Below are 227,128 nucleotides of genomic sequence, written 5' to 3'. Positions count from 1 at the left end.
GCTCGAACACCACTTCTTCCGGCATGCCATCCAGAGACAGGTAGAAGTGGCGCTTGCCGTCGGTTTTCACGCCCACGCCGGTGATGTCGACGCGGTAGGTTTCGCCGTGCACGTCGATGATGAACTCGGTCGGTACGCCTTCGCCCGGCACCGGGCACAGGCCGCCGAATTCCGGAGTCGGCAGCAGCACTTCCGGAGTCAGAGTGCCGGCGGCGCGTTCTTCGAGGAACTTGCGCCCGATATCGGGGAACATCGCGTAGGTCAGCACGTCTTCTTCGGACTTGGCCAGCAGGCTGATTTCTTCACGCAGCTTGGCCATTTCCGGCTTGATCAGGTCGGCCGGGCGCACGTCGATCACGTCTTCGTTGCCGATCGCCTGCTTGCGCAGTTGCTCGTTGATCTTGCCCGCCGCGCGGCCGTAGCGACCTTGCAGATAGAGCTTCACTTCGTTGGTGATGGTCTTGTAGCGCTCGCCGGCGAGGACGTTGAACACGGCCTGGCTGCCGACGATTTGCGAAGTCGGCGTCACCAACGGCGGGAAGCCCAGGTCTTCACGCACCCGTGGGATCTCGGCGAATACTTCGTTGATGCGGTGCAGGGCACCTTGCTCTTTGAGCTGGTTGGCCAGGTTGGACATCATGCCGCCCGGCACCTGGTTGACCTGCACGCGGGTGTCCACGGCGGTGAACTCGCTTTCAAACTGGTGGTACTTCTTGCGCACGGCATAGAAGTACAAGCCGATTTCCTGCAGCAGTTCCAGGTTCAGGCCGGTGTCGTATTCGCTGCCACGCAGGGCGGCAACCATCGACTCGGTGCCGGCGTGGCTGGTGCCCCAGGCGAAGCTGGAGATGGCGGTGTCGATATGGGTCGCGCCGTTCTCGATCGCCTTCATCTGGCACATCGAGGCCAGGCCTGCGGTGTCGTGGCTGTGGATAAAGATCGGCAGGCCCTGCTCGGCCTTCAGCGCCTTGACCAGCTCGCCGGTGGCGTACGGAGTCAGCAGGCCGGCCATGTCCTTGATCGCCACCGAGTCGCAACCCATGGCTTCCATCTGTTTGGCCTGGTCAACGAAGGCTTGGACCGTGTGCACCGGGCTGGTGGTGTAGCACAGGGTGCCCTGGGCATGTTTGCCGGCGGCTTTCACGGCTTCGATGGACACACGCAGGTTACGCACGTCGTTCATCGCGTCGAAGATGCGGAACACGTCGATGCCATTCACGGCGGCCTTGGCCACGAAGGCGCGCACCACATCATCGCTGTAATGGCGATAGCCGAGCAGGTTCTGGCCGCGCAGGAGCATCTGCAGACGGGTATTGGGCAGCGCCGCCTTGAGCAGGCGCAGGCGCTCCCACGGGTCTTCCTTGAGGAAGCGCACGCAGGCGTCGAAGGTCGCGCCGCCCCAGACTTCCAGCGACCAGTAGCCAACCTGATCGAGCTTGGGGCAGATCGGCAGCATGTCTTCGGTGCGCATGCGGGTGGCGATCAGCGACTGGTGGGCGTCACGCAGGATGGTGTCGGTGACAAAAATCTTCTTGCTCATGTCTGGGTTCCCCTTACAGGCCGGCGTGGGCGGCGATAGCCGTGGCAATCGCCAGGGCCAGGTGCGATGGGTTTTGCTTGATCGAGTACTCGGTCAGCTCCGGGTGGGCCTCAACAAAACTGGTGTTGAACTGGCCGCTGCGGAACTCCGGATTGCGCAGGATTTCCTGGTAGTAGGCGGCAGTGGTCTTCACCCCTTGCACGCGCATGTCATCCAGGGCGCGCAGACCGCGGTCCAGCGCCTCTTCCCAGGTCAGCGCCCAGACGATCAGCTTCAGGCACATCGAGTCGTAGTACGGCGGAATGGTGTAGCCGGTGTAGATCGCCGTGTCGGTGCGCACGCCAGGGCCGCCGGGTGCGTAGTAACGGGTGATCTTGCCGAAGGAAGGCAGGAAGTTGTTCTTCGGGTCTTCGGCGTTGATGCGGAACTGCAGGGCGAAACCGCGGTACTGGATGTCTTCCTGCTTGACCGACAGCTCCAGCCCGGAAGCGATGCGGATCTGCTCGCGGACGATGTCGATGCCGGTGATTTCCTCGCTGATGGTGTGCTCCACCTGCACCCGCGTGTTCATCTCCATGAAGTACAGCTCGCCGTCTTCGGCCAGCAGGAACTCCACGGTGCCGGCGTTCTCGTAGCCCACAGCCTTGGCCGCGCGCACGGCCAGGTCGCCAATATAGGCGCGCTGTTCCGGGGTCAGCTGCGGGCTGGGGGCGATCTCGATCAGCTTCTGGTTGCGCCGCTGGATCGAGCAGTCGCGCTCGTACAGGTGCACGGTGTTGCCGAAGCTGTCGGCGAGAATCTGCGCCTCGATGTGCTTGGGATTGACGATGCACTTTTCCAGGAACACTTCGGCGCGGCCAAAGGCCTTGGTCGCCTCGGAGATCACCCGCGGGTAGGCCTGCTCCAGCTCATCGCGGCTGTTGCAGCGGCGGATACCACGACCGCCACCACCGTTGGTGGCCTTGAGCATCACCGGATAGCCGATGCGATCACCCTCGCGCAGGGCTTCGGCCATGTCCGCGACGTTGCCCTCGGTGCCGGGGGTGCAGGGCACGCCAGCGGCGATCATGCTGCGGCGGGCTTCGGTCTTGTCACCCATGCGACGGATCACTTCCGCCGACGGGCCGATAAATTTGATTCCGCGCTCGGCGCAGATGTCCGCCAGCTCGGCGTTTTCGGAGAGGAAGCCATAGCCCGGATGCAACGCATCACAGCCGGTTTCCACCGCCAGATTGACCAGCTTGCGCGGGTTCAGGTAGCCCGCCAGCGGCTCTTCGCCGATGCAGTGGGCCTCGTCGGCCCGCTTCACATGCAAGGCATGGCGGTCGGCTTCGGCATACACCGCCACCGAACGAACGCCCATCTCGGCGCACGCGCGCACGATACGGACAGCAATCTCGCCACGGTTGGCGATGAGAATCTTCTTGATCACGAGTCTGTTCCTCGGCCAATAAACGGGCGGACCGGCGCAGCGGTCAGCACCTGACCGGACCTGTTGGTCCAGTCGCCCATTTACCCTAGCCGCGTAGAGAGATAAACCCAAATCAATAATTATTGGGTTAGTCATCAGAAAAAACTTATAGTCGCCGAATCGACAGGCCTCCAGCGCCTTTTCAACCGCAGCAAAGCGAGAGCCAAAGCATGCGTAAATCCTTGATGCGCCTGACCTTGCGGCAGATTCAGGTGTTCCGCGCAGTGTGCGACAACCGCTCCTACAGCCGCGCCGCCGAGGACATGGCCCTCACGCAACCGGCAGTCAGCCTGCAAATTCGCCAGCTGGAAGAGTTGGTCGGCCAGCCACTGTTCGAATACGTCGGCAAGAAGCTCTACCTGACCGACGCCGCCGAAGCGCTCAAGCGCGCCAGCACGGATATTTTCCAGCGCCTGGAAAGCCTCGACATGCAGCTCACCGACTTGCAAGGCTCGCTGCAGGGCCAGCTGACCCTGGCAGTGGAATCCAGCGCCAAGTACTTCGTGCCGCACCTGTTTGCCGCCTTCAAGCAGCAGCAACCGGACATCAACCTGCACCTGACCGTGGTCAACCGCGCCCAGGTGATCAAGCGCCTGGCCGACAACCGCGACGACCTGGTGATCATGTCCCTGGTGCCACCGGACATGGCCCTGGAGTTCCTGCCCTTCCTCAACTATCCGATTGTTGCCGTGGCCCCGCCGGGGCATCCGTTGGGCAAGGCCACCACGCTGAATCTGAGAGACCTCGAACCCTACCCGCTGCTGGTCCGCGAGGCCGGCTCGGGCACGCGCAAGGCCTGCGAGGAATACTTTCAACAGAAGCGTGTGCACTTCCCGCAGAAATACGAGATTTCGTCCCTCGAGGCGGTGCGTGAAGGCGTGGTGGCCGGCCTCGGCTTGGCCCTGCTGCCACGCCATAGCGTGACTCAGGAACTGGCCAACGGCCGTTTGTTGGAACTGCCGGTCGAGGAATTGCCGCTGTACCGCAGCTGGTGCGTGGTGCACGCCCGCGGCAAACGCCTGTCACCGGTGGCTCAGGCGTTTCTCGACTACATCCGCAGCGAGCGCACCCAAATCAGTGCCCTGGGCCAGACGTTTAGCGGTTATTGCCCAACGGCCCACTGAACAGGCCGTTGAAAAACCACTGATTAGCCGCGTCGATGCAGGGCAGAGACCAACAGGTAGTTGGCGGCGATCAGGTCGGGATAATCGAGGATTTCCAGCTGCAAGCGCCGGCGTTCGGAAAACTCTTCAATGGCCCGGCGGTACTGCATGCGCTTACGATCTTCCTGATCGCGACGCTTGCGGGCGGGGCTGACTGACACGACTTCTTCGGCAATCCGGGACATTTCATCTCTCCCAAGGCTGATGCGGGGAGCCCCAGCATCGGCGGGAGAGATGACGATTTAGCGGCAGCGCGGTGAAGATGCAGTGACGAGCACAGGCAGCCGCAGCAGACTCAGTCGTCCAGCGCCTTCACCGACTTGGGCGACAGGCGCAGGCTGCGCAAGCTGCGTTTGACGCTTTTCAGGTGATTGACCAGGTCCGGACCGCGGGCCATGGCCACGCCCATGGCCAGCACGTCGATCACCACTAGGTGGGCAATGCGCGAAGTCAGCGGGGTGTAGATGTCGGTGTCTTCCTGCACGTCGATGGCCAGGTTGACGCTGGCCAGCTCGGCGAGCGGCGTCTGGCTCGGACACAGGGTGATCAGGGTGGCGCCGCTTTCACGCACCAGATTGGCGGTGATCAGCAGGTCCTTGGAGCGCCCGGACTGGGAGATGCAAATCGCCACGTCGGTGGGCCTGAGGGTCACCGCCGACATCGCCTGCATGTGCGGGTCGGAGTACGCCGCCGCCGTCAGCAGCAGGCGGAAGAACTTGTGCTGGGCATCCGCCGCCACCGCCCCGGAGGCGCCAAAACCGTAGAACTCCACGCGCTGGGCGTGAGCCATGGCGTTGATGGCGGCCTGCAGGGCGACGGGATCGAGGCGCTCGCGCACCTCCATCAGGGTGTGCAGGGTGGTGTCGAAAATCTTCAGGCTGAAGTCGGCCACCGAATCGGTCTCGGTGATCGAGAACTGGCCAAAGCTGGCACCGGCGGCCAAGCTCTGCGCCAGGCGCAATTTCAAGTCCTGAAAGCCGGTGCAGCCAATGGCGCGGCAGAAGCGCACGATGGTCGGCTCACTGATGCCGACATCATGGGCGAGGTCCGCCATGGAGCTGTGCATCACCGCGGCCGGGTCGAGCAGCACGTGATCGGCCACCTTGAGTTCCGACTTACGCAACAGGTGACGGGATTGGGCAATGTGCTGCAAAAGGTTCACAGGGCTGGACTCGGTTATGATCGGCAAATACTGGGCTGTAGTGTTCTTGTAGTTATACTACATGCCCCTGTTTTCCGCACAGGCAAAGCACGCCGGAGACCTAGGGTCTGTTACCGTTTCATCGCGAGCCGCGTTGCCGCGAGAAATGCTCCCCGATTAGGCGCAGGACGCCGGTAATGGTCATTCCCTTGCCAAGTCCTGCAACAACAGCGGGGAGCATTTCTCGCACAACCCGAAGGGCCGGGCCGGTTTTTGTGCGAGCCGGCGTTACTCGTCACTTATTTGGAACAACCAAATTGCGCTCCTCGTGCCTTGTCTCGCGCAAAAACCGGCTCCGGCGCGGCCACGAATGAAACGGGAACAGACCCTACGATGAACATCCCCTGCGACATGCTGGTTTTTGGTGGTACTGGCGATCTGGCCCTGCACAAGCTGCTGCCTGCGCTCTACCACCTGCACCGCGACGGTCGCCTGCCGGCCGACATGCGCATCCTCGCGCTGGCGCGCAACAACCTCAATCGCGGTAGCTACTGCGCGATGGCGGAAAAACACTGCCGCGTGCAAGTCGCCCGCGCCGACTTCGACCTGACGACCTGGCAGAGCTTTGCCGAACGCCTCGACTACTTCGCCATGGACCTGTCGCAGAGCGCCGAATTCGGCCGCCTGAACAAGAAGCTCGGCGACGCCTGTCAGCGAGGACGCATCTACTACATGGCCACCGCCCCGGATTTGTTTGCCGGTATCAGTGCCAACCTGGCCATTGCCGGGCTGACCGACAGCAATACGCGGATCGTGGTGGAGAAACCCATTGGCCACTCGCTGGAGTCAGCCAAAGAGATCAACGCCGCAATCGGCAGCGTGTTCAGCGAACCGCAGGTGTTTCGCATCGATCACTACCTGGGCAAAGAGACGGTGCAGAACCTCATGGCCCTGCGCTTTGCCAACGCCCTGTTCGAGCCGGTGTGGCGTGCCGGGCACATCGACCATGTACAGATCACCGTGAGCGAAACCCTCGGCGTGGAAAACCGCGGCGCCTACTACGACCACTCCGGCGCCATGCGCGACATGCTGCAAAACCACTTGCTGCAGTTGCTCTGTTTGGTGGCGATGGAAGCGCCGGTGCGCTTCGACGCCGAAGCGGTGCGCAACGAGAAGGTGAAGATTCTTGAGGCGCTGAAACCGATCAGCGGCCTCGACGTGCAAGACAAGACCGTGCGCGGCCAATACGCCGCCGGCAAAATCGGCGGTCAGGAAGTGCCGGCCTATTACTTCGAGAAAAATGTCGATAACGACAGCGACACCGAAACCTTCGTCGCCGTGCAGGCCGAGATCGACAACTGGCGCTGGGCTGGCGTGCCCTTCTACCTGCGCACCGGCAAACGCATGGCAAAGAAGTGCTCGGAGATCGTCATTCAGTTCAAGCCGGTGCCGCATCGCCTGTTCGAAGGCAGCCAGGCCAACCGCCTGCTGATCCGCCTGCAACCGGAAGAGCGCATCAGCCTGCAACTGATGGGCAAGAGCCCAGGCAAGGGCATGCGCCTGACGCCGATCGAACTGGACCTCAACCTGGCCCAGGTGTTCCCGCAGAACCGCCGCTGGGATGCCTATGAGCGCCTGCTGCTGGACGTCATCGAAGGCGACTCGACGCTGTTTATGCGCCGCGACGAAGTGGAAGCCGCCTGGAGCTGGATCGACCCAATCATCAAAGGCTGGCACGAGTCCTACCAGACCCCACGCCCCTACCCGGCCGGCAGCAACGGCCCGGAACAGGCGCAGAGCCTGCTGGAGTTGGCCGGACGCGAATGGCATGACTGATCGCCGCGCGCGAGCTCGCCAATGAGCCCTGGCCTGCCGCTCAGGCACCTGCTGCTGGCCCTGGCCGTAGTGGCCGTGTGGGGCACCAACTTTGTGGTGATCAAACTGGCCCTCGGCCACCTGCCGCCGCTGCTGTTCGCCGCCTTGCGCTTCACCCTGGCCGCCCTGCCGGCGGTGTTCCTGCTGCCACGCCCGGCAGTGGGCTGGGGCAATCTGGCGGCCTACGGGCTACTGATCGGCGTCGGTCAGTTCGGCGTGATGTTTGTCGCCATGAACGGCCATATCTCACCCGGCCTGGCCTCGCTGGTGGTGCAGTTGCAAGTGTTTTTCACCATCGGCCTGGCCATGTATTTTTCTGGCGAGCGCCTGCAACGCACCCAGTGGCTGGCCCTGCTACTGGCCAGCGGCGGTATTGCCATCATCGTTCTGCACACCGATGGCACCACCACCCTGCTGGGCCTGGCCCTGATGCTGCTGGCCGCGCTGAGCTGGGCCGGCGGCAATCTAGTGGCGCGCCAGGCCGGGCGGGTCAATATGGTCGCCTACGTGGTCTGGTCCAGCCTGTTCGCCGCACCGCCACTGTTTGCACTGTCACTGTTGACGGAGGGTTGGCCGGCAATCCGCAGCGGTCTGTTGCTGGCCGATACCTATACCTGGCTGGCAGTGGCCTGGCAGGCGGCGGGCAACTCGCTGTTCGGCTATGCCGCCTGGGCCTGGCTACTCGCCCGTCACCCGGCGGCCACCGTCACGCCCATGGCCCTGCTGGTGCCACTGTTTGGCATGGGTGGCGCCGCGCTGTGGCTGAACGAAGGCCTGCCGGCCTGGAAGCTCAGTGCCGCCGCCCTGGTGATCAGCGGCCTGGCCCTGAACCTGCTGTGGCCGCAACTGCGCAATCGCTTTCGCTCCCGCTCGTAGGCTGGATTGAGCGCAGCAATACCCATCCCCGACCATCACGCCCATTGCCCCGGTGGGTTACGCCACCGCCCGGCAAATCACGCCGACAAGGTGCAATTAAGCATCCGCCACTTTGTTCCGATAACGGTGAAGGGCTAACAACTTCATTACTGATAGTGGGAAAGGTACGAAATGGAAATTTCTACGCGCTTGATTCAGGCATTTCAGCAGACGAGTACTTTTTTAGCGCGCGAAGATAACAGCACCGATGGCTCAACAAAGGCGCAGGCATCGCAAGAAGAGCAGGCCGATAGCACGGCTGACAGTGTCCGTATTTCAGCAAGCGCTTTAGCCAAACAGAATGCTGAAGTTAACGCCTCAAGCGAACAAAGCAGCAGTACGGATGTCATCGAAAAACTTAAAGTGATGATTGAAGAAATCCAAAAGCAGTTGGCGGCCCTAGAAGGGAACGACAGCCCACAGGCTGAAGAAGAGCGCAAAGCCCTTTTGCAGCAGCTTGTTTCGCTCAACGGCGCCCTGCTGAATGCCATTACTGCGAAGGATAGAGCCGAGCGCATGATCGCGAACCAGGGTTAACGGCGGCCACAGGTGCAGCCGCCCAAGATCACACGACTTACTTCAAGGTAGCCAGGAAGCTGATCAGGTAATCCTGCTCAGCCGGGTCGGTGATGCTCACGTGACGCATGCGCGTACCCGGCACCAGGCCTTCGTTGTTGCTGATCCACTTGCGCAGATTGTCTGCCGTCCAGGTCAGGCCAGACGCTTCCATCGCCTTGGAATAGGCAAAGCGTGGCACCGAACCGGCTGGCCGGCCCATCACCCCGATCAGGCTCGGACCGAAGGCGTTTTTGCTGGAGTCCAGCGAATGGCACGCCGTGCAGTGGTGCAGGAACAGCTGACGCCCGGCCGCCTCCTGCATGCCCTGGTCCTGGGCGTACACCAACGGGGCGGCAAGCAAGGCAACAGACAGTGTTAAGGATGCGGACAGGAGCTTTTTCATCGAGTTATTCCCTCACTAGATCTCGGCAATAACATTGTATTTTGTAAGCGTTTTGCCCCGCCCTTGTACAAAAGCCGCGATTGCATGGCACCAAAGTACTTTTTTAGTCGCTGGATTCGGCGCGCCTGCTGAATGGCTTACGCCTTGAGCGCCAGCGCCACTTCATCGGCCCAGGCCAGCCAGGCTTGCTCGCCCAAAATGCCGCGCCGCAGGGTCAGGTAGGGCAGGCGCCAGCCCTGGCGCTGGGCGGCGGGCAAGCCCAGGTAATCGCGCTCGATGGCCTGCAGGCTATCAAGGGTCTGGCGGTGCACGGCCACATGACGGCTCATCTCGGCGCGCAGGTTGTCTTCGCTGGTCAGCTCACCGCCGAATAGCTTCACCAGCAGCGCATCGTTGATCTTGTTCGGTTGCACCGGCTCGCTCAGCCAGCGCAGCAGTTCGGTGTGGCCGGCAGGCGTGAGGCGATAGACCTTCTTGTCTGGCCGGGTCTCCTGGGTCTCTTCGGCAAACGCCAGCCAACCTGCCTCGCTGAGTTTTTTCAGCTCCTGATAGACCTGCTGGTGCTTGGCATTCCAGAAATAGCCGAGCCCGGCCTTGAAGCGCTTGACCAGGTCATAGCCGCTGCCAGGCTCGGTTTCCAAGAGGATAAGAATGGCGTGTTTAAGGGACATGGCGGGCAATTCGGCATAAGGCGGTAAGTGCCCGGCAGTATACGGACTATGCAAGGAGTTGCATAAAGGCAAATCTTCGCTCTAGTATGCAAAACATTGCATAACAACAATAACCGGAGATCCTCGATGAAACGCACCGGCACCCGCTTCCGCCCCCGCCTGGCCCAAGACCATTACGACGCCATCGTCATCGGCTCCGGCATCGGCGGCCTGACCACCGCCGCGCTGTTGGCCAAACTGGGGAAACGCGTCTGCGTGCTGGAGCAGCACTACACCGCCGGCGGCTACACCCACAGCTACGAGCGCGAGGGGTACGAGTGGGATGTGGGCGTGCACTACATCGGCGAGGTGCACAAACCCTGGTCAATGATCCGTCGGGTGTTCGATGTGATCAGCGACGGCAACCTCGACTGGGCGCCGATGGATGCTCATTACGACCGCATCATCCTCGGCGACAAAACCTACGATTACGTCGCCGGCCGCGAAGCGTTCAAGGCCGAGATCAAGCGCCACTTCCCTGCGGAGGCGGCGGCCATCGATCGTTATGTCGACTTGCTCAGCGAAGTCAGCGCCAAGGTGCCGCGCTTCTTCGCCGGCCAAGCGCTGCCGCGCAGTTTGGGCGTGCTCTACAGCAAGTTGCGCCGTTACTGGCTGCCGGATTACTTCTTCAAGCCGACCCTGGAAGTGCTCGAAGGCCTGACCGACAACCGCGAACTGATCGGCCTGCTCACCGCCCAATGGGGCGATTACGGCCTGCCACCGGCGCAAGCGGCTTTCGTCATGCACGCGATGGTCGCCAAGCACTACATTACCGGCGGCAACTACCCAGTAGGCGGTGCAATACGTATCGCTGAGACCATCATCCCGGTGATCGAAGCAGCCGGCGGCCAGGTATTTACCTATGCCGGAGTGGACAAAATCATCGTCGAGAACGGCCGCGCTGTTGGTGTGCGCTTGCAGAAAGACGGCGTCGAGCTACGGGCGCCACAGATCGTCAGCTGCGCCGGCTTAATCCCCACCTACACCCGCTTGATCCCGACCGACGTGGCGACACAGCACAACCTGCTGGCCCCCCTGCAACAGGTCGAACCCTCCGCCGCGACCCTGTGCTTGTATGCCGGCTTCAAGGGCAGCGCCGCCGAGCTGGGCCTGCCGAAGACCAACTATTGGGTCTACCCGAGCTTTGATCACGACGCCAATATCAGCGCCTTCAAGAACAGCGCCGATGCGCCGATGCCACTTATCTACATGTCCTTCCCATCGGCCAAGGACCCGTCCTGGGATGCCCGCTACCCCAACAAGGCCACGGTGGAAATCGTCGCCGCCACCCTGCCCGCGCGCTTCGCCCAGTGGCAGGGCAGCACCTGGGGCAAACGCGGCGCCGACTACGAAGCGCTGAAGGCGGAACTGACCGAGCACCTGCTGGAAACCCTCTACCAGCACCAGCCGCAACTGCGCGGCCAACTGGATTTCTGCGAGCTGGCCACACCACTGTCGACCGAATGGTTCCAGTGGAACGTGCAGGGCGAAATCTACGGTATCGATCACACGGTCAAGCGCTTCGACCAGCACTGGATTCACAGCCAGACGCCGATCAAGGGCCTCTACCTGACCGGCGCCGACACCGTCACTGCAGGGGTCGGCGGCGCCCTGATGGCCGGCGTGCTGACCGCCAGCCGGATGCTTGGCTGGCGCGGTTATCGGGTCGGTCGGTTGCTGAAAAACTGGTCGGCACCCAGCACCCAGAACGCGCCCGGCACCCTCACCAGCGACTGACACCCAGCAACCCCCCGCCACAACGCGGCGGGGCTTACCAATAACCGCCGGCAATCGGCTAAATAGCGCGGTTATTGCACTTAACCAACAGCCTGCCGGGCACATCTATCTATAGTTGATGGGTTAGCGCGCTCAACTAAAGGAGTAGACCCGTGCCGTCACGTCGCATCCCCTTCGCCGTGCATATTTCCTACCTGTTTATCGGTTTGCTGGTGGGCTTTGCGGTCATCACCAACAGCTTTCATTTCAGCGAAACCCGCCGGTTGATTACCGAGGAAGTGGCCGCGCGTTTTGCCCTGATTGGCCAGAGCACCATCCAGAGCATCGAAAACACCGTACGCGGCGCAACCGCCGCCAGTGCACTGCTGGCCAAGCAACACCTGATGCGTGCCAGCAACCTCGAGCAGCGCCTGGACAGCCTGGCCTGGATGGCCACCGCCCTACAGGCGCAACCCAATGCCAATGCCCTGTACATGGGCTACGAGAGCGGCGATTTCTTTATGCTGCGGCGCTGGCGCGATGATCCAACGCTGCAGGCCCGGTTTAACGCGCCCGCCAGGACGGCCTGGATGGTGCAAAGCATCCAGGTGCAGGACGGCAAAGCCAGCGGCGACTACCTGTTCTTCGATGCCAACCTGGCGCTGCTCGAACGGCGCGCCCAGGCAGACAGTCCGTACGACCCGCGCACCCGCGAGTGGTACCAGCAGGCCCGCCTGAGCGACGGGCTGTATGTGCAGTCGCCCTATGTTTTCGCCAGCACCGGCGAGGTCGGTTCCACCTTTGCGGTGCAAACCGACAATGGCCTGGGCGTGGCGGCCATCGACATTACCCTGCGCTCGGTCAACCAGATCCTGGCCAACAGCAAGGTCACCCCGGATACCCGGGTGGCCCTGATCAATGGCCGCGGCGAGGTGCTCAGCTCGCACCTGGGTGCGGCGGCACTGATTCCGGCCGCCGATGGCAAGGGCCGTATGCCGACCATCGATGACCTCGAACTGCCGATGCTGAAAAAACTCATGGCCGAATCGGTCGGGGTGCAATCCGGCACCCGCTCATTTACCGATGACCAGGGCAACACCTGGGAAGGTGGCGTATTCCGCTTCAGCATGGCCAACGGCGAGCTGGCCGTGTGGATCGCCGCACCGCATCAGGAGCTGTTGGCCAGCGCCTACGCCAGCCTGCGCCGCAGCCTGTACATCGTCATCGCCCTACTGCTGGTGGGCATTCTGGCGGCCTACGCGCTCTCGCGCCTGGCCTCCAAGCCCCTGCATGAACTGACCCGTGAAGCGATCAAGATCGAGCGTTTCAACTTCGAAGAACCGCTGCATGTCGAATCGCAGATTAGCGAGGTGGTCGACCTCGCCCATGCCATGGGCAATATGAAGGACACCATCAAACGCTTCCTGCAGCTGTCCACCGCCCTGGCCAGCGAAACCAACTTCAACCGCCTGCTGGCCCGCCTGCTGAGCGAGATGCAAGCGGTGACCGGGGCCACTGTCGGCATGATCTACCTGGCCGATGCCAGCGCTAGCCAGCTGCATCTGGCGCGGGTGCGCCAAGGCAGCGACCTGCTGGACGAACAGACCAGCCAGCACTTGAGCATCGCCACCGACCTCAACCATCCGCTAATCCTCGCGCTGGACGAGCAGGCGCCACCCCGCGAGCTGTCGAGCGAAGAGTTGCAGGCGGCCTTCCAGACCCTCGGCCCGCAGACCCAGAGCCTGACCTTGTGGGTGCTGCCACTGCGCAACCGCAACGGCGAGCTGCTCGGCGCCCAGGCCCTGCTGATCGATCAACGCCAGCACAAACTGAGCAAGGAGCTGATGGCCTTCGTCAAGGCACTGTCCACCACAGCGGCCGTGGCCCTCAACACCCAGCGCCTGATCGAGGAGCAGAAGATTCTGCTGGAGTCGTTTATCCAGCTGATCGCCGGCGCCATCGACGCCAAGAGCCCTTACACCGGCGGCCACTGCCAGCGCGTGCCGGAACTGACCAAGATGCTCGCACGCGCCGCCTGCGCCGAACAAAGCGGCCCCTTCAGTGCTTTCACCCTCAACGACGAGCAATGGGAAGAGCTGCATATCGCCGCCTGGCTGCACGACTGCGGTAAGGTCACCACCCCGGAATACGTGGTCGACAAAGCCACCAAGCTGGAAACCCTGTACGACCGCATCCACGAAGTACGCATGCGCTTCGAGGTACTCAAACGCGATGCCGAGCTTGAGTACTGGCAAGCCATCGCCGCCGGCGGCAGCGCCGAGGCATTGCACGGGCAACTGACGCAGCAACTGCAGCAGCTGGATGCGGACTTTGCCTTCGTCGCCCAGTGCAACGAAGGCGGCGAGTTCATGGCCCCGGAGCACATCGCCCGGATCCAGGCACTGGCCCAGCGCACTTGGCGGCGCACCCTCTCCGACCGCATCGGCATTTCCCACGAAGAGCAACAACGCAAGCAAGCGATGGCCGAAGTCGAGCTGCCCACCCAGGAGCCCCTGCTGGCCGACCGCGCGGATCACCTGTTCCCCCGTGGCCCGCGCGATACCCTCAAGGCCGACAATGCCTGGGGCTTCAAGGTCAACGTGCCGGAGCACCTGTACAACCGCGGCGAGCTCTACAACCTGAGCATCGGCCGCGGCACCCTCGCCGAGGAAGAGCGCTACAAGATCAACGAACACATCATCCAGACCATCATCATGCTGGAGAAACTGCCCTTCCCGCGGCACCTGCAAAAAGTCCCGGAAATCGCCGGCGGCCACCATGAAAAAATGGACGGCAGCGGCTATCCGAAGCGCCTGACCGGCACGCAAATGAGCGTACCGGCACGGATGATGGCCATCGCCGACATATTCGAAGCCCTGACCGCCGTCGACCGCCCGTACAAGAAGGGCAAGACCCTGTCGGAAGCGATCAAGATCATGGGCTTTATGCAGAAAGACCGGCATATCGACGCGGAACTCTTCGCCCTGTTCCTGCGCTCCGGCGTCTACCGCGAGTATGCCGAGCGCTACATGCCCAAAGAGCTGGTCGACGAGGTGGATATCCAGGCGTATCTGGGCTCTGTACCCGGCTCAGCGCCAGCCGCGCCGTCGAGCAGCTGAGCAAAAAACCACCAACTCGCTACAGCCCTTAGCCGCCGGCGCCTGGCGGCAGGGCCACACAGCTTATCCACAGGAGACTGCACAGCGACTGTGTTTAACTTTTTCGCTAACTGATTGAAACTTAATGAAATTTGATCGATTGGCGGCAAGCCCCAGAGCACAAGGCGCGCAGCGGAACACCGACAGCTTATCCACAGCCCTATCCACCCGCAGCGGGGATAAGCCGCGGGTTTATGCACAGGCCGATGTGTAGGATGGGTTGAGCGCAGCGATACCCATCAAGGGTTTGCTCACTACCGGTTATTCACTGCCGGTTGCCGGGCGAAGTAATAGCCGACCACCGCCAGCGCCAGCAGACCCAGGACCCCGGCGGTAAGAAACAGCGCCTGATAACCCAGCACTTTGGCCAACACGCCACTCAGGGCGCCCACCACACCGGCCAGCAGCAGTTGCACACAGGCCTGCAGGGTGAAGTCGGCGCCTTCGTGCTCGGCGCGGCACTGGCGCATCATCACGGCAAACAGCGCCACCGTGGACATGCCATCGGCGCATTGCTCGAACAGCGCCACGGCATACACCAGCAACGCCGGCGCGCCCTGGCTGACCAATACGGCCATGGCGGCAATACCGACAGCTTGCAAAGCACCGAACAGCAACAGTGAATGCAAAGCCCCCAGGCGCGCATACAACACGCCACCGAGCAGCGCGCCGCCGATGCCGGCCAGACTGCTGATCAGGGTCAGTTGTCCGAGCTCGGCATTGCTCCAGCCCTGGTCCACCAGCATCGGTTTGATCATCGGCGAACCCAACGCATCACCCAGCTTGAAGCTGAGCAGCACCGCCAGCCACAGGAGCATCCCCGGCTGCGCCAGCAGGCCTTGGTAATGCCGCCACAACAGGCGCGGGCCGGCCGGTTCGCTCAGATTCGGACAATGGGGCAACTGCTGATTTTCGCGAAACAGGGCCACCGGAACGGTCATCAACAGCAGCAAGCCGGCGATCAGACCGAGGCTCAGGTTCCAGCCCAGCCAGTCCATGGCCAGCAACAGGCCGCTGCCGCTGACCAGCATGCCGATCTTGTAGCCACCCACCTGCAAGCTATTACCCAGGCCGCGCCAGCGCTCTGGCAGCAGGCGCACGGTGAGACCGTCGGTGGCCACGTCCTGGGTCGCGGCCGCCAGGTTGACCAGCAGCAACAGGCTCAGCAGCAACCACAACGCCGGGCCGAAAAGCCGCTCCGGCGCCATCAGGGCCAGGCTGGCCAGCACGCCGATGGCCAGCAACTGCAGGGGCAGAATCCAGCCGCGATGATGGCCCAGGCGCCGTGATGCGAGGCGGTCGACCCAGGGCGCCCACAGCACTTTGAGCAACCAGGGCAAGGCCAGCAGCTTGAGCAGGCCGATCCAGGCCAGGTCGACGCCGTGCTGACGCAGCAGCACCGGCAGCGAATGGGCCAGCAGCCCGGAAGGCAACCCTTGGGCGCAATACAGCGAGGCCAACAGAATCAACGTGGCGTTGGCGGGGCGTGGGGCGTGGGCGGTCATGGCGGGCTCGTCCGTGGCGATGGCGCGACAGTAGCCGCCGCCATCGTCATGGGCAATACCGCGACGGCTCAGGGTTGCAACGGCGGCAGGGGAATTTGGGCGAAGGGCACCGGCAGCTTAAATTCGCCATCGGCCGGCAGATTGGCGCGGGTGGCCGCGACCATCCCGCGAATATCCTGCAGGCGCAGGCCCTGGGGTTGGCGCGGGTCGTTGCCGAAGAAGTCTTCCCAGTGGCCGAGGATCGCCAGGCGCGGTTGGAGGCGCTTGAGCAACACCTGCGGATAGGCCGGCACTTGCTGCCAGGAACCGACGCAGAGCACCGCCACATCGACCCGCTTGCCGTCATTGAGCACCGGCGGCAAGCCTTGTGGCGGGGTGCTCGCCGAGTCCTGATAGTGAATGCGATACACCGGTCGGCCCTGCTCATCCAGCAGGTCCACCAGCCAGGCTAGGGTCTGGCCCTCCTTCCAGCCGAAGGTGCTGCGCGGTAGCTCCGTCAGGTCCTGGTCATAGCTGCCGGTAAGGAACTTGATGCCGAAAATATGCGGCGCGTGCTCGCTCTTGATCGCCATGGCGCGCAACTGACGCTTGGGTGAATAGAACCACTGCCCAGGCGTAGCGCCGTCGGCCATGACTTTCTCCGCATCAACGATGCGTTCGCGAGGCAGTGCGGCGGCGAGGATATGACCCATGGTCTGCGAGCCATAGACCTTAGCGTTGGGCGTATGCACCTGCATAACCCGCGGTACGTCGAGCAAATGATCGTAGTGGGCATGGCCGACCAGCAGCATGCTCACGTCGCTGGCCGGCGGCATCAGTTCGTCGATCTTCGCCGCATCCGCCTGCACACCCATGGGCGGCTGGCCGAGGGTCGCCGGATTGCTAAACGAGGGCGCAAACAGCAGCGCCTCGCCCTGCCAGCGCAGCAGGTAACCGGCCACGCCGAGGTATTGCAGGCTCGGCGGCGCCACTTCTTTGGTCTGCCAGAGCGGCAAACCGGCAGGGTTTTGCGCGCAACCGGCGAGCAGCACCAGGGACAACAAGGCAATACGACGCAGCATGGGCGGTTCTCCATCAATCAGCCGTGCAGGTTAGGGTCTGTTCCCGCTTCATCGCGAGCCGCGTTGCCGCGAATGAAACGGGAACAGACCCTAGGACGCTATCACCCGCCCGTCGCCGAACCTATGGCCGGCTGACAGCAATCAATACCCGCCAAGGCCGAGTTTCCGTAAAATCCCCCACCTTTCGTGCGCCATCCCGAGTTTATTGCCATGTCTGCCCCGTTCAAACCCGAGTTGCTCTCGCCTGCCGGCACCCTGAAGAACATGCGTTACGCCTTCGCCTATGGCGCCGACGCGGTGTACGCCGGGCAGCCGCGCTACAGCCTGCGGGTGCGCAACAACGAGTTCGACCACGCCAACCTGGTACTCGGCATCAATGAAGCGCATGCCCAAGGCAAGCAGTTCTACGTGGTGGTCAACATCGCCCCGCACAACGCCAAGCTGAAGACCTTTATCAAGGACCTGGCGCCGGTGGTGGCGATGGGCCCGGACGCGCTGATCATGTCCGACCCCGGCCTGATCATGCTGGTGCGCGAGCACTTCCCGCATATGCACATCCACCTGTCGGTGCAGGCCAACGCAGTGAACTGGGCCAGCGTCGAGTTCTGGCACCGCCAAGGCCTGACCCGCGCCATCCTGTCACGCGAGCTATCGCTGGAAGAGATCGGCGAGATCCGCAAAAAAGTGCCGGGCATGGAGCTGGAAGTGTTCGTCCACGGCGCGCTGTGCATGGCCTATTCCGGTCGCTGCCTGCTGTCGGGCTATATCAATAAGCGCGACCCCAACCAGGGCACGTGCACCAACGCCTGCCGCTGGGAATACAAGACTCACGAGGCGAAGGAAAACGAAGTCGGCGACATCGTCCATCAGTACGAGCCGATCGCCGTGCAACAGGTCGAACCGACCCTCGGCGTCGGCGCACCGACCAACGAAGTGTTCCTGCTCGAAGACAGCAGCCGCCCAGGCGAATACATGTCCGCCTACGAGGACGAGCACGGCACCTACATCATGAACTCCAAGGACCTGCGCGCCGTGCAGCATGTCGAGCGCCTGGTGCAGATGGGTGTGCACTCGCTGAAGATCGAGGGCCGCACCAAGTCCCACTATTACTGCGCGCGCACCGCCCAGGTGTATCGCAAGGCCATCGACGACGCGGTAGCTGGCAAGCCGTTCGACATGCGCCTGATGGACACCCTGGAGTCGCTGGCCCACCGCGGCTACACCGAAGGCTTCCTGCGCCGCCATGTGCATGACGAATATCAGAACTACGAGCAGGGCTTCTCGGTGTCCGAGCGCCAGCAGTTCGTCGGCGAGCTGAGCGGCGAGCGGGTCAACGGCCTGGCCGAGGTCAAGGTGAAAAACCGCTTTGCCGTGGGTGATCGCCTGGAACTGATGACCCCGCAAGGCAACCTGAACTTCCGCCTCGACGGCCTGGAGAAGCGCAACGGCGACAAGGTCGAGGTGGCCCCCGGTGACGGCCACACCCTGTACCTGCCGGTGCCGGAAGACATCGACCTCAACTACGCTCTGCTGATGCGCCATCTGGATGGCGCCACCACCCGCGCCGGCAAAGCCTGATGGCGCCAGGAGCCTGTATGTCGCACCTCGCCAATTTCACCCTCGCCAGCACACTGCTGGCCCTGCTTGGCTGCGCCGGCAGCCCGCCACCGCCCCTCAGCCCGCCGCTGCAAAGTGGCGCCATTGAGCGCTGTAAAGTCAGCAGCGAAAGCGAAATTGCCGCCCTGTTCGAGCGCTGGAACCGCGCCCTGAAAACGGGTGAACCGGCCAAGGTGCTGGCCAACTACGCGCCCAATTCGGTCTTGCTGCCGACCCTGTCGAAGCTGCCGCGCCTGACCCCAGAGGCCAAGGTCGATTACTTCGAACACTTCCTGCATGACCGGCCGAGCGGCAAGATCGATTCACGCACGATCCAGCTCGGCTGCAACATGGCAGTGGATATCGGCCTGTACACCTTCACCTTCGCCAAGACCGGTGCGGTGGCACATGCGCGCTTTACTTACACCTACGTGTGGGATGGCCAGCAGTGGCTGATCAGCAGCCACCACTCCTCGCTGCTGCCGGACAAGTAAGCTCGGCGGCGGGCCAACAGCCCGTCAGGCGGTCGCTTTCTGCTCGCGCAGCAACTGGCTAAAGGCCGCGGCCGGCACCGGCTCGCTGATCAGGTAACCCTGCAGCTCGTCGCAGTGCTGGGCCTTGAGGAAGTCCATCTGCGCCTGGGTTTCCACACCCTCTGCCACCACTTTCAGCTCCAGGCCGTGGGCCATGGCGATGATCGCCCGGGTGATGGCGGCGTCTTCACTGTTGGTGGAGATGTCGCGGATAAAGGTCTGGTCGATCTTCACGTAGTGCACCGGGAAGCGCTTGAGGTAACTGAGCGATGAGTAGCCGGTGCCAAAGTCATCAATCGCCAACAGGATGCCCAGGCTGCGCAGTTGCTGGAAGGTGCTGATCACGCTTTCGACATTCTCCAGCAACAGGCTTTCGGTCAGCTCCAGCTCCAGCAGGCGCGCCGGCAGGCCGGTTTCGTCCAGCACCTGGCGCACCAGGCTGACCAGGCAACCCTGACGCAGCTGCTGGGCAGAAATATTCACCGATACGCGCACCTCCGCCAGGCCTTCCAGTTGCCAGCTGCGTGCCTGCTTGCAAGCCTGGCGTAGGACAAATTCGCCCAGCGGGTTAATCAGCCCGGTCTCTTCGGCCAGGCCGATAAAGTCGCCGGGCGGCACCAGGCCCATCTCCGGATGACGCCACCGCACCAGGGCCTCGGCGGCATGCAGGCTGTCGTCGGCCAGGCACAGCTTGGGCTGGTAGAACACCTCCAACTGGCCCTCTTCGATGCCCTTGCGCAGCTGGTTTTCCAGTTGCAGGCGCTCCAGGGTGCAGGCCTGTAGGTTGTCGGTGTAGAACTGGAACGTGTTGCCGCCCAGGTGCTTGGCGTGTTGCACGGCCATGTTGGCCTGACTCAGCAGGGTGGAAATCTCCCGCGAGTTGTCCGGCAACAGGCTGATGCCGATAGAGGCACTGACCACCAGCTCTTGATCGCCAACCATGATCGGCAGGCGCAGCTTGCTCAGCACCCGGCTGGCCAGTCGGGCCAGGCTCGACAGGCTGCCGTAGGAGTCCAGCAACACGGCAAACTCATCACCGGACAGCCGCGCCAGGGTCTCGGCCTCGGGAATGGTTTGCGCCAGGCGCCGGCTCATCTGCCGCAGCAATTGGTCCGCCAGTTCGTGGCCAATGCTGTCGTTGAGAATCTTGAAGCGATCCAGGTCGATATGCAGCAGCGCCAGACTGTGACCGCTCTGCCGCGCACGCTGACCCGCTTCATGCAACCGCTCCTTGAACAGGGTGCGGTTGGCCAGGCCCGTCAGGTCGTCGTAATTGGACAGGTAACGCAGGCGCTCTTCGGCCTCGCGGCGGGCGGTGAGGTCGACGAAGAAACCCACGATATGGCTGACCCGACCCTGGGCGTCGCGAATCATGCTCAGTTGCAGCCATTGCGGGTACAGCTCGCCGTTCTTGCGCGTCTCCATCAACTCGCCTTCCCAACTGCCGCTGCGCTCCAACTCCAGGCTGATCAGGCGATACTGGCGGCGCGCATCGCTGCCGTGGATAAAGCTACCGACACCCTGGCCCAGCAACTCCTCACGGCCATAACCGGTAACCGTGGTGAAGGCGCGGTTGACCGCCAGAATGCGGCTGTCCGGATCGAGGATAACAATCCCCTCGCTGGCGGCCTCAAACACGGTGGCGGCCAGGCGCTGTTCTTCTTCGCGGGTCTTGCGCGCGGTGATGTCGCGACGGGTGCCGAGCATACGCAGCACGCGGCCCTGGGCATCGCGCTCCACGGCTCGGCCGCGGTCTTCGACCCAGATCCAGTGGCCGGCGGCGTGGCGCATGCGGTATTCCACGGCATAGCCATCGGTATGGCCCTTGAGGTGCTCGACCAGCACCGCGTGCAGCACTGACACGTCATCCGGGTGCAGGCGCGGCTTGAGGTCGGTGAGCATGGCGTTGACCATTTCCGGCTGTAGACCGAGCAGTTCCTGCAACTGCGAGTGGTGCACGGCGTCGGTAGCCAGGTTCCAGTCCCACAGCCCCAGCTCGCTGGCTTCCAGGGCCAGGGCCAGGCGCGCCTCGCTCTTGCTCAGGGCGTGGGTGGTGTCGTCCAACTCCAGGGTGCGCTGCAGCACGTGCATTTCCAGCTCGTCGTGGGCACCGCGCAATTCACGCTCGGCGCGCCGGCGCTGCTCCACTTCCCGTGCCAGCTCCTGATTGAGGCCTTCCGCCTGCTGCTTGGCGTACTCCAGATTGGCGATCAGTGCCTGATTGTGAAAGCGCTGCTGCAGGTTGCGGGTGACCAGTCGGTTGACCTGCCAGGTCACCAGCAACAAGGTTCCAGAGAGAATCAGGCCGAGTACGCCCCAGCTTTCCTGGCGCGGGTCGTTGCTCAGCAGCAACACCCCCAACGGCGGCAATACGCAGGGCAAGGTAAACGTCAGGAAGGCCGACAGGCTGACGGCATAGGCGACGCTGGCCGAGAGAATCGCGGCGGCAATCAGGCCGTAGACCAGAGCCTGCTGCAAAAAGGCGTCCGGCGGCACCAGGGCGATCTCGGCGAAAGCCAGGGTCAGGCCAGACAGCCCGGCGCCCAACAGAAACATCCGCCGCCACTGCGGCTCGGCCTGGCGCGACGGTAAAGCGGCGTTGAACGCGGTGACCTGAATCAGGCGCATCACCGCCAGCAGCACCAGCCACACCAGCCAGCCAGCGAGGCGCGCAGAGTTGCTCGGGTTCCACAGCAGGTAGGCGCACGCCACACCGCTGAGCAGCATCAGCAGGGTCGGAACTTGCGAGCCTTGATACAGCAGACGTGTGCGCTCGACGGCCAGATCGGCCATAAAAGCCTGCCGGGTATCCGTCAACGCGACGGACCCGGAAGCCATAGAAGGGGGTTTTTCAACAGCGTGCATAGGCTCTTTTCTTATTAGTGGTTGGCCTAGATTTGCCCGAAGCATACCCCGTGCTAGACGCTTCGCTGAAATATTTCTGCGGGCTGAGCAGCAATAAGCGGCCTAACTTTCGATTGGCCCTAGCGCGGGCCAAGCAACACCTGACTGACCGTCAAATCAGCTTTCCCGGCACGGCCACGCTCGACCCAACCGTCGCCCATACGCACCGCGCAGGGCGGGCGGCTCGCAATGCAGGGGCAACCGCGCCTAAAATGCGCCATGCATGATGACCTCTCCCCCCTGTTGAATTCCCTCAACGACGCCCAACGCCAGGCTGTAGCAGCCCCGCTGGGTCGTCAGTTGGTGCTCGCCGGCGCTGGCTCCGGCAAAACCCGCGTACTGGTGCACCGCATCGCCTGGCTGGTGGCGGTGGAACACGCCTCGCTGCATTCGGTGCTGTCGGTGACCTTTACCAACAAAGCCGCCGCCGAGATGCGTCACCGCATCGAGCAGCTGATGGGCGTCAGCCCCCAGGGCATGTGGGTCGGCACCTTTCACGGCCTGGCCCATCGCCTGCTGCGCGCGCACTGGCAGGAAGCCAAGCTGGCGGAAAACTTCCAGATCCTCGACAGCGACGACCAGCAGCGCCTGGTTAAGCGGGTAATCCGCGAGCTGGGCCTGGACGAAACCAAGTGGCCGGCCAAACAGTCGCAGTGGTTTATCAACGGGCAGAAGGACGAAGGCCTGCGCCCGCAGCATATCCAGCCGGCCGGCGACCTGTTCCTCGCCACCCAGTTGAGCATCTACCAGGCCTATGAGGCCGCCTGCGCCCGCGCCGGACTGATCGACTTCTCCGAACTGCTGCTGCGCGCCCTCGATTTGTGGCGCGACAACCCCGGCCTGCTGGAGCACTACCAGCGGCGCTTCCGCCATATCCTGGTGGACGAGTTCCAGGACACCAACGCCGTGCAATATGCCTGGCTGCGTTTCCTCGCCAAGGGCGGTGCCAGCCTGATGGTGGTGGGCGACGACGACCAGTCGATCTACGGCTGGCGCGGGGCGAAAATCGAGAACATCCACCAGTACAGCCGCGACTTCCCGGACGCCGAAACCATCCGCCTGGAGCAGAACTACCGCTCCACCGCCGGCATCCTCAAGGCCGCCAACGCGCTAATCGCCAACAACCAGGGACGCCTCGGCAAAGAGCTGTGGACCGACGGCGGCGATGGCGAGCCGATCAGCCTGTACGCCGCCTTCAACGAATACGACGAAGCACGCTATGTGGTCGAGTCGATCATGGACGCCCTGCGCAAGGACGGCTTGAAGCGCAGCGACATCGCCATCCTTTACCGCTCCAACGCCCAGTCGCGGACCCTCGAAGAAGCCCTACTGCGGGAGAAGATCCCCTACCGCATCTATGGCGGCCAGCGCTTCTTCGAGCGCGCCGAAATCAAGAACGCCATGGCCTACTTGCGCCTGCTCTCGCAGCCCGGCAACGACGCCGCGCTAGAGCGGGTGATCAACGTACCGGCGCGCGGCATCGGCGAGAAAACCGTCGAGACCATCCGTGAACAAGCACGCGCCGCCGACCTGTCGATGCACGCCGCGATCAGCCTGATCATCGCCAACAAAGGTTTGCCGGCGCGGGCCTGCAGCGCCCTGGCCGGCTTCCTGGAAACCCTCGACAACCTCGCCGCCAAAGTGCTGGAAATGCCCCTGGGGCTGATGACCCAGACGGTGATCGAACAGTCCGGCCTGCTCGCCTACCACAAGGAAGAGAAAGGCGAGAAAGCCCAGGCCCGGGTAGAAAACCTTGAGGAACTGGTCAGCGCCGCCCGCGCCTTCGAAACCATGGAGTTGGAGGAAGACACCACCCTCCTGGCCGCCTTCCTCGACCACGCCTCCCTGGAGGCCGGCGACACCCAGGCCAGCGAGCACGAAGACAGCGTGCAGCTGATGACCCTGCACAGCGCCAAGGGCCTGGAGTTCCCACGGGTGTTCCTGGTCGGCATGGAAGAAGGCCTGTTCCCGCACAAGATGAGCCTGGAAGAGCCCGGCCGTCTGGAGGAAGAGCGGCGCCTGGCCTACGTTGGCATCACCCGCGCCATGCAATGGCTGGTGATCAGCTACGCGGAAACCCGCCGCCTGTATGGCAACGAGACCTACAACAAGGTGTCGCGCTTCGTCCGCGAGATTCCCGATGGCCTGATCCAGGAAGTGCGCCTGAGCAACAGCGTCAGCCGTCCCTTCGCCGGCACCCGCAACCAGAGCATGAGCAACAGCAACCTGTTCGCTGGCGCCGAAGTGCCGGAAACCGGCTTCAGTCTCGGCCAGAGCGTACGCCACAGCCTGTTCGGTGAGGGCGTGATCCTCAACTTCGAAGGCGCCGGCGCCCAGGCGCGGGTGCAGGTCAAGTTCATCAACGAAGGCACCAAATGGCTGATGCTCGGCTACGCCAAGCTGGAAGCGATGTAATGCTCAAGCGCTCAGCCGGTCGTCGCGGCCATTAGCGCCGGCTACGGCCGAGCGCCAACCTGCTGCAATCCTGAACGGTTCAGGCTGCGCGCCGGTCGAGCAAGTTGATGATTTTCTCCGGTCCGAGGCGGAACGGCTGATAGCCCTGCGGATAACTGGCGAAATGCACCGCCAGGCGACTCTCATGGAATGAACGCCGCTCCCAGGGATTGAAACGTCGCAACCACAGCGCCCGCGCCCGCAACACCAGCGTCACCAGCGCGGCAAGCGGTCGGGAAGGCCGACCCAGGCCCAGCGCCGCCAGCAACGCGGGATCATGCAGCAGCACCTTGACCAATGCGCGCGTCAGTGGCCGCAAAGGCCACGGCAGCATCTGGCCCAGACCGCGGATGGCGCCTTCGGCGACCTGCTGGTTGCTCGGCGCAAAGCCTTCCATGCGGGCGCGATAGGCCTCGCGCCACTGCTCGAAAGCATCGATATCGGCGGGAATATCCTGCAGGTGCATGGCCTCGCCGAGGGCCCGAAAGGCCGCGAACAAGCCCTGTTCTTCGGCAACCGTCAACCGCCGCCAGCCATAACGCCGCAGCCAGTGAATCGGCTCATAGATGAACAACGACAAGGTGTAGAGGTAGTCCTCGTTGGCAATCGCGTAGTGACCATGGATATGGTTGAGGTGCTCGACCATCTGCGACCCATGGGGGCCGTCGACGCCGTCATTGAGAATCTCACTGAGAATCGCGCGGGTATCATCCAGGCGCTTAACACTGTGCTGTTCGTACTGTCCGGTGCGGTGCAACAGCGCCGACATCCGCGGGATGGCAAAGGTCTTCAGTTGCGCCAGCTCGCCGGCCACCAGCATATCCAGCGGAAATTCGTGACGGGCCAGCTCGCGCAGGATGTCTGCGTAATCCTCCCGAGGGTTGAGGGCGGCCAATCGTTGGGTGTGGCGAAAGCGACGCAGCGGCATGGCAGAGTCCTTGGACGATAATAGACAGCTGTCTATTTAGCGTCACAAACCCCTGCTGCCCAGGCGACAGGCTCGGCCCAGTGTCCACTAACAGACAGATCCGCCCCTATGTCCAGCAACCCGCTCGATCGCCGCAGCCTGCGCTCACGCAGCGCGATTCTCGGCGCCATGCTTGCCTTGCTTGGCGAACAGCCGTTCGCGCGGCTGACCGTAGCGCAAATCTGCCTGCGCGCCGACGTCGCACGACCGACCTTCTACCTGCACTTTTCCGGCAAGGAAGAAGCCCTGCTGAGCTTCATGGACGAAGTCTTCGAGCAGTTCTTTGCCGAGATTGAGCCGCAGTTGCCCCAGGCCGAGTTGAATACGACAGCGATCTGCCTGCAGCTATTCGAACAATGGCATCGGCATCGGCAACTGTTACGTGCACTGCTTGATGCGGGGCTGGAGAGCACCATGCAACAGCGCTTTCGCCACTACGGCGCCCGGTTGGTCGGTCGTTACCTGAGTCAACGCCAGCTGAGGGTGCAAGAGCCCGCCCTGATGCCGTACCTGATCGACAGCATCGCCGCCACCGCCCTGGCATTCCTGATGCGCTGGCTGCGTGAAGACCTGACCCAGTCGGTGGTTGAGTTGGCGGCCTGCTATGAAAGCATCTGCCGCCACGGCATGCTGGCCATGCTCGACCCAAACAACCCAGGCTGAGCCCTGCGGGAAGATGTAACACCGCCAAAAAATCCCGAAACACTCTAACGCTGGCCTCCCTCCCCACAGCTGGGCAAGATGCGCGCGTGCAATCCATTTGAGAGATCACTCAATGCAACGTTTTATGACTGTGTTTCTGGCCCTGTGCCTGGGCCTGACCTTGAGCATGGAAGCCAGTGCCAAGCGGATGGGCAGTGGCAAATCCTTTGGCTCCGCGCCTAGCCATCAAGCTTCCCAGACCCGTCAGGCCGCGCCAGCTGCCACTGCCGCCGCACCGATGGCTGGCAAAGCGGCTGCCGCCAGCGGCGCCTCGCGCTGGCTTGGCCCGTTGGCTGGCCTGGCGGCTGGCGGCCTGCTGGCCTCGATGTTCATGGGTGACGGCTTCGAAGGCATGCAGATCATGGACATGCTAATCATCGCCCTGATCGCCTTCCTGGCCTTCCGCTTTATCGCCTCGCGCCGCAAGCAGCAGGCCCATGCCCAGCCCGCAATGGCCGGTGGCGTGCCCTATCAGCGCGAAATGCCGCAAAGCGCCCCTGCCTCGATTTTTGGTGGCAGCAGCGCTGCCAGCGTCAAGGCACCGATCAAAGCGCCGGCCTGGTTCAACGAAACCAGCTTCGTGAATGCCGGTCGTGAGCACTTCCTCAATTTGCAACAGCACTGGGATGCCAACGAGATGGACAAGATTGCCGAGTTCACCACGCCGCAGTTGCAGGCCTTCCTGCAGAAAGAGCGTGCCGATCTGGGCGATGCCTTCCAGTCGACCTACATCGACAACCTAGAAGTACAACTGGACGGTCTCGACGACCAGGCCGACAAGACCATCGCCACCCTGACCTTCAGCGGTATCGAGAAGACCTCGCGCTTTGACCAGGGCGAACCGTTCAGCGAGAGCTGGCGTATGGAGCGTGCCCAGGGCGACAACCAGCCATGGCTGATCGCCGGCATGCGCCAGAACTAAGTTGCGCTGAGTAACTGACAAACCCGGGTTCGCCCGGGTTTGTTGTATCCAGGCTCTGCTAAAGTCAGACGACCTTGCACCACCCACACCCAAGAGGATTGCAACATGATCGGATACGCAATGGTTGGCACCAATGACCTGGCCAAGGCCAAGTCTTTTTACGATGCCTTGCTCGGCGAGATGGGCGCCAAGGTGCTGATGGATGTCGGCCGCGCAGCGTTCTACGGCACCACCATGGGCCAACCGATGTTCGGTATTTGCGTGCCTTACAACCAGGAAGCCGCCAGCCCTGGCAATGGCAACATGATCTCCCTACCGGGCGGCTCCCGCGCTGGCGTGGACGCGCTGTATGCCAAGGCCATCAGCCTTGGCGCGACCGACGAAGGTGCTCCGGGCGAACGCATGCCTGGCTTCTACGCTGGATACTTCCGTGACCTGGACGGCAACAAGCTGGCCTTCTTCCACATGGGCTAATACCCGCCTTGCGACAACCGAGCCCTGCGTGGCGCGCCTTGATGGTGCCGCTGCTCAGGGCTTTTTACTGATCCAAGCCCAGAGCATTTCGCAGGCAATCGGCTGCTGGCCGCTGTCATCGGTGACAGTCACAGCCACCAGCACCTCCCCCCTATCCTGCTGCGCCATCGCCGCAATCTGCTCGGCAGTCAGGCTGGCCACTGCAGTCAGCCCACCGACCACGCGCTTGAGGTAATCCACCTTAAGGCTCTTGATCAGCAGCAACTTGTTGTCCGGCATATTCATACCGACCAGAAAGCCTGTGGCCGACTCGGCCAGCAAGGCCATGGCGGCGGCATGTACACCTTTGATGTGATTCTGCACCGGCCGACGGTTGGCGATGCTCAAGGTCGCCTGACGGCGGGTCATTTCATGCACACGTACACGGGCGGTGCCCGCCAGTTTGACCTGGGAGCCGAACAAACGGCTAAGCAGCGGGGTACGCCACGCGGTGGGTAATCTGTAGATCAGCGCGACAACGCGATTGAGGCGATTGGCAACGGCCATGGGCGACTCCAGACAGGGCAACGAAGCGGCCAGTCTGGCAGAGCGCAAACAGGCCGATCAGGGCCGCCAAGGCAAGCACGCCTGGCAGATCAGCCAATCGGTACAGCCTTCTTAAGGCTTTTTGAATACCGGCGCGATCACGGCCGGCGCCTCACCCTTGGCCCATTGCTGCAGCTCCAACGTGCGGGCCTTGCTGGTCGCCAACGACTTGTTGAGGGTCTCGGTGTAGTACTCCAGCCAGGTACGCGAACCCGGCAGCATATAAGCCAGATCACGCATGCCCACCTGCAGAGTCAGGATCACCTGCTGAAAATCGTTCTCCTGGCCTTGCAGGGTTTTCGCCAGTTGGCTCACCGTACCGGGGTCCTCGGTCGGCTTGAGAATGCCGGCGAGATTTCCCGTCTGCTGCAGCGCCAGTTGCGCCTCCTGCTTTAACACTTGCCCCTGCAACTCGCTAATGTCGCCCTTGAGGCCCTTCACCTGCTTCTCCAGCTGGCTGATCTGCTCCGCCGCCGCTTTGCTCGGGTCTTCCGCGAACAGGCCGGCCACTTTCACGGCCAGCAGGCCCACCAGTATCAGCACGACCACGCCTGCCACACCGTAGAGCAGCAAGCGATTCAACTTGGCAGACTTTTCCAGCACCTGCAGACGCTCGGCATCGCTGAGCGGTTCTTCTGCGCCGGCTTCGGCTTCTTTACTCATGGTCATTCACCTTGCGGCCATTTGGCCTTGCTCTTGCCTTTGTCTATCGACAATAGCAGCTAAAGCCTGAGGCCAAGGTGACTCGTCGACACCGGCACACAGACCGGCGGGCTGGTAGACTCGCCCGCATGTCGGCGCAGCCTGTCGCGCCCACCCTGCAACTGGAGATCCAGACCGTGGAAGAAGTCATCGAACAACTGCGCGAACTCAACGAACCGGTACCCGTGCCGCTGGAGTTGCCCGACGAAGAAACCCTGGTGGAAATCCAGGAACAGATCCTTATCCACCTGCCGTTCGAGCTGCGCGAGTTTCTCCTCAAGGTCAGCGACGTGGTCTACGGCCGCCTGGAGCCGGTGACCGCCAGCGACCCGCAATCGCACACTTATCTGCCGGAAGTCACCGCCACCGCCTGGGACCTGGGCGTACCCCGCGACCTGGTGCCGCTGTGCCAGGACGGTCGCGACTATTACGTGGTCGATGTCGAAGGTGAAGTCACCCTGTGGTCCGGCGCCGAAGGCGAACTGACCGACGAAACCTGGGACTCGGTGTGGCACTGGGCCCGCGATGTGTGGCTGGAAAGCTGAAAACCGAGTGATGGATCTCTCAGAACCGGTTTACGATCTTTTGAGCTAGAGCCAGGCAAGGCGCAACGACCAACGGGAGTAACAGCCGCAGGCTGGCCCGAAGGGTAAGCGCCAGTGAATCAATTGGGCGAGGGCGCGGAGTTTACAAGCCGTAAATGAGCAGCCCGAGCCCAATTGATCAGCCGGAGGCTGTTACTGCGTTGCAACGCAGCATGGCCGACGATCAAGAGATCGTAGACAGGTTCTCAGGGCAGATAGATACGAAACTCGCCGCCGCCCAGCGGCCCGCCGTTGCTGATCTCGATATGCCCATGCACACCATGGCGCTCATGCAGTGCGGCGATGCGCCCGGCGAAGTAAAGGCCCAGGCCGGTGCTGCCAGTGCTGTGGTTGATGCCCAGGGCATAGTCGGACTGTTTGGCGAGCATCTCCTCAGGGTAACCGGCACCGTCGTCACAGATCGACAACACCAACACCCCCGCCTCCTCCCAGGCGCGCACCAGCAGGTGCTGCTGCGCATAACGGATCGAGTTGGTGATGATATTGGCCACCACCGAACCGATCAGGTCCTGGTCGAAGAAGCCCAAAAGGCCGAACTCCTCCACCTCACAACGGGCCTCGATATGGCGGCTCTGCAGCACCTCGTGGTGGCGCGCCAGTTGCGCCTCGATAAAGTCCTCCAGCTCGTGGTGCGCCGGGCGCAACGGCAACTGGTTGACCCCCAGTTTGTAAAGCCCCAGTAGCTGCACCAGCATGCCGTTCAGACGGGCGAACTCATACTCGATGATGCCGTGCTCGCGGTTGTGCAGCAGCTCTTCGGGCAACTGGGTGAGCCACTGGCTGTGGGTCTGGGTCAACAGGGCCAGGGAGTTCTTCATGTCATGCACGGTGGAGGCAATCACCGTGGAGAAATCCAGCCCCTCGGGTGTCGTGCTCATGCGCCAAACGCCTTGTGGTGCAGTTGCTGATAGCGCGCGTAGCGCGCGTCACTGGCCGGCAGCAAACGCACCGCCTGCAGGCACAGACGGCACTCTTCCAGCAGCGCGACGTCCGGTTTATCACCTCCCAGCCGCAGCAACGACTGTGCGGTATTGAGGGCGATACTGATGTTCTTCGGCTGCCGCTGCAGGGCCTGGCGAAACAACTCCAGGGCATCGGCATAACGGCCCATCTGGTAACTGCGCACGCCCTGGCGGTTGAAGTCGATGGCCTCGGTGGCGAGGCCGAGGATGTCGGGATCATCGGTCTGCTTGGCAATCCCCTGCATCACCGCCGGATCATCACCGTAGACCTCGACGCAGTTTTTCAGCAGCGCATCGCTGGCATCCGCCTGGCCCAGTTCACGCAACTGGCTGGCCACCTGCAGGCTAACGGCAGCGGAGAAGAGTTGATCCAGCTCGCCAAGCTGGGCCAGGGCCTCATCGGTGAGTTTCTTGGCCAACGCCGGATCACCGGATTTGATCAGGCTCTGGGCGTGAGTCAGGCGCGCACGCACCTGCACCACCGAGTCGTCGCTGTAGCTTTTCTGCAGTTCGCCGAGGGTCTGGTTGATATCGGCCTGCACGCGCTTGTCGAGACTCCCGTCACCGGCCTGGGCGGTGAGCGCCTGAGCCAGGCCGAGGTAGTTGTCCGGACTCTTGAACATCGAGGTGCGGCCCTGCTCCATGGCATGCCGATAGGCCCGTGTAGCGGTCCCGAAGTCCTGGTTATCGAGCGCCAGCTTGCCCAGCTCCATCTGCCGGCGAATCGCCAAGGGCGACAGCTTTATCGCGTCTTCGAGCACCTGCTGGGCGCGCGAACTTTCGCCCAGGGCCAGCAGCACGGCGGCCAGGCCATCGTACAGACCGGGCATCATCGGAAAACTCTGCAGGCCCTGTTCGTACACCTCGCGGGCGCGCGGCAACTGATCGCGGGCGTGCAGCAGACTGCCCAAGGCCATGCATGCCCAAGGCATAGCGCGGTCAGCAAGGATGCCGGTCAGCAGCGTTTCCAGCTCGTCCTGGCGGCCCAGGTCACGCAGGGCACCGGCGCGATAGCGCTGGCACAACGGTGCGTAGCGTTTGTCCTGCTGGCTGAGTGTGGCGCTGGCGGCCAGCACCGCCGCCGGATCGTGTTTATCCAAGGCCTGCAAAATCGGCTTGAGGGCGTCCTTGCGCTCCACCAGTTTGTCCAGGCGCTGGATCAGGCTGGCGCGGTTGAACGGCTTGGTCAGGTAGGCATCGGGTTCGTGCTCCAGAGCACTGAGCACCATGGCCTGGCTGCTCTCGGCCGTGACCATGATAAAGATGCATTGATGGCTGATCAGCTTGCCGATCAGCAGCTCTTCCAGCACCTGCTGGCCATTCTTGCCGGCCCCCAGGTTGTAGTCATGCAGGATGATGTCGTAGCGCTTGTGCCGACACATGGCCAACACATCTTCACCGCGGTCGGCGGTGTCGACGTCCTTGGCGCCGATATCGCGCAACATGCTTTTCATTGAGGTGCGGAAATCGGAAAAGTCGTCGACCACCAGAAAGCGTTTATTGCTGTAATCCTGCATCAAACGAACCCTTGTGCGACACGCTGAGAAGGCCCTGAGTGTAGTTGCCCAGGGCAGGCCTGTCCGCTGCTCAGTGCTTGCTGCGCTTAGCTGGCGTCAGGCTGAGCAGATTGAGCAGGAAGTTGCCGAAGTACTGCAGGTCCTGCTCGATGGCCGCCCGCGCCGCTAGGCCATCCCCTGCCTGCAAGGCCTTGAGACAATCCGCATGAAAATCATTGAGACGCAGGGACAGGTCAGCCTCGGTGAACAGCCGATTGAAAAACGGCCCCACCTGCAGCCATAAGGACTCAATCAAGCGCAGCAACACCGGATTGGCGCAGGCCTGGTAAAGGACCAAGTGAAACTGGCTGTTGTCGGCCAGGTAGGCCTGCACATTGCGCTCACGCAAGGCCACTTCCATGCGCTCGATGCAACCCTGCAAGGTCGTCAGCTCGGCCGGGGTGATCCGCACGGCGGCCAGCTCCACGGCCAAGCCTTCGAGATTGATGCGCACCGGCAGCAACTGCTCGAAGCGCTCGCGGGTCATCGCCGGTACACGCAGGGAACGCTGCGCCTCGCCCTCCAGCGCGCCCTCCGCCACCAGACGCTGCAACGCCGCGCGCACCGGCATCGGGCTGGTGCCCCACTCCGCGGCCAGGTCACGAATCTTCAGCCGCTCGCCGGGCTGAAAGCGCCCGCTGAGCAAACCGCTGCGGATGTTTTGATAGAGCTGTTCCTGCAGGTTATCGGCCATCGTCAATCACCGTTTAAACGCTGGCGGAGCCGGCAGTTGCGCGAGGGTCAGGGAGCAGTTGTGCATGGGGTTCTCCAAAATAGGTACGAATTGCTGAGCGAGTCGTAGGACCGTAGGTTGGGTTAGGCGCATACCCGCAAGGCGTAACACCTCAGTTTTCGATGCGCCGTAACCCAACGGCTTGGCGGCGGCCAAACCTCTTAAGGCGCCTTATTCTCAATAAGGCAATTGCCGCCATCGACGACTAAAACTTCGCCGGTGATGTAGCTGGCTTCCGGCGAGGCGAGAAACGCCACCGCCGCCGCCACTTCTTCGGGGCGACCGGCACGTCCTACCGGGGTATAGGTGGCGGCGTGGCGCTCTTCTTCGGTCGAGGAACCCGTGGCAATCCAGCCCGGCGCCACGCTGTTGACGGTGATGCCCTGCTTGCCGACCTCCAGGGCCAGGCTCATGTTCATCCCCAGCATCGCCGCCTTGGCCGCGCTATAGGCCGACTCGCCGGGGTTGCTGCCGCGGGTGCCGGTGGTCGAACTTATGTGCACGATGCGCCCGTAGCCACGGGCCTTCATCCCCGGCAACACGCTGCGGGTCAGCAGAAAGGCGCTGGTCAGGTTGCGCGCCAGCGACAGGTTCCAGGTCGCCAGCTCCATGTCCGCCACCTCGGCGAACGGCTCCGGGCTGCCGACCATGGCCATGCCGGCGTTGTTGACCAGAATATCGATATGACCAAACTGACCATGGGCCCACTCGGCCAGCGCCTTGACCTGCGCTTCGTCGGTGAGGTCGGCGGCCATGGCGCGAGCGTCTATACCTTCAGCCTGCAGCTCGGCGGCACGTTGCAAGATGCGCGCACTGCTGGCGGTGATCAGCACTCGCACGCCGACGCGGCCCAAGCGCCGGGCAATGGCCAGGCCGATGCCACTGTCGCTGCCGACACCACTGATCAATGCCACCTGATCCTGCCAGACTGATTCGCTCATTTTCACCCATCCTGTGATCACAAATTATGGCAATATTACCTAAATAGCCGATCAAATCCAGTTATTGACTTATCTGTGATCACAAACAAGAATGTGCAGAAATTCGAACGAGGTGTTCAAGCATGACTGCCAGTGGTATCAGCCCATCCGCCGTAGAAACCTTCACCGCCCGTGAACGAGCGCGCTTTATCGAGCGCAATCCCAAATCCGTGGCCCTGGCCGAACGGGCGCGCAACTCGCTGTTCGGCGGCGTGCCGATGCACTGGATGGCCGACTGGTCGACCCCGAATCCGCTGTTCGTCAGCCGGGCCAAGGGCGCGCGCTTCTATGACGTCGACGGCCACGAATACATCGACTTCTGCCTGGGCGACACCGGCACCATGTTCGGCCACTCGCCAGACCCAATTGCCAAGGCCATCGCCGAACAGGGCAACAACGGCCTGACCACCATGCTCCCCGGCGAAGATGCCGTGGTGGCCGGCGAACTGCTGGCCGCGCGCTTCGGTTTGCCGTTCTGGCAAGTCACCGCCACCGCCACGGATTCGAACCGCTATGTGCTGCGCTGGGCACGGGCGATCACCGAGCGCAAAGTGTTGCTGGTGTTCGATGGCTGCTACCACGGCACCGTGGATGACGTGATGGTGCGTTGCCACGACGGCGAAACCCAGCCGCGCTCCGGCCTGATCGGCCAGGCCTATGACCTGACCCAGTACAGCCGCTCGATCCCGTTCAACGATGCCGAGGCCTTGGAAGCTGCATTGGCCAAAGGCGACGTCGCCGCACTGATGTGCGAACCAGCGATGACCAACATCGGCATGGTCCTGCCCGAGCCGGGCTTTATGCAGAAGTGCCGCGAGCTGACCAAGAAGTACGGTTCGCTGCTGATCATCGATGAGACCCACACCATCTCCACCGGCATGGGTGGCTGCACCCAACTGTGGAACCTGGAGCCGGACTTCTTCGTGGTCGGCAAACCGATCGCTGGCGGCGTACCGTGCGGCATCTTCGGTTGCAGCGCGGCGATGGCCGATGCCATGCAGGCCGCGCGCAAACGCGCCAGTGCCGGCAACCACGGCCACGGTCACAGCGGCATGGGCACCACCCTGTCGGCCAACGCCCTGGCGATGCACTGCATGCGCGCCAACCTGGAACAGGTGATGACTCAGGCGGCCTACGATCACATGCTGCCGCTGGCCAAGCGCCTCGCCGATGGCTTCCGCAGCCTGATCGGCAAATACGACCTCCAGTGGTCGGTAACCGAACTGGGCGCACGCAGTGAATTCCAGTTCTGCCCGCAATCGCCGAAGACCGGCGCCCAGGCCGAGGCCGCGTTCCACGACGAACTGCAAATGGCCCTGCACCTGTACCTGATCAACCGCGGCATCCTGATCACGCCGTTCCACAACATGACCCTGTGCTGCCCGGCCACCTCGGCCGCCGACGTGGACCAACTGATCGCCACCCTCGACGAGGCCCTGGCTGAGCTGCTGGCCATCCCCGGCGCCCGCGAATAAGCCGTAGCCCGGATGCACTCCGGGATCAATCGAACATGCCCCGGATTGCACCCGGGCTACCCAAGCAGGCACCCGCGCAAGGGGCCATGAGGTTCAGATGAAATTTGCCGACATCCAGGAAGCCCACGACTTCCTCGCCCAGCACCCCGACGTGCGCCTGATTGAACTGATCCTGATCGACGCCAACGGCATCCCACGCGGCAAGCTGCTGCACCGCGACGAGCTGCTGGCCATCTACGAAAACGGCCGACCACTGCCCAGCTCGATCCTGGCCCTGACCATTCAGGGTGAAGACGTGGAAGAAAGCGGCCTGGTCTGGGAAGTGGCCGACGCCGACTGCTGGACCTACCCGCTGGCCGGCAGCCTGACCCTGCAACCCTGGCGCAGCAAACCCACCGGCCAGCTGCAGGTGAGCATGCACCCAACCCAGGGTCTGCCCGCCACTCCGGCCGACCCGCGGCATGTGCTGATCCGCGCCATCGACCGCCTCAAGGCCGACGGTTACCACCCGGTGATGGCCGTCGAGCTGGAGTTCTACCTGCTGGATAAACAGCGCGACGCCAACGGCCGCCCGCAACCGGCACTGCAAATGAACGGCGTACGCCCGCAGGCACCGCAGGTGTACGGCGTGGCCGAGCTGGAGCAGTTGCAGCCGTTCCTAGACGACCTCTACGACGCCTGCGACGTGCAGGGCCTGCCGGTGCGCACAGCGATTTCCGAGTACGCGCCAGGCCAGGTCGAGCTGACCCTGGAGCACCGCTTCGACGCGCTGCAGGCCATCGACGAAGGCCTGCGCTACAAGCGCCTAGTCAAGGGCGTGGCCAACAAACACGGTTTTATTGCCTGCTTTATGGCCAAGCCGTTCGGCGACCTGGCCGGTAGCGGCCTGCACATGCACATCAGCCTGGCCGATGCCGAAGGCAACAACCTGATGGCCTCGGAAGACCCCCACGGCACCCCGCTGCTCAAGCACGCCATCGGCGGCATGATGGCCACGCTAAATGATGCGCTGGCGATCTTCTGCCCCAACGCCAACTCGTTCCGCCGCTTCCAGGCCAACAGCTACGCGCCACTGGCCAAGAGCTGGGGGGTGAACAACCGCACTGTATCGTTCCGCGTGCCGGGTGGCCCGGCCAAAAGCCGCCACGTCGAGCACCGCATCTGCGGCGCCGATGCCAACCCCTACTTGGCCGCTGCGGCGATTCTCTCCGGCATCCATCACGGGATCAAAAATCAGATCGACCCCGGCGAGGAGATCATCGGCAACGGCTACGAGCAGGCCCGCGAAACCCTGCCGACCGACTGGCTGACCGCCCTGCGCGCCCTGGAAAACTCGGCGTGGGCCAAGGAGGCTCTGGGCGAGGAATTCCTCAAGGTGTTCCTGGCGATCAAGTGGAACGAGTTCCGCCAGTTTATGGGCGAAGTCGGCGAGCAGGACTGGCGCTGGTACCTGACCCACGCCTGAGAGGCTACTGCGCTCGTTATGCCTCTCGAATACTCATGAACCGTAGGATGGGTTGAGCGAAGCGATACCCATCATCACCGATGGGTATCAGCGCTACCTGCCTCAACCCATCCTACGCCTCAGCGCAAAATGACTCGGAGTCCGTCATGCCCCAACCCGTAGTCCTGATTACCGGCGCCGCTGGCGGCCTCGGCAGCGCCGTGGCGGCACGCTTTGCCGCCGGCAACTGGCGTGTCGCCGCCACCGACGTAAATGCCGACGGCTTGCACCAGTTGGGCAACAGCCTGCCCCTGGCCGCCAGCGTGGCCCTGGACCTGCGCAGCGCGGCCAACTGCCGCGAGCTGCTCAGCCAGGTGCTGGCGCGCACCGGGCGCATTGATGCGCTGGTAAATACCGCCGGCGTATGGCGCGAAGGGCCGGTGGAGTCGTTCAGCGAGGAGGACTTCGACCTGCTCATGGACGTCAACGTCAAAGCCGCGTTCTTTGCCTGCGCTGCCGCCATCCCCCACCTGCGCGACAGCCGTGGCACGATCATCAATATCGCCAGCGATGCAGGCCACCAGGGCAACCGCAACGCTGCAGCCTACTGCGCCAGCAAGGCCGCCCTGACCTTGCTGAGCAAGACCCTGGCGCTGGACCTGGCGCCGGACGGCATTCGCGTCAACGCCGTGTCGCCGGGCGATATCGCCACGCCGATGCTGGATTTCCAGGCCGAGCGCTATGGCGAGGGCGACCCCCAGGGCTACAAACGCGACCTGCTCAAGCTCTACCCGCAGGGCGCCGGCGCACGCTTTATCCGCCCCGAGGAAATCGCCGAACTGGTGTGGTTCCTCTGCCAGCCGTACGCCGAAGCCATCACCGGCGCCAACCTGGCCATGGATTTCGGCCTCTCGGCCGGCAAGTAACCCACGCCACCCAGCCGCAGGGCAGCGGCTGGGTGCAGGCAGCAGGGCAACGCACCAGAACACCGCACTCCAGCCAATCCGCCACGTGCCGAACCGGGCCGAGGCGCGTCATCATTCCCCGCCACTGCCGCCGCCCACCGCGCAAACCGGGGGTTTAGCGGATTTCTACAGGCACGCCGGGCGTCCTGGCGTTATCCTTGCAGCCCGCCGACCCCGCACCCCGCGTCACGCGCCCTTCTGCACCTTTAAAGAGCTTGTTATGGAAACCGTAAACACCCAGCTGTCGATGACCGTGTTGATGACCCCGGACATGGCCAATTTCTCCGGCAATGTGCACGGTGGCAACCTGCTCAAGTACCTCGACCAGGTCGCCTACGCCTGCGCCAGCCGCTATGCCGGCTGCTACGTGGTGACCCTGTCGGTTGACCAGGTCAACTTTCGCCAGCCCATCCATGTCGGCGAACTGGTGACCTTCCTCGCCTCGGTCAACTACGCCGGGCGCAGCTCGATGGAAATCGGCATCAAGGTGATCACTGAAGACATCCGCGAAAAATCCGTGCGTCACACCAACAGCTGCTTCTTCACCATGGTGGCCGTGGACGACCAGGGCAAACCCACCGCCGTGCCGCAGCTGCCCCTGGGCAGCGCCGACGAGAAACGCCGCTTCCTCCAGGCCCAGCAACGCCGGCAGATCCGCCAGGAACTCGAACAGCGCTACCAAGCCCTGCAACTCGAACCTTGAACCCGGCTGATCATTTACCCGCCTGTTAAGCTCTGCGCACTTGTCGAGGAGTTGCCATGCTGACCCTGGCCGATCTGTTTATTGTTTTACTGTTCGCCAGCGCGGGCGCCTGGTTGTGGCGCGGCCACGGCATTCGCGAGCGCGCCCTGGCCCTGGTGCGCCGTCATTGCGAGAAAATGGATGTGCTGCTGCTCGACGACAATGTCGCCCTGCGCCGCCTCAGCCTACTGCGCGATGCCCATGGCCGGCGGCGCCTGGCGCGGGTGTACGGCTTCGAGTTCACGGTCACCGGCGAGCAGCGTCACGTCGGCAGCATTAGCATGTTTGGCCAACACCTCGGGCAGATCGAACTGGACGCCCATCCCTTCAGCGCCAACGCCGAAGACGCCCCAGCGCCGGCTAACGTGGTGCACCTCAACGACTGGCGTCAGCGCCCCCCACCGCCCTACTGAAGTCAGCAGACGGGCAAAGGCTCAACGCAGTAAAAACGCGCTTATCCGGCGAGCGGACGTCTCGGCATCTTCCTGCATAAAGCAGTGGCCTCCGGCCAGGGTGTGGCTGCTGACATGGGGGTTGAGCGCCATCCAGCGCGCCACAGCACCGGCGATAAAGGGATACGTGCTTTGCCCGTAAAGTACCTCGGTCGGCGTTTGCACCTTGGCCAGGGACGACCACAAGCGCTTGGGAAAGGAGCCGAAAATATCCGCCTCACGACTGGGCCGGCATTTCAGCTCAACACCACCCTCGACCTCTTTCAAGGCGTGTTCAACGTAGGCCTGCAGCGCCTCGTCGCACCAGCCCTTGAACATCCCGCGACCGTGCAAACCGGCGAACGCGGCCGGGCGATCCGGCCATTGCCGGCGCCGCGAACGGGCCTTGCTGGCCATGCTGTTACGCCGGTACAAGCCCACCACGTCGGACAGCGCCATCACGCCGATCATCGCCGGGGTGAACAGCACCGGATCAAGCAGCACCGCCCGCTGAAACAACTGCGGCTGCTGGGCCAGCATCAGGCTGGTGAGCACCCCGCCAAAGCTGTGGCCGAGCGCAAAACAAGGCACCGCGCCGAACGCAGCGCGCCCGGCCGAAAAAGCCTCCACGGCCAGCTCGGCACTGCGGTTCCAGCCATGAAAACGACCGCCGTGATCGCTGTCGCCATGGCCCTGAACGTCGCATAGCCAGAGGTCAAAATCCGCCGCCAGCAGCCGCAGCAACGGCTCATAGGTGCGCCCGCAAAAACCATTGCCATGCAGAAAGTGCAGCAGCGGTTTGCCCGACGGCGGCGTATGCCAGCCGCGCAGGGTGAAACCTGCGGAACAGGAATGGGACCAGGGTTGCAGCAACATAACGGCTCTCATTAGACGCAATGGCTGCAGTCTAACAGGCTGTTAAGCAGCCGACCGGCACAAGGAAAATCCCGTAACTGCTGCTAGGATGGCCGCCTTTGAGCCTTCGACGTGACGCACCACATGGATTTTTCTGCCCTGCTCGACCTGTTTCTGCACCTGGACAGCCACCTGGAGACGCTGATCACCCAATACGGGGTATGGATCTACGCCATCCTGTTTCTGGTGATCTTCTGCGAAACCGGGCTGGTGGTGATGCCCTTCCTGCCAGGCGACTCACTGCTGTTTATCGCCGGTGCGGCCGCCGTGCACAGCGGCCTCGACCCCTGGATTCTAGGCGTCAGCCTGTTCTTTGCCGCCACCCTGGGCGACAGCTGCAACTATTGGGTGGGTCGGCGCTACGGGATTCGCCTGTTCGAGCGCGGCAACTCGAAGATCTTCCGCCGCGACTACCTGCTGCGCACCGAGATTTTCTATGCCGACCACGGCGCCAAGACCGTCACCCTGGCCCGCTTCCTGCCCATCCTGCGCACCTTTGCGCCCTTCGTCGCTGGCCTTGGGCGCATGCCCTACGGCCAGTTCCTCAGCTACAGCGTGCTCGGCAGCCTGCTGTGGATCGGCGGCCTGATCACCCTCGGCTACCAGTTCGGCAACGTGCCCTTTATCAAGCAGAACCTAACGCTGCTGATCCTGTTCATCATCGGTCTGTCGCTGGTGCCGATGCTGCTCGGTTGGTGGCATCAGCGCCGGCAAAGCAAGGCCTAGCTCGCCAGTAAGCAGGCGACCAGCCCCTGGTTAAGCGCCTGCTGATCCTGCGCCGCACTGAAGATCAGCTCCAGCCGCGAGTCCTTGCGCCATTCACTTGCGCGCCAGTGCGGCACTTCTTGATCCAGCGCATTGGCCGACAGCCAACCGGCATTGGTTTGCAGCACCAGCTTGGCGCGGCGCCAGGGCAACGTCGCCAACCACTGCTGCACCCGCAATAGTTCGAACTGCTGACTGGGGTGCCAACGCCAGCCAATGCTCCAACCTTCGGCTTGCTCCTGCACCTGACAAATCGGCTCACGCGGATCGCGCCACAGCGCCGGCAACGCCCCGTTGCCTTCAGGCAGTGACAACGCGGCGCCCGCGGCTTGGGCACGCGCGTCGATGCCCGGCACAGCGCTCAAGGGCAGCTGGCCCTGAGTCGTCCAATACAGCGGCCGCGCCGGCAATGTCGCCTGCAGCCGCGCTCGACTGGCGTCATCAAGGCCCTCGGCCTTGTTCAGCAGCAACAGCCCAGCCAGATCGAGGGCCGCCTGCTGACTGGCCGGCAGCGGCTGACCCGCCGCCAGCGCCGCCGCATCCAGCACCAACACCAGCGGCTGCAGGGCCAGCACGCCGGTCCACGGCGGCTCTGCCAGTTGCCCCAACAGCTCAGCCGGATGGCCCAGGCCGGAAGGTTCGATCAGCAGGCGATCCGGCCGCGCCTGACGCAGCAGGCGCGCCAGGCCAACCTGAAAGGGTGCGCCGTTGACGCAACACAGACAGCCTCCGGGTACTTCCGCGAGGCTGATGCCGTCCGCGCCGGTGGTCAGCAGGGCCTGGTCCAAGCCGATCTGGCCGAACTCGTTGATCAGCACCGCCCAGCGTTCATCCGCCGGTTTGTGCGCCAAGAGGTGGCGAATCAGGCTGGTCTTGCCGGCACCCAGGGGGCCGGCGATCAGGTGGGTGGGGATCTGGCTGAGCATGAGCACTCTCGATAGGCAGGCAGTCGCCATGCTGCCGCCTTTGTCGGCGCCAGGAAAGGCGCGTGGTAAAGTCCCGCGCAATTAATCGAGGAGCGCTTTCCATGCATCGCGGGTTTGTTCTGTTGTTGTCCGCCCTGCCCCTGCTGGCCCAGGCCGAAGCCTGCATCGTGCACAGCAAGGGCGCGCAGGTGGAAGTCAAAGTCTGCCAGCAGAACCGCAGCATTCCGGCCGGTCTGTTCCACAACGGCTTTTGCCAGCCACAATTGGCCGGGCAAAAGGTTGAGGTCACCTACACCGAACAGTGCCCAATCGGCGCTTTCGGCAGCTGCCGCAATGCCAAAGTGGCCGGCACGCCCTATCAGCAGGACATCCACTACTACGGCGTGGCCAGCGATGCGCGCCTGCTCAAGCCGGCCTGCGAACAACAATCCAAGGGCGTGTGGGTGGCGTTTTAAAGACTGTGTCCACGCTATGCGTTGAGGGTGCGATTGAGCTTCTGTAGGAGCGGATTTATCCGCGATGCCGTTTGCCTTGAAAGCATCGCGGCCGAAGCCGCTCCTACGACGCGACGCTAGCGCTGCAACCGGGTAGATAGCCTTTTTAAGCGGCGGTCAGGCCAACCAATCCAGGGTCAACAATAACCGCCGCTCACCGGCCGGCGGTTGCGGCGAGCGATGGATCAAGCCACAGCCTTCATTGCCAATCCATTTCTCGCCCTTGGCCAGCAACACATGCCCAGCCGAAGCGCGTTCGACCTGCCGCGCATCGCTGGGATCGGCGGCCGCATCACCCAGGCGGCGGCGCGCCATCACGCCTTCGCTGAGCCATTCAGTGCCGACACCGACATAGCTGGTGATCAAGCGCACCGGCACATGGTCGACGTGAAAGCGCGGACACATGGGCTTGTCGAGTATGCGCAGCCGCAACCCAATGCGCCGGGCGTCGAACAGGTAGGCAAAGGCGCTGACCAACCCACTCACGTCATCCAGAAAGGCCGCCTGGCCGGGCAGGTGGCTGTAGTCATCAACCAAGCCTCGGATATTTGGCGCACTTTCCGGACTGGCCAACTCTAGGGTGATCGACTGCGCCAGCGGCTCTCCCTGAGCCACCAACTGCGCCGCAAATGCACTGACCGACGCCGCTAACTGGCGCTGCCAGACCGCCAGATTGACCTCGTCGCGCAGCACCTCGCCGAACACCTCGATCTGCTCGCTGCTGACCTGCCGCAACGGTTGGCGCAATACCGGCGCGAGCATCAGGCCGCCTCCTCATGCCAGGGTCCGAAGGGGTCCGGCAGGGTGCGCCAGGCCTCGATGCCCAGGGCGATTTCCGCGTCGTCCAGCAGACAGGCATCGAGCTCGGCGGTGAGCTGGGCGAAGTCGATGTTCTGGCCGATAAACACCAACTCCTGGCGGCAATCGCCGACCTCCGCCAACCAGTTGCGCATGATCGCCTGCACGCTCTCGTCATCCTCGGGCCACTGGTCTTTGGGCACAAAGCGCCACCAGCGCCCGGCAAAACCGTGACGCATCAGGCCACCGGCCTGGGACCAGCTGCCGGCCTCCTGATACTTACTGGCCAACCAGAAAAAGCCCTTGGAGCGCAGCAGACGGCCATTGCTCCATTCGCGATTGATGAAGTTGAAGAAGCGCTCGGGGTGCAAAGGCCGACGCGCGCGCCAGGCAGTGGAAGCGATGCCGTATTCCTCGGTCTCGGGAATATGTTCGCCGCGCAACTCCTTGAGCCAGCCCGGCGCCTGGGCGGCCCGCTCGAAGTCGAAGCGGCCGGTATTGAGAATCCGCTCCAGCGGCACCTGGCCCATGCTCATCGGCACAATCTCGGCGTGGCTGTTGAGCCGACGCAGGATGGCCAGCAGCTCTTCACGCTCAGCGCTGGCGATCAGGTCGATCTTGCTGAGCAAAATCACATCGGCGAACTCAACCTGCTCGATAAGCAAATCGGTGATCGAGCGCTCGTCCTCTTCACCGAGGGTTTCACCACGGCTGGCCAGGCTTTCGGCGGCATGGAAGTCCTGCAGGAAGTTCACCCCGTCGACCACCGTGACCATGGTGTCGAGGCGCGCGATGTCGGCCAGGCTCTGGCCGTCTTCACCACGGAAGGTGAAGGTTTCCGCCACCGGCAGTGGCTCGGAAATACCCGTCGACTCGATCAGCAGGTAATCGAAACGCCCGTCACGGGCCAGACGCCCGACCTCCTCCAGCAGATCCTCACGCAGGGTGCAGCAGATGCAGCCGTTGCTCATTTCCACCAGCTTTTCTTCGCTGCGGTTGAGGCTGACATCGCGCTGCACTTCGCTGCCATCAATGTTGATTTCACTCATGTCATTGACGATCACCGCGACCTTGAGGCCTTCGCGGTTACGCAGAATGTAATTGAGCAGGGTGCTTTTACCGGCACCGAGAAAGCCGGAGAGCACGGTGACGGGAAGACGAGCAGACATAGGCCGTTTCTCATTCAGTTGACGGGACAGTGAATATTTTTGTTATAACATAACACTAATTATTCAAAACAGCCGATCCCGCCACAATGAACAACCTCGCCCTGCCAGACATGGCCGCACAAACGCTCGACCAACAGCAACCTCTAGACTGGGTTGGTATGCACGGTATTGCCCTGCCCTTGCGCCTGCATGGGCAGTTGATTGCCGGCCGTGCGGCGGCGGGTGTCAGCCTTGATGATGGCGCGGCGCGCGGGATTCATATGTCGCGCCTGTACTTGGCGCTGGAGCACCTGCACGAGGCCGAGCTGAGTCCGACCTTGCTGCGCCAGGTACTTGAACAGTTCCTTGCCAGTCATGCCGGCTTGTCGGGCTGCGCCTACTTGGATCTAGACGGCCAAAGCCTGTATCAGCGCCCAGCCTTGGTCAGCCCACTGGCAGGCTGGAAGGCTTATCCCTTCAGCCTGCGCAGCCGCCTGGATGAACAGGGGTTCCACGTGGAACTGCAGGTGGAAATCGGCTACTCCTCGACCTGCCCGTGTTCGGCGGCCCTTGCCAGACAATTGATACAGGCGCAATTTAGAGCCGATTTTGCAGCTAAAATCATCGATTATGCTGCTATCGAGCAATGGCTTGGCAGCACCCATGGAATTCTAGCCACCCCCCACAGCCAACGCAGCACGGCAACCCTGCAGGTGCGCCTGAACCCCGACTGCACCGACCTGCCCCTGCTCGCCTTGATTGATGCCAGCGAACAGGTGCTCGGCACCGCCCTGCAAACGGCGGTCAAACGCGCCGATGAGCAGGCCTTTGCCCTGGCCAACGGGCAGAACCTGATGTTCTGCGAAGATGCCGCCCGCCGCCTGCATCGCATGCTGCGTGAACAATCCCTGGTGGCGGGCTTCCAGCTGCGCGTGGTGCATGCGGAAAGCCTGCACGCCCATGACGCGGTCGCCCACAGCAGCTGGCAATGGAGTCGGGCATGATCCACTGCCGCGGCCTGCAATGGGGCGCCGTTGGCCAGCCGCTGACCCCGCCGCTCGACCTTGACCTGCCCGCCGGCAGCCTGACCGCCATCATTGGCCACAATGGCTGCGGCAAAAGCAGCCTGCTGAAAGTCATCGCCGGCCTGCAAAAGCCCCTTGCCGGGCGCCTGCAGGTCAACGCCCAGGGCTTGGGCAGCGTGGCGTATCTGCAGCAACAACAGAGCATTGATCGCCAGTTCCCCCTGCGTGTGCAGCAACTGGTCAGCGCCGGTCTGTGGCGCAGCACCCTGCCCCACCGCGAGCAGCAGCGGCGCCTAAAGCAGGCGCTGGCCGACTGGCATCTGACAGCGCTGGCCGAACGGCCGTTGCACGCCCTCTCCGGTGGCGAACTGCAACGCGCTTTGCTAGCCCGCCTGAACCTGACCGACGCGACGCTGTTGCTGCTGGATGAACCCGAAGCGGCGCTGGATGAGCAGAGCCAGCAGCTGTTCTGGCAGCACGTCGAACGCTGGCAAGCCGCAGGGCGCACCTTGCTGCTGGTCAGCCATAACCTCAACCGCCTTAGCCAGCGCCTGGACAATGCCCTACTGATTTCACGCAGCGGCTGCATCTACGCCCCGCTGCGCCAGCTACTCGGTCAAGGTGCCGAACTGGAGCAGGTCGCCTGATGCTGGATGCGTTGTATCAGCCGTTTGTCGAGTTCGCCTTTATGCGCCGCGCACTGATCGGTGGCGTAGCCCTGGCCCTGAGTGCCGGGCCGCTGGGGGTGTTTCTGATTCTGCGGCGCATGAGCCTGATCGGCGACGCCATCGCCCACGGCATTTTGCCCGGCGCTGCCCTCAGTTTCTGGCTGTTCGGTCTGAGCCTCCCGGCGCTGACCCTCGGCGGCCTGAGTGCGGGGCTGGCGATGGCCGGCCTGGCAGCCTGGGTCACCCGGCGTACAGGGTTGCGTGAAGACGCCAGCCTGGCCGCGCTGTATCCAATCTCACTGGCCAGCGGTGTGCTCTTACTAGGCCTGGGCGGGCGCAAATTAGACCTGGTCCATCTGCTGTTTGGCTCGGCCCTGGCGGTGGATGGTGCGACCCTCAATGGCATGCTGTTGGTGGCCAGTGGCAGCCTGCTCGGCCTGGCGCTGATTTATCGCGCCCTGGCGCTGGACAGCTTCGACCCGCTGTTTCTCCGCAGCGTCAGCCGCTTCGGACCGCTGGCCTATGGGCTGTTTCTAACCCTGGTGGTGCTGAATCTGGTTATCGGCTTTCAGGCCATCGGCGCCCTGATGGTGGTCGGGCTGATGATGCTGCCAGCGGCGGCCGCGCGTTTCTGGAGTCGCCAACTGCCGGTGCTATTGCTCATCGCCGCGCTGCTTGGCGCCGTCTGCGTGTGGCTCGGTTTGCTGCTCTCCTACTACGCCAACCTGCCCAGCGGCCCCTGCATCATTTTGCTGGCCGGCGGCGCTTATGTGTTCTCGGTGATCGCCGGCCCGGTGCACGGCCTGCTGCGCACTCCCCCTCTTCCCTCCGCCCTCTAAGGATTGCACCCATGCGCCCCCTGCTTGCCGCACTCGCCCTACTCCTGCCGCTAAGCCTGCACGCCGCCGACAAACCCCAGGTGGTCACCAGCTTCAGCATCCTCGCCGACCTGACCCAAGCGATCGGCGGCACACATATCGAGCTGGTGAACCTGGTTGGTGCCGACGAGGATGCGCACGTCTTCGAGCCCAGCCCGGAGCATGCCAAAGCGCTACTCAAGGCCGACTTGATCATCGCCAATGGCCTCGGTTTTGAGCCTTGGCTGGAGCGCCTGCTGGACAGCAGCGAAGCACGCGGCACGCGCATCGATGCCAGCGCCGGAGTACTGCCATTGCAGCTCATCGAGCACGGCCACAGCGTCCCCGACCCACACGCCTGGCAAAGCCTGAGCAATGCTGAAATCTATGTGCGCAATATCGCCAAGGCCTTGAGCCAACTCGACCCCAGCCACAGCGCCGATTACGCCGCACGCCGCGATGCCTACCTGGTGCGCCTGCAAGTGCTGCGCGAACAGGCCAACCGCCAGCTCAACAGCCTGCCGGCCAGCCAGCGCAAAGTAGTCACCAGCCATGACGCCTTCGGCTATTTCGGCCAGGCCTGGCAGCTGCAGTTCATCGCCCCACAAGGACTGTCAACCAGCGACGAACCCTCCGCAGCAGAAGTCGCCCGGCTGATCCGTCAATTGCGCAGCGAAGGCGTCCGCGCCGTGTTTGTAGAAAACATCCGCGACCCACGCCTGATCAAGCAGATCGCCGACGAGGCCGGCGCGACTGTTGGCGGCACCCTGTACTCCGACGCCCTGGCGGCCAGCGGCCCGGCCAGTACTTACCTGGGCATGTTCCAGCACAACCTCGAAACCCTGATGGCCGCGCTCCAACCATGAGCCTGTGGCGTGATCGACAACAGGCAAGGCCGCTGCGCAGACTCTGACGCGGTACGCGGGCTCAGCAGGCATGGCGCCGCCGTCAGGCTTGGCGCAAAATCGCCACGCCCGCGCCCAACCCTGGATGAGAGACGCCGATGTTTCCTGAAAGCAGCATTCCCGAACTGGCCCACGTGATTCAGCTGGCCGTCGCCCCGGTGTTTTTGCTCACTGCACTGAGCACCATGCTGTCGGTGCTGATCAATCGCCTGTCGCGCGTGGTCGACCGTACCCGCAAGCTCGAAGCCTTTATCCTCGATAACCCAGCGCGCTCGTCGCAGCCGCGCACTGAGCTGTTCACCCTGTTCCGCCGCACCGTGCTGTGCAACCGTGCGATCAACCTGTGCACCCTCACCGCGCTGCTGATTTGCGCGGTGATCGCCCTGCTGTTTATCAGCGAGCTGATGGGCTTCAACGCTACCTACGCGGTGGCGGCGTTGTTCGTGGTCAGCATGGGCACCTTTATCGTGGCCCTGCTGAGTTTCCTGCAGGAGATCCGCGTGGCCTCAAGCGCCCTGGAAAGCTCTGCCAAGCAGATTCTCGACCTGACCAATACCATTCAGAAACCCTGAAGCCAGCGTCAGCATGACGCTCGAAAGGACCTCGATGCGCAACCTCCTGCGAAACACCTATTACCTGCGCATGAGCGCCGAGCAATTCAGTTTTTTGCATGTCGAGTCTGGTCGTCTGGTCAGCCAGCCGCCGCTACTGGCCTGGCGCAGCGTGGGGCACAAGCGTCAGCCACTGGCCGCCGGCGACGCGGCGCTGGCCATGGCCGGGCAAGACGGCGTTAGCCTGGGCAATGGCTTCCAACACCCACGCACCCTGTTGGCAGATTTCAGCATCGCTGAAACCACCCTCAAACTGCTCTTGCAACAGCTAGCCCCGCGGCGCTGGATGCAACTGCCGCCGGTGCTGATCCTGCATCCACAAACACATCTGGAGGGCGGCCTGACCCAAATCGAAATCCGCGCCCTGGCCGAACTGGCTATGAGCGCCGGAGCCAAGCGGGTGTATGTGTGGGTGGGTGCCGCCTTGTCGCCCAGCAGCCTGGCGCGCCTGGAGTTCCCGCAGAATGACGGCCAACTGCTCTATCCGGAAGTCAGCCCATGATCCTCTTCGGCATCTGGCTAAGCACAGCGCTGCAATAAGCCGTCACTGAGCCACTGCTTGAGCCAGCCGGCCGCCAGCAGCGGCGCCTGCTCACCTTGCCCGGCCAACTGTTCGCACAACTCGGCAAAACTCCAGCCGACATCGCACATGCCCTGCAAGGCGCTAGCTTCGTCACTACCCAGGCTGCGGTAGTGGCAGACCTGTTGCTGGCGCCAAACCAGACACAAGCTTGGCTGAGCTAAACGCTCGCTGAGGGGAAACTCGGCTTCGCTTTTAGCGGCCTGCCAGAGCGCCACGCTGTTGTAGTACAGCGGCAACGGCTGCACGCAAGGCAGCCATTGCACCCGTAAAGCGGGCCACTCGGTTGGCGCCAACTCGGCCATTTGCGCCAGGCTCAAGGGCTCGCCAGCCGGCGCATCGAAGGCCAGGGTGAAGGCCCACTCCAGGTTGGCCAGCTCGACCAACGGCGCCGCAGCCTCGGCCGCATAGTGCTGGGCGATAAACCCGGCAAAGCGCTCGCCCAACCAACGCAGGCTGAAGTGCTGCGACGGGTTGGCTGCTAAATACGCCAGCACCAAGGTCGCAAAGTCTTCATCACCCAACCAGTAGCGCACGGCCGGGAAATCTTCGCGCATAACGCCGAGCAACCGTGCACGGTAGGCATGGTGATAAATCGCCAAGCCCTGGGTTACCGAGAGGCTCGGACTGCCGATCAGGCTGGCCTGCAACGCAGCAGTCGGCGCGGCATCAGCACCGAGCAAGTAGGCCTCAATGGCCTGTTGCCAATCGCTCAGGCGCATGGAGTACGCCCCTGTAGCGCCGCCTCGCCAAGCGTCCGGGCCTTGTGCAGTTCGGCCAGTAGCTCGCTAAAGGGCGGGTAATGGTCATCGCGTTCGATCATCGTGGCCACCGGCCCCAGGTGTGCCAGGGTGCGCTGATACAGTTGCCAGACCGGGTCGCAAACTGGCTGGTCATGGGTATCGACCACATAGTCGCCGTAGTCGCTGTGCCCGGCCAGATGGATTTGCCGAATCCGTTGCGCCGGCAGCGCGCGGATAAAATCCCACGCATCAAAGCCATGATTGCGCGCGCTGACGTAGACGTTATTAACATCCAGCAGCAGTTCACAACCGCTCAGCTCGCTGAGGGCGGCGATAAACTCCCACTCGCTGAATTGATCGTTGGCGGTGCGTAGGTAGCTGGAGACGTTTTCCAGCACCAGTGGCCGCTCCAGCACGTCCTGCACCTGGCGCACCCGCGCAGCCACATGCTGCAGGCTTTCTTCGCTGTACGGCAGCGGCAGCAGGTCGTGCAACTGGTGGGCGTTGCCGCGGCTCCAGCACAGGTGGTCGGAGATCCATTGCGGCTGAACGCGGGCCGCCAATTGCTTGAGGCGCTGCAAGTAGTCCAGGTCGAGGGCGTGCGGGCCACCGATCGACAACGACACACCGTGCATGACCAACGGGTAGTGCTCGCCGATCGCGTCGAGGTAGTACAACGCCTTGCCACCCTCGACCAGATAATTCTCGGAGAGCACCTCGAACCAATCGACCGGCGGCCGGTGTTCGAGAATCTCCTGATAGTACTCACTGCGTAAACCCAGGCCATAGCCGAGGCAGGTTGTCGCTGGCTGCATGCTCAACTCCACATCGATCAATGGCTGCGGTGGCCTGCACCAGGCCACCGCCCACCGACTTACTCGCCGACTTTACCGCCGGCAGCATTGCACTCGGCCAGGGTGGTGGCCTTGAAGCCATGGCCCTTGCAGACAGCCTGACCTTTGCAGGCGTTTTCTGCGGTCTTGCAATCGTTCTGGCCCTTGCAGCCGTTGATGCCGTAGCAATGCACCTTGGCTTCTTCGGCCACCACCTGGGTCGACAAGCTGGCGAACAAGCCGGCGGCGGCCAGGGCCAATGCTGCGCCAGTCATGCTTACGGTGTTTTTAGCGTTCATGGGTAAATCCTCGACTCTGTGGGGTGGGGTAGTCGGCGGGCCTGAATCGTTCAGTGCCGACACCTCACTAGAGCCAATGGCGCGTCTGGCGTTACACGCTGGAGAAAACTATTTTCCACGCTCTGCACGACCACGCGACGCGGCCAGTGCCGCTCAATCGGGGTATTCTGTGCGCCCTGATCCAGCCGTCCACCGCCTATGTTGCTGCTCTCCAATAACGTGCACCTGCCCGACAGCGAGATCGAACTGAGCGCCATTCGCGCCCAGGGTGCCGGCGGGCAAAACGTCAACAAGGTGTCCAGCGCCGTGCACCTGCGCTTTGATATCCAGGCCTCGTCCTTGCCGCCGTTCTACAAGGAGCGCCTGCTGGCCCTGCGCGACCAGCGCATCACCAGCGATGGCGTGATCATCATCAAGGCCCAGCAATACCGCACCCAGGAGCAGAATCGCGGCGACGCCCTGGAGCGGTTGAAAGAGCTGATTCTGGCGGCGATCAAAGTAGAAAAAGCGCGGCGGCCCACCAAGCCGACCCTCGGCTCGAAGAAGCGCCGCCTGGAAGGCAAAAGCCAGCGCGGCAGCATCAAAGCCGGACGCGGCAAGGTCGACTATTGAACAACGCCCCTCGCTAAATAGTTCGCGCGGCCAGCAGGCCAATTCGACCGCGCAGGGCGTTGATTAACAGCAGGCTTAATGCCCAGAATCAAAGCCTCTGGTGGGGTCGCCAAGGGCTGTTTTCGGGGGTTCGATTGGCCCCGTGCACAGGGCAATAATGGCAAGCCGACAAAGGGTAAAAAAATACTCGCCGGGCATCTTTCCGCGGGGGGCCAGTGCGTGAATAATGCGCGGCCAAGGTGTTCAGTAAAACAAGACGACGCATTAAATATATCAAACGCCTTTTGACTCTTAAGTGAGGTGTCACCCCCTATGCCACAGCGCATTTGCATCCTGGAAACCGATAACATTCGCCCGGAACTGGTCGACCAGTACAAAGGCTACGGCCACATGTTCCAGCAACTCTTTGCCACCCAACCGATTGCGGCAGAGTTTGAGGTTTATAACGTGGTCCAGGGCGAATACCCGCCCGAGGACAAACGTTACGATGCATACCTGATCACCGGCAGCAAAGCCGACTCGTTCGGCAGCGACCCGTGGATCGAGACCCTGCGTGGCTATGTGCTCAAGCTCTACCAGCGTGGCGACAAGCTGCTCGGTGTGTGCTTTGGCCACCAGTTGCTGGCCCTGCTGCTGGGCGGCAAGACCGAGCGCGCCAGCCAGGGTTGGGGCATGGGCATTCACCGCTACCAAGTAACGCAAAAGCCCAGTTGGATGAATCCGCAAACCGACACCCTGGACATGATGATCTGGCACCAGGACCAAGTGACCCAGCTACCGCAGGGCGCCACCCTGCTGGCCTCCAGCGAGTTCTGCCCGAACGCCGCCTACGCGATTGGTGATCAGGTGCTGTGCTTCCAGGGCCACCCGGAGTTCTTCCACGACTACTCCCGCGACCTGCTGGTATTGCGCCGCCACGCCTACGAGCCCAGCCTCTACCAGAGCGCCATCGACAGCCTCGACCAAGCCCACCAGGGCAGCGCCGTGGCCGAATGGATGATGCGTTTCATCAGCCAGAACCAGACTGCCTGAACGAGGTCTATCCCGGTGCTTGCAGGCCACGCGCTTGGCAGCACTGGCAGGCTGGCTTATAACGGCGGTTACTCCACCCAGGATGACCGCCATGCTCGAACTGCGCCCTAGCTGTGAACACTGCAACCAGGCCTTGCCACCGGCGGCTGAGGACGCACGCATCTGCAGTTTCGAATGCACCTTCTGCGCCGCCTGCGTGGCCCTGCTGGAGAACGTCTGCCCGAACTGCGGCGGCGGTTTCAGCCCGCGACCGATTCGCCCGGCTCTCAACCACAAGGGCGATAATTGCACCGCCCACTACCCACCAAGCAGCACGGTCAAACACCGACCGGTGGACCTGGCCGCTCACGCCGAGTTCGCGGCGCGCCTGCGGCAGGTCGATCCTGCCGCACGCTAAAATCTCACCCACTCAGCCCCAATCCTGTTCGAATATCGGCAGAGCGCCGCAGGCTTAACCGGCGGCGGACGTCGCTGCGACCAGATCGCGCTCAATCAACCACAAGCGGTCCTGACCCCACTGTATTGGCTGCCCATCGACGCGAAACGACGGTACGCCCCACAACCCCAAAGCAAACATTTCGCTGCGGTTGGCTTCGGCCTCGACGCGCCAGCCATCATCGGCCAAGGCCGCTTGCACCAAGGCCTGGTCCAGCCCCGCGCGCTGGGCCAACCGCAACAAACCCGACTCACTGCCAGCATCAATGCCCTCAGCAAACACGCCACGCATAAATGATTCGAGGAACTCGCTGGCATCCCGGTGTTGCTCCATGACCTTGAACAACACGGCCAGGCCTCGCTCGGTGGGGGCGCCCAAGGGGTCGGCAATACGCCCAAAGGGCAGCCCCAGGCGATCGGCCTCACGTTTGCAATCGCGGACGATATACAGGCGTTTGGCCAAAGGTACCGGCAACCCGCGCATGGCCATCGGCAACACCGGCCGCAGGCACAGGTCGGCGCCATAATGCTCGGCTAACTGACGCATACGTGGCACGGCCAAATAGGTGTAAGGGCTGCGCAAGGAACAATAAAAGTGCAGCTGCGGCCGCACGCCATTGCGTGGTTTTACCCGACACCGCACCTCGCGCTGGGGCAGCACGGGAGGTGCGTTGGCGACCAGGCCGAAACCGAGCTCGACCAGACGCCGCTGCAGATGCGGCAGGCGATCAACGCCCCAGAACCACTCGCCGTCAAACCACAGCATGGCTCCCAGATAATGGCCCCCGCGGGCACGCCGATGACTGCCTGCGGCGAGCTGGGCCGCCGGTGCAGCAGGATCGGACGCCGTAGCCAATGCCTGCAGCGCCGTCTCGTCACGGCTCCACAACGCGCCACCGATGGCGCAGACGCGGGTAAGCACATCGGCGTCATCAAGGGCCGCCGCCAACGCCCGCTCCGCCAGTGCCAGCAAACCGGGCGTGGGCTGCTCGCCACGATCGACAAAGGTCAAGCCGAGATGGCTCGCCAACTGCGCCACATCGCGCCGGGACCAGGCCTGCAGACGCTCGCGCTCAGGGGCTGCCGCAGCGTCCGGTGGCGGCACCAGGTGCACCTGCAGCGCGACGCGGTAATTGGCCAACACGGCGGGCAAGACCTGAACCAGCAGATGGCTATAAGGGTCATCGGCCTGATGGAAGTAGTGCACCGTGGCTTTACCACCACGCCAACGCCGCGCTAGCGCCGCCAACAGGCGGCGACTGTCACGCAAGCCGTGACTGGTGAGTAAGCGGGTAATGGCGACACCAAGGGCGACTTTCATGCACAGCTCCGCAGCAGAAAACCAATCGGCAGGTTATGTGAATCCCCTACCGAAACTTATGCGCTAACCGGCGCCTCGGTGGTCGCCACAAGCCGCGAGTCGGCCAGTGCCGCGGTGCGGTGATGAACAATCGCGCGGTAGGCCGGCGACTGAATCATCTGCAGAAACGCCTCCTTGTGCGGGTACTTCACCAGCAGCACTTCATCCCAATCTTCGCCTGCAGGCGCGATCACGGCACAGTGCGCCTTGCCCAGCCAAAAGGGCTGACCACCAACAGCGTGCAACAGGGGTAACACCTGCCGGGAGTACTCGGCGTAGGCCTCACGTCCGCTGCAGGGAGCCGCTGAATCTGCGGCGTCGTCATAACCGGCCTGCTCGCGAAAACGCAGCAGGTTAAGCATCAGCACGGGCTGTCCTGAAGGTACCTCAGCCACAAAACGGCTCAGGCTTTCGCGGGTTGGATCGATGGCAGCAACAAGAGTGGACATGGCAAAAACCTCAGTTGGACCAATAAATAAAGGCGTCATCGGCGGACTGTGGCCGATTCATCGGTTTGTCGATCAGAATCGGCGCTTCCAGTACAGCCGGCCACAACGGTGCCTGCTGGGCCTGGTTAAACGTCGCCAGACGATTTTTCAGGGCCTGTACCTGCTCCGGTCGAGCGCTAGCCAGGTTGTGCTGCTCCGTCGGGTCGTCCTTGATGTTGTACAGCCAGTCGAGTTGCTGAGTGGCGTTGACCTGCAATTTCCAGTCACCCGCCTGCACGGCCTGGTATGCCCCTGAGCGCCAGAATAGCTGCTCATGGGGAGCACCCTGACGCGTGCCCTGAACGAAGGGCATCAAGTCCACGCCATCAATAACCCGGTCACTGGGTAACGCAGCCTTGGCCGCCGCGGCGGCTGTGGCAAAAATATCAAAGTGACTAACAGCCTCATCGAAGTGACTACCAGCAGCAATCTTGCCGGGCCACTGCATAAACAGCGGTACCCGCACTCCGCCCTCGAAGAACGTCGCCTTCCAGCCACGGTAAGGATGGTTCAGCCCGTCGAGGCCAATGTAGTTGGCACCGCCGTTATCGCTGGTGAAAATCACCAGGGTGTTGTCATCCAGGCCTTGCTGTTTGAGCTCGGCCAACACCCGACCAATGTTGCGATCCAGGGAGCGGATCATGCCGCCATACACGCGGCGGGTATGGTCCTTAATTTGCGGCAGGGCGTCGTAATCGGCCTTGGTCGCTTGCAATGGCGTGTGTGGCGCGTTGTAGGCCAGGTAGAGAAAGAACGGCTGCTCACGGTTGGCTTTGATCGCCTTCAGCGCCTCATCCGTCAGGTAATCGGTCATGTAGCCGTTGGGCTTGAAGGGTTCACTGTCATTGAAGCGCACCCCAAACGGCGCTACCGCCCAGAGAAACTTATCGATAGGGTCGAACTCTTGTTGGGCATTGACCACCTGCGGATCGTCCTCAGGCAGAAACATCGAGCCGCCGGCCAGAAACCCTAGGCTCTGGTCAAAACCATGGGCATTGGGTCGAAACTGCTGGTTCTCGCCCAGGTGCCACTTACCCAAATGCAACGTGCGATACCCCGATTGTTTGAGCAACCGGGCAATGCTGATTTCACTGGTCGGCACCCCTTGCGCCTCATAGGCGGGCATCGCCGGCTCACGTTCCGCGTGATAAATCGCGGGGTGTATGCCGGCACTTTTACTGTTGGCGATAACACGCGAGAAGGTCAGCGGCACCGAGGTGAATTCAAAGCCAAAACGCGTCGGATAGCGGCCCGTCAGCAACGCCGCGCGTGACGGCGAACAGGTGGCATTGCCGGCATAACTGCGATTGAAGTTGATGCCGTTGGCGGCAATGGAATTGATGTTGGGTGTCGGTACCGCATCACCCGCCACCCCTCCGCCATTAATGCTGAGGTCGTTATAGCCAAGGTCATCGGCAACAATCAGAACGATATTCGGCGGCCGTGGCCCATCAGTCGCTCCGGGGCCAGCGCTGGCTGTTGGCCAGTGCACCGCCTGGTTCGGCGCGGCGTCCGTATGCAGGCCATATTTAGCAAATAGCAGCAGAGCGCCCATACGCCCACCCACCGCCATAAAGGCCACCCCCAGCAAGACCACGACGAGGGTTAACCCCCAGGCAAAACGCTTCATCTCATAGGCTCCTTGAAGTCATGTCAGGCCGACTCACACCGACCAGGGTCACAAGAGGTTGCTCTGCTGAATGGCCTTGGAGGCCGTCGGCAAACTGATGAAGTCACCATCGATGCCAACCCGCACGCCGCCGGCATAAATCGTCTCAGCCTGACCAAGAAACGCCTGCTGCAAACCCGGAATCGGCAGCGGCGGTGCAATGTGGTTGAGCAGCAGATAACCGACACCCGCATCCCGAGCGATCTCGGCAGCCTGCTCAGACGTGGTGTGATAGTCGGGAATGTCGGCGAAGATTTTCACCAGATTATTGCGCCCGGCCGCAGCCGCGGCACGCCCAAGCAACGCGGTCAGCTCGGGGGATAAGGCCTCGTGCAACAACAGGTCCACGCCTGCCGCTTCGCGCTGCACGGCGGCTGACTTGCGGGTATCGCCACTGATCACCAGGCTGCGATCCTTGTAACGAATGCGGTAGCCAACCGCCGGCTCAACCGGCGAGTGTTCGACGCTGAACGCCACCACCTGCAGGTCGGGCTCATCAATCAGCACCACCCGGCGCTCAGGGCCCACGGCGGCAAAGGTTCTGGCCTGAGCACCGAAACCGCTGGGCGGCATCACCTGCGGGCCGTGGTGAGCGATGCGGTAAAGATGGTCCTGCCGATAGGCCTGCATAAAGCCATCAACCACCGACTTCACACCTATCGGGCCGTATACCGGCAGCGGCTCGGTATGACTGCCTGTCCCCCAGCGCTGCAACATGACCTCACCAAGCCCACCGATATGGTCGGAATGAAAGTGGGTCAGAAACAGCGCCTCGATCTGACCAGGATCAAAGCCCATGCGACTGATGGTCGGTGCCGCCGTAATGCCCGCATCGAACACCAGCAGCCGCGTGCCGGCGATCACCAAGGTGCAGGGGGCGCTGCGCTGCGGATCGGGAAATGGCGAGCCGGCACCACACAAACCCACGTGCAAACCATCTGCCAGTGCCTGCAGCGGTTGCGCTGCGAAACGCTCCTGAGCAAAACGCGGCACCAACAACACGCTGAGCGGAGCACGCCAGTGATAGAGCCCAGCTGCCGCCAATGTGACAACCACGAGCGCCAGCGACAACAGACGACGATTCATTTTTCACCCTCGGCATAATCAAGCTCAAATTGGCATTTAAGGTGCCACTATATTTATAGCCCAGTGTCCGGCCCATGGTCGATTCGGAACAGCACCATACACGGCAATGTTGTGACACTATAAGTGTCACTATATAGACGAAATCGCCGCACAATGACAGCATGCACTTAAACCCATCGGCGCAATTCGCGACCTTGGCCATACTCAATACGCGTCGTCCATATCTCCATAATCGGGCACTTTGCCCCCTCAGAACGAGGTCACCATGAACCGCTTTCTCAAAGCCAACTGCCTTGCCCTGTACCTGCTGGCCTTGCTCGCACTGGTGGTGGAACTGCCCTTTGGTGCCGGGCCGATCCTGCAAAAAATCGCCGTGATCATGCTGGTGGTACATGCCATTGAGGTGCCCATCGCCTTTGCCAAGATCAAGCAGTACCAAGGGCCACTGGCGGCCAGCATTGGCCTGACGCTGCTGTTCGGTTTTCTCCACTGGCGGCCGCTGGGGACGACTGGGAGCCCGGCATGAAAAGCCGCGCGCGCTGGCGTCTCGGCTGCCTGGCCATGGCCACGCTGGCGCTTGTGGGCAACCTGGCCCAGGCGGCGGAGAAACGTCCCAATATTGTCTTGCTGCTGGCAGACGACTGGGGCTTCAGCGATGTGGGTGCCTTCGGTGGTGAAATCGCCACGCCCAACCTGGATGCCCTCGCTGCTCAGGGTACACGCTTTGCCAACTTCCACGTGGCTGCCTCATGTGCGCCAACCCGCTCGATGCTGATGACCGGCGTGGACAATCACCGCAACGGCGTAGGCAACATGCCGGAAACCATCCCCTTGTCCCATGAGGGGCAACCTGGTTATGAGGGCGTACTCAACGACCGCGTAGTAACAGTCGCCAGCCTGTTGCGCGACAGTGGCTACCACACCTATGTCTCGGGCAAATGGCACCTGGGCCACGAGCCGCGCAACCTGCCCCCCGCCCGCGGTTTTGAACGCTCGCTGATCCAGGCCGACAGCGGTTCGGATAACTGGGAAATGCGCCCCTATCTGATGCTCAAACCCCAGGTAGCCTGGTACGAGGAAGGTAAGACCCTGACCTCGCTGCCGGCCGACTATTACTCCTCGACCTTTTTCATCAACAAGGCCATTGAGCACATAGAATCCAACCGTGGCTCACAACAGCCGTTTTTTTCCTATATCGCCTTCCAGGCCAACCACATTCCGCTGCAGGCGCCACGCGCCTTTATCGACAAGTACCGCGGTCAATATGACGCCGGCTGGCATGTGTTGCGCCAACAGCGCCGCCAGCGTGCAATTGATCTGGGGCTGATCGGCAAAGAAGCCGCCATGGTCGAAATGGCCAGCACCACCGATTGGGATGCCCTTAGCGAAAGCGAGCAAGCCTATGAGGCCCGACGCATGGAGGTCTATGCCGGCATGGCCGACGCCATGGACCATGAGGTTGGCCGGTTGGTCGACTATCTGCGCAAGAGTGGCCAGTACGACAATACGGTGTTTTTGTTCCTCTCCGACAATGGCGCCGAGGCCTCCGATCCCTATGCCGTGCGCTCCGGCCAACTCTGGCTGGACTGGCAATACGACCGCAGCCTCGAACGACTGGGCAGCAAGGGCGCCTACGCGATCATTGGCCCAAGCTGGGCCAGTGCGGCAGCGTCGCCGTTAAGTACTTACAAGTTTTATGCGGGCGAAGGCGGGTTGCGAGTACCGCTGATCATCGCTGGCGTAGCGGGCGCCGCGACCAATCAGATCCAGCACAGCTTTGCCCATGTCACCGATCTGGCCCCCACCCTGCTGGCCCTGGCCGGCCTGCAACCACCGGCTGGCCAGTACCAGGGCCGCCAGGTTGAGCCGATGATCGGCCGCAGCCTGCTGGGTGTGCTCCAGGGCCAGACACCCAGCGCACACCCACCGGAGCAGCCGATCGGTTACGAACTCTCCGGCAATGCCGTCATTTTCAAGGGCGACTACAAACTGGTGAAGAACATTCCGCCGGTCGGGGATGACCGTTGGCACCTGTACGACATTCGTCAGGACCCCGGCGAAGTTCACGACCTGCAACAACAGATGCCTGAACGCTTTCTCGCCATGCAGGCCGATTATGCCGCCTATGCCAATGCCAACGGCGTGCTGCCGATGCCGGCCGGCTATGACCCGATCAGCCAAGTGCAGATCAACGCCCTAGTCAACGTCTTCCTGCCACTGCTGCTCAAACCCGCACTGCTACTCGCCGCCCTGATAGCAGGCGGGGTGTGGTATCGCCGTCGGCGGCGGCGCCAGTCATGAGTGGCAACGGCTACTTTGCCAGCCCCTGGCCCGGCGAGGATGGCGGCCCCGAACGCCTGCAAGCCCCCCATGGCACAGCTGGCTTGCAGCTGCGCGAGGGTGAACAGCTGCAGTGCGTGACGCGCAATACCCTACTGTCGACCATGACCGTGCTGGGGGCTCCGGGCGAGGTGTACTTGCTGACTCACTCCGCCCTGCGTGCCCACATCGGCCTGCCCACCAGCGCCTGCGTCGAGCGGATTGACCCGCTCAGCCTGCAAACACTGCAGCGCTCACCACGCCTGGCCGGCGGGCCGATGTGGCCGGGCGGCATGGCCATTCATCGCAACGGCGACCTCTATGTGGTGTATGGCCGCTACCTGCACCGCCTCAACCGCCACTGCCAGTTACTCGGCTCGCTGCGCTTACCACTCAATCAGCCCTACAACTCCTTTGTCATCCTCGACAATGGCTTGTTGGTCTGCAAAAACCTGTCAGACAGCCACCCCGCCGGCCTCTGCGTGATCAATCCGCAGACGCTGCAATTGGTTGGCGCACCCATCGACTGCCCGGAGCCGTCGATTGCCCGCCTGAGTGCCAGCGGCAATACCCTGTATGTGGTGGGTGTGCGCTCGATCATGCGCTACCACTGGGACGAACAGCACCAACGCTTGCAGCGCGACCCCGACTGGCAGTTCGACTACATCGGTGCCAGCCAGCAAAGCTATGGCTGGGATGTGGTCATCGATGGCTGTAACGCCTGGTTTATGGACAACGGCAAGCACCGCTACCGCTACCGCATGATCGGTGCGGGCGTCAGCCCCACGGCCAATCGGCTGATCCGCGTCTCCCTGAGCGACAGCCGTGACCAGCAGTGCCTGCCGATCAGTGGCTTGCCCGGTGGCAGCATCACCAACCCGCCCCTGTTCGACCCCACGCGGCAGATCGTGCTGGGCTACGACTCGGCCAATCGTCACCTGCAAGCGTGGCGCTTCAACACCGCCAACAACACGCTGACCGCGTTGTGGCACAAATCGGCGTTCGGTTGTGCCAGCCATATGCTGCTGTACCCCGACAGTGGCGAGGTGGTTTGCAATGACTACCGCCGACACGCGGAAGAAGTGGTGGTGCTGGATATCGAAAACGGCCGCGAACGTGGCCGTGTGCGCAGCGGTGGTCTGACCCAAGGCGTGGTGTTTCCCAGCAGTGGCTGGGGCCGCGATCTTTATTGGTCGTCCATGGGACGTTTAGCGCGAATCTACGTGCGCTGAGCGCCCTCCCGACCACCCGAACAAAGCGCCAACCGGCCCAGGGCAACCCGCGTGAACCGCTACACCGAGCACTTATCAACGTCATCCACAGCAGCAACCACCTACAGGAACCGCAATGAACCGCACCGTAGTCATCACTGGCGCTTCATCCGGCATCGGCCGCGCACTCGCTGTCGAGTTTGCCCGCCGCGGCTATCACTTAGGCCTGACCGCACGACGCCTGAGGGCCCTCGAAGAACTGCGCGAAGAGCTGCAGCCGCTCGGCGACGGCACTCGCAAGATCGCCATTGCCGCCCTCGACGTCGATATGACTGCCAGCGTCGGCCCAACCTTGCACAGTCTGTTCGCTGAGCTGGGCCAGGTTGATACCGTGGTGGTGAATGCCGGCGTCAACGCCTTCACAGCCATCGGCAAAGGCAGCCTGCTGCAGGAACAACAAGTGCTGCAGACCAACCTGCTGGGCGCCATTGCCACCGTCAATGCGGCGGCCGAGCATTTCATCGCTGCAGGCGCTGGCCGGATTGTCGGAATTTCCTCTCTGGCAGCGCTGCAGGCCATGCCCAAGCAAGCCGCCTACTGCGCAAGCAAAGCCGGCTTCTCGATGTACCTGGATGCCGCACGCGTCGAACTAAAGCGCCACAACATTGGTATCACCAAGATCCTGCCGGGCTTCGTGATCACCGAGATCATGCCAAAGATCGACAAGTACCCGTTCGCTGTCACCGCCGAGCAGGCCGCCCGGGAAATGGTCGACGTGATTGAAAAAGGCAAGGCCCTCGGTGTGGTGCCTGCATTCCCCTGGAAGTGGCTACGCCCGCTCTTTGGGCACATGCCGGATGCGCTGTGGAAAAAACTGGTTTAAGCCGGCGCACCCAACTCCTTCCCACCCTCATCGCCCTGGTTGGCAAAGGCCTGCACATGACTAACGCCTTCACCCTGTACGGCTGGCACCTGTCTTATTTCACCGGCAAGGTGCGCTGCTATCTGAATTACAAACGCATCCCCTATGTCGATCAGCAGGTCGACCTGTTCACCCTGATGCGCACCATCAAACGGCACACTGGTGTGGTGGTGATGCCGGTGCTGTGCACCCCGGACGCCGAATGGCTGCAGGACTCCAGCGTAATCATTGACCATCTGGAGGCGCTCTATCCTGCCTCGCCAGTGGTGCCAACAACGCCCATTCAACGTTTTACCGCCTACCTGTTGGAGGCCTGGGGTGATGAGTGGTGGATTCCCGTGGCCATGCACACGCGCTGGAGCCATGCAGAGAACTATGCACTGTGGGAACACGACGCCGGCCCCAACCTGCTTCCGCACTTTCCTGGGTTTATCCAACGCCTAGCCGCTGCCTACCCCGCCAAAGCCATGCGCGGCAAACTGCACAGCGCCGGTGTGCGGCCTGAGCAATTTGCCGTGCTGGATGCCTGGACCGAGAACATGCTCGACTTGCTGGAGCGCCATTTCGCGGCACAGGATTATCTGCTCGGAGGCCACCCGACCCTGGCTGACTATGGCCTGGTCGGGACTATGTACGGCCACCTCGGCCGCGACCCCTGGCCCGCCCGCGAGTTGGTAGCACCGCGCCCCCACCTGCGCGCCTGGATCGAGCGCATGGCTAATCCGCCAATAAACGTGCAGGCCCAACCCTTGCTGGCCAACGACGCCATCGCAGCCACGCTAGAACCGATTTTGCGGGTGGTGTTTGCCGAGTTTGTGCCCATGCTGGCCAGCATTCAGCAACGGGTCAGTGAGCTGCTCCCACACTACCCGGCGGGTAAACCCTTGCCCCGCGGCCTGGATGACATTGATATCTACACACCGCAGGGCACCCTGCGCCGGGCGGCGCTGCCCTATACCCTATGGATGGCACAGCGAGCCCTGGACAGCTATCAGGCGATGTCCGCCACTGATCAGCTAGCACTGAGCAACTGGTTGAAACCCCTGGGCGGCCTGGAGTTACTCAGCCTCAACCTGCCACGCCTGCGCCGCAGCGGCCTGCGCGTAGCGGTGGAGTAGCACCAAAGGTTACTGAGGCTGTTGGGCGAGCAGCCCATGGACAAGCAGGGTCATGGTCCGTCGGGCGGTGACCTTGTCCAGCTTCTGCTCAACACGCAGTTGTTGCCAGGTACCGGCACCCAGCACCAAGTTGAGCGCAGCAAACAACACCGGATCCTGTTGCAAGGCCTCGGGCAAAACCCGGCGCAGCAGAGTGTCTTGCAACTGCACCAGCAGCGCCTGGTTCTGCTGCAAGGTTGGCGACGTGTGGCGCAGGGCTTCGGTGGCGATACGAAACGGCAGAATGGCCTCGAACATTTTACTGCGCCGCTCAATCACTTCATCTAGGCGCCCGCGCCAATCCTCAGCCTTGAAGGGTTTGTTCATTTGCGGCGTGATCAGCTGCATCACTTCCGTGGAGATCTCGCGGTACAGACTCTCCATATCATCAAAATGGCGAAACACCGTGCGCAAGCCAACCTCTGCGCGGGTCGCCACTTGCTCGGCCGTCGGCGCGACCTTGCCTTCCTTGACCAAGGCAATCATCGCCGCCACCAACTTGCGCCGGCTGGCCTGACCACGCGCTTTACGGCCATCGGTTGGGGCTTCAGCGCTGGGGCTTGGGCTCATCTATTTATCCTTAATTTCACTCGAGGGGTGGAAGCCATGATTCGCCCTGCCATGCTGAACACAACGTGCTCGCACCGAGGAATTTTATGCGCTCGGCATTTTGCCATTTTCACCCCATGGCTGTCGGCATAGTGGCGTTTATAGTGTCATAACACCCATGTAGATATTGGTGTATTGGCACTCTTTGTGTCATAAGATTACCTTGATAGCGAAGCTTAAGTCGCGCCCAGATGCACCCTCGCGGGCGGGAACACAACAAGAAGGTACGCATCATGACCTGCAAGCACATGCCTCCGTCGCTGCTAACGATTGCTGTTGTCGCTGCCATGAGCAGCGCACAGACCCAGGCCTACACCTTCGATGCGTTCGAAGGCGAGCTGACTGGCAAGCTGGACACCACCCTCAGTGCCGGCGCGAGCATCAGCGCCCAGGCTCCGGATCACAGCCTCTATACCCATGCCGACGGCCTCCTCAGTGGCCAGGCCAACGGTCGGGGAATTTCACCCAACGCCGACAATGGCCGGCTGAACTTCGACAAGGGTGATGTGATCTCCAACCCCTACAAAGGCCTCAGTGAACTGGAGCTGGAATACGGCCAAGTCGGCGTGCGTGTGTCGGCCAAGTACTGGTACGACCAGCAACTGGCAGCCCATAACGGACGCTTCAGTGACTTTGATGACAGCGGCTTTCCTGAACAAGCGCGCTTCAAAGGTTTCAGCTGGCTGGACAGCTACGTATTTGGCAGTACCGAGGTGGCCGGCCATGCACTGGACATGCGCTTCGGACGCCAAGTCCTGAGCTGGGGCGAAAGCACCTTTATTCTCGGCGGCATCAACAGCATCAGCCCTCTCGACCAAAGTGCGTTCAACCGCCCTGGCGTCGAAATCAAGGAAGGGCTGCTGCCGGTGGAAATGCTTCAGGCCAATTTTGATCTGGGCCAGGGCCTGAGCATCGAAGGCTTTTATCAGCTCAACTGGCGTCCCACCGTGATCGACGGCTGCGGCACCTTTTTCTCCATTACCGATGCCGTACAGCCTGGCTGCGGACCCATAGTGACGTCGCCCGTGATTGGCGAAAACGAGCAACTGAATGGGACTGGCAATCCGGTGCCGGTGGGCGCAAATATGGCCATCCAGCGCACGGCCGATGACCTGCCGAGTGATGATGGCCAGTTCGGCCTGGCCCTGCGCTATTACGCCGACTGGTTGAACGACACCGAGTTCGGCCTCTATGCCATGAACTATCACAGCCGCCTGGTGTACGTCAGCGGTACCTCGGCCGACTACAGCCGACTGGCCCTGGGTACCCCCACGGCCGAGGCCAACTTCTTTCCCGGCCGTTATGTTGCCGGCCTGCCGGTATTCATCCACGGCGCCAGCTACAACGCGGTCTACCCCGAAGACATTCGCCTGTATGGAGTGAGCTTCAACACCAGCCTGGAGAACGGTCTGGCGCTGTCCGGGGAGGTGAGCTACCGGCCCAATCTGCCGGTACAAATCAACGTCAACGACCTCTTGCCCGCCGCATTGCTGCAAGCCAGCAGCCCGGCCACTGAGCTGTTGCTGCCGGGCGGCTCAGGCAACAGCGCCAACTTCAACCAAAGCCTGCAGGGCTATACGCGTCTGCCCGTGACCCAGGCCCAAGTAACCCTGACGCGGTTCTTCAGCCAGGTGCTTGGCGCCGATCAACTGAAGTTGGTGGGTGAGTTTGGCTATGTGCATGTCGCCAACCTCGACGCCCTGCGCTATGGCCGCTCCTCGGCGCTGGGGCCAGGTACTCCGGTTGGAGGCGGGGCCTGCAACAGCAGCCCGTTGGTGACCAATCAATACTGCAGTAATGACGGCTTTGTCACTGCCGACTCCTGGGGCTACCGCCTGGTCGGTCAGCTGGACTACAGCAATCTGTTGCCGGCAGTGGTTATCAGCCCGAGCCTGGCGTTTCGCCACGACGTGGACGGCTACTCCTACCAACCTGCCGGTCCCTTCGAGGAAGGCCAAATGGCGACCACCCTCGGCCTGCAAGCGGTGTATCTGGATCGCTACAAAGCCAATGCCAGCTGGACCAGCTTTTTTGGCAGTAACGACTACAGCACCGTCGATGACCGCGACTACCTGGCGTTCAGCGTCAGCATGAGTTTCTGAGGAGTTTGCACATGTTTAGACATTCTCTGATCGCCCTGGCGCTCTGCGCCACCCCGGCCTTCGCCGTCGTCAGCCCAGACCAAGCTGCACGACTGAATAGTGACCTCACCCCGATCGGTGCCGAGCGCGGCGCTAACGCCGACGGCAGTATCCCGGCATGGCAAGGCGGGTTGCCGGCTACCCCATCTGCCCAACTCGCAGACGGCAGCCTGAAAGATCCGTATGCAGCAGACCAACCCGTATTCAGCGTCACCGCTGCCAACATGGCGCAGTACGAGGCCCTGCTCACTCCGGGCCTGCAGGCCATGCTTAAACAGCATCCGCAAAGCCTGCGTCTGCCGGTTTACCCAACCCGTCGTAGCGCCTCTTACCCAGCGGCGGTGTACAACGCAACGGCCGAGAATGCTGTTAAAACCGAGCTGGCCAACGGCGGCAACGGCGTCTTGCACTTCCAGCAGGGCGTACCCTTTCCCCTGCCAACCAGCGGTGTTGAGGTGGTGTGGAACCACATCACCCGCTACCGCGGCGGTAGCATCCGCGCCATCAGTAATCAGGCTGTAGTGGAGCGCGACGGCAACTTTGGCCTGTACCGCACAGAAAGCCAGTTGAACTTCGGCCCGACCATTACCGACCTGGAGCCGGGGGCCAACCTGCTGTTCTTTTACAAGTCTAAAACCCTGGCCCCTGCCCTGACCGCCGGCACCGTGAACCTGGTGCATGAGACCCTGGACCAAGTCAGCGAACCGCGCCGGGCCTGGATCTACAATGCCGGCCAGCGCCGTGTGCGTCGCGCCCCAACCCTCGCCTACGACAGCCCCGGCAGTAACAGCCAAGGCCTGAAAACCACCGACAACCTCGACATGTACAACGGCGCCCCGGATCGCTATGACTGGAAACTGCTGGGTAAACGCGAACTGCTGATCCCCTACAACAGCTACCGTCTGTTTGATCGCCAGCAACCCTACGAGAACATTCTTAAAGGGGGTCACCTCAACCCCGATCTGACACGTTTCGAGAAACACCGGGTGTGGGTCGTGGAAGGTACGCTCAAGCCAGGCCAACGCCACGTGTACGCCAAACGCACCTTCTACATCGACGAAGACAGCTGGCAAATTGCCCTCGCCGACCACTACGACAATCGCGGCCACCTGTGGCGGGTTTCGCTGGGTTACGCGATGAACTTCTACAGCCGGCAAATTCCCTGGGGCGCTATGGAAACCATCCATGACCTGCAGAATGGCCGCTACCTGAGCAGCCTGATGACCAATGGTGAACGCGGCGCCATCGTCTTTGGTGAGACAGCCAGCAGCATGGATTTCACCCCTGATGCCCTGCGCCGCTGGGGACATTAATGACCGTTCGCCCATCCCGTGGCCGGCGCGCCAAGCAGCTTGCGGCGGCGTTGGCCCTGCTGGCCGCCGTGGTACTGGCCGTACTGTTCAGCCAGTGCGGGCTGATTCGCCTCGCTGCACAAGGCTATGTGTTCGGTTACCCGCTGGTCATGATGGACCTCACCCGGGCCAGCTTTATCGACAACATGGCACCGGCCAATCAACTGGTGCAGATCTCGCGCTTTCCCGACGCAAGCTTCCGCGATGTTGTGCGCCCCAATGTCGACACCTTGTACACCCTGGCCTGGCTGGACCTGGCAGAGGAACCCTTGGTGCTCGACGTACCCGCCACCCAGCGTTACTACGTGTTGCAACTGCTGGATGGCTGGACCAACGTGTTTGCCAGCCTAGGCCCCCGCACCAGCGGCAGCCATGCCGGGCATTTTTTACTGGCCAGCCCGACCTGGCGGGGCACGCCGCCCGCTGATGTGACCCTGCTGCGCGCACCGACGACCATGGCCTGGCTACTGGGTCGGGTGCAAACCAATGGCGAAGCCGACTACGCCAACGTGCACCTAATTCAACAACAGATGCACCTGACCCCACTGAGCCAGTGGCAGGCTGGCAAGCAAGCCCGCGCCAGCAATGCCAAGATCCCCGCACAGAGTTCACTACCGCCGCTGTTCCAGATGCGGACATTGGACGCCACGGCGTTCTTCACTCGCCTGCAGCAGTTGCTGCAAAGCAATCCAGCCCAACCTCAGGACACCCAGGCTCTTGCCGCTCTGGCGCAGCTCGGCCTGCAACCCGGCCAGCCCATGCCGGCCTGGAGCACCTGGCGGACAGAGATGATCGAGCTCGGCATGTGGCTCGCTGAGTACAAACTGCAACAGGCCCTGGACGATCCGCACGGGCTACGCGAAGGCTGGCGTCAACCGCCGATGAACATCGGTCACTATGCCCAGGATTATGGCTTCCGCGCGGTGGTGGCAATGATCGGTCTGGGCGCCAACCTGGCCGATGACGCGGTTTATCCCAATGCTCGCCAGGACAAAAATGGCCAGCCTCTGCAAGGCGGTCAGCGTTACCGGCTGCATTTTGCTGCCGGGCAGTTGCCTCCCGTCCAGGCTTTCTGGTCCTTGACGGCCTATGACCAGGATGGCTTTTTTATTGCCAACCCAGTTAACCGCTACGCCATTGGTGACCGTGATCCGCTGCACTTCAATGCGGATGGTTCCTTGGACATTCTTTTACAAAACGAAGCCCCGGGAAGCACTTCAGACAACTGGCTGCCGATTCCAGCCAGCGGCGCCTTCAGCATCACCGGGCGCCTCTATTGGCCCAAAGCAGAGGTGCTCAACGGCACCTGGCGGATGCCGGGCATTCAACCCGTGGAGCCTTAGCACCAGCAAGGCCGACACCCCAGGCGCCGGCCTCCGCTCTGAGATTGATCGCTGAGCGGCGCTAAACCGGGTGGACTTACTCCACGGTCACCGACTTGGCCAGGTTGCGCGGCTGGTCGACGTCGGTGCCTTTGAGCACGGCGACGTAGTAAGACAGCAGTTGCAACGGCAGGGTGTAAAGGATTGGCGCTAGCACGTCGTGGATATGCGGCATGTTGACCACGTGGATGCCTTCGCCATTGCTCATGCCGGCTTGCTCATCGGCGAACACGATCAGCTCGCCACCGCGGGCGCGGACTTCCTGCAGGTTGGACTTGAGCTTCTCCAACAGCTCGTTGTTCGGCGCCACGGTAACCACCGGCATATCGCTGTCGACCAGGGCCAACGGGCCGTGCTTGAGCTCCCCGGCAGGGTAGGCTTCAGCGTGAATGTAGGAGATTTCCTTGAGTTTGAGCGCGCCTTCCATCGCCACCGGGTATTGCGCGCCGCGGCCGAGGAACAGGGTGTGGTGCTTCTCGGCGAACAGCTCGGCGATTTTCTCTACGGTTTTGTCCATCGCCAGGGCTTCGCCAAGACGCGTTGGCAGGCGGCGCAGTTCGTCCACCAGCTCGGCTTCGTTGGCTTTGCTAAGGGTGCCACGTACCTGACCGAGGGATAGGGTCAGCAGCAGCAAGGCGACCAGCTGAGTGGTGAAGGCTTTGGTCGAGGCCACGCCAATTTCCGGGCCGGCTTGAGTCAGCAGAGTCAGTGCCGACTCACGCACCAAGGAGCTGGTGCCGACGTTACAGATCGCCAGACTGCTGAGGAAACCCAGCTCCTTGGCATTGCGCAGGGCCGCCAGGGTGTCGGCGGTTTCGCCAGACTGGGAGATGCTGACAAACAGGCTGTCCGGCTGAACCACCACCTTGCGGTAGCGGAACTCGCTGGCCACTTCGATTTGACAAGGGATACCGGCCAGCTCTTCGAGCCAGTAGCGGGCAACCATACCAGCGTGATAACTGGTGCCGCAGGCAACGATCTGTACGTTCTTGACCTGGGCAAACAGCTCCGCGGCGTGCGGGCCGAAAGCTTGCACCAGGACGTGATCGGAACCCAAGCGACCTTCTAGCGTGCGCTGCACAACCTTGGGCTGCTCGTGGATTTCCTTGAGCATGAAGTGGCGATAGGCGCCCTTGTCGGCCGCCTCGGCGCCTTCGTGATATTGCACCTGTTCGCGCTGTACCGACTGGCCGTGCTGATCCCAGATCTGCACGCTGTCGCGGCGGATTTCAGCGATATCGCCTTCTTCCAGGTACATAAAGCGGTCGGTAACCTGGCGCAGGGCCAACTGATCAGAGGCGAGGAAGTTCTCGCCCATGCCCAGACCGATCACCAGCGGGCTACCGCTACGGGCGGCGAGCAGACGATCCGGCTGCTGCGCACTGATCACTGCCAAGCCATAGGCACCGTGCAGTTCAGGGATTGCCGCCTTCAGTGCGTCAGCCAGGTCGGCGTGCTCTTTCAGCTTGTGGTGCAGCAGGTGGACGATGGTTTCAGTGTCGGTATCGGAGCTGAACACATAGCCGAGCGCTTGCAGGCGCTGACGCAGGGCTTCGTGGTTTTCAATGATGCCGTTGTGCACCACGGCCAGATCTTCACCGGAAAAATGCGGGTGAGCATTGCGCTCACACGGTGCGCCATGAGTGGCCCAGCGGGTATGGGCAATGCCCAAGCGGCCGAGCAAGGGCTGACCGGCCAGGGCCTGGTCCAGCTCACTGACCTTGCCGGTACGGCGGCAGCGCTGCAGCTGACCGTCAGTGCTGAAAATCGCCACACCGGCGCTGTCATAACCACGGTACTCCAGGCGTTTAAGACCTTCGACCAGGATGGCTGAGATATTCCGTTCGGCGATGGCGCCCACAATGCCACACATAGATTTGCTCCTTACTTGGCTTGAGTCGCGGCGCAGATCAGGTTGACCCCGCGCGCGGCAATCTGTTCACGGGCCTCAGCAGGGAGGCGCTCGTCGGTTATCAGGGTATGGATGCTGCTCCAGGGCAGCTCCAGATTGGGAATCTTGCGGCCAATCTTGTCGGCCTCGACCATGACGATGACTTCCCGCGCCACCTCGGCCATGACCCGGCTAAGACCGAGCAGCTCGTTGAAGGTGGTGGTGCCACGGGCCAGATCGATGCCATCGGCACCGATAAACAGCTGGTCGAAATCGTAGGAACGCAGCACTTGCTCCGCCACCTGGCCCTGGAAGGACTCCGAATGTGGGTCCCAGGTGCCACCGGTCATCAGCAACACCGGTTCGTGCTCCAGTTCACTCAGCGCACGGGCCACGTTCAGCGAATTAGTCATCACCACCAAGCCGGGCTTGGGGCCTAGTTGCGGGATCATCGCCGCAGTGGTGGTGCCGCTGTCGATGATGATCCGCGCATGCTCGCGAATGCAGCCCACTGCCGCGCGGGCAATCGCCTGCTTATAGGCCGAGACAGGCTGACTGGGTTCACTGATCAGTTCCTGCGGCATCGGTACCGCACCACCGTAACGGCGCAGCAGTAGACCGTTTTTTTCCAGGGCAGCGAGGTCCTTGCGGATGGTCACTTCCGAGGTTTCGAACTGCCGGGCCAACTGATCGACACTCACCTCGCCTTGCTCGCTGAGCAGGGCAAGAATGGTATGTCGTCGTTGCGGGGTGTTGCGCTTGGACATGCGAAAGTTTCGATTCGAAAGTTATTAAAGCGAATCAAAACCTAATGAAGCTTTTGCGTCAAGCTGGAACACGACCAAAGGCCGTAGGATGGGTTAGCCTCAGGCGTAACCCGTCAATTGCGCGGCATGGGTATCGCTACGCTCAACCCGTCCTACCTTTCACTATTTCGTCAGCTTAACCGGACGCTTCCAGCCATCGATGTTGCGCTGCTTGGCGCGGCCCACTGCCAGGGTGTTGGCCGGCACATCAGCGGTGACGGTAGAACCGGCTCCGGTGGTGGCGCCGTCGCCCAGGTTCACGGGGGCTACCAGGGAGCTGTTGGAGCCGATAAACACGTCCTCACCCAGCACGGTTTTGAACTTGTTGGCGCCGTCATAGTTGCAGGTGATGGTGCCCGCACCGATGTTGGTACGCGCGCCGATCTCGGCATCACCCAGATAGCTGAGGTGCCCGGCTTTAGCGCCCGCGCCCAACTTGGCATTTTTCAGCTCAACGAAGTTGCCGACGTGAGCCTTGGCACCCAGCACACTGCCCGGTCGCAGGCGGGCAAACGGACCGCAGTCGGCACCCTCACCCACGTCGGCGCCGTCCAAATGGCTGTTGGCTTTAACGATGGCGCCCTGGCGCAGGACGCTGTCTTTGATCACGCAGTTGGGGCCGATGTGCACGCCATCTTCGATCACCACCTGGCCTTCGAGGATCACGTTGATGTCGATCAGCACGTCGCGACCCACAGTAACTTCGCCACGCAAATCGAAGCGCGCGGGATCGATCAGGGTCACACCCTGAGCCATCAGGCAGCGGCCAGCGCGGTATTGATAATGGCGCTCGAGCTGAGACAGCTGAATGCGGTCGTTGGCACCCAGCACTTCCATTTCATCGCTGGCCTGCTCGGTGGCCACCACCAAGCCGTCGGCTACGGCCATGGCGATCACGTCGGTCAGGTAATACTCACCCTGGGCATTGCTGTTGGACAGACGCCCCAGCCAGTCCGCCAGACGTTTGCCCGGCACGGCGAGAATGCCGGTATTACCTTCGCTGATGGCGCGTTGCGCGGCATTGGCATCCTTGTGCTCGACGATGGCTTCGACTTGCCCGTCGGCACCGCGAACAATTCGACCATAGCCCGTTGGGTCCGCCAACTGCACGGTGAGCAGGCCCAGCTGTTGATCGCTGACCAACGCCAGCAAACGCTGCAGGGTTTCGGCTGCGATCAGCGGCACATCGCCATACAGAATCAGTACGCGTTCGGCACTCAAGGCCGGCAGGGCCTGTGCCACAGCATGCCCAGTCCCCAGCTGTTCGGCCTGTAAGACGAAATTCAGGTCAGACGCCGCCAAACGCTCACGCACCGCCTCGGCACCATGACCAATCACCACTTGGATGCTGTGCGGCTGCAACTGACGGGCAGTGTCGATTACATGCCCAAGCATGGACTTGCCAGCCACTGGGTGCAGTACTTTAGGCAGCGCCGAACGCATGCGAGTGCCCTGTCCGGCGGCAAGAATGACGATATCGAGAGACATGCTGAGCTTCCTGAATTCCTTGGAACGGGTAAATGACAGACAAGAAAAAGGGTAGCCAAGGCTACCCTTTTACTCGCTTGCGCTGAAGCCTGACGGGATTAGCCGCCGAACTTCTTGCGTACCTGCTGGAGTGTCCGCAGCTGAGCTGCAGCCTCTGCCAGGCGGGCCGAAGCGGCGGAGTAATCAAAGTCCGCGCCTCGTTCGTGCAACGCTTTCTCAGCAGCTTTCAACGCCGTCTGAGCAGCCACCTCATCCAGATCGGCAGCACGCAGCACGGTATCGGCCAAGACCTTAACCATGTTCGGCTGCACTTCCAGGAAGCCACCAGAGATGTAGAACACCTCGGATTCGCCGCCCTGCTTGATCACCCGGATTGGGCCCGGCTTCAAATCAGTGATCAATGGCGCGTGGCCCAAGGCAATACCCAGGTCACCCAGGCTGCCGTGTGCTACGACCATCTCAACCAGACCGGAAAAAATCTCCGCTTCCGCACTGACGATATCGCAATGGACTGTTATGGCCATATGCTTGCCTCACGTGAGCGCCCGTTGCCGGGCGCACGGATTACAGTTTCTTGGCTTTCTCGACGGCTTCTTCGATACCACCAACCATGTAGAACGCTTGTTCTGGCAGATGGTCGTAGTCACCGTTGAGGATGCCTTTGAAGCCTGCGATGGTGTCTTTCAGGGAAACGTATTTACCCGAGGCACCGGTGAAGACTTCAGCCACGAAGAACGGCTGCGACAGGAAGCGTTGGATCTTACGCGCACGGGATACCAACTGCTTGTCGGCTTCCGACAGCTCGTCCATACCCAGGATCGCGATGATGTCCTTCAGTTCCTTGTAACGCTGCAGAACGTACTGCACGCCACGAGCTGTCTCGTAGTGCTCAACGCCGATAACCAGCGGATCCAGCTGACGCGAAGTCGAGTCGAGTGGATCTACTGCCGGGTAGATACCCAGCGAGGCGATGTCACGGGACAGAACGACGGTGGCGTCCAAGTGGGCGAAGGTGGTCGCCGGGGACGGGTCAGTCAAGTCATCCGCAGGTACGTAAACGGCCTGGATCGAGGTGATCGAACCGTTTTTGGTCGAAGTGATACGCTCTTGCAAGGTACCCATTTCTTCGGCCAGAGTCGGCTGATAACCCACGGCAGACGGCATACGGCCGAGCAGTGCAGATACTTCAGTACCGGCGAGGGTGTAACGGTAGATGTTGTCAACGAACAACAGTACATCGTTACCTTCGTCACGGAACTTCTCAGCCATGGTCAGGCCGGTCAGTGCTACGCGCAGACGGTTGCCTGGTGGCTCGTTCATCTGACCGTAGACCAAGGCTACTTTGTCGAGAACGTTGGAATCCTTCATCTCGTGGTAGAAGTCGTTACCCTCACGAGTACGCTCACCCACACCGGCGAACACGGAATAACCGCTGTGCTCGATGGCGATGTTACGGATCAGTTCCATCATGTTTACGGTTTTGCCTACACCGGCACCACCGAACAGACCGACTTTACCGCCTTTGGCGAACGGGCAGATCAGGTCGATAACCTTGATGCCGGTTTCCAGCAGGTCGTTGCCGCCTGCTTGCTCTGCGAACGAAGGTGCAGCGCGGTGGATACCCCAACGCTCTTCTTCGCCGATCGGGCCAGCTTCGTCAATCGGGTTGCCCAGTACGTCCATGATCCGGCCCAGGGTCGCTTTACCGACCGGTACGGAGATGGCTGCGCCAGTGTCGATAACGTCCAGACCGCGCTTCAAGCCTTCGGTCGAACCCATCGCGATGGTACGAACTACGCCGTCGCCCAGCTGCTGCTGAACTTCCAGAGTAGTTTCCGCGCCTTGTACTTTCAGCGCGTTGTAGATGCTCGGTACGTTTTCGCGTGGGAATTCCACGTCAATAACGGCGCCGATGATTTGAACGATACGTCCGCTACTCATAGCTGGCTCCTGTAAATTAGACCGCGGCAGCGCCGCCGACGATTTCCGAGATCTCTTGAGTGATCGCTGCCTGACGCGCCTTGTTGTAGATCAGCTGCAAATTGCTGATCAGATCACCGGCGTTGTCAGTAGCGTTCTTCATCGCAATCATCCGGGCTGCCTGCTCACAGGCACTGTTTTCCACCACGGATTGATAAACCTGGGATTCCACGTAGCGCACCATCAAGCCGTCCAGCAGCTCTTTGGCATCGGGTTCGTAGAGGTAGTCCCAGTGATGCTTCAGTTCTTGATCCGGATCAGCCACCAGCGGAATCAATTGCTCCACCGTCGGCTTCTGCGTCATGGTATTGACGAACTTGTTGGAGACCACGGCCAGACGGTCGATACGACCTTCTAGGTAGGAATCCAGCATGACCTTGACGCTGCCAATCAGATCATTGATCGACGGCTCTTCACCGAGTTGGCTGATGGCTGCAACCACGTTGCCGCCAAAGGTGCGGAAAAACGACGCGCCCTTGCTGCCGACAACACAGAAATCAACCTCGACGCCGCTTTCGCGGAAACCAGCCATGTCCTTGACCAGAGTCTTGAACAGGTTGGTGTTCAAGCCACCGCACAGACCACGGTCACTGCTGACCACAACATAACCAACACGCTTAACTTCGCGCTCGATCATGAAGGGATGGCGATATTCCGGGTTGGCGTTGGCAAGATGACCAATCACCTGACGGATGCGCTCAGCATAGGGACGGCCAGCAGTCATGCGCATTTGTGCCTTGCGCATCTTGCTAACAGCCACTTTTTCCATGGCGTTGGTGATCTTTTGCGTGCTTTTGATGCTCGCAATCTTACTGCGAATCTCTTTTGCGCCTGCCATGTAACACCTATCGGGTTAGCAGGCGGGGGCCTTTCGACCCCCGCTGCGGCTTACCAGGTTTGGGTGGCCTTGAACTTCTCGATACCGGCTTTGATGCCAGCGTCGATTTCGTCGTTGAAGTCACCCTTCACGTTGATCTTCGCCATCAGCTCGGCGTGATCACGGTTGAAATAGCCAATCAGGGCTTGCTCGAAGCTACCCACTTTGGCGATTTCGATGTCCTGGAGGAAGCCACGTTCGGCAGCGTACAGAGACAGCGACATATCGGCGATGGACATCGGCGCGTACTGCTTCTGCTTCATCAGCTCGGTAACGCGCTCACCATGCTCAAGTTGCTTACGGGTTGCTTCGTCCAGGTCCGAGGCGAACTGGGCAAATGCTGCCAGTTCACGGTACTGGGCGAGTGCGGTACGAATACCACCCGACAGTTTCTTGATGATCTTGGTCTGCGCTGCACCACCTACGCGGGATACGGACACACCAGCGTTCACTGCCGGACGGATGCCGGAGTTGAACATGGCCGATTCCAGGAAGATCTGACCGTCGGTGATGGAAATCACGTTGGTCGGAACGAACGCGGAAACGTCGCCAGCCTGGGTTTCGATGATTGGCAGAGCGGTCAAAGAACCGGTCTTGCCAGTCACGGCGCCGTTGGTGAACTTCTCAACGTACTCTTCAGAAACGCGGGATGCGCGCTCCAGCAGACGGCTGTGGAGATAGAACACGTCGCCTGGGTAGGCTTCACGGCCTGGTGGACGGCGCAGCAGCAGGGAAATCTGGCGATACGCCACTGCTTGCTTGGACAGATCGTCATAAACGATCAGCGCGTCTTCACCGCGGTCGCGGAAATATTCGCCCATGGTGCAACCGGAGTACGGTGCCAGGTATTGCAGAGCAGCGGATTCGGAGGCGCTGGCAGCAACGATGATGGTGTTAGCCAGTGCACCGTTTTCTTCCAGCTTGCGCACCACGTTAGCGATGGTCGATTGCTTCTGACCGATAGCTACGTAGACGCACTTAATGCCGCTGTCTTTCTGGTTGATGATGGCGTCGATGGCCAGAGCGGTTTTACCGATCTGACGGTCACCAATGATCAGCTCGCGCTGGCCACGGCCAACCGGGATCATGGCGTCAACCGACTTGTAGCCAGTCTGTACCGGCTGATCAACCGACTTACGCCAGATCACGCCCGGTGCAACCTTCTCAACAGCGTCGGTGAGGACGTTGTTCAGCGGGCCTTTGCCGTCAACTGGGTTACCCAGGGCATCGACTACGCGACCCAGCAGCTCCGGACCAACCGGAACCTCGAGTACGCGACCAGTGCACTTGGCGCTCATGCCTTCGGCCAGAGTCTGGTAGCTGCCCAATACCACGGCGCCTACAGAGTCTTGCTCCAGGTTCAGCGCCATACCGTAGACACCACCGGGGAACTCGATCATTTCGCCGTACATAACGTCAGCGAGACCGAAGATCCGCACGATACCGTCAGATACGCTGACGACTGTGCCTTCGTTACGGGCTTGAGAGGCTACATCGAGTTTCTCGATGCGGCCCTTGATGATTTCACTTATTTCGGAAGGATTGAGTTGCTGCATTGCTCTGCTGCCCCTTCAAACTCAAGATTTCAATGCTTCGGCTAGTTTCGCGAGTTTGCCGCGAACTGAGCCATCGATAACCAGGTCGCCGGCGCGGATTACGACGCCACCAATCAGGCTGGCATCCTCCGCGGCGTGCAGACGCACTTCTCGGCCGAGCCGTGCACTGAGAACCTTGGCGAGTTTGTCTTGCTGTTCATCGTTCAACGCGAACGCACTGGTAACATCCACATCCACCGATTTTTCCTGTTCGGCTTTGTACAGCTCGAACATATCGGCGATTTCCGGCAACAACTCCATACGGTTGTTTTCCGAAACGATGCTAAGGAAGTTACGCGCCTGGGCGTCGAACTTGTCACCACACACCTCAACAAAGGTGGTGGCCTTTTCTGTACTCGTCAGACGCGGCGCTTTGAGCACGCGCTGCATGGTGTCGTCTTGCGACACCGCAGCAGCAAGGCCCAGCATTGCCGACCAGTTGGCCAGCTGCTGATGGGCTTGGGCGTACTCGAAAGCAGCTTTAGCGTAAGGTCGGGCCAACGTGGTCAGTTCTGCCATGATCGCCCTCGCTTAGATTTCGGCTGCCAGTTTGGAAACCAGCTCCGCATGCGCGTTTTGGTCGATAGTAGCGCCCAGAATCTTCTCAGCACCGCTGACAGCCAAGCCACCCAATTGGGCGCGCAAGGCATCTTTGATACCGTTCAGTTCCTGTTCGATCTCGGCCTGAGCCTGAGCCTTCACACGTTCAGCTTCGACGCGAGCCTGATCTCGGGCTTCGTCAACAATCTGAGTACCGCGTTTCTTGGCCTGCTCAATGATTTCAGCTGCCTGAGTTTTAGCTTCGCGCAGTTGCTGGGCCACTTTATCGTGGGCCAACTCCAGATCACGAGCTGCTCGGCTGGCAGCGTCAAGACCATCAGCGATCTTCTTTTGACGTTCACGCATGGCAGTGATGACCGGAGGCCACACATACTTCATGCAGAACATGACAAAGATGAAGAACGCAACGGACTGACCAATCAGGGTTGCATTAATGTTCACGCCAACACCTCGCTCGTTCGTTGTCAGTCATTCTCGAAAGCGAGAATTACTGGGCTACTTGTGCCAGGAACGGGTTAGCGAAGGTGAAGAACAGAGCAATACCCACACCGATCATGGTTACGGCGTCGAGCAGACCGGCAACGATGAACATTTTAACTTGCAGCATTGGGACCATTTCCGGCTGACGCGCTGCGCCTTCCAGGAACTTGCCACCCAGCAAACCAAAGCCAATGGCGGTACCCAGGGCACCCAGGCCAATCAGCAGTGCAACGGCGATCGCGGTTAGACCAACTACAGTTTCCATCTTTCCTCCCGACTTTTTACGTCGTATTGGTTAAGGTTTTAGTAAAGCGGTAAAGCAAAAGGGGTTTCGCCCTTTCGGGCACCTCTCCCAAGGAGAGGTCATTAACAGTGCAAGGCGCTGTTAATGGTTATCTTCATGCGCCATGGCCAGATATACGATGGTCAGCATCATGAAGATGAACGCTTGCAGGGTGATGATCAGGATGTGGAATACCGCCCACGCCCATTGCAACGCTACACCCAGGCCGCTCAGCAGCAGCAAGCCGCTACCGAACATTACGGCGATCAGGATAAACACCAGCTCGCCTGCATACATGTTGCCGAACAGTCGCAGAGCCAGAGAAATCGGCTTTGCCACCAGGGTCACGAACTCAAGCAGGAAGTTCACCGGGATCAGAATGATCTGCACAACCATGTTCTTGCTGCTGAACGGGTGCAGGGTCAATTCGCCGATGAAACCACCGATGCCTTTAACCTTGATGCTGTAGAAAATGATCAGTGCAAAGACCGACAGGGCCATGCCCAGAGTCGCGTTTGGATCAGTGGTCGGTACGGCACGGAAGAAGATGTGCTCATTACCAGTGACCATCACAGCCAGCATAGGAATCCAATCCACTGGCACCAAGTCGACGGCGTTCATCAGGAAGATCCAGACGAAAATCGTTAGGGCCAACGGCGCGATCAGTGGGTTGCGTGCATGGAAGGTGTCCTTGACGCTGCCGTCAACGAAATCGACCATCACTTCAACGAAGTTTTGCAGGGCACCTGGCTGACCGGAAGTCGCCTTGCGGGCGGCCATGCGGAAAATCAGGATAAAAATCAGACCCAGTGCGACAGACCAGCCGAGGGTATCGACGTGGAAAGCCCAAAAGCCCATTTCTTTTGCCTGTTCGGCGGTGTGGGCGAAGCCCCAGTCGCCAGATGACAGACGACCGAAGGTCAGGTTCTGCAAGTGGTGCTGGATATAGCCCGAAGCGGTTTCTGCTGCCATGGTTGCCTCAAACGCTCTAAGGTCTCGAAAGTCGTCGTCTCATCAGCACGGGTGCAAACCAGCTGACCGCTTGGGTCAGGATGAACACGCCAAATACCGCCAGCGGATCCAATGGTTTTACCCCTGCAAACGTCAGTGCGAAGAGCACTGCCGTTAGAATCAGTTTGCCCGCCTCGCCGGCATAAAAAGACCGCACGATGGCTTGAGCTGCCCGCGCACCGCTAAAGCGGAACGCCTTGTGGGCGAAATACAGATTGGGCAGCCAAACAATCAAACCGCCGCACAATCCCGAGTAACTCGCTACTGGGCCACGCCAGCCATACAGCACGGCAGCAGCTAACAGTAGTACAACCAGCTGGGCCAGCAATACCGGGAACACCGGTAGTCGATGGAAGGCTGGACGATTCGACCTACGCACATCCATCTCACTCACCTCTGGTGTCGGCCGCTCTGCTCACAATCTGGCATAGTTTGTGCCGACAAAATGCGCGCAGAGTATAGGGGCGCTTCCCCCCTCATTCAACCGCCAGATGGCGATTAACCGCCAATTACGCAGGCTCGGGATGTTTCAGCGTATGTGCGCCAAGACCCCCTGCAGTTCATCCAGCGAACTGTACTTGATCACCAGTTGCCCACGGCCCTTCTGACCATGCTTGATTTGCACTGAAGCCCCCAGCCGCTCGGCCAGGCGCTGCTCCAGACGGCTGATGTCCGGATCGGCTTTTACCACCTCGGCCGGCTGCTCTTTGCTGTTCAACCACTGGCGTACCAGTGCTTCGGTTTGGCGCACCGTGAAGCCGCGTGCGACAACATGTCGCGCACCTTCAATCTGCCGCTCTGCCGGTAAACCGAGCAGCGCGCGGGCGTGGCCCATTTCCAGATCACCGTGGGAAAGCAGAATCTTGATCTCTTCCGGCAAGGCGATCAGACGCAACAAGTTGGTGATGGTGACCCGCGACTTACCCACCGCTTCAGCCACTTGCTGCTGGGTGAGCTGGAATTCCTGCTGCAGTCGCTGCAAGGCGACGGCTTCTTCGATCGGGTTGAGGTCTTCGCGCTGGATGTTCTCGATCAAGGCCATGGCAATGGCGGCCTCGTCGGGTACTTCGCGCACCATCGCTGGCAGCTTATCCAGACCGGCCAACTGGCTGGCACGCCAGCGGCGCTCACCGGCAATGATCTCAAAACGACCGCCGTCAATTGGCCGCACCACGATGGGCTGCATCACGCCTTGGGCCTTGATCGATTGCGCCAACTCTTCCAGCGCCGAGGGGTCCATGTCGCGGCGCGGCTGATACTTGCCGCGCTGGATCAGGTCCAGGGGCAGGTACTGCAACTCGCTCTTGTCGGCCTGCAGTGCCTGTTCTTCCAAGGTATTGACGTTGGTGCCCCCCAGCAGGGCATCCAAGCCGCGTCCCAGACCTCGTTTTTTGACGGCCATGCAAATTCCTTAAGCGGTTGCGGGTTTGGCGCTGACCCGCTGGCGACGAACCAGTTCGCCAGCCAGGGCCAGGTAGGCGATAGCGCCTCGGGATTGCTTGTCGTAGACCAATGCCGGCATGCCGAAACTCGGTGCCTCGGCCAGACGCACGTTACGCGGAATCACCACGTCGTAAAGTTTGTCGCTGAAATGCTGTTTGAGCTGTGCGGAAACATCGTTGGTCAGGCTGATGCGCGGGTCATACATGGTGCGCAGCAGCCCCTCGATTTTCAGGCTCGGATTGAACAACTGGCTGATGCGCTGGATGCTGTTGACCAGATCACTCAAGCCTTCCAGCGCGTAGTACTCGCACTGCATGGGGATAATCACCCCGTCGGCCGCGACGAGCGCGTTGACCGTCAACATGCTCAGTGCGGGAGGGCAGTCGATCAGGATGTAGTCGTAATTCTCGCGGATCGGCGCCAGTGCATTACGCAGGCGGCTTTCCTTCATGTTCATTTCCAGCAGCGCAACTTCAGCCGCAGTCAGATCGCGGTTGGCCGGCAGCAGCTGATAACCGCCATGCTCGGAGAACTGCATGGCTTCGCCGACCGTGCTCTCGCCAATCAGCACATCATAAATCGAGTGCTCGAGGGCGTGCTTGTCGATGCCACTGCCCATGGTGGCGTTGCCCTGTGGATCGAGGTCGATCAACAGCACACGGCGCTTGGTGGCAACCAGTGACGCCGCCAAGTTGATGCAGGTGGTGGTCTTGCCCACGCCGCCTTTCTGGTTGGCGATTGCGAATACTTTAGCCATGCTGCCGTTCCCCCTAGACCAAGCGACGCAGTATCAGCAGATGGCGCTGACCTTGGCAACCGGGAACCTTCAACACGTGGGTGGCGCTCAGCTGGAAGTCCTCCGGCAGAGCCTGTAACTCGTCATCAGGATGAATCCCCTTCATCGCCAGCCACTGTGTCTGCCCGTCACCAAGATGGCGGGTCCAGTTGGCAAAGTCTTCCAAGGCACTGAAGGCCCTTGAGCAAATGCCACTGAACGGCTGCTCAGGGGTAAAGCCTTCCACCCGGCTGTGGATAACTTCAAGATTAGCCAGCTTCAGCTCATGCTTGACCTGGGTCAGAAAGCGGGTCTTTTTGCCATTGGAGTCCAGCAGGGTGAACTGCCGCTCAGGGAACATGATCGCCAAGGGTATCCCCGGCATGCCGCCGCCGCTGCCGACATCCAGCCAGTTATCGCCAGCAGCGGCCACGTGGGGCAAGACGCTGAGGCTGTCGAGCAGATGGCGCGAGACCATCTCGTCTGGATTGCGCACGGCCGTCAGATTGAAGGCCTTGTTCCACTTGATCAGCAGAGCCAGATAGGCCAGAAGCTGTGCGTGCTGAGTCTCGCTCAGGCTCACGCCCAACTGCTCGGCCCCCTGGGATAACTCTGCTGCGTGTTGTGCGGTAACCGAGGACATCAGGCGCTTTGCTCCAGCTGCCGGCCAGCGCCGCGCTTTTTCAAATGGATCAGCAACAGAGAAATCGCCGCTGGGGTCACCCCAGGAATACGCGAAGCCTGACCCAAGGTCTGCGGCCGCGACTGGCCAAGCTTGTGCTGGATCTCCTTGGACAGACCGGAAATAGTGGCGTAATCGATATCGGCCGGCAGCTGAGTATTTTCACTGGCACGCAGGCGGGCAATTTCATCCTGCTGGCGGTCGATGTAGCCAGCGTACTTGGCCTTGATTTCGACTTGCTCAGCCACCTGAGCATCCACTTCCGGGCTGCCTGTGACTTCACGCAAGCCGGCGTAATCAATTTCCGGACGGGTCAGCAGGTTGAGCAAGTTGTACTCGTGCGTCAGCGGCGTACCAAAGCGGCTGGCGATAGCTTCGCCTTCAGCAGTACCAGGGCGTACCCAGGTGCTTTTCAAGCGCTGTTCTTCCAGTGCGATGGCTTCACGCTTGGCACCAAAAGCCGCCCAGCGGGCGTCATCAACCAGACCCAGTTCGCGGCCTTTTTCCGTCAGGCGCAGGTCTGCGTTGTCTTCGCGCAAAATCAGTCGGTATTCGGCCCGCGAGGTAAACATGCGGTACGGTTCCTGGGTGCCCAGGGTAATCAGATCATCCACCAGCACGCCGATATAGGCCTCGTCGCGACGTGGGCACCAGCTGTCTTTGCCTTGTGCGCGCAAGGCAGCGTTGGCACCGGCGAGCAAACCTTGGGCGCCGGCTTCTTCGTAACCGGTTGTGCCGTTGATCTGCCCAGCGAAGAACAGACCACCAATCACCTTGGTTTCCAGGCTGTATTTCAGGTCGCGTGGGTCGAAGTAGTCGTACTCGATGGCATAGCCAGGGCGAACGATGTGGGCGTTTTCCATGCCGCGGATACTGCGCACAATCTGCAATTGCACGTCGAATGGCAGCGAGGTGGAAATGCCGTTCGGATACAGCTCATGGGTGGTCAAGCCTTCCGGCTCAATGAACACCTGATGGCTGTCCTTGTCGGCAAAACGATGAATCTTGTCTTCGATCGACGGGCAGTAACGCGGGCCGACACCTTCGATCACGCCCGAATACATCGGCGAACGATCCAGGTTGGCGGCAATGATTTCGTGCGTACGGGCGTTGGTGTGGGTAATCCAGCAACTGACCTGACGCGGATGCTGCTCTTGGCGACCGAGGAACGACATCAGCGGGATCGGCGTATCGCCCGGCTGTTCGGTCATCAACGAGAAATCCACCGAACGCCCATCAATGCGCGGCGGAGTGCCGGTTTTCAGCCGTCCAACCCGCAGAGGCAATTCGCGTAGACGCTGAGCGAGGGCAATCGAAGGCGGATCGCCCGCGCGGCCGCCAGAATAGTTCTGCAGACCGATGTGGATAAGTCCACCGAGGAAAGTGCCGGTGGTCAACACCACTGACTCTGCATGAAAACGCAGCCCCATCTGGGTGACGACGCCTTTGACCTGGTCATTCTCGACAATCAGGTCATCGCAGGCTTGCTGAAATATCCACAGATTGGCCTGGTTTTCCAGAATCTCGCGTACGGCGGCTTTGTACAGCACGCGATCGGCCTGGGCCCGAGTGGCACGCACCGCTGGACCTTTACGGCTATTGAGCACACGGAACTGGATGCCGCCGAGGTCGGTTGCAGTCGCCATGGCACCGCCAAGGGCGTCGATTTCCTTGACCAGATGGCTTTTGCCGATCCCGCCGATGGCTGGGTTGCAGCTCATTTGCCCAAGTGTTTCGACGTTGTGCGTCAGCAACAGGGTTTTTACCCCCATGCGGGCAGCAGCAAGTGCTGCTTCGGTACCGGCATGGCCGCCGCCGATCACGATCACATCAAAACGGGAAGGGAAATCCACCACGCACCTCGTGCCTGTTGAGAAATGGAGAGGTCTTCAATCTGGGTACTGCGAAGAGCCGGCAAGTATAGGGTCTTCGCCGGTCTGAAAGAAGCCTTCTGCACAAAAAATAGCCAGCCTGAAAAACTTGGCACGAGTATCGGCTTATAAAGAATAAAAAGAATGAATTTATATAAAGCTTTATTTTTATGTTTATTTCTATACAGCCTGTTTTCTGTGGATAGATCTCTGTAGCCCTTTATTCATAAGGCTTTCAGCTTGGCAAAAGGCTGTGGTTATACGGCTCTGGGGGCCTTGGATAACTGGCTTAAGCCTGTGGATGAAACAGCCACTTATCAACAGGCGGGTTTTCCAACAGGTTTCAGGCCTACTTATGGACTGGGCTTAGGGGCAGTTTTCCACAGGGCTTATTCTTGCCATCCCGTGCTTATTGGCTGAAAAACAGGCAGCCAAAAGCCGCCCTTTGGCATGGGCAAGTTGAGCAGTAAGAAGAACGAAGTGCGGGTTGAGGCGAAAGGTTCGTCAATCCAACCCGCGTGCAGGCTTATTTGCCGATGCAGAAGCTGGAGAAGATGCGGCCGAGCAGGTCATCGGAGCTGAAAGCTCCAGTGATTTCCCCCAGCACTTGCTGGGCTTGGCGCAAGTCTTCGGCCAGCAGCTCACCAGCTCCGGCCAGGGTTAGCTGGCTACGCCCGTGTTCCAAGGCCGTGCTGGCCTGGCGCAGGGCTTCCAGGTGGCGACGACGGGCACTGAAACTGCTTTCAGCCGTCTGCTCGTAGCCCATGCAGGCTTTCAGGTGATCGCGCAGCAGCTCAAGGCCATCGGCGGATTTGGCCGACAGGCTGATGGTCACATGGCCGTCGTTGCAGACTTCCAGGCCAACGTTCTCTTGGCTGAGGTCGGCCTTGTTACGAATCAAGGTGACCTTGCTGGCGTCTGGGCGTTGCTCCAGAAACTCCGGCCACAAGGCAAAAGGATCGGCCGCTTCAGGGGCGGTGGCATCCACCACCAGCAATACCCGGTCAGCTTCACTGATGGCCTGCAGGGCACGGGCGACGCCGATTTTTTCCACTTGATCATCAGTGGCCCGCAAGCCCGCCGTGTCCACCACGTGCAAAGGCATGCCATCGATAAGAATGTGTTCGCGCAACACATCGCGGGTGGTGCCGGCGATGTCGGTGACAATCGCCGCTTCACGTCCGGCCAAGGCATTTAGCAGGCTGGATTTACCGGCATTGGGTCGACCGGCTATCACTACGGTCATGCCATCACGCAGCAGTGAACCTTGGCCTGCTTCACGCAGTACCACTGCGAGGTCGCTGCGCACGGCATCCAGTAGGCCGAGTACATGGCCATCGGCGAGAAAGTCGATTTCCTCTTCGGGAAAGTCGATGGCGGCTTCGACGTAGATGCGCAATCCAATTAACTGTTCAGTTAGCGCATGCACGCGCCGAGAAAATTCGCCCTGCAGCGAACGCAAGGCGTTGCGTGCGGCCTGTTCGGAACTCGCTTCAATCAGATCGGCTATGGCTTCGGCCTGGGCCAGATCAAGCTTGTCATTGAGGAAGGCGCGCTCGCTGAATTCTCCAGGCCGCGCCAAACGGGCGCCCAGCTGGACGCAACGACGTAGGAGCAAATCCAGCACTACAGGTCCGCCGTGGCCCTGCAGTTCCAGTACGTCTTCGCCAGTAAAAGAATGCGGGCCGGGGAAATACAGCGCCAAGCCCTGGTCCAGCACATCACCTTCAGCACCCTGAAACGGTCCGTAGTGGGCATAGCGTGGCTGCAATTGGCGACCGCTGATGGCCAACGCGATGTGCTGCGCTAGCGGCCCGGAGACCCGCACGATACCCACCCCGCCACGACCCTGAGCGGTGGCAACGGCAGCAATGGTGTCTGGGTTTACGAGCATGGCGGTTGTTCCTGAATAAAGGGCAGACAGCAAGACGCCCCACGAGGGGGCGTCTTGTTTACCTTAGCTGAGCGAAAGCGTTAAGCCTTGTGCGCTGCTGCGGCTTCGATCTTGCGAGTGATGTACCACTGCTGAGCAATCGACAGTACGTTGTTGACCACCCAGTACAGCACCAGACCAGCAGGGAACCAGAGGAAGAAGAAGGTGAAGATGATTGGCATCAACTTCATCACCTTGGCTTGCATCGGATCCGGCGGCGTTGGGTTCAACTGCATTTGGATAAACATGGTGGCGCCCATGATGATCGGCAGCAGGAAGAACGGGTCTTTGATCGACAGGTCAGTGATCCAGAACATCCACGGCGCTTGGCGCATCTCGACGCTTTCCAGCAACACCCAGTAGAGCGCGAGGAATACAGGCATCTGCACCAGAATCGGCAGGCAGCCGCCGAGCGGGTTGATCTTCTCTTTCTTGTACAGCTCCATCATGGCCTGAGACATTTTCTGCCGGTCATCGCCGAATTGCTCTTTCAGCGCAGCCAGTTTCGGCGCTACAGCACGCATACGCGCCATCGACTTGTAGCTGGCTGCCGACAAGGGGAAGAACGCCAGCTTGATCACGATGGTCAGGCAGATGATCGACCAACCCCAGTTGCCCAGCAGGTTGTGGATATGTTCCAGCAACCAGAAAATCGGCTGGGCGATAAACCACAGCATGCCGTAGTCGATGGTTAGGTCCAGACCAGGTGACAGAGCCAACAGGTTTTTCTGGGTTTTTGGACCGGCATACAAGGTGGCGCTGGTTTCAGCACTGGCACCGGCAGGCACATTCAGGGCCGGGCCAGTGAAACCAATGATGTAGTTACCCTGGCTGTCTTTACGGGTTTGTACGGTGTTGGTGGTGTCTTTCGCCGGAATCCAGGCGGTCACGAAGTAGTGTTGCAACCAGGCTACCCAACCGCCTTGGACGTTTTCCTTCAGCGGGCCGCTGTCCATGTCGGACATGGAAACCTTGGTGTAAGGCTTTTCCGCAGTCCACAAGGCTGCACCCAGGTAGGTGGCGGAACCGGTGGCGGTGCTCGACGACGGGTCGGCACTGGCATCACGCTTCAGCTGGGCAAACAGGTTACCGCTCCAGGGCTGGCTGCTCTGGTTATCAATGCGATAGCTCACCGCCAGATCGTAGATGCCACGCTTGAAGCTGAAGCGCTTGACGTAATTAACCCCGGCTTCACTGAACGTCAGCTCAACCACCAGTTCGTCCTGACCATCTGCCAGCTTGTAGCTGCTCTGGCTGGCGCTATACAGCGGCCGGCCATTGGCACGCGCATCCGGACCGTTGCTGCCGGTCAGGCCACTCTGAGCCAGGTACAACTGGTTGGCGTCGTTGTTGAACAACTGGAAAGGCACATCAGGACGATCCTGCCGACGCGGAAACAACGGCAGCTTGAGCTGCACGATATCGCCGCCTAGCGGATCAATCGCCAGATCAAACACATCGGTCTGCACCCGAATCAGCTTGTCGCTGACTGCAGCAACGGTGTTGCTGACTGCATCGCCAGTGGTGCTGGCTGCGGTTGGCACGTCATCGCTGACCGCTGCAGGCGTCGACGTTTCGGGCAGGTCTGAAGTAGCAGTGATCGTGGCAACCGGCGCTGGCAGTTCAGCCTGGCCGTAGTCCTCGTTCCACTGAAGAACCATCAGGTAGGACACGATTGCCAGGGCGACGATCGGGATCGAGCGATGAATTTTCATGATTACTCGGCCAACGAAGAGGGACGGGGATGTTCAGCAAGCGGAACCGGATCATAACCACCGGGGTTCCACGGGTGACAGCGACCTAGCCGGCGTGCCGCCAGCCAGCTGCCGTGCATGAAACCATGTTGTTCAATGGCTTCATACGCGTAGCAAGAACAACTGGGGTAGAAGCGACAGTGGCTGGCCATCAATGGACTGATGGCGTAGCGGTAAAACCGGATCGAGGCGAGGGCCAGTTTACGCATGGGGACTGTCGACTACCCCAGTTTCGGCATTGTTCTCAGAACGAGACTTGCTGCGCGCCAGGCGTTTCCAGAGTTTGCCGAATTGCTGAGCAAGCTCGGGGTTATCCAGATCACCTAGGCCTTTGCGCGCCACAATCACAATATCCCAGCCGTTCAGAACCTCTTGGTTCAATCGGTAAGATTCACGAATCTGGCGTTTTAGGCGATTGCGTTCAACGGAGAGCTTGACGCTCTTCTTGCCAATCACCAGACCCAGACGGGGGTGATCAAGGCCGTTGTCACGTGCGAGAAGCAGAACGTTTTTACCTGGAACTTTGCCGGAGGGGGAGTCAAAGACTGCCTTGAAGTGTCGGGGAGTCAGCAGACGCTTTTCCCGACAGAAGTCTCGACTCACCACCCGTTCCGGGCTTATCAGACTGCCAGACGCTTACGGCCTTTGGCACGGCGACGGGACAGAACAGCACGGCCGTTCTTGGTGGCCATACGGGCACGGAAACCGTGGGTGCGAGCGCGCTTGATAGTGCTTGGTTGGAAAGTGCGTTTCATGGTGCGTTACCTGGTGGTCGACTACGGGCCGGAATGGCCCCCGTTTAAAGAGACCGGCAATTCTAGAGAAGCTGAGGCCTCAGGTCAATTTCCAACCAGAGGTTTCTGTCTAGTAAGAATATAAAAAGGAAAGATATTTAAAGCTTTTAGTGATATTTATTACTCTTACACAGCGTGTTTTCTGTGGATAACCGCCTACAGCCCATACCCTGCAAGGTCTACAGCGATACTGAAGGTTGTCAGCAAACCGTGCTCTACCTGTGGTTTAGCCGCGCACAAGCTGGGGATAGAATCGCTACTTGTCCACAGGCGGGTTATCCCATGGCTTATCCCAAGCCTTTGAGTGGGGGTTTAGGCACGGTTATCCACAGACCTCCTGTCGGTTATTTGTTAACCCGCGGGTTTCCTAAGGCTTTGTTTTTACTTGCTCACTAACGCCGCTTCTTGTGGATAACCTTGCGGTCGATCGGTACAATTGCAGCTGTTTTTTGCTCTGTCGTCCGGCGACTTTAGGGGATCTTCGTGTCCATGGAACTCTGGCAGCAGTGCGTGGATCTTCTACGCGATGAACTGCCTGCCCAACAATTCAATACCTGGATCCGTCCACTCCAGATCGAAGCTGAAGGCGATGAGCTGCGTGTGTATGCCCCCAATCGATTTGTCCTCGACTGGGTGAATGAAAAGTACCTGAGCCGCCTGCTTGAGTTGCTCGGCGAGCGCAGCAGCGGCATGCCGCCAGCGCTGTCCTTATTAATAGGCAGCAAGCGCAGTGCTGCAGCACGGGCCGCAACACCAGTCGCGCCTGTCAACTCTGTAGCGCCTGCAAACGTCGCGCCTACGTCGAGCAATGCGGCCCCTGCCCCGGTGGTCAGCAATGAGCCTTCGCGCGTCAGCTTTGACCCCATGATTGGCGCCAATGCACCGGTCCAGGCCCCTCGTACCGAGCGTTCGGTGCAGGTCGAAGGCGGGCTGAAACACACCAGTTATCTGAACCGCACCTTTACCTTCGAGAATTTTGTCGAAGGTAAATCCAACCAGTTGGCCCGTGCGGCAGCCTGGCAGGTGGCCGATAACCCCAAGCATGGGTACAACCCGTTGTTTCTGTACGGCGGCGTCGGTCTGGGTAAAACCCACTTGATGCATGCGGTGGGTAATCATCTGCTGAAGAAAAACCCGAATGCCAAGGTGGTTTACCTGCATTCCGAGCGTTTTGTGGCGGACATGGTCAAGGCCCTGCAGCTGAATGCCATCAACGAGTTCAAGCGTTTTTACCGTTCGGTGGATGCGCTGCTGATCGATGACATTCAGTTCTTCGCCAAGAAAGAGCGCTCCCAGGAAGAGTTCTTCCATACCTTCAACGCCTTGCTAGAAGGTGGTCAGCAGGTGATTCTCACCAGCGACCGCTACCCCAAGGAAATTGAAGGCCTGGAAGAACGTCTCAAGTCCCGCTTCGGCTGGGGCCTGACGGTCGCTGTTGAGCCGCCTGAGTTGGAAACACGGGTGGCGATTTTGATGAAGAAGGCCGATCAGGCCAAAGTCGATCTGCCCCATGACGCTGCCTTCTTTATTGCCCAACGTATTCGTTCCAACGTGCGCGAATTGGAAGGTGCGCTTAAGCGAGTGATTGCCCATTCGCACTTTATGGGCCGCGACATCACCATCGAGTTGATTCGTGAGTCGCTGAAAGACCTGCTGGCACTGCAGGACAAGCTGGTCAGCATCGACAACATCCAGCGCACCACGGCCGAATACTACAAAATCAAAATTTCCGACCTGCTCTCCAAGCGCCGGTCGCGTTCTGTGGCGCGGCCACGGCAGGTGGCTATGGCGCTGTCGAAAGAGCTGACTAATCACAGCTTGCCGGAAATTGGCGATGCCTTTGGTGGCAGAGACCACACCACCGTGTTGCACGCCTGTCGTAAGATTGCTGAACTGCGCGAGTCCGATGCGGACATCCGTGAAGACTATAAGAACCTGCTGCGTACGCTGACTACCTGATATCCACTTGCAGCCCCACGAGGGAAGGGACTAGACCATGCATTTCACTATTCAACGCGAAGCTCTGTTGAAACCGCTGCAACTGGTTGCTGGCGTGGTCGAGCGTCGGCAAACCCTGCCGGTGCTCTCCAATGTGTTGCTGGTGGTAGAAGGCCAGCAGTTGTCCCTTACCGGCACCGACCTTGAGGTCGAGCTGGTTGGTCGCGTGACCCTGGAAGATGCAGCCGAGCCAGGCGAGATCACTGTGCCGGCGCGCAAGCTAATGGACATCTGTAAGAGCCTGCCGAACGACGCGCTGATCGACATTCGCGTCGATGAGCAAAAGCTGATCGTCAAGGCCGGCCGCAGCCGTTTTACTCTGTCGACTCTGCCGGCCAACGATTTCCCATCGGTGGAAGATGGCCAGGGCTCGCTGACGTTTACTCTGGTTCAGAGCAAGCTGCGTCGTTTGATCGAGCGCACCAGCTTCGCTATGGCTCAGCAGGACGTGCGGTATTACCTCAACGGCATGCTTCTTGAGGTTAGCGCCAATGTCCTGCGCGCCGTCGCCACCGATGGTCACCGCTTGGCCATGTGCTCCATGGAAGCCGGCATCGAGCAGGCCGACAAGCATCAGGTCATTGTGCCGCGCAAAGGCATTCTTGAATTGGCACGCTTGCTCACCGAGCAGGATGGCACCGTCAGCATCGTCCTTGGCCAGCATCACATTCGCGCTACCACGGGCGAGTTCACCTTCACTTCGAAGTTGGTCGACGGCAAGTTCCCTGACTACGAGCGTGTGTTACCACGTGGCGGCGACAAGCTGGTGTTGGCGGATCGTCAGGGTTTGCGTGAAGCCTTCAGCCGTACTGCGATTCTCTCCAACGAGAAGTACCGTGGTATTCGCCTGCAACTGGCCTCGGGCCTGTTGAAGATTCAGGCCAATAACCCTGAGCAGGAAGAGGCAGAAGAAGAAGTGGCTGTCGACTACAACGGCGGCAGCCTGGAGATCGGCTTCAACGTCAGCTATCTGCTGGATGTGCTGGGTGTGATGACCACTGAGCAGGTGCGTCTGATTCTCTCCGACTCCAACAGTAGCGCCCTGGTACAAGAAGCTGGCAACGACGACTCCGCTTACGTTGTCATGCCGATGCGTCTGTAACCCTTCAATGGCATTGACCCGCTTTACCGTCGCCGCGGTGCGTAACCTGCATCCGGCGACGCTCTCCCCCTCCCCTCGCATCAACATCCTCTCCGGCGACAATGGCAGCGGCAAAACCAGTTTGCTGGAAGCCATTCACTTGCTCGGCCTGGCTCGCTCGTTTCGCAGTTCCCGCTTGCTTCCGGTTATCCAGCACGAAGTTGATGAGTGCACGGTATTCGGTCAGGTCGCTTTGGCTCAGGGCGGACTCAGCAGCCTTGGCATTTCCCGCAATCGCCTGGGCGAGCTGCACATACGCATTGATGGCGAGAATGTGCGCAGCGCTGCACAGCTGGCAGAAACCTTGCCACTGCAACTGATCAACCCTGACAGCTTTCGCCTTCTTGAAGGTGTACCGAAGATTCGCCGGCAGTTTCTTGATTGGGGTGTGTTCCACGTGGAACCACGCTTTCTGCCGGCCTGGCAGCGCCTGCAGAAGGCCTTGCGTCAGCGGAACTCATGGCTGCGCCGTGGTACACTGGACGGCGCTGCGCAAGCAGCCTGGGACCGTGAGCTGTGTCTGGCCAGCGACGAAATCGATGGCTACCGACGCAGTTATATCCAGGCCCTCAAGCCTGAGTTTGAGCAGACCTTGAGTGAGCTGTTGGACCTTCCTGATCTGACCTTGAGCTATTACCGAGGTTGGGACAAGGAGCGTGATTTGAGTGAAGTACTCAGTGCTTCACTGATCCGTGACCAGCAGTTAGGCCATACCCAGGCTGGCCCGCAGCGGGCAGATTTACGTTTACGCATGGGCGCTTACAACGCGGTGGATATGCTCTCCCGCGGCCAGCAGAAGCTGGTGGTATGCGCTCTTAAAATTGCCCAGGGGCATTTGGTCAATCAGACCAAACGCGGACAATGTTTGTATCTGGTGGATGACCTACCGTCAGAACTGGATGAGCAGCATCGTCAGGCCCTGTGCCGTTTGCTGGAAGACTTACACTGCCAGGTATTCATTACCTGTGTAGACCACGAATTGTTGAGGCAAGGCTGGCGCACGGATACGCCAGTTGCCATGTTCCACGTGGAACATGGCCAGATCACCCAGACCCAAGACCACCGGGAGTAAGGCATGAGCGAAAACCAGACGTACGACTCCAACAGTATCAAGGTGCTGAAAGGCCTGGATGCCGTACGCAAGCGTCCCGGTATGTACATCGGCGACACCGACGATGGCAGTGGTCTGCACCACATGGTGTTCGAGGTGGTCGACAACTCGATCGACGAAGCGCTGGCCGGTCATTGCAACGACATCAGCATCACCATCCACCCGGATGAGTCGATCACCGTGCGTGACAACGGTCGCGGTATTCCTGTGGATGTGCACAAGGAAGAAGGCGTTTCGGCTGCCGAAGTGATCATGACGGTGTTGCACGCCGGCGGTAAGTTCGACGACAACTCCTACAAAGTATCCGGTGGTCTGCACGGTGTAGGTGTTTCCGTGGTGAACGCCCTCTCCGAGTTGCTGTTGCTGACTGTGCGTCGCAGCGGCCACATCTGGGAACAGACCTACATTCATGGCGTACCGCAGGAGCCGATGCGTATCGTCGGCGACAGCGATGCCACCGGCACGCAGATTCACTTCAAGCCTTCGAGCGAGACGTTCAAGAACATTCATTTCAGCTGGGACATCCTCGCTAAGCGTTTGCGCGAACTGTCGTTCCTCAACTCCGGTGTCGGCATCGTCCTCAAGGACGAGCGCAGCGGTAAGGAAGAACTGTTCAAGTACGAGGGTGGTTTGCGTGCCTTCGTTGAATATCTAAACACCAACAAGACACCGGTTAACCAGGTGTTCCACTTCAACGTCCAGCGTGAAGATGGCGTGGGTGTAGAAGTGGCGTTGCAGTGGAACGACAGCTTCAACGAGAACCTGTTGTGCTTCACCAACAACATTCCCCAGCGCGATGGCGGTACGCACTTGGCGGGCTTCCGCTCGGCCCTGACGCGTAACCTGAACAACTACATCGAGCAGGAAGGTCTGGCCAAGAAGCACAAGGTCGCCACTACAGGTGATGATGCCCGTGAAGGTTTGACTGCGATCATTTCGGTGAAAGTTCCGGACCCGAAATTCAGTTCGCAGACCAAAGACAAGCTGGTTTCCTCCGAGGTGAAAACTGCGGTGGAACAGGAGATGGGCAAGCACTTCGCCGACTTCCTGCTGGAAAACCCCAACGAAGCCAAGGCCGTAGTCGGCAAGATGATCGACGCCGCCCGTGCCCGTGAAGCTGCCCGTAAAGCGCGGGAAATGACCCGTCGCAAAGGCGCTCTGGATATTGCCGGGTTGCCAGGCAAGCTGGCCGACTGCCAGGAAAAAGATCCGGCCTTGTCCGAACTTTACCTAGTGGAAGGGGACTCCGCGGGCGGCTCTGCCAAGCAGGGGCGTAACCGCAAGACCCAGGCCATCCTGCCGCTCAAGGGCAAGATCCTCAACGTTGAACGTGCGCGTTTTGACCGCATGATTTCCTCCCAGGAGGTCGGCACCTTGATCACCGCCCTGGGCTGTGGCATCGGTCGCGACGAGTACAACATCGACAAGCTGCGCTACCACAACATCATCATCATGACCGACGCCGACGTCGACGGTTCGCACATCCGCACCCTGCTGCTGACCTTCTTCTTCCGTCAGTTGCCGGAGCTGATTGAGCGTGGCTACATCTACATCGCTCAACCACCGCTGTACAAGGTCAAGAAGGGCAAGCAGGAGCAGTACATCAAGGACGACGAGGCCATGGAGGAATACATGACCCAGTCGGCCCTCGAAGATGCCAGCTTGCACGTCAACGACAGCGCTCCAGGGATTGCCGGCGAAGCCCTGCAGTCGCTGGTTAACGACTTCCGCATGGTGATGAAGACCCTCAAGCGCCTGTCGCGTCTGTACCCGCAGGAGCTGACTGAACACTTCATCTACCTGCCAGCCGTCAGCCTGACAGACCTGGCCGATCAAGCGGTCATGCAAGGTTGGTTGGAGCAGTTCAACGAGCGTCTGCGTGGTGTGGAGAAGTCCGGTCTGGTGTACAAAACCAGCCTGCATGAAGATGCCGAGCGCCACCTGTGGCTGCCAAAGGTCGAGCTGATTTCCCACGGCGTGTCGAACTACATCATGTTCAACCGCGACTTCTTCGCCAGTAACGATTACAAAACGGTCACCAGCCTCGGGCAGAAACTCAACAGCCTGTTGGAAGAGACCGCCTTCGTTAAGCGTGGCGAGCGCAAGAAGCCTGTCACCAGCTTCAAGGAAGGCCTGGCTTGGTTGATGACCGAAAGCACTAAACGCCACAGCATTCAGCGCTATAAAGGTCTGGGCGAAATGAACCCGGATCAGTTGTGGGAAACCACCATGGACCCGGATGCTCGACGCATGCTCAAGGTCACCATTGAAGATGCCATCAGCGCTGACCAGATCTTCAACTGCCTGATGGGCGATGAAGTTGAGCCGCGCCGTGAGTTCATCGAAAGCAATGCCCTGGCAGTGTCCAACCTGGACTTCTGATCCGATCAAGGAGGGCTCTGCTCTCCGTTGATGGCACCCAAAACCCCTCGGCAGAGTCTATCTGCCGAGGGGTTTTGCATTTGGCTGAGGAGCCGTACTGGCTGCAACGATCGCTATGAATTGCCGCCCGCAGGCACCACGCGTAGGTTGAACAGCGAGTGGCCTTAGCCCGTTGTGACGCAAGCCAGTGGGGCAGCTATTAGGCTGCAGTGGATCACATTGTCACTGAGTGACCGCGAGATTTTGTTTCTTTCATGCTAAAACCAAGGCTTAGCAGAATACTTTGTGGCCATCTGCCACCCTGAATATCTAAGCCGCCGGACTGTCGCCAATGAAAACAAAAAAAGACGCCACCCCCACCCCTGCGCTTGAAGCCACCCTGGCTGCACTCGCCGATAACCTGCTCGCTCCTGCTGATATCGATGTGCTGCCAGCACTGATGCCGCCGGTTATTGAGCGCAACGGCGAGAAGTACATGTACTTCACCGAGAGCGATATCGACCGCATCCTTGACAACCTCGACGGCTTGCGCAGCCTGGTATTTCCGCCGGCCAATCACGATGACGACGGCGAACGTCGGGTGCAGCACTTCCCTTCTGTGTGCTTGATTGGTTTGGGCCGTTGCGGCTCGAATATCGCCTTGGATGTGGCTTCGTTGGTGTACAACGCCCGGCAGTTTTACCTGAGTGAATTCAAGAGCGAAGAAAAGGCCACCACCGAGCAGGACTTCCGCCCTACCCGCTGGATTCGCAGCAATCTGTTGCGCGCGCCAAGCAAGGACAGCAAACCGGTGTTCCTGATCGAGCCGTTGGTGATGCTGGGTGACCTGGACAAGGACATCGAAGGCCGCATCCGCTTCTCACGCAAAGGGGAAACCAGCGGCTTCCTCAGTGACTACAGCAAGATGAAGATCATGGACCTCTCTGAGGTGCATGCGGGCGGCGCTGGTAACGCGCCGATCCTCGGTCAGTACTTGGCCAAGATCATTCTCAACAAAGATACCCAGCGCTTCAGCAATGCCGACTGGAAGTTTATCCACAGTTACCTGATCGACTCCTGCGGTATTAAAGCCAACCAGTCGCGCCTGTATTTCTACATCTTCAGCGCCGGCGGTGGCACTGGTTCGGGCATGGCCTCGGAGTTTGGTCTGGCCCAGCAGTTTGCCTACATGAGCAAAACCTTCGACACCAAGAAGGCCGAAGACAATGTGGAGAATCGCGACCACTCCTTCGTCTTTGAACCGATCTTCACCAGCGGTATTTGTATCCTGCCAAACATCTCCGATCAGCGCAGCGAGATGTCCGAAGCACTGCACATCAACGCCGGTCGCTTGCTGTGCAAGTACCTCGCCGAGGAGTGGGACTTCTCCTACAACTTCGACAATGAAGAGAACAGCGAAGAAAGCGTGATGCGCCGCATCCGCCCGTGGAACGCCATGATGCTGATCTCCAACGACATCATGCGTTACGCCGAAGAGAGCGACGACGGCAATATCCAGAACATCGACGTCAACGCCATGGAGCGTCACGCCAACCAGTACATCTCCCAGCAGATCTTCAACATCCTCACCGCCCAGGCAGTGACGACGGATTACGACCAGAACTACTTCCGCCGTGCGGGTATCGATATCGGTGAAACCATCCGCCTGGATGCCAACGACCTGTTTATGAGCCTGGCAGGCCCTGTGGCAGTCGCTTATGCCGAGTCGGTGGTGCCGGAGCAGAGTGCTGCGGCGCCGCTGGACAAGTTCCGGGTGATGGACAAAGAGCCGGCGCGGTTGAATATCGACGATCTGTTCTTCCGCTCCATCGACCTGCCGCACTTCAACAAGGTGACCCAGGCCATCGAGGGCATCAGCCTGCTGCCGATCGAGTCCAAGCGTTACCGCGAAGCGCTGGAGCAGTATAAAAAGTCCGAGTACAACGCCGCTGAGCTAAGCGACCTGCACTTCTTCAAGAACTGCTCGTCGGTGGTGTCCATCGTCTCGTTGCCCAAGGACTACAAGCTGTCCTACATGGACCTTAACCGCCTTAAGACCCACCTCAATAACCTGTTCCCCAACACCACCCTGAAGCGCTATGCACTGGTGATTGGCGCGTCGGCCAACCTGTCGCTGACCACCCTGATCGTCAAGAGCCCGTGCCTGTCGGACGACTTCCTGACCCTGATCGTGGCCTTTATCAAACGCTGCTTCGCCCGTGAACCGCACCGTTTCGATGAGAGCCTGGACAACGCCATTCTTGAGCTGATCGTCGCTGAGGAGTTCGATGAGGCACGCATCGACGCCATGCTCAACGAGTACGAAAATCCGGCCAAGATCCTCGATACCAACTGGTATGCGATCAAGCCGATGTACGAGAAGAAGTACCGCGAGTTGATCAACGATCAGAGCAAGTTCGTCTCGATCAATGACATTCGCCTGTCCCGTGAAAGCGTGAAGAAGTCGATCAAGTACCTGCGCGAGATCTACCGTCACCGGATCGGCAAAACACGGGTCATCTCGCTCAACCAGTTTGAGCAGAAGCACAGCTGAGCTTTGCTGTGCTGAGTCAGGGCGTCACCCCACTGGGGTCGGCGCCTTTTGGCTTTTAGGGGCTGGTGAAGGGCGTGAAAACGGCGTTGTGGCCGTAGTTCCAGTCATGCCCTAGTTCAGGCTGCTCTGATCGTTTAGCGGGCGGCTAGACGGGCCAGGGGGCTGGCAAAACGGCAGCATGGGAATAACTTATGCACTTTTACCGTTTTGCCTGGCATAGAGATAAACATCTAGCAAAACAGAGCGTTAGCGTGACTGATGGCGAACTGCCGGTATTTAGCCCACAGCTTATCCACAAACGCTCAGGCGTCGGCAGCCGTGCTGACAGGCTGAGCATCAGGCCCGAGGGCGCCGATATCGATCTGGGTCTGCCGCACCCAGGCAAAGGCACGGTCGTTGAGCTCGGCAATTGCTCGTGGCCCAGTGCCCTCGGCGTACATCGGCGCACCAATCACCACTTTGATGGTGCCCGCGCGTTTTGCCCAGCCCTGTTTGGGCCAGTAGGCACCGGCGTCGTGGGCGATTGGCAGGACTGGCAGGTTAGCGTTGACGGCCAGTGAGGCGCCACCGCGGGTGAACTTGCCGATCTGTCCGACCGGCATGCGTGTGCCTTCCGGGAAAATCAGCACCCAGGTGCCCTGCTCCAGGCATTCGTTGCCCTGCTTGGCTAATTGTTTGAGTGCGGCCTTGGGGTTGCTGCGGTCAATGGCGATGGGCTTGAGCATAGCCATGGCCCAGCCGAAGAACGGGATATACAGCAGCTCGCGCTTGAGCACCTGGCTCAGGGGCTGGAAGTAGCAGGACAGGAAGAAGGTTTCCCAGGTGCTCTGGTGGTTGGCCAGGATCACGCAGGGCTGGCTGGGCACATGCTCGGCGCCGATCACTTCATAACGGATGCCGAGCATGGCGCTGGTCAGCCAGACGGCGAAGCGGCACCAGTAGACATTGATAAAGCGGTAGCGCAGGCGAAACGGCAGGAAGAGCGCGACAAACATGCTCAGGGTGCACCAGAACAAGGCGCTGAGTGACAGCAGCAGGTAAAAGACAAAGGTTCTGATGGCCTGCACTGTCGACATGTGAGCTTTGACCCTAGTGAAGGAGCTGCGCGGCCACGGCCGCCAGGTCCTCGAAAATTAAAGTGCCCGCTGGCAATGCGTTGCTCAGCGTGCGTTCGCCCTTGCCGGTTTTTACCAAAACGGGCTGACAATCGACGGCCAAAGCGGCGTCGAGGTCACCACGGCTGTCACCCACAAACCACAAACCTGCAAGGCTCACGCCGTAATGGGCCGCAATCTGCTGGAGCATACCGGGTTTCGGTTTGCGGCAAGCGCAGCCGTCATCCGGGCCGTGGGGGCAGTGCACGATCAGGCCGACGTCGCCGCCCTGCTCTGCCACCAGTTGGCGCAGGCGTTGGTGCATGGCGTCGAGGGTGGCTGGCGTGTAATAGCCACGGGCCAGGCCAGATTGATTGGTGGCTACGGCCACGGTCCAGCCGGCCTTGCTCAGGTCTGCGATGGCCGTGATGGCGCCGGGCAGCGGAATCCACTCATCGACCGATTTGATGTAGTCGTCGGAGTCGTAATTAATCACGCCGTCACGGTCGAGGATTAACAGTTTCATAGCGAATCCATAAGATGGGTTAGCCGCAGCGCGACGTAACCCATCGATAGAGAAGCGAGCCCATGCTCGGCGGCATGGGTATCGCTGCGCTCAACCCATCCTACCCCGCGCAATCAACCCAGCAGCGAGATATCGGCCACGCCGAGGAACAGGCCGCGCAGTTGTGCCAGCAGCGCATAGCGGTTGGCGCGGACTTCGGCGTCGTCGGCATTCACCAGCACCGCCTCGAAGAAGGCGTCCACCGGCTCGCGCAGGCTGGCCAGTTGCTCCAGGGTCTCGCGGTACTGGCGTGCGGCGGCCAGTGGCGCGACGGCCTGGGCCGCGACAAACACCGCCTGCGCCAAGGCTTGTTCAGCCGGCTCCAGCAGCAGGGCGTTGGCCACTACCTCTGGAACTTCACCGTCGAACTTGCCCAGCAGGTTGGACACGCGCTTGTTGGCAGCAGCCAGGGCGGCGGCTTCGCTGCGCGCGCGGAAAGCCTGTACGGCTTGCACGCGCTGATCGAAGTCCAGCGGTGCGGTTGGCGACAGGGCGCGCACGGCTTGATACACGGCCACGTCCACGCCTTCGTCTTCATAACGGGCGCGTAGGCGGTCGAAGATAAAGTCGTGCACCTGCAGGCCCAGGCCTTCGGCTTTAACCTTGTCGGCGAACTGCTCGATGGCAAACTCAATGGCTTCGGCCAGATCCAGGTCCAGCTGCTTCTCGATCAGGATCCGCAGCACGCCCAGGGCCGCTCGGCGCAGGGCGTAAGGGTCTTTGGAGCCGGTCGGCAGCATGCCGATGCCAAATATGCCCACCAAGGTATCGAGCTTGTCGGCCACCGCTACGGCGGCGCCGGTCAGGGTGCTCGGCAACTCGGCGCCGGCACCGCGTGGCATATATTGCTCGTTCAGGGCCAGGGCCACGTCGTCGGCTTCGCCGTCGTGCTTGGCGTAGTAGTAACCGGCCACGCCCTGCATTTCCGGGAACTCGCCGACCATTTCACTGGCCAGGTCGCATTTGCTCAGCAAGCCGGCGCGGGCTGCGCGGGTGGCGTCGCCGCCGATGCGCGTGGCAATAAAGCCGGCCAGAGCCGAGACGCGCTGCGCCTTGTCGAACACCGAGCCCAGTTGCGCCTGGAACACCACATTGGCCAGGCGCTGGTTGAGGCTTTCCAGGCTGTGCTTCTTGTCTTGTTTGAAGAAGAACTCGGCGTCGGTCAGGCGTGGACGCACGACTTTTTCGTTGCCGGAAATGATCTGCGCCGGGTCTTTGCTCTCGACGTTAGCCACAGTGATAAAGCGCGGCAGCAACTTGCCATGGGCATCCAGCAGACAGAAGTACTTCTGGTTGTCCTGCATGGTGGTGATCAGGGCTTCTTGCGGCACGTCGAGGAAGCGTTCCTCGAACGAACACACCAGCGGCACCGGCCATTCCACCAACGAGCTGACTTCATCCAGCAGATCAGCCGGCACGATGGCGGTGCCCTGCTGCTCGGCGGCCAGTTCGGCAACGCGGGCGCTGATCAGCGCGCGGCGTTCGTTCAAGTCGGCCAGCACATAGGCGCTGCGCAGGTCTTCCAAGTAGGTCGACGGCTTGGAAATGCGCACCTGATCCGGGTGATGGAAGCGATGGCCACGGGACAGGCGCCCGGACTTCTGGGCGAGGATTTCGCAGTCGATCACCTCGTCACCAAACAGCATCACCAGCCACTGGGTTGGGCGGACGAATTCGGTCTTGCGTGCGCCCCAGCGCATGCGCTTGGCAATCGGCAGCTCGTTCAGCGACGTCTCGACGATGCCTGGCAGCAGGCTGGCGGCGGGTTGGCCGGCTATGTTCTGGCTGAATTTCAGCTTCGGGCCGCTGGCGTCAATCTGCGCCAGGTCGACGCCGCACTTCTTGGCGAAACCGAGGGCGGCCTGGGTCGGCTGGCCTTCGGCATTGAAGGCGGCCTGCACGGGCGGGCCGTCGAGGTTGACGCTGCGATCCGGCTGCTGGCTGGCCAGCTGCTCAACCAGCACGGCCAGGCGCCGCGGTGCGGCATAGATGCGTGCGCTGCTGTAGCTCAGGCCAGCGGCTTTCAAGCCCTTCTCGACGCCGCTGAGGAAGGCTTGGCCGAGGTTTTTCAGGGTTTTCGGTGGCAGCTCTTCGGTGCCCAACTCAACCAGGAAATCGTGCGCACTCATTCTGCTGCCTCCAGTTTTGCCAACACTTCATCGCGTAGATCAGCCGCTGCCATCGGGAAGCCAAGCTTGGCGCGGGCTTGCAAGTAGCTCTGCGCCACGGCGCGGGCCAGGGCGCGCACGCGCAGGATGTACTGCTGACGTGCGGTCACCGAGATCGCCCGGCGCGCATCCAGCAGGTTGAAGGTGTGTGAGGCCTTGAGGACCATTTCGTAGGTCGGCAGCGGCAGTTGCAGCTCAATCAGGCGGTTGGCTTCGGACTCGTAGAAATCGAACAGCTCGAACAGCTTGTCGACGTTGGCGTGTTCGAAGTTGTAAGTGGATTGCTCCACTTCGTTCTGGTGGAACACGTCGCCGTAGGTGACCTTGCCGAACGGGCCGTCAGTCCAGATCAGGTCGTAGACCGAATCCACGCCCTGCAGGTACATGGCCAGACGCTCCAGGCCGTAGGTGATCTCGCCGGTCACCGGGTAGCACTCGATGCCGCCGACTTGCTGGAAGTAGGTGAACTGGGTGACTTCCATGCCGTTCAGCCAGATTTCCCAGCCCAGACCCCAGGCGCCGAGGGTCGGCGATTCCCAGTTGTCTTCAACGAAGCGAATGTCGTGCACCAGCGGGTCGAGGCCGATGGCCTTCAATGAGCCGAGGTACAGCTCCTGGAAGTTTTCCGGGTTCGGCTTCAACACCACCTGGAACTGGTAGTAGTGCTGCAGACGATTGGGGTTCTCGCCATAGCGGCCGTCAGCGGGACGGCGGCTTGGTTGCACGTAGGCGGCGTTCCAGGTTTCCGGGCCGATGGCGCGCAGAAACGTAGCGGTATGGAAGGTACCGGCACCGACTTCCATATCGTAGGGCTGCAGCACCACACAGCCTTGCTCAGCCCAGTATTGCTGGAGGGCGAGGATCAAATCTTGGAAGGTGCGCACGGCAGGCGTAGGCTGGGTCACTAAATTCACCTGTTCTTAGGCTGCGACGGAAAGCCCGGGAGTATACCCGATTCCTCCCCGCCGCCACCCCTTGGAGCCTTATGCCGCGCTGCTTCTGGTGTAACGATGATCCCCTCTACATCGCCTATCACGATGACGAATGGGGCGTACCGCTGCGCGACCCGCAACGGCTGTTCGAGCTGTTGCTGCTGGAAGGTTTTCAGGCCGGCCTGTCGTGGATCACGGTGCTGAAAAAACGTGAGCGCTATCGCCAGGTGCTGTTTGGCTTCGATGCGCAACGCTTGGCGGTACTGAGCGATGAGGAGATCGAGGCGCTGATGCTGGACCCCGGCATCATCCGCAACCGCCTCAAGCTCAAGGCTGCGCGGCAGAACGCCCAGGCCTGGTTGCGCCTGGACGATCCGGTCGGGCTGCTCTGGTCGTTTGTCGGTGGGGCGGCGAAGATCAATCACTTCGCAGGCCGCAGCGACGTGCCAGCCATCACGGCGGAGGCCGAGGCGATGAGCAAGGCGCTGAAAAAGGCCGGATTCACCTTCGTCGGGCCGACCATTTGCTACGCCTATATGCAGGCGGCCGGCATGGTCATGGACCACACCACCGATTGTGATCGTTACCGACTCCTGGCCAACCCGCGCTAGGAGCCTGTCGGGCTTGACCGTTCGTAGCGAGGGAAAGACCGGGTTGAGGCACTTTTCGTGCTCTTTTGAGGCGAATAGTCATTCTATTCAACGAAAAAGAGCACGAAAAATGACCAAGTCCGGCTTTTCCGCAGTAGGACAGCGCTAAGTCCGACAGGCTCCTAGAGCTGACGATCCCGTACAATGCCGGCGGTTGGCCGTTAATGGAGTGGTTCTTGTGGAAAAATTCAAAGGCGCACTGGTGGTTGGCTTCCTGCGCTTGTTCGCCCTGTTGCCCTGGCGCGCCGTGCAGGCCGTGGGCGCCGCCATCGGTTGGTTGATGTGGAAACTGCCCAATGGCTCTCGTGAGGTGGCGCGGATCAATCTGGCCAAGTGCTTTCCTGAGTTGTCCGCCGTCGAGCGCGAAGCCTTGCTCGGCCGGGCGCTGATGGACATCGGCCGGACCTTTACCGAAAGCGCCTGCGCGTGGATCTGGCCGGCGCAGAAGTCGATCGATCTGGTTCGTGAAGTCGAAGGCCTGGACGTGCTGGAGGCGGCGCTCGCCTCGGGCAAGGGCGTGGTTGGCATTACCAGTCACCTGGGCAATTGGGAGGTGCTCAACCACTTCTACTGCGCGCAGTGCAAACCGATCATTTTCTACCGCCCACCCAAGCTCAAGGCGGTCGATGAGCTGCTGCAAAAGCAGCGCGTACAGATGGGCAACAAGGTCGCGGCCTCGACCAAGGAAGGCATCCTCAGCGTCATCAAGGAAGTGCGCCGTGGCGGCGCCGTTGGCATCCCGGCGGACCCGGAGCCGAGCCTGTCGAGCGGCGTGTTCGTGCCCTTCTGCGCCACTCAGGCGCTGACCAGCAAGTTTGTGCCTAACATGCTGTCTGGCGGCAAGGCCGTTGGGGTGTTCCTGCATGCCCTGCGCCTGGCCGATGGCTCGGGCTACAAGGTGATTCTCGAAGCCGCCCCCGAGGGCATGTACAGCGACAACGTGGAAGAAGGCGTAGCGGCCATGAGTGCTGTCATCGGCCGTTATGTGCAGGCCTACCCAAGCCAGTACATGTGGACCATGAAGCGCTTCAAGAAGCGCCCAGCGGGCGAGGCAAAATGGTATTGATGCCGGACGCTTTAACCACTAACGTCAGTTTCCTGCCCAGAAAAAGCACAACAACAGGCTTGTCATGACCAACCAGCGCAGTAACACCCGTGCCCCGTTGAAGGTACGCATCCGCATTGACCATCCGATCCATGGCGAGTTGATGGTGGTGACCCGGGATATTTCCGACAGCGGCGTGTTTGTGGTGATCGACGATGCCCAGAGCCTGTTGAAGATCGGCGAGCAAGTCACCGGCCAGGTGCAAGGCCTGCCGATGGAAGCGCCGTTGGTGCAGATGCTGGTGGTGCGCTTCGAGCCAGGCGGCGTGGCGCTGCGCTTCAAGCGCGACTGATACAGCACACCGTTGCGGTGTAAACGTGCTGTTGTAGGAGCGGCTTCAGCCGCGAATGTCGCGAATCAAGCCGCCCCTAAACAACCCCCAAGCGCATCTGCAGCGCGGGCTTAGAAGAAGCTCAGGCCCACGTGGAACAGCCGTTCGACGTCGCGGATGTACTTCTTATCTACCAGGAACAGGATCACGTGGTCGCCAGAAGCGATCACCGTATCGTCGTGGGCGATCAGCACTTCCTCGTCGCGGATGATCGCGCCGATGGTGGTGCCTGGCGGCAGAGCGATGTCTTCGATCATCCGGCCGACCACTTTGCTGGATTTGCTGTCGCCGTGGGCAATCGCCTCGATGGCCTCGGCGGCGCCGCGGCGCAGGGAGTGAACGCTGACGATGTCGCCACGACGCACGTGGGTCAGCAAGGTGCCGATTGTGGCCAGCTGCGGGCTGATGGCGATGTCGATTTGCCCGCCCTGCACCAGGTCGACGTAGGCCGGGTTGTTGATCAGGGTCATCACCTTGCGCGCACCCAGGCGCTTGGCCAGCAGCGAGGACATGATGTTGGCTTCATCGTCGTTGGTCAGGGCCAGGAAGATGTCGGTGTCGGCGATGCTCTCTTCCAGCAGCAGGTCGCGGTCGGAAGCGCTGCCCTGCAGCACGATGGTGCTTTCCAGGCTGTCGGACAGGTAGCGGCAGCGGGCCGGATTACGCTCGATGATCTTCACCTGGTAACGGCTTTCGATGGCCTCGGCGAGGCGTTCACCGATGTTGCCGCCGCCGGCGATGATGATGCGTTTGTTGCTGTCTTCCAGGCGGCGCATCTCGCTCATCACTGCGCGGATATGGCCCTTGGCGGCGATGAAGAAGACTTCGTCGTCAGCCTCTATCACGGTATCGCCCTGCGGCAGGATGGGCCGGTCGCGGCGGAAGATCGCCGCCACACGGGTGTCGACGTTCGGCATGTGGGCGCGCAACTGGCTCAGTTGCTGGCCCACCAACGGCCCACCGTAGTAGGCGCGCACTGCCACCAGCTGGGCTTTGCCCTCGGCAAAGTCGAGCACCTGCAGGGCGCCGGGGTATTCGATCAGGCGCTTGATGTAGTTGGTCACCACCTGCTCGGGGCTGATCAACACGTCCACCGGGATGGCGTCGTTGTCGAACAGGTCGTTGCGGGTCAGGTAGGCTGATTCGCGCACCCGAGCAATTTTGGTCGGGGTGTGGAACAGGGTGTAGGCGACCTGGCAGGCGAGCATGTTGACTTCGTCGCTGTTGGTCACCGCAATCAGCATGTCGGCGTCATCCGCGCCGGCCTGACGCAGCACGGTGGGAAACGAGCCACGGCCGACCACGGTACGGATGTCCAGACGGTCGCCGAGGTCGCGCAGGCGCTCGGTGTCGGTGTCTACCACGGTGATGTCGTTGGCCTCGCCGGCCAGATGTTCCGCCAGCGTGCCGCCGACCTGGCCGGCACCGAGAATGATGATCTTCACTGCACTACTCCTGTGGACGCGGCGTGGGCGGCGTCGACACCGTTCATTAACCTTGGGGCGCCGCTGCGATCTTGATCAGCTTGGCATAGTAAAAACCGTCATGGCCGTCTACCTGGGGCAACAACTGGCGACCGTGGGCCTGCTTGAGGCCAAATTCACCGTCGATATCCAGCTCCCGAGCGCCCGGTGTACGCGCCAGAAACGCGCCGATGTTGTCGCTGTTTTCTTCCGGCAGCACCGAGCAGGTGGCGTACAGCAGGATGCCGCCGACTTCCAGGGTGGTCCACAGCGCGTCCAGCAGCTCGCCTTGTAGTGTGGCCAGGGCGGTAATGTCGCTGGCTTGGCGGGTTAGCTTGATATCCGGGTGGCGACGAATCACGCCGGTGGCCGAACAGGGGGCGTCGAGCAGAATGCGCTGGAACGGCTGGCCATCCCACCAACTGGCGAGGTCGCGCCCGTCAGCGGCGATCAGCTCGGCCTCAAGGCCCAGGCGTGCGAGGTTTTCGCGTACCCGCACCAGGCGTTTGGCTTCCAGATCGACACCCAATACATGGGCCAGTTTGGGCTCGACTTCCAGCAGATGACAGGTCTTGCCGCCGGGCGCGCAGCAGGCATCCAGCACGCGCTGGCCGGGGGCCAGTTGCAGCAGGTCGGCGGCCAGTTGCGCGGCCTCGTCTTGAACGCTGACGTGTCCGGCAGCGAAGCCCGGCAGGCTGGTGACATCACAGGCCTGGGCTAGCACGATGCCGTCGCGGCTGTAGGTGCAAGGGCTGGCGGCAATGCCGGCGGTGGCTAGTTCTGCCAGGTAAGCATCACGGCTACGCAGGCGCCGGTTGACCCGCAAAATCAGCGGCGGGTGGGCATTGTTGGCGGCGCAGATGGCCTGCCAGTGCTCTGGCCAATTGGCCTTCAAGGCCTTTTGCAGCCAGCGCGGGTGGGCGGTGTGCAGCACGGGGTCGCTGTCCAGGCTGGTGCAAATGGTATCGCCGTCGCGCTGGGCATTGCGCAGCACGGCATTCAGCAGCCCTTTAAGGGAGGTCTTCTTCAGCTTGTCGACGCAGGCGACCGTCTCGCCAATCGCCGCGTGGGCCGGGATGCGCGTGTAAAAAAGTTGGTACAGACCGACCAGCAGCAGTGCTTCGACATCATGGTCGGCGGCCTTGAAGGGCTTTTGCAGCAGCTTCTCGGCAATCAGGGCCAAGCGAGGCTGCCAGCGGGCGGTGCCAAAGGCCAGGTCCTGAGCCAGGCCGCGATCACGCGCGTCGACCTTGTCCAGCAACGGCGGCAGGCTGCTGCCCAGCGACGCTTTGCCGGAGAGCACCGAGGCCAGGGCGCGGGCGGCGGCCAGACGAGGGTTCATGCCGAAGCCCCGAGCAGGCTGCCGACGGCGAATTGTTCACGGCGGCTGTTGAACAGATCGGCAAAGTTCAGCGCCTTGCCACCGGGCAGTTGCAGACGGGTCAGACGCAGGGCGCCGTCAGCGCAGGCGACGGTCAGACCATCCTTGCTGGCCGCGAGGATTTCCCCTGGCGCACCACGGCCCTCGCCCGGCTCTGTAACCAAGTGCGCGGCCAGCACTTTTAGCGGCGCGCCGTTGAGGCTGCTGTGGCAGATCGGCCAGGGGTTGAAGGCGCGGATCAGGCGCTCCAGCTCCACGGCCGGGCGGCTCCAGTCCAGCAGGGCTTCGTCCTTGTTCAGTTTGTGTGCGTAGGTGGCCAGGCTGTCGTCCTGCACTTCACCGCGCAAGCTGCCGGCGGCCATGCCGGCGATGGCCTGCAATACGGCGGGTGGGCCCAGCTCGGCGAGGCGATCATGCAGGCTGCCGCCAGTGTCCTCGGCAATGATGGGCGTGCTGACCTTGAGCAGCATCGGCCCGGTATCCAGGCCAGCTTCCATCTGCATCACGGTCACCCCGCTTTCCGCGTCGCCTGCCTGGATCGCCCGCTGGATCGGCGCCGCACCGCGCCAGCGCGGCAGCAGCGAGGCATGACTGTTGATGCAGCCGAGGCGCGGAATATCCAGCACCACTTGCGGCAGGATCAGGCCGTAGGCCACCACCACCAGCAGGTCGGGCTTGAGCGCTGCCAATTCGGCCTGGGCGGCCGGGTCGCGCAGGGTCTGCGGTTGGTAGACGGCAATCTCGTGTTGCAGGGCCAATTGCTTGACCGGGCTGGGCATCAGTTTTTGCCCGCGGCCAGCCGGGCGATCCGGTTGGGTGTAGACCGCGACGACTTGATAAGGGCTGTTCAGTAGCGCCTTCAGGTGTGCGGCGGCAAATTCCGGGGTGCCGGCGAAAACGATGCGCAGGGGCTGGGTCATGGTTGTTCGCCTGATCTGTGGCTAAAGAAAAAGGCTTGCCAGAGCAAGCCTTTGGGGTCGCGGGTCATTCTTGCTGGCGGTGTTGTTTTTCCAGCTTCTTCTTGATCCGGTCGCGCTTGAGGGTCGACAGGTAGTCGACGAACAGCTTGCCGTTAAGGTGATCGCATTCGTGCTGAATGCACACCGCCAGCAGGCCTTCGGCAATCAGCTCGAAGGGCTGGCCGTCACGGTCGAGGGCCTTGATTCTGACTTTTTGCGGGCGATCGACGTTTTCGTAGAAGCCCGGCACTGACAGGCAGCCTTCCTGATATTGGTCGACTTCGTCAGTCAGGGACTCGAACTCGGGGTTAATAAACACCAGAGGTTCGTTCTTGTCTTCGGACAGGTCCATCACCACCAGGCGCTTGTGCACGTTCACCTGGGTGGCCGCCAGGCCGATGCCGGGGGCGTCGTACATGGTTTCAAACATGTCGTCGATCAGCTGGCGCAGGTCGTCGTCGACCCGCTCCACCGCTTTGGCGATGGTGCGCAGGCGTGGATCGGGAAATTCGAGGATGTTCAGAATCGCCATATGCGTTTGTGATGCACTTGTGGAATAAAGTCAAAATCCGCTGCTAATATGCTGAGCAGCATTGAAAAACGGCTTCAGGCTGCGGCTCCCTTGGGTTTTGGGCCGGCCATCAGGCGTTCCACGCGAAGACACATAATAAAGGGATTCACCGTATGAGGAAATCACTACTCGCCCTGCTGCTGCTCGCTACTGGCGGTCTGGCCCAGGCGGACGTCCAGCTCAAGGCCGGGCATCCCGAGAACTATACGGTGGTCAAAGGCGATACCCTTTGGGACATCTCCGGTCGCTTCCTCAGCCAGCCGTGGAAATGGCCGGAGCTGTGGCACGTCAATCCGCAGATCCAAAACCCGAACCTGATCTACCCAGGCGACACCCTCAGCCTCACTTACGTGGATGGCCAGCCGCGCCTGGTGCTCAATCGCGGCGAGTCGCGTGGCACCATCAAGCTGTCGCCGCAGGTGCGCAGCACGCCGATGGCCGAAGCCATTCCGACCATCCCCCTGGAAGTCATCAACGCCTTCCTGTTCAACAACCGCATCGTCAACAGCGACGCCGATTTTGCCGGCGCGCCTTACGTGTTGGCCGGTGGCGGTGAAAGCGTGGTGATGGGTGCCGGGCAGAAGATCTACGCCCGTGGCGTATTTGCCGATCAGCAGCCGGTTTATGGCATCTTCCGCCAGGGCAAAAGCTATAACGATCCGATCACTAAAGAGTTTCTCGGCATCAACGCCAACGTCATCGGTAGCGCTGAAGTGCTGTCCAGCGAAGGGGACGTCACCACCCTGGGCCTGACGCGCAGCAATGAAGAAGTGCGCCTCGGCGACCGTTTCTTCCCCACCGACGAGCGTGCAGTCAACTCAACCTTTATGCCGCGCGAGCCGGCTAGCCAGGTGAACGGCCTGATCATCGACGTGCCCCGTGGCGTCAACCAGATCGGTTCGATGGATGTCGTCACCATCAACAAGGGCCAGCGCGACGGCCTGTCGGAAGGCAGTGTATTGGCGATCTTGAAAACTGGCGAAACCGTACGCGACCGCGTCACCGGCCAACAGGTCAAGGTGCCTGATGAGCGTAGCGGCCTGCTGATGGTATTCCGCACCTACGACAAGATCAGCTACGGCCTGGTGCTGACAGCCAGCCGCGATCTGGCCCTGATGGACAAGGTGACCAACCCGTAACAACCTAGCCCCGATAAGCGGGGTTTTTTATTGTCCGCAGTATGTTGCCCCCCTCGATCAAGGATGATCGTCATGCCTCCACTCTCGCCGGCTATTTCCCCTGCCGAACTGGAAGCCCGTTTGCGCCTGCACAGCTTGCCGCAATTGGGCCCGCGGCGTTTTCGCCGTTTGCTGGACGCCTTTAGCAGTGCCTCGGCGGCCCTCAGTGCGCCGGCTACGGCCTGGCGCGCGCTGGGTTTGCCGGCGTGCTGCGCCGAGGCACGTCGCAGCAGTGCGGTGCGCGACCAGGCGGCCGCGGCATTGCTTTGGCTGGAGCAGCCCCAGCAACAGCTGCTGATGTGGGATGGACCCTCCTACCCCGCGCTGCTGGCGGAGCTGGATGACGCCCCGCCGCTGCTGTTTGTCGCCGGCGCTGCGGACATCCTGCAGTTGCCACAACTGGCCGTGGTGGGCAGCCGACATGCCTCGCGACCGGGCTTGGATACTGCCCAGGCGTTTGCCCGCAGCTTGGCTCAAGGCGGTTTTGTCATCACCAGCGGCCTGGCTCTGGGGATTGATGGTGCGGCCCATCAAGGCGCACTGGATGTGGCGGGCAAGACCGTGGCCGTGCTCGGCACGGGCCTGCAGTGCCTGTATCCGCAGCGCCATCGGCGCCTGGCCGCTAGCATTGTCGAGCAAGGCGGTGCCCTGGTGTCGGAGCTGCCGCTGGACTGCCCGCCCCAGGCCAGTAACTTTCCGCGGCGCAATCGGATCATCAGCGGTCTGTCGTTGGGCGTGCTGGTGGTGGAGGCCAGCCCGTCCAGTGGCTCGCTGATTACCGCGCGTCTGGCCGCCGAACAGGGTCGCGAGGTGTATGCCATTCCCGGCTCTATCCACCATCCCGGTGCCCGTGGCTGCCATCAGCTGATTCGCGATGGCGCAACGCTGGTGGAAACCGTCGAGGACATTCTCCAGGCCCTGCGCGGCTGGCAGCAGCCGGTGCCTGCTGTTGAGCACAGCGCGCCAATCGCCCACCCGCTATTGGCCCTGCTACATGCCGCGCCCCACAGCAGTGAAGGGCTGGCGGCGGCCCTGGGTTGGCCGTTGCCCGAGGTGCTGGCGGCGTTGACCGAGCTGGAGCTGGACGGTTTGGTGTGCAATCAGGCCGGTCGCTGGCTGGGCCGTAGCGGTTAGCCCCGGTACACTGCGTCGCAGTTTTTATTGGGGTGTAATGCGATGGTCAGTAGTTGGCGCGTGCAGCAAATGGCGCAAGTGGTTCGCCGTGGCGGGGTGATTGCCTACCCGACAGAAGCGGTCTGGGGGCTGGGCTGCGACCCGTGGGACAGCACCGCGGTGTTTCGACTGTTGGAGTTGAAGCAACGGCCGATGAGCAAAGGCCTGATTCTGGTAGCGGATAACATTCGCCAGTTCGACTTCCTCCTCGCCGACTTGCCGCAGATTTGGCAGGACCAACTGGCCAGCACCTGGCCAGGACCGACCACCTGGCTGGTGCCGCACCAGAACCGCCTGCCCGAGTGGATTACCGGCGGTCATCCAGGCGTGGCCATCCGGGTTAGCGATCATCCGTTGGTGCGTGACCTGTGTGCCCTCACCGGCCCGCTGGTGTCGACTTCGGCCAACCCCAGCGGTCGCCCGCCGGCCCTCAGCCGTCTGCGCATCGAGCAGTATTTCGCCGGGCAACTGGATGGCGTGCTGGATGGTCGTCTGGGTGGGCGCAAGAACCCCAGCCAGATTCGCGACCTGCTCAGTGGTGCCCAGGTACGCTCGGGCTAGGGTGCGTTCAGTGCTTTTGGCTTGATCCGCGTCAGCAGCGGCGGCGCCCGGCAGAGTGCTATGCTTGCCGCCCCGCGCCGCCAGCCCAGGTAATGCGAGGCCTGCAGCTTCGCCGGCAAGACCATTGAATTCCCGCGCTGCCCGCCAGCGCGACCACAAGGTGACCCCCGTGAGTGATCGCACCGAGGCCGTGAAGGCTTACCTGCTCGACCTGCAAGAGCGCATTTGTGCCGCCTTGGCTGCTGAAGACGGCAGCAAGAACTTCTTTGAAGACAGCTGGCAGCGTCCCGGTGGCGGCGGTGGTCGCACCCGCGTGATGGAAAACGGCGCACTGATCGAAAAGGGCGGGGTCAACTTCTCCCATGTGTTCGGTGATGCCCTGCCGCCATCCGCCAGCGCTCATCGGCCGGAACTGGCTGGTCGCGGCTTCGAGGCCCTTGGCGTATCGCTGGTGATCCACCCGCACAACCCCCATGTGCCGACCTCCCACGCCAACGTGCGTTTCTTCAGCGCTGAGAAGGCGGGCGAAGAGCCGGTCTGGTGGTTTGGTGGCGGCTTCGACCTGACCCCCTATTACGGCCATGAAGAAGACTGCGTGCACTGGCACCGAGTTGCCGAGCAGGCCTGTGCCCCCTTTGGTGCCGACGTTTACCCGAAATACAAAGCCTGGTGTGACCGCTACTTCCACCTCAAGCACCGCGGCGAGCCGCGCGGCATTGGCGGGCTGTTCTTCGATGACCTCAACGAGTGGGACTTCGACACCTGCTTCGCTTTTATCCGCGCCATTGGCGATGCCTACATCGACGCCTACCTGCCGATTGTGCGCACGCGCAAGAACACTCCTTACACCGAGCAGCAGCGCGAGTTCCAGGCGTACCGCCGGGGTCGATATGTCGAGTTCAACCTGGTGTTCGACCGCGGCACCCTGTTCGGCCTGCAGTCCGGCGGCCGTACCGAATCGATCCTCATGTCGCTGCCTCCCCAAGTGCGTTGGGGCTACGACTGGCACCCTGAGCCAGGTAGCGAGGAAGCACGCCTGACCGAGTACTTCCTGCAGGATCGTGATTGGCTGGGCGAGGCGGCGCGTTGATGGACCGCTACGGCGTCTTCGGCAACCCCATCGGCCACAGCAAGTCGCCGCTGATCCACCGCCTGTTTGCCGCGCAGACCGGTCAGCAGTTGAACTACGAGCCTTTGCTGGCGCCGCTGGAGGATTTCGTCGGGTTTGCCCGCGGGTTTTTTCTTGAGGGCCGCGGTGCCAACGTCACCGTGCCGTTCAAGGAGCAGGCCTTGCACCTGGCCGATCAGCTCAGCGCCCGCGCCCAGCGGGCCGGTGCGGTGAATACCCTGAAGAAACTCGACGATGGCCGCCTGCTGGGCGACAACACCGACGGCAGCGGCCTGGTGCGCGACCTGATCGACAACGCCGGCGTCAGTCTGGGTGGCAAACGCATCCTTCTGCTGGGCGCAGGTGGAGCGGTGCGCGGCGTGCTTGAACCGCTGTTGGCGCAAGGGCCGGCGGCACTGGTGATTGCCAATCGCACGGTGGCCAAAGCCGAGCAACTGGTGCACGAATTTGCTGACTTGGGGCCACTGGCGGCCAGCGGCTTTGACTGGATTGATGCGCCGGTGGACCTGATTATCAACGGTACCTCGGCCAGCCTGGCCGGCGAGCTGCCGCCGATTGCACCGGGCCTGATCGCCGCCGGTCACACGGTTTGCTACGACATGATGTACGCCAAGGAGCCGACCGCCTTCAATCGCTGGGCCTGCGAGCACGGCGCGGCGCGCACTCTGGATGGCCTGGGCATGTTGGTGGAGCAAGCGGCGGAAGCCTTTTACTTGTGGCGCGGCGTGCGCCCGGACACGGCGCCAGTGTTGCAGCACCTGCGCGAGTTGCTGGCTGCCGCCTGACGTGGCCCGGTCTGGCGGCTTGAAATGACGGCGGCAAACTGACAGCAACATGATCTACGTCTACGTTTGCTCTGGCGGGCGGCGTACAAATGGTGGGTCAACCATTGCGCGTCAGATGCGCCGCGTCATTTCAAGGAATTTGCCATGAGTGAAACCACCTCCACCGCCCCTGTCACTGAGCCCCAGGTTGCGCCTGCCGCGCCGCGTAGCGCCAAACGTCCGGCACGGCCGCGCAAGGCCAATGCCGGCGATATCGCCCCTTCCCTGCAGGCCGCAAGCCTGGAGCGGCACACGGTCAACGAGGCCATCGCTGCTGCGCAACTGGCTTCCGGCGTGGCGATGGAGGACATCCTCAGTCAGATTCAACCGGGCGATACCGAGAGCATGCTCAAGACTTTGGAAGTCTTCCTCTCCGGGTTGGCCGCCGATGATGCTCTGGCCCTGCGTAACCTGCTGCTCAGCCAGGAAAACGCCCTGCCGTTCAACCAGAAGCCCCTGCATCCCGATGATGAGCTGGCCGCGGACTGGCGCAACGGCGGCTACCCCTACAAAAACCTGATGTCGCGGCGTAACTACGAGCGCGAGAAGTACCGCCTGCAGGTCGAGTTGCTGAAGCTACAGGCCTGGGTCAAGGAGACCGGGCAGAAGGTGGTGATTCTCTTCGAAGGTCGTGATGCGGCCGGCAAGGGTGGCTCGATCAAGCGCTTCATGGAGCACCTCAACCCGCGTGGCGCGCACATCGTCGCCCTGGAAAAACCCAGCGAAGCCGAGCGTGGCCAGTGGTACTTCCAGCGCTATGTGCAGCACCTGCCGACCTGCGGCGAAATCGTTATGTTCGACCGCTCCTGGTACAACCGCGCCGGGGTCGAGCGGGTGATGGGCTTCTGCTCGGACGAGGAGTACCTGGAGTTTATGCGTCAGGCGCCGGAGTTCGAACGCATGCTGGCGCGCAACAACGTGCACCTGGTCAAGTTCTGGTTTTCGGTCAGCCGCGACGAGCAGCGCCGGCGTTTCAAGGAGCGCGAGAAGCACCCGCTCAAGCAGTGGAAGCTCAGCCCCATCGACCTGGCTTCGCTGGACAAGTGGAACGACTACACCAAGGCCAAGGAGGCAATGTTCTTCTACACCGACACCGCCGATGCACCCTGGACCGTGATCAAGTCCAACTGCAAGAAGCGCGCGCGGCTCAATGCCATGCGCTATGTGCTGCATAAATTGCCGTACACCGGCAAGGACCTGAAGCACCTCGGCAGCCTCGACCCCCTGATCGTCGGCCGCGCCAATGTGGTCTACGAGCGTGGCGAACATATCGCCGACATGCCGATCCTGTAACTGGCCGGCGGCGCCGGTATACTGCGCCGCCCCTGTTCTTTTCCCGGTAGTGATGTCCGTGAATATTCGCCAAACCCTGGTTACCCTGCTGTTCTCCGTCTCGACCCTGCTGGCCCCTGTGGCGCTGGCCACGAAGGCGCCCGCGCAGCAGGAGTTGGCCTCCGGCAGCGCCTTGCTGGTGGACCTGAAAACCAATGAAGTGCTGTACTCCAGCAACCCCGATTACGTGGTGCCGATCGCCTCGGTGACCAAACTGATGACGGCGATCGTGACCCTGGACGCCAAGCCGGCCATGGACCAGCAGTTGCCCATCGTGATCAAGGACGTCAAGGAGATGCGTGGGGTGTTCTCCCGCGTGCGGGTCGGCAGCGAGCTGAGCCGTCGCGACATGCTGCAACTGACCCTCATGTCCTCGGAAAACCGCGCTGCCGCCAGCCTGGCTCATCACTATCCGGGCGGCGTGCCGGCCTTCGTCGCGGCGATGAATGCCAAGGCCAAGGCCCTGGGCATGACCCGCACCCACTACGCCGAGCCGACCGGCTTGTCGGAGCTCAACGTGTCCTCGGCCAACGACCTGCTCAAGCTGCTCAAGGCCAGCCAGCAGTACCCATTGATCGGCCAGTTCAGCACCACCCGCGAGAAGACCCAGGCCCTGCGCAAGCCCAGCTACACCCTGGGTTTTCGCAACACCAACAGCCTGGTGCACAAGCCCAACTGGAGCATCCAGCTGACCAAGACCGGCTTTACCAACGCGGCTGGCCATTGCCTGGTGATGCGCACCCAGATGGCCAACCGCCAAGTGGCTTTTGTGGTGCTGGACGCCTTCGGCAAATACACCCACATGGCTGACGCCAACCGCCTGAAGAAGTGGCTGGAAACCGGCAAGATCACCCCGGTGGCGCCGGCCGCTCTGGCTTACAAACAGCAGAAAATGGCCCAGCGCCAATTGCACGCTGCCCAGTAACCCTTGCTCCACTGGCCCGTGCGATGCACGGGCAAGGCTGACCTTAATGAACCTCAACCAAGTCACTCTTGCCGTCAGCGATGTTGCACGGGCGATAGGGTTTTATCAGCAACTGGGTTTACAGCTGATTGTTGAAAATCTCCCGGAGTACGCCCGTTTTTGCTGCCCGGACGGCTCGGCCACGTTCTCCGTCAGCCGAGTTGAACACGTGCAGCCGAGCCAGAGCCTGATCTACTTCGAGTGCGACGCGCTGGACGCCACGGTGCAGTGTTTGCAGGCCTTGGGTGTGCAGTTCAGCATGCTGCCTACCGATCAGCCCTGGCTGTGGCGTGAGGCCTACCTGAGTGATCCCGACGGCAATCTGCTGTGCCTGTATCACGCCGGTAGTCAGCGACTTAACCCGCCCTGGCGGCTGGCTTAACGTGGGCCGATAAAAAGGCTATGCCCACGTTATGCGTTGAAAAGTGTGATTGAGCTGCGAAATCGCATCAACACGGAACACTCAATTGCATGCCGCTTGAACAGCGAAGTGCATTCAATCGGCCCAATCAGTGCTGCGTGATCAGGGGGCACTTCAAGTACGCATTGGTGTATTTACTTGAGCTCTTGATGTGCAAGAAGCTGCGCACAGCTTCCCTGCTTTCCAAGTCTAAAACACGCTATAACCCACGCATAACCTGGCCTTGAGGGGGATGAGCAATTTTTTGCGCAGTGGTGTGCAAGGTGTTGCTCAATTTCCAGTGATCTGGCGCACAGACTGTTTGGTGTGCGCTGTTTTTTATTTATAAGTTATTGATTTGTAGGTATTTTATTTTTATTGGCATGCTTGTCGCTATGGTCATGACTCCCGGATCACTGCAGATCCATGACCCAAGCCAAGGAAAGCACCCATGCCAACTCCCGCGTATCTGTCCCTCGAAGGCACCAAACAAGGCCTGATCACTGCCGGCACCTTCACCGAAGACTCCGTCGGCAACATCTTCCAGGAAGGTCACGAAGACCAGATTCTGGTTCAAGCTTTTAGCCACCAGGTCATCATCCCGCGTGATCCGCAGTCCGGTCAGCCGACTGGTCAGCGCGTGCACAAGCCGCTGATGATCACCAAAGTCTTCGACAAATCCTCACCGCTGATCTTCAACTCCCTGACTTCCGGTGAGCGTCTGTCCAAGTGCCGTCTGGAGTGGTACCGCACTTCCTCCACCGGCACTCAAGAGCACTACTACACCATCGAGCTGGAAGATGCCGTGATCGTTGACGTGCAGTCGCGTATGCCGAACTGCCAGGACCCGAACATGTCGCACTTCACTCACCTGGAAGACGTGTACTTCACCTACCGTAAAATCGTCTGGACCCACGAAGTCTCCGGTACTTCTGGCTCTGACGACTGGCGTACCCCGATCGCGGCCTAAGCATTGGCTGAGTTCGTGTAATACCACTTCGGCCAGGCTCGTCCTGGCCGAAGCGTTTTCATGGAACGAAACGAGAGGAACAATGAATGTTCGCCGCCGCCAACCAGACGCACTTCAGCCTGATGATCGAAGGTGTAAGCCACGACCTGCAGGTGCTTGAATTCAACGGTCGCGAGGCGATCAGTCAGCCCTTCGTGTTCGAGCTGGAACTGGTCAGCGAACGTCCAGATCTGGATCTGCAAGGCCTGCTGCAGCAAGCCGCCTTTCTCGCGTTTGATCAGGCCGGCCACGGCATTCACGGGCAGATCTACCGCGTCGCCCAGGGCGAGTCTGGCAAGCGCCTGACCCGCTATCACGTGACCCTGCGCCCGCAACTGGCGTACCTGGCGCACCGCACCAACCAACGTATTTTCCAGCACCTGACGGTGGAAAAGATCATCAGCCAAGTGCTCGAAGAGCACGGCATTCAGGCCAACGCCTACCAATTCCAACTCGGCTCGATCTACCCCGAGCGCGAGTACTGCGTGCAGTACGATGAATCTGACCTGCACTTCGTCCAGCGCATGTGTGAGGAAGAAGGTATTCACTACCACTTCCAGCACAGCACAGACGGGCATGTACTGGTCTTCGGCGATGACCAAACGGCCTTCCCGAAACTCGCGCCAACGGCCTATCAACAAGACAGCGGCCTGGTCGCCGACAAGCCGGTGATCAAGCGCTTCGGCGTGCGGGTGGAGACCCGTTCGAGCCGGGTAACACGCCGCGATTACGATTTCGAAAAGCCCAAGTTGCTCATGGAAGCGACCGCCAAGAGTGCATGCAAACCCGACCTCGAGGATTACGATTACCCCGGTCGCTTTGTCGACCGCCTGCGCGGCAAACACCTCAGCCAGCGCATTCTCGAACGCCATCGCCACGACTTCGAACTGGCGCAAGGCGACGGCGACCAGCCGCTGCTGGTCAGCGGTCATTTCCTGGCCCTGACCGAACACCCGCGCGCCAGCTGGAACGACCTCTGGCTGCTCACTGAAATCCACCACGAGGGCAAGCAACCGCAGGTGCTGGAAGAGTCTGTCACCGATTTTTATCTCCCCTCGCCCATTTATGGGAGAGGGGCCGGGGGAGAGGGCTGGGCTGACGCGGACTTCCACCAAGGCTACCGCAACCACTTCACCGCCACGCCCTGGGCCGTGCCCTATCGCCCGCCGTTCAATCATCCGAAACCGCGCATCCTCGGCAGCCAAAGCGCCGTGGTCACTGGGCCTGCGGGTGAAGAGATTCACTGCGATCAATACGGCCGCATCAAGGTGCAATTCTTCTGGGACCGCGAAGGTCAAGCCGACGACAAAACCAGCTGCTGGCTGCGCGTGCGCTCCAGCTGGGCCGGCGATCGCTACGGCGGTATTGCAATCCCGCGCGTGGGCATGGAAGTGCTGGTCACCTTCCTCGAGGGCGACCCCGACCAACCCCTGGTCACCGGTTGCCTACACCACGCCGCGCATGTCGTGCCCTACGCACTGCCGGCGAACAAAACCCGTAGCGTGTTCAAAACCCTCAGCAGCCCTGGCGGTGGCGGCTATAACGAGCTGCGTATCGAAGACAAAAAAGGCGCCGAGCAAATCTTCGTCCACGCCGAGCGCGACTGGGATGAAAACATCGAGCACGACCAGAAAATTCGCATCGGCAATGAACGCCACGACAGTGTCGAGGCCAACAGCTACAGCGAATTCAAGGCCGAAGAACACCGCACCACTCATCTGGACCGTAGGGTCGAGGTCAAAGCCAACGACCATTTAACCGTCGGCAACAACCAGCACAGCAAAATCGGCACCGGTCAATTTATCAACGCAGGCCAAGAGATCCACCTGTCCAGCGGCCAGAAAGTCGTGCTCGAAGCTGGCAGTGAACTCACCTTCAAAGCCGCCGGTAGCTTTATCAAGCTCGACGCCAGCGGCATCACGATGGTCGGCCCAATTATCAAATTCAACTCTGGCGGCGCGCCGGGGAGTGGCTCGGGGGTCAGCATTCTTGGTCCAGCTTTGCCCGGCGCGGCGGCTCTAGCCTTGGCCGGCAACCTGCTCCAGGCCCCTGCAGGCAACGTCGTGCCTCCAGAACCTGAAGAGGCGGCTGTCGAGGAGGAGGAAGAAGAGGAAGAGCTGGAGGAAGAAGTCGGCATTACCCTGCGCATTGGGGTGTTCTTTGACGGCACCGGCAACAACCTGGCCAATTCTTCGACAACTGAAAAGTGCCGGCGCGACGACTTACAGCTGCTGGATGAGCGCGCCCTGCAGGAAACCATCGCCTACTGCGCTAAACACGACTACAGCGACAGCGGTGGTTCGGGCATCTTCAATGAAGTGCCAGACGACAGTTACGGCAATGCGGCCAGCAATGTGGCGCATCTGCACGATCTGTATCGGGATGACTCTAGGCAGGCCTTGCCTCCCGAGACAGAGGTTGCCCACATACGTGCCTATCTCGAAGGCATTGGCACCACAAGCGGTGAATCTGACTCATTGATCGACCAAGGCACCGGGTTGGGCGATACGGGGGTCGTGGCGCGTGTTGCGCAAAGCCCGGAGAAGATTCAGGAGCAGTTAGCGTTTTTGATGCGTGCCAATCCAGCACTTAAAATTCGTCATCTTGAATTCGATATTTTTGGCTTTAGCCGAGGTGCCGCAGCGGCCCGACACTTTGCCAACGAAGTGCTCAAACCCAACGGCGGTGCGTTGTCCACCACCCTTAATGCGCAAACTCAAGGTCTCGTGCCTAGCTTCGACTGGGCGGTGAATGCCAGCATCAATTTTATCGGCCTGTTCGATACTGTGGCCGCGATTGTCGATGTGAGTCGTGGCGACTTCAGCCCAGCCAACGAGCGCAACCCTGGGGTCAATCTGTATTTGCCCTCAGGCTGTGCGCGCAAGGTGCTGCAACTGGCCGCCCACGACGAACAACGCGAGAACTTCGCCCTTAACAGCGTGACACCGCAGCATCAGGAGATCAGCCTGCCTGGCGTGCATTCCGACCTTGGCGGCGGCTACCGGCCTCGCATGACGGAAAAGCTGCTGATCAGCCAGCCACGCTCCGTTTTGGTCACCTCTGGCCGGCCGCTGGAGCGCAGCAGCGCTTGGCGTGAGACCCAAATGGCTATCGAGCAGTTGGAGCAACGCGGCCTGCCCGGTGATGGCAAGATAAAGCCCGTTCACAAGTACTTCGCCACAACTGGCCAGCCCGGCAACAACTCACAGAACCAACGGGCTATAGTCGCGGCGGCCATCAAACGCGAGGTGCGCGGCGAGCTGTCGCGCGTCTACTTGCGCATCATGCGGGCGCTGGCGGTTAAGCATGAGGTGCCTTTTAAAGAAATCCCGGATAACTCCTCCTTTGCCATTCCCTCGGACCTGCAAGCCATCGCCGAGAAAATCACTGCCGGCGCAATGGGCCAAGGCGAGCGGCTGAGCACGGCGCAAGAGCGGCATTTGCATGCTCGCTATATCCACCTGTCCGCGCACTGGACGCCGAGCAAGGGGCTGTTAATCAACAAACCCATCAAGCAGCGGCAGATTTATCGCAACTCGCCTCAGGGAGGTTATCCAGAATGATTTTGCATCGTGTGTGGTTAGTGGCCGCCGTTCTGTTATTGAGCGGCTGCGCTAATGGTCAGGGCCGGCCGGATCTACCGTATAGGAGTTGGAGCATAGGACTGCTTGCTCCGAGTTACATGGAGGTTTGGGTGGAAAGCGTGGATGTCATTGATCGCCGTGGCTTGGTGTTCGAGCGTGTACATGGCGGCATCGTATCTTATACGGGCAACCCGGTTGACTGGCCGAAACTACCCGCTGGGGGGGGGAAGTCAATTTCCGGGGTCGATTTGCCGGAGATTATTTTCGTGCGCTGGCAGTCTTTGGCTGAGCCGAAAACTTATAACGTGCGCATCAATATCCCGCTGTGGGTGCGAGAAGAGATGCTCAAGCCCAAGGAGGTTGCAGACTGCTCTCGCAAGGAACCGAGACCAACAATAATTGATTACCGAGACGGCATCACCATCGGCCTGGCCCCTGGCGGTATCGCCAAAGCTTGGCTGGGGGGTATGTGTGTGGAGTCCATCGAAATCGGCCGCTTCGTGGGGGCGGTTAGTAAACTGGGGCCGGACATGGGCAAGAATGATGGGCGCTACGCCTACCCACTCACGCCTGAGTCAAAGGCCTATATCGAAAAGTTCGGCATTCCTTATGGCAGTTGGTAAGGCAATAACAAGCAGCGCGTGGTGCATCCCAATGAATAATAGAAAAGGGGGACAGCTTTATTTATTGGCGAAAATAAATCTGTCCCCCTTTTTGCGATCGATTTGAGCTGGAGCTGATCAGCGAGAACGCCGCGCTGGATTTGCAAAGCTTGCTGTATCAGCGCGTCTTTCTCGCCTTTAGCCTCGACGGCTTGATTTATCAAATTGCCCGAGGCGAATCCGGCAAGCCCCTGACCCGCCACAAACTGAGCATCGTGCCACCGCTGAGCTACTTGGGCCTGCGCACAAACCAGCGCATCTTCCAACACCTGACGGTGCCGCAGATCGTTGCCTAGGTGCTGCAAGAGCATGGCATCGTCGAAGGTGGTTACCAGTTCTTACTCGGCCCCACGGTTTACCCCAAGTGCGATTACAGCGTGCAGTACGACGAGAGCGACCTGCACTTCGTCCAACGCCTGTGCGAGGAAGAAGGCATTCACTACCACTTCCAGCACCATTTGCTGGTCTTCGCGGGCACCTTGCCATAAAAAAGCCGCTGCAAGCCTTGGGCTGCAGCGGCTTTTTGTTGCCGGTGATGCTTACACGCGGGCGCCGTGCACGCCGTCGGCCAGTTCGCGGCACAGGCCCAGTACGCCGTCGATGGCCTGCTGCGGTGAGCTGGCGTTGGCGATCTGATCGATCAGCGCTGAGCCGACCACCACGCCATCGGCCAGGCGGGCGATGGTCGCCGCGTGCTCCGGGGTGCGGATACCGAAGCCGATGCTGATCGGCAGGTCGGTGTGGCGACGTAGGCGCGTCACGGCCTGTTCGACGTGCTCAAGCGTCGCCGCACCGGCACCGGTCACGCCGGCTACCGAGACGTAATAGACGAAGCCGGAGCTGCCGTTGAGTACGGTCGGCAGACGCGCATCGTCGGTGGTTGGGGTGGTCAGGCGGATAAAGTCTAAACCTGCAGCTTGGGCCGGGTCGCAGAGGTCTTCGTTATGTTCTGGCGGCAGGTCGACGACGATCAAGCCGTCGACCCCTGCAGCTTTGGCTTCTTCAATAAAGCGCGGCACGCCGTAGTGGTGGATGGGGTTGAAGTAGCCCATCAGCACCAGTGGCGTATCGTTGTTGCCGGCGCGGAACTCGCGAACCATCTGCAGGGTTTTGACCATGTCCTGGTGACCACTGAGGGCGCGGATGTTGGCCAGTTGGATGGCCGCGCCGTCGGCCATCGGATCGGTGAAGGGCATGCCCAGCTCGATCACATCGGCGCCAGCCGCCGGCAATCCTTTCAGGATGGACAAAGAAGTGGTGTAGTCCGGATCACCGCCCGTGATGAATGTTACTAAGGCGGCGCGGTTCTGTTGTTTCAGCTCGGCGAAGCGGCTCTGTAGGCGGCTCATGCGTGTTGCTCCTGCTCGGCTTGTTCCATGTAGTGCATAACGGTTTGCATGTCTTTGTCGCCGCGCCCCGACAGGTTGATCACCATCAGGTGATCTTTTGGCAGGGTCGGTGCGCGCTTGAATACTTCAGCCAGGGCGTGGGCGCTTTCCAGGGCTGGGATGATGCCTTCCAGGCGGCAGCACTTGTGGAAGGCTTCCAAGGCTTCGTCGTCCTTGATCGAGCAGTACTCGACGCGGCCGATTTCATACAACCAGGCGTGTTCCGGGCCGATGCCTGGGTAGTCGAGGCCGGCAGAAATCGAGTGAGCGTCGATGATCTGGCCGTCGTCGTCCTGCAGCAGGAAGGTGCGGTTGCCGTGCAGCACGCCGGGTACGCCGCCGTTCAGGCTGGCGGCGTGCTTGCCGGTGGCGATGCCGTGGCCGGCCGCTTCGACGCCAATCATTTGCACGCTGGTGTCATCCAGGAACGGGTGGAACAGGCCCATGGCATTCGAGCCACCGCCGATGCAGGCCACCAGGCTGTCGGGCAGACGACCTTCTTTCTCGAACAGTTGCTCGCGGGTTTCTTTGCCGATGATGGCCTGGAAGTCGCGCACCATCGCCGGGTACGGATGCGGACCGGCCACGGTGCCGATCATGTAGAAGGTGCTGTCGACGTTGGTTACCCAGTCGCGCAGGGCTTCGTTCATGGCGTCTTTCAGAGTGCCGGTGCCGGCCACCACCGGGATCACGGTGGCGCCCAGCAGCTTCATGCGAAACACGTTGGCCTGCTGGCGGTCGATGTCGGTGGTGCCCATGAAGATCACGCATTCCATGCCAAAGCGCGCGGCCACGGTGGCGGTGGCCACGCCGTGCATGCCGGCGCCGGTCTCGGCGATGATGCGTTTTTTGCCCATGCGCCGGGCCAGGAGGATCTGGCCGATGCAGTTGTTGATCTTGTGCGCGCCGGTGTGGTTCAGCTCTTCACGCTTGAAGTAGATTTTCGCGCCGCCGCAGTGCTCGGTCAGGCGTTCGGCGAAATACAGCGGGTTGGGCCGGCCGACGTAATCGCGCTGGAAGTAGGCCAGCTCTTCGATAAAGGCAGGGTCGAGCTTGGCCGCTTCGTACTCGCGGGCCAGGTCGTGGATCAGCGGCATCAGGGTTTCGGCGACGTACTGACCGCCGAAGTGGCCAAACAGGCCCTTGGCGTCAGGGCCATTGCGCAATGAAGTCATGAGGGTGCTCCCAGGCGTGCTGTCCTCCCTGCATAGGCAGAGAGGGTGGGTGGACAATGGCGCCATTCTACCCCTGGCTGTCCGGCTGAAAAGCGATTAGATTGCGTTGACCTGTCAGGAAAACTCACCAATACCATGAGCCGAGAACTGCCCCCGCTGAATGCCTTGCGCGCCTTCGAAGTCGCAGCCCGCCTGCAGAGCGTCAGCCTGGCGGCGGACGAGCTGCACGTCACCCATGGTGCGGTGAGCCGGCAGATTCGTGCGCTGGAGGCACAGCTTGGCGTGACCTTGTTCGTCAAGGACGGCCGCGGCGTCAAGCTTACCGAGGCGGGTCTGCGCCTGCGCGATGTGGCGTTCGACACCTTTGAACGCTTGCGCGAGGTGTGCGCCGAGCTGCAACGGCAGACCCGCGATGCGCCCTTCGTGCTCGGTTGTCCGGGCAGTTTGCTGGCGCGCTGGTTTATCCCGCGCCTGGACCGGCTCAACCGCGAGCTGCCCGAGCTGCATCTGCAACTGTCCAGCAGTGAGGGTGATCTCGACCCGCGCCGCCCAGGGCTGGATGCCACCCTGCTGTTCGCTGAGCCGCCCTGGCCGGCGGATATGCAGGTGTACGAATTGGCCAGCGAAGCCATCGGCCCGGTGCTCAGCCCTCGGCATGTGCGCGCCAGCCAGCTGCAGCATGCCGCCCCTGCGGCCCTGCTGGCGGAGCCGCTGCTGCACACCAGTTCGCGGCCGCAAGCCTGGCCGGCCTGGGCCGAGCGCAATGGTCTGGCGCCGGATGCCCTTACCCTTGGGCAGGGCTTCGAGCACCTGTATTACCTGCTGGAAGCGGCCGCGGCCGGCCTAGGCGTGGCCATTGCGCCGCAACAACTGGTGGCCGATGACCTTGCCGCCGGACGCTTGATCGCGCCCTGGGGCTTTGCCCAGACCCGCGCCAAGTTGGCCCTCTGGGTACCGCTACGCACGCGCGACCCGCGGGCAGCCAAGCTGGCCGAATGGTTGCGCGCCGAGCAGGCGGAGGTGTAATTGTCATGTTTTTAGTGCTCTTATTTCGCGGGCCTCGGCAATACTCAGTGAAGCGTTGTTAATTCTGTGAAAACAAGCGGTAGCCATTTCAACCTTGAGGGATGCAAGCCAATGAAGATGTCACGTAAGTTGTTGCTGGGTACCGCCCTGAGCGGTCTGTTGTTGAGCGGTTGTGTGTCGAAAGTCACCGAGCAAAGCCAGTATTCCGGCTTCCTGCCCAGCTATGACGGCTTGCAGGAAGTCACCACGCCGAGTGGCCAGAAAGCCATGCGTTGGATTGCCCCAGGCTTCCAGCCGTCGGCGTATGACACCGTGGTGTTCAAGCAGCTCGACCTGTACCCGGCGCCCAAGCCCACCGAGCGGGTCAATCTGCAAACCCTGCAAGAGCTACAGCGTTACACCACTACTGCAGTGAAGTCCGCGCTGGCGCAGAACTACCAGGTGGTGTCGAGCGCGCAGTCCGCCGCGAAGGGTGCGCGAGTGCTGATCCTGCGCGCGGCGATTACCGGCGTGTCGGCGTCCAACGAAGGCATGAAGTGGTATGAGGTGGTGCCGGTTGCTGCGGTGGTAGGTACTGTGTCGGCGGCCACCGGCGTTCGCGACCAGAATACTGAACTCTATATCGAGGCCGATTTTATCGATGCGGCTACCGGCCTGCCGGTCGGCAAGGTAGTGCGCAAGGTGTTCGGCAAGACCCTGGAAAACGACAGCCAGGCGATCAGCGCCAATGACTTCAAAGCGGCCATCAAAGACGTGACTGACGATATGCAAAAGCTGATGAAGTAAGGATGCTCCTGCGCCTGGCGGTGGCTTACCGCCAGGCGCATGCGGCTTGCGGTGCTACCTGCAATGCCCTGCCCCGATTTGCCCCCCGCCCCATGTTTGACTAGCGTTGAGGTATCTCTCACCGAGGATGCCCCCATGCCCAGCCACCACACCTACAAGAAAATCGAAGTTGTCGGCTCATCGCCCACCAGCATTGAGGATGCCATTGAGAATGCCCTGGCCGAGTGCGCCAAAACCCTGCACAACATGGACTGGTTCGAAGTGACCGAGACCCGTGGCCATATCGAAAACGGCAAGGTTGGCCACTATCAGGTCACGCTCAAGGTCGGCTTTCGCATTACGGGTAGCTAGGCATATCACTGTCACAGTCTGTGCCCTATGCTGAATACCTGCTTGGCCGCCTATGGCGGGCTGAGTAGTTGAGGATCGTAATCACAACGAAGGAGCGTTATCGATGATCAAGCAACTCGTGTTGGGACTGGGTTTGTGCGCCATGAGTGGTGTCCTGCTGGCCGCCCCCAAGCCGTGCGCCGAACTGCAGGCGGAAATCGACGCCAAACTCAAGGCCAAGGGCGTTGTTGCCTACAGCCTGGAGGTGGTGGACAAGGGCACGGCCGGTGACAAGCAAGTGGTCGGCAGCTGCGATGCCGGTAGCAAGGAAATTACCTACACCCGCGGCTGAGCTGTCGCGCTCAATAAACCGGGCAATGCCCGGTTTTTTTACGCCGCAAAACCGAGATTGCTGATGTGTACGGACACTTAAATGCTGCCGCAGCGCAGGGTTTTGCCTCGCACCAGCACTTGCTGCTGACTGTCATACAGCCGCGCCCAGGGGCGGTAGCCCTGTTGCCCGGCCTTGAGCAGATAGCGCTGGCCGGCGACAAAGGCCGGAAAGCGCAGGTGCAGTCGGCAGGTGCGGGTTTGCAGCTCTGCCATGCCGTCCTGGCCGCCGCTGGGTACATCAAATTGCAGGCGCACCTGCAGGTCATGCTCACCGGGGCTGACCTGAAAATACCGGCCATCATTGACTGAACGGTTATCCAGACGATCGGCCATCAGCACATTGCCGGGTGCTGTGGCCAGGTCGATCCAGGCCTGCTGTGGGTCGACCGCCGGCAGCGGCCCGGCGCAGGCACCGAGAAACACCAGCGCAGGAAGCAGCAGGCAGTGGCGTACGCGAACGGTTGATTCGCCGGGGTCAATGTTCAAGGGTTTTCGCCACGCCGCTGAGCAGTGATTGAAACTGTTGATCCTGATCGGCCGCGCTGCGGAACAGGGCGTGCAGGCGATCGCTGGACCCCGTCAGCAGGCGCATCAGCAATTCTTCTTCCGGGCCGGTCAGGCACAGCTGGGAAAATTCATGGAGCAGGGCATCGAGCATGTTCTGCAGTTCGCTGCTGCTGCTGCGGGTGACCTCCAGCTTGGCCTGCTCCATTTCCGCAATCATCTGTTGCAGCACAGTGGCGGTCGCTTGAATGCGCACGGTCCGCTCACGGGCATAACGTTCGATGATCATGGCCTTGCAGCGGGCCTCCAGGCCATTGCCGATGTAGCAGATATGGTCCTTGATGATGCCGTAGCGCAGCGGATCGTCGAGGGGCATGTTGCGGATCAGTAAGCCCACATGGGGGTAGTTGAGGATGGTGCGATTGTTGAAGTCAGAAATACGCCCCAGGTGTCGGGAGTTCTCGATGACCTCCTGTTCGATCGGGCGTTTGACGCCATCGTCGTAAAAATACTCCAAACCACGGTCATGAAATATCCCAAGGCTCGCGTGCAGCCCCAGCTCATTGAGAATCTGCAGGGTCAGTTCGGCCAAGGCGCCGAATTGCTGGCAGGCAAAGCTGCTCTCCATAAACTGCAGGATGCGCCCCAGCTCGGCATTCATGCTCATGGACTGGAAGGCAATCTGCGACGACTGGTTGAGCTGTTCGCGCATGCTTGAGGTGTCGCGCAGTTTCGCTTCCACCCGCTTGAGGCGCGCCGCCAGTGCTTCCGGGCTGATCGGCAAGTGCACATAGTCGTCGGCACCTGCGGAGAAGGCGCGGATGCAGTCGGGTTCGGCCCCGTTGTCGACCAGAAAGAACAGCGGTGGCCGCCCTGGCCGCTCGTTCAGGCGGGCCAGTTGGGCGGTGTAATCGGCGCAGCGCTCGTCGACCAGGATCAACTGGCACTCATCACAGGGTTCGGTGCACACCTGAATGCCGTGTTGCTCCAGCCCCGCCTGCCAGACGCTGCGGTGCTCGGCGGCCGCAATCAGGCAAATGGGCAAGGGCGCAGGCTCTAGGACGGCACTGTCATTGCTGGCAAAATCTTCATCGTCCCACAGGTCGATTCCTGACATCGCATATCCTTCGCTCGGCGCCTGGTTGGAAGGGGCGGCGGTGGCGCACGGCGCATCCACGGACCCTGCCACGGGTTCGTCAGGCAAGCGTAGACGATAACAGCTGACTGCCCAGACAAAATTGGCGCTTAGGGAGCCTGGTGCAAATCCTTGAGGGCCGCGTAATTACTGGCGTTGTAGCTGAAATAGGCGCGCGCCTTGTCCGTCAGTGCGCGCCTGATGTGGATGATGTATAGCGTGCGGTTGTCTTGCACGATGTGCCGACTTTGCTGGAGAATAAACGATATTAATTATCATTTAAGAATTCCCGCCCATGTCCGTTCCCGACAATGCCCAACAGCAGGTCGTGCAGGCGCTCTATCACGAGCACCATGACTGGCTGCGGTCATGGCTGCGCAAGCGCTTACCCTGCGCTGACAGTGCCGCTGATCTGGCCCAAGACACCTTCGTGCGGGTGCTGCTCAGCCGCAAGGCGTTCGACCTGCGTGAGCCGCGTGCCTACCTGAGCAGCATTGCGCGTAGCCTGATGATCGACGGCTTTCGCCGGCGAGCCCTGGAGAAGGCCTACCTGGAGACCCTTGCGGCCCTGCCGGAGCCGCTAGATATCTCCCCGGAACAGCGGGCACTGATTCTCGAAACCCTGCTGGAAATTGACCGCATGCTTGATGGTCTTGGCCAGCGCTGCCGTGAGATCTTCCTCCTGGCCCAGCTCGAAGGCTTGAGCCAGGTCCAGATCAGCCAGCGCCTAGGGCTGTCGACCAACACCGTGCGCAAGCATCTGGTGCGCGCGTTGACTCAGTGCCTTCTGTTGATTGAGGGCTGAAGCATGGCCGCGCCATCCTCCGAACACGCCATCCTGGAAGCGGCGGCCCGCTGGTTTGTAGACCTGCAAGCAGCGCCTGATTGTGCGCCGACCCGCGAGGCGCATCACCTATGGCTGCAGGCCAGCCCCGCACACCAGCAGGCCTGGGTGCGCCTGGAAAAACTGCAGCACAAGTTCGGCGTATTGCCCGGTGCGATCGCCCTGCCGACCCTAGCAGGGCAGCGCACCCGACGTCGCGAAAGCCTCAAGCTGCTTGGCTTGTTGCTGCTCGGCGGCGGCACGCTCGGCCTGACCTGGCAGAGCACTCCGTTGCGTACGCGCCTGGCCGACCACCGTACCGGCACCGGTGAGCATCACAGCCTGCGCCTGGCCGATGGTGGGCAGCTGGAGCTGAATACGGGCACTGCGCTGGATCTGCGGTATGACGAGCGCCTGCGCGAAGTGCGTCTGCACGCTGGCGAGATTCTGGTCTCGGTCGCCGCCGATCCACGGCCCTTCGTGGTGCATACCGCCCAAGGCAGCATTCAAGCGGCGGACGCGCGTTTCCTGGTCCGCGAGGAGGCCGGGCGAACTCACGTCGGTGTGCTGCAACAGGCACTGGCGGTGCGGCTGCAGGATGCCGTGGATAGACCGCTGCGCGTCGAGGCGGGCCAGCAACTGGGGTTTTCCGCCCACGCCGCCAGCCCCAGCAACACCCTGGAGGCACATGCCGACGCCTGGGTCCGCGGCATGCTGATCGTCAGCGATTGGCCGCTGCCGCGCTTTATCAACGAGCTGGCGCGCTACCGTCCAGGCCTGCTCGGCTGCGACCCGGCGCTGGCTGAGCTGCGCATCTCCGGGGCGTTCCAATTAGCCGATAGTGATGCGGTATTGGACAACCTTAGTGCCACCCTGCCGCTGCGTATTCAGCGCATCAGTCGCTATTGGGTGCGCGTCGAACCGGCGTGAAAGACCCCAAGCGGAAAAATAGTTTTTTTGGGTGTTGTTGATTCTATTTCTCATTCGACTTGGTAGGAAAGCGCCATCCGTGCGTTGCCAACGCCAACCCATCCAAGGAATCCTCATGTCGCGCCCGACCGCCTCGCGCAGCACCCCGCTGCTCCGTTTCCCCGTGCCCAGCCCACTGAGCAAGGCCATCCACCGTGCGTTGCTCGGCGCGGCCCTGGCCTTGCCACTGGGCGGCGCGCTGCTGGTCGAACCGGCTTGGGCACAGAGTGTGGTGGCCGAGCGCGAGTTCGCGATTGCCGCCGGTTCGCTGGAGTCGGCGCTGAACAGTTTCGCTGCCACCGCCGGGGTCAACGTGTCGTTCTCCCCGGATGCGGTGCGTGGTCTGGAGTCGGGCGGCCTGCACGGGCGCTTCGGTATCGACCAGGCCCTAAACCAGTTGCTCGCGGGCAGTGGCCTGCAGGTGGTGCGTCAGGCCAGTGGCAACTATTCGTTGCTGCTGCCAGTGGAGGCTGGCGATGCCCTGCAGCTGGGCGCCACCAGCGTCACCGACAGCGGACTGGGTGCCACCACCGAGGGTAGCGGCTCCTACACCACTGGCTCGACCAGTACGGCCACCGGCCTGCCACTGTCGATCCGCGAGACGCCGCAGTCGGTGTCGGTGATCACCAGTCAGCGTATGCGCGACCAGGGTCTTACCGAACTCAATGACGTAGTGCGCCAGACGCCCGGTCTGACCATCAACCAGAACGGTAACGGCGGCTCGGACGGCAACACCATCTACTCACGTGGTTTTGCCGTGCAGAATTACCAGATCGATGGCCTGCAGCTGCTCGACAGCAACTACGGCAGCACCGCGCAGAGCAACGACATGGTGCTGTATGACCGCGTGGAAGTTATCCGCGGCGCCACCGGCTTGACCAACGGCGTTGGCACCCCCGGCGCCACCCTGAACATGATCCGCAAGCGCCCGACCATGGAGTTCCAGAGCAGTGTCTCGGTCACTGGCGGCTCTTGGGATTATCAGCGCACCGAGGTCGATGTCAGTGGCGCGCTGACGGACAGCGGTAACGTGCGCGGGCGCTTCGTCAGCGCCTATCAGGACAACGAGTCGTATATCGACCGCCTCAACGAGCGCAAGAAGGTGTTCTACGGTGTGATCGAAGCCGATTTGGATCCCGACACCCTGCTGACTGCGGGCATTGATTCGCAATCCGACGACTTTGATGACCACGCCCGCGGTGGCTTGCCGCTGTACAACGCCGATGGCTCGCTAGCCGACTGGGACGAGTCGGATTCTGCTGGCGCCTCCTGGGCCTATTCACGGCGCAGTGCCGTTTCCGGCTTTGCCATTCTCGAGCACAACCTGACCGAGCGCTGGAAGGCCAAGTTGAGCCTCAACCAGCGCCGTAGTGAATACGACGAGCTGAGTGGCTATGCGGGCGGCGGTAATCCGCAGCCAGACGGTGGCGGCGTGATCCTGTATGCCAACCGCTGGAAGGCCAAGCCGGTGCAGAACAGCTTCGACCTGAACCTTGCTGGTAGCTACGACTTGTTCGGCCGCGAGCACGATGCAGTGTTCGGCTACAGCCAGCAGAACACCGACTACACCACCCCGATCTACACCTGGCATCGGCCGTTCCCTGAAATCGGCAATATCTACACCTGGGATGGTAGCAATCCAGGTCGTCCGCCACTTCCGGCCTATGGCCGCCAGGATTTTAGTGAAGAGCAGGCGGCGGGCTATGGCAGTACTCGCCTGCGTATCACCGATGACCTGTCGTTCATCCTCGGTGCGCGTGTTATCGATTGGGAAAACACCATTAAGTATGACTACGACGACGTGACAGAAACCGACACCAACGCCCAACGCAGCGAAACCGGTGTGGTCACGCCGTTCGCCGGCGTGGTCTATGACCTCAACGAGATCTGGTCGCTGTACGGCAGCTACACCAGCATCTTCAAGCCGCAGAGCAACAAGACCCTGGACGGTGCCTATATCGACCCGCTGGAAGGCGTCGGTTATGAAGTGGGCAGCAAGGCGGCGTTCTTCGATGATCGCCTGAACCTCGGCCTGGCGTTGTACCAGATCGAGCAGGACAACCTGGCCGTGGCGCTGGATAACCAATACGCCCCGGACGGCAGCCAGGCCTACCGCGCTGAGTCCGGCACCAAGACCCGCGGCTTCGAGCTGGAAGTCTCCGGCGAACTGGCCGTCGACTGGCAGGCCAGCGCCAGCTTTAGCCGCAATATCGTGCAAGACAGTGAGGGGCAGAAACTCAACACTAACGTCGCGCAGAACACCGCCAAGCTGTTCACCACTTACACCCTGCGCAGCGTTGGCAACGGCCTGACCCTGGGCGGGGGCGTCAACTGGCAGAGCGAGATCTACAGCGACGGCGTGGGGCCTAACTGGGACCAGCGTTTCACCCAGGACGATTACGCCCTGGTCGACGTGATGGCCCGCTACCCCCTGACCCAGCAGCTGACGGCCACCCTCAACCTCAACAACCTGCTCAACGAGGAGTACTACACCACCACCTCCTCCAGCTATTACGGCACCCCGCGCAACGCCACCCTCGGCCTGCGCATGGAGTTCTGATCGGCGGATGTCGGCGTTAGTGCCGGAAACATCCTGTCACCGCTTGTTGGCAATGGCGCTGTGGGTTTTACCGCGCTCATTCGTCCTTAGCATATGAATCGTGCCTTTCCGGGCGGTTCGATGTTTTTCCCGCCGCTGGCCTGGCCAGCGGTTTTTTTCTTTGCACCGGGTGATGGTCGCTTGCCGATGAAATCAATTTCTTTCTCCCGTGGGTCCGTGCTCACGCTCGTCTCCCGCACTGCCGCAGCGATTCTCGGCGGCTACGCCTTGGCCGCGGCGGTCGTGATCTTTCTTGGCGCGATCCTGCCGCTGCCCAAGGGCCAGGCCATTCTGGCGGCCTCGTTGGCCAGCTTTGCGGTGTATACCGCGGCCATCGTCTGGGTCTTTGCTGTCCAGGACAACCGTCGCGCCTGGCGTGGCCTGCTCCTGCCGGCCGTGGTGCTGACACTGCTCGGCTGGTGGCTGGGGAGCGGCGTATGACTCAGTCTGCGGAGCAGAACGTGGAGCATGTTGTAGATCCGCTCGTGGAAAAGCAGGGCCTGCGTCAGGCCATGGCCTGGTTGCACACCTGGGGTGGGTTGTGGGCCTGCTGGGTGCTGTTCGTGGTGTTCCTCACCGGCAGCCTTGGCGTGTTCGATGACCCCATCACCCGTTGGATGAAGCCGCACCTGCCGCAGGCCCGTTCACTCAATGGCATGGATGACGGTGTCGACCGGCCGCTGGCGGTGCGCCTTGGTCAGGCTTACCTCAACGAGCACCAGCCGCAGGCGCATTCCTGGGGCATTGCCCTGCCCGATGACGACGATCAGGCGGTGCGGCTGTTCTGGCAGGACGCCAACGAGCAGTTCCACAACCAGCGCATTGATACGCTCAGCGGCCAGCCGCTGGCCGACGCCAACCAACGCGAGAGCGAGGGCGGCCATCACTTTGTGCACATGCACTTCGAATTCCATGCTGGTACCGCCGGCATCTGGTTTGTCGGCTTTTTCACCATGGCCTTGCTGGTGGCGCTGGTCAGCGGAGTGATCATCCACAAGCGCATCTTCAAGGACTTCTTCACCTTCCGCCCCGGCAAGGGACAGCGCAGCTGGCTGGATGCGCACAACGCAGTGTCGGTGCTGAGCCTGCCGTTCCAGCTGATGATCGCCTACACCGGTCTCGCGACCTTCTACGCGCTGTATATGCCGGCCGGTATCGCCGTGCATTACCCCAGCGACGAGGCCTATTTTGCCGACCTGCTGACCCAGCCCGAGCCGCGCGAGGAAACCGGCATCGCCGCTGCCGTCACCCCGCTTGACGTGCTGCTGGTGCACAGCGAGCAGCAATTGCAGCGCCCGGTGAGTTTTGTCAGCGTCGAGCATCCCAACGACAGCAGCGCTGCGGTGCAGACCTTCGGCCGCTTTATCGAGAAGAGCGGCGAATACCGCCTGCTCGGTGACGGCAGTGGTAGCGTGCATTTCGACGGTGTGAGTGGCGCGCAACTTGACCTACAGGCCCCTGGCGAGCTGCGCGGCGGCGCCGCCCAGGACGTGCAATCGGTGATGGCCACCCTGCACTTCGCAGGGTTCGGCGGCTATGCCGCGCGCTGGTTGTATTTCATCTGTGGCCTGGCTGGCGCGGCAATGCTGGCCAGCGGAGCGATCCTGTTTATGCTCAAGCGGCGGCAGCGTTCGCTGCATGAATTTGGCGCCCGCACGCCGCAGGTCTATCGAGTGATCGAGGTGCTGAACATCGGCACGATTGCCGGGCTAAGCCTGGCCTGTATTGCCTTCTTCTGGGCCAATAGGCTGATTCCCCTGGGCATCACAGCTCGCGAAGAATGGGAGATCGTCGCCTTCTTCGCGGTCTGGCTAGCGACCTACGTCCACGCCGCCCGGCGACCGCCAGGCCGCGCCTGGGTCGAGCAACTGTTGGCCTCCGCACTGCTGTGCCTGGCGCTGCCACTGCTGAACTGGCTGGTGATTGGCGAGCAGTTCGTCAGCTACCTGCAGCAGGGTGACGGCGAGCGCGCCGGGGTCGAGCTGGTGGCCATCGCCATCGGCCTGCTCTGCCTGTGGACGGCGCAGCGGGTCTGGCGCAAGCGCCAGGTACGCCAACGGCCTCGCCACCAAGCCGCAACGGCAAGCGCCGTGGAGGTGCGCTGATGGACGTGCTGCTCGCCAGCGGGCTGGCCCTCAGCCTGTGTTACGCCGGCCTCAGTGGCCTGTGCCTGGCCATGAACCGCCATCACCAGCAGGTCTGGGCGTACAAAGCACCGGCCCGGCAACGCGGCCTGCGCATCGCCGGCTGGCTGCTGCTGGTCCTGGCCCTGTGGCCCTGTGTACAGGCCTGGGGCGCAGCAGTCGGCGTAGTGCTTTGGCTCGGTTGGCTGGCGCTGGCGGGTCTGTTGCTGGTTCTGCTGCTGCCCTATCGCCCGCGCACCGCCGCTCTGCTGGCCGTCCTCACGCTGCTTGGCAGCCTGCCACTGTTGCTGCGTGCCGCGCTGTAATCCGCCCGCCTTTGCTAACGAGTAACCGATGAACCGCCTTTCCCGCTCCATCCTGCTCCGTGGATTACCGGCCGTGCTGGTGTTGTTGCTGTTGTGCGGCTGGCTGTGGCGTGGCGAGTCAGGCCCGGTCTTTGCGACCGAGGCGGTCAGCCGTGGTGATATCGAGGCCACGGTGGTGGCCATCGGCACCTTACAGCCGCGCGAATCGGTGGATGTCGGTGCGCAGGTGTCCGGCCAGGTCACCCGCCTGCATGTCGAGCCGGGGGCTCAGGTCGAGAAGGGCCAGCTGCTCGCCGAGATCGACGCCAGCCTGCACCAGGCCACGGTCGAAGCCGACCGAGCGGCACTGGATGGCCTGCGCGCGCAGTTGGAAGAACAGCAGGCGCAGTTCGACCTGGCACAGCAGCAGCACCAGCGCCAGCAGCGCCTGGCGGTGGACGAGGCGACCCGTGAGGAAGACGTGCAGGTCGCCGCTGCCACGCTGAAAGCCGCCCAGGCGCGGCTCAAGCAGCTGCGCGCGCACATCGCCGAAAGCCAGGCGCGGCTCAAGGGCAACGAGGCGCAGCTCAGTTACACCCGCCTCTACGCGCCGATTGCCGGCACCGTGCTCGGCGTCGACGTCAAGCAGGGCCAGACCCTCAACGCCACCTACCAGACACCGACTGTGCTGCGTATTGCCGACCTCTCGGCCATGACCGCCTGGACCAAAGTGTCCGAGGCAGATATCCGTCAGCTCAAGCCGGGCATTGGTCTGTACTTCACCACCCTCGGTGGCGACGGCCGCCGCTGGCACGCGAAGATCCGCCAGGTCCTCCCTTCGCCGCCGCTACCGCCCGCGGCATCCGGCGATGCTGGTGGTGCACCGGTGGCGATGAAGGCGGTGCAATACACCGTGCTGTTCGATGTGAACAACGATGACGGCGAGTTGATGCCGCAGATGACCGCCCAGGTCACCTTCGTCACCGCCGCCGCCCGCGACGTACTCACCGCGCCGCTGGAAGCGCTGCAGGCAGTCGACGGTCAGGTCGGCCTATTCCGCGCCCGCGTACTAGACGCCCAAGGCCGCCCGCAGGCGCGAGAGGTGCACATCGGTGCGCGCAGCCGCCAGCGTGTTGAAGTGCTCGACGGCCTGCAGGAGCAGGAACAACTGATCACCGCCGAGCTGCCGGACACCCACGCGGCGAGGTTCCAGTGGTAAGCACCCCGCCGCTGATCGAACTGCAGAACATCCGCCGCTGCTATGGCGGCCACGACGGCGCCCCGGAAGTGGCGGTGCTGCGCGGCGTCAGCCTGGCCATTGGCGCTGGCGAGTTTGTCGCCATCGTCGGCGCGTCCGGCTCCGGCAAGTCGACCCTGATGCACCTGCTCGGCTGCCTCGACCGGCCGACCTCCGGCACCTACCGCTTCGCCGGACGCGATGTTGCCGAATTCGATGCCGACCAACTGGCCTGGTTGCGCCGCGAAGCGTTCGGCTTTGTGTTCCAGGGCTACCACCTGATCGCCACCGAATCAGCCCGTGAGAACGTCGAGATCCCTGCGCTGTACGCCGGCATGCCCGCCGAACAACGCCGTGAGCGCGCCAGCGCTCTACTCACTCGTCTGGGGCTGGGTGAGCGCCTCGAGCATCGCCCCAGCCAGCTCTCTGGTGGCCAGCAGCAGCGGGTATCGATTGCCCGCGCCTTGATGAATGGCGGGCGCATCATCCTCGCCGACGAGCCCACCGGCGCCCTCGACTCGCACAGTGGCCAGGAGGTCATGGCGCTGCTGCGTGAGCTGGCGGCGGCCGGGCATACGGTGATCCTGATCACCCACGACCGCGACGTGGCCGCCCAGGCGCAGCGGGTAATCGAGATCCGCGACGGCGAGATCGTCAGCGACAGCGGCGCACCGGATGGCTGGCCCCAGCCCTCAGCGCAAGCGCTGCCGGCGCCAGATATGGCGGCGGCCGGGCAGGGCCAGCGGCTGCCCTGGTGGAAGACCTTCGACGAGGTGGCGCGCTCGGCCTGGCGGGTGATGTGGCTGAACCGCTTTCGCACCGCGTTGACCCTGCTCGGCATCGTGATTGGCGTGGCTTCGGTGATCGTCATGCTCGCCATTGGTTTGGGCACCAAGCAGAAAGTCATGGCGCAGATGGCTTCGATGGGCGCGACCACCCTTTACCTGTACGCCGCGCAACCGCCGGAAGGCGGCCCCTGGGGCGTGCTCAGTGAGCCCGATATGCTGGCCGTGGCCGCGCTGCCGGAAGTCGACCTGGCCACGCCGGTGATCGGCAACTCGCGCACCGTGCAGTACGGCAACGTCTCGCGCGATATCTACGTCTATTCCAGCAACGAACAGCTACCGGCCATCCACCACTGGCCGCTGGCCCTGGGGCGTTTCTTCAACGCTGCCGAAGATGAGGCGCTGGCGCCGGTGGTGGTGCTCGGGCACAAGGCGCGCCAGCAGTTCTTCCGCGACGAGCCGAACCCGCTGGGTCAGCAGTTGTTGATTGGCGATGCGCCGTTTGAGGTCATCGGGGTGATGGCCGAGAAGGGCAAGGAATCCGGCGCCGATTATTACGACGAAATGGTCTTTATCCCTTACAAGTCTGGTCGCGCGCGGGTCTATCAGGACATTCTCGAGCCTGAGTACGCCACCCTCACGGCGATCTCCTCCAGTCAGGTCAAGGCTGCCGGCGAGGCGGTGCGCGAGCTGCTGCTGGCGCGTCACGGGCGTGAGGACTTCCAGGTGGACAATGCCGCCGCCAAGGTCCAGGCCGAGGCCGACACTCAGGACAGCATGACCCGCATGCTCGGTCTGATCGCCGCCGTGTCGCTGCTGGTCGGTGGCATAGGGGTGATGAACGTGATGCTGATGACCGTGCGCGAACGCACTCGTGAAATCGGCATCCGCATGGCCACCGGCGCCCGCCAGCGCGACATCCTCCGCCAGTTCCTCGGCGAAGCGGTGCTGGTGACTCTGGTCGGCGGCAGCATCGGTGTGCTGCTCGGCCTGTTGGTCGGTGCGGCGTTGATCCTGTGGAACGTGCCGCTGATCTTTTCCCTGAGCGCCATGCTCGCCGCCTTTGCCTGCGCGGTGGCCACCGGCCTGCTGTTTGGTTACCTGCCGGCGAAGACCGCGGCGGCGCTCGACCCGGTTGTCGCGTTGGCGGCGGAATAGGATGACGTCCCTAATGAATTACCGCCTGTTGTACCTGCCTCTCCTACTGGTGCTGCATGGCTGCGCCAGCCCGCCGCCCGCCGTGGTCACCCCGGCCGCTCCCGCGCAGTGGCAGCATGCGCTGCGGGTAAGCGCGCAGATCGCACCGGACTGGTGGCAGGGTTTCGCCAATCCCGAGCTGAATCGCCTGGTCGATCAGGCACTGGTGCTCAACGACGATCTGGCCGCCGCCGTCGCTCGCGTACGCCAGGCCGAAGCCAGCGCGCGCATGGCTGGTGCGCCGCTGTTGCCGCAACTCGATGGCACCCTCGGCGCGGGTCGTGAAGGGCGGTTGGGTGGCGATGCCGACGTGGCGGGCAATAGCTATTCGGCGGGGCTGGCGGCCAGTTATGAAGTCGACCTGTGGGGCCGCCTCGACGCCGGTCGCGACAGCGCCCTGGCCGACCTGCGCGCCAGCCAGTTCGACCGCGCGGCGCTGCAGGTCACCCTTAGCGCCGGCGTGGTGTCGAGCTGGTTACAGGGGATCGGCCTGGACCAGCGCCTGCGCATCGCCCGGCTCAATCTGGACAACGCCGAACGGGTGCTGCGCACCGTCGAGTCGCGCCAGCGCGCCGGTGCCGCCACCAGTCTGGAACTGGCCCAGCAACGCGGGGTGGTCGCTGAACAGCGCCGCGCCCTGGCTGCGCTGAGCCAGCAGGCTGACGACAGCCGCGTGGCCCTTGCCGTATTGCTCGGCCAGGGCAGCAGTGCCGGCCTGAACCTGGTCGAGCAGCCGCTGGAGGCCCTGCAATTACCGACAATCGGCGCCGGCGTGCCCAGTGACCTGCTGCGGCGTCGCCCGGACCTGGCCCGCGCCGAAGCGCAACTGGCCGCCGCTGATGCCGACGTACAGGCCGCCCGCGCCGCGTTGCTGCCGCGCCTGAACCTGACGGCTACGGTCGGCGGCAATGCCGAACGGATGTCCGACGTACTTGCCGATCCGATCTATTCGCTGGGTTCTGCGCTGCTCGCACCGATCTTCGACGGTGGCTACCTGGCCACCAGCCGTGACCTGGCCGAGGCTCAGCGCGAGGAACTGCTGGCGGCGTACCGCCGCAGCATTGTCAGCGCCTTCGCCGATGTGCAACTGGCACTCAACAGTCTGGCCGGCGTGGAAGGGCAATGGCAGGCGCAACAGGCAGTGCTGGAGCAAGCCGAGCTGGCCTTCCGCCTGTCCGAGTCACGCTACCGCGCTGGCGCCGACAGCTTACTGACCCTGCTCGACAGCCAACGCACCCTGTACACCGCTCAGGACGACAACGCGCAACTGCAACTGGCACGCCTGCAGGCCGGCGTGGCGCTGTATCGCGCCCTTGGCGGCGGCTGGCAGGTGGATGCAACCGCGCGTTAGGCGTCGAAGCCTTCGGCCAGGTGCAGATCCTTGAGCTTTACGTAATTGCCGGCGCTGTAACTGAAGAAGGCACGTTCCTTGTCGCTCAGTGCCCGCGCCTGTTTTACCGGGCTGCCAACGTAGAGATAGCCGCTTTTAAGCACCTTGCCCGGCGGCACCAGGGCGCCGGCGCCGATGATCACGTCGTCTTCTACCACGGCCCCGTCCATGACGATGCTGCCCATGCCGACCAGGATGCGGTTGCCGAGGGTGCAACCGTGCAGGGTGACCTTGTGGCCGATGGTCACCTCGTCGCCAATGATCAGCGGGTAGCCGTCCGGGTTGAATGGCCCGGCGTGGGTGATGTGCAATACGCTGCCGTCCTGCACGCTGGTGCGTGCGCCGATGCGGATGCGGTGCATGTCGCCGCGGATCACCGTCAGCGGCCATACCGAGCTGTCGGCACCCAGGTGTACATCGCCGATAACCACGGCGCTCTCATCGACGAACACCCGCTCACCCAGCTGCGGCGTCATACCTTGATACGTTCGAATCGCCACGATAGAAATCTCCTGAGCTGCGGTCGGCCGCGATTGTAATTAAGATGACGGCCATGCACAGACGAGAGCAGCGTCGTTTTCCTCTCGTCTGCAGGCGCAGGCCCGCGCCCCACGAACTCTACAGGTACATCCCGTGACTGCCGACAATCCGCTGTTGCAAGACTTCGATCTTCCGCCCTACTCCGCGATCCGCCCGGAACATGTCGAGCCAGCCGTCGACGCCATTCTGGCTGACAGCCGCGTGGCGATTGCCCAGCTGCTGGCCCAGCAAAATGCCGCGCCGAGCTGGAATGGCCTGGTGCTGGCGCTGGACGAGCTCGGCGCGCGCCTGTCCCGCGCCTGGAGTCCGGTCAGCCACCTCAATGCCGTGTGCAACAGTGCCGAGCTGCGCGCCGCCTACGAGGCTTGCCTGCCCAAATTGTCGGAATACTGGACCGAGCTGGGCCAGAACCGCGGCCTGTTCGAGGCGTATCAGGCATTGGCCAGCGGCCCGGCCGCCGCCGGTTTCGACGTGGCGCAGAAGACCATTCTGGAGCACGCCCTGCGCGACTTCCGCCTGTCCGGCATCGACCTGCTGCCTGCCGGCCAGCAGCGCTACGGCGCGATCCAGATGAAACTCTCGGAGCTGACCAGCAACTTCTCCAACCAGTTGCTAGATGCCACCCAGGCCTGGAGTAAGCACATTACCGATGAGGCAGCGTTGGCCGGCCTCACCGACTCGGCCAAGGCACAGATGGCACAGGCTGCGGTAGCCAAGGAACTGGACGGTTGGCTGATCAGTCTGGAGTTCCCCAGCTACTACGCGGTGATGACCTATGCCGATGACCGCGCTCTGCGCGAAGAACTTTACGCCGCTTACTGCACCCGTGCCTCGGACCAGGGACCGAACGCCGGCCAGTTCGACAATGGTCCGCTGATGAGCGAGATCCTCGACCTGCGCCAGGAGCTGGCCCAGTTGCTCGGTTTCGCCAACTACAGCGAACTGTCGCTGGCCGGCAAGATGGCCGAGTCCACCGAGCAGGTGCTGAATTTCCTCCGCGATCTGGCGGTGCGCAGCAAGCCGTTCGCCACCCGCGACCTGCAGGAGTTGCAAGCCTTTGCCGCCGAGCAGGGTTGCAGTGACCTGCAAAGCTGGGACGTCGGTTACTACAGCGAGAAGCTGCGTCAGCAGCGCTACAGCATTTCCCAGGAACAGGTGCGTGCCTGGTTCCCGATCGACAAGGTGCTGTCCGGCCTGTTTGCCATTGTCGAGAAGCTCTACGGCATCCAGATCAAGGAACTGTCTGGTTTCGACAGCTGGTACCCGGACGTGCGCCTGTTTGAGATCAACGAGCATGGTCAGCACGTTGGCCGCTTCTTCTTCGACCTCTATGCCCGTGCCAACAAGCGCGGAGGCGCTTGGATGGACGGCGCCCGCGATCAGCGCCGCGCGGCCAATGGCGAGTTGATCAGCCCGGTGGCCAACCTGGTGTGTAACTTCACCCCCGCGGTGAATGGCCAGCCGGCGCTGCTCACCCACGATGAAGTCACCACCCTGTTCCACGAATTCGGTCACGGCCTGCACCACCTGCTGACCCGTGTCGAACATGCCGGTGCCTCGGGCATCAACGGCGTGGCCTGGGACGCGGTCGAGCTGCCGAGCCAGTTTATGGAGAATTGGTGCTGGGAGCCGGAAGGCCTGGCGCTGATCTCCGGTCACTTCGAAACGGGCGAGCCGTTGCCTCAGGACCTGTTGGAGAAAATGCTGGCGGCGAAGAACTTCCAGTCCGGACTGATGATGGTGCGGCAGATCGAATTCTCGCTGTTCGACTTCGAGCTGCACGCCACCCATGGCGACGGCCGCAGTGTGCTGGACGTGCTGGAAGGCATCCGCGCCGAGGTCTCGGTCATGCGTCCGCCGGTCTACAACCGGTTCGCCAACAGCTTTGCGCACATCTTTGCTGGCGGTTACGCGGCCGGTTACTACAGCTATAAGTGGGCGGAAGTGTTGAGCGCCGATGCCTTCTCTAAGTTTGAAGAAGATGGCGTGCTGAATGCCGAGACCGGTCGTGCCTTCCGCGAGGCAATCCTCGCCCGAGGGGGTTCTCAGGAACCGATGCTGCTGTTCGTCGACTTCCGCGGCCGTGAGCCGAGCATCGACGCGTTGTTGCGTCATAGCGGCCTGACCGAGGACGTGGCATGAGCGACGTGATGATCAGCAAGCGGCGCTTTATTGCTGGCGCGGTGTGCCCGGCCTGTAGCGAACTGGACAAGATCCAGATGTGGGACGAGGACGGCGTGCCGCACCGCGAGTGTGTGGGCTGCGGCTATGCCGACACCCTCAACGAGCAGGGCCAGTCGGTGCCCAAGGAAATTGGCACACGGGTCAATAAGGCCGCTGCCAAATCGGCGGACCCCAAGGTCCAATCGGTGCAGTTTTTCCCCAATCCGAAACTGAAAAAGCCGGCGCCCTAAGCGCCGGCCTGCCGCGCCTGCAACGGGCGCGTGCGCCGCAACCGTTTGGCGTCAGCTGGCGGCCCGTTGTGCCTCGGGCAGCTCCAGCTCGACCCCGAGGTGGCGGGACAGGCATGGCCAGCTTTGCCATGCGGCGACCACCTGCGGGTCATCCAGTTGCTCGCGGTAGGCCTGCAACAGCTGCGGATCAAAATGGCTCGGATTGAGCATGCCTTCAACTGTCAGGTGCACGGCGTCATCAAGCTGATTGGCAAACGTTTCTCCGATCAGCTGGTGCGCAATCAAGTTGGCCACCGTGGTGTCCATCGGGATTAACGCCTGGCCGAATTGGCGGATGTAGCGATCATTCATTTCTTCGATCAAACGATGTGCCAGGTAGGCTTCATCCAGCAGGCCGTCGAGGCCGTCATGGCCGTTCAGCAAGGCCTGTGGTTGGAGAAAATACTCTTCGGCAATCTTTAACACCGGTTTGATTTGCGCGGTGATACCGACTTCGCGGGCGACGGCGTCGGCGGCATCCAGCAGCTCAGGCACCTGATCGATATAGGCGGCGACGAAGCGCTCGAGTACACCCTGGGCATCTTCAACAGGCAGGCGAATGGACGGATGCAGGCGCTCCAGTTGGGTATCGAGCTGCCGGGCCAGTTGGCCTGTGGCGGCTTCGTGCTGGTGGGCGCGCTGGATCAGCTGGCGCAAGGCGGCGGTGTTCATGAAGGCTCCTGAGTGGGAATGGCAACGCACAGACGTTAGCTGCTCTGCGCAATGGCCTAAGACCTAATTGTCATAATTTAGTCACTGTTATGCGAGTGCGCGATGAGGCTATCGACGCCGCATAACCTCCCCTCGCCAGGTTTTGCACTGCTCTGGCGCAAGTCTTTCAGAGATAGTTTGCCCCTGCGTTGTTATGTCGCAGTGGCTGTCTATACTCACAAGCGCAAGGCGTGACCTGATTAAGCCCGACTGCTCTGCAGCTGGGGTGACGGCCGTTTAGCCAGCAGTCTTGGCTGCCGTTCCCTTCGCCGCAGGCTCAGCCGGCGGGATAACAAAAACGATAAGGGGAACCCGCAATGATGCGACATCCACGAGTTTGGATGGGCCTCCTGCTGTGGGCCATGTTCAGCCAGGCCCACGCAGCCTGGACCGTGAACATGGCGCCCGGTGCGACCGAGGTCAGCCGCTCCGTTTTCGATTTGCACATGACCATCTTCTGGATCTGCGTGGTGATCGGCGTCGTGGTCTTCGGCGTGATGTTCTGGTCGATGATCATGCACCGTCGCTCCACCGGCCAGCAGCCGGCCCACTTCCATGAAAGCACCACGGTGGAGATTCTCTGGACCGTAGTACCGCTGCTGATCTTGGTGGTGATGGCGATCCCGGCGACCAAGACCTTGATCGAAATTTACGACTCCAGCGAGTCGGAGCTCGACATTCAGGTCACCGGTTACCAGTGGAAGTGGCATTACAAATACCTGGGTCAGGACGTGGAGTTCTTCAGCAACCTGGCCACCCCGCAGAGCCAGATCCACAACGAGACCGCCAAGGATGCCAACTACCTGCTGGAGGTCGATCAGCCGTTGGTAATTCCGGTGGGCACCAAGGTGCGTTTCCTGGTCACCGCTGCCGATGTCATCCACTCCTGGTGGGTGCCGGCGCTGGCGGTGAAGAAGGACGCCATCCCCGGCTTCGTCAACGAGTCTTGGACGCGCATCGACGAGCCAGGCATTTTCCGCGGCCAGTGCACCGAACTGTGCGGTAAGGACCACGGTTTTATGCCAGTGGTGGTCGAGGCCAAGTCGAAAGAGGACTTCGCCAAGTGGCTGGCCGAACGCAAACAGGCGGCTTTGGCGGAGAAGGAGCTGACCAGCAAGGAATGGACGTTGGACGAGCTGATGGCCCGTGGCGAGAAGGCTTACCTGACCAACTGCGCGGCCTGCCACCAGCCTACAGGTGAAGGCCTGCCGCCGATGTTTCCGCCACTCAAGGGCTCGGCTATCGCCACCGGCCCGGCCGCCGGGCATATCGGCATCGTCGTCAACGGCAAGCCCGGCACCGCCATGGCCGCCTTCGGCAAGCAACTGTCTGAAGTCGATCTCGCCGCGATCATCACCTACGAACGCAACGCCTGGGGCAACACGCTTGGTGACATGGTCACGCCCAAGGACATCCTCGCGTTCAAAAAGGCTCAGGAGTAACGGACATGAGTGCAGTGATCGACTCCACCCACAGCGGCCATGGTCATGCCGACCACGCCCATGGCCCGGCCAAGGGCCTGATGCGCTGGGTACTGACCACCAACCACAAAGACATCGGCAGCATGTACCTGTGGTTCAGCTTCGCCATGTTCCTGCTGGGCGGCTCCATGGCCATGGTGATTCGCGCCGAGCTGTTTCAGCCGGGCCTGCAGATCGTGCAGCCGGAATTCTTCAACCAGATGACCACCATGCACGGTCTGATCATGGTCTTTGGTGCGGTGATGCCGGCCTTCGTCGGTCTGGCCAACTGGATGGTGCCGCTGATGATCGGCGCGCCGGACATGGCTCTGCCACGGATGAACAACTTCAGCTTCTGGTTGCTGCCGGCGGCCTTCGGCATGCTGGTCAGTACGCTGTTTAGCGAAGGTGGCGGGCCGAACTTCGGCTGGACCTTCTACGCGCCGCTATCGACCACCTACGCGCCGGAAAGCGTGACCTTTTTTATCTTCGCCGTGCACCTGATGGGCATCAGTTCGATCATGGGGGCGATCAACATCATCGCCACCATTCTCAACCTGCGCGCCCCCGGCATGACCCTGATGAAGATGCCGCTGTTCGTCTGGACCTGGCTGATCACTGCCTTCCTGCTGATCGCGGTGATGCCAGTACTGGCGGGCTGCGTGACCATGATGCTGATGGACATCCACTTCGGCACTAGCTTCTTCAGTGCTGCCGGCGGCGGTGACCCGGTGCTGTTCCAGCACGTGTTCTGGTTCTTCGGTCACCCCGAGGTGTACATCATGATCCTGCCCGCCTTCGGCGCGGTGAGTGCAATCATCCCGGCCTTCGCCCGTAAGCCGCTGTTTGGCTACACCTCGATGGTCTACGCGACGGCGAGCATCGCCTTCCTGTCGTTTATCGTCTGGGCGCACCATATGTTCACCGTGGGGATTCCGCTCACCGGCGAGCTGTTTTTCATGTACGCCACCATGCTGATCGCCGTACCCACCGGGGTGAAGGTGTTCAACTGGGTCAGCACCATGTGGCAAGGCTCGATGACCTTCGAAACTCCGATGCTGTTCGCCGTGGCCTTCGTCATCCTGTTCACCATCGGTGGTTTCTCCGGGCTTATGCTGGCCATCGCCCCGGCGGACTTCCAGTACCACGACACCTACTTCGTGGTGGCGCACTTCCACTACGTGCTGGTGCCGGGGGCGATTTTCGGCATCTTCGCCTCGGCCTACTATTGGCTGCCGAAGTGGACCGGGCACATGTACGACGAGACTCTCGGCAAGCTGCATTTCTGGCTGAGCTTCGTCGGCATGAACCTGGCCTTCTTTCCCATGCACTTCGTCGGTCTGGCCGGCATGCCGCGGCGGATACCTGACTACAACCTGCAGTTCGCCGACTTCAACATGATCTCGTCGATCGGCGCCTTTATGTTCGGCGCCACCCAGTTGTTCTTCCTGTTTATCGTCATCAAGTGCATCCGCGGCGGCAAACCGGCCGGAGACAAACCCTGGGACGGCGCCGAAGGCCTGGAGTGGACGCTGCCGTCGCCGGCGCCCTACCACACCTTCCAGACCCCGCCGGAGATCAAGTAATGCACGGCGCCTCGGCCAACCGCCGCTTGATCCTCCGCCTGCTGATGCTGGTGGTGGTGATGTTCGGTTTCGGTTTTGCCCTGGTGCCGATCTACGACGTGATGTGCCAGGCATTCGGCATCAACGGCAAAACCGCCGGCGCCTATGACGGCGCGCAGACGGTGGATGAGGCGCGCCAGGTGCGCGTGCAGTTTCTCGCCACCAATGCCGCCGGGATGAGCTGGGAGTTCAGGCCGCTGGCCGATGAGTTGGCGGTGCATCCGGGGGCGAGCAACGAAATGCTGTTTGTTGCCCATAACCCCAGCGACCAGCCGATGACCGCCCAGGCCATTCCCAGCGTGGCGCCGTCCAAGGCGGCGGCGTTCTTCCACAAGACCGAATGTTTCTGCTTTACCCAGCAGGTGTTGCAGCCCGGCGAACGAATTGAAATGCCGGTGCGTTTTATCGTCGATAGAGATTTACCGGCGGATGTGAAGCACCTGACGCTGGCTTACACGCTGTTCGATCTCACTGCGCGTAAAGCGCCTGTGCCCGTAGCAGGCCGATAAGGAGAACACGCATCATGACTCAGCCCCACGAACACTATTACGTTCCCGCCCAGAGCAAATGGCCGATCATCGCCACCCTTGGCATGGGCACCTCGGTGTACGGCTTGGCTACTTGGTTTAACGACATGAGCGCCCAGCGCGCCGACTCCAATGGCCCGCTGATCTTCTCCATCGGCGGTCTGTTTCTCGCCTATATGCTGTTCGGCTGGTTCGGTGCGGTCATCAAGGAGAGTCGCGCTGGCCTGTACAGCGCGCAGATGGATCGCTCGTTCCGTTGGGGCATGAGCTGGTTCATTTTCTCCGAGGTGATGTTCTTCGCTGCCTTCTTCGGCGCGCTGTTCTACGTCCGTACCTTTGCCGGCCCCTGGCTGGGTGGCGATGGCGCCAAGGGCGTGGCGAACATGCTCTGGCCGAACTTCGAGTACGTCTGGCCGCTGTTGCAGACCCCCGATCCCAAGCTGTTTCCGGCACCCAAGGAGGTCATCGACCCCTGGCATCTACCGCTGCTCAACACCGTGCTGCTGGTCAGCTCCAGCGTCACCCTGACCATCGCCCACCATGCCCTTAAACACGGCAAGCGTGCGTTGCTCAAGGCCTGGCTGGCGCTGACCATTGTTCTGGGCGTGACCTTTCTCGGCTTTCAGGCGGTGGAGTATGTCGAGGCTTACCGCGAACTGGGGCTTACCCTGGGCTCGGGTATCTATGGCTCGACCTTCTTCATGCTCACGGGTTTTCACGGTGCCCACGTCACCCTCGGCACGGTGATGCTGGCTGTGATGCTGGTGCGCATTCTGCGCGGCCATTTCGATGCCGAGCATCAGTTCGGCTTCGAGGCTGCCAGTTGGTATTGGCACTTTGTCGATGTGGTGTGGATCGCCCTATTCGTCTTCGTCTACGTGCTGTAGCGCGTCGGCCGCGGCAGGCCAGGGGGCTGTCGCGATGTCTTTACCAGGGCGCGTGGGACACCAGTTGACCGCTGTAGAAGCCCCAGACCAACAGGGCCACGGTCAGTCCGGTAAGGGTCACGCGTAAGGTCAGCGCATTGACCAGGCGGGTGCCTTGGCCTTCGTCCTTGACCAGAAAGAACAAGCCGCTGAACAGACTGGCCACGGTGGCCAACAGCAAGATGACGATCGCCGCTTTGAGCATGGCGTGACTCCTGGGGAGGGGTGATGCACAGCAGTATAGCCAGCCAGTTCGTGATGTTCGGGGGGCGCCCATGAGGGCCTTTCGTCCTGGCCTGCTGCCCACGCTGGTGGTGCTGGTACTGCTGGCGTTGCTGCTGGCCCTTGGCGGTTGGCAGCTGCAGCGGGCGGACGAAAAGAGCGCCTTACTGGCCAGTCAGGAGGCCCGCCGGCAGGCGCCAGCTCAGCCTATCGGCGAGCTGGAGCGCAGCGCCGATCCGGCCTTCCAGCGGGTTTTGCTGCGTGGCTACTTCGATGCCGAGCACAGCCTGCTGTTGGATAACCGCACCCGCGATGGCCGGGTTGGCGTCGAGCTGCTGCAACCTTTCTACGATCAACCCAGTGGCCTGTGGTTGCTGCTCAACCGCGGTTGGTTGCCGTGGCCGGATCGGCGTACCCCTGTGGCATTCAGCACCCCGGCGGGGGCGCTGCAGCTACAGGCTTGGATCTACGTGGCGCCGGGGGAAAGTTTTCAGTTGCAGGCCGACCAGCCGGGCAATGCCTGGCCGCAGCTGCTGACCCGCGTCGATGCGGGCGCCCTGTGGCGGCAATTGGGGCGCGCCGGTTGGCCTTATGAATTGCGCCTGTTGCCGGGGCCGGCAGCCTATCAGGCGGACTGGGCGGTGGTGGCCATGGGTCCGGAGAAACACCTGGGCTATGCCGTGCAGTGGTTTGCCCTGGCAGTGGCGCTGGCCTGTTTGTTTATCTATTTCGGTATCCGTAATGCCAAGGAGCAGTCCGATGCAGCCAGTCAGTCACGCTAAAACTCCGGGGCGTCGTGGGCGCCTGCAATTGCTCTTGCTGCTGGCGGCCACCATCGGGCCGATCCTGCTGGCGACTGCCATGTATAAATGGCAATTCTGGGTGCCAGAAAGCCGCAACTATCACGGCGAGCTGATCGGCAACGGGCAGAGCCGCGCCGAGCTGGGTGTGGCCGCGGCGGAAACCCGCTGGCAACTGCTGGTCACGGCCCCTGCCAGCTGCCAGCGTGACTGCCAGCAACTGGTGTATCTGGCTCGGCAGATCCAGATCGGTCTTGGCCGTGAGGCGGGGCGCGCCAGCCATGCCCTGGCCAGTGCCGAGCCGCTGGCGCCTAGCCTGCAGAGCCAGCTGCAGACGGAATACCCGCAACTCGCTCGCTTGGCCCTCGACCGCCAGCAGCATGACCGCCTGCGTCATGGCGATCCGGCGGCGCAGCTATGGATCATCGACCCTCACGGCAACCTAGTGCTGCGCTATGACGCCACGGCCAATGGCAAGCAGATCCTCAATGACCTGCGCCTGCTGCTGAAGCTGTCGAATATCGGTTAAGGAAGCTATATGGCCAAGCCTAGATATCGCCTTGCCCTGTTTGCCACCGCGCTGGCTCTGCTAGTGGTGCTGTTGGGCGCTTATACGCGCCTTACCCATGCCGGCCTTGGGTGTCCGGATTGGCCCGGCTGTTATGGATTTATCGGCGTGCCGCAGGGCGCCGAGCAGTTGGCCCATGCCGAGCAGCATTACCCGCAGGCGCCGGTTGAGGCGCACAAGGGCTGGAACGAGATGGTCCATCGCTACTTTGCCGGGAGCCTCGGCCTGCTGATTCTGGCCCTGGCGATTCAGGCCCTACGGCGCCGCCGTGAGCCCGGCCAACCGCTGAAACTGCCGTTGCTGTTGCTGGGGCTGGTGACCCTGCAGGCGGCGTTCGGCATGTGGACTGTAACCCTCAAGCTCTGGCCTCAGGTGGTTACCGCACACCTGCTCGGTGGTTTCGCGACCTTGAGTTTGCTGCTGTTACTGACTTTGCGGCTGTCCGCCCGCTGGCCCGCGCTGCCCGCGTTAAGTGTTCGCCTGCGTCGCCTGGCGGTGTTGGGCCTGCTGCTGGTGATCGGCCAGATTGCCCTGGGCGGCTGGGTTAGCAGCAACTATGCGGCGGTGGCCTGTGTCGATCTGCCGACTTGCCATGGCCAGTGGTGGCCGGCGATGGATTTTGCCAACGGCTTTCACCTGACTCAGCACATCGGCCCCAATTACCTCGGCGGTCAGCTCGACAGCGATGCGCGTACCGCCATTCACATGACTCACCGCCTAGGCGCTGTGCTGGTGACCCTGTTGCTGCTGCTCTTGGCTTGGCAGCTCAAGCGCCATGGCCAGGCGCGCCTGGCGGCGCTGTTGCTGCTGGCGCTGGCCGGGCAGATCAGCCTGGGCATCAGCAACGTGCTGCTGCAGCTGCCACTGGCAGTGGCCGTCGCCCATAACCTCGGCGGTGCCGTGCTGCTGCTGACTCTGGTTTCTATCAACTATCGTCTACGCAGACCCTCCGTCATGGCCGTGGCCGCGACGCCCGAACGCAGCTCGCAGGACCCGACGCGCAGCGCCCAGCTGCCGTACGCATAACAATAAGGAGAGACCGCTATGGCTACTCTACTCGGCACCCAACAAGAGCACGCCAGCTGGCGCGACTATCTGGAACTGACCAAGCCGCGGGTGGTGGTGTTGATGCTGATCACCTCGCTGGTCGGTATGTTCCTCGCCACACGCGCCGGCGTGGCCTGGCCGGTGCTGGTGTTCGGCAACCTTGGTATCGGCCTGTGTGCCGGCGCGGCGGCGGCGGTCAATCATGTGGTCGACCGGCGTATCGACTCGATCATGGCCCGCACCCACAAACGCCCGGTGACGGCCGGGCGTTTGTCGCCGGTGGCGGCGCTGGCCTTTGCCCTGCTGTTGGCGGTCACCGGCATGGCCCTGCTGCTGGCCTTCACCAATGAGCTGGCTGCTTGGCTGACCCTGGCGTCCTTGCTCGGTTATGCGGTGCTCTACACCGGCTTTCTCAAGCGCGCCACGCCGCAGAACATCGTCATCGGTGGCCTGGCTGGCGCTGCGCCGCCGCTGCTTGGCTGGGTCGCAGTAACCGGGCATGTCAGCGCCGAGCCGTTGCTGCTGGTGCTGATCATCTTCGCCTGGACCCCGCCGCACTTCTGGGCCCTGGCCATTCACCGCAAGGAGGAATACGCCAAGGCCGACATCCCCATGCTGCCGGTGACCCATGGCGAGCATTACACCAAGGTGCACATCCTGCTCTACACCTGCATGATGTTCGCCGTTACCCTGCTGCCGTACGCCATCCATATGAGCGGCCTGCTCTACCTGGCCTGCGCTGTCGCCTTGGGTGCGCGCTTTCTGCACTGGGCCTGGGTGCTGTACCGCGACAGCCAGCCGCACGCGGCGATCAACACCTTCAAGTACAGTATCTGGTACCTGTTTTTGCTGTTTATCGCCCTTCTCGTCGACCACTATTTGTTATTGAGCCTATGACCCGTATCCAGAAAACCGTCTTTATCCTCGTCGCCATCATTGCCCTGGTCCTCGGCCTGACTGTCAACAAAGTGTTCAACAGCTCCAGTCAGGGCGATCCGGCGGCCCTGCTCGATGCCGGGATCGTGCTGTTGCCGCAAAGCCGCAGCCTACCAGCCCTGAGCTTGACCAATCAGGACGGCCAGGCGGTGGCGGTGGATCAGCTCAAGGGCAAGTGGAGCCTGCTGTTCTTTGGCTACACCTTCTGCCCGGACATCTGCCCGACCACCCTCGCCCAGCTGCGTGAGCTCAACACCTTGCTGCCCGAGGCGGCGCGCAACAACCTGCAGGTGATTCTGGTCAGCGTCGATCCCAACCGGGACACCCCGGCGCAACTGAAGACCTACCTGGGTTACTACGATGCCGGCTTCCAGGGCCTGACTGGCGAGCAGGCGAGCATCCAGAAGCTGGCCAACGGCGTCAGCATTCCGTTTATTCCGGCGGATACCAGTAAGGAAAACTACACCGTCGATCACAGCGGCAATCTGGTTATCGTCGGTCCCGACGGCCGCCAGCGCGGCTTTATCCGTGCGCCGCTGAATAACCAGAAGCTCAAGGCGCAGTTGCCGGCCTTGCTGGTCCCCGACGCGTAGCCCGGATGCAATCCTGGCTGCCGGCGCAGAAACAAAAAAGCCCGCTCAACTGAGCGGGCTTTTGCGTAGCGCTTTGGCCAGTTTACGATCTCGCGAGCTAGAGTCAGACAAGGCAGAACTGGCCTCGGGCGCGGAGTTTACGAGTTGTAAATGAGCACCCGAGGCCAGTTCTAACGCTGTATGGCCGACGCGCAGCAGATCGTCGACGTTCGCTTAGAACGCCGGCACCACGGCACCTTTGTACTTGTCGTTGATAAAGGCTTTGACCTCGGCGCTGTTCAGCGCCTTGGCCAGTTTCTGCAGGTCGGCGGCGTCCTTGTTCTTGCTGTCGACAACCAGGATGTTGACGTACGGCGAGTCGCTACCTTCGATCACCAGAGCGTCTTTGCTCGGGTTGAGGCCGGCTTCCAGGGCGTAGTTGGTGTTGATCAACGCCAGATCGACCTGGGCCAGTACGCGCGGCAGGGTGGCGGCTTCCAGTTCACGAACCTTGATGGCCTTCGGGTTGTTGGCGATGTCTTTAACGGTGGCGGTGATGCCAGCGTCGTCCTTGAGGGTGATTACGCCGGCTTTTTGCAGCAGCAGCAAGGCGCGGCCGCCGTTGGTGGCGTCGTTGGGGATCACCACGTTGGCGCCTTGCGGCAGGTCGGCCAGGCTCTTGATCTTGCTCGAGTAAGCGCCGAAGGGCTCCACGTGGACGCCGGCGATGCTCACCAGATCGGTGCCGCGGCTGCTGTTGAACTCATTCAGGTACGGTTGGTGCTGGAAGAAGTTGGCATCCAGACGGCCTTCGGCAACCTGCACGTTGGGCTGCACGTAGTCGGTGAAGACCTTGATCTTCAGCTCTACGCCTTGCTTGGCCAGGGCTGGTTTAACGAATTCGAGAATCTCCGCGTGGGGCACGGCGGTGGCAGCCACACTGATGGATTCAGCCTGGGCGGCGCCGGTGAAGGCGGCCAGAACGGCAACGCTAGCGAGCAGGTTTTTCATCATCAAGTTCCTTGTGGGGGGTAATGCAGGCTGCGGCGGATAGCCGCTCGCCTGCCAGGCGTTTGCGTGTGGGAGCTTTTTATTTCCTGGAGAAATGCACCACCAGCTTATCGCCGGTGGATTGCAGGATTTGCACGAGGATCAGCAGCAGGATCACCGTCACCGCCATTACGTCCGGCTGATAGCGCTGGTAACCGTAGCGCACGGCTAGGTCACCAAGGCCGCCGCCGCCGATCAGACCGCTCATGGCGGTGTAGGACACCAGGGTGATGGCCGTCACTGTGGCTGCGGCAATCAGGCCCGGCAGTGCTTCCGGCAACAGGGCGCGGAAGATGATCTGCAGGGTGCTGGCGCCCATGGCCTGGGTGGCTTCAATGATGCCGCGGTCGACTTCACGCAAAGCAGTTTCCACCAGGCGGGCGAAGAACGGTGTGGCACCGACCACCAACGGCGGGATGGCCCCGGCCACGCCGAGCGAGGTGCCGGTGATCAGCACCGTCAGCGGGATCATCAGGATCAGCAGGATCACGAATGGCACTGAGCGCAGCACGTTGACCAGCAGCGACAGCAGGCCATACAGGGCCTTCTGCTCGAACAGTTGGCGTGGCCCGCAGAGAAACAGCAGCACACCTAGCGGCAGGCCGAGTAGCACAGTGAACAGCAGCGAGCCGCCGAGCATGTTCAGGGTGTCGAGGCTGGCGTAGCCGATTTCCGTCCAGTCGACGTTGGGCAGCCAGCGGGTCAGTAAGGCGTCCATCAGCGCAGCACCTCCAGGTGCACGTCGGCGGCCTGGAAGCGCGCCAGGGCAGCATCCAGATCACCGCCGGTGAGGGCCAGGGTTAGCTGGCCGTAGGGGGTGTCCTTGATCCGGTCGATGCGCCCGGCGAGGATGCTGTAATCCACCCCGGTCTCGCGCGCCACGGTGCCCAGCAGCGGCGCGTAGGTGGCTTCGCCCTGGAAAGTCAGGCGCAGGATGCGCCCCTGCACATGGCGGAAGTCATCGCGCAGGCCATCTTCATCAACATGCTCGGCTTCCTGCACGAAGCGGCAGGTGGTCGGGTGCTGCGGGTGCAGGAACACCTGCGTCACCGGGCCCTGCTCGACAATCGCGCCGTCATCCAGCACCGCCACGCGGTCGCAGACCCGACGAATCACGTCCATCTCATGGGTGATCAGGACGATGGTCAGGTTCAGCTCGCGGTTGATTTCGGCCAGCAGTTGCAGCACCGAGGCGGTGGTCTGCGGGTCGAGGGCGCTGGTGGCCTCGTCGCATAGCAGGATCTTCGGCTCGGTGGCCAGGGCGCGGGCGATGCCGACGCGCTGTTTCTGCCCGCCCGACAATTGCGCCGGGTATTTCTTCGCGTGCTGGCCGAGACCGACGCGTTCGAGCAGTTGGGCCACGCGGCTGTCGATTTGCCCACGGGTGTAGCTGCCGGCCAGTTGCAACGGCAGGGCGATGTTCTCGGCCACGGTCTTCGAGCTGAGCAGGTTGAAGTGCTGGAAGATCATTCCGACGCGCTGGCGAAAACGCCGCAGGCCGGCGGCATCGAGGGCGGTAACGTCTTCGCCGTCGATCAGGATGCGCCCGCCGGAAGGCTCTTCCAGGCGGTTGATCAGGCGCAGCAGGGTGCTCTTGCCGGCGCCGGAATGGCCGATCAGGCCAAACACTTCACCACGTTCGATACGCAGGTCGGTGCTTTGCAGGGCGCTGATCTCGCGACCATTGACGGGGTACGTCTTGTGGACGTGATGGAATTCGATCACGGGAGAAACCTTGTGGGCTTGTCGAGGTGCCGGGTGGGCACAAAGGCCGGCAGTTTACCGGGCGCTGCATAGATCACGAAAATCTTTGTCGATCTATGGTTATAGCCAAAATAGTCGGTAGCCGGTGACCGTAGGATGGGTATCGCTGCGCTCAACCCATCCTAGCAAGCCTGTGCCGTGGGGGCTTAGGGCTTGGGCGTTAGCACCAGTTGCGGCACTTGCTCGGCATTCAGGGCTTGGCTCAGTTGCAGCTTGAAGGCCGGGTCGAGTTTTTTCACCCGTGCCGAGAGCAGCGCCGCGACCCAGGGGAAGTCCTTGGCCTGGCGCACGTCGATCTGCACCGCGCAGTCGAAATTGACCACGTCGGCCGCGACGCCATCGAGCAGCTTGCGCAGGCCGTCGTTGTCCTTCTCGTCGAGCATCAACAGGCTGATGGTGCTACTGGCGGCGTCCGGTTTGATCAGCTGGGCCTGCGGTTTGGCCGGGGCGACCGGCACCTGGCTGGCGGCCAGTGCGGCTGCGGCTTTCTTCTGCGCGGCGGCACGTTCGGCGGCGAGTTTCTGCTGGCGGGCCTGTTCGGCTTTGGCCGCCGCTTGTTTGGCCGCGGCCTGTTTTGCTGCTAATTGCGCTTGCTCGGCGGCGGCCAGTTCGGCGACACGGGCTTTGGCAATGGCGTTGTCCAGGCCGCTGGTCAGAGCCGGGGCCTGTGGCAGCAGGCCGCGAGCCTTGCCGAGGGATGCGCTGGCGCCATTCAGATCGCCGTTTTTCAGCGCGGTTTGGCCCTGTTGCAGGTGGTTTTCGGCCAGTTGTCGCTGGTATTGCTCCAGGCGCGTGTCGCCGGCGGCGCGTTGGCGCAGGCTGGCCAACTGGCTTTCGGCTTGCTGCAACTGGCCACGGCTGATGCTCTGGTCGAGGTTGCGAAAGGCACTGACCAGATCGTCGACCGGCAACTCGTCATCGGCGGCGTGGGCAACGTTGAAGGCGGTGCTGGTCAAAAGGGAAACCAACAGCAGGGGCAGGCAACGGGAGATGAACGACTTCATAACTGCGCGTCTCTGATTGTGCAAAAAACGCGCAAGTCTACACTGCCGGCCGCACACCACCAAACTTGCCCACTATCCCGACCTATTCCTGCGCTTTAGCGACCAGTTCACGTGGTTCGCCGCGGCAGGGCGAGGCTCAGGAGGAACAGGCTGGCGGCGCAGACCACAATGGACGGGCCGGCCGGGGTGTCTTCGAACCACGACAGGCTGAGGCCGCCGCCGACCGCCAGCATGCCCAGCAGGCTGGCGCCGATGGCCATCTGTTCAGGGGTCCGTGAGTGACGCTGGGCGGCGGCGGCGGGAATGATCAGCAGCGAGGTGATCAGCAGTACGCCGACAATCTTCATCGCCACGGCAATCACCAGGGCGATCAGCAGCACCAAGGCCAGGCGCAGGCCGGCCACCGGCAGGCCTTCGACTTGGGCCAGTTCTTCATGCACGGTGACTGCCAGCAGCTGCCGCCACAGGGCCAGCAGGCAGGCCAGCACCAGGGCGCTGCCGGCGACGATCCACAGCAGGTCGCTGGGGCCGACGGCCAGCAGGTCGCCAAATAGGTAGCCGAGCAGGTCGATGCGCACTTCGCGGTTGAAGCTCAACACCACCAGGCCCAGCGACAGGGTGCTGGGGGCGAGAATCCCCAGCAAGGTGTCGGCCGCCAGCGGTTGGCGCTGTTGCAGGGTGACCAGCAGCACCGCCAGCAGCACGCAGCCGACGGTCACCGCCAGGGTTGGGCTGACGTCGAGCAACAGGCCAACCGCCACCCCAAGCAAGGCGGCATGGGCCAGGGTGTCGCCGAAATAGGCCATCCGCCGCCAGACCACGAAGGAGCCCAGTGGGCCTGCCACCAGAGCTAGGGCCAAGCCGGCAAGCAGGGCGTTAAGGAGAAAATCGGGCATCAGTGTTTGCACCCTGGACCGTGAATATGGGCCTGGCCATGAATCGTCAGGCCGGGCTGGCTGACCACCGCGCCATGCAGGTCGTGGGCGTGGTCGTGGCGGTGGTGATAGATGGCCAGGCTTTTGGCGTCCTCGCCGAACATCTCGACGAATACCGGGTCGTTGCTGACCTGCTCCGGGTGACCGGAGCAGCACACATGGCGGTTCAGGCAGATCACCTGGTCGGTGGTGCTCATCACCAGGTGCAGGTCGTGGGAGACCATCAGCACGCCGCAACCATAGCGGTCGCGCAGGCGGGTGATCAGGCTGTACAGCTCGGCCTGGCCGGCGACGTCGACACCTTGCACCGGCTCGTCGAGCACCAGCAGTTGTGGTTCGCGCAGCAGCGCACGGGCCAGCAGCACGCGCTGTAACTCGCCGCCAGAAATGCTTTGCAGTGGGCTGTCTAGCACCTGCGGTGCGCCAACCTCTTCCAGCGCCGCCAGGGCGCGCGGGCGGTCGACACCGGGTACCAGGCGCAGAAAGCGCAGCACCGACAGCGGCAGGGTGGCATCCACCTGCAGCTTCTGCGGCATATAGCCGATGCGCAGTTTCGGCGTACGCCACACGGTGCCGCTGTCGGGCTTCAGCAGGCCGAGCACGGCGCGCACCAGGGTGGTTTTACCAGCGCCATTGGGGCCGATCAGGGTGACGATCTCGCCAGGCTTCACGCTCAGCTGCACATCCTGCAGCACCGCCTGACCGGCGAAGCCGACGCAAATATCCTGCAGACGAATCAGGGCGTTGCTCATGCCGCCACCTGGCAGCTGGCGCACAGGCCGACAATTTCCACGGTCTGGCTTTCGACACTAAAACCGACGCTGGCGGCGCTGCGTACGATGGCGGCGCTGATGTCGTCTTGATCCAGCTCAATGGCCGCGTGGCACTGCCGGCAGATGAGGAACTGGCCCTGGTGCGGCTGCTCCGGATGGCTGCAGCCGACAAAGGCGTTGAGTGAGGCGATGCGATGCACCAGGCCATTTTCCAGGAGAAAATCCAGCGCCCGATAGACGGTCGGTGGCGCGGCACGGCGGCCGTCGGTCTCGCTCAGCACGGCAAGAATGTCGTAGGCGCCCAGCGGCTTGTGGCTGTGCCAGACCAGCTCCAGCACGCGCCGGCGCAGGGCGGTCAGGCGCACGCCTTGCTGCGCGCAGAGTGCGTCGGCATCGGCCAGGGCGCTGCTGACGCACTGGCTGTGGTCGTGGGGCAGGCAGGCCAGCGAGGCCTTGGCGGTGAAGGGCGTGAGCATGGGGCGGCGACGTCCGGTAAAAGAGACGTTATTCTATAACTCTTTGTTCTCCGATAAACCCCCTTTCTGCGCAGGTGTTGCCCGTGTCACGTGTTCTGCTTGGCTTGTTGCTCTGTTTAACCCTGGTGGGTGCCCACGCCGAAGTGCGCGTGCTGACCAGCATCAAGCCGCTGCAGCTGATTGCCGCTGCGGTGCAGGACGGTGTCGGCGCGCCTGAAGTGCTGCTGCCACCCGGCGCCTCGCCGCACAACTTCGCCCTGCGCCCCTCGGATGTGCGGCGGGTGCAGGAGGTCGAATTGTTGTACTGGATCGGCCCGGACATGGAGAGTTTTCTGCCGCGGGTGCTGAGCAATCGCACCTTGCCAAATGTGCCGGTGCAAAACCTGCCCGGCTTGCATTTACGCCATTTTGGCGAAGAGCACGGGGCCGAGTCTGAACATGACGGTCACGATGAGCATGGCCATGACGAGCCGGCTCACGACGGCGTCGATGCTGATGCCGAACACGACCATGCCCATCGCCCCGGCAGCCTGGATGCCCACCTCTGGCTGCTGTCGGCCAATGCGCGGGTGATCGCCATGCGCATGGCCGCCGACCTGAGCGCCGCCGACCCAGCTAACGCCGCGCGCTACCAGGCCAATGCGCAGGCGTTCAGCCAGCGCCTGACGGCTCTCGATCAACGCCTCAAGGCGCGCCTGACTGGCGTGCAGGGCCAGGCGTATTTTGTCTTCCATGAAGCCTTCGACTACTTCGAGGCCGCCTATGGCCTTAAACATGCCGGCGTGTTCAGCGTCGCCAGCGAAGTGCAGCCCGGTGCCCGCCATGTGGCGCAGATGCGCGAGCGCCTGCAAGCCGCTGGGCCGACCTGCGTGTTCAGCGAACCGCCACTGCGCCCACGCTTGGCGCAAACCCTCAGCGCCGGCTTGCCGGTGACGCTGGCCGAGCTGGATGCCTTGGGCAGTGCTGTGCCGGTGAGCGCGCATGGCTACGAGCAGTTGCTGGAAAACCTGGCCGGCAGCCTGGCGGGATGTCTTGAGGCGTTGTGATTAGAGCGCCATCGGCAACGGCAAGTGGACCTGCTGGCGCTGCAGCAGGTGCCGGCGGAATTCGTCTGGGTCTTTGACCTGCACGCCCAGTGCCGTTGGCTGGCGCGCGGCGATCAGGCGTGACAGCCAGAAGCGCAGGCAGGCGATGCGCAGCATGCACGGCCACCGTTCGGCTTCTGCCGGATGGAAGGGCCGCAGGCTGGCGTAGGCCGCCAGCAGCGCGCGGGCGCGGCTGAGGTCGAGGCTGCCGCTGGCGGTTGAACACCAGTCGTTGAGGGTGATGGCGACGTCGTAGAGCATCGGTCCGGAACAGGCGTTGTAGAAGTCGATCACCCCGCTCAGGTGCGGGCCGTCGAACAGGACGTTGTCGCGGAACAGGTCGGCGTGCAGGTTGGCCCGTGGCAGGGCAAGGACCGCGGCTTGCGCCTGGGCAACCTCTGCCAGGCTGGCGCGCAATAGCTCCAGCGCCTCGCCGTCCAACTGCAAGGCCTGCAGCGGACCTTCGCTGAGCATCCAGTCGAGGCCACGGTCGCTGCGTCGTTCGAGCGGCTGTGCCTGGGTGCAGAGGTGCATGCGTGCCAGCCAGCTGCCGACTTCGGCGCAGTGGTGGGCGTTTGGCTGCTCAATATGCTTGCCGGCCAGGCGCGGCTGTAGCAGCGCCGGTTTATCCGCCAGTTCGCGCAGGCATTCGCCGCTGCGGGTGGGTACGCCGTAGGGCACCGGCAAACCGGCGGCGTGCAGGCGTTGCAGCAGCTCGACAACAAACGGCAGGTCAGCGCGCTGGCCGCGCTCCACCAGGGTCAGCACATACTCGCCAGCCTCCAGGCTGACGAAGAAGTTGCTGTTCTCGGTGCCCGCGGCAATGCCCTGGAAATCCAGCAGGCGGCCGAGCCCGTAGGGGGCAACGAAGGCCTCCAGTTCCGCGCGCTCAAGCAGGGTAAACACCGACATGGCGGGCGGTCCTTACCAGCTGAAGATTTCCCAGGAGGGAATCAGCATGTCTGGTTGGTCGGAGCGGATAAAGTTGCCTTCGCTGCCGTCAGCACGCACCAGAAAGTACGGCTTGCCGTTCTTCGGGGTGATCTTGATGGCGTACAGGAAGCCGTTCTGGCGGAACTCCTGAATGGTTTTGTCGCCGTCCTGGCGGATGGTTACATCCGGGTCGGCCGCCGGGGCGTCTTCAGCGGCGATGGCATACAGCGGGCTGATGGCCAACAGGCCGGTGAGCAAGAGGCGGTTGAGTACGCGCATGGTAACCTTGTCCCTTTGTCGTCAATGGTCGGTTAAGTCTAACTCCGACCCTCAGGAAAAGGTTGATCCTGCGCATGTCTAACGCCCCTCTGGTTCTGGTGGACGGTTCTTCGTACCTGTACCGCGCCTTTCACGCCATGCCGCCGCTGACCACGTCCAAGGGCTTGCCCTCCGGGGCGGTGAAGGGCGTGCTGAACATGCTCAAGAGCCTGCGCAAGCAGTACCCGGACAGCCCTTTCGCGGTGGTTTTCGATGCCAAGGGGCCGACCTTTCGCGATGAGTTGTTTGCCGAGTACAAATCCCATCGCCCGCCGATGCCGGATGAACTGCGCGTGCAGATCGAGCCGCTGCACGCCAGCGTGCGTGCCCTCGGCTACCCGTTGCTGTGCATTGAGGGCGTGGAGGCCGATGACGTGATCGGCACCCTGGCCCGGCAAAGTGCGGGCGAAGGGCGGCCGGTGGTGATTTCCACCGGTGATAAGGACATGGCCCAACTGGTCTGCCCGCTGGTGACCCTGGTCAACACCATGACTGGCAGCGTCTATGACATCGAGGGGGTGAAGACCAAGTTTGGCGTCGGCCCCGAGCTGATCATCGATTACCTGGCCCTGATGGGCGACAAGGCTGACAACATTCCTGGCGTGGCTGGGGTTGGCGAGAAGACTGCTCTGGGCCTGTTGGTCGGTGTCGGCGGTGGCCTGGATGTGCTTTACGCCAACCTCGACAAAGTGCCCGAGCTGCCGATTCGCGGGGCCAAGACCTTGCCGGCCAAGCTGTTGGAGCAGCGCGAGATGGCCTACCTGTCCTACGAGCTGGCGACCATCAAACTCGACGTGCCGCTGGCGGTGCAGATTGACGACCTGCACATGGGGGCCGTGGATGTGCCGGCGCTGATCGAGGTCTATCGCGAGCTGGAGTTCAAGAGCTGGGTCGATCAGCTGCAGCGCAGTGCGCCGGCACCGGTGAAGGCGCCCGTGGCGGTGCCGGATAGCGGTTTGTTCGATCTGCAGGCCTCGGCCAGTGCGCCGCAGGTTGCTGCCCCTGCAGTTGCTGGGCTGCCTGCGGTGGATGCTGAGGTCGCTGAACCTGAGCCTGTAGCGCCGGCCCGCAGCGAGCACTACGAAACCATTCTCGACGCCGAGCGCTTTGCCGTTTGGCTGGCAAAGCTGCAGCAGGCCGAGCTGATCGCCTTCGACACCGAGACCACCAGTGTCGACGCCCAGCAGGCGCAGATCGTCGGTGTGTCGTTCGCGGTCAAGGCCGGGGAAGCAGCCTATGTGCCGCTGACCCACTCGTACATGGGCGTGCCGACCCAGCTGGACCGCGACACGGTGCTCAAGGCGCTCAAGCCGCTGCTGGAAGATCCGCACAAAGCCAAGGTCGGTCAGCACGCCAAGTACGACATCAACGTGCTGGCTAATTGTGCCCTCGACGGCGACCCAAGCAACGGCATTAACGTGCAGGGCGTGGCCTTCGACAGCATGCTCGAATCCTACGTGCTGGACTCCACTGCCACGCGCCACAACATGGACGCACTGGCCCTCAAGTACCTCGACTACAGCACCATCGCCTTCGAGGACATTGCCGGCAAGGGTGCCAAGCAACTGACCTTCGACCAGATTGCCCTAGAGTTGGCCGGCCCCTACGCGGCGGAAGATGCCGACATCACCCTGCGACTGCACCACGCGCTGTGGCCGCAACTGCAAGCCATCCCGAGCTTGGCCAAGGTGCTGACCGAGATCGAGATGCCGCTGGTGCCGGTGCTGGCGCGTATCGAGCGTCAGGGCGCGTTGGTGGATGCCCAGTTGCTGGGCATTCAAAGCGTCGAGCTGGGCGACAAGCTGGTGCAGCTGGAGCGTGAGGCCTTTGCCATTGCCGGTGAGGAGTTCAACCTCGGCTCGCCCAAGCAGCTGGGCGTTATCCTCTATGAAAAGCTCGGCTTGCCAGTGCTGAGCAAGACGGCCAAGGGCCAGGCCTCGACCGCCGAAGCGGTGCTGGCCGAGCTGGCCGAGCAGGATTATCCGCTGCCCAAAGTGCTGATGCAGTACCGCAGCCTGAGCAAGTTGAAAAGCACTTACACCGATCGCCTGCCGGAGCAGATCAACCCGCGCACCGGGCGCATTCACACCTCCTACCATCAGGCCGTCACGGCCACCGGGCGGCTGTCGTCCAGTGACCCGAACCTGCAGAACATCCCCATTCGCACCGCCGAAGGCCGGCGTATCCGCCAGGCGTTTATCGCGCCGCTCGGCTACAAACTGGTGGCGGCGGACTACTCGCAGATCGAGCTGCGCATCATGGCTCACCTGGCCCAGGACGAAGGTCTGCTGCATGCCTTCCGGCACAACCTCGATGTGCACAAGGCAACGGCGGCCGAGGTATTCGGCGTCGCGCTGGGGGATGTGAGCACTGATCAGCGCCGTAGCGCCAAGGCCATCAACTTCGGCCTGATCTATGGCATGAGTGCCTTTGGTCTGGCCAAGCAGATCGGTTGCGACCGCAAGCAGGCCCAGGCCTATATCGACCGCTACTTCCAGCGCTATCCGGGCGTGCTGGCCTATATGGAGCGCACCCGCGAGCAGGCTAGCGAACAGGGCTATGTGGAAACCCTGTTCGGCCGTCGTCTGTATCTGCCGGAAATCCAGTCGAAGAACGCCGCCTTGCGCAAAGGCGCCGAACGCACAGCGATCAACGCGCCGATGCAGGGCACGGCGGCCGACATCATCAAGCGCGCGATGGTAATGGTTGATCGCTGGTTGAGTGAGTCCGGGGTGGATGCGCGGGTGATCCTGCAGGTCCACGACGAACTGGTGCTGGAAGTGCGTGAGGATCTGGTCGAGCTCGTCAGCGCGCAGTTGCGCGACCTGTTGGGTGCTGCAGCCGATTTGGCGGTGCCGCTGTTGGTCGAGGTTGGCGTCGGCGCCAATTGGGATGAGGCGCACTGATTAGCGTGGCCGTGGCAGCGATTTTGTTGCCGGACTGAACTTTATCGCGCTGCCAGCGTCAGAGTTACTGAATGGCTGCTGAGGTCGTTCAGTGCTCTTGTGTTTAGTGTTGGCAGATATCTGACTTTGGTTTTCGAGTCAGCGTTGAACCCGAACTTCTACTCCCTAATGAAGTTCGGGTTTTTTTTGCCTGTTATTCGGCGACGTCGTCGCTTTCGTCCTCGACGTCAGCATCGTCATCCAGCAAGCCCAGCCACTGCGCCAGTACCAGGTGAGCCTCTTCGATGCCCTGGCGCTTGGGTGCGGAGAACAGCTGGATGCTGATGGCATCGCCCCAGCCCTTGTGAATCTCCTGACGGACCTTGAGCAGGGTGGTCTTTGCGGCGCCGTAGGCCAGCTTGTCGGACTTGGTCAGCAGGATGTGCATGGGCATCTGGCTGGCCACGGCCCAGTCGAGCATCAACTGGTCGAAGTCGGTCAGCGGCTTGCGGATATCCATCATCAGGATCAGCCCGGCCAGGCTGTTACGGCTGCCCAGGTAGGCTTCCAGGTGTTTCTGCCAGTGCAGCTTGAGCGGGATCGGCACCTTGGCGTAGCCGTAACCCGGCAAGTCGACCAGGCGGTGATCCTCGTCCAGGCTGAAGAAGTTGAGCAGCTGGGTGCGTCCTGGGGTTTTCGAGGTGCGCGCCAGGCTGGCGTGGGTCAGCGTGTTCAGCGCGCTGGACTTGCCGGCGTTGGAACGCCCGGCAAACGCGACTTCGCGACCAACGTCCGGCGGACACTGGTCGACCTTGGCGGCGCTGATGAGAAAGGTGGACTGTTGGCACAGTCCGAGGATCGGATTCTTGACTGACATTAGGGGTTCCACAGGTGCGACTCGGTGTCGCAGGGGGCGGTTTCGTTTCCGTTTGGACGGCTGCAGTATATAATGGCGCAGATTTTGTGTGCGCTTTGTGCTTTCCCCTATGATGAAAATCTCGGGAGCGATTAAACAGTCTGCGCGATAGAACGCGGAACGTTCCCAACCTGAATGAGGCTGGTCATGAAAAATTTGTTTATCGCTGCAAGCATTCTTCTGTGTTCGTTCAGTGCACAAGCGGCACAGGATCCGGAAGCCGTGTTTACCCGCAGTTGCGGCGCTTGCCACAACGGCCAGCTGCCAATGGCACCGAAAAAAGGTGATGTGGCAGCTTGGGAACCGCGCCTGAAACAAGGCATGCCAACCCTGGTAAAACACGTTACCGAAGGCTTCAATGCTATGCCGCCACGCGGTATTTGCATGGACTGCACCGCCGAAGATTACCAGGCTGTCATCGAATGGATGAGCAAGTAATCGGCTTGCTGGATCTCTCAACCCTTAGCCGTATTTGGATTAGCTGATGAAGAAAGTACTCGTGAGTCTGTTGTTGACCCTGGGCATCACCGGTTTGGCCCAGGCCGCTGGCGACGCTGCCGCAGGCCAAGGCAAGGTTGCTATGTGTGGCGCTTGCCACGGTGCCGACGGTAACAGCATGGCGCCGACCTTCCCGAAACTGGCTGGTCAGGGTGAGCGTTACCTGCTCAAGCAATTGAACGACATCAAGTCGGGCGCCCGCGCAGTTGTGCCGATGACTGGCATGTTGACCGGCATGAGCGATCAAGACCTGCAGGACATCGCGGCCTACTTCGCTAGCCAGAACATGAGCGTCGGTGCTGCTGATCCGGCGCTGGTGGCGCGTGGTGAAGCGCTGTTCCGTGGCGGTAAGCTCGATCAAGGCATGCCAGCGTGCACCGGTTGCCACTCGCCAACCGGTTCGGGTAACGATGCTGCCGGCTTCCCGCAGTTGGGTGGTCAGCACGGTGATTACGTTGCCCTGCAGCTGACCAACTTCCGTGAAGGCGTGCGCACCAACGATGGCGACACCAAGATCATGCGCGCCATCGCTGAGAAGCTGAGCAACAAGGATATCGCGGCACTGTCGAGCTACATTCAGGGCCTGCACTAAGTCCTGAGCGTTGCGGCAGAAAAAAGGGTGGCTTCGGCCACCCTTTTTCTTTGCGCGGCTGGCTACAATGCCGGAACCTGTCGACAGCTGCTCGGTCGAAACATGGTCTTGGGACCATCCCCTTTTTGCTAGGAGTTAAGCATGCGTAACCTGATCCTTTCTGCCGTTCTTGCCGGCGCCAGCCTGTTTGGTGTGGCCCAGGCCGAGAATATCGAGGCGGGCAAACAATACGTGGAGCTGAGCAGCGCGGTTCCCGTGTCCAAGCCTGGCAAGATCGAAGTGGTGGAGTTGTTCTGGTACGGCTGCCCGCATTGCTATCACTTCGAGCCGACCATCAATCCATGGGTCGCCAAGCTGCCGGATGACGTGAATTTTGTTCGCGTGCCGGCCATGTTCGGTGGCGTATGGGACCTGCACGGGCAAATGTTTATCGCCCTGCAGACCATGGGTGTCGAAGCCAAGGTTCACGCTGCGGTGTTCGAAGCCATCCAGAAAGGCGGCAAGAAGCTCGCCAGCCCCGATGAAATGGCTGAGTTCCTCGCCACCCAGGGCGTGGATAAAGACGCTTTCCTGAAGACCTACAATTCCTTCGGCGTGAAGGGCCAAGTGGCCAACGCCAAGCGTCTGGGCATGGCGTACCAGATCAGCGGCGTGCCAGCGATGGTCGTCAACGGCAAGTACCGCTTTGACATCGGCTCGTCCGGTGGCCCGGAGCAAACCCTCGACGTGGCCGATCAGCTGATCGCCAAGGAACGAGCGAGTAAGTAACGGCTGGCGCGCGGCCATGCTGCGGCGCTGGCGGGTTGAACGAGCGGCAGGCCTGCGCCTGCCGCAGGTCAACTCACATTGTCTGGACAGCAGCGGCTTGCCCGCCGATGGCCTCTTGCGGCTGCTCAGCTTCAATATCCAGGTTGGCATCAGCACCGAGCGCTACCGCCATTATCTAACCCGCGGCTGGCAGCACCTGCTGCCGCATCCGGGGCGTAACGGCAATCTGCAGCGCATCGGTGAGCTCCTCGCCGACTACGACCTGGTGGCCCTGCAGGAAGTCGACGGCGGCAGCCTGCGCTCCGGGTTTATCAATCAGGTCGAACAGCTGGCGCTGCTTGGGCGTTTTCCCTACTGGTATCAGCAACTCAATCGTAACCTTGGTCATTTCGCCCAGCACAGCAACGGCGTGCTCGCGCGCTTGCATCCACGGGTTCTTGAAGATCATCCATTACCCGGCCCCCGTGGTCGCGGGGCCATCCTGCTGCGCTTTGGCGAAGGTGCGGATGCGCTCGTGGTGGTGATGATGCACCTGGCCCTCGGGCCGCGCACCCGTACCCGGCAACTGGCGTATATCCGCGAATTGCTCAAGGGCTGCCGGCATGTGGTGCTGATGGGCGACATGAACACCCATGCGGTCGACCTGCTGGAAAACTCGCCTCTGCGCGATCTTGGCCTGCTGGCGCCGCAAGTTCAGGCCACCTTTCCCAGCTGGCAGCCGCAACGCTGCCTGGACCATATTCTGTTGAGTCCCGAGCTGATTCTTGAGCGCGTGCGGGTACTGCCCCTGCCGATTTCCGATCATTTGCCGGTGGCGGTCGATATTCGCCTGCCCCATGCCACTGGCGGCGCACAGCCGCCTATGCTGAATACGCCTCTCTGCGGACCTGATTTATGAGCATTGATAGCGAGCGCTGGAAAGCCAAATACCTGCAAAGCCTGGAAGACCAGGAGAAACTCGAGAAGCGCTGGGATGCCCGCGAGGACCTGTTGCGCCGTGGTCTGGTGCGCAGCAGCCTGGCGGCCGAAGGCACCGACAAGGCGGTCGACCAGTGCATGCAGGAGCTGCGCGACATTCTTCGCCGCGACGACATGGACAGCGGCCTGGCCGGCCTGATCCCGCGTCTGGAGAAAGCCGTGCTGGACTCCGAGCACCGGCGCCAGGAGCGTATGGCCCAGGTCTCTACCGCCCTTGGTGCCCTGGTGGGGCAGCTGCAGGAGCTGCCGTTGCCGCGCGAAGTCAGCAAGCCGCTGAAGAGCTTTGCCAAACAATTGGAAGGTCGCTCCAGCCAACTGCGCGAGCTGCCGGTGCTGCTCGGTGAACTGAGCGGCCTGCAGCGCCAGGCCTTGGCGCTGCGTGAGGGCGAGGATGCCAGCCGCCCCGGTTTCTTGCAGCGTCTGTTTGGTGGTCGCGAGGGTGGCGCCGGCGACGCCTCGGCAGCTGCCGTGGACGATCACGCGATAACTGCCCCGACGGCATCCGCGCATGAAACAGGCAGTGACCTGGCTCCTGTGCCGCAGGCCAGTGCTCCGGCCGTTGATTTGCCGCTGGACTTTGGTCTGGCCGAGCCGCCAGCGGCGCGTGTTGAGGCACCACTGGCGGCGTCATCTCCATCTGTCCCGGTCCCTGCCGCTCCGCCGGCCACCTTGCTAGATAGCCTGCCGCTGCCTGCCGCGCTGCTTCGCGATGAACCCAGTGTGGCATCGGCGGCCAAATTTGATGGCGCGCCTGAGTATGCTCTACCGGTGTCGTCGGAGCCGGGTTACAGCGCCATCGCCGCGCATGTGGAAAAAGCGCTGGTGGAGTTGATCGACGAGTTGCCGGTGCCGGAGCGCCATCGTCCCCAAGCCGACAGCCTGCGTGAGCGCATTCTTGCCGGCCTGAATCTGTATGAGCTGGTGCCGGTGCTGGACGATTTTGCCGTGCTCATGCTGGCGGTGGCCGACCTCGGCCAGCGCGAGTTTGAGGGCTATCTCAAACAACTCAACGAACGCCTGTCGACCTTCCAGAACAATCTGCAGGATGCTCACGAAGGCTATGCCGACTCCATGAGTGCGGCCCGAGAGCTGGACAGCGAGTTGCGCCAGCAGGTCGGCGGTCTGCACAGCAGTGTGCAGGAAGCGACCGATCTCAACAGCCTGAAAGAAGTGGTGGAGAACCGTCTGGACGGTCTGCTCAGCACCATGGATCAGTACCAGCGCCAGCGCGGCGAGTTGGAGCACGCCCTAAGCGGGCGTCTGCAAACCCTGGTCGAGCGTGTGGCGAGCATGGAGCAGGAAGCCAAGGGCTTTCGCGACCATATCGAAGAACAACGGCAGAAGGCCCTCACCGACCCTCTTACCGGCTTGCCCAATCGGGCTGCCTGGGACGAGCGTTGCGAGCTGGAAGTGGCGCGATGGCAGCGTTATGGCGGCGAGCTGCTGATGGCCGTGTTGGACATCGATTTCTTCAAGCGCATCAACGACAACTATGGCCACTTGGCCGGCGACAAGGTGCTAAAGATCATCGCTACCGAGCTGGCCAAACGCCTGCGCAAGACCGACTTTATCGCCCGCTTTGGTGGCGAGGAGTTTGTTCTGTTGATCCCCAGTACACCCCTGGAAGGCGCCCAGCAATTGCTGGAGACGCTGCGCACGGCGATTGAGAGCTGCCCGTTCCACTTCAAGGGCGAGCGGGTCACGATCACCCTGTCAGCCGGGGTCAGTGCTTTTGCTGCAGGTGAACGCGCCGAGCAGGTGTTCGAGCGTGCCGACCAGGCCCTGTACCGGGCCAAGCGCAGTGGTCGCAACCGCATTGAAGTTGGCTAAGTTGCGTTGACCGCTTTCAGGCCGCGCTGGGCAAGTACGGATGCCAGGTTTCCGGAATCTGCTCCAGGCGCGGGTAGTTAAGGGCCTTGAGCTGCAGCTGACTGAGTAGAAACGGCGTGTGCCGCAGGTGCGGCGGTACGTTGCGTAGCTCCGGTAACCAGAGGCTGACGTAAGAGGCGTCCGGGTCGTACTGGCGGGCCTGACGCAGAGCGTTGAACAGCCGCCCGTTGCGGGGATCACTGCCCACACCCGCCAGATAGGCCCAGTTGCCCCAATTGCTGGCCGGGTCGTAATCCAGCAGATGCTCCTCAAACCAAGCCGCGCCGTGGCGCCAATCCTGCTGCAGGTCGTTGACCAGATAGCTGGCCACCACCTGCCGCCCGCGGTTGGACATAAAACCGGTAGCCGCCAGTTCGCGCATGCAGGCATCCACCAGCGGCATGCCGGTACGTCCCTGGCACCACTGCTGGAAGCGCTCGTCCACCAGCTGCGGTGCGCGTGCGGTGGCCTTCAGGCCGCCCGCGCGGAACAGCGCACTGCCATGACGCACCAGGGTCCAGCGAAAGAACTCACGCCAGAGCAGCTCAACCCACAGCCAGTAAGTTGAGTCATTGCGGCCAAACTGCGATTCATGGCGGCGTAACTCGGCGATGGCCCGGCGCGGTGACAGGCTGCCGTTGGCCAGCCAGGGCGAGAATTTCGACGAGTATTCGCTGCCGATCATGCCGTTGCGCGTGTCCTTGTAGTGGCGCACGTTTTGGCTGTCCCACAGGTAATCGCGCAGTCGCGCACTGGCCGCCGCCTCTCCGCCGGAAAAGGGAAAGGCACTGGCCGCCACGCTTAGCGGCTCGCCCAGGCCCAACTGCGACAAAGTCGGCAAGGGCGTCAGTAGCGCCTCACTGCCTTCTGGCAAGACGGGTAGATAGTCGGGGGCGGGTTGCGGCTGGAACACCTGCAGCCCCTGCTCGACCAGGGTGCGAAATTGGGTAAACACCGCCGGCAGTTCGGCCACCGGGCAGGGCAGCTGATCGCGGCGCAGCAAACCATTGCCCGCTTGCTCCCACAGCGCCACGCTGCCCAACCGGGCGCGTACCTGTTGCAGCTGTTGGCGCTCCTGGGGGGCGATTTCCTCCAGGGTCAGGACTTCCTGCAGGTTAAAGCGCTCGACCAGTTGTGGGATCAGTTGTTCGGCGCGCCCTTGCAGCACCAGCAGGTGCGAGCCGCGCTGGCGCAGGGCACCGTCCAGCGCCGCCAGGCTTTCCAGCAGAAAGCGCGCGCGGTGCACGCCCAGGCCGCGGCTGCCCAGCGGCCCCGGCTGCAGTTGGGCGGGGTCGAGGATAAATACCGGCAGCAAGGCATCGGCCCCGCGCGCTGCTTGCAGCGCTGGGTGATCGTCCAGACGTAAGTCCTGTTTGAACCAAAGCAGTACGCGGCGCATGGCAGTTATCCTCTAAACCCTTTAAGAAAATCGTCCCTGACTCTCACCATACGCCCTGCTCTGCAGGCGCTATGGCCGTCTATCCCGATCTTAGCGCCCTGTGTCTGATCGGTTCGTGTCAGCGTGGTCGGCGGTGACGCTTTAACGACAGACGGCAACGCCGTCGCACACTAAACTGCGCGGATTAGATGAGGAGCTGTACATGGATATTTTTGCCGTTGCCGTATTGGTGTTTCTGGTCACCGACCCATTTGGCAACACCGCCATCTACCTGGCGGCGCTGAAAAACGTAGCCCCTGAGCGGCGCCTGCGGGTGGCCGTGCGCGAACTGTTGTTCGCCCTGGTGTTGCTGATGCTGTTCCTCACCTTCGGCGAAGCGGTACTCAGCGGCCTGGGCTTGTCCCGTGAGTCCACGGCGATTGCCGGCGGTATCATCCTCTTCGTTATTGCCATGCGCCTGATCTTTCCCGGCCCCCAGGGCGTGCTCGGCGATTTGCCCGACGGCGAGCCGATGCTGGTGCCGCTGGCCACGCCGGCGCTGGCCGGGCCCTCGGCGCTGGCGGTACTGATGACCCTGCGCAACACCTTCACGGGAGAGCTGTGGGAGTTGTACCTGGGCGTGTTCCTGGCCTGGGCGGCCACCGCCTTGATCCTCCTGCAGGCCACCGCCTTGCAGCGTTATCTCGGCTCGCGCGGGCTGATGGCCATCGAGCGCCTGACCGGTATGCTGCTGATCATGCTCAGCGTCGACATGTTGCTGGATAACCTGCAGAGCATCCTGCACATCGCGCCATGAAAGCTTTAGCGCTGGTCTTCAGTCTGTTGCTGCTGGGCGGATGCGCCGGCGGTTTGTCGATTGACCGCAAGCACCCCTCGGCCAATCACGACAGCCGGGTGCAATGGGTCGTGGTGCATTACACCTCCACCGATGTGCAGCACTCGCTGGAGCTGCTGACTCGCGGCGGCGTCAGCAGCCATTACCTGATCGGCGAGGCGCCGGCGACCATCTACCAACTGGTGGACGAGAACCGCCGCGCCTGGCACGCCGGCGACAGCCAATGGCGCGGGCGCACCTGGCTGAACGCCAGCACCATTGGAATCGAACTGGTCAATCAGGGTTATGCCGACACCCCCGCCGGCCGCGTCTGGCAGCCCTACAGCGAGGCGCAGATCGATGCCCTTATCTTGTTGCTCAAGGACATCGTGCAGCGCCATCACCTGCCCATCGACAGCATCATCGGTCACAGTGACATTGCTCCGCAGCGTAAGGTCGATCCGGGGCCGTTGTTCCCCTGGCGGCGCTTGGCCGACGCCGGGCTGATCCGCTGGCCGGATGCGGCGCAGGTGGCGCGCCAGCAAGCGCTGTTCAGCCAGCAACTGCCAGCGCCGGAGTGGTTCGCCGAGCAATTGCGTCAATTGGGCTATGCCGTGCCGACCGTGGCCCAGGCCGACCAACCGCTGCGTAATGTGCTGGCGGCGCTGCAGATGAAATACCGGCCGAGCAATTTCGATGGTCAGCCGGATGCCGAAACGGCGGCGATTCTGCAGGTGCTCAATCAGGCGCGCTGACGCGTCGATAGTCGCTGGCCCCCGACTGCCGCTATGATCGCCGCCATTCAACGGGGGATGACCGATGCTTAATGGCCTGTGGCTGGGATTTTTCGTGGTGGCGACGCTGGCGGCGCTGGCGCGCTGGCTGGGCGGCGATCCCGGCGTGTTTGCCGCCATGGTGGAAAGCCTGTTCGCCATGGCCAAGCTGTCGGTCGAGGTGATGGTCCTGCTGTTCGGCACCCTGACCCTGTGGCTCGGCTTCTTGCGCATTGCCGAGCGTGCCGGGCTGGTGGATCTGCTCGCCCGCCTGCTCGGCCCGTTGTTCGCCCGCCTGATGCCGGAGGTGCCGCGTGGCCACCCCGCCCTCGGCCTGATCACCCTGAACTTCGCCGCCAACGGCTTGGGCCTGGACAACGCGGCCACACCGATCGGCCTCAAGGCCATGCGAGCGCTGCAGGAACTCAACCCCAGCAGCACCACGGCGAGCAATGCGCAGATCCTCTTTCTGGTCCTGAATGCCTCGTCCCTGACCCTGCTGCCGGTGAGCATCTTTATGTACCGCGCCCAGCAAGGCGCCGTCGATCCGACCCTGGTGTTCCTACCGATCCTGCTGGCCACCAGCGCCTCGACCCTGGTCGGCCTGCTGTCGGTGGCCTTTATGCAGCGCCTGAAACTCTGGGACCCGGTGGTGCTCGGTTACCTGATCCCCGGCGCCTTGCTGTTGGGCGCCGGCATGGCGTTGCTCGCCGGGCTGTCGGCCACCGCCCTGGCGGCGTTGTCGTCGCTGATGGGCAACCTGGTGTTGTTCGGCATGATTCTCGGCTTTGTACTGATCGGCGCCTTACGCAAGGTGCCGGTCTACGAGGCCTTCGTCGAAGGGGCCAAGGAAGGCTTCGACGTGGCCAAAAGCCTGCTGCCGTACTTGGTGGCGATGCTCTGCGCGGTTGGCGTGCTGCGCGCATCCGGGGCCCTGGACCTGGGTCTGGACGGCATCCGCAGCCTGATCGAATGGGCTGGCTGGGACACCCGCTTCGTCGACGCCCTGCCCACCGCCCTGGTCAAGCCGTTCTCCGGCAGTGCGGCGCGGGCCATGCTGATCGAGACCATGCAAAGCCACGGCGTCGACAGCTTCCCGGCGTTGGTGGCGGCGACCATGCAAGGCAGCACGGAAACCACCTTCTACGTGCTGGCGGTTTACTTCGGCGCGGTCGGCATCCAGCGCGCCCGCCACGCGGTGGGCTGCGCCCTGCTGGCCGACCTGGCCGGGGTGCTGGCCTCGATCGGCGTGTGCTACTGGTTCTTCGGCTGAGCTGCCTGATTAGCCTGAACTAATGTCCACTGCAGCACCTGCGCTGCCAGCCGGTCATTGGCCTGGCCGAAGGCGTTGACCACCGCCGGTACCTGCTGGCTGTCGACGGCCTGGCGGACTTCGAAGCGCTGGCTGGCGATGATGCGTTGGCTGCGGCTGTCCACCAGTCGTGCTTGCAGGCGCAGGACGATGTTCACGGCGTTGCCCTGGTATTCGCTCTGGAACGCCTGCAGCTCGCCGCCGAGGGCGAAGTCGGCTTGCAGGTTATCGTCGTCGCTGCTCAGGGCCGCCACCCGGCCGTCCGCCTGGAAGGCATTCAGCAGATGGTTGCGCAGCAGGCGCGGCGCCGGGTCGCTCCAGCGGCTGCCGGCGTAGCTGCTGATCAGGTTGCCTGCGGGCAGTACTGCGATGCGCGCGCTGTTCAGGGCCTGGCTGGCCTGTGGCTGGTTGATCCGCAATGACCAGGCAACTTTGGCGGCATGGCTCGGGGCGCTGGTCTGGCTGGGCAGCAGGTAGACCTGCAGCGGCTCGGCCTTGGGCAGGATCGAGCAGGCCGCCAGGCCGCTCAGCAGGGCCAGCACGGCGAACCGTGTGGCAATGGTCAGTGCGCTCATGGCTGAAACTCCTGGGGTTGTTCACGGCCGAGCAGGTAGCCGGCGGGGTTGGCTTCGACGCGCTGCGAGATGCCCTTGAGGTTGGCCAGGGTGGCGCGCAGTTCGCGGATCGCCGGGCCCAGTTCGCTGAGGCCCTGCAAGCCCTCGCCCAGCGCCGTCTGGTTGTGGCTGAGCAGTTGGTCGAGGCTGGCGGTGGCGTGCTGCAGTGAGGCCATCGCCTGCTGGGCGCTTTGCACCGTGGCGCTGCCGTGCTCATCGACCAGGCGATTGCCGCTGCGCAACAGCGCGGTGGTCTGCTCCAGGGTCTGGTTGGCCTGCTTGCTCAGCTGGGCGAAGTGCACGATGGTTTGGCGCAGCTCTTCGCGTTGCTGGGCCACCGCCCCGGTGGTCTGTTGCAAGTGCTCCAGGGTCAGGCTCAGGCGCTCGGCGTTTTCCGGCGAGAACATGCGGTTGGCGTTGGTCAGCAGGTCATTGATGTTGCTCAGCAGGTCCTTGCCGTTGCTCAGCAGGCGGCTGATCGGCGAGGGCTCGGCGATGATTTGCGCCACTTTGCCGGGGCCGCGTGCCTCCAGGGGCGGACTGTCCGGCGAGCCGCCGCTGAGCTGGATAAACGCCGTACCGGTGATCCCGGCCAGGGTCAACTTGGCCTCGGTGTCCTGTTTGATCGGCGTCTCGCGGGCCACGCGGATGCGCGCCAGCACCTTGCTCGGGTTTTTCGGGTCGAGGCGCAGGCGCACCACATCGCCGACCTTGATGCCGCTGTATTGCACCGGGCTGCCTTGCGACAGACCGCTGACGGCCTCGTTGAACACCACTTCGTAGTCCTTGCTGCCGCTGTCCAGGCTCGAGCGGCCGAGCCACAGGGCGAACAGCAGAGCGCCGCCGCCCACCAGTAAGGTGAACAGGCCGATCAGCACATGGCGGGCGTTGGTTTCCATCTCAGTTGGGCTCCTGCAGCCGCTGGGCTGCTTGTTCAGCCGCGCGTCCGCGCGGGCCGTGGAAGTAATCGCGAATCCATGCGTCGTCGGTGGCGGCTACCCGCTCCAGGGTGTCGGCCACCAGCACGCGTTTTTGCGCCAGCACGGCGACCCGATCGCAGATGGTGTACAGGGTGTCGAGGTCATGGGTGACCAGAAACACGCTGAGGCCCAGGGCGTCGCGTAGGGTCAGGATCAGTTGGTCGAAGGCGGCCGCGCCGATCGGGTCGAGGCCGGCGGTGGGCTCGTCGAGAAACAGAATGTCCGGGTCCAGGGCCAGGGCGCGGGCCAGGGCGGCGCGCTTGATCATGCCGCCGGACAGCTCGGTTGGGTACTTGCCGCCGGCATTGGCGGGCAGGCCGGCCAGGGCCACCTTGAGCTGGGCCAGCTCTTCGGCGTCGGTGCGGCTGAGGCCGGCGTGCTCAATCAGTGGCAGGGCGATGTTCTCGCGCACGGTCAGCGATGAGAACAGTGCACCCTTCTGGAACAGCACGCCGAAGCGCCGCTCGACCTGCCGCCGTTGCTCGCTGTTGAGGTCCTGCAGGTTCTCGCCGAACACCTGCACGCGCCCGGCGCTGGGCTCGCGCAGGCCGACGATGCTGCGCAGCAACACCGACTTGCCGGTGCCCGAGCCACCGACCACGGCGAGGATCTCGCCGCGGTAGATGTCCAGGTCGAGGTGCTCGTGCACGCTCTGGCTGCCAAAGCGGTTGGCCAGGTCACGGACCTGGACGATGGCCTCTGCACTCACCAGCCCATCTCCATGCAAAACAGTGCGGCGCCGGCGTCCACCAGGATCACCACGAAAATCGATTGCACCACGCTGGACGTGGTGTGGGCGCCGACGGAGGCGGCGCTGCCGCTGACCTTGAAACCTTCCAGGCAACCGATGGCGGCAATCAGCACGGCAAACAGCGGCGCCTTGGCCATGCCGACCCAAAAGTGCTTGGCTGGTGTGTCCTGCAGGATCGACAGAAACAGCGTGGGTGAAATATCCAGGCTCAGGGCGCACACCAGGGCGCCGCCGAAGATCCCCGCGAGCATGGCGATAAAGGTCAGCAACGGCAGGGTAATCAGCAGCGCCAGCACCCGTGGTAACACCAGCAGTTCAATCGGATTTAGACCGAGGGTGCGGATCGCGTCGATCTCTTCATTGGCTTTCATCGAGCCGATCTGCGCGGTAAAGGCGCTGGCGGTGCGCCCGGCCAGGAGGATGGCGGTAAGCAGTACGCCAAACTCGCGCAGGAAGGAGAACGCCACCAGCATCACCGTGTAGATGCTGGCACCGAACCGGCTGAGCACCGTGGCGCCGAGAAACGCCACCACGGCACCCACCAGAAAGGTCAGCAGGGCGACGATGGGCGCGGCGTTGAGGCCGGTTTGTTGCATCTGTGCGACCAGTGCCGTGACTCGCCAGCGCGACGGCTGCAGCAGCGTGCGCGCCAAGGTTTCGAGGATTAGCCCGATAAACCCGAGCAAGGCCAGCAGCGCGCGGCCGAAGGTGGCCACCAACGCGCCTAACTCTGCCAACAGCTGCATGGGGCTGCTGGCACGTGGCGGTTGCGGGCTGGGCACGGACGCAGCCAGGGCGTTGCTGACGGTGTGCAGCAGGGCGCGGCGGGCAGCGGGCAGTTGGTCTTCGGTGGCAATCAGTTGTTGGATGCGGGCGGCGCCCAGCAGCTTGATCAATAGCGCCGCCCCGGCGGTATCGAGCGCCGTCAGCGCCTGCAGATCGACTGTTTGGTTGGCAGCCAGGGGCTGCTTGAGTGCGTCTATTTGCTGTTGCAGGCGGTTGTAATTGGCCAGCGTCCAGGCACCGCCGATGCGCAGCCGGGCAGCGTCGTCCATGTGCAGCAGGTCAGAGCAGGGTGCGGTGGTCATGGGCGTGAGCTTAAAGGAGTTTGCCGTTGGGCCATAGCAACAGGCGTTGATGGGGCTATGTTGAGTTCCGGCGTTGTTCCGAGGGTCGTCACAGTGTGTCATCCCTGGTCTAGGCGGCTCCGCCCATCGTGCCTCGTTTGGCATCCCTGCCAAACGCCCCTCTACACAGCACCTGCACTACTCGCTGCGCTCGCCCTTCGGGCCAGCCTACGGCTGTTACTTCGCTTCGCTACGTTTCGGCCTTCTGATGGGACCGGGGGACCGAGGCGCCTGTGAACTTTGTGGGAGCGGTCTTGACCGCGAAGTTTTTTGTTTATGGCGCCAGTGCAGCCCGCCATTGCAGCGGGCTGGAGTGTTAAGGCGGTGACTTAGAACGCCACATTCACCCCGGTGTAGAGCGAGCGGCCCATGCCGGGTACGCCGACGCCCCACTCGATGCCATTCATCGACATGGTCCGGCCCTGGGCGGTGTAGGCACCGCCGGTGGGCAGGTAGTAGAACTTGTCAGCCAGGTTCTCGATGCCGAAGTCGACCCGCACTTGCTTCCAGGTGTGGCTGGCGCGCAGGTTGAACAGGGTGTAGCCGGCGGTTTGGATCTCGTTGCGCACGTCCGAACCGTTGTTCTTGGCCTGTACGCTTTCCATCTCCAGGCTGTTGCCCCAGCCGCCGATTTCCTGGGTCAGGGCCAGTTTGGCGTTGAGCGGCATGATGTTGTACAGCTCATCGTCAGTGTCGCGGTTCTTGCCGTTGGTGTAGTTGATTAGGCCATTGACGCCCCAGTTGCCGAGGTCGTTGCTGGCCAGCGGCAGCTTGCCGGAAACGTCTACACCATAGAGGCGCGCGGACTGGTTGGCGTATTGCAGGACGTTGAACTGGTCGGCGGGTACAGCGTTGCCGGTGAAGCTGACGGCATCGATATAGTCGTTCACGCGGGTGTAGAACGGCGTGACTTTGAGCTCTTTGCTGCGATCGCTGCTGTGCCAGTCGAGGGTGGTGGAAACGGTGTTGGCAGTTTCCGGGCTCAGATCGATATCGCCGACGTAGCCATTACCGTCGCCGGCGAAGTTATTCATGGTCGCCGCCATTGCCCAGCTGGACCAGGTGTAGCGCTCATACAGGTTCGGCGAACGGACCTTGCGCGCGTAGCCGAACTCCACATCCAGCTGTTCGCTGTGGGTGTAGCGGGCCAGGGCAGTAAAATCCAAGCTATGGTCGGTCTGGCGGCGGTCGGCGGCGTTGAACGCGGCGGCCTCGGCGTTCTGGTTGCCCATCATGTTGCCGTAGCCGTGCACATCGCCGGCGTCGCTCTGCACATTCTCGTAGCGCACCCCAATCAGGGTCAGCCAGTTGGCGCTGAGCTGCGATTCCCACTCGGAAAACAGCGCGGCGCGGTCGCGTTGGCCATCGTTGATGTTCTCGAAGGTGTTCGGCCACATGCCGCTGCCGGACGGGCTCCAGTAGTCGTTCAGGCGATAGCGCTGGTATTCACCGCCGACCCGCAGCAGGTCTTGTTGGCTCAGGTCGATGGTGGCTTTGACGCTGGCGCCGCTGGTTTTGCCTTCGCTGTCCATCGGCATGCCGGCGGCGCAGGTGGCGGAAATCGGTGAGCAGGGTTTGCCATCGCCGCTGCCGGCAATATTGGATTGCATGCCATACCAGAAGCGTTTGTCCGGACCAAAGTCCATCGAGTGCTCGACCTTCTCGTGGTACACGCGGGTGTCCAATTCACCCCAGTTGAACTGGCTCAGGTAGCGCAGGCTCATGCGCTGCTGGGTGTTGTCGGTCATGTCCATGCGCTGGTTGGCGAACAGCTCCTGCGGCACATGCTGATAGCCGAGCTTCAGCTCCAGCAGGTCCTCACCCAGCTTGAGGGCCATGCCCAGGGCATGGTTTTCCGTCTCGTAGGCACTGGAGGCCACTTCGTCCAGCGGCGAGCCATTGCCGAGCTGGCCGGTGCTGGTGCTGCTCTTGAAGTCGCCGCCAGCGCTGTAGTTGTTGGCCTTGCTGTAGCTGCCGTCGTAACGAATGTTGAAGGCTTCTTCGGCATGAGTAGCGGAGAAATTGCCGCCACGGGCGTCGTTGTTGCTGCGGTAGAAGGCGCCCACTTCGCCTTTATTGATGCTGGCCGCACCCGGCGCGGCAAACTCTGGTGCTGCGCTGTCGGCGATGATGGTGCCGCCGATGCTGTCGCCACCGACGCTGACCGGGGTGATGCCGGCGAACACCTGCAGATTGCCGAGGTTGCTCGGGGCGATATAAGACATCGCTGGGTTCATATGGTTGGGGCAGGAGGCCACCAGGTCCATGCCGTCGATCTTGATCCGCAGGCGATCATCGGCCAGGCCGCGAATGGCCGGCAGGCTGGAGATGCCGCCGGCGCTGTTGAGGCTGACGCCGGGTACGCCGCGCAGCAGGGTGGCGCTGTCGCTGGTGGCCGAGCGCAGGGTTTGCAGCTGTTGCGCGGTGACCTGGGTGGCGCCGAGTGGGGCTTTTTCTGCCTCGATCACACTGGGGACCAATTGCACGGGCTGGCTTGCACTGCCAGTGATGAGCAAGGGGGGCGGTTCGGCCGCCTGAGCCAGGGGGCTGATGAGTGCGAGCAGGGCCGCGCAGGCCCGCGAATCTGGGAACGATGGGTTCATGGAGAATGTCTCTGTGCAGGGCTTTTGATGCCGCCAGTTCAGCCGGTGGGCGTCCTATGGACGTCGGCAGGCGTGCTCGGCGGCGCAATTGATTGGCAGCCTGGGCTGCCCGTAGCACTAGAGAGCGGGAGGTGCGCGGGGATTGGCCGTGGGCCAGGGATTGGGTTGGCGCGGCAGGCTGGTGGCGGCACTGAGCAGGGGGGCATCGGCGTGCCAGGCGGGCAGTTGCAGGCTGTAGCCGCTGAGGCTGGTGGTCAGCCCATGGCTGCCGCACAGCGGACACTCGAACGTCACCGGCGATTGGCTCAGCGGTGGCACCCGTGAATCGCTGGCGCCGCTGATGCTGCATTGCAACTGGTCGATGCCGCTCAGCTGCAGGCCGCTGCTTTGCCCATGGCCAATAGCGCAGGCAAAGGTACTGAACAGCACGCAGCTGTAGAGTAACCAAGCAATAAGCCTGCTATTGGTATGGGCTATTTTCATGCCGGCACTTTACCAGCGGTGCCCGCCTAACGCAGCTAACAAGCTGCGTTCGATTGTCGCAGCCGGGCACCTAGGCGTTTTCCCCGGGTCCAATGCTACAGGGCTTGCCCTGTGCGGGTTTTCATCCTCTTCCGGTGTTCGCATGTGCGCGCTGCAGGCGTCTAAACAGGCCCGAGTGGCCTGAGCGTTGATCAGCACTGGGTAGCTATTTGGCTCGGCAGTTCTATACTCCCCATAGTATTAAAATTAATGCTTGGAGGCGTGTACCCATGCGTATGACTGCTGCTGTGTTGTCTCTGTTTTTAAGCGCCGCTGCCCAGGCCGAGGATGCGCAGGCATTGGCCGCCGAGGGGTTAGCCCTGATCCCGCCGTTCCAGAAGCAGCTTATGGAGACGGTGAAGGCGGCCATGCAGGCAGGCGGTCCGCTCAAGGCGGTGGAAGCCTGTCAGGTGCAGGCACCGCTGATTGCTGCCGAGCACAGTCGGGCGCCGTGGCGGGTGGGGCGCACCTCGTTGCTGGTGCGCAACCCAACCAACGCCGCCGATGCCTGGGAGCACGATGTGCTGCGCCAGTTTGCTCAGCGCGCCGCCGCCGGCGAGCCACTGGCGAGCATGCAGCACAGTGCGGTCGTGGCCGGCGAGGTGCGGGTGATGCAGGCGATTGCGGTTGGCGAGCCCTGTCTGGCCTGTCACGGCAAGACGCTCAAGCCGGAATTGGCGGCGTTGCTTGATCAGCGTTATCCGCAGGATCAGGCCCGCGGTTATGAACTCGGCGCGCTGCGTGGCGCCTTCACCTTGCGCCGTAGCTTGGCCGATGCAGGAGTTAGCCAATGAAAAACGCCCATGACCTGGTACTCGAAGCCAAGGCGCAGATTCATGAAGTGGCGCTGGAGGATGCTGAAACAGCGATCTGTGCTGCCGATCTGCTGCTCGACGTACGCGAGGCGGACGAGTTTCAAACCGGGCATATTCCCGGCGCGATCAACATTCCCCGTGGCGTGCTGGAGTTCAAACTCAGCAACGACCCGGCGCTTTGCGCCCGTGAGTTGAACATCGTCCTGTACTGCAAAACCAGCGGCCGCGCGGCCCTGGCTGCCTGCTCATTGCAGGCCATGGGCTACCGGCATGTGCAGTCGCTGGCCGGTGGTTTCGATGCCTGGAGCGCGGCGGGCAAGGCGCAAGTTGCCGCCAACCTGCCAAGCTTCGAGTAGTGCTGCATACCCATCCGCCTGTCATAGGCACAGATGTCACGGGCATATGCCCCAAGGAGTCAGTCATGCAAAACAACGTGGGTCACACCGACAAACTGCTGCGCATCGGCGCTGCCGTCATTCTGCTGGGCCTGGGCGCGACCGGGGTGATTGGCTGGTGGGGGCTGATTGGCCTGGTGCCCCTGGCCACCGGGTTGCTCAACTGGTGCCCGGCATACACCCTGCTGGGCATCAACACCTGCAAGTTGAAGCCCTGATATGGCCTTGAAAACCATCAGTGCGCAGGGCGCTCTGGGTGCCGGCTTTGCAGTCGAGGTGCAATGCGGCAACCATCGCATCGTCATGGACCAGCCCGTGCATGCCGCCGGCCAAGACCTCGGCCCGACGCCGCTGGAGCTGATTCTGGCGGCCGTGGCCGGGTGCTTTGGCACCATCGGCCGCTTGCTGGCCCATCAGCGCAAGATTGAGTTGCGCGGTATGCGCTTTGAGATGCAGGCCGACTATGACCCGGCCGGTCTACTCGGCCGTGACACCTTGGTGCGTCCTGGCTTTCAGGCCCTGCGGGTGTTGGTCGAGATCGATGCCGACCTGAGTGCCGAGGACAAGCAGGCGTTTCTGCTGGAGGTCGAACGGCGCTGCCCGCTGGCCGACAACCTGACTCACGGTACCCAGCTGCACAGCCAGCTGGTTTTGCCCTGAGCGACTGGCGAGTGCCTTAGCCTTCCGGCGTGACGCGGGAAGGCTAAGGCATCGGGGTTACCCTCAGCCGCCGCTCAGGCTACTGAGCAACTGGCTGACCTTCAGGCTGGCATTTTCCATTTCATTGACCGCGCGCAATACCTGGCTCCACTCCTTGGCTTGCGCGGCATGCAGGGCGGTGTGGGCGGCCTCGTGGACGATCCGGTGCGGGTCATTGAGCTGCTGGAAGTAGCTGCTGCTGGCATAACGCGCCTGGGTATCGGCGGCCTGATACCAATGCCCCAGGCGGCAGTTGGTGTGGGTCGACAGCTGCATATTGGCATCTTGCTGGAACAGGCGCTGGTAGACGGTCAGCTTGAACAGCAGGTGGTCCAGCTTCACCGCCTCGCAGAACGAGCGCAGGGCGATGCGCTCGATCAGCTGGCTCATGTGTTCGCCGAGCACCATCATTTCATCGAGGGTTTCAGCTGAGCGGGAAACATCCCCGGAGATGCGCGATGCCTCACCGGACAGGGTGCCGATGGAGTGGCTGGCAGACTCGGTTTCCTGATTGATGCTGGTGACCAGTTGGCTGATTTCCTGGGTTGCACCGTGTGTGCGCTGGGCCAGCGCACGCACCTCATCGGCGACCACGGCGAAGCCGCGGCCTTGCTCGCCGGCACGCGCGGCCTCGATGGCAGCGTTAAGGGCGAGCAGGTTGGTCTGATCGGAAACGGCCTTGATCAGATCGACAATTCGGCTGATTTCGCCGACCCGGCGCTGCAGCAAGTCGACACTTTGGACGCTATTGACGCCCTGCACAGCCATCTCTTCCAAGGAGCTTGAAAAGCCGCTGAGCAGTTGCGAGGTTTCGGCAAATACCCCGCTGTTTTCCCGCAGGCGCAAGACTTCGGCCTGCAGGCTCTCGGCCTGGGTGACTACGCCATCGCGAGTCTGCTGCAAGGATTCTTCAAAACGCGCGAGTTTTTCATGCAGCTCGCTCTGATAACGCGAGTAGCCGTTGAGGGTCTGCTGATCTTGCTGGGTCTGGGCGTTCAGCTCGCGTAGCGCCTGGATCTCCTGCTGCAGAGCGAGTTTTTCCTGCTCCAGGCGGCCTGTTTGTATTTCTAATTCGGCGCAACGGTGGCGCCATCGGCTGCTGAACATCCGGAACTACTCCGACAAATGAATTGAGTGGGGCAGCGAAGACCCTATAAGAAGTATTCGGCAGTGCCCCAGGAAACTAAACCACAATCGCAGGCCTGGGGCTAAGGCTCGACGCGAAAACGTAGCACGCCGAGCATCTGGCCACCGTCGGTGATGACGTCGACACGCCATTTGCCGCTAGGGTCGGCGGGGAAATTGCGTTTGTTGGTCCAGGCGCGGTAGCCCTCCTTGCGCCCGCCGTTGATGTCCAGGGCGATGCGGTCGACCACTTTGCCGTTGTGCCGCCAGACGTGATAAATCCGCTCGGCCAGCCCGCGTGGCGCGCTGATGGCGGTGTAGGCATACAGCCCTTGGGCCTTGAGCTGGGCGCTGCTGAGCTGTTCACGGGTTTGTCCCGGCGTGCGCTGGCCGGCGTTCATCTGGCTGCTGACCGCCACTTCACTGAGCCACAGGGTGGCCGGTGGCACCCAGGGCCGTGCCAGCCAGCCGGCACCGAGTAGCGCCAGGCTCAGGCCGGGCAAGGCCAACCAGCGCCACCAGTGGCGGATGCGCAGGGTGCCGAGCAGGCTCGGGAAGGACAGCAGCACGGCGCAGCCCAGGGCCAGCTGATAACTCTGCGCGGTAGTTTGATGCAGGATGATCGGCAGGGCGGTGAGCAGCGCGGCAAACAGGGTCAGGCTGTGGAACGCCAGGTACAGCCAGCGCCTGGGTGCCAGCCAGTTGAAGTACAGCGGGTCGATGATCGCCAGCAGCGCACACAGGCCGAGCAGGCCGGTAAACACCAGTTGGCCGCTGTCCCAACTGGTGGTCAGGGCAAAGAATGGCAAGACGAAAAACAGGCTCTGCTGGTGCACCATCTGGGTGGCAAAGCGCAGCAGCCAAGGTGGCAGTTGCAGGCCGAACCAGCGCTCCAGGCCCTGATTGAACAGGTTCTCCAGCATCAGCCAGAGCCAGCTGACCAGCAGCAGGATGGCGATGACCTTGGCGAATTCCGCCTGCCGCTCAACCAGGAAGAACCCCGCCAGCCCGGAAATAAAACCGTACACGGGCATGACCCAGGGATAGCGCTGGATCAGGCCATGGAGGCGCAGCAAGAGGTTTTTCAGGAACGGCATGGGGTTTTCAGCGAGGGTTCAGGCGGCGGTGGCCAGCACCGGCACGCGGGAAGGGCGTGGTGCGGCGCAGCATACGCAACGGCCGCCGGCCTGAGAAGTGACTCAGGCCGGACGGTCGCTGCGTTGCAGTGCGCACACTCGGGGCGCACGTCTGCTTAGAGACAGTATTCGTGGGGCGACTGGGCAGGCGCAGGTTGTAAGCAAATGGGGTGTTGTTCGAACAACTGATCGAGCACCTGGACCGGCTGCGGGCGGCTCAGCAGATAGCCCTGAGCAAAGCGACAGCCCTGCTCGCGCAAAAAGTTCAGATGGCTGTGCTGTTCCACGCCCTCGGCGATGACCTCAAGGTTGAGGCCCTGGCCCAGTTTGATGATGGCGCGACTAATGGTGCCGAGCTCGCCGTCGTCCTCGACGCCAATAATGAAGCTCTTGTCGACCTTGAGGATGTGCAGCGGGAAGCGCGTCAGATAGCCCAGCGAGGAATAGCCCGTGCCGAAATCATCAAGGGCCAGGCGCACGCCGAGGCTGGCCAACTCACGCAGACAGGCGAGGGTCTGGGCGCTGTCTTCCATCAATTGGCTTTCGGTGATTTCCAGAATCAGGTTGCACGCCGGCATGCCGGTAATGGCCAGGATCTGTGCCACGCGCTGGGCGAACTGGGCTTCGCACAGCTGGCGGCTGGACAGGTTCACCGCGCAGCTCATGCCTGGCTGGACGGCTTGCCAGCGCTGGCTCTGCATGCAGGCCTGAAGCAGTGCCCAGTCGCCAACGGCGATGATCTGCCCTGACTCCTCCAGCGCTGGGATGAATTGCTCGGGTGAAATCAGGTTGCCGTTATGGCGCCAGCGCAGCAAGGCTTCGACACCGGTCACCCGTGCCTGACCTTGATCCAGGCAACACACAGGCTGGTAGTAAAGCTCGAACTCCTGGCGCGCCAGCGCTTGGGACAGCGCGCTTTCCAGCTGTAAGCGCTGTTCGGCGCGGGCCTGCAGTTCGGCGCTGTAACGGGCGAAACGGGCCTTGCCGGCATCCTTGGCGCGGTACATGGCCAAGTCGGCGGCGCGCAGTACGTCGCCTTCGATATCGGCTTCGGCGAGGTCAACAATGCCGATGCTGGCGCTTACGGAGAGTTGTCGTTCGGCCAGCCACAGCGGTTGCAGCAGCTCGTCGAGCATGCGCTGGGCGACCTGCTCGGCGTCTTCCAGGCAAGCCAGATCGTCGAGCAGAGCGACGAATTCGTCGCCGCCAAAGCGAATCAGGTAATCGCCGGGCCTTAGGCACTGTCCCAGGCGTTGGGCGACGGCGACCAGGACTTGATCGCCGACGGCATGGCCGAGGCTGTCGTTGATCAGTTTGAAACGGTCGAGGTCAATGAACAGCAGGGCCGCCGTCCGCGCGCCAGGGCGAAGATGGCGTTGTTGGGCCTGCAGTAACAGCTCCTGCAAGCGTATGCGGTTGCCCAGCCCGGTTAGTGGGTCGTGGCGCGCGGCATGCTGTAGGTGTTGTTCGGCGTTTTTCTGGCCGCTGATATCGCTCTGTGAGCCGGCTAGGCGCAGGCCTCCGCGCTCATCGCGGCTGACCACGCCGCGCACCAGCACCCACATGTAGTGCCCTTCGCGGTGACGGATACGGTATTGCTGGTGCAGGGATTCAGTGTGTCCGTTCACGTGCTGGTCGATGGCTTGGCGCAGGCCCGGCAGGTCTTCCGGGTGAACGCGGGCAAACCAGCCTGCGCAGCCTTCACCGAGCTGGTCGCGGTCGAGGCCAAGCATCCCGGCCCAGCGCTCCGAGAGGTACAGGCTGTCGCGCTCGACGTGCCAGTCCCAGACACCGTCGTTGGCGCCGCGCAGGGCGCGGGCGTAGCGCGCATCGCTGCTTTCCAGAGCCTGGCGCTGGCCGCTGTTGTAGGCATCGATGGTCAGTGCCAAATCGAAGAACACCGCTTTCAAGACGCTGGCGTACAGCGCGCTGGCGGGTTCGGTGCCGAAGAGGTTCTGCAGCAGGTTGTCGAGGTACAGGCGATAGCCACCCAGGTACCACTTCAGCTCCAGACCGACCTGGTTATGCACCAGGCCGACGCGCAGGCGTTCGCAGACATAGTCGTGGTCGCGCGGGCCTTGCCACAGGCGCTGGTAGTAATCGAGCTGGCTGTGCTTGAGCCGTGCGGTCACGGTGCTGTCTTGCAGCAGGGCCGCCGGTGCGCTGAAGTCGCCAAGGTGCTGGTAGAGATGCTCAACAAACTGCTGGTGCACGTCGCTGAAGTCGCTACAGGCCGCCCGCAAGCGGGCGTCATCTGCTGGGCCCCAATTGAGAAAGTTGAGGCGTGTGGCGAGCTCGTCGCCATCCAGGCCATTACTGCGCAGTAGGGCATGTAACTCTTCGTGCATATCCATTGCGGGTCTCTGGTTTTTTACAGGCAGTAAAAAAGCACGGGTCACATTCCGCCATTAGCCATTGGGGCGGTGGTTCGTGCTCGTTCATGCAGGCCCATATGGCCTGCCCAGCACAGCAGGCTTGCGCCCGATTAACACCCAGGGGCGAAATCTGTCGGCCACTTTTACCTCAAGTCGGATTGCCCTACAACGGCCATAAGGACTGTTTTAGAGGGGTTTGAGCGCAGGGCTTGAGGGGTATTTGGGGCCGTGCCGAGCCACTCAGGGTGCGGTCAGTTGTCGCGATTGGCCATGGCCATTGGCGGGCAATGCCACTGTGGCGGTGGCGGCCGTTAACTATGCTGATCCGGGTCAAAACAAGAACAATTGAGACCCACTGATGAATTACGACGAGAGTCAGCAAATCTGGCTGGGCCTGGTCCTGGCGAGCCTGATGTTCGGCGTGGCCCTGGAGCTGCGCCTGAGCCACTTCCTGTATGTGCTGCGCCGGCCGCTGCCGGTGTTCACCGGCCTGCTTGCGCAATGTCTGCTGTTGCCCTGGGCCACTCTGGTGGCCACCTTGTTCTTGGACCTCAAGCCAGGTATCGAGTTAGGCCTGTTGCTGGTGGCCTGCTGTCCCGGCGGCAACCTGTCCAACGTGATCACCCACCTGGCTCGGGGCAACACCGCGCTGTCGGTAAGTGTCACCAGTGTCTCCAGCCTGCTGGCGATCATCACCCTGCCGTTTAACTTCGCCCTGACCGCCAGCCTCAACCCGGACACCGCGGCCTTCCTCAGCAGCCAGATGAGTCAGTTGCAGGTGGATGCTGGCGGCATCGTCCAGGGCCTGTTGCTGATGCTGGTGCTGCCACTGCTGGCCGGCATGCTGTTGGGCAACCTGCTGCCAGGCATGACTGCGCGCATCCTGCCGGGCTTCAAACGCTTCACGATGATTGCCTTCATCGGCTTTCTGCTGGTGGCAGTGATCGGCAACCGCCACCTGCTGCTCGACAGCCTCGGCTCGCTGTTGTTGATCGTCGTCCTGCACAACCTCTGTGCCCTGCTGCTGGGTTGGGGCAGCGCTCGCCTCAGCGGGCTGGCGGACTTTGATCGCCGGGCGCTGACCATTGAAGTCGGCATGCAGAATTCCGGATTAGCCCTGGGGCTGATCTTCACCCAGTTCGGCGCCCAGCCGGACATGGCCCTGATCGCCGCCCTGTGGGGCACCTGGCACATCGTTTCCGGCTTGCTGCTGGTGGCTTTGTGGCGGCGCACCCCACCGCACTTGCACGCGGAAAAAGAGGAACAGACATGCGCATCCTGATCACCGGCGCTGCCGGTTTTATTGGCCAACAGCTGCTCGCCGACCTGGCCGTGCAGCAGCCCAACTGGACGCTGTTCGCCGCCGATATCCGCGAAATTCCCGCCAACTTGCTGCGTGGCAATGTGCAGCCCCGGTTGCTGGATATCAGCCAGCCCGAGGCGGTGCGTAAAACGGTCGCCGAGTGCCAGCCCCAGGCCATCGTCCACCTGGCTTCGGTGGTCAGCCCACCGCCGGGAATGAGCGAAGCCACCCTGCACGCCATCGACGTGGAAGGCACTCGGGCAATTGTTGAGGCGGCTGCGGCCAGTGGCGTCGAGCAGTTGATTATCACCAGCTCCGGCGCGGCCTATGGCTACTACCCGGAAAACGCCGAGTGGATTGATGAGCACGACCCCCTGCGTGGCCATAACAAATTTGCCTATGCCAAGCACAAGCGCGAGGTCGAAGAGCTGCTGGTGCAGGCGCGCATCGCCTATCCACAGCTGCGTCAGCTGATCCTGCGGCCGGGCACCATCCTCGGTAAACGGGTTAACAACCAGATCACCGACATGTTCAAGAAGCGCGCAGTGCTGGGCATCCAGGGCAGCGACAGCCGCTTCGTGTTTATCTGGGATCAGGACGTGGTGAGCATCATCCGCAAGGGCCTGGAGAAAGGCGCCAGCGGCATCTTCAACCTGGCTGGCGATGGCGCCCTGAGCCTGCGTGAGATCGCGCAGATCCTGCGCAAGCCCTACCGGCCGCTGCCGGCCGGCTTGATCCAGGGCGTGCTGCGTGTGCTCAAACCGCTGCGCCTGTCGCAGTACGGCCCCGAGCAGGTGGATTTTCTACGTTACCGCCCGGTGTTGGCCAACCGCCGGTTGAAGGAAGAGTTCGGCTACACCCCGCGCTACACCAGCCGCGAAGCCTTTATTGCCTTTCTCGATGCCCAGGGAGTTAGTCATGCGTAATGCCGTTGTTGCCCTCGCCCTTACGGCCCTGGCCCTGCCCGCCCAGGCACTGCAGGTAAGCATTCGCGATGCCGCCGGCGCGCCACTGCCGCTGGCCATGCTCACCCTCAAGGCCGAACGGCCGCTGCGCGCCGCCGGTGACGACAACGGCTACCCGGCCGAGCGTACCCAGCAGCGCATCAGCCCGGAGATCACCGCTTTCGCCGGTGCCGACGGCCGCGTGCAGGTCGATTATCCAGAAGCCGTGCCGCTCAATCTGCGCGTGCGGGTGCCGGGTTATCAGGACCTGACCCAGACCGGCGTCAGCGCCGATGCCACCCTGGAGCTGCGCCTCAAGGCCGAGACCGATCCCGCCGCCCTCGCCGCCCAGCAGCCGGCCAACGCCTGGTTCGCCGCCCTGGATTTTGGCGGTGACCAAGCGCTGAAGAAAACCGCCATGGAGCAGTGCAGCTTCTGCCACCAGCAGGGCAGTTTCTTTATGCGCCGCGAGCGCAGCGAGGAGGAATGGCAGCAGGTCATGGAACGCATGATCGGCTACGGCGCGCGGCCGTCCAGCGAGCACCAGCCGAAACTCATCGAGGTGTTCCAAAAGGGCTACACCGACCTGCGTCAGCACCCGGAGAAAGTCCTGCGTGCCAAGCCCTGGGAGCGCCAACTGGCCGACGCCCAGGTGCGCGAGTGGCCGATTGGTGACCCCTTTTCGCAGATGCATGACCTGCTGCTGCACAGCAACGGCAAGGTCTACGTTGGCGATAACCTTCAGGACCGTCTGTGGGAAATCGACCCGAAGAGCGGCCAGACCGTTGTCTACAAGACCCCGGTTGATGAGGGTGACGAGATCGGCGGGTTGTTCAGCGGCCGCCTGAAGACCTATCCGAAGCTGGAAACCACCGCCGGCATCCACTCCTTCGCCGAGTCGCCGAAGGACGGCCACATCTTCATCACCCCGTCGTTGCAACAGCGCCTGTTCGAGTTCGACCCGGTGAGCAAGGCCTTCACCACCCATTATTTCGACGATGGCCTGTACCCGCACACGGTGCGCATCGATGCCGACGACAACGTCTGGTTCACCCTGGCGCTGTCCAATCAGGTCGGCCGCTTCGACCGCACCAGCAAGACCTTCCGCACCTACGGCCTGCCAGCGCGCAGCACCAAAGAGGAAGTGGGCCTGGCGCTTAACGGCGTGGTGCGCAAGCTGATGAACTGGGGCCTGCCCATGCACTGGCTGCCGGTGGATCAGCGCGTCACCGGCATGCCGCTACCTTATGGCATCGACGTGGCGCCGGACGGCCGGGTGTGGTTTGCCCGCCTGCATGCCGACTCGATTGGCGTGATCGACCCGAAGACTGACAGCGTGCAGGTCATCGACACGCCGTTCCAGGGCCCGCGCCGACTGCGTGCCGATGCCATGGGCGATGTGTGGATCGCGGCCTTCCCGGAGGCCAAGATCGTCCGCTACCGCCCGGCCGACGGCAGCTTCAGCGACTACCCGCTGCCGTCAGCGCTGAACGGCGCGGAAACGCCCTACTCGCTGAACGTCGACCGTGCCCGCCAGCAGGTGTGGGTCACCGGCACCGCGTCGGACAGCCTGATGCGTCTGGATATCGCCAGCGGCCAATGGCGCACCTTCCCCATGCCGCGCAAGGTGACCTTCACCCGCGACATCGAGATCGCCAGCGACGGCAGCGTGTTCACCAGCAACGGCGCCTTCCCCAGCTGGCAGATCGAGGACGGCCAGCCGACCCTGATCCAACTGACGCCGGGCGACTGAGCCAAACGCACCGTGGCCTGGGATGCCTGCCGGCATCCATGGTGGGTTACGCCGCTGCGCGGCTAACCCACCCTACTCGCGATCAGCGTCCCGTCGTAGGAGCGGCTTCAGCCGCGATAGGTTCAAGGCAAACGGCATCGCGGATAAATTCGCTCCTACAACAGCTCAATCGCCTCTTTCACTCATCACCTTGGCAGAGCCTTTGGCATTGCTCCGGAGTTATTCTTTGGCCCCCTCTACCTACAGCCGGCTGGACCTGATCCGTTTCTTCGCCGCTTGCCTGGCCGGTTTTCTTGGCGGCCATCTGACCAACTATGCGGTGATCCTCTTTGCCCAGGATGTCTGGGGCATGGATGCCCTCGCCGGCGCCGGCTTTGCCCTGTGCTTCGGGGTGCCGTTGTTGCTCGGCTGGCCGGCCGGTGCCTGGTGTGATCAGCACTCGCCGCAGCGCATCGCCCAGTTCGCCCACGGCGCCTTTTTGCTGGCCTTGTTGCTGCTGGCGGCGGCCAGCCGCAACCTGGCTTTCGGGGTGCCGCTGTACCTGTTGGGGGCCACCTGCGCCGGGGTCGGTTGGGCGTTGCTGGCACCCGCGCGTATGGCGCTGCTTGGGCGTCTGGCTGGTGAGCGCCAGGCCAAGCTGGCGGTGCTGTTCAACCTGCTGGTAATGCTTGGTTTCGGCCTGGCACCGCTGCTGCTGGCGCTGGCGCGTAACCTCGGCGGCTGGCCGGCGGTGCATGGCAGCGGCTTATTGTTGTTTGGCCTGTCGGCGGGTTTGCTGGTGGGCTTGCGGGTGCCTGGTCTGGGCGGCGCCGGACATGTGCTTGAGCGTGTGCAGCAAGGCTTTGCCTATGTGCGTGCCACGCCCTTGCTGGCCCAGGCGTTGCTGGCGGCGGTGTTGATCTACCTGGCCATGGGGCCGATTCAGGTGATGCTGCCGCGCTTCGCCCAGCAAACCCTGCAGCTGAGCGAGCTGGCCCGTGGCCTGTTTCTCGGCACCCTGGCGCTGGCGTTGTTGCTCGGTGGCGCGGTGTCGTTGTGGCTGGCACGACGCTTTGGCCAGGGCCGCTGCGTGCTGGTCGCCGCCCTCGGCAGTGGCATCGCCCTCGGCCTGTTGGGGCAAACCAACAGCTTGGGGCTGGCCCTGTTATGCCTGGGCCTCAACGGCATCGGCGCTGGCATCGCGGTCAGCCTGATCGTCGCCTTGCTGCAGCATGAAAGTCAGCCGCAGCTGCGCGGCCGGCTGCTGAGCATCTACACCGTCACCAGCCAGGTGGTCCCGGCGGCCGGCGGCCTGGGCGCGGGTCTGTTGCTAGAGGTGCTGCCCGCCAGCCAGGGCCTGCTGTTCTGTGGTGTCGGGCTGACCTTACTTTTCGGCCTGGCCGGCTGGCGCCTGGCCCGCTTGCGGGCATACGCCTGAGGTCGGCAATACTTTGCAAAACCTCAATGCTTGAGCGGTTTACTCGGAATTAATAGAGTGCAGCCCGTAACACCGGGCCCCTCTGACGGCTAGCGCCGCCATGTCGGAGTTACAGTTTGTACAACTTCGACTTAGGAGGGGCTCATGGAAGCTCTACAACCGTTTTTTATGGCCGAGTTTCTCGGCACCGCTGTTTGGCTATGGCTGGTGTTCATCAGCGTAGTTGTTGCCTTGCTGAGCTTCGACCTCGGCGTCTTGCATCGCGATAATCACGAAATCGGCGTCAAAGAAAGTCTCTGGCTGTCAGCCGGCTATATCAGCGCCGGCTTGTTGTTCGGCCTGTGGGTGTGGATGCAGAAAGGCGGTGACGCCGGCATGGACTTCTACACCGGCTTTCTGATCGAAAAATCGCTGTCGATGGACAACGTGTTCCTCATGGCGATGATCTTCAGCTTCCTGGCCATCCCACGTCAGTACCAGCACAAGGTGCTGTTCTGGGGAATCATGGGCGTGCTGGTGCTGCGCGCTATCATGATTGGCCTGGGTGCTGCGCTGATCCACGAGTTCAGCTGGATACTCTACGTGTTTGGCGCGTTCCTCGCCCTCACCGGGGTGAAGATGCTGTTCTCCAAACTGGATGAGCATCCGAATCTGGAAGACAACTTCCTGGTCAAATGGCTACGCGGTCATCTACGTGTGACTGATCGCCTGCATGAGCAGCGCTTCTTCGTGCGCCAACCGGATGCCTCAGGCAAGAACGTGCTGTGGGTGACGCCGCTGTTCCTGGCCCTGATCCTCATCGAGTGCGCCGACCTGGTCTTCGCCATCGATAGCGTGCCGGCGATCTTCGCCATCACCCAGGACCCGTTCATCGTCTACACCTCGAACATCTTCGCCATCCTCGGCCTGCGCGCTCTGTACTTCGCCCTGGCGGCGATGATTCACCGCTTCGCCTACCTGAAGTACGCCCTGGCCCTGGTGCTGGTGTTTATCGGCGCGAAGATTTTCCTGGTCGGCATCATCGGCAAGATCCCGCCCGTGATTTCCCTGAGCGTGACCTTGGGTCTGTTGATCGGTGGCGTACTGCTGTCGCTGTACAAGACGCGTAATCAAGGCCCGCTGCAGGATGAACAGGCAGCCAAATAACGAGCGTGCGGTGCGGCTCAGCTGAGCGGCGCCGCAATCACCCGAATGTGGAGAACACCGATGAAACTAACGCAATTGCTGTCTGTATCGGCCGTATGTACGGCCCTGGCCGTGGGCTTGAGTGGCTGCGACATGGCCGAGCAAGCCGGCCGCGAGCTGGCCGCCAAGGCCGAACAAAGCGCCAAACAAATGGTCCAGGAAACCCTCAAGGAGTCGGTGGACACGCTCAACGAAAAGGTCGACCAGGCGCAACAATCTGCTGAAACCTGGATTGGCCAGCCACCGCCGGCGAGCAATGAGCCGGCGCCCGAGGATGCACCCGAGGCGGCCAAACCGGTCGCACCCGATAGCACCACAATCGAGACGTGATGGTGGTTGCGGGTTACTCCTGGGTCTGCTGACGGGCGCGGTATTCGCCGGGGGTCAGCCCCGTCCACTGACGGAAGGCGCGAAAAAACACGCTGGGCTCCGAGTAGCCGAGCAGCAGCGCAATTTCCGTAGCGGCTAGCTGACCATCGCGCAGGTAGCGTTCGGCCAGTTGCCGGCGGGTATCGTTGAGCAACTGCTGATAGCTACTGCCCTCGTCGGCCAGGCGTCGTTGCAGGGTGCGTTCACTGAGGTGGAGGGTTTGGGCCAGCTGGCTGCGATCCGGCTCGCCCTGACTGAGCTGGGCGCTTAGCAAACTCACTACGCGGGCACTTAGGCTCTCGCTGGGCAGCCGCGCCAACAGGGCTTCGGCATGTTCACGCAGGAGCTTCTGCAACGGCAGGTTGGCCTGGGCCAGCGGCTGTTCCAGCAAGGCGTGCGGCAGGCCGATGGCGTAATCACTGGCGGCGAAGTGCAGCGGGCAGTTGAACACCTCGGTGTAGCGGTCGAGGTTGTCCGGCGCGGCGTGCATAAAGCGCGCGCCGAGCAGGTGGAAGTCCGCCAGCAGCGGCGTCATTAGGCTTTGCCAGAAGACCATCAGCGCCAGCACGCGGGTGCGGGTGGCAGCCTGCTCGGGTTGCACGGCGCGGTACACCAGCCACAGGCATTCGCCCTCTGCGTGCAGGCTGAACTCCCCGCCCTCGCCGGCCAGGCGTTGATAACGCTGCACTGCTTGCAGCGCTGCGCTCAGAGTCGGGCTGCTTTGCAGCAGGTAGCCGAGCACGCTGAATTGCCCCGGCGCCAGGGCCGCGCCGATCAGCAGGCCGGCTTCGACGCTACCCAGTTGTTGCTCAATCGCCGCCCACAGTTGTTGCTGCGCGAGTAGCGGCACGCGGGCATCGGGGTTGTCGAGTTGGCTGGCGTCCAGGCCGCTGGTAGCCAGCAGCCCATCGCGGGCCAGACCGAGACGGCTGGCCGCGTGCAGAACGGCCTGGGTCAGGCTGGCGCTGACGGAGGCATGACGGGGATCGACGGAAGGTGTGTGCATGGGCCGATGATGCCCAAGCCGGGCCGCCAGGGAAAGCGCGGCGGCGCCTGGTGCAGCGATGCATTGTTGATGGAACTTATAGTCGCCACGAAATCGCGGCCTACGCCGTTCGCGGTCGAGACCGCTCCCACAAAGATCGCGCCTGACGCAAACCCTGTGGGAGCGGCCTTGGCCGCGAATCCGGGCGACTCGGTGGCGGAGCTGAGCGACTGACGCGGTGCGCTGTTGATGACACTTATAATCGCCACGAAACCCTTATTAGCACTGTCCTTATGCTTCAAGCAGCGTGAAACACGCCACTAGCTATCGCGCAGCATATTCAGGTCGCTATTGATCGTGCCGACGCCATGGCCGAGGCGAATCTTTAGGGTCAGGTCGGTGCGCGAGTCGGCATGGCGGATGGCTTCCTCGACGCTGATCCGGCCGCTCTCATACAGCGCCAGCAGGTGCTGGTCGAAGGTCTGCATGCCTTGCTCGGTGGCGCGCCCGACGGCTTCGCGCAGGTCGTCCAGCAGGTCACGCTGGATCAGGTCGCGGATATGCGCCGAGGCCAGCAGCAGCTCTACCGCCACCGCGCGTTTCTGCTCGACACCGGGCACCAGGCGCTGGCCAATCAAGGCAATCAGGTTCTGCGCCAGGTCGGCGAGAATCTGCCGGCGCGCCTCCTCCGGGAAGAATCGGACGATGCGTTCCAGGGCATGGGTGGTGCTGGTGGCGTGCAGGGTGGCCAGGCACAGGTGGCCGGTTTCCGCGTAGTGCAGGGCGTGCTGCATGCTGTCGAGGTCACGGATCTCGCCGAGCATGATTACGTCCGGCGCCTCGCGCAGGACGTTGCGCAGGGCGTCGCCGAAGCTGTGGGTATCGAGGCCGACCTCGCGCTGGTCGATCACCGAGCGCTTGTGCTTATGCAGGAACTCGATCGGGTCCTCGATGCAGAGAATGTGGCCGTCCTTGTTGCTGTTGCGGTGATCGAGCATCGACGCCAGCGTGGTCGACTTGCCCGAACCCGCGGCACCGATGACCAGAATCAGGCCACGATCGAGCATGGCCAGCTTCTCCAGCTGGATTGGCAGCCCCAAGGCGCTGATCGGTGGGATTTCGTTCTTGATCAGGCGCGCCACCATCGACACTTCGCCGCGCTGGTAATAGACGTTGATACGGAAGCGCCCCGAGCCACCGACGCTGACGGCCAGATTCATTTCCAGGTCGCGCTCGAACTCGGCAATCTGCTTTTGCGTCATCAGTTGGTAGGCCATGTGCTGCACCGCGCCGGGCTTCATGACCTCGCTGCCGACCGGGTGGGTCAGGCCTTCGACCTTGAGCTGCGGTTGGGTGCCGACGCTGAAGAACATGTCCGAGCCGCCGAGGCTGTAGAGCTTTTGCAGATAGGGGTAAACATCTGGCCCTGCGGCCGCGGTTGGCTGGTTGTCCATGCTAGCTCCGTGATTGCGTGGAAGGTTGCGTAGAATGTCGCGCGCGACACTGCCCGTCGCATGCCGCGTTTAGCCTTTAACCGTAGTCGGCTACTGGCTTCGCGTTATGATCCGGCGCAACAGAGTTGCTGTTTTTCCCGCCTTCGAACGGACTCCACCGCCCCATGCTCAGCCTCTTTCATGCCCCCGATCTGGAAACCCTTGGTGAGCTGGCTTGCACGCTGCTGGCTCAGCCGCTGAGTGAGCCTTTGGCGCCGGCCTTGGTGGTGGTGCCGAGTCAGGGCATGGGCCGCTGGCTGACCTTGCAACTGGCGCGCAGCACCGGGATCGCTATGCAGCTTGAGGTGCAGTTGCCGGCCAAGTTCGTCTGGGATGTGTCGCGTCTGGTGCTCGGTCAGTTACCTGAACAGTCGGCCTTCAGCCCCAGCAGCCTGACCTGGCGCCTGTACGACTGGCTGTGTGAGCCCGAGCACTGCGCCCAGGCGCCGCGCCTGGCCCATTACCTGGCGGGCGGTGATGAGCGTCGGCGGCTGTCCCTGGCGGTGAAGATTGCCGACGTGTTCGACCAATACCTGCTGTACCGCGACGACTGGCTGGCGGCCTGGGAGCGCAATGAGCTGCTCGATCTGGGCCCGGACGAAGGCTGGCAGGCGCTGCTCTGGCGCGAGCTGACCAAGGACGGCCACCCGCACCGCGCGCGCCTGCTCGATGAACTGTTGCAGCGCTTGCAGGACTCCACGCCCATCGTCGGGCTACCCGAGCGCGTCGTGGTGTTCGGCATCAGCAGCCTGCCGCCCCATCACCTGCGCGTGCTCGAAGGCCTGAGCCAGCACTGTGAAGTCATCCTGTTTGCCCTCAATCCGTGTCGCGAGGCCTGGGGCGAGATTCGTGATATCCGCGAGCTGGCCAAGCGTCCGGAGCTGAGCCCGGATGAGTGGTACCTGGATGTAGGCAATCCTTTGCTGGCGAGTTTGGGCAAGCAGGGTCGGGACTTTTTCGACAGCCTGTTCAGCCTGGCGTCCGGCGAAGGCGGTCAGGAGACCGGCCTGTATTCCGAGGACGCCGACCTGCACGACAGCAGCCTGCTGCAGGCCCTGCAAAACGACATCCTGCGCCTGCGCACCCGCCAGCCCGAGGAGCGTTTGCAGTTGCGTGCCGACGACCGCTCGCTGGAAGTGCACTGCGCCCACTCGCCGCTGCGCGAGGTGGAAATCCTCCATGACCAGCTGCTCGCGCGCTTCGCCGCCAACCCACAACTGACACCCGATCAGGTGGTGGTGCTGACCCCGGACATCGAACGTTACGCGCCCTATATCGAAGCCGTATTTGCCCCCCGCGAAGGTGTGCCACGCATCCCGTTCAGCCTGGCCGACCGCAGCCTGCGCGCGGAAACCCCGCTGATCGAAACCTTTCTCAGCCTGCTAGCGCTGCCCGACAGCCGCTTTACCGCCGAAGAAGTGCTGACCTGGCTGGAGCAACCAGCCCTGGCGGCCAAGGCCGGCATCGACGCCGACGACCTGCCGCTGCTGCGCGACTGGCTGAGCACGGCAGGGGTGCGTTGGGGCCGTGATGGCGAGCACCGCCAGCAACTCGGCTTGCCGGTCGATGCCGCCTTCACCTGGCGCCAGGGCCTGGATCGCCTACTGCTGGGCTTTGCCGCACCGCCGCAACTGGCCGCCGGACACGCGCCGTTGCTCGGTGACAGCTGGCCGCTGGATGCCCTGGAAGGCGCCCGCGCCCAGCTGCTCGGCCGCCTGGTGGCCTTTGTCGAACGCCTGGCGGCGCTGGCGCAGACGCTGCAACGGCAGCGCAGCCTGAGTGATTGGGCCGACACGCTGCAGGGCCTGATCGACGAGTTATTTGATGAGCGCGAAGCCGGCGACACCCTGTTGCTGCTCAGCAAGGCCTGCGCCGCCCTGCGCGAACAGGCCCTGGCGGCGGGTATCGAGCGGCCGCTGGAGCTGGCGCTGATCCGCCAGCAACTGACCGCCGCGCTGGAGCAAGGCAGCGGCGCCTCGGGCTTTCTTACCGGCGCGGTGACCTTCTGCACCATGGTGCCGATGCGCAGCCTGCCGTTTGCCCTGGTCTGCCTGCTCGGTTTGGACGACGGCGCCCTGCCACGCCGCACGCCGGCGGCCGGCTTCGATTTGATCGGGCAGAAACCGCGGCACGGCGACCGCGCCCGCCGTCTGGATGACCGCTACCTGCTGCTGGAAACCCTGCTCTCGGCGCGCCAGGGCCTGTACCTCAGCTACGTCGGCCGCGACCCGCGCAGCAATGCGGTATTGCCGCCTTCGGTGCTGATCAGTGAACTGCTGGATGTGGTCGACCTGACAGCGAGCTATAGGGATGTAGGAACTGCAGCAAACGATCGGGAACCACTCCTGCCGACCTGTGGGAGCGGTCTTGACCGCGAACCCGGCGCCGCCGAAACATCGCGGCCAAGGCCGCTCCTACAAGAGCAAAAAGCCAGCGCGCGTATTACCCATCAACACCCGCTGCAACCTTTCGCCCCCGGCAACTTCGCCAGTGCCGCCCATGCCGGTTTCGCCGCGCCCTGGTTCCGCGCTGCGCAGCGCCTGAGCGAGCCGGTAGTGCCGGCGCCCGCTTTTGCCAGTCGCCTGGCTGCCCCCGATGCGGACTGGCTGACCATCGAGCCGAGCCAGCTGCTGCATTGCTTCAAGCACCCGGCGCGCTACCTGCTGGAACAGCGCCTCGGTCTGCACCTGGCGCAAGGCACCGAAGTGCTGGCCGGTGACGAACCCTTCAGCGTCGAATGGACCAGCCAGCACGGCCTGCGCCAGCTGGCGTTGCAGGCCATCGAGCAGAACTGGACGGAGCCCCAGGAGCGTGCCGTCGCCGCCGCCTCCGGTTGGTTGCCGGTGGGTGAGTTGGGCCAGGCTTACTGGGGGCAAATCCGCGGGCCGATTCGCGCCTTCGCCCCCACCCTGTTCGACGAGCGCCCGGCCGAGGCCGCGCAGCCGCTGCTGGTGGATATCAACCTGGCGGGCGTGCGCATCCACGGCTGGCTGGAGGGCGTTACCGACGAGGGCCTGTTCGACTACCGCCTGCGTGATCTGGGCGCTTGGGAGTTGGCGCCGTTCTGGCTGCGCCACCTGCTGCTCAACTGCGCGGCGACTCCCGGCATCCGCCGCGACAGTCGACTGCTGTCGCCAAAAAGCGAGTGGCGCCTGGGCCCGCTGGCCAACCCCTTGGAGCTGCTGCAGCCTTGGCTGGAGGCTTACCAACGTGCGCTGTGTGAGCCGCTGCCGCTATTGGCCAAATGCAGCGTTGGTTTTGCCAAAAAATGGCGCAACCCTGGGCGCAAGGAACCGATCGACGCCGCGCGCGGCGAAGCCGCGCTGATGTGGCAAGGCAACGAGCACATGAGTGGTGAAGGCGACGACCCCTGGAACGCCCTGGCCTTCCGCGACCGTGAGGTGCTCGACGAGCGCTTCGAAGCCCTGGCCGAACAGCTCTACGGCCCGGCCCTGGATGCCTTGCAAGACCAAGCAGAGGACGAGGCATGAACAGCGCCGCCCTGGATTTACTTACGGACTCTTTCACTGGCCGCTCGCTGATCGAAGCCAGCGCCGGCACCGGCAAAACCTGGACCCTGACCGCGCTGTACGCGCGTCTGCTGCTGGAGAAGCAGCTCAACGTCAGCCAGATTCTGGTGGTGACCTTCACCACCGCCGCCACCGCCGAGCTGCGCGAGCGCATCCGCAAGCGCCTGGCCGAGTTGTTGGCGGTGTACGAGCAAGGCCCGGGCGCGGACGACTTGCTTAACCGTCTGCACGCCCAGTACCCGGATGCCGCCAGCCACCGGCGCCTGCTGCTGGCGGTGCATGGCTTCGATGAAGCGGCGATCTTCACCATCCACGGCTTCTGCCAGCGCGCCTTGCAGGATGCGGCGTTCGAGGCCGGTGGCGATTTCGATAACGAGCTGACCCACGACGACCGCGAACTGCTCGACGCCCTGCTTGCCGACCTCTGGCGCCATGAGCTGGCGGCGGCCGAGCCGGAGTGGGCGGCGTTTCTGGTGCAGCAGAAAGTCACCCCGCAGAGCCTGCGCCAGCAGTTGCGCAATCACTTGGGCAAACCTTACTTGCGCATCGAGCCGCAGCCGGGGGCCAGCAGCGAAATGCGTGGCCTGCGCAGTGCCTGGCAGCGCGCGCGCGACAGCTGGCAGATCGAGAGCGCCGCCTGGCTGGCGCAGCTCAAGGCCTGCGACGGCTTCAAAAGTAATATGTGCAACGTCGCCAAACTGGGCGTTTGGCAGCTGGAGCTGGACGGTTATTTCAGCGACGCCGCGGCGCTGTTCAGCAAGACCGAGGCGCACCAGCGTCTGTCCCGTGAAGGCTTGCTCAAGGCCAGCAAGAAGGGTGCCAGCGTGCCCGAGAGTCCATTGGCAGCAGCGTTACAGGACCTCTGTGACGCCCTGGCGGCGGCGCAGCCTGAGGCCGAACAACGGCTGATCGACCTGCAGGTACGCCTGATTGGCCAGCTCAATGAGCAGCTGCCGCAACGCAAGGCGGCGCAACGCCTGCTGGCCTTCGACGACCTGCTCAACCAGCTGCAACAGGGCCTGTACGGCGAGGGCGGCGAGCACCTGGCCGGCACCCTGCGCGCGCAGTACCCGGTGGCGCTGATCGACGAATTCCAAGACACCGACCCGGTGCAGTACCAGGTGTTTCATCGCATCTATTCAGGTCCTGGCGTAGCGAGCGACTTGCTGGCAAGGAAGGCTCCGAGCGAAGGGGGAGACAGTACTGGCTGTACGGCGAGCCCTGAGCGAGGAACTGACGCCGCCAGCGAGGCGCGCAGTAGCCAGTGGGGTGACCTGTGTTTTGTTGGCGACCCCAAACAGGCCATCTATGCGTTTCGCGGCGCCGATCTGGCCACCTACCTCAAGGCTCGCGACGAGGCGGCCCGGCAGTACAGCCTGGCCACCAACCACCGCTCCACGCCGGAGCTGATCGCCGCCCTTAATCAGCTGTTCGACCGGCCGATGCCATTCGCTGAGCCGGGACTGAGCTACCCGCCAGTCGGCGCCAGCGACAAGATTCGCGCGCAACTGGTGTTGCCGGTCGTCGAGGGTGAAGCGGACGCGCCGTTGAGTCTGGTCTGGCTGGATGATGACTATCTCGGCAAAGGCGCGGCCGGCACCTTGGTGGCCCGCGATACAGCCCGACGCATCGCCGCCTTGCTGGCCGCCAGTGCAGCGGGCGAGGCGTATTTCGACGCCAGCGGTGAACGCACGCCGCTCAAAGGCGGTGATATTGCCGTGCTGGTCGCCAGCCATCGGCAAGCCAGTGACGTGGCCGCCGAACTGGCCGCGCGCGGCGTACCCAGCGTGCGTCGCGGCAAGGAAAACGTCTGGCACAGCGAAGAGGCCGGTGAGCTGGCCGCGGTGCTGGCTGCCTATGCTGAGCCTGGCCGCGAAGGCGCCTTGCGCTATGCCCTGGCCAGTCGTTTGCTCGGGCGTAGCGCAGCCGATCTGGCTGCCTGCCAGGAAGACGCCCGCGCCTGGGATGAGGAGCGCGAGGCCGCCGAGCGCTATCACCAGCTCTGGCAGCAGCAGGGCTTTATGCGCGCCTTCCGTGCCTGGCTGGACGAGCAACAGGTGGCGCCGCGCTTGCTGGCGCTGGTGGATGGCGAGCGGCGGCTTACCAATCTGCTGCACCTGGCCGAGCTGCTGCAAACCGAGAGCCTGCAACGCGCGGGCCTGGAGCAATTGCTCAGCTGGTTCAACGCCCAGCGTAGCGCCGAGGCCCATGGCGAAGACGCCCTGCTGCGCCTGGAAAGCGATGCCGAGCGGGTGCAGATCGTCACCATCCACACCTCCAAGGGCCTGGAGTACCCGTTGGTGTTCTGCCCTTATCTGTGGGACGGCGCTTTGCTGCGCCAACATGAAGACATCACCTGCCACGCCGACGACGGCACACCGTTGTTGGATCTGGGCGGCGAGCAGTTCGACGTGCACCGCGAGCGCGCCCGCCATGAGCGCTTCGCCGAGAAACTGCGCCTGACCTATGTGGCTCTAACCCGTGCCCGCGACCGCTTGTGGCTGCACTGGGGGCCAGTGGACTGCAAGCCGAAAAAGGACGGCAGCATGAGCGACAGCGGCCTGCACAGCAGCGCCCTGGCCTGGCTGCTGCACGGTCGTCAGCTGTCGGGCGCTGACGCCTTGGTGGAACTCGCCGAGCACTTTCAACAACTCAGCCCCAGCGACTTGCGGGCGGAAATCGACCAGCTGAGCGCCGCCAGTCAGGGCCGTATGGCCGTGCAGGCCCTGCGTGAAACTGAAGCCAGCGCCGCCGGTGAACGCCGCGCCGCGCCGCCCGCGCAACTGGGTCAGCTCAAGCGCAGCCTTTACAGCGCCTGGCGGGTTGGCAGCTTCTCTGGATTAGCCGCGGGCATGCATATGGAAGCGCCGGATCGTGATGGCCTGGTCATGCCGGATGCCAGCGAGCCGGGCAGCGGCTTCTACGCCTTCCCCCGTGGTGCGCGGGCCGGTACTTGCTTGCACGCGATTCTCGAAGATTGGGCGCGAGGTAAAGGCGCGCTGACGGATCTGGTGGCGCCGGCCCTGAGCGGCCACGGTATCGATGCCGAGACCTGGGGCGCGGTGGCGCTGGCGCAGTTGCAGTTGGTGCTGGACAGCGATCTGGATGGCCAGGGCCTCAGTCTGGCCAGCCTGAAGCCGGCGCGGCGTTTGCCCGAGCTGGGCTTTACCTTCCCGGTCGGCGACCTGCAGGTGCAGCGCCTGCGCCAGATCCTCAGCGATCCGGCCCACGACCTGGCCGAGCCGTTGCGCGAGGCCGCCAGCCGGTTGGAGTTCGACAGTTTGAAGGGCTTTCTCAAGGGTTTTATCGACCTGACCTTCGAACACGACGGCCGTTGGTACATCCTCGACTACAAATCCAACTGGCTCGGCCCGGACGCCAGCTACTACGGCGGCGAGCGCCTGCTGCAAGCGCTCGCCGGCGAGCATTACTACCTGCAATACCTGATCTACCTGGTGGCGCTGCGGCGTTTCCTGCGCCAGCGCTTGGCTGACTTCAGTAATGCACAGCTGGGCGGCGCCTATTACCTGTTCCTGCGCGGCATGCCGGAGGCCGGCGTGTACTTCGCTCGCCCCAGCGATGCCTTGCTGGATGCGCTGGATCAGCTGTTCGAAGGGGGCCACTGATGGCTGTCACGCGTAGCCCGGATGCAATCCGGGAGCTCTATCAGCCGCTGTCATCCCCGGATTGCATCCGGGCTACGCGGTCTGAGTCCGTAGGATGGGTTGAGCGCAGCGATACCCATCAACTTGGCGGCGCTCGCAGTGACCGGGAGTCGAATCAATGAGCGTTAGCGATCTGCCCCTCGGGCCACTGGAACGCGCCCTGCTGGCCAGCCTGCAACGCCTCGACCCGAGTGCGGATGAAGCGGTCCTGGCCGCCGCCGCGCTATGCTGCCAGGTGCTCGGCAATGGCGATGTCTGTCTGCCGCTGGCGCGCTGGGCCGGACAGCGGCCGTGGGGCGAGGGTTATGTACTACCGGCGCTGACGGACTGGCGCGGGCAGCTGAGCGCGTCCGCGTTGGTTGGTGCGCCGGGCGACTTTACCCCGCTGATTCTCGACGGCGAGCGCTTGTACCTGGCGCGCTATCAGGCTTACGAGGCCCAGCTGGCGGTGCAGTTGCTTAGTCGGGCGGCCGATCAGCCGGCGGTGGATGAAGCGCAACTGAGCGACAGCTTGCAGCGTCTGTTTGCCAATAACACTCAACAACCGGACTGGCAGCGCCTGGCGGCCGCCCAGGCGGTGCGCAAGCGGGTGGCGGTGATTTCCGGCGGCCCCGGCACCGGCAAGACCACCACCGTGGTGCGCCTGCTGGCGGCATTGTTGGAACAGCCCGGCGGCGAACGTCTTGCCATCGGTCTGGCCGCGCCCACCGGCAAGGCCGCGGCGCGGATGGCCGAGGCAATCCGCAACGCCAAGGCCAGCCTGCCGGTCAGCGAGGCGATCAAGGCGGCGCTGCCGGAACAGGCGCGCACCCTGCACCGCCTGCTCGGAAGCCGTGGTGATCGCCCGCAGGTACGCCACACGGCGGCCAATCCGCTGGCCCTGGACGTGCTGGTGGTCGATGAAGCCTCGATGGTCGACCTGGCGATGATGGCCAAACTGCTCGACGCCCTGCCCGCCAACGGCCGCCTGATTCTGCTCGGCGACAAGGACCAACTGTGCGCCGTGGAAGCCGGCGCGGTGTTCGCCGAGCTGTGCGATGGCCGGGGTTTCAACGCCAGCGCGGCGGCCGACGTGCAGCGCCTGACCGGGCAGAGCGTGCCGGTGGAGGCGCCGACATCCATGCTTGGTGATGCCGTGGTACTGCTCACCCACAGCCACCGGTTTGCCGGGGACAGCGGCATCGGCGAGCTGGCACGGCGGATCAACGGCGGCGATGCGCGCGGCACCTTGAGCCTGTTGCAGGAAGGGCGCAGTAACCTGCACTGGCAGTCCGTACCGACCCCGGCGGCGTTGCTGACGCGGATTGAACAGGGTTACGAAGGCTATCTGCAGGCCGCGCGGGCTGGTGAGCCAGCGGCGGCCTTTGCCGCCTTCAACCAGTTCCGCGTACTCACCGCCCAGCGCGAAGGCGCGTTCGGCGTGGCCGGTCTCAACGAGGCGTTGGAGGCACGCTACAAGCGCCGTTTCAAACTGGCCGAGCGCGAGCGCTGGTACGCCGGGCGGGCGGTGATGGTGCAAAGCAACGACTACGCCCTGGGCCTGTTCAACGGCGATATCGGCATCTGCCTGATGACCGACCTGGGCTTGCGCGTGCTGTTCGAGAGCGAAGAGGGTTTCCGCACCTTCACCACCGCACGCCTGCCCAGCCACGAAACCGCGTTGGCGATGACCGTGCACAAGAGCCAGGGTTCGGAGTTCAGTGAAGTGCTGCTGGTGCTGCCCGAGCAACCCAGCCCGTTGCTCAGTCGCAGTCTGTTCTACACCGGCATCACCCGCGCCAAGAACAAGGTCGAGATCTGGGCCCTGGCGCCGCGTATCAGCGAGGCGGTTAACACCAAAGCCGAGCGTGCGGCGGGGTTAGCCTTGCGCCTGGCGCTGGCGGTCGAGGATGGCGTGGCGAATACGCCGTTATTAGCGACACCCAGCAGCCATCAGCCAAGTCAGCTGGGCTTGTTTTGATGGCCTGACTTGAAGTGATCAAAAACTAAAACGGGGCCTGCTGAGGCCCCGTTTTGTATCGCTTAACCGGCGCTTTATTCGCCCGGAATATCCTTGCGCAGTTTGACCGGCTCGGGCTGCGCCAGCTTCTTGGCTCGCGCCGTGCGCATGCGGATGTTGATGGCTTCCACGCCCAGGGAGAAGGCCATGGCGAAGTACACATAGCCCTTTGGCACGTGCACGTCGAAGGCCTCTGCGATCAATACGGTACCGACCACGGTGAGGAACGACAGGGCGAGCATCTTCAGTGACGGATGCTTGTCGATAAAGTCGCTGATGGTGCCGGCAGCGAGCATCATCACCAGCACGGCGACGATGATGGCTGCGACCATCACTGGCACGTTGGAGACCATGCCGACCGCGGTGATCACTGAGTCGAGGGAGAACACGATGTCGATGATGGCGATCTGCACAATGGTGCCGAGGAAGCCGCCGGCCATGCTTTTGGGCTCGTCGGCGGTCTCGTCTTCACCTTCTAGGCCGTGGTAGATCTCCATGCTGCTTTTCCACAGCAGGAACAGGCCGCCGAAAAACAGAATCAGGTCGCGCCCGGAAATACCTTGGCCGAAGACGTTGAACAGGTCGTTGGTCAGGCGCATCACCCAGGTGATGGAGAGCAGCAGCATGATCCGCGTGACCATCGCCAGGGCCAGGCCGAAGAAGCGGGTCTTGGCTTGCATGGCCTTGGGCACCCGACCGACAAGGATGGCGATCATGATGATGTTGTCGATGCCGAGGACGATCTCCAGCGCGGTCAGGGTGAAAAACGCGATCCAGATTTCCGGGCTGGTCAGCCATTCCATGATGGGTAGTTACTCTGCTGGGGGATGATGGGGTGTGGCAGTCTAACGCCTCACTAGGCGTTATTGAATGGAGAGCCCTGGAGATGAGTAATGCCCAGCAAGGCGGCTGCCAATGTGGTCAGCTGCGTTACCAGTTTGATGCGCCTTTGCGCGACATTGCTCATTGTCACTGCTCGATCTGTCGGCGCACCAGCGGCGGTATCGTCACGACGTGGATCACGGTGCCGCTCGCCAGCTTTCAATGGTTATGCGGGACGCCGGCCACATTCGCCTCATCGCCCACTTGCACACGCTTTTTCTGCCCAGGTTGCGGCGCGCAGTTGGCGTTGCTGACCCAGCTGAGCCCCTCGACGCTGGATGTTACCGTGGCCACTCTCGATCACCCGCAACAGGCACCTGCCGACCGGCATATCTGGGTCAGCAGCCGTCTGCCGTGGCTGCAGCTTGATCCGCAGCTACCCCAGGAGGATGAGGAGTGTTTGTAGGAGGGGCTGTTGGGTGTGCCTTGCGCCGGGAGATCAGCGCCGCCTGTAGCTCGGATGTCATTCGGGCTACGGCAGGACCAGCCCACCACTGGCCTTGTGCAGTGCCCGTAGGTGCTGGCTGAGCTGGGTGAGGTTGGCCTCTGCCTGTTCCAGCTCCACGACTTGTGCGGGGTCGAGCAGTGCGCGCACTTCCAGTTCGAGATCGTCACTGAGACGGCGCAGGTGTTGCTGGCGTTCGTCGCTGCTGGCTTGCAGTTGTTGCCACTCGGCGGGTTGCGGCAGGCCATAACCCCGGCTGCCGAGCAGCTCGGCCGGGCGGCTGAGAAAGCCACTGCTGGCCAACAGCTGCTCCAGGGTGCTGCCGGCTTTGGCTAGGTCGGGATCGGCACCGCTGTTGTCGCGGGCGTTGAGGTAGCGCTGCTTGATCTGCTCTTGGGCGCGCAGCAACTGGCGGCGCTGGGCGGCCTGTTCGAGCAGCAGCAGTGCTGCACTGGTGCGCAGGTCGGCGCGGGCGAGCCACGGTTGGCGCTGCTTGGCCGGCAGGTCGAGCCAGTCTTCTACCGCCTGCTGCGGGATCGGCAGCCGGCGCTTCAGAACGTCGAACATGGCTTGGTAGCGTTCGCGGTAGGAGTCGAAGCGATAGCCCAGGCGCAGCGCTTCACGCGGGTCGGCGAGCACCGAGGTGTCGGCCAGTCCGCGGGCGTCGAGGACCTCCAGTAGGCCGTTGGGCAGGATGCTGTCGAGGTCGTTGAGCAGCGCGGCGTCACTGCCGCTGCGCAGCAGTTTCAGGGTCTCGACTGCGCAGTTGTTGGAGATGAAGAAGTAGCTGCCGTCGTAGCTCCAGTGCAGCTCGGCGGCGCGCCGCACCAGTGCATCCTGCTCGCTGCGGCTGAGCTTGAGCGGTACCGAGGCCAGGCTGCGCAGCTCGATCTTGGTGTATTCGTCGATCACCTGACTGAGCGGCAAAACGAACAGCCGCGACGGGTAGCCGCCGGTGAGCCCGGCCCAGCTGGACAGTTGCACATCGCCGACAAACGCGCGGTAGGACAGCACCAGATGCTGGTCCAGATCCAGCCTGCACGCCGGCCCGCGTGGCCTGCCAGGTGCGCAGATCACCAGGCGCAGCATGCTGTGGCCGAAGCGGCTGACCCACTCGCTGTTGGCTTCGGCCAGCAGGTAATCGACGGCGTAGACCCGCTCGGGGTCGAGCTGGCCTAACGGTTGGCGGCCAAAGTCGCTGCCGGCATTCAGGTAGGCAAACTGCGGACTGCACGGCGTTTTAGCGCCCGGTGCCCAGCCGAAGTGCGCCTGCCAGTAGGCATACAGCTCGGGGCGCCGGCAGGCGTAGCTGGGGTCGAGGAGGAAGTATTCGAGATTGACCGCAACAAACTCGCGCGGGTTGCTCAGCTCGTAGCTGTCCGGGCTGCGTGCCACCTGGCCGTTGTGTTGCTCGCGCTGGCCACGGCGGCCGACGTATTGCGGCCAGCCGGCCAGGTCGAGCAGGCGTGGGTCGTCGCTGAGCGTGAAGCGTCGGGCGGTTTGTCCACGGCACTCTGCGGGCAAGCCAATCAGACCGCCAGTGGCCACGCGGCGCCGGCAGTTCTGCTGCAGGTGCTGGGTTTCGGCATCCCACAGGCGGGCGCGGTCGTACAGATGGGTGAGCTCGTGCAGCAGGCTGGCCAGCAGTTCGCGCTGCAAGGTGCCGTGGGCGCGGCCGGTCTGTTCGCTGGCGGCGCTGCCATCCACCAGTTTGGGCAGCAGTTGGGCATTCAATTCGAGGCGCGCCAGCAGCTGGTTGGCGCTGCCGTAGACGTTGGCCGGCAGCTCGTCCGACCAACGCAGCCGCACCGATTGTTGCAGGCGCTGGTGGAAGCTCGGAGGGAGGGCGGCCAGGGCCTGGTCGATCAACTGCTGACTGGCGCGGCGCTCGGCCGGGCTCAGACCCTCGGTGTCGAGGTGCAGTTGCAGCGCCTGGCTGGGGCCGCTGAGCAGCCACAGCAGGCTGCCGAGCAGCCAGGCACAGACGGATTTCACGGTGCGAGGATGGCCGCTGCCAGCTCCTGATCGGAGACATTGCGGGCGGCCGGGTACTGTGCGCGCACGGCGACAAACGCGGCTTCCAGCTGGGCGCCACGGATGGCGCCATTACTGGCCACGAAGCTGGCGGCGTCGTCACGGGCGGCGATAACCAGCTTCATGTCGCGGATCGAGGTGGTGGTATCGGAGGTGAAGTCCAGGGTGCGGTTGGTGGCGTTCAACAGCATGTTGCTGGTGGCTTTCAGGGTTTGCGCCTGGGCCGCGCCGGCAAACAGGGCCAGGGCGATGCTGGCGGCAATCAGAGGGCTACGCATGAACTATCTCCGGGAAACGAGGGCGTGAACAAGCCGGCGATTATCGCCCAAGTGCCGGTTTTATGCAGGGGTGTATCGCGGCGCGAAGGTCGCGCGCGTGACGGGCGGCCAGCGGCTGACCGTCACGCGTCAGCCTTAGTGGCTGAGGATGGCCTCGGCCAATTGTGCATCGCTGGCCTGCAACTGCGGCGCGTGCTCGCGGATTTGCAGCAGTGCGGCTTCCAGCTGGGCGCCGCGGATGGCGCCATTACTGGCGACAAAACTGGCGGCGTCATCACGTGCGGCGCGGATTACCTTGTCATCCTTGGTCGACGATGACGTGGCATCCGAGGATGAGCCGAACGCATCGGCGATCCAGTCGGTGGTCACCACAAAACTGGTGGCCGAGGCGCTGGTGGCCAGGCTCAGCAGACCAGCCGCAGCAAACAGGCGAAATGGGGACATGGCAGAACTCCTTAAATAGTCAGAACCGGCCGCCTAGAAGCGCGCTCCGGTGTCCATCAGCCTAGCCAAGTCCACAGGCCGTGACCAGCTGCATGCCTTGGCTTAGCGCCAGAATGGCTTGCTCAACTCGACCTGACGCTCGGCTGCGCTGATGCCTGTATCGGCCAGCAGGCGAGAATCGAGCTGGGCCAGTTGTCGGCGACTGCGGCTGCGTTGCTGCCAAATGTGCAACAAGGCCAGCAGTTGCTGAACGCGGTTAGGGCGTAGCCGAGAGTCGTCGATATGGCTGCTGTGGGGCAGGGAATGGCTATGCATGGCGGCATCCGTTTCGCCGGGCGACGAAGTGGCGGGCTGGGCCACCATGATCGACTTTGGGCAGGCGCTGTCACCAGTGACAGTGCGGCGCAATTGAGCGATCACAGTTCGCGTTACAGCCCAACTGTACTGCCGCATGTGGGCATATCTGTACGGCGGCCAGAGATCAGGCGTAAGCACAGGTCTCACTCTGGAATCTGAGCGGCTGTATGGAGGATGTTGGTTACGCTGAGACCCCGGTCAGGTTGGCGAAAATCATGCCTTGTTGATCGGCTCGCTTGGCCATAGACTCGCTCGGTTTTTCAATTTAAAAGCGCTTATCTTCTGCCAGGCGCGCTCAACTCCCACATGCCTGCTGATCAGCTTCGCAGCGTTGTTGGACACTATAAGAAATAAGCCCAACCCATTGCGCCAACTGCCTTTGGGTGAGAGCGGCACAGCTCACGTGACTCAATGATTATTCTTGTTAGCTCCAAAATTAGCCAAGCCGATATCCACGCCTCGCTCGGTAAGCCGGAATACAGTTATTTCTTTTTGATGAAAGATTTTCTGCCAGCGCTTGAGCAAATTGGCACTGTGATTCAAGTCCAGAGTCGGGATGAAATTGACGCTTTGCATGCACGCTACAGTGCGCAGGGCGAGGCCGTCATTTTTATCAGTGTTAGTCCGCCGCATCAGACTCCGCTCGATCTTAAGTGTCCCACGGTGACACTTTTTGCTTGGGAGTTTGACAGCCTGCCGTCGGTGGCTTGGGATGGTAATCCGCAGAATGATTGGCGCTATGTGTTCGCTCATAGTGCGGGTGCGATTGCCACCAGTCGAGAAGCGGCGGGGTTGGTTGAGCAGGCCACAGCTTCAGGCTTTCCCATCATTTCCCTGCCTGCGCCGGTTTGGGATCGCTATGCGGCACTTGGTTCTGTGGATGGATCTGCAGCCGAGCTTGGCGAGCGGCAATTCCCCTTCGCAGGAATTGTCATTGACAGCCCGCTGTTGGGGTTATCGGCTGATGGGCTGGTGCGCAAACCAGTAGACACGCCAGTAGAAGAGATTGTTGAGCCAGAGCCAGAGGTTTTACCCGCGCCAAAGCCCTTGGTTGAGGCCTGGCAATTAAGTACGGCATTACTCAAAGGTTGGTGGAAGGAGATTTGGCTACCTGTTGATGATGGTCTAAGTGCTCCGCCAGTTACTTCAGCACCTGAAGTTGTAATGCCGCAAGCAGAGGTGACCGATACGCAGAGCGAACCGGTAAAACCGACGCCACAGCAAATTAGTGTCACTGGCGTCGTCTACACCACAGTGCTCAATCCAGCCGACTCACGCAAAAATTGGGTCGAAATAATCACGGCCTTCTGCTGGGCATTTAAGTCGGTTGAGAGCGCGACCCTGATCGTAAAAATGACCCATCACGATCTGGAGTACTACCGCATCGTGCTGATCACGCTCTTGTCGCGATTGGCCCCATTTAGCTGTCGCGTGGTCGTTCTGCATGGATTTCTTGAAGATGAGCAATACCGTGAATTAATCAGCGCCTCCACCTATTACGTGAATGCGTCTTCTGGTGAGGGCTTGTGTCTGCCGCTGATGGAGTTTCTCTCAGCCAGCAAGCCTGTTATCGCACCTACACATACGGCAATGGCCGACTACGTTGATGATGACCTGGCGTTCACTTTGCAATGCTCGCTGGAGCCTTTTTGCTGGCCCCATGATCCGACCGGTATCTTCACGACCCACCGTCATCGCCTCAATTGGCAGTCGTTAATGGAAGCTTTCCAGGCCAGTTACGCCGTTGCCACGCAGCAGCCGCAGCAGTACCGCCGTATGTCACGGCATGCCTTCGCCAAGATGCAAGCATTCGCCTCCGTGGAGGTGGTTGCTGAGCCGCTGGGCGAGTTCTTGCTCGGTGTTATGCAACCTCCCCTCGCCGTGAGCGCGCAGTCGCCAAATGGGAGCGAAACGCCATGAAGTTTCTTGTCTATTCGCAAGTAACCGCTGCGCGCATCGCGACCAGTATGGGCCTGCCGGAATACAGCTATTACTTTGTCTTGCGTGATTTTCTACCGGTGCTAAGAAACCTAGGTGAAGTGCTGGTGGTTGAGCAGCCAGAGGTTGAAGTTGACCGTCTCTATGATCAGGCCTGCGCTGCTGGTGAACGCTGTATCTTTTTATCGTTCTCGCCGCCGCAAAAAACCCCAACGGATTTGCGCTGCCCAACTATTCCGGTATTTGCCTGGGAGTTTGACAGTATTCCGAATGAACACTGGCTCGATGAGGTCAACCAAGACTGGAGTCATGTGTTGGGCAAATGTGGCAGTGCCATTACCCACTCGCAGATGATTGTCGACGCTGTGCGCAAGGAAATGGGCGCGCAATATCCCATCGTCTCGATCCCCTCGCCGGTCTGGGATAAGTACGCCAGCTTCAGAGCTCAGCCTGCGGCTCTTCCTCTAACGGATAAAGTAGTGATACAGGTGCGCTCCGGGGTTGTTGTCGATAGCCATGACGCGGCTTTAGCGCCCTATATCTCGGGTCCGAATGCAGCGGCACGAGTGATTCAAGCCATTCGCGAGCATGAGAGCGCCATGGCTCGCTCGCAGCCGGCATCCCCTGAGCCTGAGCCGGAAATGCAGCCAATTCGTCAACAGTCTCGCCTGCAGGTTACCCGCCGCTACTTGGGCGAGTGGTATCTCAATGTTCTTTCTCGTTATCTGTCTTTTTTGCCCAGACCAAGCCCAAGGGCTGATCAGAGCATTGACTTGATAGCCCAAGATGAGCCGGTGGTAGATCTGGTCTATGAGGATGATGGAAAGTGTCTGGAGCCACGAAATACTGTGGAGCCTCCGCATCCGCCTGCATCCGGGCTCACCCCGCGAATGCCAGAGTGGCTGCCGACAGATAGCCGCCTTGAACTCTCCGGGGTGATTTTTACTGCGCTGTTCAATCCTTACGATGGGCGCAAGAACTGGGCGGACATGTTGACTGCCTTCTGCGCGGCCTTTCGAGATGTTCCCGATGCCACCTTGGTATTCAAGCTTGGGCACCGTGAGTATGAGTCCGCCATGCATGACATGCTGATCTGGATGGCGCGCATGCCCGCGTACAAATGCCGGGTAATTCTCCTGCATGGTTATCTTGAAGGTAGCGAATTCGATAGCTTGATTCGTGCAAGCGCGTTTGCAGTTAATGCCTCGCACGGAGAGGGCCAGTGCCTGCCCTTGATGGAGTTTCTATCCTGCGGAAAGCCCGCAATCGCCCCACGTCATTCGGCGATGCGCGACTATATCGATGAAGATGTCGCTTTCGTTGTTGATAGCTGGCTGGACGCTAGCGCGTGGTCCCATGATCCACGTCTGGCTTACCGTACCTGCCGTCATCAGCTCAATTGGGCGTCCCTAGTCAGCGCCTATCAAGCGGCTTATCACTGTGCTAAAGACGATCCCGAACGGTATGAACGCATGTCGGATGCGGCGATTGAGCGAATGCGCCTGCATTGCTCGCAAGCTGTTGCTACTGAGCGAATGCAGAGTTTCATGACGCTCACCGAGGAGCTCCGCGTATGAATCATATCGACTTGTTCCGGCGCCTAGCAGGCCTGGAAAATGATCCGCGGCCAACAGAGGAGATATGGAAGGAGATCTCGAGTCCAGGAGAGTTTGTAGATTCTCGTGATTGTGGACTGTTCGATGCAGTGCAAAGCGGTTGGTATCTAGGTGACAGCAACGAGCTCTTCAAGGGCTTTCCAATTACCTCTGACGACAGCGTACTGGATATCGGTTGTGGTGCTGGCGGTGCCACACTGTTCTGTGCCAATCGTGGTGCTGACGTAACCTTCGTTGACGTAACGGCACAGGCAATTGAATTATTGCGAGCCAAAGTCGCACAAAGTCCCGCACGAAAAAGTGAGGGATTTGTTTCTGACGGTATTCCTCTGCCTGTGACGGATGCTAGCAAGTCGCGGGTTATTGCAATGGAAGTGCTTGAACATGTCGAAGATCCGGCCGCATTTCTGTGCGAGTTAGTTCGTGTTGGTCAGCCTGGCGCGCTTTATTTGTTGTCTGTGCCAGATTCAGTTGGTGAAAATATGCAGAAGGGCTTTGCGCCCAGTTACTACTTTGAACGGCCAAATCATATTCATGTGTTCGAACGGGAAGAATTTGAAAATTTAGTTTCCAGCGCTGGCTTAGAGATTATTCATCGTGATGCCTCTGGATTTTTCTGGACCTTTTGGATGTTTCTTTACTGGACGCTGGCCAAGACGGCAGGCGCTGAGCTAGAAGGTGAGTCGCTTGATGTTGTAAGACCCCCGTATCCGCCGTTGTTGAACGACTGGGCAAAACTGTGGCATCAAATTATTAAAATCCCTGAGGCTGCGCCGATGAAAAAAGCATTGGACCAGTTGTTACCCAAAAGCCAAGTCATAATCGCCCGCAAGCCTTAGTTCGATGGAACTTCTTTGCTCATGAAAAAACGTATTGATGATATTGAAGTACTTCGTGGTTTTGCGGTGTTGTTTGTAGTTGTTCACCATGCCAGCGACAACCTGCTCACATGGACAAGTCCTGCATTGACACGGTTTTATACCTATTTTGGTGGCTGGTTTGGTGTGGATTTATTTTTTGCTATTTCTGGATTTGTCATTGCGCGCGATTTAGTTCCTCGGTTGCAAGTCAGTACTAACAATATATCCGCATTACAAATTACGTTGGCCTTCTGGCTCAGGCGCGCGTGGCGGTTACTGCCTTCTGCATGGCTCTGGCTCGGAATAATTTTGTTAGCTACCGTGATTTTCAATCAGTCAGGAGCCTTTGGTACCTTTCGTGCGAATTTTGAAGCAACCATTGCAGCGATCACGCAGGTTGCCAATGTTCGCTTTGCGGAAAGCTTCATGCGCTGGGAGTACGGAGCTAGTTTTGTGTATTGGAGTCTTTCCCTAGAAGAGCAGTTTTATCTGCTTTTTCCACTGTTGATTATAGTGAGTCGTCGCTTTTTACCTTATGTGTTACTGGGTCTAGTGCTGCTGCAGATATTTTCTACCAGGTCGTTGCTGCTTATGACATTTCGCACCGATGCATTGGCGCTCGGCGTGCTACTGGCATTGTGGTCGCGCCATCAATCATACGTATTATTAAAGCCGATTTTCCTTGCTAACTGGCGGCTGGGCACTGTGTTAATGGGGGGGGTCTTTGTTTGCATGGCGGCGCTGGGGTCTGATCAGTTACATATTGTATCCATACGTGTCGGCATGATTGCATTGCTGTCAGCAGTATTAGTCTGGATCGCGTCTTATGATGAAAACTTCCTATGCGCTGAGGGCGTTCTAAAGCGTTTACTCATTTGGGTAGGTACGCGCTCCTACGCAATCTATTTGATTCATATTCCTGCGTTCTTTTTTACGCGCGAACTCTGGTTTCGTCTGCACCCAGAAAAGTCGGGCTTCGATGGGGCGTTCTTCTACCCATTAATTTTAACTGCCGGCGCGTTAATAGTGGTGCTGAGTGAGTTGAACTACCGCTTGGTTGAGTGCCCGCTTCGTATACGTGGAGGGCAATTGGCGAAGCGTATGCTTGAGCCGCAATCTATTTCTCAATGCCGTGCCGAGTGAATCGATGTGTAAAGATCAGAAGTATTCGACCACGACAGCTAATGCAGCTCCACAACTGGTAGTTCCTGCCGCTGTAATAGTTATGCTATTGGTGTTCTTTTCGGCGATCACGATTTTTATAAGGCGCAGCAGTCATTTTATTGCGGATGATTTTGACCATTTCTCTGATGTGGTAAACAAGTCATTTTTCGATATGTTGCGCACGCCGATTGATGTACATTTTGTGCCCTTTCATAAGTTAGAAAGCTTTCTGATCTTTACAATATCACCGCTTAATTTTGATGTTGCTTTAGCTGCGATGGTCTCCGGCTGGTTTTTAATTGTTATCTTACTGCATTTTATTTTGCGACGCCTCGTCTCAGTACGCGCAGCTTGGCTTATCACTTTATTAGTTGGTGCTAGTCCGGTATGGATTCATACCTTGATTTGGTGGAGTTCGGCGGCGCACCGTATCCCATATTTGATTTTGCAAGCAGCGGCAGTTATTTTTTACTTGCGCTATCGAGAACGGCAGCAACGCCTGGATAGCCTGCTTTGTGTGGCGGCGCAGGTATTTGCGTTAGGTTTCTATGTTAAGGCCATTTTATTTCCTGTGATTTTCGTAGCTTTAGAAATATGCCTTGCGGTACAAGTTAGGCGATTATCGCGAGCCGGTATAAAATTAATTTCTAGCATGGTAGTCGTTTCTGCACTGTATTCAATCTGGTATCTTTTCGTCTCTCCTGTTATGCGTGTTTCAATGGGGGTAGAGGCGATTGAGATTGTTTCTGGTTCTATAAAATTATTGTTGCGCTTCTCTGGGTCGTTGATAAATTTGCCGATAGAGCAGTCTTGGTCAGCGTGGGCTGCGGCTCTTGTCTGGGGGGCTGTTATTGGAGTGCTGCTATGGCGTAAGCCACTATCTATTGTGCCGATTTTATTGTTAATAACTCTGTTGCTTGTTAGTAACGCTCTTACGATTTCTGGTCGAGGTGCATTAATAGTCTCGTTCCCATTGTGGGCAATGCGCTATTATGTTGATGAATTAGTCCTTGTCGGGATTTTTGGAGCTTTGGCAATACAAACCGATGTTGGCGCATCTATCAAGAACTCAGATTCTATGGCGCAAGTGCCCACATTGCTTCTGGCAATGGTTTTAATTATAGGCTATCCAGTTTCTGCATATTTTTCCGGTCGTGAGCTGTTTGTCAAAGCGTATGATAATCACCAGAGAACGCATGACTTTATGTCGGGCCTAATGCGTTCGTTCAAAGAAGCATCCACACAGACTGTACCACCGACTATATTAAATGCTGATTTTCCGAGTTTTTCCTACGGATTTATGGGGTCGCGCAAGTCAATGGCTGAGATTTTTGGCCATGTTTATCCGCAGCTAAAATGGCTTCAACAGCCTGAGCAAGCTCGCGGTCGAGTTCATCAGATTGGTGAAGATGGCCAACTGAGACTAGCGGTGCTCTCCGATCAGCCTGATTTTAGAGATGGAATTAGTTTTCCTGATTGGAGTATTGCTGAGCCGTCACATCGCTGGAGCCGTGATAAGCATGCAACCATTCTGTTTTCGCTCCGACCCAAGCAAAAATATGAAGGACAACTCTTAATTAAGGGGCCGGTCCTAGGTAGCCAACGCGTGGCTGTACGCCTAAACGGCACAGCGATTGCCGATATCCGATTAGGTGAAACCGCGGAGTGCTGCAGCTGGAGCGTACATTTCCCTCCTGATCTACTTCGTGCAGATGGTTTGAATGCTTTCGAATTTGATCTGCCCGATGCGCGCAGCCCAGGGAATGGTGATCAGCGCATATTAGCAATAGGGGTGCAGGATGTTCAGGTTCGCTAGTGCGAATGGAGCATCTTGACGCGCTATTTTTGTGGTTAGAGGAAATTAGTGGTGGAGATTAGTAATTTCATTAAGTTGCTGATTCTTTGCAAGAGAATAGCACTAATGTGATTTTATCTTATTTTTTTGACTGCTGGCCGAGCAGAGCCCTGATGCCGTATGGTACTTTTTTTAATTAATATGGGCTTCCGGAGGCGATTATTTTCCAGCAGTAGTTATGTTTGAGTGGGCTCAGTATAACGTGGGTAGTGTCAGGCTCGATGTGGCGGTAAATGGCGCCTGATATGCGCATCGCCTAATTTTGCTATTCAACCGCCAATTCCTGAAAAAATAGAAGAAATTGAATGAATAAGAAATGGCCTGAGTGCATAAATACTGCTGTTGGATGCTTGTTTTTAGTTGTGCTTTGCATTGCTGGTGTATCACTACATGCAAGATATGGGTACTCTTGGCCATCAAGTGGCCATGCATTCGGTTCCGACGATGCATTTATTAGTTATAGATATGCAGCTAATTTTTTTAATGGCAATGGTTTGATTTTCAATCCAGGAGAGGCGGTCGAGGGCTACTCGAATTTTCTTTATACGTTGCTGATGGTGCCTGGGTTCTTTCTCGGATATGAGCGCGTATATTTTTATAGTGTGGCTATTAATGCTCTCTTGCTTGTCATGTGCTGTTTTGTCCTGAAGTATATAATTAATAAGGAGCTTGGGGCGATATATGCGTGGATTGGCAGCGCTATGCTGGCACTCACCCCTGCGCTGTGGGCTAATGCCGCAACGGGTCTCGAAAGTACACTGTTCCTTTTTTTGTTTCTTGCTAACTGGGCGCTTCTGAGCCAAGCGAAACCAAACGTCACATGGATATGTGTTGTGGCGCTTGCTACGATTCTTTGTCGTGTTGATGGGTTCATTCTGCCCTTATTAGCCGCATCATGCCTTTGGTTTGATGGGCGCAAAAAATATAGCTATCAACTCTTATTGTTCGTGCTTTTGGTTATGGCGATTTATACCTCATGGAGAGTTTTTTACTATGGCGACTACATTGCCAACACCTACCATGCAAAAATAGCGGGAAACATTTTTGAGCGTGTAGAGAGTGGCTTCAAGATATTGTATGAGCAGTCTTTATATAATGGTGTTGCGGTGTATGCGCTGTTTTCAATCGCGGCGGCACTCCTGAGTCGAGTTGTTTTCAGTCGGATTCTATTTCCTCTTGTTTATTTGGTCTTCTCGCTGACATATTTTATTTATATAGGGGGTGATATTTATTATGAGCGCTTCCTGTTGGCGGTTTTTCCAATAGGGATATTTTTTACTCTGCTAATGTCTTCTAGGGCGAATTTGATGGCGGTCAAGTTGACGTTGCCATTGGTTGCTGTTCTGGCTTGTTCGTTAGTGGCATTTCAGGGTGGGCGTTTTGCATATCAAAGTAAGCACTATGATATGTGGAATAATTTAGGTCGCTTTTTGGCTAAGGTTGAGCCCGGCTCGCTGTTGGCAATCGATGCTGCGGGTAAAGTACCGTATTATTCAACGCTACCAACTCTAGATATGCTGGGCTTGAATGATCGGCATATTGGTCGGAGAGTCATGCCTCCGCAGCCATTCATCGTTGGTCATGCTAAGCATGATGTGGATTATGTATTATCGCGAAAGCCCGTTCTTATCGCTGCTTGGGGGCTGCCAAATTTGGATTTGCGCTGGGGGCTAACCCGTGAGAAGTACCTTGCTAATTATGAAATTAAATATTTAGTCAATTCTCTATTGGAAAGTAGAGGTCAAGACATTGTTGATGTTCAAGGTGTGACTTTTTCGGAAATACAAAATCTAATAGGTGTCGGATATAATTATGTGGTTCTGGCTCGTCGTGATCGATTAGGCGTTCTTCCGCAGGTCAGCGAGTGGTCGCACTAATTTATTGCATGGAGTGATTTTGAATTGCTATGGGTGTGTCTGGGTTTTATAAGGGCGTCTTTTTATAATGCCTTTTTAGAGCTAGTCTGTAGCCGTAGGCTTTTAGTGGTGTTTCTATATAGCGATATGTTATCTCTGCCAGCGCGATACAGCTCAAGCACCACGTCAATGTGAATGTGATAGCTTCTAAGTGTAGTGATTGTCCAGTTGTATTTGTGGGGATAATTAATATTCTAATTATGCAGTAGATTGGCCAGTGGCATAGGTACAGTGCGTATGAGCGTGATCCGAGCCAAGCTAATATTGATCCCGTTAGGCCTCTAGGTGTTAGCGATTCGTCTGCGGCGCACATAGCAACGAGCGCTGCACTTATTATTGAAATTACGCCGATAGTAGATAAGTAGGTTGTGGATGTTGCCAGGATGGATGGGGTTAAGATTAAAGCGATAATTAACGCTACGAATAGAAGGCGTTTAGCCGGTATCGTGAACTTGGCGCCAGAAGAAATAAAGTCTTTCACTTGGCTTAGGTAGAGCGATAGTAGAACTCCCCACAAAAGCCCGTCTGGTCGAACATACCACCCCACGCTAAAAACCGGGCGCTCAGTAAACAACAATGCAAGAATGACCAGTGCTAGGGCTATTGCTAATTTGCGCTTTGTAATTAGTAACAGTGCCAGAGGTAATAGTAGATAGAACTGCTCCTCCAGCGATAAGCTCCAATACACGCCGAGAATGCCCGCTCGACTACAAAATTCACCCCAATGAATTGTGCCTATGCAGTAGGCCCAGTAAAAATTTGCGGTATTAGTAAGTGCTGCAAATGCATCTCTCGCTATAGTATCTAGCGTTCCGATGAGCGAATGTCCGGGCCAAATAAGCGCCATGGTCAAAGGTATAAATACCCACAGCCAAGCGGCAGGTAGTAGGCGGAATATTCGGCGTATCCAAAATGCCTTCAAGTCTGCGGCCCAGGCTAACCCTTGTTGATATTTTGTTGCTGTGGGTTGTAATGAATTGCTTATTAGAAATCCAGATATAACAAAAAAAAGATCAACGCCCTGCCATAGTGGCAATTGAGGTGGTGGCTCTAAAAAAAGGTCGCTAGTGAAGTGGCGTAGGTGCGATGCGAGTACGAGCAATATTGCGCACGCGCGCAGAGTTTCAATGTCGCGATTTTTTATATTCATACGCATGTTCGCTGGAGTTATAAACTTTTATTCTTCTTTATCTCAATGACAGCCTGCGGAAGGCCATCGCCAATACCCGAGGATCTTCGCTGGCGGGTTTGTGTGCATCTGGTAGATGGAAAGTGAAGGTATTCAGGCCTGCGTGTAACAGCTTTGGAGCAAAGCTGAAGCGAATCTCTCGCTCCCCTCCGGCAAAGCGCCCCTCGAAGACTTGCTGGCCATTGAGTTTGATGGTCAGGGCTTGATCACCGAGAAACCCTGCGTGCAAGTTGGCCTCGCCGATTAGGTCTTGCTCGCCAAGCATTAGACTTAGGCTGGCATTTTTCCCTTCACTCCATCGAAAGCCTGCTTCCAACCCGTAAAAGCTGTCGAAGGCCGCTAAGGCCGAGTCATAGGGAATGTCGATGAGGCCGCTGAAGGGCGGAAGTTGATGGCTACGGAACTCAGCCAATCGTTCCTCGTGGCGACCTTTACTGTGGAGAAATTGAGGGTAGCGCCAATCGAACAGATATTCGGGGTAGTGATCGACGTTGGGTTGGACGTTCCATTGCATCCCGTAGGGATTAAATAGGGCTTGGTAGGTGTTGACGTAGATGGCGAAGAGGCCACTGACCAGTACGGCTGCGTACGCGAGGCTTTTCCTTTGGTGTAGCGCCGCCAAACCACCGAAAAGACCTAAAAAGAGGCCGGGCAGTGCGTCGACCATTAAGCGGGAACCGAATGACCACCCAGCCCACCAATGAGGGAACTGGCTGACCGAGAATAAATGGACAATCGGCCAGGCAAGAGTGATCAGGCTCAGCTTCGCCAGGATTTTGTTCCGGGGTGCCAGCAGCAGGGTCAGAAGCAGGGATACCAGTAGAAAGGGCGAGTAGACCCACAATCCTCGAGCCGGGCTGAGCAGGTTGCCGTACAGGGCTGTTGCAAAGTCGCCGCCCTCCAAGCGCTTTGGTAAGTAGTAGTCCGGCAGAATCTGGGCGAACTCGTGCATGCTCCAGCCCATAAAGCCAAGCAGCAGTAGGCTCAGGGTGGCGGCGGCAAACAGCGCGGATTTTTTGTCCTGGAGGAAGTAGTACAACAGCAGGAAGGGCGACAGTAGCGCTAGGGTCGGTCGGCAGAGATAGGCCGTAAATAGGCATAACCCTATCAGCGCCGGAGCCAGCAAAGACTCCGGCTGACGTTGGCGAAGCACTAGAAAGATGGCAGTACTGGAAAAGACCAAGGCGAAGTCATGTGACCACAGCGCGGTTCCCACCGTGCTCGCGAGAGAGCTGCCGAACCAGCATAGCCCTGCCAATAGCAAGCTCTCGGTCTTGCGCAGATAGAGCCTGGCGGTTTTGTAGAGTATGAAGGTGATAAGCAGGGCGGCCAGCGTCGCTAGCACCATCTGGATGAGAGGCTCGTCCTTGGCCATGTTGAAACCAAAGGCATTGGCGATAGCCACGAATGGAGTGCTGACTAGTGCGGTGCCTAGGGGGAAGTAGTTATAGAAGTGCTCACCTTTGCGGTGAATCACATAGCCGTAGCTATCGAGGAGCGTCTTACCATAGGCATCAAGTTTGATGGTGCCATGCTGCGCTATGGCCTCACTCACCAGTAGGGTGCCACGGGGGTCGCTACCGGTATTGTGTGTAGTTTGTCCGGCTATCACCGCCACGATCAGGGCGGCGAGAAGCCAGCCAAGCCATCGATGTTTTCCGAGTGCTGATTCCCTTCGCCCTTTATCTGTTCCAGGAAAGTACCTAGGCATGCTGGCTTTTGCTCTTGCGGATAACACTTGGACAGTTTCCAGATTCAAAGCGAAAGCCGCTTGAAGATCTTTTCTGGAACGCTTTTGATGATGTGCATGATCAACATCCAAAACCCTGGCGTATAAAGCACGTCCTTCTTCTTCTCAATGGCCTTGTCGATATCCTGAGCAACTTTCTCTGGTGTGGCCCACAGCGGGCCCTTGGGGAAAGCCGCGGTCATGGGGGTGTCGACGAAGCCGGGCTTGATGGTCAGTACCTGTACGCCGCTTTTGTGCAGGCGGTTGCGCAAGCCCTGCAGGAATATGCCCAAAGCCCCCTTGGCGGTGCCGTAGATGTAGTTGGATTGTCGGCCGCGGTCGCCTGCCACTGAACCGATCACGGCGATGCTGCCATGCCGTTGCTGCTCGAAGTGATTAGCCAGAAGGGTCAGCAGGGCAATGACGCTGAGGGCATTGGTTTGCAATTCCTGCAGGGTCAGCTCGACGCTTTGCTCGCAGGCCTGTTGGTCGCTAAGGGTGCCATGTGCGATCAGTACCCGATCCAAGCCCTTTAGTTCGGCTTTTACCTGTTCCAGTAAGGCCTGATGAGTTTCCAGTGCGTTCGCCTCAAAGGTGGCGCAATGCACGGCTGCAGCGCCGCGGACGCGCAGATCCTGCGCCAGGCTCTCCAGGCGCGAACTGTTGCGCGCGAGTAAATACAGGCTGTGCCCTTGGGCGGCGAAGCGTTTGGAGCAGGCTTCGGCAATCGCCGAGGTGGCGCCGATGATCAGGATTTTTTGCATGGGATTAGTCCAGGCCGAGCCGGCGCGATTGCAGGGAGGCGAATTTGCCGAGGGCGCCATAGTGGGCGCGAACTTCTTGGAATTGCTGCCAGCTGGGTTGGCTTTGTTTAAACGTGGCCTCACTCATACGCGCATCTTTGGCCAGGTACAGGCGGCCGCCATAGGCCAAGACCATGCTGTCCAATTCGTCCAATAACTCCAGCAGGCCCGGCTCCAGTTTGAAGTCCAGCGCCAGTGTGTAGCCTTCCATGGGGAATGACAGCAGGTTGTTATTGGCGGCGCCGAAGGTTTTCAGCACTGCCAGGAAGGAGCCGCGATGGGAGGCCGAGATTCGTTCAAGAATTGCGCGCATGCCTTGCAGGCCGGCGGCTTTGGGGATAACAAATTGATACTGCACAAAGCCTTGTTTGCCATACAGGCGGTTCCACTGCTGAATACCATCCAGCGGGTAGAAGAAGCTCTCAAAAGATACCCGTTGTTTAGACTCTGGCTTGCGGATGCGTTGGTAGTACAGCTCGTTAAAGGCTTGTACGGAGTAGCGGTTAAGCAGTGCTGCGGGCATGTCCAACGGCACGCTCAGCGCTCGTTTGGCAGGTAATAGCAGTTGGCCGTCGCGGGCGTGTTCACCCACCATTAACAGTGATCGGCCTAATGCCTGGCCTTTGGCCAGGCAATCGATCCAGGCCACTGAATAGGTGCTAGTGCTATGGGTCTCAAATAGCTGCAGCGCCTCATCAAGGTTGGCGGCTTTGAAGGTGGTTTGCTGGATGTAGGCGCTCTCGATACGCAGCAGTCGCAGCGTCACGGCAACAATCAGCCCGGTCAGGCCCATGCCGCCACAGGTGGCATGAAACAGTTTGGGCTGATCGCTGCGTGAGCAGCTGATCAGCGAGCCGTCGGCCAGCATTAGCTCAAGGCTTTCAACACATTCGCTGAAGCAGCCATGCAAGTGATGGTTCTTGCCATGCACGTCACTGGCAATCGCGCCACCGACGCTGACGAACTTGGTGCCAGGAGTGATGGGCAGAAACCAACCGCGCGGCACAAATACATCCAGAAGCTCGCCTAGGCTGATGCCGGCTGCGCACGTCAGTAAACCGCTTTGCATATCGAAGCTGTGCAGGCGATTGAGGTGACGCGTGCTGATCAGTGTATCGGCCAGCGCGCTGTCGCCATAGCTGCGACCCATGCCGCGGCCAAGTACGGCCTCTTCTTGGCCCAGAAGTTCAGCGGCTTCTTGCGTTGTGTGTGGCTGGATCAGTTGTGCGTCATGCAGTGGGTAGCGGCCCCAGCCGTGAGTCAGCATGTTGGTTGTGCCTGTTGACGGAATACAAAGCGTTTGTCCAGTTCGTACTTGATCACATAGCCAATGGCTAGCCCCAGTACGCCGCCGAGATAGCGCATCAAATCACTACCAAAAAATAGGTGAAAGGAAAATTCCAGCCCCCAGAAGATGACGGTAGTGATCACGCCGGTGGAGGCATATAGGGCGAAAACCTTGCCGTCATGGGCGGCGCTCTCGGCTTTAAAGCTGAAAATATAGCGTTTATCGAGGGCGTATTTAACAATTAAGCCAATGCCTGTTCCGGCAATGATCGACAGTGCGATAGCATGGCTGCCGTCGTAGGCGAGCAGGAAGCCAGCTTGCGCACCTATGTTGGTTGCTGTCGCGATCGCAGCAAGAAGCGCGTAGATAGCTGCCAGTTTCATAACTCTTCCTTAATACCCAGCCGAGGCAAAATGGCATGCATGCTACCGTAGCGCCGCGCTCGTCTCTAGCGCAAATTCGTGGGATGTTCGCGTTGTTGCGCCCGCGCCAGTGGGTGAAGAATGTATTCGTTTTCGCCCCTTTAATTTTCGCCGGCGAATTTCTCAAACTGCAGTCCATTGAGAAAGTGGCCTTGGCGGCGCTGATTTTCTGCGTGGCCTCATCGGCCACTTATATCCTTAATGATCTGACGGATATCGAGCGCGATCGGCGGCATCCAAAAAAATCCAAGAGCAGGCCATTGGCATCAGGCCTTGTTTCAATACCGCAAGCAATAACGTTATTACTGATTCTATATGTCGCACTTTTGGCCGCCTGGTTTGTCATGCCGGCAGTGCTTTATGTGGTGATGGGATATTTGCTGCTTAACCTGGCATACACCTTCGTGCTCAAACATCAGCCTGTAATCGATATTTTCACGATTGCGATTGGTTTTGTTTTGCGCGTGTATGCCGGTGCCATGGCGTTGTCGGTGCCAGTATCGTCCTGGATGTTTGTGACTACCCTGTGCCTCGCGCTGTATTTGGCGGCTGTTAAGCGTGGCCAAGAGCTTGCCAGCAACGGCAGTGATAGCCGTGAGGTACTTCAGCACTACACGCCGGCCTTGATTGATCGCTATGCCGAAATGGCTGCCACCGGGGCACTGTTGTTTTACAGCCTGTTCGTGATGACCGCGCGTCCCGAGATGGTAATGACCATACCGCTGGTGCTTTATGGGTTGTATCGCTATTGGTTTATTGTCGAGTCTAAAGACTGTGGCGAATCACCGACTGACGCCTTGCTGGGTGACTGGCAATTGTTGCTGACAGTCGCGATCTGGGGCGTTGTTTCTGCTGTTTCCATCTGGCCGGGGCATACGCTATGACGCTTGATATTTCATATGGGCTCACGCCCTTTGTCGCTTGGCTGCTGGCCGGTTGCAGCAAATTTGCCATCAACAGTTTGCGCGCTCGACGCCTAGCGTTTGATTTGATTGGCTATGGCGGAATGCCGAGCAACCATAGCGCCATCGTTTGCAGCATGGCGGTATTGATTGCTTTGCGCGAAGGTGTTGCGCATCCGGCGTTTGGTGTAGCCGTCACGCTGGCCTTTATCGTGCTGCTTGACGCTAATAGCCTGCGCAAACAAGTTGGTTTGCACGCACAGGCTATTAATGCGCTATCGGCTGAGGGGCAGAAAGCCTCCTTGCGTGAGCGTATGGGGCATAGCCGCGGTGAAATACTTGCAGGACTGCTGGTAGGCGCTGCGGCGGCCTGGCTGGTGTGGCGCTGGGGTGGAAGCCTGCTCGGTGGGTTGTTGACGGCCTTGGGTTGAGAGGAGTCTTGGAGTGAAGAAACTACTGGTTACGGGCTTAAACGGCTTTGTCGGGCGCCATTTGCAGGCGCTGCTTGAGGGGGCGCCGTCCTCCTGGCAGTTGCTTGAGTCGCCGGCCCATGACCTGCTTGAGCCGGCCACGCTGGATGCCTGGTTGCAGGACGATTGCCCCGACGCAGTGATCCATCTGGCCGGTCAAACCTTCGTGCCTGAAGCCTTTCGCGACCCGGCGCAGACGATTAAGGTCAATTTGTTGGGCACCTTGAATTTGTTGCAGGCGCTCAAGCGCAGAGGTTTTAGCGGCACCTTCTTGTATGTGAGTTCTGGTGATGTATATGGTCAGGTCGCGGAGGATGAGTTACCGATTCGCGAGTGTCGTTTGCCGCAGCCACGCAACCCCTATGCCGTTAGCAAGGTAGCCGCTGAATTGTTGTGTCTGCAGTGGGGCTATGTGGAGCCATGGCGGATCATGGTGGCGCGGCCGTTTAACCATATCGGCACCGGGCAAGGCGAGGCATTCGTCATCCCGAGCATGGCGCGCCAGCTAATTCGGGTACGTCAGGGTTTACAGACTGCTCAGCTTGAGGTCGGCGATGTCGACGTGACGCGTGATTTTCTTGATGTTCGAGATGTGCTTCAGGCGTATCTAGCCTTGTTGGCGCGGGGCCAAAACGGTGAGATTTACAACGTCTGTTCCGGTATAGAACTGAAGGTTCGCGATATGATTACACGCCTAGCTGAGCTGGCGGATGTTGATGTCGAGTTGATTCAGGATGCTGCGCGGATGCGCCGCGCTGAGCAGCGTCGGGTTGTCGGTTGTGCCGATAAATTACAACAAGGAACCGGGTGGAAACCTGGAGTTTCAATCACGGAGACCCTGCAGAGCGTGCTCTCTGACTGGGAAGCAAGAGAACTATAAGAATGTCTAAAGTTGCTTTGATTACGGGTGTTACCGGTCAAGATGGCGCCTATCTGGCTAAGCTGTTGCTGGACAAAGGCTATGAAGTACATGGCTTGGTTGCTCGGCGGAGTAGTGATACCCGCTGGCGTTTGCGTGAGCTGGGTATTGAAGGCGAATTGCGCTATCACGAAGGTGATCTGGCCGATGCCTGTTCTATCCAGCGCGCCGTGATCAAGGCTAAGCCGCACGAGGTATACAACCTTGGCGCGCAGAGCTTTGTCGGTAGCTCATGGGATCAGCCGGTGACCACCGGTATTGTTGATGGTCTTGGGGTAACGCACTTACTCGAAGCCATTCGCCAGTTTGCGCCGGATACACGGTTCTATCAGGCATCCACCAGTGAGATGTTTGGTCTGATCCAGGCCGAGCGTCAGGACGAGAACACGCCCTTCTATCCGCGTAGTCCCTATGGTGTGGCCAA

General features: G+C 61.5%; 209 protein-coding genes and 4 pseudogenes (2 of these 213 cut by a window edge). 116 read left to right on the top strand and 97 right to left on the bottom strand.

The features are described from left to right. On the bottom strand, positions 1-1,540 hold the 5' portion of the coding sequence (gene oadA, locus AC56DI_RS15065; protein WP_496346890.1) for a sodium-extruding oxaloacetate decarboxylase subunit alpha. It extends 269 nt beyond the left edge of the window; 1,540 of the gene's 1,809 nt are visible here — the first part of the coding sequence; the start codon lies at positions 1,538-1,540; its stop codon lies beyond the left edge, outside the window. A gap of 13 nt (positions 1,541-1,553) precedes the next feature. Continuing rightward, positions 1,554-2,972: an acetyl-CoA carboxylase biotin carboxylase subunit gene (locus tag AC56DI_RS15060; protein WP_496346889.1), complete on the bottom strand. Its 1,419-nt coding sequence runs from the start codon at positions 2,970-2,972 to the stop codon at positions 1,554-1,556. A 224-nt stretch (positions 2,973-3,196) separates the two neighbouring features. Here AC56DI_RS15060 and AC56DI_RS15055 point away from each other — a divergent pair, with 224 nt between their 5' ends. Continuing rightward, positions 3,197-4,135, top strand: a complete 939-nt coding sequence (locus AC56DI_RS15055) for a LysR family transcriptional regulator (protein ID WP_496347525.1) — start codon at positions 3,197-3,199, stop codon at positions 4,133-4,135. Positions 4,136-4,158: 23 nt separating this feature from the next. Here AC56DI_RS15055 and AC56DI_RS15050 read toward each other — a convergent pair whose 3' ends face one another. After that, positions 4,159-4,359, bottom strand: a complete 201-nt coding sequence (locus AC56DI_RS15050; protein WP_324521121.1) for a PA3496 family putative envelope integrity protein — start codon at positions 4,357-4,359, stop codon at positions 4,159-4,161. Between the two features lie 110 nt (positions 4,360-4,469). Next, positions 4,470-5,336 (bottom strand): transcriptional regulator HexR, encoded by an 867-nt coding sequence (gene hexR, locus AC56DI_RS15045; protein ID WP_496346888.1) that lies wholly within the window; start codon positions 5,334-5,336, stop codon positions 4,470-4,472. Between the two features lie 372 nt (positions 5,337-5,708). Between hexR and zwf the strand changes: the two genes are divergently transcribed. The 3 genes from zwf (at position 5,709) to AC56DI_RS15030 (ending at position 8,642) form a co-directional block, all read left to right on the top strand. Continuing rightward, a complete protein-coding gene (gene zwf / locus AC56DI_RS15040; protein ID WP_496346887.1) occupies positions 5,709-7,151 on the top strand; it encodes a glucose-6-phosphate dehydrogenase in 1,443 nt (480 codons plus the stop codon). Positions 7,152-7,172: 21 nt separating this feature from the next. Beyond that, a complete protein-coding gene (locus tag AC56DI_RS15035) occupies positions 7,173-8,066 on the top strand; it encodes an EamA family transporter (protein WP_496346886.1) in 894 nt (297 codons plus the stop codon). Positions 8,067-8,237: 171 nt separating this feature from the next. Beyond that, on the top strand, positions 8,238-8,642 hold the full coding sequence (locus AC56DI_RS15030) for a hypothetical protein (RefSeq protein ID WP_496346885.1): 405 nt from the start codon (positions 8,238-8,240) through the stop codon (positions 8,640-8,642). 37 nt (positions 8,643-8,679) lie between these two features. On the opposite strand, the gene AC56DI_RS15025 is transcribed toward AC56DI_RS15030, so the two are convergent. Together AC56DI_RS15025 and AC56DI_RS15020 are read right to left on the bottom strand one after the other, a co-directional pair. Beyond that, positions 8,680-9,066 (bottom strand): c-type cytochrome, encoded by a 387-nt coding sequence (locus AC56DI_RS15025; protein WP_496346884.1) that lies wholly within the window; start codon positions 9,064-9,066, stop codon positions 8,680-8,682. Between the two features lie 137 nt (positions 9,067-9,203). After that, complete coding sequence (locus tag AC56DI_RS15020) at positions 9,204-9,737, bottom strand: PadR family transcriptional regulator (protein WP_496346883.1); 534 nt, start codon at positions 9,735-9,737, stop codon at positions 9,204-9,206. A 126-nt stretch (positions 9,738-9,863) separates the two neighbouring features. Between AC56DI_RS15020 and AC56DI_RS15015 the strand changes: the two genes are divergently transcribed. Both AC56DI_RS15015 and AC56DI_RS15010 read left to right on the top strand, forming a co-directional pair. Continuing rightward, positions 9,864-11,513 carry a phytoene desaturase family protein gene (locus AC56DI_RS15015; protein WP_496346882.1) on the top strand — a complete coding sequence of 550 codons (1,650 nt, stop codon included), beginning with the start codon at positions 9,864-9,866 and terminating at the stop codon, positions 11,511-11,513. Positions 11,514-11,665: 152 nt separating this feature from the next. Further along, entirely contained in the window at positions 11,666-14,611 is a 2,946-nt protein-coding gene (locus AC56DI_RS15010) for an HD domain-containing phosphohydrolase (protein WP_496346881.1), read from the top strand. Between the two features lie 293 nt (positions 14,612-14,904). On the opposite strand, the gene AC56DI_RS15005 is transcribed toward AC56DI_RS15010, so the two are convergent. Next, entirely contained in the window at positions 14,905-16,155 is a 1,251-nt protein-coding gene (locus AC56DI_RS15005) for an MFS transporter (RefSeq protein WP_496346880.1), read from the bottom strand. Positions 16,156-16,223: 68 nt separating this feature from the next. Then, positions 16,224-17,216, bottom strand: coding sequence for an MBL fold metallo-hydrolase (locus tag AC56DI_RS15000; protein ID WP_496346879.1), 993 nt, complete (start codon positions 17,214-17,216; stop codon positions 16,224-16,226). Between the two features lie 210 nt (positions 17,217-17,426). Here AC56DI_RS15000 and trhP point away from each other — a divergent pair, with 210 nt between their 5' ends. Next, positions 17,427-18,794 (top strand): prephenate-dependent tRNA uridine(34) hydroxylase TrhP, encoded by a 1,368-nt coding sequence (gene trhP / locus AC56DI_RS14995; RefSeq protein ID WP_496346878.1) that lies wholly within the window; start codon positions 17,427-17,429, stop codon positions 18,792-18,794. Positions 18,795-18,811: 17 nt separating this feature from the next. Further along, a complete protein-coding gene (locus AC56DI_RS14990; protein WP_496346877.1) occupies positions 18,812-19,306 on the top strand; it encodes an SgcJ/EcaC family oxidoreductase in 495 nt (164 codons plus the stop codon). A 24-nt stretch (positions 19,307-19,330) separates the two neighbouring features. Here AC56DI_RS14990 and AC56DI_RS14985 read toward each other — a convergent pair whose 3' ends face one another. Continuing rightward, positions 19,331-22,183, bottom strand: coding sequence for a putative bifunctional diguanylate cyclase/phosphodiesterase (locus AC56DI_RS14985; RefSeq protein ID WP_496346876.1), 2,853 nt, complete (start codon positions 22,181-22,183; stop codon positions 19,331-19,333). A 285-nt stretch (positions 22,184-22,468) separates the two neighbouring features. Between AC56DI_RS14985 and uvrD the strand changes: the two genes are divergently transcribed. Further along, a complete protein-coding gene (gene uvrD, locus AC56DI_RS14980) occupies positions 22,469-24,664 on the top strand; it encodes a DNA helicase II (protein ID WP_496346875.1) in 2,196 nt (731 codons plus the stop codon). A gap of 79 nt (positions 24,665-24,743) precedes the next feature. On the opposite strand, the gene AC56DI_RS14975 is transcribed toward uvrD, so the two are convergent. Continuing rightward, positions 24,744-25,631 (bottom strand): oxygenase MpaB family protein, encoded by an 888-nt coding sequence (locus tag AC56DI_RS14975; protein ID WP_496346874.1) that lies wholly within the window; start codon positions 25,629-25,631, stop codon positions 24,744-24,746. A 108-nt stretch (positions 25,632-25,739) separates the two neighbouring features. Here AC56DI_RS14975 and AC56DI_RS14970 point away from each other — a divergent pair, with 108 nt between their 5' ends. The 3 genes from AC56DI_RS14970 (at position 25,740) to AC56DI_RS14960 (ending at position 27,768) form a co-directional block, all read left to right on the top strand. After that, on the top strand, positions 25,740-26,333 hold the full coding sequence (locus AC56DI_RS14970; protein WP_496346873.1) for a TetR/AcrR family transcriptional regulator: 594 nt from the start codon (positions 25,740-25,742) through the stop codon (positions 26,331-26,333). Between the two features lie 112 nt (positions 26,334-26,445). Next, positions 26,446-27,294, top strand: a complete 849-nt coding sequence (locus AC56DI_RS14965) for a Tim44 domain-containing protein (RefSeq protein ID WP_496346872.1) — start codon at positions 26,446-26,448, stop codon at positions 27,292-27,294. A gap of 105 nt (positions 27,295-27,399) precedes the next feature. Next, complete coding sequence (locus AC56DI_RS14960) at positions 27,400-27,768, top strand: VOC family protein (protein WP_496346871.1); 369 nt, start codon at positions 27,400-27,402, stop codon at positions 27,766-27,768. Between the two features lie 54 nt (positions 27,769-27,822). Here the strand turns inward: AC56DI_RS14960 and AC56DI_RS14955 are convergent, their stop codons facing one another. Together AC56DI_RS14955 and AC56DI_RS14950 are read right to left on the bottom strand one after the other, a co-directional pair. Next, on the bottom strand, positions 27,823-28,314 hold the full coding sequence (locus tag AC56DI_RS14955) for a DUF4442 domain-containing protein (protein ID WP_496346870.1): 492 nt from the start codon (positions 28,312-28,314) through the stop codon (positions 27,823-27,825). A gap of 111 nt (positions 28,315-28,425) precedes the next feature. Next, positions 28,426-29,016, bottom strand: a complete 591-nt coding sequence (locus AC56DI_RS14950; protein ID WP_496346869.1) for a hypothetical protein — start codon at positions 29,014-29,016, stop codon at positions 28,426-28,428. Between the two features lie 176 nt (positions 29,017-29,192). Here AC56DI_RS14950 and AC56DI_RS14945 point away from each other — a divergent pair, with 176 nt between their 5' ends. Beyond that, a complete protein-coding gene (locus AC56DI_RS14945; RefSeq protein WP_324521090.1) occupies positions 29,193-29,600 on the top strand; it encodes an SMI1/KNR4 family protein in 408 nt (135 codons plus the stop codon). Positions 29,601-29,845: 245 nt separating this feature from the next. Here the strand turns inward: AC56DI_RS14945 and AC56DI_RS14940 are convergent, their stop codons facing one another. The 4 genes from AC56DI_RS14940 to AC56DI_RS14925 form a co-directional block, all read right to left on the bottom strand. Beyond that, a complete protein-coding gene (locus AC56DI_RS14940) occupies positions 29,846-30,538 on the bottom strand; it encodes a sensor histidine kinase (RefSeq protein ID WP_496346868.1) in 693 nt (230 codons plus the stop codon). Next, a complete protein-coding gene (locus tag AC56DI_RS14935; RefSeq protein ID WP_496346867.1) occupies positions 30,535-32,139 on the bottom strand; it encodes a tetratricopeptide repeat protein in 1,605 nt (534 codons plus the stop codon). Before AC56DI_RS14935 ends, AC56DI_RS14940 begins: the two co-directional genes overlap by 4 nt. A gap of 70 nt (positions 32,140-32,209) precedes the next feature. Next, on the bottom strand, positions 32,210-32,872 hold the full coding sequence (locus tag AC56DI_RS14930; RefSeq protein ID WP_496346866.1) for a GntR family transcriptional regulator: 663 nt from the start codon (positions 32,870-32,872) through the stop codon (positions 32,210-32,212). 200 nt (positions 32,873-33,072) lie between these two features. Further along, complete coding sequence (locus AC56DI_RS14925; RefSeq protein ID WP_496346865.1) at positions 33,073-33,852, bottom strand: SDR family NAD(P)-dependent oxidoreductase; 780 nt, start codon at positions 33,850-33,852, stop codon at positions 33,073-33,075. 122 nt (positions 33,853-33,974) lie between these two features. Here AC56DI_RS14925 and AC56DI_RS14920 point away from each other — a divergent pair, with 122 nt between their 5' ends. From AC56DI_RS14920 to AC56DI_RS14900, 5 genes are all read left to right on the top strand, one after another. Next, complete coding sequence (locus AC56DI_RS14920) at positions 33,975-35,366, top strand: aspartate aminotransferase family protein (RefSeq protein ID WP_496346864.1); 1,392 nt, start codon at positions 33,975-33,977, stop codon at positions 35,364-35,366. A 97-nt stretch (positions 35,367-35,463) separates the two neighbouring features. Beyond that, on the top strand, positions 35,464-36,831 hold the full coding sequence (locus AC56DI_RS14915) for a glutamine synthetase family protein (RefSeq protein ID WP_496346863.1): 1,368 nt from the start codon (positions 35,464-35,466) through the stop codon (positions 36,829-36,831). Positions 36,832-36,977: 146 nt separating this feature from the next. Then, entirely contained in the window at positions 36,978-37,736 is a 759-nt protein-coding gene (locus AC56DI_RS14910; protein WP_496346862.1) for an SDR family NAD(P)-dependent oxidoreductase, read from the top strand. A gap of 259 nt (positions 37,737-37,995) precedes the next feature. Beyond that, a complete protein-coding gene (locus tag AC56DI_RS14905; protein WP_324521981.1) occupies positions 37,996-38,478 on the top strand; it encodes an acyl-CoA thioesterase in 483 nt (160 codons plus the stop codon). A 56-nt stretch (positions 38,479-38,534) separates the two neighbouring features. Next, on the top strand, positions 38,535-38,930 hold the full coding sequence (locus AC56DI_RS14900; RefSeq protein WP_496346861.1) for a DUF3301 domain-containing protein: 396 nt from the start codon (positions 38,535-38,537) through the stop codon (positions 38,928-38,930). A gap of 21 nt (positions 38,931-38,951) precedes the next feature. Here the strand turns inward: AC56DI_RS14900 and AC56DI_RS14895 are convergent, their stop codons facing one another. Further along, a complete protein-coding gene (locus tag AC56DI_RS14895; RefSeq protein ID WP_496346860.1) occupies positions 38,952-39,824 on the bottom strand; it encodes an alpha/beta fold hydrolase in 873 nt (290 codons plus the stop codon). A gap of 123 nt (positions 39,825-39,947) precedes the next feature. Here AC56DI_RS14895 and AC56DI_RS14890 point away from each other — a divergent pair, with 123 nt between their 5' ends. Further along, on the top strand, positions 39,948-40,589 hold the full coding sequence (locus tag AC56DI_RS14890; RefSeq protein ID WP_496346859.1) for a DedA family protein: 642 nt from the start codon (positions 39,948-39,950) through the stop codon (positions 40,587-40,589). Here the strand turns inward: AC56DI_RS14890 and AC56DI_RS14885 are convergent. After that, positions 40,586-41,554, bottom strand: a complete 969-nt coding sequence (locus AC56DI_RS14885) for a CobW family GTP-binding protein (RefSeq protein WP_496346858.1) — start codon at positions 41,552-41,554, stop codon at positions 40,586-40,588. The genes AC56DI_RS14890 and AC56DI_RS14885 overlap by 4 nt on opposite strands. Positions 41,555-41,655: 101 nt before the next feature. Here AC56DI_RS14885 and AC56DI_RS14880 point away from each other — a divergent pair, with 101 nt between their 5' ends. After that, positions 41,656-42,009, top strand: a complete 354-nt coding sequence (locus AC56DI_RS14880; RefSeq protein ID WP_496346857.1) for an NADH:ubiquinone oxidoreductase — start codon at positions 41,656-41,658, stop codon at positions 42,007-42,009. Between the two features lie 156 nt (positions 42,010-42,165). Here AC56DI_RS14880 and AC56DI_RS14875 read toward each other — a convergent pair whose 3' ends face one another. After that, on the bottom strand, positions 42,166-42,810 hold the full coding sequence (locus tag AC56DI_RS14875) for a DUF1826 domain-containing protein (RefSeq protein WP_496346856.1): 645 nt from the start codon (positions 42,808-42,810) through the stop codon (positions 42,166-42,168). Then, positions 42,810-44,015, bottom strand: coding sequence for a zinc metallochaperone GTPase ZigA (gene zigA / locus AC56DI_RS14870; RefSeq protein ID WP_496346855.1), 1,206 nt, complete (start codon positions 44,013-44,015; stop codon positions 42,810-42,812). Before zigA ends, AC56DI_RS14875 begins: the two co-directional genes overlap by 1 nt. An 86-nt stretch (positions 44,016-44,101) precedes the next feature. Between zigA and folE2 the strand changes: the two genes are divergently transcribed. From folE2 to AC56DI_RS14840, 6 genes are all read left to right on the top strand, one after another. After that, the gene (gene folE2, locus AC56DI_RS14865; RefSeq protein WP_496346854.1) at positions 44,102-44,998 is read left to right on the top strand and encodes a GTP cyclohydrolase FolE2; all 897 of its coding nucleotides are present in this window, start codon (positions 44,102-44,104) and stop codon (positions 44,996-44,998) included. Next, a complete protein-coding gene (locus AC56DI_RS14860) occupies positions 44,995-45,666 on the top strand; it encodes a metal ABC transporter ATP-binding protein (RefSeq protein WP_496346853.1) in 672 nt (223 codons plus the stop codon). The genes folE2 and AC56DI_RS14860 overlap by 4 nt, the downstream gene beginning before the upstream one ends. Beyond that, entirely contained in the window at positions 45,666-46,526 is an 861-nt protein-coding gene (locus AC56DI_RS14855; RefSeq protein WP_496346852.1) for a metal ABC transporter permease, read from the top strand. The genes AC56DI_RS14860 and AC56DI_RS14855 overlap by 1 nt, the downstream gene beginning before the upstream one ends. Positions 46,527-46,537: 11 nt before the next feature. Beyond that, positions 46,538-47,410, top strand: coding sequence for a metal ABC transporter substrate-binding protein (locus AC56DI_RS14850; RefSeq protein ID WP_496346851.1), 873 nt, complete (start codon positions 46,538-46,540; stop codon positions 47,408-47,410). 137 nt (positions 47,411-47,547) lie between these two features. Beyond that, entirely contained in the window at positions 47,548-48,021 is a 474-nt protein-coding gene (locus AC56DI_RS14845) for a DUF2721 domain-containing protein (RefSeq protein ID WP_324521968.1), read from the top strand. Between the two features lie 34 nt (positions 48,022-48,055). Then, complete coding sequence (locus AC56DI_RS14840; RefSeq protein WP_496346850.1) at positions 48,056-48,562, top strand: rod shape-determining protein; 507 nt, start codon at positions 48,056-48,058, stop codon at positions 48,560-48,562. 17 nt (positions 48,563-48,579) lie between these two features. Here AC56DI_RS14840 and AC56DI_RS14835 read toward each other — a convergent pair whose 3' ends face one another. The 3 genes from AC56DI_RS14835 to bufA2 are packed head-to-tail and all read right to left on the bottom strand — an operon-like array spanning position 48,580 to position 50,515. After that, positions 48,580-49,362: an HvfC/BufC family peptide modification chaperone gene (locus AC56DI_RS14835; RefSeq protein ID WP_496346849.1), complete on the bottom strand. Its 783-nt coding sequence runs from the start codon at positions 49,360-49,362 to the stop codon at positions 48,580-48,582. Beyond that, positions 49,353-50,198 carry an MNIO family bufferin maturase gene (bufB, locus tag AC56DI_RS14830; RefSeq protein ID WP_496346848.1) on the bottom strand — a complete coding sequence of 282 codons (846 nt, stop codon included), beginning with the start codon at positions 50,196-50,198 and terminating at the stop codon, positions 49,353-49,355. Before bufB ends, AC56DI_RS14835 begins: the two co-directional genes overlap by 10 nt. 59 nt (positions 50,199-50,257) lie before the next feature. Next, a complete protein-coding gene (bufA2, locus tag AC56DI_RS14825) occupies positions 50,258-50,515 on the bottom strand; it encodes a BufA2 family periplasmic bufferin-type metallophore (protein ID WP_496346847.1) in 258 nt (85 codons plus the stop codon). Between the two features lie 198 nt (positions 50,516-50,713). Here bufA2 and arfB point away from each other — a divergent pair, with 198 nt between their 5' ends. The 3 genes from arfB (at position 50,714) to AC56DI_RS14810 (ending at position 52,556) form a co-directional block, all read left to right on the top strand. Continuing rightward, positions 50,714-51,127 carry an alternative ribosome rescue aminoacyl-tRNA hydrolase ArfB gene (gene arfB, locus AC56DI_RS14820; RefSeq protein WP_324521963.1) on the top strand — a complete coding sequence of 138 codons (414 nt, stop codon included), beginning with the start codon at positions 50,714-50,716 and terminating at the stop codon, positions 51,125-51,127. A gap of 312 nt (positions 51,128-51,439) precedes the next feature. Then, positions 51,440-52,159, top strand: coding sequence for an amidotransferase (locus tag AC56DI_RS14815; protein WP_496346846.1), 720 nt, complete (start codon positions 51,440-51,442; stop codon positions 52,157-52,159). Positions 52,160-52,250: 91 nt separating this feature from the next. Beyond that, a complete protein-coding gene (locus AC56DI_RS14810) occupies positions 52,251-52,556 on the top strand; it encodes a DUF1272 domain-containing protein (protein WP_496346845.1) in 306 nt (101 codons plus the stop codon). A gap of 54 nt (positions 52,557-52,610) precedes the next feature. On the opposite strand, the gene AC56DI_RS14805 is transcribed toward AC56DI_RS14810, so the two are convergent. From AC56DI_RS14805 to AC56DI_RS14790, 4 genes are read right to left on the bottom strand one after another with little or no spacing between them, the layout of a single operon-like run. Next, positions 52,611-53,915 carry a DsbA family protein gene (locus AC56DI_RS14805; protein ID WP_496346844.1) on the bottom strand — a complete coding sequence of 435 codons (1,305 nt, stop codon included), beginning with the start codon at positions 53,913-53,915 and terminating at the stop codon, positions 52,611-52,613. A gap of 56 nt (positions 53,916-53,971) precedes the next feature. Next, positions 53,972-54,403, bottom strand: a complete 432-nt coding sequence (locus AC56DI_RS14800; protein WP_496346843.1) for a DUF1330 domain-containing protein — start codon at positions 54,401-54,403, stop codon at positions 53,972-53,974. Positions 54,404-54,413: 10 nt separating this feature from the next. Next, complete coding sequence (locus AC56DI_RS14795; protein WP_496346842.1) at positions 54,414-56,072, bottom strand: sulfatase-like hydrolase/transferase; 1,659 nt, start codon at positions 56,070-56,072, stop codon at positions 54,414-54,416. 48 nt (positions 56,073-56,120) lie between these two features. After that, complete coding sequence (locus tag AC56DI_RS14790; RefSeq protein WP_496346841.1) at positions 56,121-57,197, bottom strand: MBL fold metallo-hydrolase; 1,077 nt, start codon at positions 57,195-57,197, stop codon at positions 56,121-56,123. 265 nt (positions 57,198-57,462) lie between these two features. Here AC56DI_RS14790 and AC56DI_RS14785 point away from each other — a divergent pair, with 265 nt between their 5' ends. From AC56DI_RS14785 to AC56DI_RS14765, 5 genes are all read left to right on the top strand, one after another. Further along, a complete protein-coding gene (locus AC56DI_RS14785) occupies positions 57,463-57,723 on the top strand; it encodes a hypothetical protein (RefSeq protein ID WP_496346840.1) in 261 nt (86 codons plus the stop codon). Beyond that, positions 57,720-59,498, top strand: a complete 1,779-nt coding sequence (locus AC56DI_RS14780; protein ID WP_496346839.1) for an arylsulfatase — start codon at positions 57,720-57,722, stop codon at positions 59,496-59,498. The genes AC56DI_RS14785 and AC56DI_RS14780 overlap by 4 nt, the downstream gene beginning before the upstream one ends. Beyond that, a complete protein-coding gene (locus tag AC56DI_RS14775) occupies positions 59,495-60,748 on the top strand; it encodes a hypothetical protein (protein WP_496346838.1) in 1,254 nt (417 codons plus the stop codon). Before AC56DI_RS14780 ends, AC56DI_RS14775 begins: the two co-directional genes overlap by 4 nt. A 115-nt stretch (positions 60,749-60,863) precedes the next feature. Beyond that, a complete protein-coding gene (locus tag AC56DI_RS14770) occupies positions 60,864-61,610 on the top strand; it encodes an SDR family NAD(P)-dependent oxidoreductase (RefSeq protein WP_496346837.1) in 747 nt (248 codons plus the stop codon). A 56-nt stretch (positions 61,611-61,666) separates the two neighbouring features. Then, the gene (locus tag AC56DI_RS14765) at positions 61,667-62,767 is read left to right on the top strand and encodes a glutathione S-transferase family protein (RefSeq protein ID WP_496346836.1); all 1,101 of its coding nucleotides are present in this window, start codon (positions 61,667-61,669) and stop codon (positions 62,765-62,767) included. A gap of 9 nt (positions 62,768-62,776) precedes the next feature. On the opposite strand, the gene AC56DI_RS14760 is transcribed toward AC56DI_RS14765, so the two are convergent. Continuing rightward, complete coding sequence (locus AC56DI_RS14760) at positions 62,777-63,376, bottom strand: TetR/AcrR family transcriptional regulator (RefSeq protein WP_496346835.1); 600 nt, start codon at positions 63,374-63,376, stop codon at positions 62,777-62,779. A 272-nt stretch (positions 63,377-63,648) separates the two neighbouring features. On the opposite strand from AC56DI_RS14760, the gene AC56DI_RS14755 reads away from it, so the two are divergent. From AC56DI_RS14755 to AC56DI_RS14745, 3 genes are read left to right on the top strand one after another with little or no spacing between them, the layout of a single operon-like run. Further along, entirely contained in the window at positions 63,649-65,517 is a 1,869-nt protein-coding gene (locus AC56DI_RS14755) for a DUF1302 domain-containing protein (RefSeq protein ID WP_496346834.1), read from the top strand. Between the two features lie 11 nt (positions 65,518-65,528). Next, positions 65,529-66,869 (top strand): DUF1329 domain-containing protein, encoded by a 1,341-nt coding sequence (locus tag AC56DI_RS14750; RefSeq protein ID WP_496346833.1) that lies wholly within the window; start codon positions 65,529-65,531, stop codon positions 66,867-66,869. Continuing rightward, complete coding sequence (locus AC56DI_RS14745; protein ID WP_496346832.1) at positions 66,869-68,251, top strand: DUF1254 domain-containing protein; 1,383 nt, start codon at positions 66,869-66,871, stop codon at positions 68,249-68,251. The genes AC56DI_RS14750 and AC56DI_RS14745 overlap by 1 nt, the downstream gene beginning before the upstream one ends. 76 nt (positions 68,252-68,327) lie before the next feature. Here the strand turns inward: AC56DI_RS14745 and glmS are convergent, their stop codons facing one another. The 21 genes from glmS to rpmH form a co-directional block, all read right to left on the bottom strand. Beyond that, a complete protein-coding gene (gene glmS / locus AC56DI_RS14740; protein WP_496346831.1) occupies positions 68,328-70,163 on the bottom strand; it encodes a glutamine--fructose-6-phosphate transaminase (isomerizing) in 1,836 nt (611 codons plus the stop codon). Positions 70,164-70,174: 11 nt separating this feature from the next. Continuing rightward, positions 70,175-70,948 (bottom strand): DeoR/GlpR family DNA-binding transcription regulator, encoded by a 774-nt coding sequence (locus AC56DI_RS14735; protein ID WP_496346830.1) that lies wholly within the window; start codon positions 70,946-70,948, stop codon positions 70,175-70,177. A gap of 162 nt (positions 70,949-71,110) precedes the next feature. Beyond that, a complete protein-coding gene (glmU, locus tag AC56DI_RS14730; RefSeq protein WP_496346829.1) occupies positions 71,111-72,475 on the bottom strand; it encodes a bifunctional UDP-N-acetylglucosamine diphosphorylase/glucosamine-1-phosphate N-acetyltransferase GlmU in 1,365 nt (454 codons plus the stop codon). 98 nt (positions 72,476-72,573) lie between these two features. Continuing rightward, positions 72,574-72,999 (bottom strand): F0F1 ATP synthase subunit epsilon, encoded by a 426-nt coding sequence (locus AC56DI_RS14725; protein WP_324520951.1) that lies wholly within the window; start codon positions 72,997-72,999, stop codon positions 72,574-72,576. A gap of 40 nt (positions 73,000-73,039) precedes the next feature. After that, positions 73,040-74,416: a F0F1 ATP synthase subunit beta gene (gene atpD, locus AC56DI_RS14720; RefSeq protein WP_324520950.1), complete on the bottom strand. Its 1,377-nt coding sequence runs from the start codon at positions 74,414-74,416 to the stop codon at positions 73,040-73,042. 16 nt (positions 74,417-74,432) lie between these two features. Next, on the bottom strand, positions 74,433-75,293 hold the full coding sequence (gene atpG / locus AC56DI_RS14715) for a F0F1 ATP synthase subunit gamma (RefSeq protein ID WP_324520948.1): 861 nt from the start codon (positions 75,291-75,293) through the stop codon (positions 74,433-74,435). Between the two features lie 50 nt (positions 75,294-75,343). After that, positions 75,344-76,888 (bottom strand): F0F1 ATP synthase subunit alpha, encoded by a 1,545-nt coding sequence (gene atpA / locus AC56DI_RS14710; protein WP_324520947.1) that lies wholly within the window; start codon positions 76,886-76,888, stop codon positions 75,344-75,346. A 21-nt stretch (positions 76,889-76,909) separates the two neighbouring features. After that, on the bottom strand, positions 76,910-77,446 hold the full coding sequence (locus tag AC56DI_RS14705) for a F0F1 ATP synthase subunit delta (RefSeq protein ID WP_324520946.1): 537 nt from the start codon (positions 77,444-77,446) through the stop codon (positions 76,910-76,912). Between the two features lie 12 nt (positions 77,447-77,458). Beyond that, positions 77,459-77,929: a F0F1 ATP synthase subunit B gene (locus tag AC56DI_RS14700; protein WP_324520945.1), complete on the bottom strand. Its 471-nt coding sequence runs from the start codon at positions 77,927-77,929 to the stop codon at positions 77,459-77,461. A gap of 46 nt (positions 77,930-77,975) precedes the next feature. After that, entirely contained in the window at positions 77,976-78,233 is a 258-nt protein-coding gene (gene atpE, locus AC56DI_RS14695; RefSeq protein ID WP_273815360.1) for a F0F1 ATP synthase subunit C, read from the bottom strand. Positions 78,234-78,353: 120 nt separating this feature from the next. After that, on the bottom strand, positions 78,354-79,223 hold the full coding sequence (gene atpB / locus AC56DI_RS14690) for a F0F1 ATP synthase subunit A (RefSeq protein ID WP_496346828.1): 870 nt from the start codon (positions 79,221-79,223) through the stop codon (positions 78,354-78,356). 16 nt (positions 79,224-79,239) lie between these two features. Further along, positions 79,240-79,647 (bottom strand): F0F1 ATP synthase subunit I, encoded by a 408-nt coding sequence (locus AC56DI_RS14685; protein WP_324520958.1) that lies wholly within the window; start codon positions 79,645-79,647, stop codon positions 79,240-79,242. A gap of 144 nt (positions 79,648-79,791) precedes the next feature. Continuing rightward, positions 79,792-80,664: a ParB/RepB/Spo0J family partition protein gene (locus AC56DI_RS14680; RefSeq protein ID WP_496346827.1), complete on the bottom strand. Its 873-nt coding sequence runs from the start codon at positions 80,662-80,664 to the stop codon at positions 79,792-79,794. A 9-nt stretch (positions 80,665-80,673) separates the two neighbouring features. Next, positions 80,674-81,462, bottom strand: a complete 789-nt coding sequence (locus AC56DI_RS14675) for a ParA family protein (protein WP_324520942.1) — start codon at positions 81,460-81,462, stop codon at positions 80,674-80,676. 13 nt (positions 81,463-81,475) lie between these two features. Beyond that, entirely contained in the window at positions 81,476-82,123 is a 648-nt protein-coding gene (rsmG, locus tag AC56DI_RS14670; protein ID WP_496346826.1) for a 16S rRNA (guanine(527)-N(7))-methyltransferase RsmG, read from the bottom strand. Continuing rightward, positions 82,123-84,015: a tRNA uridine-5-carboxymethylaminomethyl(34) synthesis enzyme MnmG gene (mnmG, locus tag AC56DI_RS14665; RefSeq protein ID WP_496346825.1), complete on the bottom strand. Its 1,893-nt coding sequence runs from the start codon at positions 84,013-84,015 to the stop codon at positions 82,123-82,125. The genes rsmG and mnmG overlap by 1 nt, the downstream gene beginning before the upstream one ends. Before the next feature lie 544 nt (positions 84,016-84,559). Further along, complete coding sequence (mnmE, locus tag AC56DI_RS14660; RefSeq protein WP_496346824.1) at positions 84,560-85,927, bottom strand: tRNA uridine-5-carboxymethylaminomethyl(34) synthesis GTPase MnmE; 1,368 nt, start codon at positions 85,925-85,927, stop codon at positions 84,560-84,562. Positions 85,928-86,007: 80 nt separating this feature from the next. Continuing rightward, the gene (gene yidC / locus AC56DI_RS14655; RefSeq protein ID WP_496346823.1) at positions 86,008-87,681 is read right to left on the bottom strand and encodes a membrane protein insertase YidC; all 1,674 of its coding nucleotides are present in this window, start codon (positions 87,679-87,681) and stop codon (positions 86,008-86,010) included. A 2-nt stretch (positions 87,682-87,683) separates the two neighbouring features. Next, entirely contained in the window at positions 87,684-87,929 is a 246-nt protein-coding gene (yidD, locus tag AC56DI_RS14650) for a membrane protein insertion efficiency factor YidD (RefSeq protein WP_496346822.1), read from the bottom strand. After that, positions 87,922-88,326, bottom strand: coding sequence for a ribonuclease P protein component (gene rnpA / locus AC56DI_RS14645; RefSeq protein WP_496346821.1), 405 nt, complete (start codon positions 88,324-88,326; stop codon positions 87,922-87,924). Before rnpA ends, yidD begins: the two co-directional genes overlap by 8 nt. A 14-nt stretch (positions 88,327-88,340) precedes the next feature. Then, positions 88,341-88,475, bottom strand: coding sequence for a 50S ribosomal protein L34 (gene rpmH, locus AC56DI_RS14640; protein WP_002551315.1), 135 nt, complete (start codon positions 88,473-88,475; stop codon positions 88,341-88,343). A gap of 522 nt (positions 88,476-88,997) precedes the next feature. On the opposite strand from rpmH, the gene dnaA reads away from it, so the two are divergent. The 5 genes from dnaA (at position 88,998) to AC56DI_RS14615 (ending at position 97,679) form a co-directional block, all read left to right on the top strand. Next, positions 88,998-90,473, top strand: coding sequence for a chromosomal replication initiator protein DnaA (gene dnaA, locus AC56DI_RS14635; RefSeq protein ID WP_496346820.1), 1,476 nt, complete (start codon positions 88,998-89,000; stop codon positions 90,471-90,473). Between the two features lie 37 nt (positions 90,474-90,510). Then, the gene (gene dnaN / locus AC56DI_RS14630; RefSeq protein ID WP_496346819.1) at positions 90,511-91,614 is read left to right on the top strand and encodes a DNA polymerase III subunit beta; all 1,104 of its coding nucleotides are present in this window, start codon (positions 90,511-90,513) and stop codon (positions 91,612-91,614) included. 7 nt (positions 91,615-91,621) lie between these two features. Then, on the top strand, positions 91,622-92,725 hold the full coding sequence (gene recF / locus AC56DI_RS14625) for a DNA replication/repair protein RecF (RefSeq protein ID WP_496346818.1): 1,104 nt from the start codon (positions 91,622-91,624) through the stop codon (positions 92,723-92,725). A 3-nt stretch (positions 92,726-92,728) separates the two neighbouring features. Further along, the gene (gene gyrB / locus AC56DI_RS14620) at positions 92,729-95,146 is read left to right on the top strand and encodes a DNA topoisomerase (ATP-hydrolyzing) subunit B (RefSeq protein WP_324520807.1); all 2,418 of its coding nucleotides are present in this window, start codon (positions 92,729-92,731) and stop codon (positions 95,144-95,146) included. A gap of 439 nt (positions 95,147-95,585) precedes the next feature. Next, positions 95,586-97,679, top strand: coding sequence for a hypothetical protein (locus AC56DI_RS14615; protein ID WP_496347524.1), 2,094 nt, complete (start codon positions 95,586-95,588; stop codon positions 97,677-97,679). Positions 97,680-97,981: 302 nt separating this feature from the next. Here the strand turns inward: AC56DI_RS14615 and AC56DI_RS14610 are convergent, their stop codons facing one another. The 4 genes from AC56DI_RS14610 to glyQ all read right to left on the bottom strand — a co-directional run bounded on the left by AC56DI_RS14610 (position 97,982) and on the right by glyQ (position 102,411). Then, positions 97,982-98,755, bottom strand: coding sequence for a lysophospholipid acyltransferase family protein (locus tag AC56DI_RS14610; RefSeq protein WP_496346817.1), 774 nt, complete (start codon positions 98,753-98,755; stop codon positions 97,982-97,984). A gap of 13 nt (positions 98,756-98,768) precedes the next feature. Further along, entirely contained in the window at positions 98,769-99,299 is a 531-nt protein-coding gene (gmhB, locus tag AC56DI_RS14605; protein ID WP_324522017.1) for a D-glycero-beta-D-manno-heptose 1,7-bisphosphate 7-phosphatase, read from the bottom strand. A 113-nt stretch (positions 99,300-99,412) separates the two neighbouring features. Then, complete coding sequence (glyS, locus tag AC56DI_RS14600) at positions 99,413-101,467, bottom strand: glycine--tRNA ligase subunit beta (protein ID WP_496346816.1); 2,055 nt, start codon at positions 101,465-101,467, stop codon at positions 99,413-99,415. Beyond that, on the bottom strand, positions 101,464-102,411 hold the full coding sequence (gene glyQ / locus AC56DI_RS14595) for a glycine--tRNA ligase subunit alpha (RefSeq protein WP_496346815.1): 948 nt from the start codon (positions 102,409-102,411) through the stop codon (positions 101,464-101,466). Before glyQ ends, glyS begins: the two co-directional genes overlap by 4 nt. An 80-nt stretch (positions 102,412-102,491) precedes the next feature. On the opposite strand from glyQ, the gene AC56DI_RS14590 reads away from it, so the two are divergent. The 3 genes from AC56DI_RS14590 (at position 102,492) to AC56DI_RS14580 (ending at position 104,485) form a co-directional block, all read left to right on the top strand. Then, the gene (locus AC56DI_RS14590) at positions 102,492-103,049 is read left to right on the top strand and encodes a DNA-3-methyladenine glycosylase I (RefSeq protein WP_496346814.1); all 558 of its coding nucleotides are present in this window, start codon (positions 102,492-102,494) and stop codon (positions 103,047-103,049) included. A 217-nt stretch (positions 103,050-103,266) separates the two neighbouring features. Continuing rightward, positions 103,267-104,154: a lysophospholipid acyltransferase gene (locus AC56DI_RS14585; protein WP_496346813.1), complete on the top strand. Its 888-nt coding sequence runs from the start codon at positions 103,267-103,269 to the stop codon at positions 104,152-104,154. A 64-nt stretch (positions 104,155-104,218) separates the two neighbouring features. After that, entirely contained in the window at positions 104,219-104,485 is a 267-nt protein-coding gene (locus AC56DI_RS14580) for a PilZ domain-containing protein (RefSeq protein WP_496346812.1), read from the top strand. A 110-nt stretch (positions 104,486-104,595) separates the two neighbouring features. On the opposite strand, the gene trkA is transcribed toward AC56DI_RS14580, so the two are convergent. The 4 genes from trkA to def form a co-directional block, all read right to left on the bottom strand. Further along, positions 104,596-105,969 carry a Trk system potassium transporter TrkA gene (gene trkA, locus AC56DI_RS14575; RefSeq protein WP_324522010.1) on the bottom strand — a complete coding sequence of 458 codons (1,374 nt, stop codon included), beginning with the start codon at positions 105,967-105,969 and terminating at the stop codon, positions 104,596-104,598. 46 nt (positions 105,970-106,015) lie between these two features. Then, positions 106,016-107,329, bottom strand: a complete 1,314-nt coding sequence (rsmB, locus tag AC56DI_RS14570; RefSeq protein WP_496346811.1) for a 16S rRNA (cytosine(967)-C(5))-methyltransferase RsmB — start codon at positions 107,327-107,329, stop codon at positions 106,016-106,018. Continuing rightward, positions 107,326-108,288: a methionyl-tRNA formyltransferase gene (gene fmt / locus AC56DI_RS14565; RefSeq protein WP_496346810.1), complete on the bottom strand. Its 963-nt coding sequence runs from the start codon at positions 108,286-108,288 to the stop codon at positions 107,326-107,328. The genes rsmB and fmt overlap by 4 nt, the downstream gene beginning before the upstream one ends. A gap of 64 nt (positions 108,289-108,352) precedes the next feature. Continuing rightward, positions 108,353-108,859 carry a peptide deformylase gene (gene def / locus AC56DI_RS14560; RefSeq protein ID WP_496346809.1) on the bottom strand — a complete coding sequence of 169 codons (507 nt, stop codon included), beginning with the start codon at positions 108,857-108,859 and terminating at the stop codon, positions 108,353-108,355. A gap of 152 nt (positions 108,860-109,011) precedes the next feature. On the opposite strand from def, the gene AC56DI_RS14555 reads away from it, so the two are divergent. From AC56DI_RS14555 to AC56DI_RS14495, 13 genes and pseudogenes are all read left to right on the top strand, one after another. Beyond that, positions 109,012-110,037 (top strand): LysM peptidoglycan-binding domain-containing protein, encoded by a 1,026-nt coding sequence (locus AC56DI_RS14555; protein WP_496346808.1) that lies wholly within the window; start codon positions 109,012-109,014, stop codon positions 110,035-110,037. A 72-nt stretch (positions 110,038-110,109) separates the two neighbouring features. Further along, positions 110,110-111,210 carry a DNA-processing protein DprA gene (dprA, locus tag AC56DI_RS14550; RefSeq protein WP_496346807.1) on the top strand — a complete coding sequence of 367 codons (1,101 nt, stop codon included), beginning with the start codon at positions 110,110-110,112 and terminating at the stop codon, positions 111,208-111,210. Positions 111,211-111,252: 42 nt separating this feature from the next. Further along, on the top strand, positions 111,253-111,810 hold the full coding sequence (gene tsaC, locus AC56DI_RS14545) for an L-threonylcarbamoyladenylate synthase type 1 TsaC (protein ID WP_496346806.1): 558 nt from the start codon (positions 111,253-111,255) through the stop codon (positions 111,808-111,810). Positions 111,811-111,979: 169 nt separating this feature from the next. After that, entirely contained in the window at positions 111,980-112,900 is a 921-nt protein-coding gene (gene hemF, locus AC56DI_RS14540) for an oxygen-dependent coproporphyrinogen oxidase (RefSeq protein ID WP_496346805.1), read from the top strand. Then, complete coding sequence (gene aroE / locus AC56DI_RS14535; RefSeq protein WP_496346804.1) at positions 112,900-113,724, top strand: shikimate dehydrogenase; 825 nt, start codon at positions 112,900-112,902, stop codon at positions 113,722-113,724. Before hemF ends, aroE begins: the two co-directional genes overlap by 1 nt. A gap of 144 nt (positions 113,725-113,868) precedes the next feature. Continuing rightward, positions 113,869-115,056, top strand: coding sequence for a polyphosphate kinase 2 (gene ppk2 / locus AC56DI_RS14530; protein ID WP_496346803.1), 1,188 nt, complete (start codon positions 113,869-113,871; stop codon positions 115,054-115,056). A 58-nt stretch (positions 115,057-115,114) separates the two neighbouring features. After that, positions 115,115-116,020 (top strand): D-alanyl-D-alanine endopeptidase, encoded by a 906-nt coding sequence (gene pbpG / locus AC56DI_RS14525; RefSeq protein ID WP_496346802.1) that lies wholly within the window; start codon positions 115,115-115,117, stop codon positions 116,018-116,020. A 46-nt stretch (positions 116,021-116,066) separates the two neighbouring features. Beyond that, the gene (locus AC56DI_RS14520) at positions 116,067-116,441 is read left to right on the top strand and encodes a VOC family protein (RefSeq protein WP_496346801.1); all 375 of its coding nucleotides are present in this window, start codon (positions 116,067-116,069) and stop codon (positions 116,439-116,441) included. Positions 116,442-116,910: 469 nt separating this feature from the next. Continuing rightward, the gene (locus tag AC56DI_RS14515) at positions 116,911-117,429 is read left to right on the top strand and encodes an Hcp family type VI secretion system effector (RefSeq protein ID WP_496346800.1); all 519 of its coding nucleotides are present in this window, start codon (positions 116,911-116,913) and stop codon (positions 117,427-117,429) included. 86 nt (positions 117,430-117,515) lie between these two features. Further along, positions 117,516-119,537 (top strand): annotated as a pseudogene (locus AC56DI_RS14510) (type VI secretion system Vgr family protein); the annotation flags it as partial. 501 nt (positions 119,538-120,038) lie between these two features. Then, on the top strand, positions 120,039-121,031 hold the full coding sequence (locus tag AC56DI_RS14505; protein ID WP_496347523.1) for a phospholipase effector Tle1 domain-containing protein: 993 nt from the start codon (positions 120,039-120,041) through the stop codon (positions 121,029-121,031). After that, complete coding sequence (locus AC56DI_RS14500) at positions 121,028-121,675, top strand: DUF2931 family protein (protein WP_496346799.1); 648 nt, start codon at positions 121,028-121,030, stop codon at positions 121,673-121,675. The genes AC56DI_RS14505 and AC56DI_RS14500 overlap by 4 nt, the downstream gene beginning before the upstream one ends. Positions 121,676-121,773: 98 nt before the next feature. After that, positions 121,774-122,184: pseudogene (locus tag AC56DI_RS14495) on the top strand (contractile injection system protein, VgrG/Pvc8 family); the annotation flags it as partial. A 69-nt stretch (positions 122,185-122,253) separates the two neighbouring features. On the opposite strand, the gene trpA reads toward AC56DI_RS14495, so the two are convergent. Then, entirely contained in the window at positions 122,254-123,063 is an 810-nt protein-coding gene (trpA, locus tag AC56DI_RS14490; protein WP_496346798.1) for a tryptophan synthase subunit alpha, read from the bottom strand. After that, positions 123,060-124,277: a tryptophan synthase subunit beta gene (gene trpB / locus AC56DI_RS14485; RefSeq protein ID WP_496346797.1), complete on the bottom strand. Its 1,218-nt coding sequence runs from the start codon at positions 124,275-124,277 to the stop codon at positions 123,060-123,062. The genes trpA and trpB overlap by 4 nt, the downstream gene beginning before the upstream one ends. A gap of 135 nt (positions 124,278-124,412) precedes the next feature. Between trpB and AC56DI_RS14480 the strand changes: the two genes are divergently transcribed. The 4 genes from AC56DI_RS14480 (at position 124,413) to AC56DI_RS14465 (ending at position 126,771) form a co-directional block, all read left to right on the top strand. Next, complete coding sequence (locus AC56DI_RS14480; protein ID WP_496346796.1) at positions 124,413-125,303, top strand: LysR family transcriptional regulator; 891 nt, start codon at positions 124,413-124,415, stop codon at positions 125,301-125,303. 111 nt (positions 125,304-125,414) lie between these two features. Beyond that, positions 125,415-126,089, top strand: coding sequence for a DUF3313 domain-containing protein (locus tag AC56DI_RS14475; protein WP_496346795.1), 675 nt, complete (start codon positions 125,415-125,417; stop codon positions 126,087-126,089). Between the two features lie 135 nt (positions 126,090-126,224). Next, positions 126,225-126,440 carry a dodecin gene (locus AC56DI_RS14470; RefSeq protein ID WP_496346794.1) on the top strand — a complete coding sequence of 72 codons (216 nt, stop codon included), beginning with the start codon at positions 126,225-126,227 and terminating at the stop codon, positions 126,438-126,440. 103 nt (positions 126,441-126,543) lie between these two features. Next, positions 126,544-126,771, top strand: coding sequence for a DUF1161 domain-containing protein (locus AC56DI_RS14465; protein WP_496346793.1), 228 nt, complete (start codon positions 126,544-126,546; stop codon positions 126,769-126,771). 77 nt (positions 126,772-126,848) lie between these two features. Here the strand turns inward: AC56DI_RS14465 and AC56DI_RS14460 are convergent, their stop codons facing one another. Both AC56DI_RS14460 and AC56DI_RS14455 read right to left on the bottom strand, forming a co-directional pair. Further along, positions 126,849-127,298 (bottom strand): PA0061/PA0062 family lipoprotein, encoded by a 450-nt coding sequence (locus AC56DI_RS14460; RefSeq protein ID WP_496346792.1) that lies wholly within the window; start codon positions 127,296-127,298, stop codon positions 126,849-126,851. Beyond that, positions 127,288-128,433, bottom strand: a complete 1,146-nt coding sequence (locus AC56DI_RS14455; protein WP_496346791.1) for a hypothetical protein — start codon at positions 128,431-128,433, stop codon at positions 127,288-127,290. The genes AC56DI_RS14460 and AC56DI_RS14455 overlap by 11 nt, the downstream gene beginning before the upstream one ends. A 313-nt stretch (positions 128,434-128,746) precedes the next feature. Here AC56DI_RS14455 and AC56DI_RS14450 point away from each other — a divergent pair, with 313 nt between their 5' ends. The 9 genes from AC56DI_RS14450 (at position 128,747) to AC56DI_RS14410 (ending at position 139,840) form a co-directional block, all read left to right on the top strand. Continuing rightward, positions 128,747-129,256 carry a sigma-70 family RNA polymerase sigma factor gene (locus AC56DI_RS14450; protein WP_496346790.1) on the top strand — a complete coding sequence of 170 codons (510 nt, stop codon included), beginning with the start codon at positions 128,747-128,749 and terminating at the stop codon, positions 129,254-129,256. 3 nt (positions 129,257-129,259) lie between these two features. Then, positions 129,260-130,204: a FecR domain-containing protein gene (locus AC56DI_RS14445; RefSeq protein WP_496346789.1), complete on the top strand. Its 945-nt coding sequence runs from the start codon at positions 129,260-129,262 to the stop codon at positions 130,202-130,204. 115 nt (positions 130,205-130,319) lie between these two features. Further along, positions 130,320-132,803, top strand: coding sequence for a TonB-dependent siderophore receptor (locus AC56DI_RS14440; protein ID WP_496346788.1), 2,484 nt, complete (start codon positions 130,320-130,322; stop codon positions 132,801-132,803). Between the two features lie 93 nt (positions 132,804-132,896). After that, positions 132,897-133,283 carry a hypothetical protein gene (locus tag AC56DI_RS14435; protein ID WP_496346787.1) on the top strand — a complete coding sequence of 129 codons (387 nt, stop codon included), beginning with the start codon at positions 132,897-132,899 and terminating at the stop codon, positions 133,281-133,283. Continuing rightward, complete coding sequence (locus AC56DI_RS14430) at positions 133,280-134,947, top strand: PepSY-associated TM helix domain-containing protein (protein WP_496346786.1); 1,668 nt, start codon at positions 133,280-133,282, stop codon at positions 134,945-134,947. The genes AC56DI_RS14435 and AC56DI_RS14430 overlap by 4 nt, the downstream gene beginning before the upstream one ends. Further along, positions 134,947-135,291 (top strand): DUF3325 domain-containing protein, encoded by a 345-nt coding sequence (locus tag AC56DI_RS14425; RefSeq protein WP_496346785.1) that lies wholly within the window; start codon positions 134,947-134,949, stop codon positions 135,289-135,291. The genes AC56DI_RS14430 and AC56DI_RS14425 overlap by 1 nt, the downstream gene beginning before the upstream one ends. Before the next feature lie 28 nt (positions 135,292-135,319). Then, a complete protein-coding gene (locus AC56DI_RS14420; RefSeq protein ID WP_496346784.1) occupies positions 135,320-136,489 on the top strand; it encodes an efflux RND transporter periplasmic adaptor subunit in 1,170 nt (389 codons plus the stop codon). Continuing rightward, positions 136,483-138,450 carry a MacB family efflux pump subunit gene (locus tag AC56DI_RS14415; RefSeq protein WP_496346783.1) on the top strand — a complete coding sequence of 656 codons (1,968 nt, stop codon included), beginning with the start codon at positions 136,483-136,485 and terminating at the stop codon, positions 138,448-138,450. The genes AC56DI_RS14420 and AC56DI_RS14415 overlap by 7 nt, the downstream gene beginning before the upstream one ends. Before the next feature lie 13 nt (positions 138,451-138,463). Then, positions 138,464-139,840: an efflux transporter outer membrane subunit gene (locus tag AC56DI_RS14410; RefSeq protein WP_496346782.1), complete on the top strand. Its 1,377-nt coding sequence runs from the start codon at positions 138,464-138,466 to the stop codon at positions 139,838-139,840. Here AC56DI_RS14410 and AC56DI_RS14405 read toward each other — a convergent pair. Then, positions 139,837-140,379, bottom strand: coding sequence for a gamma carbonic anhydrase family protein (locus tag AC56DI_RS14405; protein ID WP_496346781.1), 543 nt, complete (start codon positions 140,377-140,379; stop codon positions 139,837-139,839). The genes AC56DI_RS14410 and AC56DI_RS14405 overlap by 4 nt on opposite strands. Positions 140,380-140,512: 133 nt before the next feature. Between AC56DI_RS14405 and prlC the strand changes: the two genes are divergently transcribed. Together prlC and AC56DI_RS14395 are read left to right on the top strand one after the other, a co-directional pair. Then, entirely contained in the window at positions 140,513-142,561 is a 2,049-nt protein-coding gene (gene prlC / locus AC56DI_RS14400) for an oligopeptidase A (protein ID WP_496346780.1), read from the top strand. Continuing rightward, the gene (locus AC56DI_RS14395) at positions 142,558-142,833 is read left to right on the top strand and encodes a YheV family putative zinc ribbon protein (protein ID WP_496346779.1); all 276 of its coding nucleotides are present in this window, start codon (positions 142,558-142,560) and stop codon (positions 142,831-142,833) included. The genes prlC and AC56DI_RS14395 overlap by 4 nt, the downstream gene beginning before the upstream one ends. 51 nt (positions 142,834-142,884) lie before the next feature. Here the strand turns inward: AC56DI_RS14395 and AC56DI_RS14390 are convergent, their stop codons facing one another. Continuing rightward, the gene (locus AC56DI_RS14390) at positions 142,885-143,544 is read right to left on the bottom strand and encodes a hypothetical protein (protein WP_496346778.1); all 660 of its coding nucleotides are present in this window, start codon (positions 143,542-143,544) and stop codon (positions 142,885-142,887) included. A gap of 356 nt (positions 143,545-143,900) precedes the next feature. Between AC56DI_RS14390 and coxB the strand changes: the two genes are divergently transcribed. Genes coxB through AC56DI_RS14370 form a run of 4 tightly spaced genes read left to right on the top strand, consistent with a single transcriptional unit; the run spans position 143,901 to position 148,082 of the window. Then, positions 143,901-145,025 carry a cytochrome c oxidase subunit II gene (gene coxB, locus AC56DI_RS14385; RefSeq protein WP_496346777.1) on the top strand — a complete coding sequence of 375 codons (1,125 nt, stop codon included), beginning with the start codon at positions 143,901-143,903 and terminating at the stop codon, positions 145,023-145,025. Positions 145,026-145,030: 5 nt separating this feature from the next. Beyond that, positions 145,031-146,629, top strand: a complete 1,599-nt coding sequence (gene ctaD, locus AC56DI_RS14380; protein ID WP_496346776.1) for a cytochrome c oxidase subunit I — start codon at positions 145,031-145,033, stop codon at positions 146,627-146,629. Beyond that, complete coding sequence (locus AC56DI_RS14375) at positions 146,629-147,177, top strand: cytochrome c oxidase assembly protein (RefSeq protein WP_496346775.1); 549 nt, start codon at positions 146,629-146,631, stop codon at positions 147,175-147,177. Before ctaD ends, AC56DI_RS14375 begins: the two co-directional genes overlap by 1 nt. Before the next feature lie 14 nt (positions 147,178-147,191). Then, positions 147,192-148,082 (top strand): cytochrome c oxidase subunit 3, encoded by an 891-nt coding sequence (locus AC56DI_RS14370; protein ID WP_496346774.1) that lies wholly within the window; start codon positions 147,192-147,194, stop codon positions 148,080-148,082. 40 nt (positions 148,083-148,122) lie between these two features. On the opposite strand, the gene AC56DI_RS14365 is transcribed toward AC56DI_RS14370, so the two are convergent. Continuing rightward, the gene (locus AC56DI_RS14365) at positions 148,123-148,326 is read right to left on the bottom strand and encodes a twin transmembrane helix small protein (RefSeq protein WP_324519706.1); all 204 of its coding nucleotides are present in this window, start codon (positions 148,324-148,326) and stop codon (positions 148,123-148,125) included. A gap of 70 nt (positions 148,327-148,396) precedes the next feature. On the opposite strand from AC56DI_RS14365, the gene AC56DI_RS14360 reads away from it, so the two are divergent. From AC56DI_RS14360 to AC56DI_RS14340, 5 genes are read left to right on the top strand one after another with little or no spacing between them, the layout of a single operon-like run. After that, complete coding sequence (locus tag AC56DI_RS14360; RefSeq protein WP_496346773.1) at positions 148,397-149,125, top strand: SURF1 family protein; 729 nt, start codon at positions 148,397-148,399, stop codon at positions 149,123-149,125. Then, a complete protein-coding gene (locus tag AC56DI_RS14355; RefSeq protein WP_324519708.1) occupies positions 149,103-149,672 on the top strand; it encodes a PA_0111/PP_0108 family redox-active disulfide protein in 570 nt (189 codons plus the stop codon). The genes AC56DI_RS14360 and AC56DI_RS14355 overlap by 23 nt, the downstream gene beginning before the upstream one ends. 9 nt (positions 149,673-149,681) lie before the next feature. After that, positions 149,682-150,737 carry a COX15/CtaA family protein gene (locus AC56DI_RS14350; RefSeq protein WP_496346772.1) on the top strand — a complete coding sequence of 352 codons (1,056 nt, stop codon included), beginning with the start codon at positions 149,682-149,684 and terminating at the stop codon, positions 150,735-150,737. Between the two features lie 18 nt (positions 150,738-150,755). Next, a complete protein-coding gene (cyoE, locus tag AC56DI_RS14345) occupies positions 150,756-151,655 on the top strand; it encodes a heme o synthase (RefSeq protein ID WP_496346771.1) in 900 nt (299 codons plus the stop codon). Next, entirely contained in the window at positions 151,652-152,287 is a 636-nt protein-coding gene (locus AC56DI_RS14340; RefSeq protein ID WP_496346770.1) for an SCO family protein, read from the top strand. Before cyoE ends, AC56DI_RS14340 begins: the two co-directional genes overlap by 4 nt. Positions 152,288-152,500: 213 nt before the next feature. On the opposite strand, the gene AC56DI_RS14335 is transcribed toward AC56DI_RS14340, so the two are convergent. From AC56DI_RS14335 to zur, 7 genes are all read right to left on the bottom strand, one after another. Continuing rightward, the gene (locus tag AC56DI_RS14335) at positions 152,501-153,277 is read right to left on the bottom strand and encodes a MetQ/NlpA family ABC transporter substrate-binding protein (protein ID WP_496346769.1); all 777 of its coding nucleotides are present in this window, start codon (positions 153,275-153,277) and stop codon (positions 152,501-152,503) included. Between the two features lie 79 nt (positions 153,278-153,356). After that, positions 153,357-154,034, bottom strand: a complete 678-nt coding sequence (locus AC56DI_RS14330) for a methionine ABC transporter permease (protein ID WP_324519715.1) — start codon at positions 154,032-154,034, stop codon at positions 153,357-153,359. Then, complete coding sequence (locus tag AC56DI_RS14325) at positions 154,034-155,041, bottom strand: methionine ABC transporter ATP-binding protein (RefSeq protein ID WP_496346768.1); 1,008 nt, start codon at positions 155,039-155,041, stop codon at positions 154,034-154,036. Before AC56DI_RS14325 ends, AC56DI_RS14330 begins: the two co-directional genes overlap by 1 nt. Positions 155,042-155,226: 185 nt before the next feature. Continuing rightward, positions 155,227-156,084 (bottom strand): PA5502 family lipoprotein, encoded by an 858-nt coding sequence (locus AC56DI_RS14320; RefSeq protein ID WP_496346767.1) that lies wholly within the window; start codon positions 156,082-156,084, stop codon positions 155,227-155,229. 107 nt (positions 156,085-156,191) lie between these two features. After that, a complete protein-coding gene (znuB, locus tag AC56DI_RS14315; protein ID WP_496346766.1) occupies positions 156,192-156,980 on the bottom strand; it encodes a zinc ABC transporter permease subunit ZnuB in 789 nt (262 codons plus the stop codon). Continuing rightward, positions 156,980-157,771: a zinc ABC transporter ATP-binding protein ZnuC gene (gene znuC, locus AC56DI_RS14310; protein WP_496346765.1), complete on the bottom strand. Its 792-nt coding sequence runs from the start codon at positions 157,769-157,771 to the stop codon at positions 156,980-156,982. The genes znuB and znuC overlap by 1 nt, the downstream gene beginning before the upstream one ends. Continuing rightward, complete coding sequence (gene zur, locus AC56DI_RS14305; RefSeq protein WP_496346764.1) at positions 157,768-158,268, bottom strand: zinc uptake transcriptional repressor Zur; 501 nt, start codon at positions 158,266-158,268, stop codon at positions 157,768-157,770. The genes znuC and zur overlap by 4 nt, the downstream gene beginning before the upstream one ends. 83 nt (positions 158,269-158,351) lie before the next feature. On the opposite strand from zur, the gene AC56DI_RS14300 reads away from it, so the two are divergent. Continuing rightward, on the top strand, positions 158,352-159,314 hold the full coding sequence (locus AC56DI_RS14300; protein WP_496346763.1) for a zinc ABC transporter substrate-binding protein: 963 nt from the start codon (positions 158,352-158,354) through the stop codon (positions 159,312-159,314). On the opposite strand, the gene AC56DI_RS14295 is transcribed toward AC56DI_RS14300, so the two are convergent. Beyond that, positions 159,315-160,265: a homoserine kinase gene (locus AC56DI_RS14295; protein WP_496346762.1), complete on the bottom strand. Its 951-nt coding sequence runs from the start codon at positions 160,263-160,265 to the stop codon at positions 159,315-159,317. A 12-nt stretch (positions 160,266-160,277) separates the two neighbouring features. Continuing rightward, positions 160,278-160,565 carry a DUF2782 domain-containing protein gene (locus tag AC56DI_RS14290; protein WP_324519727.1) on the bottom strand — a complete coding sequence of 96 codons (288 nt, stop codon included), beginning with the start codon at positions 160,563-160,565 and terminating at the stop codon, positions 160,278-160,280. Between the two features lie 74 nt (positions 160,566-160,639). Between AC56DI_RS14290 and polA the strand changes: the two genes are divergently transcribed. Continuing rightward, the gene (gene polA / locus AC56DI_RS14285; RefSeq protein WP_496346761.1) at positions 160,640-163,510 is read left to right on the top strand and encodes a DNA polymerase I; all 2,871 of its coding nucleotides are present in this window, start codon (positions 160,640-160,642) and stop codon (positions 163,508-163,510) included. A gap of 193 nt (positions 163,511-163,703) precedes the next feature. Here the strand turns inward: polA and yihA are convergent, their stop codons facing one another. Next, positions 163,704-164,366, bottom strand: a complete 663-nt coding sequence (gene yihA / locus AC56DI_RS14280; RefSeq protein WP_324519730.1) for a ribosome biogenesis GTP-binding protein YihA/YsxC — start codon at positions 164,364-164,366, stop codon at positions 163,704-163,706. A 186-nt stretch (positions 164,367-164,552) separates the two neighbouring features. Here yihA and AC56DI_RS14275 point away from each other — a divergent pair, with 186 nt between their 5' ends. The 5 genes from AC56DI_RS14275 (at position 164,553) to AC56DI_RS14255 (ending at position 169,071) form a co-directional block, all read left to right on the top strand. Beyond that, entirely contained in the window at positions 164,553-164,843 is a 291-nt protein-coding gene (locus AC56DI_RS14275) for a c-type cytochrome (protein WP_496346760.1), read from the top strand. 46 nt (positions 164,844-164,889) lie between these two features. Then, entirely contained in the window at positions 164,890-165,495 is a 606-nt protein-coding gene (locus AC56DI_RS14270; RefSeq protein WP_422587762.1) for a c-type cytochrome, read from the top strand. Positions 165,496-165,636: 141 nt separating this feature from the next. Next, the gene (locus AC56DI_RS14265; protein ID WP_496346759.1) at positions 165,637-166,263 is read left to right on the top strand and encodes a thiol:disulfide interchange protein DsbA/DsbL; all 627 of its coding nucleotides are present in this window, start codon (positions 165,637-165,639) and stop codon (positions 166,261-166,263) included. A gap of 16 nt (positions 166,264-166,279) precedes the next feature. Continuing rightward, complete coding sequence (locus tag AC56DI_RS14260; RefSeq protein ID WP_496346758.1) at positions 166,280-167,161, top strand: endonuclease/exonuclease/phosphatase family protein; 882 nt, start codon at positions 166,280-166,282, stop codon at positions 167,159-167,161. Further along, entirely contained in the window at positions 167,158-169,071 is a 1,914-nt protein-coding gene (locus tag AC56DI_RS14255; protein WP_496346757.1) for a diguanylate cyclase, read from the top strand. Before AC56DI_RS14260 ends, AC56DI_RS14255 begins: the two co-directional genes overlap by 4 nt. A 16-nt stretch (positions 169,072-169,087) precedes the next feature. Here the strand turns inward: AC56DI_RS14255 and AC56DI_RS14250 are convergent, their stop codons facing one another. After that, complete coding sequence (locus AC56DI_RS14250; protein ID WP_496346756.1) at positions 169,088-170,509, bottom strand: DASH family cryptochrome; 1,422 nt, start codon at positions 170,507-170,509, stop codon at positions 169,088-169,090. A 202-nt stretch (positions 170,510-170,711) separates the two neighbouring features. Between AC56DI_RS14250 and AC56DI_RS14245 the strand changes: the two genes are divergently transcribed. The 3 genes from AC56DI_RS14245 (at position 170,712) to AC56DI_RS14235 (ending at position 173,369) form a co-directional block, all read left to right on the top strand. Beyond that, positions 170,712-171,305 (top strand): MarC family protein, encoded by a 594-nt coding sequence (locus AC56DI_RS14245; RefSeq protein ID WP_324519737.1) that lies wholly within the window; start codon positions 170,712-170,714, stop codon positions 171,303-171,305. Beyond that, entirely contained in the window at positions 171,302-172,078 is a 777-nt protein-coding gene (locus AC56DI_RS14240) for an N-acetylmuramoyl-L-alanine amidase (RefSeq protein ID WP_496346755.1), read from the top strand. Before AC56DI_RS14245 ends, AC56DI_RS14240 begins: the two co-directional genes overlap by 4 nt. Positions 172,079-172,142: 64 nt before the next feature. Further along, positions 172,143-173,369, top strand: a complete 1,227-nt coding sequence (locus tag AC56DI_RS14235) for a nucleoside recognition domain-containing protein (protein WP_496346754.1) — start codon at positions 172,143-172,145, stop codon at positions 173,367-173,369. Here the strand turns inward: AC56DI_RS14235 and AC56DI_RS14230 are convergent. The 6 genes from AC56DI_RS14230 to AC56DI_RS14205 all read right to left on the bottom strand — a co-directional run bounded on the left by AC56DI_RS14230 (position 173,351) and on the right by AC56DI_RS14205 (position 179,966). Then, positions 173,351-173,983, bottom strand: coding sequence for an ABC-type transport auxiliary lipoprotein family protein (locus AC56DI_RS14230; RefSeq protein WP_496346753.1), 633 nt, complete (start codon positions 173,981-173,983; stop codon positions 173,351-173,353). The genes AC56DI_RS14235 and AC56DI_RS14230 overlap by 19 nt on opposite strands. After that, positions 173,980-174,921: an MlaD family protein gene (locus AC56DI_RS14225; RefSeq protein WP_496346752.1), complete on the bottom strand. Its 942-nt coding sequence runs from the start codon at positions 174,919-174,921 to the stop codon at positions 173,980-173,982. Before AC56DI_RS14225 ends, AC56DI_RS14230 begins: the two co-directional genes overlap by 4 nt. Position 174,922: 1 nt before the next feature. Beyond that, on the bottom strand, positions 174,923-175,711 hold the full coding sequence (locus tag AC56DI_RS14220; protein WP_496346751.1) for an ABC transporter ATP-binding protein: 789 nt from the start codon (positions 175,709-175,711) through the stop codon (positions 174,923-174,925). Beyond that, positions 175,708-176,841: an ABC transporter permease gene (locus AC56DI_RS14215; RefSeq protein ID WP_496346750.1), complete on the bottom strand. Its 1,134-nt coding sequence runs from the start codon at positions 176,839-176,841 to the stop codon at positions 175,708-175,710. The genes AC56DI_RS14220 and AC56DI_RS14215 overlap by 4 nt, the downstream gene beginning before the upstream one ends. A 368-nt stretch (positions 176,842-177,209) precedes the next feature. Then, entirely contained in the window at positions 177,210-179,483 is a 2,274-nt protein-coding gene (locus AC56DI_RS14210) for a TonB-dependent receptor (protein WP_496346749.1), read from the bottom strand. A gap of 117 nt (positions 179,484-179,600) precedes the next feature. After that, on the bottom strand, positions 179,601-179,966 hold the full coding sequence (locus AC56DI_RS14205) for a DUF2946 domain-containing protein (RefSeq protein WP_496346748.1): 366 nt from the start codon (positions 179,964-179,966) through the stop codon (positions 179,601-179,603). 269 nt (positions 179,967-180,235) lie between these two features. On the opposite strand from AC56DI_RS14205, the gene AC56DI_RS14200 reads away from it, so the two are divergent. The 4 genes from AC56DI_RS14200 (at position 180,236) to AC56DI_RS14185 (ending at position 181,875) form a co-directional block, all read left to right on the top strand. Then, positions 180,236-180,799: a Tll0287-like domain-containing protein gene (locus AC56DI_RS14200; protein ID WP_496346747.1), complete on the top strand. Its 564-nt coding sequence runs from the start codon at positions 180,236-180,238 to the stop codon at positions 180,797-180,799. After that, positions 180,796-181,176 carry a rhodanese-like domain-containing protein gene (locus AC56DI_RS14195; protein ID WP_496346746.1) on the top strand — a complete coding sequence of 127 codons (381 nt, stop codon included), beginning with the start codon at positions 180,796-180,798 and terminating at the stop codon, positions 181,174-181,176. Before AC56DI_RS14200 ends, AC56DI_RS14195 begins: the two co-directional genes overlap by 4 nt. Positions 181,177-181,241: 65 nt before the next feature. Further along, on the top strand, positions 181,242-181,433 hold the full coding sequence (locus AC56DI_RS14190; protein WP_324519747.1) for a YgaP family membrane protein: 192 nt from the start codon (positions 181,242-181,244) through the stop codon (positions 181,431-181,433). A 1-nt stretch (position 181,434) separates the two neighbouring features. Further along, positions 181,435-181,875: an OsmC family protein gene (locus AC56DI_RS14185; protein WP_496346745.1), complete on the top strand. Its 441-nt coding sequence runs from the start codon at positions 181,435-181,437 to the stop codon at positions 181,873-181,875. 63 nt (positions 181,876-181,938) lie between these two features. Here the strand turns inward: AC56DI_RS14185 and AC56DI_RS14180 are convergent, their stop codons facing one another. From AC56DI_RS14180 to AC56DI_RS14165, 4 genes and pseudogenes are all read right to left on the bottom strand, one after another. Beyond that, complete coding sequence (locus AC56DI_RS14180; protein ID WP_496347522.1) at positions 181,939-182,304, bottom strand: CZB domain-containing protein; 366 nt, start codon at positions 182,302-182,304, stop codon at positions 181,939-181,941. Positions 182,305-182,334: 30 nt separating this feature from the next. Next, positions 182,335-182,604: pseudogene (locus AC56DI_RS14175) on the bottom strand (methyl-accepting chemotaxis protein); the annotation flags it as partial. Positions 182,605-183,122: 518 nt separating this feature from the next. Then, on the bottom strand, positions 183,123-184,136 hold the full coding sequence (locus AC56DI_RS14170; RefSeq protein WP_496346744.1) for a DUF5924 family protein: 1,014 nt from the start codon (positions 184,134-184,136) through the stop codon (positions 183,123-183,125). Positions 184,137-184,291: 155 nt separating this feature from the next. Further along, complete coding sequence (locus AC56DI_RS14165; RefSeq protein WP_496346743.1) at positions 184,292-186,529, bottom strand: putative bifunctional diguanylate cyclase/phosphodiesterase; 2,238 nt, start codon at positions 186,527-186,529, stop codon at positions 184,292-184,294. Positions 186,530-186,908: 379 nt separating this feature from the next. Here AC56DI_RS14165 and AC56DI_RS14160 point away from each other — a divergent pair, with 379 nt between their 5' ends. From AC56DI_RS14160 to AC56DI_RS14135, 6 genes are all read left to right on the top strand, one after another. Next, entirely contained in the window at positions 186,909-187,832 is a 924-nt protein-coding gene (locus tag AC56DI_RS14160) for a bile acid:sodium symporter family protein (protein WP_496346742.1), read from the top strand. Next, positions 187,820-188,779, top strand: coding sequence for an NAD-dependent epimerase/dehydratase family protein (locus tag AC56DI_RS14155; RefSeq protein ID WP_496346741.1), 960 nt, complete (start codon positions 187,820-187,822; stop codon positions 188,777-188,779). The genes AC56DI_RS14160 and AC56DI_RS14155 overlap by 13 nt, the downstream gene beginning before the upstream one ends. Further along, positions 188,772-190,550 (top strand): Vgb family protein, encoded by a 1,779-nt coding sequence (locus AC56DI_RS14150; RefSeq protein ID WP_496346740.1) that lies wholly within the window; start codon positions 188,772-188,774, stop codon positions 190,548-190,550. The genes AC56DI_RS14155 and AC56DI_RS14150 overlap by 8 nt, the downstream gene beginning before the upstream one ends. 226 nt (positions 190,551-190,776) lie before the next feature. Then, positions 190,777-191,967 (top strand): MFS transporter, encoded by a 1,191-nt coding sequence (locus AC56DI_RS14145; RefSeq protein WP_496346739.1) that lies wholly within the window; start codon positions 190,777-190,779, stop codon positions 191,965-191,967. 144 nt (positions 191,968-192,111) lie between these two features. Continuing rightward, complete coding sequence (locus tag AC56DI_RS14140; protein WP_496346738.1) at positions 192,112-193,113, top strand: TerC family protein; 1,002 nt, start codon at positions 192,112-192,114, stop codon at positions 193,111-193,113. A 60-nt stretch (positions 193,114-193,173) separates the two neighbouring features. Further along, positions 193,174-193,482 carry a hypothetical protein gene (locus AC56DI_RS14135; RefSeq protein ID WP_422587741.1) on the top strand — a complete coding sequence of 103 codons (309 nt, stop codon included), beginning with the start codon at positions 193,174-193,176 and terminating at the stop codon, positions 193,480-193,482. 13 nt (positions 193,483-193,495) lie between these two features. On the opposite strand, the gene AC56DI_RS14130 is transcribed toward AC56DI_RS14135, so the two are convergent. After that, positions 193,496-194,527 carry an AraC family transcriptional regulator gene (locus AC56DI_RS14130; protein WP_496346737.1) on the bottom strand — a complete coding sequence of 344 codons (1,032 nt, stop codon included), beginning with the start codon at positions 194,525-194,527 and terminating at the stop codon, positions 193,496-193,498. A 299-nt stretch (positions 194,528-194,826) separates the two neighbouring features. Further along, entirely contained in the window at positions 194,827-195,960 is a 1,134-nt protein-coding gene (locus tag AC56DI_RS14125; RefSeq protein WP_496346736.1) for a PilT/PilU family type 4a pilus ATPase, read from the bottom strand. 164 nt (positions 195,961-196,124) lie between these two features. Here AC56DI_RS14125 and recC point away from each other — a divergent pair, with 164 nt between their 5' ends. The 3 genes from recC to recD all read left to right on the top strand — a co-directional run bounded on the left by recC (position 196,125) and on the right by recD (position 205,154). Beyond that, positions 196,125-199,490, top strand: a complete 3,366-nt coding sequence (recC, locus tag AC56DI_RS14120) for an exodeoxyribonuclease V subunit gamma (protein WP_496346735.1) — start codon at positions 196,125-196,127, stop codon at positions 199,488-199,490. After that, positions 199,487-203,155 (top strand): UvrD-helicase domain-containing protein, encoded by a 3,669-nt coding sequence (locus tag AC56DI_RS14115; protein ID WP_496346734.1) that lies wholly within the window; start codon positions 199,487-199,489, stop codon positions 203,153-203,155. The genes recC and AC56DI_RS14115 overlap by 4 nt, the downstream gene beginning before the upstream one ends. A 157-nt stretch (positions 203,156-203,312) precedes the next feature. Then, positions 203,313-205,154: an exodeoxyribonuclease V subunit alpha gene (gene recD / locus AC56DI_RS14110; RefSeq protein WP_496346733.1), complete on the top strand. Its 1,842-nt coding sequence runs from the start codon at positions 203,313-203,315 to the stop codon at positions 205,152-205,154. A gap of 74 nt (positions 205,155-205,228) precedes the next feature. Here the strand turns inward: recD and AC56DI_RS14105 are convergent, their stop codons facing one another. Continuing rightward, positions 205,229-205,996 (bottom strand): TerC family protein, encoded by a 768-nt coding sequence (locus AC56DI_RS14105; protein ID WP_496346732.1) that lies wholly within the window; start codon positions 205,994-205,996, stop codon positions 205,229-205,231. An 83-nt stretch (positions 205,997-206,079) separates the two neighbouring features. On the opposite strand from AC56DI_RS14105, the gene AC56DI_RS14100 reads away from it, so the two are divergent. Next, the gene (locus AC56DI_RS14100) at positions 206,080-206,481 is read left to right on the top strand and encodes a GFA family protein (protein WP_496346731.1); all 402 of its coding nucleotides are present in this window, start codon (positions 206,080-206,082) and stop codon (positions 206,479-206,481) included. A gap of 66 nt (positions 206,482-206,547) precedes the next feature. Here AC56DI_RS14100 and AC56DI_RS14095 read toward each other — a convergent pair whose 3' ends face one another. The 4 genes from AC56DI_RS14095 to AC56DI_RS14080 all read right to left on the bottom strand — a co-directional run bounded on the left by AC56DI_RS14095 (position 206,548) and on the right by AC56DI_RS14080 (position 209,591). After that, the gene (locus AC56DI_RS14095; RefSeq protein ID WP_496346730.1) at positions 206,548-208,515 is read right to left on the bottom strand and encodes a DUF7844 domain-containing protein; all 1,968 of its coding nucleotides are present in this window, start codon (positions 208,513-208,515) and stop codon (positions 206,548-206,550) included. Next, complete coding sequence (locus tag AC56DI_RS14090; protein WP_324519768.1) at positions 208,512-208,832, bottom strand: DUF2388 domain-containing protein; 321 nt, start codon at positions 208,830-208,832, stop codon at positions 208,512-208,514. The genes AC56DI_RS14095 and AC56DI_RS14090 overlap by 4 nt, the downstream gene beginning before the upstream one ends. Before the next feature lie 135 nt (positions 208,833-208,967). Then, on the bottom strand, positions 208,968-209,276 hold the full coding sequence (locus tag AC56DI_RS14085) for a DUF2388 domain-containing protein (RefSeq protein WP_324519770.1): 309 nt from the start codon (positions 209,274-209,276) through the stop codon (positions 208,968-208,970). 102 nt (positions 209,277-209,378) lie between these two features. Beyond that, positions 209,379-209,591 carry a DUF1127 domain-containing protein gene (locus AC56DI_RS14080; RefSeq protein WP_496346729.1) on the bottom strand — a complete coding sequence of 71 codons (213 nt, stop codon included), beginning with the start codon at positions 209,589-209,591 and terminating at the stop codon, positions 209,379-209,381. 453 nt (positions 209,592-210,044) lie between these two features. Between AC56DI_RS14080 and AC56DI_RS14075 the strand changes: the two genes are divergently transcribed. The 6 genes from AC56DI_RS14075 (at position 210,045) to AC56DI_RS14050 (ending at position 218,943) form a co-directional block, all read left to right on the top strand. Beyond that, positions 210,045-211,553 carry a glycosyltransferase gene (locus tag AC56DI_RS14075; protein ID WP_496346728.1) on the top strand — a complete coding sequence of 503 codons (1,509 nt, stop codon included), beginning with the start codon at positions 210,045-210,047 and terminating at the stop codon, positions 211,551-211,553. Beyond that, a complete protein-coding gene (locus tag AC56DI_RS14070) occupies positions 211,550-213,148 on the top strand; it encodes a glycosyltransferase family protein (protein ID WP_496346727.1) in 1,599 nt (532 codons plus the stop codon). Before AC56DI_RS14075 ends, AC56DI_RS14070 begins: the two co-directional genes overlap by 4 nt. Next, positions 213,145-214,026 carry a class I SAM-dependent methyltransferase gene (locus AC56DI_RS14065; RefSeq protein ID WP_496346726.1) on the top strand — a complete coding sequence of 294 codons (882 nt, stop codon included), beginning with the start codon at positions 213,145-213,147 and terminating at the stop codon, positions 214,024-214,026. Before AC56DI_RS14070 ends, AC56DI_RS14065 begins: the two co-directional genes overlap by 4 nt. Positions 214,027-214,047: 21 nt before the next feature. Beyond that, the gene (locus tag AC56DI_RS14060; protein ID WP_496346725.1) at positions 214,048-215,190 is read left to right on the top strand and encodes an acyltransferase family protein; all 1,143 of its coding nucleotides are present in this window, start codon (positions 214,048-214,050) and stop codon (positions 215,188-215,190) included. Beyond that, positions 215,153-217,027, top strand: a complete 1,875-nt coding sequence (locus tag AC56DI_RS14055; RefSeq protein ID WP_496346724.1) for an ArnT family glycosyltransferase — start codon at positions 215,153-215,155, stop codon at positions 217,025-217,027. The genes AC56DI_RS14060 and AC56DI_RS14055 overlap by 38 nt, the downstream gene beginning before the upstream one ends. Positions 217,028-217,371: 344 nt before the next feature. Next, positions 217,372-218,943: a DUF8728 domain-containing protein gene (locus AC56DI_RS14050; protein WP_496346723.1), complete on the top strand. Its 1,572-nt coding sequence runs from the start codon at positions 217,372-217,374 to the stop codon at positions 218,941-218,943. Positions 218,944-218,989: 46 nt separating this feature from the next. On the opposite strand, the gene AC56DI_RS14045 is transcribed toward AC56DI_RS14050, so the two are convergent. From AC56DI_RS14045 to AC56DI_RS14025, 5 genes are read right to left on the bottom strand one after another with little or no spacing between them, the layout of a single operon-like run. After that, positions 218,990-220,132 carry an acyltransferase family protein gene (locus tag AC56DI_RS14045; RefSeq protein WP_496346722.1) on the bottom strand — a complete coding sequence of 381 codons (1,143 nt, stop codon included), beginning with the start codon at positions 220,130-220,132 and terminating at the stop codon, positions 218,990-218,992. 37 nt (positions 220,133-220,169) lie between these two features. Beyond that, positions 220,170-221,930 (bottom strand): hypothetical protein, encoded by a 1,761-nt coding sequence (locus tag AC56DI_RS14040; protein ID WP_496346721.1) that lies wholly within the window; start codon positions 221,928-221,930, stop codon positions 220,170-220,172. Next, positions 221,927-222,664, bottom strand: coding sequence for an SDR family oxidoreductase (locus tag AC56DI_RS14035; protein WP_496346720.1), 738 nt, complete (start codon positions 222,662-222,664; stop codon positions 221,927-221,929). Before AC56DI_RS14035 ends, AC56DI_RS14040 begins: the two co-directional genes overlap by 4 nt. Positions 222,665-222,668: 4 nt before the next feature. Further along, positions 222,669-223,970 (bottom strand): FAD-binding oxidoreductase, encoded by a 1,302-nt coding sequence (locus AC56DI_RS14030; protein WP_496346719.1) that lies wholly within the window; start codon positions 223,968-223,970, stop codon positions 222,669-222,671. Next, positions 223,964-224,374, bottom strand: a complete 411-nt coding sequence (locus tag AC56DI_RS14025; RefSeq protein ID WP_496346718.1) for a GtrA family protein — start codon at positions 224,372-224,374, stop codon at positions 223,964-223,966. The genes AC56DI_RS14030 and AC56DI_RS14025 overlap by 7 nt, the downstream gene beginning before the upstream one ends. Positions 224,375-224,394: 20 nt before the next feature. Here AC56DI_RS14025 and AC56DI_RS14020 point away from each other — a divergent pair. The 4 genes and pseudogenes from AC56DI_RS14020 to gmd form a co-directional block, all read left to right on the top strand. Further along, positions 224,395-225,297 (top strand): annotated as a pseudogene (locus tag AC56DI_RS14020) (decaprenyl-phosphate phosphoribosyltransferase); the annotation flags it as partial. Then, positions 225,294-225,746, top strand: a complete 453-nt coding sequence (locus tag AC56DI_RS14015; protein ID WP_496346717.1) for a divergent PAP2 family protein — start codon at positions 225,294-225,296, stop codon at positions 225,744-225,746. The pseudogene AC56DI_RS14020 and the gene AC56DI_RS14015, both read left to right, overlap by 4 nt. 13 nt (positions 225,747-225,759) lie before the next feature. Continuing rightward, positions 225,760-226,665 (top strand): GDP-mannose 4,6-dehydratase, encoded by a 906-nt coding sequence (locus AC56DI_RS14010; RefSeq protein WP_496346716.1) that lies wholly within the window; start codon positions 225,760-225,762, stop codon positions 226,663-226,665. Positions 226,666-226,667: 2 nt separating this feature from the next. Next, positions 226,668-227,128, top strand: partial view of a GDP-mannose 4,6-dehydratase gene (gene gmd, locus AC56DI_RS14005; protein WP_496346715.1) — the 5' end (the start) only. Its footprint extends 511 nt past the window's final position; the window shows 461 of its 972 coding nt (coding positions 1-461); it begins with the start codon at positions 226,668-226,670; its stop codon lies beyond the right edge, outside the window.

This window comes from Pseudomonas sp. BGA-UO-ETr-WB11 (genome assembly GCF_059567785.1).
Note: the sequence above shows the minus strand (reverse complement) of the source record. Positions and strands in the feature narration are given on the sequence as shown.

Coding starts and splice junctions, on each gene's coding strand:
- folE2 (WP_496346854.1), top strand. CDS start 44,102: ATGAACAACCTCGCCCTGCCAGACATGGCCGCACAAACGCTCGACCAA.
- gmhB (WP_324522017.1), bottom strand. CDS start 99,299: ATGAAACTGTTAATCCTCGACCGTGACGGCGTGATTAATTACGACTCC.
- tsaC (WP_496346806.1), top strand. CDS start 111,253: ATGGTCAGTAGTTGGCGCGTGCAGCAAATGGCGCAAGTGGTTCGCCGT.
- AC56DI_RS14480 (WP_496346796.1), top strand. CDS start 124,413: ATGAGCCGAGAACTGCCCCCGCTGAATGCCTTGCGCGCCTTCGAAGTC.
- AC56DI_RS15030 (WP_496346885.1), top strand. CDS start 8,238: ATGGAAATTTCTACGCGCTTGATTCAGGCATTTCAGCAGACGAGTACT.
- AC56DI_RS14065 (WP_496346726.1), top strand. CDS start 213,145: ATGAATCATATCGACTTGTTCCGGCGCCTAGCAGGCCTGGAAAATGAT.
- dnaN (WP_496346819.1), top strand. CDS start 90,511: ATGCATTTCACTATTCAACGCGAAGCTCTGTTGAAACCGCTGCAACTG.
- AC56DI_RS14070 (WP_496346727.1), top strand. CDS start 211,550: ATGAAGTTTCTTGTCTATTCGCAAGTAACCGCTGCGCGCATCGCGACC.
- AC56DI_RS14810 (WP_496346845.1), top strand. CDS start 52,251: ATGCTCGAACTGCGCCCTAGCTGTGAACACTGCAACCAGGCCTTGCCA.
- AC56DI_RS14940 (WP_496346868.1), bottom strand. CDS start 30,538: ATGAGCACGACACCCGAGGGGCTGGATTTCTCCACGGTGATTGCCTCC.
- coxB (WP_496346777.1), top strand. CDS start 143,901: ATGATGCGACATCCACGAGTTTGGATGGGCCTCCTGCTGTGGGCCATG.
- AC56DI_RS14590 (WP_496346814.1), top strand. CDS start 102,492: ATGCCGCGCTGCTTCTGGTGTAACGATGATCCCCTCTACATCGCCTAT.
- AC56DI_RS14440 (WP_496346788.1), top strand. CDS start 130,320: ATGTCGCGCCCGACCGCCTCGCGCAGCACCCCGCTGCTCCGTTTCCCC.
- AC56DI_RS14025 (WP_496346718.1), bottom strand. CDS start 224,374: ATGAAACTGGCAGCTATCTACGCGCTTCTTGCTGCGATCGCGACAGCA.
- zwf (WP_496346887.1), top strand. CDS start 5,709: ATGAACATCCCCTGCGACATGCTGGTTTTTGGTGGTACTGGCGATCTG.
- AC56DI_RS14420 (WP_496346784.1), top strand. CDS start 135,320: ATGAACCGCCTTTCCCGCTCCATCCTGCTCCGTGGATTACCGGCCGTG.
- AC56DI_RS14080 (WP_496346729.1), bottom strand. CDS start 209,591: ATGCATAGCCATTCCCTGCCCCACAGCAGCCATATCGACGACTCTCGG.
- AC56DI_RS14425 (WP_496346785.1), top strand. CDS start 134,947: ATGGACGTGCTGCTCGCCAGCGGGCTGGCCCTCAGCCTGTGTTACGCC.
- AC56DI_RS14795 (WP_496346842.1), bottom strand. CDS start 56,072: ATGAAGCGTTTTGCCTGGGGGTTAACCCTCGTCGTGGTCTTGCTGGGG.
- yidC (WP_496346823.1), bottom strand. CDS start 87,681: ATGAAAATTCATCGCTCGATCCCGATCGTCGCCCTGGCAATCGTGTCC.
- AC56DI_RS14235 (WP_496346754.1), top strand. CDS start 172,143: ATGCTTAATGGCCTGTGGCTGGGATTTTTCGTGGTGGCGACGCTGGCG.
- AC56DI_RS15055 (WP_496347525.1), top strand. CDS start 3,197: ATGCGCCTGACCTTGCGGCAGATTCAGGTGTTCCGCGCAGTGTGCGAC.
- AC56DI_RS14150 (WP_496346740.1), top strand. CDS start 188,772: ATGCGTAATGCCGTTGTTGCCCTCGCCCTTACGGCCCTGGCCCTGCCC.
- AC56DI_RS14475 (WP_496346795.1), top strand. CDS start 125,415: ATGAAGATGTCACGTAAGTTGTTGCTGGGTACCGCCCTGAGCGGTCTG.
- AC56DI_RS14445 (WP_496346789.1), top strand. CDS start 129,260: ATGGCCGCGCCATCCTCCGAACACGCCATCCTGGAAGCGGCGGCCCGC.
- AC56DI_RS14885 (WP_496346858.1), bottom strand. CDS start 41,554: ATGCTCAGCCAGATCCCCACCCACCTGATCGCCGGCCCCCTGGGTGCC.
- AC56DI_RS15050 (WP_324521121.1), bottom strand. CDS start 4,359: ATGTCCCGGATTGCCGAAGAAGTCGTGTCAGTCAGCCCCGCCCGCAAG.
- AC56DI_RS14360 (WP_496346773.1), top strand. CDS start 148,397: ATGAGGGCCTTTCGTCCTGGCCTGCTGCCCACGCTGGTGGTGCTGGTA.
- AC56DI_RS14230 (WP_496346753.1), bottom strand. CDS start 173,983: ATGAGCGCACTGACCATTGCCACACGGTTCGCCGTGCTGGCCCTGCTG.
- AC56DI_RS14920 (WP_496346864.1), top strand. CDS start 33,975: ATGACTGCCAGTGGTATCAGCCCATCCGCCGTAGAAACCTTCACCGCC.
- ctaD (WP_496346776.1), top strand. CDS start 145,031: ATGAGTGCAGTGATCGACTCCACCCACAGCGGCCATGGTCATGCCGAC.
- AC56DI_RS14770 (WP_496346837.1), top strand. CDS start 60,864: ATGAACCGCACCGTAGTCATCACTGGCGCTTCATCCGGCATCGGCCGC.
- AC56DI_RS14375 (WP_496346775.1), top strand. CDS start 146,629: ATGCACGGCGCCTCGGCCAACCGCCGCTTGATCCTCCGCCTGCTGATG.
- AC56DI_RS14555 (WP_496346808.1), top strand. CDS start 109,012: ATGAGGAAATCACTACTCGCCCTGCTGCTGCTCGCTACTGGCGGTCTG.
- AC56DI_RS14950 (WP_496346869.1), bottom strand. CDS start 29,016: ATGAGTAAAGAAGCCGAAGCCGGCGCAGAAGAACCGCTCAGCGATGCC.
- AC56DI_RS14085 (WP_324519770.1), bottom strand. CDS start 209,276: ATGTCCCCATTTCGCCTGTTTGCTGCGGCTGGTCTGCTGAGCCTGGCC.
- AC56DI_RS15035 (WP_496346886.1), top strand. CDS start 7,173: ATGAGCCCTGGCCTGCCGCTCAGGCACCTGCTGCTGGCCCTGGCCGTA.
- AC56DI_RS14130 (WP_496346737.1), bottom strand. CDS start 194,527: ATGCACACACCTTCCGTCGATCCCCGTCATGCCTCCGTCAGCGCCAGC.
- AC56DI_RS14685 (WP_324520958.1), bottom strand. CDS start 79,647: ATGGATGTGCGTAGGTCGAATCGTCCAGCCTTCCATCGACTACCGGTG.
- AC56DI_RS14745 (WP_496346832.1), top strand. CDS start 66,869: ATGACCGTTCGCCCATCCCGTGGCCGGCGCGCCAAGCAGCTTGCGGCG.
- yidD (WP_496346822.1), bottom strand. CDS start 87,929: ATGCGTAAACTGGCCCTCGCCTCGATCCGGTTTTACCGCTACGCCATC.
- recD (WP_496346733.1), top strand. CDS start 203,313: ATGAGCGTTAGCGATCTGCCCCTCGGGCCACTGGAACGCGCCCTGCTG.
- rsmB (WP_496346811.1), bottom strand. CDS start 107,329: ATGAACCCTCGTCTGGCCGCCGCCCGCGCCCTGGCCTCGGTGCTCTCC.
- AC56DI_RS14320 (WP_496346767.1), bottom strand. CDS start 156,084: ATGAAGTCGTTCATCTCCCGTTGCCTGCCCCTGCTGTTGGTTTCCCTT.
- AC56DI_RS14275 (WP_496346760.1), top strand. CDS start 164,553: ATGAAAAATTTGTTTATCGCTGCAAGCATTCTTCTGTGTTCGTTCAGT.
- AC56DI_RS14435 (WP_496346787.1), top strand. CDS start 132,897: ATGAATCGTGCCTTTCCGGGCGGTTCGATGTTTTTCCCGCCGCTGGCC.
- AC56DI_RS14755 (WP_496346834.1), top strand. CDS start 63,649: ATGACCTGCAAGCACATGCCTCCGTCGCTGCTAACGATTGCTGTTGTC.
- AC56DI_RS15025 (WP_496346884.1), bottom strand. CDS start 9,066: ATGAAAAAGCTCCTGTCCGCATCCTTAACACTGTCTGTTGCCTTGCTT.
- AC56DI_RS14225 (WP_496346752.1), bottom strand. CDS start 174,921: ATGGAAACCAACGCCCGCCATGTGCTGATCGGCCTGTTCACCTTACTG.
- AC56DI_RS14895 (WP_496346860.1), bottom strand. CDS start 39,824: ATGTTGCTGCAACCCTGGTCCCATTCCTGTTCCGCAGGTTTCACCCTG.
- AC56DI_RS14200 (WP_496346747.1), top strand. CDS start 180,236: ATGCGTATGACTGCTGCTGTGTTGTCTCTGTTTTTAAGCGCCGCTGCC.
- AC56DI_RS14450 (WP_496346790.1), top strand. CDS start 128,747: ATGTCCGTTCCCGACAATGCCCAACAGCAGGTCGTGCAGGCGCTCTAT.
- AC56DI_RS14735 (WP_496346830.1), bottom strand. CDS start 70,948: ATGTCCAAGCGCAACACCCCGCAACGACGACATACCATTCTTGCCCTG.
- AC56DI_RS14705 (WP_324520946.1), bottom strand. CDS start 77,446: ATGGCAGAACTGACCACGTTGGCCCGACCTTACGCTAAAGCTGCTTTC.
- glmS (WP_496346831.1), bottom strand. CDS start 70,163: ATGTGTGGCATTGTGGGCGCCATCGCCGAACGGAATATCTCAGCCATC.
- AC56DI_RS14250 (WP_496346756.1), bottom strand. CDS start 170,509: ATGCGCCGCGTACTGCTTTGGTTCAAACAGGACTTACGTCTGGACGAT.
- glyS (WP_496346816.1), bottom strand. CDS start 101,467: ATGAGTGCGCACGATTTCCTGGTTGAGTTGGGCACCGAAGAGCTGCCA.
- AC56DI_RS14890 (WP_496346859.1), top strand. CDS start 39,948: ATGGATTTTTCTGCCCTGCTCGACCTGTTTCTGCACCTGGACAGCCAC.
- AC56DI_RS14335 (WP_496346769.1), bottom strand. CDS start 153,277: ATGAAAAACCTGCTCGCTAGCGTTGCCGTTCTGGCCGCCTTCACCGGC.
- AC56DI_RS14505 (WP_496347523.1), top strand. CDS start 120,039: ATGCGTGCCAATCCAGCACTTAAAATTCGTCATCTTGAATTCGATATT.
- AC56DI_RS14880 (WP_496346857.1), top strand. CDS start 41,656: ATGCATCGCGGGTTTGTTCTGTTGTTGTCCGCCCTGCCCCTGCTGGCC.
- bufB (WP_496346848.1), bottom strand. CDS start 50,198: ATGCAGCCAGCGACAACCTGCCTCGGCTATGGCCTGGGTTTACGCAGT.
- AC56DI_RS14790 (WP_496346841.1), bottom strand. CDS start 57,197: ATGAATCGTCGTCTGTTGTCGCTGGCGCTCGTGGTTGTCACATTGGCG.
- AC56DI_RS14680 (WP_496346827.1), bottom strand. CDS start 80,664: ATGGCCGTCAAAAAACGAGGTCTGGGACGCGGCTTGGATGCCCTGCTG.
- bufA2 (WP_496346847.1), bottom strand. CDS start 50,515: ATGAACGCTAAAAACACCGTAAGCATGACTGGCGCAGCATTGGCCCTG.
- AC56DI_RS15000 (WP_496346879.1), bottom strand. CDS start 17,216: ATGCTGCGTCGTATTGCCTTGTTGTCCCTGGTGCTGCTCGCCGGTTGC.
- atpG (WP_324520948.1), bottom strand. CDS start 75,293: ATGGCAGGCGCAAAAGAGATTCGCAGTAAGATTGCGAGCATCAAAAGC.
- AC56DI_RS14270 (WP_422587762.1), top strand. CDS start 164,890: ATGAAGAAAGTACTCGTGAGTCTGTTGTTGACCCTGGGCATCACCGGT.
- cyoE (WP_496346771.1), top strand. CDS start 150,756: ATGGCTACTCTACTCGGCACCCAACAAGAGCACGCCAGCTGGCGCGAC.
- trpA (WP_496346798.1), bottom strand. CDS start 123,063: ATGAGCCGCCTACAGAGCCGCTTCGCCGAGCTGAAACAACAGAACCGC.
- atpA (WP_324520947.1), bottom strand. CDS start 76,888: ATGCAGCAACTCAATCCTTCCGAAATAAGTGAAATCATCAAGGGCCGC.
- AC56DI_RS14955 (WP_496346870.1), bottom strand. CDS start 28,314: ATGGCCGTTGCCAATCGCCTCAATCGCGTTGTCGCGCTGATCTACAGA.
- AC56DI_RS14060 (WP_496346725.1), top strand. CDS start 214,048: ATGAAAAAACGTATTGATGATATTGAAGTACTTCGTGGTTTTGCGGTG.
- AC56DI_RS14900 (WP_496346861.1), top strand. CDS start 38,535: ATGCTGACCCTGGCCGATCTGTTTATTGTTTTACTGTTCGCCAGCGCG.
- AC56DI_RS14760 (WP_496346835.1), bottom strand. CDS start 63,376: ATGAGCCCAAGCCCCAGCGCTGAAGCCCCAACCGATGGCCGTAAAGCG.
- zigA (WP_496346855.1), bottom strand. CDS start 44,015: ATGTCTGCTCGTCTTCCCGTCACCGTGCTCTCCGGCTTTCTCGGTGCC.
- AC56DI_RS14255 (WP_496346757.1), top strand. CDS start 167,158: ATGAGCATTGATAGCGAGCGCTGGAAAGCCAAATACCTGCAAAGCCTG.
- AC56DI_RS14185 (WP_496346745.1), top strand. CDS start 181,435: ATGGCCTTGAAAACCATCAGTGCGCAGGGCGCTCTGGGTGCCGGCTTT.
- AC56DI_RS14580 (WP_496346812.1), top strand. CDS start 104,219: ATGACCAACCAGCGCAGTAACACCCGTGCCCCGTTGAAGGTACGCATC.
- AC56DI_RS14850 (WP_496346851.1), top strand. CDS start 46,538: ATGCGCCCCCTGCTTGCCGCACTCGCCCTACTCCTGCCGCTAAGCCTG.
- AC56DI_RS14330 (WP_324519715.1), bottom strand. CDS start 154,034: ATGGACGCCTTACTGACCCGCTGGCTGCCCAACGTCGACTGGACGGAA.
- AC56DI_RS14915 (WP_496346863.1), top strand. CDS start 35,464: ATGAAATTTGCCGACATCCAGGAAGCCCACGACTTCCTCGCCCAGCAC.
- AC56DI_RS14965 (WP_496346872.1), top strand. CDS start 26,446: ATGCAACGTTTTATGACTGTGTTTCTGGCCCTGTGCCTGGGCCTGACC.
- AC56DI_RS14925 (WP_496346865.1), bottom strand. CDS start 33,852: ATGAGCGAATCAGTCTGGCAGGATCAGGTGGCATTGATCAGTGGTGTC.
- AC56DI_RS15005 (WP_496346880.1), bottom strand. CDS start 16,155: ATGACCGCCCACGCCCCACGCCCCGCCAACGCCACGTTGATTCTGTTG.
- AC56DI_RS14395 (WP_496346779.1), top strand. CDS start 142,558: ATGAGCGACGTGATGATCAGCAAGCGGCGCTTTATTGCTGGCGCGGTG.
- AC56DI_RS14100 (WP_496346731.1), top strand. CDS start 206,080: ATGAGTAATGCCCAGCAAGGCGGCTGCCAATGTGGTCAGCTGCGTTAC.
- AC56DI_RS14520 (WP_496346801.1), top strand. CDS start 116,067: ATGAACCTCAACCAAGTCACTCTTGCCGTCAGCGATGTTGCACGGGCG.
- AC56DI_RS14610 (WP_496346817.1), bottom strand. CDS start 98,755: ATGTCGACAGTGCAGGCCATCAGAACCTTTGTCTTTTACCTGCTGCTG.
- AC56DI_RS14290 (WP_324519727.1), bottom strand. CDS start 160,565: ATGCGCGTACTCAACCGCCTCTTGCTCACCGGCCTGTTGGCCATCAGC.
- AC56DI_RS14765 (WP_496346836.1), top strand. CDS start 61,667: ATGACTAACGCCTTCACCCTGTACGGCTGGCACCTGTCTTATTTCACC.
- AC56DI_RS14725 (WP_324520951.1), bottom strand. CDS start 72,999: ATGGCCATAACAGTCCATTGCGATATCGTCAGTGCGGAAGCGGAGATT.
- polA (WP_496346761.1), top strand. CDS start 160,640: ATGTCTAACGCCCCTCTGGTTCTGGTGGACGGTTCTTCGTACCTGTAC.
- AC56DI_RS14350 (WP_496346772.1), top strand. CDS start 149,682: ATGGCCAAGCCTAGATATCGCCTTGCCCTGTTTGCCACCGCGCTGGCT.
- fmt (WP_496346810.1), bottom strand. CDS start 108,288: ATGACCCAGCCCCTGCGCATCGTTTTCGCCGGCACCCCGGAATTTGCC.
- AC56DI_RS14860 (WP_496346853.1), top strand. CDS start 44,995: ATGATCCACTGCCGCGGCCTGCAATGGGGCGCCGTTGGCCAGCCGCTG.
- ppk2 (WP_496346803.1), top strand. CDS start 113,869: ATGAGTGAAACCACCTCCACCGCCCCTGTCACTGAGCCCCAGGTTGCG.
- def (WP_496346809.1), bottom strand. CDS start 108,859: ATGGCGATTCTGAACATCCTCGAATTTCCCGATCCACGCCTGCGCACC.
- AC56DI_RS14105 (WP_496346732.1), bottom strand. CDS start 205,996: ATGGAATGGCTGACCAGCCCGGAAATCTGGATCGCGTTTTTCACCCTG.
- AC56DI_RS14985 (WP_496346876.1), bottom strand. CDS start 22,183: ATGGCTTCCGGGTCCGTCGCGTTGACGGATACCCGGCAGGCTTTTATG.
- AC56DI_RS14165 (WP_496346743.1), bottom strand. CDS start 186,529: ATGGATATGCACGAAGAGTTACATGCCCTACTGCGCAGTAATGGCCTG.
- AC56DI_RS14190 (WP_324519747.1), top strand. CDS start 181,242: ATGCAAAACAACGTGGGTCACACCGACAAACTGCTGCGCATCGGCGCT.
- AC56DI_RS14845 (WP_324521968.1), top strand. CDS start 47,548: ATGTTTCCTGAAAGCAGCATTCCCGAACTGGCCCACGTGATTCAGCTG.
- AC56DI_RS14115 (WP_496346734.1), top strand. CDS start 199,487: ATGAACAGCGCCGCCCTGGATTTACTTACGGACTCTTTCACTGGCCGC.
- AC56DI_RS14805 (WP_496346844.1), bottom strand. CDS start 53,915: ATGAAAGTCGCCCTTGGTGTCGCCATTACCCGCTTACTCACCAGTCAC.
- AC56DI_RS14800 (WP_496346843.1), bottom strand. CDS start 54,403: ATGTCCACTCTTGTTGCTGCCATCGATCCAACCCGCGAAAGCCTGAGC.
- AC56DI_RS14265 (WP_496346759.1), top strand. CDS start 165,637: ATGCGTAACCTGATCCTTTCTGCCGTTCTTGCCGGCGCCAGCCTGTTT.
- AC56DI_RS14090 (WP_324519768.1), bottom strand. CDS start 208,832: ATGCGTAGCCCTCTGATTGCCGCCAGCATCGCCCTGGCCCTGTTTGCC.
- AC56DI_RS14355 (WP_324519708.1), top strand. CDS start 149,103: ATGCAGCCAGTCAGTCACGCTAAAACTCCGGGGCGTCGTGGGCGCCTG.
- AC56DI_RS14155 (WP_496346741.1), top strand. CDS start 187,820: ATGCGCATCCTGATCACCGGCGCTGCCGGTTTTATTGGCCAACAGCTG.
- mnmE (WP_496346824.1), bottom strand. CDS start 85,927: ATGCTCGTAAACCCAGACACCATTGCTGCCGTTGCCACCGCTCAGGGT.
- zur (WP_496346764.1), bottom strand. CDS start 158,268: ATGCTCACGCCCTTCACCGCCAAGGCCTCGCTGGCCTGCCTGCCCCAC.
- AC56DI_RS14455 (WP_496346791.1), bottom strand. CDS start 128,433: ATGTCAGGAATCGACCTGTGGGACGATGAAGATTTTGCCAGCAATGAC.
- AC56DI_RS14465 (WP_496346793.1), top strand. CDS start 126,544: ATGATCAAGCAACTCGTGTTGGGACTGGGTTTGTGCGCCATGAGTGGT.
- AC56DI_RS14470 (WP_496346794.1), top strand. CDS start 126,225: ATGCCCAGCCACCACACCTACAAGAAAATCGAAGTTGTCGGCTCATCG.
- aroE (WP_496346804.1), top strand. CDS start 112,900: ATGGACCGCTACGGCGTCTTCGGCAACCCCATCGGCCACAGCAAGTCG.
- AC56DI_RS14260 (WP_496346758.1), top strand. CDS start 166,280: ATGCTGCGGCGCTGGCGGGTTGAACGAGCGGCAGGCCTGCGCCTGCCG.
- AC56DI_RS14135 (WP_422587741.1), top strand. CDS start 193,174: ATGAAACTAACGCAATTGCTGTCTGTATCGGCCGTATGTACGGCCCTG.
- AC56DI_RS14930 (WP_496346866.1), bottom strand. CDS start 32,872: ATGGCCGATAACCTGCAGGAACAGCTCTATCAAAACATCCGCAGCGGT.
- AC56DI_RS14775 (WP_496346838.1), top strand. CDS start 59,495: ATGAGTGGCAACGGCTACTTTGCCAGCCCCTGGCCCGGCGAGGATGGC.
- AC56DI_RS14215 (WP_496346750.1), bottom strand. CDS start 176,841: ATGACCACCGCACCCTGCTCTGACCTGCTGCACATGGACGACGCTGCC.
- AC56DI_RS14975 (WP_496346874.1), bottom strand. CDS start 25,631: ATGCCGCTGCGTCGCTTTCGCCACACCCAACGATTGGCCGCCCTCAAC.
- AC56DI_RS14515 (WP_496346800.1), top strand. CDS start 116,911: ATGCCAACTCCCGCGTATCTGTCCCTCGAAGGCACCAAACAAGGCCTG.
- AC56DI_RS14390 (WP_496346778.1), bottom strand. CDS start 143,544: ATGAACACCGCCGCCTTGCGCCAGCTGATCCAGCGCGCCCACCAGCAC.
- AC56DI_RS14815 (WP_496346846.1), top strand. CDS start 51,440: ATGCCACAGCGCATTTGCATCCTGGAAACCGATAACATTCGCCCGGAA.
- recF (WP_496346818.1), top strand. CDS start 91,622: ATGGCATTGACCCGCTTTACCGTCGCCGCGGTGCGTAACCTGCATCCG.
- AC56DI_RS14875 (WP_496346856.1), bottom strand. CDS start 42,810: ATGCTCGCGCCGGTATTGCGCCAACCGTTGCGGCAGGTCAGCAGCGAG.
- arfB (WP_324521963.1), top strand. CDS start 50,714: ATGTTGCTGCTCTCCAATAACGTGCACCTGCCCGACAGCGAGATCGAA.
- AC56DI_RS14205 (WP_496346748.1), bottom strand. CDS start 179,966: ATGAAAATAGCCCATACCAATAGCAGGCTTATTGCTTGGTTACTCTAC.
- recC (WP_496346735.1), top strand. CDS start 196,125: ATGCTCAGCCTCTTTCATGCCCCCGATCTGGAAACCCTTGGTGAGCTG.
- AC56DI_RS14015 (WP_496346717.1), top strand. CDS start 225,294: ATGACGCTTGATATTTCATATGGGCTCACGCCCTTTGTCGCTTGGCTG.
- AC56DI_RS14045 (WP_496346722.1), bottom strand. CDS start 220,132: ATGAATATAAAAAATCGCGACATTGAAACTCTGCGCGCGTGCGCAATA.
- AC56DI_RS14750 (WP_496346833.1), top strand. CDS start 65,529: ATGTTTAGACATTCTCTGATCGCCCTGGCGCTCTGCGCCACCCCGGCC.
- AC56DI_RS14370 (WP_496346774.1), top strand. CDS start 147,192: ATGACTCAGCCCCACGAACACTATTACGTTCCCGCCCAGAGCAAATGG.
- trpB (WP_496346797.1), bottom strand. CDS start 124,277: ATGACTTCATTGCGCAATGGCCCTGACGCCAAGGGCCTGTTTGGCCAC.
- atpE (WP_273815360.1), bottom strand. CDS start 78,233: ATGGAAACTGTAGTTGGTCTAACCGCGATCGCCGTTGCACTGCTGATT.
- AC56DI_RS14210 (WP_496346749.1), bottom strand. CDS start 179,483: ATGAACCCATCGTTCCCAGATTCGCGGGCCTGCGCGGCCCTGCTCGCA.
- znuB (WP_496346766.1), bottom strand. CDS start 156,980: ATGCCCGATTTTCTCCTTAACGCCCTGCTTGCCGGCTTGGCCCTAGCT.
- gyrB (WP_324520807.1), top strand. CDS start 92,729: ATGAGCGAAAACCAGACGTACGACTCCAACAGTATCAAGGTGCTGAAA.
- AC56DI_RS14935 (WP_496346867.1), bottom strand. CDS start 32,139: ATGCAGGATTACAGCAATAAACGCTTTCTGGTGGTCGACGACTTTTCC.
- AC56DI_RS14990 (WP_496346877.1), top strand. CDS start 18,812: ATGTCGCACCTCGCCAATTTCACCCTCGCCAGCACACTGCTGGCCCTG.
- AC56DI_RS14365 (WP_324519706.1), bottom strand. CDS start 148,326: ATGCTCAAAGCGGCGATCGTCATCTTGCTGTTGGCCACCGTGGCCAGT.
- uvrD (WP_496346875.1), top strand. CDS start 22,469: ATGCATGATGACCTCTCCCCCCTGTTGAATTCCCTCAACGACGCCCAA.
- AC56DI_RS14245 (WP_324519737.1), top strand. CDS start 170,712: ATGGATATTTTTGCCGTTGCCGTATTGGTGTTTCTGGTCACCGACCCA.
- AC56DI_RS14615 (WP_496347524.1), top strand. CDS start 95,586: ATGCCGCCGGTTATTGAGCGCAACGGCGAGAAGTACATGTACTTCACC.
- AC56DI_RS14125 (WP_496346736.1), bottom strand. CDS start 195,960: ATGGACAACCAGCCAACCGCGGCCGCAGGGCCAGATGTTTACCCCTAT.
- glmU (WP_496346829.1), bottom strand. CDS start 72,475: ATGTCTCTCGATATCGTCATTCTTGCCGCCGGACAGGGCACTCGCATG.
- AC56DI_RS14780 (WP_496346839.1), top strand. CDS start 57,720: ATGAAAAGCCGCGCGCGCTGGCGTCTCGGCTGCCTGGCCATGGCCACG.
- AC56DI_RS14075 (WP_496346728.1), top strand. CDS start 210,045: ATGATTATTCTTGTTAGCTCCAAAATTAGCCAAGCCGATATCCACGCC.
- AC56DI_RS14035 (WP_496346720.1), bottom strand. CDS start 222,664: ATGCAAAAAATCCTGATCATCGGCGCCACCTCGGCGATTGCCGAAGCC.
- AC56DI_RS14410 (WP_496346782.1), top strand. CDS start 138,464: ATGAATTACCGCCTGTTGTACCTGCCTCTCCTACTGGTGCTGCATGGC.
- AC56DI_RS14050 (WP_496346723.1), top strand. CDS start 217,372: ATGAATAAGAAATGGCCTGAGTGCATAAATACTGCTGTTGGATGCTTG.
- rpmH (WP_002551315.1), bottom strand. CDS start 88,475: ATGAAACGCACTTTCCAACCAAGCACTATCAAGCGCGCTCGCACCCAC.
- AC56DI_RS14960 (WP_496346871.1), top strand. CDS start 27,400: ATGATCGGATACGCAATGGTTGGCACCAATGACCTGGCCAAGGCCAAG.
- atpB (WP_496346828.1), bottom strand. CDS start 79,223: ATGGCAGCAGAAACCGCTTCGGGCTATATCCAGCACCACTTGCAGAAC.
- AC56DI_RS14840 (WP_496346850.1), top strand. CDS start 48,056: ATGCGCAACCTCCTGCGAAACACCTATTACCTGCGCATGAGCGCCGAG.
- AC56DI_RS14430 (WP_496346786.1), top strand. CDS start 133,280: ATGACTCAGTCTGCGGAGCAGAACGTGGAGCATGTTGTAGATCCGCTC.
- AC56DI_RS14195 (WP_496346746.1), top strand. CDS start 180,796: ATGAAAAACGCCCATGACCTGGTACTCGAAGCCAAGGCGCAGATTCAT.
- dprA (WP_496346807.1), top strand. CDS start 110,110: ATGCCTCCACTCTCGCCGGCTATTTCCCCTGCCGAACTGGAAGCCCGT.
- AC56DI_RS14180 (WP_496347522.1), bottom strand. CDS start 182,304: ATGAGCCAGCTGATCGAGCGCATCGCCCTGCGCTCGTTCTGCGAGGCG.
- AC56DI_RS14030 (WP_496346719.1), bottom strand. CDS start 223,970: ATGCTGACTCACGGCTGGGGCCGCTACCCACTGCATGACGCACAACTG.
- AC56DI_RS14970 (WP_496346873.1), top strand. CDS start 25,740: ATGTCCAGCAACCCGCTCGATCGCCGCAGCCTGCGCTCACGCAGCGCG.
- AC56DI_RS14160 (WP_496346742.1), top strand. CDS start 186,909: ATGAATTACGACGAGAGTCAGCAAATCTGGCTGGGCCTGGTCCTGGCG.
- znuC (WP_496346765.1), bottom strand. CDS start 157,771: ATGAGCAACGCCCTGATTCGTCTGCAGGATATTTGCGTCGGCTTCGCC.
- AC56DI_RS14340 (WP_496346770.1), top strand. CDS start 151,652: ATGACCCGTATCCAGAAAACCGTCTTTATCCTCGTCGCCATCATTGCC.
- AC56DI_RS14170 (WP_496346744.1), bottom strand. CDS start 184,136: ATGCCGTTCCTGAAAAACCTCTTGCTGCGCCTCCATGGCCTGATCCAG.
- AC56DI_RS14905 (WP_324521981.1), top strand. CDS start 37,996: ATGGAAACCGTAAACACCCAGCTGTCGATGACCGTGTTGATGACCCCG.
- AC56DI_RS14240 (WP_496346755.1), top strand. CDS start 171,302: ATGAAAGCTTTAGCGCTGGTCTTCAGTCTGTTGCTGCTGGGCGGATGC.
- AC56DI_RS14855 (WP_496346852.1), top strand. CDS start 45,666: ATGCTGGATGCGTTGTATCAGCCGTTTGTCGAGTTCGCCTTTATGCGC.
- trhP (WP_496346878.1), top strand. CDS start 17,427: ATGTCTGCCCCGTTCAAACCCGAGTTGCTCTCGCCTGCCGGCACCCTG.
- AC56DI_RS15020 (WP_496346883.1), bottom strand. CDS start 9,737: ATGTCCCTTAAACACGCCATTCTTATCCTCTTGGAAACCGAGCCTGGC.
- AC56DI_RS15015 (WP_496346882.1), top strand. CDS start 9,864: ATGAAACGCACCGGCACCCGCTTCCGCCCCCGCCTGGCCCAAGACCAT.
- AC56DI_RS14835 (WP_496346849.1), bottom strand. CDS start 49,362: ATGCGCCTGAGCGATTGGCAACAGGCCATTGAGGCCTACTTGCTCGGT.
- AC56DI_RS14675 (WP_324520942.1), bottom strand. CDS start 81,462: ATGGCTAAAGTATTCGCAATCGCCAACCAGAAAGGCGGCGTGGGCAAG.
- rsmG (WP_496346826.1), bottom strand. CDS start 82,123: ATGTCCTCGGTTACCGCACAACACGCAGCAGAGTTATCCCAGGGGGCC.
- AC56DI_RS14910 (WP_496346862.1), top strand. CDS start 36,978: ATGCCCCAACCCGTAGTCCTGATTACCGGCGCCGCTGGCGGCCTCGGC.
- AC56DI_RS14140 (WP_496346738.1), top strand. CDS start 192,112: ATGGAAGCTCTACAACCGTTTTTTATGGCCGAGTTTCTCGGCACCGCT.
- AC56DI_RS14785 (WP_496346840.1), top strand. CDS start 57,463: ATGAACCGCTTTCTCAAAGCCAACTGCCTTGCCCTGTACCTGCTGGCC.
- AC56DI_RS14500 (WP_496346799.1), top strand. CDS start 121,028: ATGATTTTGCATCGTGTGTGGTTAGTGGCCGCCGTTCTGTTATTGAGC.
- yihA (WP_324519730.1), bottom strand. CDS start 164,366: ATGTCAGTCAAGAATCCGATCCTCGGACTGTGCCAACAGTCCACCTTT.
- atpD (WP_324520950.1), bottom strand. CDS start 74,416: ATGAGTAGCGGACGTATCGTTCAAATCATCGGCGCCGTTATTGACGTG.
- AC56DI_RS14295 (WP_496346762.1), bottom strand. CDS start 160,265: ATGTCGGTGTTTACCCTGCTTGAGCGCGCGGAACTGGAGGCCTTCGTT.